Source organism: Saccharothrix xinjiangensis, assembly GCF_039527585.1.
Lineage (GTDB): Bacteria > Actinomycetota > Actinomycetes > Mycobacteriales > Pseudonocardiaceae > Actinosynnema > Actinosynnema xinjiangensis.
In genome coordinates, this window is the sequence record NZ_BAAAKE010000001.1 from 56,951 (window position 1) to 284,315 (window position 227,365).

Here is a 227,365-nt window from a genome sequence, read left to right on the forward strand (position 1 = left end):
ACCATGCGCAGCGCGATGCGGTCCTTCACGCTGCCGCCGGGGTTGAGGTACTCCACCTTCGCCAGCACGAGCGGCTGGAGCCCCTCGGTGACGGAGTTCAACTTCACCAGTGGGGTGTTGCCGACCAGGTCGACGACGCTCTCGACGTACTCCACGACGGCCCTTCCACTTCTTGGGATGACCCGTTGAGCGTATATGGAGGTCGGGGCCGGTGCTCCTGTTGACGATCGACAGGGACGGGGGTCGGCGGGCGCGGGTTCGGGGCGCTCGCCGCGGGTGGCGTTCTCCGTCACGAGTGGTGGCCGCGCTGAACAGGCGTTAACTAGGCTGCACGTCACACGTTGCGGCGAAACAAAGGAGTTCCGTAATGCCGGAAGCCGTGATCGTCTCCGCCGCCCGGTCCCCCATCGGGCGCGCGGGCAAGGGATCGCTCAAGGACGTGCGCGCCGACGACCTCACCGTGCAGGTGCTGGGGGCCGCGCTGGCGAAGGTCCCGCAGCTCGACCCGCGCGACATCGACGACCTCATGCTCGGCTGCGGCCTGCCGGGCGGCGAGCAGGGCTTCAACATGGCGCGCGTGGTGGCCGTGCTGGCCGGGCACGACGAGCTGCCGGGCACGACGGTGACCCGGTACTGCGCGTCCAGCCTCCAGACGACGCGGATGGCGCTGCACGCCATCAAGGCGGGCGAGGGCGACGTGTTCGTCAGCGCGGGCGTGGAGGTGGTGTCCGGCTTCGCGCGCGGCTCCTCCGACTCGTGGCCGGACACCCACAACCCGCGGTTCGCCGACGCCGAGGCGCGCACCGCCTCCGTGGCCGCGTCCGGCGCGGCGGAGTGGGTGGACCCGCGCTCGGCCGGCTCGCTGCCCGACATCTACGTCGCCATGGGGCAGACCGCGGAGAACCTGGCGCTGGCCAAGGGCGTGACGCGGGAGGAGATGGACGAGTTCGGCGTGCGGTCGCAGAACCTCGCCGAGAAGGCCATCGCCGACGGCTTCTGGGCCCGCGAGATCACCCCGGTGACGCTGCCGGACGGCACCGTGGTGTCGACCGACGACGGGCCGCGCGCGGGCGTGACGCTGGAGGGCGTGTCCGGGCTCAAGCCGGTGTTCCGCCCGGACGGCCGGGTGACCGCCGGCAACTGCTGCCCGCTGAACGACGGCGCGGCGGCGCTGGTGATCATGAGCGACACCAGGGCGGAGGAGCTGGGCATCACACCGCTGGCGCGCGTGGTGTCCACCGGCGTGTCCGGCCTGTCCCCCGAGATCATGGGGCTCGGGCCGGTCGAGGCGTCCAGGCGGGCGCTGGCGCTGGCCGGGATGTCGATCGGGGACATCGACCTGGTCGAGATCAACGAGGCGTTCGCCGCGCAGGTCATCCCGTCCTACCGCGACCTGGGCATCGACCTCGACCGGCTCAACGTCAACGGCGGGGCGATCGCGGTCGGGCACCCGTTCGGCATGACCGGCGCCCGGATCACCACGACGTTGATCAACTCGCTCCAGTTCCACGACAAGCAGTTCGGGCTGGAGACCATGTGCGTGGGCGGCGGCCAGGGCATGGCGATGGTGATCGAGCGCCTGAGCTGAGCGACCCCAGGGGCCCTGAGTGTCGAACTCAGGGGTCCTGGGCGTTCGACACGGTGTGCCTGAGCGTTCGACTCGCGATGTCCGAGTGGAGGACACGCGGTGTCCGAGTGGAGGACACGCGGTGTCCGAGTGGAGGACACGCGGGTGGAGAGAGAAGGGCGCCCCGGCTGGTGGCCGGGGCGCCCTTAGTCACTCGGGGCCGGGTCAGTCGCCGCTTTGGAAGTAGGAGAGCAGGCGCAGGATCTCCAGGTAGAGCCAGACCAGGGTGGTCATCAGGCCGAAGGCGACCCACCAGGCCCACTTCGACGGGACGCCGGAGCGGATCATCTCGTTGGCGGCCTCGAAGTCCAGCAGGAAGCTGAACGCGGCGATGCCGATCACCACGAGGCTGAACACGATCGCCAGGGGGCTGCCGTCGCGCAGGCCCAGGTTCACGCCGAACATGCCCATCAGCAGGTTGCCCAGCATGAGCACGACCACGCCGACGGTCGCGCCGATGATCCACTTGGTCAGGCGCGGGGTGACGCGGATCGCACCGGTCTTGTAGACCACGAGCATCGCGGCGAAGACGCCGACCGTGCCCAGGATCGCCTGCCAGGCGATACCGGGGAAGATCGCCTCGAAGACACCCGTGATGCCGCCGAGGAACAAGCCCTCGGCCGCCGCGTAGGTCAGCACCAGCGGCGCGCTCGGGGTGCGCTTGAAGATGATGACCAACGACACGACCAGGCCGACGATCAGGCCCGGCAGCACCAGCGTCATCGGCGCGACGGAACCCGACAGGACCAGGAACGCCGAGATGAAGCCGGTGACCAGGGTCAGGGCGAGCGTCATCGCGGTCTTGGTGACCACGTCGTCGATGGTGATGGGGCGCTCACCCGTGGTGGGCGGCGCGCCCTGGTAGCCGCCGTACTGCTGTGCCTCGTGCGGCTGCCCGAAGCCTGCGTAATTGCCGTAACCGCCGCCTGTCGGCAGGTTGCGGAACGCGGGGTTGCTGCTGGTACGCACCTCGTCCTCCTGTGGCGTTCCTACGCCGTCACGGGGTCCAACGACCACACGAGCCGATTCGTTCCCGTCGGGTAAAAGCGACTTTACCCGGGCCGTCGACCCGGGATCCACGGCCCGCCTGCGGAGCGTAGCCGCCGTTCCACCCCCCTGGAGGCTTGCCGAGGTGATCCAACACCCGAAAGGCTGCTCCCGGCAGCTCGTGCAGATCATGCGGACGCGCCACCAAGAGGGGTTGCAGACGATATGTTGAGACGACTCGCCGGCGTGGCGCTGACCGCCGGCCTGGCCGCGTTCGCCGTCCCCGTCGTGGCGGACGCCCAGCCCGTCCAGGCGTCCCGGACCGTCGGGCACGCCACCTCGGCCCAGGGCTACGTGGGCAAGGACCCGGCGGACCCGGAGAACACCGACTGGCTCGGCGCCTACGACTGGGACGGCCAGCGCGTGTGGTGCGTGCAGTACTCCCTGCACGCGCCGCGCAGCGACCAGAAGTACGTGGACGGCGACGTGCTGCGGTCCAAGGGCGGCGTGGCGCTGCCCGCCGAGGTCGCGGCGAACATCTCCTACCTCCTGCTGCGCTACGGCGGCACCACGTCCAACGACGAGGCCGCCGCGCTCGCGCACCTGCTGCACACGTGGACGTCCTACCCGGACCCGGCGAACGGCGTGCACCTGCGCAAGGACGTCGGCTTCATCGAGGTCGCCTACGACGAGGCGTTCCACGCCGACGAGCTGGCCCGGAAGTTCCCGGCGGCGCGCGAGGCGGTCGACCGGCTCCGCTCCGACGCCGAGGCCAACCGCGGCCCGTGGACGACCGGGGTGACCGCTCCGGACAAGGAGCAGGTCATCGGCGTCGCCGGCACGTGGGTCGTCGACGTCAACAAGACCGGCGGCGGCCAGGTCACCGGCCTCCCGGTGACCGTGGAGCTGACCGACGCGACGCTCAAGGACGGCTCCGCCAACGGCCGGCTGAACACGCCCAACGACGGCAGCGCGCTCGGCGTCGAGGTCGTGCCGACCGGCCCGAACCCGACCGTCACGGTGAAGCTGGCGAGCCCGGCCGCGCAGCCGAAGGTCCGCGTGCCCGAGGGGCGCAACGACATGCAGCGGGTCGTCGCCACGGGCGGCGAGCAGGAGCTGACCGCCACCGCGTCCACCACCGCCAAGACCCCGCCGGGCGTGGTCCAGGTGGCCAAGACCGACGAGGAGACCGGCAAGGCCGTCGCGGGCACCGCGCTCAAGGTCACCGCCGCGGACGGCAAGTCGCCCGCCAAGCGGCAGGACGACACCGACCTCACCGGCCCCGAGGGTCAGCCGATCGTGCTCCAGACCGGGGCCGACGGCCTGGTCACCGTGCCGGACCTGCGCACGCCGCAGGAGATCTGCGTCGTCGAGGTCGCACCGGCCAAGGGCTACGAGGAGCACTTCGACCCGAACGCGCCGCCCAGGGCGTGCGGGAAGGTCGAACCGGGGCAGACCCTGGCGCTCGCGATGGCCAACAAGCCGAACAAGCCGATCGTGCCGATCACCATCCCGGCGGGCTCCGGCGAGCTGGTCGCCAAGGCGTCGTACACCTCCGAGCCCCGGACGGGCGCGCTCGTCGGGTTCGGCGGCGTGGCGCTGCTCGGCGCGGCGCTCGTGGGCCTGCTGGTCCGGCGGAGGGCGACCGCGCGCTCGTGAAGGGCCAGTGGGCGAACGCGCTGCTGACCGGCGCGGCGGTGGCGGCGCTGCTCGCCTCCGCCGCGCTCGTCACGACCGAGGGCGAGCCCGTCGTGCTGGCGGGCCTGGCCGAACCGGGCGAGGCGGGTGTGCCGCACCCGCTGGGCGACAGCGCGCGGGACGGGCGGCTCCCGGCCGGGATGCCCGCCGGCGCGAACGCGCCCGCGTCACCGCCGCCCTCGCAGCCCGCCGCCGCCACCACCACGACGACGACCGCCGCTCCCCCGGCGCAGGCCGGGCAGCGCCCCGGCACGGTCCGGCTGCCGCGGGGCGGCCTGGCCACCCTGGTCCGCGCCGAGGTCTCCGCCGACGGCGTGCTGCCGGTGCCCGAGGGCGTCGGCGAGGCGACCTGGTGGGGCGTCGACCTGGGCGCGGCCGAGGGCGCCACCGTGCTGGCCGGGCACGTGAACTGGCGCGGCGCCACCGGCCCGTTCGACGAGCTGTGGCGCGCGTCGGTCGGCCAGGCCGTCACCGTGGTCGACACCGCGGGCAAGGTGTTCGAGTACCGGGTCGGCGCGGTCGAGGCCGTCCGCAAGGACGACCTGCCGAACCGCGCGGTCGAGCTGTTCGGCCCGCGCGGCGGCCACCGCCTGGTGCTGGTGACCTGCGGCGGCCGGTGGGTCGGCGGCGACACCGGCTACGAGGAGAACCAGGTGGTCACCGCGACACCGGTGACGTGAAGGCAACCTGCGGCCACGCCCGGTCGTCCTGGTTGGTGTGAAGCGATGGGGCTTGGCGAGCACGGGCGTCGCGCTGGCGCTGACCCTGGCGGTCCTGGCCGTGATGGGCGCCCGGGACCCCGGCCCCACCGACGACGTGGGCGACCTGGCCTCGCCCCTGCCGATGGCGCCCCGCGCGACCACCGGCAGCAGCGCCGCCGCCGCGCCGCCGCCGACCGTGCCGATGCCCGCGAACCCGCCGGCGTGGATGCGCCGCGTGCAGCCCGGCGAGAAGCCGCCCCAGTTCGTGCTCTTCTCCTTCGACGGCGCCGCGTCCAAACCGCACTGGGACCGGATCCTGCCGCTCAGCCGGGAGGTGGGCGCGCACGTCACCGGCCTGCTGTCGGGCGTGTACCTGGTCGCCGACCAGGACGCGGTCGCCTACACCGGTCCGGGCCACCAGCCCGGGTACTCCTCGATCGGGTTCGGCGGCAGCCGCGCCGACGTGGAGCTGCGGATCGACTACCTCAACGACGCCATCGCCGCGGGCCACGAGATCGGCACCCACTACAACGGCCACTACTGCCACGGCGACGAGCCGAGCGTGGGCCGGTGGAACACCGAGCAGTGGAACCGGGAGCTGGACCAGTTCTTCGCCTTCGTCGAGCGGGCGCGGGGCGAGGGCTTCAAGCTGGACCCGGCCACCGTGCGCGGCGGCCGAACGCCGTGCCTGGAGGGCGACTGGGGCCAGGCGTTCCCGGCGATGAGGGGGCACGGCCTGGTCTACGACACCAGCCACGTGAGCCTGGGCGTGGTGTGGCCGTCGGTGCGGGACGGGCTGTGGGAGTTCCCCATGCCGGAGGTGCGGGTGCCCGCCCTCGACCGGCAGGTAGTGATGATGGACTACAACCTCTGGTTCGCGCTCAACGGCGCCAGGGAGGAGCCGGCGCGGGCCGACGACTTCAAGCAGGTCGTGCTGGACACCTACCGCTCGGTCTACCAGGCGGCGTTCAACGGCAACCGCGCGCCGGTCGTGGTGGGCAACCACTTCAACGAGTGGGCCGGCGGCGCGTTCAGCCGCTCCGTCGAGGAGTTCATGCGGGAGGTGTGCGCGCGGCCGGAGACGGTGTGCGCCACCTACACCGAGGTGATCCAGTGGATGCAGCTCCAGGACCCGGGGCTGCTGGCGCAGCTGCGGCGGATGCCGCCGGCGATGAACGACTGACCCCGATCGGGGGGTGGGCCACCGGCGCCGGTCCGGCCGGCCGGCCGGCCGGGAGGATCGTGGCCCGTGACGGACCGCGAACCGGTGCGCCGGACCCGCGCGCGACCGGCGCGGGCGGCCCCGGGGCATCGCGAGCCCGGTGGGCGGGCCGACCACCGTGACCCTGGAGCTGCCGTGCGCGTTGTCCTCGGTGAAGACCTCGCCCTCCTCCGGGAGGGCCTGATCCGGCTGATGGCGGAGGGCCGTTCGAACGGCTCGATCGCCGCGCGGCTGTTCGTCACCGAGAAAGCGGTGGGCAAACACATCGCGAACATCTTCGGGAAGTCGGACCTGCCGTTGTCGGGGGACGACAACCGGCGGGTGCTCGCCGTGCTCGCGTATTCGGATGCCGTATGAATCGTTTCTCAGGCTAAGTACCATCTGGTTCAACTACGAAGGCGGAGGATGTCCATGGGTACGACGGCGGAGTTGGCCGACGAACTGCTCGACGTGGTTCTCCGGCAGTCACCGGTCGGCGCGTCCGTCCTCGGTGTGCCCGGTTACGACCACCTGCTGCCCGACCACCGGCCCGAGGCGGAGCAATCGCTGCGCGCGGAGGCCGCGGGGATCGCCGAGCGGGCCCGCGCGCTGCCCGCCGACGACGACCCGGTGACGCGGGCCGTGGTCGTGCAGCAGGCCGAGGCGCTGGTCGACTGGATCGACGCGCGCGCCGTCGAGTACACGATCACCGACACGTTCATGGGTCCCGTCGGCGAGGTGCTGACCGCCCTGCCGATGACCGTCCCGAACGGCGCCGGGGGCGAGCAGGCCTACCTGGACCGGCTCGCCGCCGTCCCGGCGTTCCTGCGCGCGGTCGCCGAGCGGCACCTGGACGGCGTCGGCGCGGGCCGCACGCCGGTCCGGCACCTGGTCGCCAACGCCGTGGCGCACCTGGACCGCTACCTGGCCGCCGACGAGGACCCGCTGGCCAGGCCGTCCGGCGGCGAGGCGTTCGCCGACGGGCGCGACCGGCTGCTGGCCGAGGTCGTGCGGCCCGCGTTCGCCCGCTACCGGGACGTCATCGCGGGCATCGAGGGCCGACCGGCCGACCGGGTCGGCGTGGGCCTGCTGCCCGGCGGCGAGGAGGTCTACGCCGCGCTGACCCGCTTCCACACCACCACCTCCCGCACCCCCGAGGAGCTGCACCGGACCGGCCTGGACCTGATCGCCGGGCTGGCCGACGAGTACGCCGAGGTGGGGCGGCGGGTGTTCGGCACGTCCGACGTGGCCGAGGTGTTCCACCGGATGCGCACCGACCCGGCGCTGCGCTGGGACTCGGCGGACGAGCTGCTCACCGCCGCGCGCGAGGCCGTGACCCGCGCCGAGGAGGCCGCGCCGCGCTGGTTCGGCCGGCTGCCGGAGCTGCGCTGCCGGGTCGAGCCGGTGCCCGAGGCCGACGCGCCCGGCCAGCCGACGGCGTTCTACGCCCCGGCCTCGCTGGACGGCCTGCGCCCCGGCACGTACTTCGCCAACACCCACCGGGTCCGGGAGCGGTTCCGCTACCAGGCCGAGGCCACCGCGTTCCACGAGGCGGTGCCGGGTCACCACTTCCAGTTCAGCCTGGCCCAGGGCCTGACCGAGCTGCCCGCCCTGCGCCGGTTCGCCCAGGTCACCGCCTACACCGAGGGCTGGGGCCTCTACACCGAGCGGCTGGCCGAGGAGATGGGCCTGTACTCCTCGGACGTGGCGCGGCTGGGCATGCTGGCGCTGGACTCGATGCGCGCCGGGCGGCTGGTGGTGGACACCGGGCTGCACGCGCACGGCTGGAGCAGGCAGCGGGCGATCGACTACCTGGTCGAGCACACGCCGCTGGCGCCGGTGGAGATCGAGAACGAGGTCGACCGGTACATCGCCGCGCCCGGCCAGGCGCTGGCGTACATGGTCGGCAGGCTGGAGATCCAGCGGCTGCGGTCGGGGGCCGAGCGGGCGCTGGGCGACCGGTTCGACGTCCGGGCCTTCCACGACCTGCTGCTGGGCGGCGGCCCGCTGCCGCTGGCCGTCCTCGACGAGGTGGTCACCGGGTGGGTGGGTGAGCGGTCCTGACGTGGGCGGGGGACTCCGGGGCGGGGTCCCCCCACGCGTGCGCCAGGCCCTTGATCACCCGGTAGAAGGGTGAAACCACGAACGGCGCAGGACGTGCCCCCGACGGGATTCGAACCCGTACTGTGACTCTTTTAAGGAGCCTGCCTCTTCCGATTGGGCTACGGGGGCAGCGGGGAGCTTAAGCCGTTACCGAGCGTTCGTGGGGCAGGTTCGATAGAAGTCCCCCGCACGGCTCAATGCGATCCGCTATTGCGCTCATTCAGGTAATGGACCCAGAGCGCTCATCCCGAGTACGACTTCGTGATAAGCGTCACACCGGAGTGCTTGTTCGACGAGCTCATCCCGCAATGCTGCGGTGAAGCCGATACCAAAACCCAGAGCCGTAGCAACCAGATATGCGGTTTGCGACAGGTGACCCACGTCCATTTGCACAACGCGGTAGGCGCGGGCCGTGTCGTAGCGCCAACTCGTCCGTTCGAGCACGCCGGTGTACGCGAGGACCAGTGGCGCCCGGCCGACCCACTCCTGGTCCCCGGCCGCCCTCGCCATCTCGTCCGGCCCCCACGCCACCCCGAGGGGCTCCAGGGCGTGGGTGAGGCCGTCGTAGTGGTACCAGCCGTGCGCCAGGCCGTCGACGCCGCGCGCGTGCGCGTACAGCTCCACCGGGTGCCTGCCGCCGCCGGACGGGCTGGTCTTGTACACCGTGCCGGAACGCCCGATCCGGGACCGCGCGGGCGACGGGCCGGCCAGCACCGCCAGCAGCTCGCCGACCCGGGTCACCGAGATCGGCGCGCCGCCGAACTCCCGGGTGGTGCGGCGGGCCAGCAGCACCTCGCGCAGGCCCCGCCGGCCCCACGCCGGGTCGTCCGAGGGCGGCGGCAGCAGCACGGCGGTGCCGCCGAGGCTGCGGAACGGCGCGGGCGGGGGCCGCACCGCGAGCTTGGCGTCCAGCGCGGCGTCGTGCTCGTCGGCGTCCAGGAACGGCGCGTCGCCGAGGGTGCGGCTGGCGAAGTGGAAGTGCCTGGCCGCCTGGCCCCAGGCCGCCCAGCCCTCCAGCAGCCGGCGCTCCCGCTCGTGCCGCGGCGAGCCCTCCACCACCAGCACGCCCGCCTCGACCAGCTCGTCGACCACCTTGCGCAGCGCCACGCGGTCGTCCTCGGCCAGCGGGGCGAGCAGCTCCTCCACGTCGGTGAACTCGACGAACTTGCGGCACAGCAGCTCCGCCGTCTCGCTGATGGCGAACCGCCGGTGGTGCAGGTAGTCGTCCCAGACCACGGCGCCGTCCTGGTAGAACAGCGTCGCGTGCTCAGCGACCTTTGCCCGCACCCAAGAGCTCCTTGAACCGCGCCGCCACCCACTCGTGCACCGCCGCGGACACCCGGTGGTCCCCGGCGCGGTGCTCGAACCACCGCCAGTCGCAGTTGACGTTGACCTCCAGGAACACGTGGTCGCCGCCCGCGACGAGCAGGTCGAACGCGGCCACCTGCAAGCGCCAGTGCCTGGCCAGCGCCAGCAGCCGGTCGGTCAACCCGGTCGGCGCCTCGACGGGCGTCACCCGGACGGCCCCAGGATCCACCCACAGCTGCGCCGGGTCCAGCTTGTCGACCTGGAAGGCCAGGCAGCGCTCCCCCACCACGAACACCCGCAGCTCGGTCTCGGCGGGCACGTACTCCTGCACGATCACCGGCGCGGACTCGGGCACGTCGCCCGCCCGGCTGGTCTCCAGCGGGCGCGGGAACAGGCCGTGCTGCTTGCCGGGGCGCGGTTCCAGCAGGTGGCGGCCCGAGGTCTTGACGATGCAGCGCCCGCCGCCGGGCCGGGTGCGGCCGGGGCGGGTGGTGACGGTGGTGCGCGGCACGCGCAGGCCGAACGCGGCGGCGTCGGCCAGCTGCGTGAGCCGGTCGAGGTGGGCGGTGGCGCGGCTGGGGTTGACGTGCGCCCAGTCGCCGCGGCTGGCCAGCCAGTTCGCGACCGAGCCCCACTGGTCCACGGCGTAGGCGCCGGCGAGCGTGCCCGGCTCGACCGGGATCGAGGCCAGCTCGAAGTGCCTGCGCCACACCAGCAGCGGGCGCAGCAGCCAGCGGTCCAGCTCCAGCAGCGGCTGGTCGGTGTAGACGGTGAGCGGCAGGTCGACCGAGCGGTCGGCGTCGATGCGGGCCATCCGGATGCCGCGCTCGGCCAGCGCGACGGACAGCTCGTTCATCTCCATGTCGGCGGCGCGGGCGAGCACCAGCACGCAGGGCACGGGGCCGCCGTCGCCCTCGTCGACCATGCCGAGGCGGTGCACCTGCTCCTGGAAGTCGAGGCACTTGGGCTGCGACCGGAAGAGGTAGTCCTGGCCCTGGAGCAGCAGCGGGACGGGCTTGGCCGGGGCGGTGGCGGGTTTGGGCCCGGTGGTCGCGGCGGTGCCGGAGGTCCCGGCGTCGAAGGGGCCGGTGTCGAAGGCCGCCGGGTCGAAGGGGCCGGGCGCGAGCGGCCGGGGTTCGAAAGACTCGGGCTCGAACGGCGCGGGCTCAACCGGCGGGCGCTCGGACGACGTGGGGGCGACCGGCTGGGGCGCGACGGGCCGGGGTTCCGCGGGTCTGACGACCTCGGGCGGGGGGACCCTCTCGTCCCCCCGCCCGGCGACGGTCATGCTCAGTCGTCTTTCTTGCTACAGAAACGCTTCTCCGCGGTGGCGTACTCGGCGGAGAACTCCGCCAGCGCGCGATCCTCGATCTCACCGCGGCGAAGCTGTGCGGCCAGCTCCTCGAGCGACATCGCGGTCACCTCTCTCCCACTGATGCATCACACATTCAGGCGATACATCAGCTGTATTCTTCGCATCACGTTACGCAATGTCAAGCCGAACGAGACCCCATTAGCCCGATCGGGTGCTCAAGTTGCGTCACTGAGCCAGACGGTCCCCGACGCGTGGCGACCGAACGGCGCAGCGCGTCGAGGACCGTTCGCGTCCTCAGCTCTTCACGGCCCGGTCGAACTCGGCCTTCGGGTCGTGGATCTGGCCGAGCGCGACCACCTCGCGGCCCGAGAACAGCGCCTGCGTCCAGTCCACGAAGACGCGGAACTTGCGGTTCACCGTGGGCATGAACATCACGTGGTAGCTGCGGTGCATGAACCAGGCGACCACGCCCTTGAACCGCATGCCGTACACGTCCGCGACGCCCTTGTAGAGGCCGAGGCCGGCCACCGAGCCCACGTACTTGTGGTGGTAGTCCTTGGGCTTGCGGCCGCGCAGGCTCGCCACGATGTTCTTGGTCAGCAGCTTCGACTGGCGGATGGCGTGCTGCGCGTTCGGCACGCATGTCGCGGTCGGGTCCTCCTCGGTGCGCGAGAGGTCCGGCACGGCCGAGCAGTCGCCCGCCGCCCACACGCCCGGCAGGCCGACGACCTGCATGGCCGCCGTGCACTGCACCCGGCCGCGCGCGTCCAGCGGCAGGTCGGTGTTGCGCAGCACCGGGTTGGCCTTCATGCCCGCGGTCCAGATGATGGTGTCCGAGTCGAACTCGGTGCCGTCGTCGAGGACGACGTGGCCGCCCTCCATCGACTTGACCCGGGTGTCGAGGTAGCACTCGATGCCGCGCTTCTCCAGCTGCTCGACGGTCCAGACGCCGAGCCGGGCGCTCACCTCGGGCATGATCCGGCTGGTCGCCTCGACCAGGACCCAGTGCATGTCTTCGGGCTTGAGGCCCTCGTAGTAGCGCAGCGCGTAGCGGGCCATGTCCTCCAGCTCCGCCAGCGTCTCGATGCCCGCGAAGCCGCCGCCGATCACCACGAAGCTCAGCAGGCGCCTGCGCAGCTCCGGGTCGTTGGTGCTGGCCGCCTGGTCCAGCCGCGACAGCACGTGGTTGCGCAGGTAGATGGCCTCGCCGATGGTCTTCATACCGATGCCGACCTCGGGCAGGCCGGGGATCGGCAGGGTCCGCGAGATCGCGCCGAGCGCCGAGACCAGCACGTCGTACTCGAACTCCTCGGCGTGCCCGTCGGCCAGCTCGACCGTCACGCACTTGCGGGCGTGCTCGACCTTGGTGGCGCGGCCGGTGACGACGTGGCAGCGCTTGAGGACCTTGCGCAGGGGCACCACGACGTGGCGCGGCTCGATCGAGCCGGCCGCCGCCTCGGGGAGGAACGGCTGGTAGGTCATGTGCGGCTGGGGGTCGATCACCGTCACGGACGCCTCGCCGGAACGCAGCTTCCTCTGCAATCCCAGCGCGGTGTACATGCCGACGTACCCACCGCCGACGATCACGATCCGTGTGGGTTGCGACTTCACAGCAGCCATACACCCATGGTCCCACCGGGTGGCCCGTTCACGCGCATCGGAGCAGCCCGTTGTGACCACTGTCGCCGGGTGACGCCGAACACCCCTCGACTGACCAGCGCGTCCCGGCGAACGCGCTGAGAGGAACGATCCAGTAGCTCAGCTCCGGCTGAGCCGGCGGGCCGCTCCCCTCAGCTCCCGCGGCGCAGGAGCAGCACCGCCACCAGCACCAGCCCGACCGCGCACGCCAGTCCGACCACCTCGACGGGCACCGCCGTTCGGCCGCCCGGCACCAGGGCGACGAGGCCGGCCAGCGCGAACACGGAGAGTTGAACGAGGACGAACCTCCTCGCCGGCGCCGCTAGCGCTTCCGGGTGAACGCGCGAGGCGAGCGGGACGACCGCCGCGTAGGCGCACAGCACGTGCACCAGGTGCAGCAGGACCACCAGCGCGAGGACCGCCGGCCAGGGCGTCCCGTCGGTCGCGAACACGACGGCCGCGGCCGGGTAGGCGATCAGCAGCGCCGCCGCGGCGGACGCCGGTATGGCCGCGGCGGCGACCGCCAGCACCAGGTACAGCGCCAGTGCCGGCGCCTCCACCCCGACGCCGGCGAGCACCGCCGCCACCGCGCCGCCGGTGACCGCGATCGCGGCCCGCAGCACCCAGCCGGGCAAGCCCGCGCGCAGCTCGAAGCGCGGCTCGGTGTCCACGCCGCCCGCCTCCACGCCCGCGCTCCCCACACCCGCGCCCTCGGTACCTGCGCCCCTCACACCCGCGCCGTCCGGACCCGCACCCCTCACGCCCCCGGGGCGCGCCGCGCGCCCCGGGCCCGTCTTCTCCCCCGCGCCCTCCGGGCCCGCGCTCACCGGGCCACCCGCCGGGCCGCCCGCGCCTGCCGCAGCACGCCCGCGATCGGCCCGCCCCACGTCACCACGGCCACGCCGTGCTGCCGCATCGCCTCCAGCCGCACGTCGTGCTCCAACCGGATCACCTTCAGCGCGCTCTCCCCCCACGGCGCCTCCGGATCGGCCCGCAACCGCTCCGGCAGCACGTCCACCGCCAGCACGAGGTTGCCGCGCCGGGCCGCGTGCACGGCCAGCTCCACCACGTCGGCGTCCAGGAACGGCGACAGCACCACCACCAGCGCGCCGTGCGGCACCTGCTCGGGCCGCAGCACCGGCTGCGACGCCCAGCCCGCCCACCGCGCGCACACCACCAGCTGGTGCCGCAGCCGCAGCAGCTGCCGCTGCCCGACGCCGGCCCGCAGGCTCAGCCGCGGCCGGGCCAGGTCGACCAGGCTCACCCGGTCGCCCTGGCGCAGGTAGCCCGCCGCCAGCGACGCCGCCGCCCGCACCGCCCGGTCGAGGCTGCCGCCGCGCCGGGCCGTGGTGTCGCGCAGCGCCACCGACCAGTCGCCGACGGCCTCGCCCAGGTCCACCCTGGTGTCCAGGGCCAGCACCACGTCCGCGTCGGCCTCCGCGTGGTGCTCGCGGACGTGCAGGGCGCCGGTGCGCACCGACACCCGCCAGTCGATCCGCCGCAGCCGGTCGCCCGGCTGGAACGCCCGGATGTCCCGCAGCTCGACCGAGTCGCCCGGCCGCCGCGCCCGGTGCGCGCCGACGAGGCCGGCGGCGCGGGCGGGCAGCAGGCCGGCGGGCAGCGGCTCGACCGGCGGCAGGATGACCCGGCCGCGCTCGGGCGCGGTGACCGGGCCGTGCACCAGCAGCGCGTCCGGGCCCGCCACCAGGTGGTCCGGGCGCAGGTCGACGCCCTCGCCCCAGTCGTCGCGGCGCAGCGCGAACCCGATCTCGCGGGCCGAGGCGGGCAGCAGGTGCACCGGGCCGATGCCCTCGCCGGCCACCGGCAGCCGGATCGCCACCACCTCCGCGCCGAGGCCCGGGTCGATCTCCACCGCGGACCTCGCCGCGCCGACCTCGCCGGTGCGCGGCAGGGCGCGGACCCCCACCTCCGGCTTGCCGCCGACCGGCGTGACCAGCGCGAACAGCGTGGAGATCAGCAGCGGTGCGCCGAAGAGCACCAGCTCGACCTCGTGCAGGAGCCCGCCGAGCACGACCATGCCCACGCCCAGCGCGAGCCCGCGCACCAGGGCGTCCGTCGGGTGCCAGCGGGCGCCGCGTCCGCCGGTGAGCGCCTCCTTGAGCCGCTGGGCGCGGTTCACGACCGGGTGCTCGCGGGGCCCGGCACCCGGCCCAGCAGCTCCGTCACGACCTCGACGCCGGTGGTGCCGGACGTCCACGTCTCCGGGCGCAGCGTGAGCCGGTGGGCCAGCGCCGGCACCGCGCACTCCTTGACGTCCTCGGGCAGCACGAAGTCCCGCCCGTCGAGCACCGCGAGCGCGCGGCCGACCAGCACCAGCGCCTGCGCGCCGCGCGGCGACGCGCCGACCTCGACGGCCTTGTGGACGCGGGTCGCGGCGGCGAGGTCCACGCAGTAGCGCAGCACGTCGTCGTCCACGGTCACCCGCTCCACGCCCCGCTGGAGGGCGAGCAGCCGCTCGGCGTCCAGCACCGGCTCCACCTCGGTCTCCTCCTGCCGGCGGGCCAGGCGGCGGCGCAGCACCTCGACCTCCTCCTCCCGCGGCGGGTAGCCGACGTCCAGGCGCAGCAGGAAGCGGTCGAGCTGCGCCTCGGGCAGCGGGTAGGTGCCCTCGTACTCGACCGGGTTGGCGGTGGCCAGCACGTGGAACGGGCGGGGCAGCCGGAAGGTGCGGCCCTCGACCGTGACCTGGCGCTCCTGCATGGCTTCGAGCAGGGCGGACTGGGTCTTCGGCGGGGTGCGGTTGATCTCGTCGGCGAGCAGCAGGCCGGTGAACAGCGGTCCCTCGCGGAAGGCGAACTCGCGCGTGCCCGGGTCGTAGAGGAACGAGCCGGTCACGTCCGCGGGCAGCAGGTCGGGGGTGCACTGGAGGCGCTTGAAGTCCAGCCGGAGCGCCTGGGCGAGGCTGCGGGCCATCAGCGTCTTGCCCAGGCCGGGCACGTCCTCCAGCAGCACGTGGCCACCCGCGAGGACCGCGGCCACGGCCAGCCGCAGCGACCGCTCCCGACCCACGACGACCGTGCCGACGGCGTCGATGACCGCCTTGGCGTCCGAGGCGATGGTGCTGGTGTTCGGCGTCGTCACAGGTTCTCCAACAGGTCGGCGAGCTTCTCGGGCCCGGGCAGCGGCGCGCCCGGGTCGGTGAGGAGGCGGTGCAGCTCGGGGCCGAGCAGGTCCCGGGCCCGGGGGTCGTCGAGGTCGGCCACGTCGTGCCGCTGGCGCAGCCGCGCCTCGGCGAGGCGGCGCAGGCGGGGCTGGACGCGCCGGGTGAAGCGGTCCTGGTCGACCGCGGCCTCCGCGAGCCGGCCCGCCAGGGTGGACGCCTGGGTGGACGTGCCGCCCGCGACCTGCGCCGGCGGTGGCGCCCAGACCACGTCGGTGGACCGCGGCAGGCGCGACACGAGCAGCGCCAGCGCGCCGACGGGCAGCGCGACGAGCACGGCCCAGTGCACCGGCGCGCCCACGCGGAACAGGACGAACGCGGTGACGACCACCCCGGCGACCGCGAGCGGGACGGCCTTGCCCAGGGCCAGCAGCGGTGGCGCCGCGAACCCGGCCGGGCGCTCCCCGCTCACCGCAGGCCCCGCACGATCGCCTCCAGGGCCTCCGCCGCGGCGCGGGCGTCGTCCCGGGTCACCTCGGCGGAGCCGAAGCGGGCCCGCTGGTAGGCGCGGCGGAGCGCACCGGTCGCCGCCTCGTCGACCCGGTGGCGGGTCAGCAGGTCGCCGGTGAACTCGGTGGGCGTCTGGTGGCCCTGCCGCGGCAACCCGCTCTCCTCGGCGGCCCGCTCCAGCGTCAACCAGGCGGCGATCACCGCGTCGCCCGGCGGCCCGCCACCGCGTTCCCGCAGCTCCTCCAGGGCCTCGGTGGCGCGTTGGACGAGGATCTCGGGCGCACCCACCCGCCCGTCGACCGCATCGGGCGCATCGGCCTCCCGCCCCGCGCGGGACCTCCGCCCGCGCCGCACCTGGCCCAGCGCGTGCACCGCGATCACCACGAGCCCGACGACCGCCGCCGCGACCACCACCAGCAGCAGCACCAGGAACGACCCGGCCGTGGTCGACCCGCCGACGTCGGCGAGCGGCTCCTGGTCCGGCGCGGGCGGCGGCGTCGTCACCGGGGCGTCGTCGACGTCACCGCCGCGGTCGGCGTAGGTCACCGGCGACGACCCGCGCGCGGCGAGCGCCACCAGGACGAGGGCGGAACCCGCCACGAGGGCGAGCGCGAGCCGGGGTTTCATGGCACCAGGATGCCCGCCGGCGCCGCGTCCCCGCCGGGATTTCGCGGCAGAGCCCGATCGGGTGGACCATGGGTGCGGCCCCTGTTCGGTGGTGAGGGCCGCGGGCGCGGGCCGCGCCGGAGGTCCCCGCGGCGCCTGCCGGCCCACTTACCCGCATCCACCGTGGAGACGGGCGCACGGGCGGGGGCACACCGCCGGCCAACGGTCGAATCCGACCAGGGCCGGCCCGTCGGCCGCGTGGACGGACGTCGGCTGGTCGGCCAGGCCGGCCGCCAGGAGCGGCAAGTGGTAACGCCTTCGCCCGAGGCGGAAGGGCGCGCACCCGGCCGGACCCGATCGTAGAGTTCTGGCATGACCGACAAGGACACCGCCGACGAGCAGCCCGTCACCGACGCGCTCACCGACGGGGAGGACCTCCCCGCCGACGACCTCGTCACCACCCGGCACAGCATCACCGTCAAGCGGCGCAAGGTGAACTACACCGCGACCACCGGTCGGGTGGTGCTGCGCCAGGAGGTGCTGACCGACGGCAAGTTCGACGGCCACCTGGCCAAGGCGGAGGTCTTCGTCACCGCGTACACCCTGGACGGGGCCGAGCCCTCGCGGCGCCCGGTGACCTTCGCGTTCAACGGCGGCCCCGGCTCGTCCAGCGTGTGGCTGCACCTCGGCCTGCTCGGCCCGCGCCGCGTGGTGTCCGGCGACGTCGGCGAGCTGGTCCCGCCGCCGTACGACCTGGTCGACAACCCCGAGACCCTGCTCGCGCACAGCGACCTCGTGTTCATCGACCCGGTCTCGACCGGCTACTCGCGCGCGGTCAAGGGCGAGAAGCCCGGCGCGTACCACGGGTTCAAGGCCGACCTGGAGTCCGTCGGCGAGGTGATCCGGCTGTGGACCTCCCGCAACGGCCGGTGGATGTCGCCGAAGTTCCTGGCGGGCGAGTCGTACGGCACCCTGCGCGCGGCGGGCCTCGCCGAGCACCTCCAGAACCGCTACGGCATGTACCTCAACGGGCTGATGCTGATCTCCTCCGTGCTGGACTTCACCACCCTGGACTTCAGCGACAACAACGACGTGCCGCACCCCCTGTTCCTGCCGACCTACGCGGCGATCGCGCACTACCACGGCCTGCACGGCGACCGGTCCCTGGAGGACGTGCTCGCCGACGCCGAGGACTTCGCCTCGCGCGACTACCCGTGGGCGCTGGCGCGCGGCAACCGGCTGACCGCCGAGGAGCGCGCGGACGCCGTGGCGCGGCTGGCCGCGCTGACCGGCCTGTCCGAGGACTACGTGGACCGGGTCGACCTGCGCGTCGAGCACGTGCGGTTCTTCACCGAGCTGCTGCGCGCGCGGCGCAGGGTGGTCGGCCGGCTGGACTCGCGGTTCACCGGGCCCGAGCAGGACTACGGGCGCGAGCGCCTCAGCCAGGACCCGTCGTACTCGGCGATCCTCGGGCCGTACACGGCCGCGCTGAACCACTACGTGCGGACGCACCTGGAGTACGAGAACGACCTGCCGTACGAGATCCTGACCGGCAACGTGCACCCGTGGTCGTACAAGGAGTTCGAGGGCACGCACGTGTCGGTGGCCGACAAGCTGTCCGCGGCCATGCGCGCCAACCCGCACCTGAAGGTCCACATCGCCTACGGCTACTACGACGGCGCGACGCCGTACTACGCGGCCGAGCACGTGGTGGCGCACCTGCGGATCCCGCAGGAGCTGCACGCCAACATCGAGTCGGCGTACTACCCCGCCGGACACATGATGTACGTGCACGAGCCGAGCCGGATCCGGCAGTCCAAGGACCTGGCCGCGTTCGTGCAGTCGGCTTCCCACCGCTGACCCGGGTCGCCCGGTCGGGGCCGGACCCCGGCCGGGCGCTCAGACCTGGGAGAACGCGATCCCGTCCAGGATGTCGTGCTCGCCGGCCACCAGCTCGGTCACGCCCCGCTCGGCCAGGTGGTCGGCGAGCGCGCGCACGATCAGCGCGCCGCCGCAGATGACGTCCACGCGGCCGGGGTGCATCGGCCCCAGCGCGGCCCGCGCGTCGTGGTCCAGGGCGAGCAGCCTCGCCGTGGTCTCCCGGACCTGGTCGGTGGTCAGCCGGGCCAGGTGGATCTCCTCCGGCTCGTAGCGCGGCAGCCCCTTGGCCACCGCGACCAGCGTGGTCACCGTGCCGGCGACGCCGATCCAGGTCCTGGCCCGGTCGGTGGGCACGGCGTCGAACGCCTCGCCGAGCACCTCCCGCACGACCCGGACGGCCTCCTCGACCTCGCGCTCGGCGGGCGGGTCGGAGCGCAGGCAGCGCTCGGTGAGCCGGACGCACCCCATGTCGACCGACCGGGCCGCCGCGACCTCGCCCCGCACGCCGTCCCAGGAGCCCAGCACCAGCTCGGTGGACCCGCCGCCGATGTCGGAGACCAGGAACGGGCCCTCCGCGCCGTCCAGGTCGGACACCGCGCCGGTGAACGACAGCCGGGCCTCCTCGTCGCCGCTGATCACCTCGGCCTCGACGCCCAGCACCTCGCGGGTCATGGCGAAGAAGTCGTCCTTGTTGGCCGCGTCGCGGGTGGCGGAGGTGGCGACCATGCGCACCCGCTCGGTCCCCTTGCGGCGCAACACGTTCGTGTAATCGACGAGCGCGGCCCTCGTGCGCGCCAGGGCCTCCGGGCGCAGCTCGCCGGTCGCGTCCACGCCCTGCCCGAGGCGGACCACGCGCATCTCCCGGTGGACGTCGCGCAACCAGCGCCGGCCGTCGTCCGAAGTGGTCACGTCGGCGACGAGCAGGCGGATCGAGTTCGTCCCGCAGTCGATCGCGGCCACGCGCGCCATGCCGGTCCCCTTCGGTCGGTGTCCGTCCGACCGCCAGCGTAGTCCGCCGTTCAGGGGATCAGATCGGCCGCATCGACGAGGTGGCCGACGAGGCGCCCACCGACGAACCGGACGACGACGTGCCGGACGACGTGCCGGTGCCCGCAGGCGAGGTGCCCGCCGACGAGCTGCCGGCCGGCGTGGTGGCCGGGTCGGTGGTCGCGGGGCTCTCCGAGGTCGTCGTGGTGGTCGTCGTCGTGGTGGTCGTCGTGGTCGTGGTCGTCGTGGTCGGGCAGCCCGGCGGCACGGGGGTGGTCGTCGTGGTCGGGGCCGTCGTCGTCGTGGTGGTCGTGGTGGTCGTCGTCGTGGTCGGGCACCGCGGCGTGGTCGTCGTCGTGGTCGTCGGGTTCGACGGGACCAGCGTGATCGTGGTCGGGTTCGACGACGGCGGGGTCGAGGTGGACGGCGGGGTGGTCGTCGACGGCGGGTTCGACGTGCCCGGCGGGGTGGAGCCCTGCGAGTTGCCGCCGTCGTCGCCGAAGTCGTCGTCCGAGCCGATCACGTCGGGGGTCGGCGTCACGCCGTTCGCGTACAGGTCCGCCCAGTACAGCACCGTCGCCACGTACGAGTTCGACTGGTTGTAGCGGAACACCGACCGGGCCCGCTGCTGGGGGTCGCCCAGGTCGGAGCTGTACGCGCACAGGTAGTTGCCCGCGCCGATGGTGGCGTCGTAGATGTTGTTCGGGTTGCGCTCGCCGTCCTCGTTGCCGTCGGCCGCGTAGCCCGCCCAGGTCGAGGGGATGAACTGCATGGGCCCGACCGCGCGGTCCCACGTGGTGTCGGCGTCGAACCGGCCGCCGTCGGTGTCGCGGATCGCCGCGACGCCCGGCGCGCCGTTGAGCACCGGGCCGAGGATGCGCTCGACCGTGTTGCCGTTCTCCGCGACGCGCCCGCCGCGGGCGTGGCCGGACTCGATGCGGCCGATGCTCGCCAGCAGCGGCCAGTCCAGGTTGCAGCCGGGCGTGGTCTCGGCCAGCCGGTCGGCGGCCCGCATGTAGGCGTCGAGCATCACGCCGGGGATGCCGTGCTGGCCCTCGCGCAGGTAGCCGCCCTCCAGCGGGGGCAGGTCGTCCTCGAACTCGCCGGGGTCGTCCGCGTCGGCCAGCAGGGACGCGCTCAGGTCGTCGGTCTCCGGCAGCCTGCCGGTCGCGCCCAGGTCGTCCCCGTCCAGCGCGAGCGTGCCGAGCACGTCGCCGGGACCGGGCGGGACGGCTTCGATGTCGGTCCTGCCCGCCAGGTTGACCCAGTCGAGCGGGACACCGCCGTGCAGCAGCGTGGGTACGAGCATCGCGCCGATCGCCGCGGAGGCGAAGCCCCACTGCCGCGGCGTCATCGTGCCCGGCTGGACTCTCGTCCGCTTCCTCGACCGTCGCTTGGACTTCGGCACAGCCACGAACTCCCCATCGCCTCGTCACCCGGCCCCGGATCCAGCCTGCCTGATCCGAACGGCGGTGTCACGGTGATGTGCCTGCTTTGTGCGCGGAGAACTGCCCGTAAGGTCAGTTTTTCACCTTTGACGCGCAATCCCCGCTCGGCCAGTCGCCCGCCAGCAGGTCCAGGGCCTCGTCGCCGAACGGGTTCACCCCCCGGCCGGCGGCCAGCGAGTGCGCCACGTGCACGTGCAGGCACTTGACCCGGTCGGGCATCCCACCGGCGGTCACGCCGGTGCCGAGGGGCTCGATCGCGTCCCTCTCGGCCAGGTACGCCTCGTGCGCCCGCAGGTACCGGCCGGCCAGCTCCTCGTCGACCGCCAGCCGCTCGGTCATCTCCCTCATCACCCCGGCGCCCTCCAGCCTGCTGACCAGGGAGGTCAGCTTCGGGCAGGTCAGGTAGTAGAGGGTCGGGAACGGCGTGCCGTCCTCCAGCCTCGGGCTGGTCCGCACGACCGCCGGGTGCCCGCCCGGGCACCTCGCCGCGACGGCCCTCACGCCGCGCGGGGTCCGCCCCAGCTGCCCGGCGACCGCCGCCAGGTCCTCGTCGCTCACCGTCATCGCGCTGCCGCCGAATCCCACAACTGCTCGTACCACGCCTTGTCCTCGGCCGGCTGGGTCGCCGGTCGCCGTTCTTCCAGTTCGCGTTCCGCGTCACCGGGGAGCTGCACCACGTACGGCGTCTCACCGGGTCGGACGTAGTGCAGCCTGCGCCGGGCCTCGGCCTCCAGGTGCGCCGGGTCGGCCAGCTCCCGCTTGCGCTCCTCCAGCCGCCCGACCTCGGCGCGCAACGTCTCGTGCGAGGCGTTGACCTCGCGCAGCTCCTCGCGCTGCGCCAGGTACGTGCGCAGCGGCACGGCGATGCTCAGCGCCAGCGCGCACACCACCATGGCCAGCAGCGCGGCGCGGCGGGTGCCGGACATGCCGAACGCGCCGCCCGTGCCCGCGCCCGCCCTGGTCCGGGCCCTGGACTGCGGCCGCCGGGGCTGCGGCCTGGCCGTCGACCTGCCCTCGTGGGCCGCCGACCGCCGGTCCGCGCCGCGGGCGGACCCGGCGCCCGGCCTGCCACCGGTGGTCCGGGCGCCGCGACCGGCCGCCTCGCGCCCGGGCGCCCGCCCCTCGGCGGCCCTGCCCTCACCGGCCCGGCCCTCGGCGGTCCTGCGCTCCGCGGCCCTGGTCTCGGCGGCCCTGTCCTGGGCGGCCCTGTCCTCGGCGGCCCTGGTCTCGGCGGCCCTGGTCTCGGCGGCCCTGCGCGCCGCCGCCCGACGGCCCCGTCCCCGGGCAGCCCGGGACCCCCGCGCGGCGTCGCGGCCGCGCCGGGGGTCCCGGTCCCGGGGCGCCATCAGCTCTCCGGCGTGTACCGCGGGAAGGCCAGGTCGCCGGCGTAGCGCGCGGCGTCGCCCAGGGCCTCCTCGATGCGCAGGAGCTGGTTGTACTTCGCGGTGCGCTCACCGCGGGCGGGGGCGCCGGTCTTGATCTGGCCCGCGCCGACGGCCACCGCGAGGTCGGCGATCGTGGTGTCCTCGGTCTCGCCGGAGCGATGGGACATCATCGACTTGTAGCCGTAGGAGGTGGCCAGCGCGACCGCGTCCAGCGTCTCCGACAGCGTGCCGATCTGGTTGACCTTCACCAGCAGCGCGTTGGCCGCGCGGCGGGAGATGCCCTCCTCCAGCCGCTCCGGGTTGGTCACGAACAGGTCGTCGCCGACGATCTGCACGCGCTCGCCCAGCTCGGCGGTCATCTGCACCCAGCCGTCCCAGTCGTCCTCGGACAGCGGGTCCTCGATCGACACCAGCGGGTAGGCGTTGACCAGCTCGGTGTAGTAGCCGGTCATCTGCTCGGCGCTGCGCTTGTTCTTCTCGAACGTGTAGGCGCCGTCGGCGAAGAACTCGGTGGCCGCCACGTCCAGGGCCAGCGCGATGTCGCGGCCCGGCGTGTAGCCCGCCTTCTCGATCGCCTGGAGGATCAGGTCCAGCGCGTCGCGGTTGCTGGACAGCGCCGGCGCGAAGCCGCCCTCGTCGCCGAGGCCGGTGCCCAGGCCCTTGGACTTCAGCACGGACTTCAGCGCGTGGTAGACCTCGGTGCCCCAGCGCAGGGCCTCGCGGAAGCTCTCCGCGCCGATCGGCGCGATCATGAACTCCTGGATGTCCACCTCGGTGTCGGCGTGCGCGCCGCCGTTGAGGATGTTGAGCATCGGCACCGGCAGCACGTGCGCGTTCGGGCCGCCCACGTAGCGGAACAGCTCCAGGCCGCTGGACTCCGCGGCCGCCTTCGCCACGGCCAGCGACACGCCCAGGATGGCGTTCGCGCCCAGGCGGGACTTGTCCGGCGTGCCGTCCAGGTCGACCAGCTTCTGGTCCACCACGCGCTGCTCGACGGCCTCGATGCCGACCAGCTCCGGCCCGATCTCGTCGAGCACCGCGGCGACCGCGCGCTCGACGCCCTTGCCCAGGTAGCGCTTGGTGTCGCCGTCCCTCAGCTCCACCGCCTCGTGCTCGCCGGTCGAAGCCCCCGACGGCACCGCGGCGCGCTCCAGCGTGCCGTCGTCCAGCGCCACCTCTACCTCGACGGTGGGGTTGCCTCGCGAGTCCAGGATCTCGCGGGCGCCGACCTGCTCGATGACCGCCACGTGCGCTCCCTCGTCAGACCATCTTCTGTATCGGTGACGAGCCTAGTTGGTGCAAGGTGTGGGACGGCTCCGGCTCGGTTGTTGGGGCCGTCGTCGGGAGGGGTTCACTCGTGGTTCACGTCTCGCGGGGTGGTGACGGGCCCCTGCTGGTGCTGCTGCACGGGCTGGGCGCGACCGGGTCGGTGTGGCGCGGAGCTGCGGAAACGTGGCCCGGCTCGTGGCTGGCGGTCGACCTCCCCGGTCACGGCCGGTCGGCGCCGCTGGAGCGGTACTCGTTCGAATCGCTGGCGGCGGCGGTCGCCCCGGTGGCGCCCGCCGGGCCGGTCGCCGTGCTGGGCCACTCGCTCGGCGGCGTGGTGGCGCTGGAGCTGGCCGGCGGCCGGTTCGGGGTGGACGTGCGCGCCGCGGGCGCGGTGGGCGTGAAACTCCGGTGGACGCCCGAGGAGCTGTCCAGGGCGGCGGCGCTGGCGGCGAAACCGGCCCGCGTGCTCCCCACGCGGGAGGAGGCGGAGGGCTGGGCGGCGAAGCTGGCCGGCGTGCCGCTCCCGGACGGGGTCGTCGAAGCGCCCGGCGGGTGGCGCGCGGCGCTCGACCCGGCGGCGTTCGGGGTGGGCGCGCCGGACGTCGACGGGCTGCTCGCGGCGGCCCGGTGCCCGGTGGTGCTGGCGGCCGGCGCCGAGGACCGCATGTGCCCGCCGGAGCACCTGCTGGCGGCCGACCCGGGTGGAATCGTGCTGCCAGGGGTGGGTCACAACGCCCACGTGGAGCAACCGGCGTCGATCAAGCCCGTGCTGGAGCGGCTCCACCACGCTCTGGTGGCGTGACGCGCCCGTCCCGTCATCCGGTCGGCTGTCGTACGCCGGGCGGGTGCGCGGGTAGCGTTGATCGGACCATGACTGACGGCACCTTCGAGGCGTTCCGCCGGGCCGAGGCGCTGCTCGCGGAACGCCGACCGCTGGAGGCGCTGCGCGAGCTGGCCGTCGTGCTCGAAGCGGCGCCGGAGCAAGTGGGCGTGCACCTGCTCGCGGGGCGGGCCTACCTGGGGTCGGCGCAGCTCAAGCGGGCCGAGTCGGCGTTCCGGAAGGTGCTGGAGCTGGACCCGAGCGACCACTACGCGCGGTTCGCGCTGGGACGCACGCTCCAGCGGCAGAGCCGGTTGCCGGAGGCGCTGGCGCAGCTGCGGATGGCGGCGGCGATGAACCCGTCGCCGGAGTACCAGGAGGCGTTGGGCGAGGTCAGCGCGCGGTTGGCGGTCGAGCGGGACCGGTGAGGCGAGGCCGGGGTCTTGCCCCGGCCGGCGCGGCGTTGCCGTCGGCCGGCCGCCGGTGCCGTCGGTCAGCCGCCCGTGCCGGCCCTCGCGTAGGCGTCGGCCCCGCTGAAGACCTCCTGGCCGTACTCGGTCGAGTTGTTGTAGGCCAGCACGGCGGCCCACCAGCCCGCGCCCGTGCCCAGGTCGCGGCCCCCCGAGCAGAGGTAGCGCGCGGCGGCGAGGGCGGCGTCGTCGATGTCCTGCGGGTCCGGCGGCGCGCCGTCGCCGTTCGCGCGGACCGCGTAGCGGGCCCACGTCGTGGGGATGAACTGCATCGGCCCGACCGCGCGGTCCCAGCGCGTGTCGCCGTCCAGGGCGCCGCCGTCGCTGTCGGCGATGGCCCGGACGCCCGGCGAGCCGTCGAGCGGGATGCCGATGATCGGGCGGGACGGGCGACCGTCCTCGCCGAGGCGCAGGCCGCCGATGGTGCCGTGGTGCGACTCGATGCGGCCGATGCCGGCCAGCGTCGCCCACGAGATGCGGCACGCCGGGTTCTGCGACCGCATCACCAGGTCCGCGACGGCGTACGCGCGCAGCGCCCGCGCCGGGACGTCGATCTCCTCCGACAACGAGGCGGCCCACTGGTCCAATGGATCCACCGTCCCGGTCACACCGGGTGATGCCTGAGGTTCACCCGAAGGGGGGAGACCACCACCCGATCCGGGAGCGGCGACACCAGGCTCGACATCCTGGAACGGCACCGGGAACGGCGGGTCCGCGGCGTTCCCGGGTCCGGACCTGGCCAACGTGCCGAGGGCCCAGGCGCCGGCGGCCACGAACGCCAACAAGAGCGCGACCAGCGCCAAGCGCCCGACGAGGTTGCCGACACGGCCGCGCGCCGGAGGGCGGGGCGGCTCGGTCTTCGACAGCGGCGGGACGACCACGACCCCAGGCTACGTGCTCTTGTCCAGTGCACCGTGGGTCTCGCCACGAACAGCCCTATCGACTCGATCGGGTGACGAGGTCGCGGGGCCGGCGCAGCCCGGCCCAGCCAGGCCCGAGTCAGCCCAGCCCGCCCCGTCCCCGCCCCCGGCCTCCCCTACCTCCGCCCCAGCCCCAGCCCCTGCCCCGGCCCCATCAGCTCCAGCCTCAGCCCAGCGGAGGCAGCTCGGGCGGCGTGGCGGCCGGGCGGGTTTCCAGTGCCTCCAGCGCCAGCCGCACCGCCGTGTCGAGCTGCGGGTCGCGCCCGGCCACCCGGTCCTGCGGCGTCACCACCACCTCCACGTCCGGGTCGACGCCGTGGTTCTCCACCCCCCACCCAGGCCCGGCGAACCACGTCGCGTACCTGGGCTGGGTCACCAGCGTCCCGTCCACCAGCGTGTACCGCATGTCGATGCCGATCACCCCGCCCCACGTGCGGGTGCCGACCACCGGCCCGATCCCCATCTCCTTGATCGCCACGTTCACGATGTCACCGTCCGACCCCGCGAACTCGTCCGCGATCGCCACCACCGGCCCGCGCGGCGCGTCGTTCGGGTAGCTGTCGGCCGTCGTGAACCCGCGCGCCACCGACCAGCCGATGATCCGCCGCCCGAGCTTCTCGACCACCAGCTCGGAGGTGTGCCCGCCGCCGTTCTCGCGCACGTCCAGCACCACCGCCTCGCGCGCCAGCTCCACCCTCAGGTCGCGGTGCAGCTGCGCCCAGCCCGCGCCCGTCATGTCCGGCACGTGCAGGTACCCGACCCGCCCGTCGGACAGCTCGTGCACGCGCGCCCGCCGGTCGGCCACCCACGCGTGGTAGCGCAGCGGCTCGTCGTCGGACAGCGGCACCACCACGACGCGCCTCGGCTCGCCGCCGCCACCCGGCCGCACGGTCAGCTCCACCGGCTTGCCCGCGGCGCCCACCAGCAGCGGCGCGGGGCCGGTCGCCGGGTCGACCTGCCGCCCGTCCACCGCCACGATCGCGTCACCCGCGCGCACCGCCACGCCGGGCGCGGCCAGCGGCGAGCGCGCCGCCGGGTCCGACGTCTCGCCCGGGATCACCCGCACGACCCGCCACGCGCCCTGCTCGTCCCGCTCCAGGTCCGCGCCGAGCAGGCCGACGGCACGGCCGTGAGAGCCGCCCGAAGGTATGACGTAGGCGTGGGACGTGCCCAGCTCGCCCTGCACCTCCCACAGCAGGTCGACCAGGTCTCCGTAGCTGCCCAGCCGGTCCACCAGCGGCCGGTAGCGCTCCAGCACGCCCGCCCAGTCCACGCCGCCCATGTCGGTGCGCCAGAAGTGGTCGCGCATGAGCCGCCCGGCCTCGGCGTACGCCTGCCGCCACTCGGCCGCCCGGTCCACCACCACGCGCACGCGGGACAGGTCGACGTCCACCGAGTCGTTGTCCTCCGCGTCGACCTTGCGGTCGGTCGGCACGACCCGCAGCTCGTCGCCGTCCTGCACGACCACCCGCTGCCCGTCGCCGGTCACCTCGAACGCGTCGACGCCCTCCACCAGCGCCTCCGTGCGCGACTTGGCCAGGTCGAACCGCTCCAGCACGGCGCGCGGCGGTCGGGCGGCCGGGGTGGCCAGGTTGTCGCCCAGCACCCCGCGCAGCGGCGAGCGCAGCCACAGCAGGCCGCCCTTGGCGGCGGTGAGGCCGGCGTAGCGGGCGGCGGGCACGGGCACCGTCACCACCCGGTCGGCCAACCCCTCCAGGTCGACCACGGTGATCGGGTTCTCGTCGTCCTTGTCCTTGTCCTTGTCGGACGGGTCGTCGCCGACCGGGCGGCCCAGGCGCAGCGGGTCGAACGGCGACGGCGTGGTCGCCGCGAGCGGCACCAGGTAGGGGCGGCAGCCGGTGGGGAAGGACAGGTCGAACACGTGCGCGTCGTACACCGGGTCGAAGCTGCGCACGGACAGGAAGGCCAGGTAGCGGCCGTCCTCGGTGAACGTGGGCGAGAAGTCGGAGAACCGCAGCGGGGTGACGTCCACCAGGGACAGGTCGGTGGTGTTGGTCATCCGGATGTGCTGGAGGGGGCGCGGGCCGGGGTGCGACCAGGCCAGCCAGTTCGAGTCCGGGGAGAAGGCCAGGTCGCTGACGTGCGGGTTCGCGCCCTTGAGGACCTCGCGCACCTCGCCGGACTCGACGTCGACCAGCAGCAGCCTGCCGTCGTGGGTGGCGACCGCGAGCCGGCGGCCGTTCGGCGACACGGCCAGCTCCAGCACGCGGCCGAGCCTGCCGACGGCCACCCGGCGCGGCTCGTTGCCCGGTTCGACGCCGCCCGTCGGGGAGAACTCCAGGCCCTCCTCGCCGTCGGCGTCGGTCACCCACACCACGCCGTCGCCGACCACGCGCGGCAGGCGGGCCCGCACGCCCGGCTGCTCGGCCAGCGCCCGCACCGGGCCGTCCCGGTGCGTCACCCAGTGCACGGTGCCGCGCACCTCGACCACGCTCGCCCGGCCGGTCTTGTCGGGGTGGAAGTCGTCGGGGTGCGGCGGGACGTGGCGGGGGCGGCGGGCGGTGCGCGGGCCGCCGAGGGAGATCTCCAGCTTGCGGGGCGTCGCGCCGTCGAGGTCGTCGAGGAGCCACAGCTCGCCCGCGTGCTGCCAGACGACCCGCTCGCCGTCGGTGGTGGCGACGCGCGCGTAGAACTCCTGCTCGGTGTGGCGGCGCAGGTCCTCGCCCGCGGGGGTGACGGAGTAGAGGCTGCCGACGCCCTCGTGGTCGGACAGGAACGCGATCCGGTCGCCGACCCACAGCGGCGAGGTCAGCGAGGACGTCAGCTCGGGCAGGATGCGCGTGAACTCGCCGCCACCGGTGCGGTCCACCCACAGCTTGCCCGCCGCGCCGCCCCGGTAGCGCTTCCACCAGGCGGGGTCGCGGCCGTAGACGGAGGTGACGACGACCTGGCGGTCCGGGCCGAACGACACGTCGTCGACCCAGCCGAACGGCAGGCGGCGCGGCGGCCCGCCGTCGACGGGCAGGGCGTGGGCCCACTGCCGGTTCGACGTGGCCTGGCCGGCGGAGGTGACCGCGACGACCTCGCCGCCCGGGGTCCACCCGCGCACGCCGGTGGACCAGGAGCCCCAGTAGGTCAGCCGGGTGGACCCCCCTCCCGCCACGGGCGCCAGGTGGACCTCCGGCGCGCCGTCCCGCCTGCTGGTCCACGCCAGCTTCGTGCCGGTCGGGTCGAAGCGCGGTGAGGACACCGGCGCCTGGTCGGCGGTCACCCGCCAGGCCCGGCCGCCGTCGAGCGGCGCGAGCCACACGTCGTTCTCGGCCACGAACGCGACGAGGTCGCCGTGCGGGTGGGGGAAGCGGAGGTAGGCGGGTTCGCTCACCCCCTCGACGTTAGCGCCCCGGTGATCGCCCCCCTCCCCACCCCGCGTGTCCTCCGCTCGGACACCGCGTGTCCTCCACTCAAGCATCGCGAGTCGAACGCTCAGGACGACCGTGTCGAACGCTCAGGACCCCCGAGTTCTACATTCGCGACCCGCTCGGACCTGCCGCACGGGTACGTGAACGTAGAACTCGGGGGTCCTGGAGGTTCGACACGATGGACCTGAGTGTTCGACTCGCGGTGTCCCAGTGGAGGACATGTGATGTCCGAGTGGAGGACACGCGGTGTCTGGGTGGAGGACACGCGGTCAGGTTGGCCAGTGGGTGCGCCAGTCGGTGGGGGTGAGGGTGGTCAGGCCGGCGGTGCGGGCCGAGCGCTCGGCGGCGCGGACGTTGGCGGCGAAGGCGCGGGCCACGGCGCGCAGCTCGGTTTCCGGGTCCTCGCCCGCCAGCTTGGCCAGGGCGGCCACGGCGAAGAGGGTGCTGCCCGTGTCGTCGCCGGTCGGGAGCAGGTCGGCCGGGAGGCCGGCGCGGGCGGCGCGCTGGACCAGCTTGGCGGCCAGGGCCACGGCGGGCTGCGTGGTGGCCACGCCGTCCAGGCTGGACGTGCGCTGCTTCTCGGCCTGCTTCAGCTCCTCCCAGCGGTGCTGCTGGGTGCCGGCGTCGCGCACGGCCGGGTCGCCGCCGGCGGAGAACACGTGCGGGTGGCGGCCGACGAGCTTGGTCACCAGGTCGGCCGCCACCTCGTCGACGCCGAAGGGCGAGGAGGGGTCCTCGCCCGCGATCCGGGCGTGGAAGAGCACCTGGAGCAGCACGTCGCCCAGCTCCTCGCGCAGGGCCGCGCGGTCGCCGTCCTCGATGGCCTCCAGCAGCTCGTAGGTCTCCTCGACCAGGTACTGCCGCAGCGACTCGTGGTCCTGCTCCGCGTCCCACGGGCAGCCGCCCGGCGAGCGCAGCCGGTCCATCACCGCCACCGCGTCCAGCAGCGGCGCGCCGGGGGTGCGGATCACCGGGGAACCGGCCGAGACCAGCGCCCGGGCGGCGGGCTCGGAGAGGTCGGTGGTCAGCAGGACCACGTCGGGTCCGGGCGCGAACGACGAGAGCGGGGCGGCGCCCCAGGCCTCCGCGTCCACGCCCTCCCCCGCGTACACCGCCGCCGCGCCCCGCAGTGCGGGCAGCGCGGCGGCGGGCAGGACCCGGGCGACCCCGACGAGGACGACCGTCACGAGTCGGTCTGGCGGACCGCGGCCTGGTAGCCGGACAGCTCGCCCTCCGACGGCGCCAGGGAGATCGCGGTCGAGTCCCACACGCCGTAGCGCGGGTTGATCTCGATGTCCGGGTTGCCGGCCAGCGGCTGCACCAGGCGCAGGCCGATCTGCTCCAGCAGCTGCGGCGTGAGCTGCTCGGTGGACGACTCGCCCGACACCCGCACGTCGGTCTTGCGGTCGGTGATGTGCGCGACGATCCACTGGGCGCTGCCCGGGTCCGGCGGGAACGCGACCACGGTGCCCGGCTCGACGCCGAACAGCGGCGACTGCACCGACTGCGGCGACTCGGCGGACCGCACCACCTGGCCGCGCCTGCCCAGCGCCTGGCCCTGCTGGCTGCGCGGCGCGCCATCGACGAACTCGGCCATCCGCGACGGGTTCGCCGCGACCTGCTTGGCCTTCTCGATCGCGTCGGCGCTGTCCTCGGCGAAGAAGTAGTCGAACGTGACCTCCATCCGGTCCACGTACTTGCGCGCCAGCTCCACCAGCAGCAGCTGGTCCTTGGCGCGCTCCCGGAAGGTCGTCGCGTCGTACACGGTGTTCTGCGAGGCCAGGTCCGCGCCGCCCGCCTGCTCGACGGACTCGGTCACGTCCTCCTCGGACACCGTCACGCCCTCGCGTCGCGCCGCCAGCTCGACCAGCTGGTGCTGCACGCCGAGCGTGACCAGCTGACGGGAGACCTGGTCGAGCTTGCGCTGGTCGTGCAGCTTCCGGGCCTCGGGCTCCTTCTGGAGCACGACGTCCAGCCGCTGCTGCACGGTGTTCAGCGGCAACGCGGTGTCGCCGACGATCGCGGCCGAGCCGACCTGGGCCGGTCCGGTGCCGCAGCCCGCCACCAGCAGTGCGACGGCCGCGCCGATCAGGGTGAAGCGCCTCTGCACAGTCCTCACGACCGGTACCTTCTCACGACCGCGATGAAGCCCCCGTGACGGGGCTCACCACCAGGGACCGCAGGAAGTGGGCGCACCAGTCCAGCAGCTCCTGGTCGCGCAACTGGGGCGCGCCCATCCGGCCGCCCGCCGCTCCCTCGGTCGGCCTAGGCACGCTGACCGAAGAGGTCGCCTGCTTGTGGACCGCCTTGGGGAACAGCCGCCGCAGCCGCACCAATTGGCTGTCCTTGAGGTCCAGCGGCGCGAACCGGATGTTCTGCCCCATCACGACGACCTCGGTCACGCCGTGCTCGCGGCACTCCTGCCGGAACCGGGCCACGGCCAGCAGCCGCTCCACGGGCAGCGGCGGGGCGCCGTAGCGGTCCTTCAGCTCGTCCCACACGGCTTGGAGCGACGCCTCGTCGCCCGCCGCCGCGATCTTGCGGTACGCCTCCAGCCGCAGCCGCTCGCCCGGCACGTAGTCGTGCGGGATGTGCGCGTCGACCGGCAGGTCCACCCGGACCTCGGCCAGGTCCTCCTCGCCGTCCGCGCCCGCGCCCGAGTGCCGCCGGAACGCCTCGACGGCCTCGCCGACCAGCCGCACGTACAGGTCGAAGCCGACGCCCGCGATGTGCCCGGACTGCTCGGCGCCGAGGATGTTGCCCGCGCCGCGGATCTCCAGGTCCTTCATGGCCACGGCCATGCCCGCGCCCAGCTCGGTGTTCTGCGCGATGGTGGCCAGCCGGTCGTGCGCGGTCTCGGTGAGCGGCGCCTCCGGCGGGTACAGGAAGTAGGCGTAGCCGCGTTCCCGGCCGCGGCCGACGCGCCCGCGCAGCTGGTGCAGCTGGGAGAGGCCGAGCATGTCGCCGCGCTCGACGATCAGCGTGTTCGCGTTGGAGATGTCCAGGCCGGTCTCGACGATCGTGGTGCACACGAGCACGTCGTACTCGTTCTCCCAGAAGCCCTGGATGATCTTCTCCAGCTTGTCCTCGTTCATCTGGCCGTGCGCGGTGATGACGCGGGCCTCGGGGACCAGCTCGCGGATGCGGCGGGCGGCCTTCTCGATCGACGACACGCGGTTGTGCACGTAGAACACCTGGCCGTCGCGCAGCAGCTCGCGGCGGATCGCCGCGCCGACCTGCCGGTCGTCGTACGGGCCGACGTAGGTCAGGATCGGGTGCCGCTCCTCGGGCGGGGTGAGGATGGTGGACATCTCGCGGATGCCCGCCAGCGACATCTCCAGCGTCCGCGGGATCGGGGTCGCGGACATGGTCAGCACGTCCACGTGCGTGCGCAGCGCCTTGATGTGCTCCTTGTGCTCGACGCCGAACCGCTGCTCCTCGTCCACGATGACCAGGCCGAGGTCCTTGTAGCGCAGGCCCTTCTGGAGCAGCCGGTGCGTGCCGATGACGATGTCCACCTCGCCGTCGGCCAGGCCCGCGATGGTCTGCTCGGCGTCGGCCTGGTCGGTGAACCGGGACAGGCCCTTGACCTTCACCGGGAACGCGCGCATCCGCTCGGTGAAGGTGTTGAGGTGCTGCTGGGCGAGCAGCGTGGTCGGCACGAGCACCACGACCTGCTTGCCGTCCTGCACCGCCTTGAACGCCGCCCGCACCCCGATCTCGGTCTTGCCGTAGCCGACGTCGCCGCAGATCACCCGGTCCATCGGGACGCCGCGCTCCATGTCGGCCTTGACCTCGTCGATCGCGGCCATCTGGTCGACGGTCTCGGTGAACGGGAACGCGTCCTCCAGCTCCCGCTGCCACGGCGTGTCGCCGCCGAACGCGTGGCCGGGCGCGGACTGGCGGGCCGCGTAGAGCTGCACCAGCTCGGCCGCGATCTCCTTGACCGCCTTGCGCGCCTTGGCCTTGGTGTTCTTCCAGTCGCTGCCGCCGAGCCGGTTGAGCGAGGGCAGCTCGCCGCCGACGTAGCGGGACACCTCGTCGAGCTGGTCGGTGGGCACGAACAGCCGGTCGCCGGGCTGGCCGCGCTTGGACGAGGCGTACTCCAGCACCAGGTACTCGCGGGTGGCGCCGGCCACGGTCCGCTGCACCATCTCCACGTACTTGCCGATGCCGTGCTGCTCGTGCACCACGAAGTCGCCGGGCCTGAGCGCCAGCGGGTCGACGGCGTTGCGGCGCTTGCTGGGCATGCGGCGCATGTCCTTGGTGGACGTGCCGCCGCGCCCGCCGGTCAGGTCGGTCTCGGTGAGCACGACCAGGGCCAGCTCGGGCAGCGCGAACCCGTCCTCCAGCGCGCCCCGGACCACGGTGACCGCGCCGGGCGCGGGCGCCTCGGTGAGCGCGTCGACGCAGGTCGTGTTGACCTCGGCGTCGCGCAGCTGCTCGGTGGCGCGGTGGGCGGTGCCCGCGCCGGGCACGACGAGCACGGCCGTGCCGCCGGACGCGGTGTGCGCCCGCAGGTCGGTGAACGCGCGGTCCACGTCGCCCTGGTAGGCCTCGACGTGCTTGAGCTCCAGCCGCAGGACGTCCGTGCCCTCGCTGGTCAGCCGGCTGAGGGTCCACCACGGCCGGCCGGTGGCGCGGGCGGCGGCGCCGACCTCGGCCAGGCCGCGGTAGGCCGACGCGCCCAGGTCGATCGGGGCCTTGCCGCCGCCCGCCGCGGCCATCCACGACGCCTCCAGGAACTCCTGGCCGGTGCGCACCAGGTCGTGGGCGCGGGCGCGGATCTTCTCCGGGTCGTTGAGCAGCACGTGCGTGCCCCGGGGCACCACGTCGGTGAGCAGCTGGAGCGCGCCCTCGCACAGGGCCGGGATCAGGGCCTCCATGCCCTCCGACGGGATGCCGTTGGCCAGCTTCTCCAGCATCTCGTGCAGCTGGGCGTCGGCCTCGTGCTCGGCGGCGAGCGCGGCGGCCCGCTCCCGGACCTGGTCGGTGAGCAGCAGCTCGCGGCACGGCGGCGCGGTGAACGCCCGCACCTCCTCCGGCAGCGAGCGCTGGTCGGCGACGGAGAACGGGCGGATCTCGCTGACCTCGTCGCCCCAGAACTCCACGCGCAGCGGGTGCTCGGCGGTCGGCGGGAACACGTCCAGGATGCCGCCGCGCACGGCGAACTCGCCGCGCTTCTCGACCATGTCGACGCGGGTGTAGGCGAGGCCGGCCAGGTCGACGAGCAGCTGCTCGAAGTCGTGCTCGGAGCCGACCTCCAGGTCGACGGGCGCCAGCTCGCCCAGGCCGGGCGCCATCGGCTGGATCAGGCTGCGGACCGTGGTGACCACGACCTTCAGCGGGTGGTCGCCGGGGTGGGAGAGCCTGCGCAGCACCTGGAGGCGGGCGCCGACGGTGTCGGCGCGCGGGGACAGGCGCTCGTGCGGCAGCGTCTCCCAGGACGGGAACAGCGCCACCTGCTCGGGCCCGATCAGGTCGCACAGGACGGCGCGCAGCTCGTCGGCCTCGCGGCCGGTGGCGGTCACCGCCAGCACGGGCGCGCTGCCCGCCAGGGCCGCGGCGACCAGCGGCCGGGCCGCGGGCGGGCCCTCCAGCTCCAGTTCTGGCACGCCGACGGAGTCGGTGAGGGCGCGCAGCGCCTTGTCGGGCAGGACGGCGGTCAGCAGGCCGGACAGCGGACCGGGCTGGGGCATCTGGGTGGCTCCCGGAGAGGTGCTGGACAGACCCCTGCCCGGGACCTGGGGAAGCCGCCGCGGGAGGGGTTCTCTGCGCACCAGCCTACGTGCACCGCGAACGGGCCGCCCGCGGATTAACGGGTTGACCGCCCGGTCACGCTGGGGCCGTGGAACACGAGATCAGAGCCGACTACGACGATCGGCACATCACCGTCTACCAGGCGTATTCACCGGCGATCGCGGAACCCGCGCTGGCCGCGGGCCGGTTCGTGCCGCCGTTCAAGCCGGGGCGGATGACCTGGGTGAAGCCCTCGTTCCTGTGGATGATGCACCGCTGCGGGTGGGGTGCGAAGCCGGACCAGGAGCGGGTGCTGGCGGTCAGGATCACCCGAACGGGTTTCGACTGGGCGGTGAGCGCCGCCGTGCCGAGCCACGAGGTGGGCCGCGGCAAGCCGGACGTCCGCGTGCAGTGGGACCCGGAGCGCGACCTGCGCCTGAACCCGCTGCCGCACCGCTCGCTCCAGCTGGGCCTGGCGGGCGGGGCGTCGCGGCGGTACGTCGAGGAGTGGGTGGTCGGCATCACCGACGTGACGCCGCTCGCCCACGAGGTCCGCGACCTGGTGCGGGCGGGCGACCTGGACGCGGCCCGCGCCCGGCTGCCCGTCGAGCGGCCCTACCCGTGGCCGGCCACCGACCGCGCCACCACCGATCGCGCCACCACCGACCGCGTCACCACCGGCTGAGACCTCGCAGACGGCGACCACACAGCCGACCCGCCATCATGGTCGACATGCGCCGAGTCGTCGGGTTTGCCGCTGTCGCGCTGTTGGCCGGGTGCACGTCGCAGGAGACGGGCGGCAGCGCCCCGTCGACCACCGCGCCCGAGGGCCTCGTGGTCGAGGTCGTCGCGTCCGGCCTGGCGCACCCCTGGGACGTGGGCTTCCTGCCCGACGGGCGGATGCTCGTCCCCCAGCGCCCCGGCAGGATCGCCCTGGTCGAGGGCGGGCGGGTCACCGACGTCGAGGCCGACCTCGGCGACGTGGCCGCCCGCGGCGAGGGCGGGCTGATGAGCCTCGTCGTGCACCCCGACTTCGACACCTCGAAGAGGTTCACCACCTGCTTCAACACCGAGCGGGACGTGCGGCTGGTCACCTGGGTCCTGGACGGCACGAGGGCGACCCGGGTGGCGGACCCGCTGCTGGCCGGCCTGCCGAGCAACCCCAGCGGGCGGCACTCGGGCTGCCGGATGGCGTTGGACGACGACGGCAACCTGCTCATCGGCACCGGCGACACCGCGCGCGGCGAGGTCCCGCAGGACCGGGGCAGCCTCGGCGGCAAGGTGCTGCGGGTCGACCTGGAGACCGGCGAGGGGGCGCCCGGCAACCCGTTCGGCGACCGGGTCTACACCTACGGCCACCGCAACATCCAGGGCGTGGCCGTGCGGGAGGACGGGATGGTCTTCACCGCCGAGCACGGCCCGAGCACCGACGACGAGGTCAACGTGCTCCAGGCGGGCGGCAACTACGGCTGGGACCCGTCCCGCGGCGGCACGACCGGCGGCTACGACGAGGGCGTGCCGATGACCGACCTGGAGCGGTTCCCGGACGCGGTGCCCGCGGCGTGGTCGTCCGGGCAGCCGACCGAGGCGATCTCCGACGCCGCCTTCCTGCGCGGCGAGCAGTGGGGCGACCTGGAGGGCGTGCTCGCGGTGACCGCGCTCAAGGGCGAGAAGGTGCTGCTGTTCACCATCACCCAGGAGGGTGGCGTGCACTCGGTGTCGATCCCGCCGGAGCTGGAGGGCTCGCACGGCCGGTTGCGCGGCGCGGAGCAGGGCCCGGACGGCGCGCTCTACGTGACCACGTCCAACGGCGAGGACGACAAGGTCCTCAAGGTGACCAACCGCTAGCCGGCCGGCCGATCTCCGGCCACCGGTCGCCCCGCCGCTAGCGGCGGGTGCGCAGCCGGGGCTTGGGGTCCATGTGCGACAGGCCGTTCCAGGCCAGGTTGACCAGGTGCGCGGCCACCTCGTCCTTCTTCGGCCTGCGCACCTCCAGCCACCACTGGCCGGTCAGCGCCACCATGCCGACCAGGGCCTGGCTGTAGAGCGGGGCGAGCTTGCGGTCGTAGCCCTGCTGGGAGAAGTGCAGGCCCAGGATCGACTCGACCTGCGAGGCGATGTCGTTGAGCAGCGACGAGAACGTGCCGCTGGAGGAGGCGACCGGCGAGTCGCGGACCAGGATGCGGAACCCGTCCGTCGAGCCCTCGATGTAGTCGAGCAGCGCGCACGCGGCCTGTTCCAGCAGCTCGCGGGGGTGCCCGCCGGACCTGGACAGGGCGTTGACGATGTGGTCCATCAGCGACTGCATCTCGCGGTCGACCACGACCGCGTAGATGCCTTCCTTGCCGCCGAAGTGCTCGTAGACCACCGGCTTGGACACGCCCGCCCGGTGGGCGATCTCCTCGATCGAGGTGACCTCGTAGCCCTTCTCGGCGAACAGGGCGCGCGCCACGTCGAGCAGCTGCTCCCGCCGCTCCTTGCCGGTCATCCTCACCCGAGGCACCGGTGCGTCGTCGTCGCGCCTTCTCCCAGCCACCCAGACCACACTAAACACCCGCCCCCCGCGCCGGGCGCGAGGGGCGGGTGCCGGGAGTCACTTCTTGGCGCTGATCCGGGCCAGGCGCTGCTCGGTCGGCCAGCGCACGTTGGTCGCCCAGCCGAACTTCTCGAACAGCCAGATGGCCCGCGCGGAGATGTCGAGCTGGCCGCGCTTGACGCCGTGCCGGGCGCAGGTCGGGTCGGCGTGGTGCAGGTTGTGCCACGACTCGCCGAAGCTCAGGATCGCCAGCGCCCACACGTTGGCGGAGCGGTCGCGGGCCGCGAACGGGCGGTCGCCGACCATGTGGCAGATCGAGTTGACCGACCAGGTGACGTGGTGCAGGAACGCCACCCGCACCAGGCCCGCCCAGAAGAACGCGCTCAGCGCGCCGCTCCAGGACATCGTGATCAGACCGCCGAGCAGCGCGGGCGCGAGCAGGCTGATCGTGGTCCACAGCGGGAACAGCTTGTCGACGCGGACCAGGTCCTCGTCCGCCAGCAGGTCCGGCGCGAAGCGCTGCGCGTTGGTCTTGTCGCGGTCGAACAGCCAGCCCATGTGCGCGTGCCAGAAGCCCTTGGCCAGCGCGACCGGGCCGGTGCCGAACAGCCACGGCGAGTGCGGGTCGCCCTCGCGGTCGGAGAACGCGTGGTGGCGGCGGTGGTCGGCGACCCAGACGATCACCGGGCCCTGGAGCGCCATGCTGCCCGCGATCGCCAGCGCGATCTTCAGCGGGCGGCTGGCCTTGAACGAGCCGTGCGTGAAGTAGCGGTGGTAGCCGACCGTGACACCCATGCCGGCGATGTAGTAGAAGACGACGAAGAGCGCCACGTCCACCCAGCCGAGGCCCCAACCCCAGGCGAGCGGGACGGCCGCGAGCAGCGCCAGGAACGGCACGATGACGAACACGTACACGCTGAACTGCTCAACGTTGCCGCGCTGTCCGCCGATCAGCGGCTTGGGCCCGCGATCGGAGCCGTCCTGCGCTTGGCTCTCCAGGGTGCTGGTCATGCATCTACCTCTGTGGTGTCGGGGCTACCTACGGAACCGTAACTTACGCAAGCGTAAGTAGGGCGACGCGATACCGCCATAGGCGGGCGGAAAGTCACGGCGTGTTCTCAGGAAGCCGGGCGTGTCGACCAGGCGGCGGGCATCATGCGCTGATGGGTTCCCCGAACGCCCGGAGGCGACACCTCACGCGGCTCGTCGCGATCATCGTAGCGGTAGTGTCCGTGCTGGTCAGCGCCGGTGCACTGGGTGGCGGCCGGTACTACAGCGGCGAGCTGCTCGACCCCGCGAACGCCCGACCCGGCTACCGCGAGGAAGTCGTTTCGTCGACCGCCGGAACGGTCACGTTGCGCGAGTCCAGCGTCACAGCGCTGCCCGGCACGTGGGGTCTCGTTTGGCCGGGCGGCAGCGCGGAGGTCGGCGCGGTGACCGGGCGGTCCGGCGACGCGGTGGTGCGCGAGCTGCGGGGCGCGGCCCCTCCCGACGGCACGCGGGCGCGGCTGGACGCGGCGGTGTGGCCGACGGACCCGCGGACCGCGCGCGGCCTGGCCTACGAGGAGGTGCGGATCCGGACCGAGCTGGGCGACGCGCCCGCGTGGCTCGTGCCCGCGACGTCGTCCACCTGGGTCGTGGCGGTGCACGGCCGCGGCGGTTCGCGGGCGGAGGCCCTGCGGATCGCCCCCGTCCTGCACGACCTGGGGCTGCCCGTCCTGGCGGTGACCTACCGCAACGACGAGGGCGCGCCGCGCTCCCCCGACGGCCTCTACCACCTGGGCGACACCGAGTGGCGCGACGTGGAGGCGGCGGTGCGGTACGCGCTGGAGCACGGCGCGCGCGACGTCGTGCTCTACGGGTGGTCCATGGGCGGCGCGATCGCCGGGCAGTTCCTCGGCCGGTCCGCCGAGGCGGACGAGGTGGTCGCCGCGGTCCTGGACGCGCCGGTGGTGAGCTGGACGAGGACCCTGGAGCTCCAGTCGCGCAACCGGGGCGTGCCGGAGCAGTTCGTGCCGGTCGCGGAGCTGGTCGCGGGCTGGCGGGCCGACCTGGACTTCGACCGCTTCGACCTGGTCGGGAGCCCGCCCGCGCACCGGCCGCCGACCCTGCTGCTCCACGGCGGCGCGGACGGCACCGTGCCGGTCGAGGCGTCGCGGGAGCTGGCGACCGCCGCGCCGGGCCTGGGCTGGCCGGTGCGCTACGTCGAGGTGCCGGGGGCCGAGCACACCGCGGCGTGGAACGCCGACCCGGCCGCCTACGAGCGCGTGGTGGCGGAGTTCCTGGCCGAGGAGGTCGTCGGATGACCCGATCAGGTGTTGACCCGGAGACCCGAAGGGGTTGTGTTCACACCTGCCACCCCTGGACTCCAGTGCATATGCACTCTCGGACAGGCCCCCTGTTTAGTGCCTTGAACAGCGGAAACACGGTTAGTCATGATCGCGTTACCCAGGGCGTGCCGCCACTTGAGTGGTGGTGCTGACCTTCCAGGGGGACTCGTGACAACATGTCTTCGCGCGGTCGGGGGCAACCCGGCCGTTCCGCCATGGTGTAAAGGCAGCACCTCGGATTTTGGTTCCGATGGTCCAGGTTCGAATCCTGGTGGCGGAGCGATGGTCGGGTCGGGGCGTCCGGTGTCGGCCGCCCTGCGTCTGCATGGGGGTGTGAGTCGCTGCACGAGGAAGCGGTCGACGAGCAGGGCAACGTGGCGCCGGCGCTCCACGAGATGTCCGACGCGTGGCTGGTCGGCCGCGCGAGCGAGCTCGTGGCCGTGGCCCAGAGCAGCCACCTCTCGGACCAGCTCGACGCGGCGCACGAGGTCGACGAGATCCTCGCCGAGGCCCAGGGCCGCGGTGAACCGCGGATCGTCGGCCAGCTCCTGCGCGCGGCGGCCGTGGTCCGGATAGTGACCCCCGGCCTGGTCGACCTGTCGGACTCCGTGCTGGACGACATGCTGGCGCACTGCCGGCGGCACGGCCTGGTGGTGCTGGAGGCCGAGGCGCACGCGCTGCGCGGCCGCCGCTACCTGCTGGGCGGGTTCGAGGACAAGGCGCTCACCGAGGTCGCCGGCGGCCTGGCCATGCTGGAGGAGAACCTCAACCCCGACCCGGTGATGGACAAGCGCACGTGGGACCGGCTGCTCGCGTCCGCGCTCCAGACCACCGGCCTCGTGCTCACCCAGCTGGGCGTCTACGAGATGGCGGACGAGGTGCTGGCCCGCGCCCACAACGCGATCCGGGACAGCGCCAACCCGCACCTGATCTACGTGCACCTGGTCAACCGGGCCCGCCTGCTCATCGGCTGGGGCCTGCGCCTGGAGCGGGTCGACAACCTGGACGAGGCCGTCGAGCGGTTCGCCACCGCGTCGGCCATCGCCACCGCCGCCGAACTGCCGTTCCGCGAGTCGCTGCACCCCGGCAGGCGCGACCGCTCGGCCGCCGAGCAGGTGCCGGTGATCGGCGCCGCCCACGCGCTGGCCGACCCGGGCGCGGGGCACATCTCGCGGCTGTGGTCGCTGCGCGAGCTGGCCATGTACGCCCGTGAGCTGATCATCGTCTCCATCGCGCTGGCCCGCTGCCTGGAGATGGAGGAGCTGCCCCAGCAGGCGCTCCAGGTCCTGCACGACGCCCGCGGCCGGCTGGAGCACGACACCTCCGAACCGACCCTCATGCTGTGCCTGACCCGCGAGTTCGCCCGCATGTCCGGCCCCAAGGGCGAGCGCACCATCTCCGCCCTCCAGACCTACGCCAACGCGCTGGAGGTCGAGCTGTGGCTGATGCAGGAGGCCCGCACGGCCACCCTGCTCACCCGCCGCGACCACGAGCGGCTCACCCGGGCGCACGGCGCGATCGCCCAGCAGGCACTCCAGGACCCGCTCACCGGCCTGCCCAACCGGCGCGCGCTCGACGACCGCCTCGGCGCGCTGATCAGCGCCCAGACCCACCCGATGGCCATCGCGCTGGTGGACCTGGACGGGTTCAAGGTCGTCAACGACAAGCACTCGCACGCCGAGGGCGACAACGTCCTCCGCGTGATTGCCAGCACACTCCGCCAGGCGTTGCGCGGCGACGACCTGGTGGCCAGGTACGGCGGCGACGAGTTCGTCGTGCTGCTGCCCGGCGCGCCCCTGCACGCCGCCGAGGCGGCCCTCGCCCGCGCCGTGGATGCGGTCGCGGACTTGCCTTCCGACCTGTCCAGGGGCGTGACGCTGTCGGTGGGCGTGATCTCCGTGCGCCCCCTCGAAGCGGCCCACGCGGCCCTCGCCCGCGCCGACTCCGCGATGTACGCGGCGAAGCGCAGAGGTGGCTGCCAGGTTGCCGCGGTGGACGTCGAGCCCCCGCCCGAGGCCTAGTATCAACACCTGGCGGGAGCCAGGTCTCTCCCGTCGCCAAGCACGTCTAGCTAGGGAGAGCGCTGATGCTTGAGGGTGTTCCCACCCCGGTCAGCACCATCGTCCTCGCGGCGGGTGAAGGCACCCGCATGCGCTCAGCCGTCCCCAAGGTCCTGCACCGCATCGCGGGCCGCTCCCTCGTGGAGCACGCGGTGCGCGCGGCCGCCGGGACCGACCCCGATCACCTGGCCGTCGTGGTCGGGCACGGCCGCGCCGCGGTCACCGAGCACCTCTACTCGCTGTCCACCGCGCTGGACCGCAAGGTCACCGTCGCGGTGCAGGAGGAGCAGAAGGGCACCGGGCACGCGGTGGGCTGCGGCCTGGCCGAGCTGCCCTCCGACCTGGGCGGCACCGTCGTGGTGACCTACGGCGACGCCCCCCTGCTGGACTCCGACACCCTGCGCGCGCTGCTGGTCGAGCACGGCGAGCGCGGCAACGCGGTGACCGTGCTGACCTCCGAGGTCGCCGACCCGACCGGGTACGGCCGGATCGTGCGGTCGGCCTCGGGCGAGGTGGAGTCCATCGTCGAGCAGAAGGACGCCACCGAGGAGCAGCGCGCCATCGCCGAGGTCAACTCGGGCGTGTACGCGTTCGACGCGGCCGTGCTGCGCGACGGGCTGTCCCGCCTGTCCACCGACAACGCCCAGGGCGAGCTGTACCTGACCGACGTGCTCACCATCGCCCGGTCGGACGGCAGGCGCGTGGGCGCGCTGGTCACCCCGGACCCGTGGCTGGTGGAGGGCGTGAACGACCGCGTGCAGCTGGCCAAGCTGGGCGCGGAGCTGAACCGGCGCCTGGTCGAGGCGGCGATGCGGGCGGGCGCGACCGTGGTCGACCCGGCCACCACGTGGCTGGACGCCGACGTGCGGCTGGGCCGGGACGTGCTGGTCGAGCCGGGCGTGCAGCTGCGCGCGGGCACGGTGGTCGGCGAGGGCGCGGTGATCGGCCCGGACACCACGCTGAGCGGCTGCTCGATCGGCGCGGGCGCGTCCGTGGTGCGCACGCACGGCAGCGGCGCGGAGGTCGGCGCGGGCGCCTCCGTCGGCCCGTTCGCCTACCTGCGGCCGGGCACCAGGCTGGGCGCGGACGGCAAGATCGGCGCGTTCGTGGAGGTCAAGAACTCCGACATCGGCACCGGGTCGAAGGTGCCGCACCTGAGCTACATCGGTGACGCCACCATCGGCGAGCACTCCAACATCGGCGCGGCGAGCGTCACGGTGAACTACGACGGCGTGAACAAGCACCGGACCACGATCGGCTCCCACTGCCGCACCGGCTCGGACAACATGTTCGTCGCGCCGGTCACCGTCGGGGACGGCGCGTACACCGGCGCCGGGACCATCGTGCGGCGCGACGTGCCGCCGGGCGCCCTGGGCGTGTCCGGCGGTCCGCAGCGCAACCTCGACGGATGGGTGGTCTCCCGCCGTCCGGGCACGGCGGCCGCGCGGGCGGCGGAGCGCGCCCTGTCGCCCGACAATGAAGGCACAACCGATGAAGGGCGCTGACGTGAACCCCACGATGGCCGGGACGCCGAAGAAGAACCTGATGCTGTTCGGGGGGCGGGCGTACCCCGAGCTGACCGAGCAGGTCGCCAAGCACCTGAACGTGTCCGTCACCCCCCAGTCGGCGTACGACTTCGCCAACGGCGAGATCTTCGTGCGCTTCGAGGAGAGCGTGCGCGGCTGCGACGCGTTCGTGATCCAGTCGCACTGCGCGCCCATCAACCAGTGGCTGATGGAGCAGCTGATCATGGTGGACGCGCTCAAGCGCGCCTCGGCCAAGCGGATCACCGTGATCATGCCCTACTACCCGTACGCGCGGCAGGACAAGAAGCACCGCGGCCGCGAGCCGATCTCCGCGCGCCTGGTCGCCGACCTGTTCAAGACCGCCGGCGCCGACCGCCTCGTCGCGGTCGACCTGCACACCGCGCAGATCCAGGGCTTCTTCGACGGCCCGGTGGACCACCTGTGGGCCATGCCGCTGCTCGCGGAGCACATCCGCGACAAGTACGCGGGCCGCGAGCTGACCGTGGTGTCGCCGGACGCGGGCCGCACCAAGCTGGCCGAGAAGTGGGCGGACACCCTGGGCGGCACGCCCATCGCGTTCATCCACAAGACCCGCGACCCGCTGCGGCCGAACGAGGTCGTGGCCAACCGCGTGGTCGGCCAGGTCAAGGACCGCCTGTGCGTGGTGATCGACGACATGATCGACACCGGCGGCACCATCACCAAGGCGGTCGAGCAGCTGCTGGCCGAGGGCGCGTCCGACGTGGTCATCGCGGCCACCCACGCGGTCCTGTCCGGCCCGGCCGTGGAGCGCCTGCGCGACTGCGGCGCCCGCGAGGTGGTCTTCACCGACACCCTCCCGATCGCGGCCGAGAAGCGCTTCGACGCGATGACCGTCCTGCCGATCGCCCCCCTCCTGGCCCGGGTGATCCAGGAGGTCTTCGAGGACGGCTCCGTCACCTCCCTGTTCGACGGCAACGCCTGACCCTCCCGAACGCGCGACTCGCGGTGTCCGGGTGGAGGACTCGCGACACCGGACCGGAGGACACGCGCCCACCCCGGCGTGTCCTCCGGTCGGGCATCGCGTGTCCTCCACTCCGGCATCTCATGCCCTCCACTCCGGCACCGCGAGTCGTACGTCCAGAACGCGCGAGTCGTACGTCCAGGCATCGCGAGTCGTACGTCCGGACCACGCGAGTCGAACGTTCAGGGCCACCGTGTCGAACGTTCAGGTACCCCGAGTTCTGCGTTCGGGACCCCCGGGTCCTGCTTTCGGACGCCTCCCCGGGTGGGTGTTTCGCCGGTATCGGGCGGGGGAACCAACCCCCGATTAGGCCTTGTCCGCCGCGTCTGCCTACACTGGTCGGGTTGCCTCGGCGAGGGCGAGCTCCACGCTCGGCGTGATCGACGCGGCGGTTGTGATGCCGCGCGTGTCCACCATCCGCGCCGCCCGCCGTCGCAGGCCGACAAGCTCCGCTTCGCCCGCCCGACGTACAAGGCCAGACCGTTAGGAGAGTCCCACCGTGTCCGAGGTCCGTCTCGCCGCAGAACAGCGCACCGAGTTCGGCAAGGGCGCCGCCCGCCGCACCCGCCGCGCCGGCAAGATCCCCGCGGTGCTCTACGGCCACGGTTCCGACCCGAAGCACCTGGCCCTGCCGGCGCTCGAGTTCGCCCGTGTCGTCCGGGAGCACGGTCACAACGCGGTTCTCACGCTGGACATCGACAACGCCAGCGAGCTCGCGCTGACCAAGACCGTCACCACTCACCCCATCAAGAACTACATCGAGCACGTCGACCTGCTGCTGGTGCAGCGGGGCGAGAAGGTCACCGTCGAGGTGCCCGTGGTCGTCACCGGCGAGCCCTCCCCGGGCACGCTGGTCACCCAGGACCTGACCACCCTCCAGGTCGAGGCCGACGCCCTGAACATCCCGGAGCAGGTCGAGCTGTCCATCGACGGCGCCCAGGCCGGCACCCAGGTGCACGCCTCCGACCTGCCGCTGCCGCAGGGCGTCACCCTGGTCACCGACCCCGAGGCCATGGTCCTCGCCGTCGGCGCCGCGCCCACCGCGGAGCAGATGGAGGGCGGCGACAGCGAGCCCGTCGAGGCTCCCGAGGGCACCGAAGAAGGCTGAGCCCATCACGTCGGGCAGTTCGGACGGCACGCCTCCCCCGCCGCACGGCTGGGGCGGCGTGCCGTTCCCGTACTTCAGCCCGGCGCAGGTGCGCTCGACGCAGTTCCCGCGCAGCCGGGGCAAGGGCTACGACCCGGCGCAGGTCGACGCGTTCGCGCTGCGCATCGCCGACGCGCTGGCGGGCCGCACCCCGGTGCGCCCCGACCAGGTGCGCGCGATCGTGTTCACCGAGGTGCACGGCGGGTACGACCAGCGCGCCGTCGACGCCTTCCTGGCCGCCCTGGAGCACCAGCTCCGCAGCGGCCACGTGCCGCCGACCAGCCTCCAGACCGGCGCCGCGCTGCTGGCGGTGAAGCTGCCGAGGTCGTCGAACGGCTACGATCGCGGCGAGGTCGACGCGTTCCTCGGCCGGGCCGCCGCGACGCTGGACGGCCAGGGCCGGATGACCTCGACCGAGGTCCACCACACCAGGTTCAGCACCACGTCCGGGCTCCGGCGCGGGTACCGGCTGGACGCGGTGGACGCCCTGTTGGACGAGCTTGAGCAGGAGTTGCGGTTCCGTGGCCGATGACGTGCACCTGGTCGTGGGGTTGGGCAACCCGGGCCCCAAGTACGAGGGCAACCGGCACAACGTCGGCTTCCTGGTGCTCGACGTGCTCGCCGACCGCGTCGGTGGCCGGTTCAAGGCGCACAAGGGCGGCGCGGAGGTGCTGGAGGGCCGGCTGGCCGGTCGCCGGGTCGTGCTGGCCAAGCCGCGCGGCTACATGAACACCTCCGGCGGGCCCGTGGCGGGCACCGCGAACTTCTACAAGGTGCCGCCCGCGTCGGTCGTCGTCGTGCACGACGAGCTGGACCTGCCGTTCGGCACGGTGCGGCTCAAGCTCGGCGGCGGCGAGAACGGGCACAACGGCCTGCGGTCGATCACGAAGTCGCTGGGCACCAAGGACTACCACCGGGTGCGCTTCGGCATCGACCGGCCGCCGGGCCGGATGGACCCGGCCGACTACGTGCTGCGCGACTTCTCGGTGGTGGAGCGCAAGGAGCTGGCGTTCGAGCTGGACCGCACGGCCGATGCCGTCGAGGCGCTGTTGGAGCTGGGGCTGGAAGGCGCCCAGAACAAGGTGCACTGAACAAGGTGCACTGAACAAGGTGCACTGAACAAGGTGCACTGAAAGCGGGGTCCGTCAGCGCCGGCCCAGGTCCACCTGGAGCAGGTGCGGCGACACCTCGAACCCGCCGCGCGCGTACGCCGCCACGGCCCGTTCGCCGGAGTGCACGGTCACCCGTTCGAGGTCCTCGGGCCGGGCGGCGCGGATCTCGATCGACGTCACCCCGCCATCCTGCCCGCGGGCAGGATGGCGCCCCGGGCGGGCGGGTCCTGCGGGCCGGCACGACCCGCAGGACCCCGGTCACCACGCCGCCACGGGCGCGCGGCGAGCCGCGGTCACCCGGTGGGCACCAGCACCGCGGCGGCCGAGCGGCGCAGCTTGCCCGAGGGGGTCTTCGGCAGGCTGCCGGGCTTGAGCACGACCACCGAGTACGGCCGCAGCCCGACCGCGTCCACGACCCGCGAGCCGATCTCCTTGGTCAGCGCGCGCACCGCCTCGTCGTCGCCCACGAGCTTCGACTCGACCACCACCGCGAACCGCTCCCGCCGGGTGCCCGCGTCCAGCCGCACCGCGATCGCGTTGCCCGCGCGCACGCCCTCGACGGAGGTGGCGGCGCGCTCGATGTCGGTGGGGTAGATGTTGCGGCCGCCCATGATGATCACGTCCTTGCGGCGCCCGCAGACCACCACCTGGCCGTCGACCAGGTAGCCCTCGTCGCCGGTGTCGAGCCAGCCCTCGGCGTCCCGGGTGCTCCGCGGGCCGTCCACGGTGAGGTAGCCGGGTGTCACCGCCTCGCCGCGCACCCGCAGCCCGCCGACGCGCCGTTCGCCGAGCACCTCGCCCGCCTCGTCGACGACCCGCACCTCCAGGCCCGGCAGCGGCGGCCCGAGCAGCGGGAACGCCCGCGCGTTGGGGTGGTCGGCCGCGACCGGCACGGCGCGCTTGCCCGCCTCCAGCTCCTCGGGGTCGACGACGTCCACCGCCATGCCGGTGAACACGGGCGCGAACGCCACGCCCAGCGTGGTCTCGGCCATGCCGTAGGCGCACAGGACGGACTCGGGGCGCAGGCCGAACCGCGCGCCCTCGTCGTTGAACACCTGGACCGCGGCCGGGTCGATGGGCTCGGCGCCGTTGAGCGCGATGCGCAGCCTGGACAGGTCGTAGGAGCCGTCGTCGACGCCCCGCATCCGGCGGGCGGCGATGGCGTAGGCGAAGTTCGGGGCGGCGGTGATGGTGCCGCCGTACCGGCTGATCAGGTCCGGCCACAGGGTGGGGCGGCCGAGGAAGTCGACCGGGGTGACCTTGACCAGCTCGATGCCGAGCAGCATGGGCACGGTCAGGAAGCCGACCATCCCCATGTCGTGGAACAGCGGGAGCCAGGACACCATCACGTCGTGCTCGGGGTCCAGCTCGGCGGCCGTGCGCATGGCCGCGGCGTTGGACCACAGGTTGCCGTGGGTGATCCGGACGGCCTTGGGGTCGGCGGTGGAGCCGCTGGTGAGCTGGAGCAGGGCGGGCGAGTCCTCGTCGACCTCGACCGGCGCGGGCAGCGGGTCGCCGTCCAGCTCCTCGATCCTGCGGTAGGCGACGCCGTGCTGGTCCAGCACGCCCGCCAGCGCGTCGAACGGCGAGCCGAGCAGCACCAGCTTCGCGCCGATCATGCCCAGCACGCGCAGGGTGTCCTCGGCCCACTCCGCCAGGTCGGTGCGGGCGGTGGGCTGGTGCAGCATGGTCGTGCTGCCGCCCGCGAGCCACACCGCCTGCACGGCGGGGGCGATGGCCGCCGGGTCGCCCGCGAGGACGGCGATCGCCTCGCCCCGCCCCACGCCGTCCGCCACCAGCGCGCCCGCCGCGCGGGTCGCCCGTTCGTGCACCTCCAGCCACGTGCGGCGAACCGGTGGTCCCGGCTCCCCCGTGGTCATGCCCTTGTCCCGCCCCAAGGCGCCCGCGGCGGTTGCCACCATCGTGTCCACGAACCGGCTCATGGGCGTCAGGGTAAAGCGGTCCCGGTGGGCGCATTGAGCCGATAGGGCGAAACGCCGGCCCCATCAGCCCGCGATACTCCCCGGTACACCACTCGAAGGAGGTAACCGGGTGACCGGGTTCGACGCGCGCCGGCACACGCCCGCACACCCGGCGCCGCTGTTGAGCGCGCGGGACCTGCGGCAGGTCGCCTTCCACCGCCCGCCCCCCGGCCAACCGGGGTACGACGAGGTCCAGGTGGACGGCTTCCTCGACCGGATCGAGGACACCCTGCTCGGCCGGGACGACGTGACCGAGCAGGACGTGCGGAGGGTCCGGTTCAGGCCCTCGCGGCCCGGTTACCACGCCGCCGAGGTGGACGCGTTCATGGACCTCGTCGCGGACACCCTCGGCTCGACGCCGCAGCGCCGCCAGGCCGCCGCGCCCGCCATCGGCGCGCACGCCACCTCGACCGGGATGCGCCCCGCGCCGCGGCTGACGCCCCAGGACGTGCGCGGTGTGCGGTTCCACAAGCCCAGGCCCGGCAACCGCGGGTACCACGAGGGCGAGATCGACGCGTTCCTGGACCGGATCGAGGAGACGCTGGCGGGCCGGGACGACCTGACCGCGCCGGAGGTCCAGGAGAAGGAGTTCGGCTACGCCCCGCCGGGCATGGCCGGGTACGACGAGGACGACGTCGACACGTTCCTCGACCTGGTCGTGGTGACGCTGGAGCGCACCCCGCCCCCGCCGCCGGTCCGGCCGCGACCGGGGCCCGGCGCCCGGCCGCTGACGGCGCGCGACGTGCGCACGGTGTCGTTCGGCAAGCCGCCGCGCGGGCGTCGCGGCTACCTGGAGTCCCAGGTGGACAAGTTCCTGGACCGCGTCGAGAACACCCTGCTGGGCCAGGACTCCCTGACCGCGCGCGAGGTCCGCGAGGCCCGCTTCAGCCGACCCGTGTTCGGGCGGCGCGGGTACGACGAGAACGAGGTCGACGCGTTCCTCGCGCGGGTGGAGAAGCAGCTCGACGAGGGCCCGCCGCGACCGGCCGCGCTGCCGCCGATCACGTCGTGGAAGCAGTTGCGGCAGCTCAAGATCCCCCTGGCGGGCCCCTCGGCGCGCGGCTACCGGACGTCCCAGGTGGACCGGCTGATGGAGGAGGTCGGCATCGCGCTGGACGGCATGATCGGCGCGTCGTCGGCGGAGGTGGCCAAGACCAGGTTCGCCCAGTCCCTGGTGACCGGCCAGGGCTACGACTGCGCGTTCGTCGACGAGCTGGTGCCGTTGCTGGTGGCGGAGCTGCGGCGGCGGGGCCGCTGACGGCCGGCGGTCCCGCGCGCCTCCCGGGGGGCGCGCGGGACCGGCCGCGTCACCCCTCCGCCGCCTCCGCGGCCACCAGCCACTGCGCCTCGACGTCCTCCGCCTCCGCCAGCACGGCCTTCAGCTCCGCGTCCAGGGCCAGCAGCCGCTCGGGGTCGGTGGACGCCTCGGCCAGCTTCGCGTGCAGGTCGGTCTCCTTCTTCTGCAACGCCTCCAGCCGACGCTCCAGGCGGGACAGCTCCTTGCGCGCCGCGCGCTGGTCGGCCGCCGACGGGGCCGCCGCGGAACCCTGCGCGCCGGGCTTCTGGGCGCCGGCCCTCTGGCCGGGGGGCGCCGCGTCCTTCTGGGCGTCCCGCCGCCGCAGGTACTCCTCGATGCCGCCGGGCAGGTCGGTCAGCCCGCCGTCGCCGAAGAGGGCCACCACCTTGTCGCACACCCGCTCCACCAGGTACCGGTCGTGGGAGATGACGACCAGCGTGCCCGGCCACGAGTCGAGCAGGTCCTCCAGCTGCTGGAGGGTGTCGATGTCCAGGTCGTTGGTCGGCTCGTCGAGCAGCAGCACGTTCGGCTCGGCCATCAGCAGCCGGCACAGCTGGAGCCGCCGCCGCTCGCCGCCGGACAGCTCGCCGACCGGCGTCCACTGCTGCTGCGACGAGAACCCGAACCGCTCGGCCAGCTGCGACGCCGACATCTCCTGCTTGCCCAGCACCACGCGGCGGGCGATCTCCTCGACCGCCTCCAGCACCCGCATCGAGCCGTCGAGGTCGTGCAGCTCCTGGCTCAGGTGGGCGAGCTTCACCGTCTGGCCCTGGACCCGGCGGCCCGTCTCCGGCGACCGCTCGCCGGCCAGCGCCCGCAGCAGCGTGGTCTTGCCCGAGCCGTTCACGCCGACGATGCCGACCCGGTCGCCGGGCCCGATCCGCCACGTCAGGTCGCGCACCAGCACGCGGTCCGGCACGGTGAGCGTGACGTCCTCCAGCTCCAGCACCGTGCGGCCCAGGCGGCGCTTGGCGAACGCCAGCAGCTCCACCGAGTCGCGCGGCGCGGGCACGTCCGAGATCAGCGCCTCGGCCGCCTCGATCCGGTAGCGCGGCTTGGACGTGCGCGCGGGCGCGCCGCGGCGCAGCCACGCCAGCTCCTTGCGGGCCAGGTTGCGGCGCTTCTCCTCGGCCGCGTCGGCCAGGCGGGCGCGCTCGGCCCGCGCGAAGATCCAGTCGGCGTAGCCGCCCTCGTACTGCTCGACGCGGCCGTGCGTGACCTCCCACGTGCGGCTGCACACGGTGTCCAGGAACCACCGGTCGTGGGTCACCACGACGAGCGCGGTGCGGCGGGCCAGCAGGTGGTCGGCCAGCCAGCGCACGCCCTCCACGTCGAGGTGGTTGGTCGGCTCGTCCAGCACCACCAGGTCCAGGTCGCGCACCAGCGCCGCGGCCAGCGCGACCCGCCGCCGCTCGCCGCCGGACATGGTGCCCACCGGCGAGTCCAGCCCGAAGCCCGTGATGCCCAGGCCGTCGAGGATCGAGCGCACCCGCGCGTCCGCCGCCCACTCGTGCTCCGCGCCGTACCCGAGGGGGTCGAGCACGGCGTTGCGCACGGTCGAGCCCTCGGTCAGCTCGGTGCGCTGCGTCACCACGGCCATGCGCAGGTCGCGGTTGCGGCTGACGCGGCCGTCGTCCGGCTCGGCGACGCCGGCCAGCACCTCCAGCAGCGTGGTCTTGCCGCCTCCGTTGAGGCCCACCACGCCGATCCGGTCGCCCGCGCCGACGCCGAGGGACACGCCGTCGAGCAGCGGGCGCACGCCGAACGACTTGGAGACGTTCTCAAGATTGACCAGGTTGGCCACTACCAGCACCTTCGTCGAAACGGGTGGGACAAGCAGCTCAGGCGTGCACTTCCGGCGGCGTCGGCCGGGGTTCCTCGGTGCCGATCACGCGGGCGCCGTGCACCGGGCCCTGCGCGACGCGCACCGTCCGGCACACCCCCGCGCCGGCCAGCTCGGCCGCCACCCGGACCGCGGAGTCGCCGTCCGTGCACAGGAACGCGCAGGTCGGCCCGGACCCGGACACCATGCCGGCCAGGGCGCCCGCGTTCACGCCGGCCCGCAGCGTGCGCCGCAGGTTCGGCCGCAGCGACACCGCCGCCGCCTGGAGGTCGTTGCCGAGCAGCAGCGCGAGCTGCCGGGGGTCGCCGGACGCCAGGCCCTCCAGCACGGCCTCCGCCTGGCCGACGCGCGGCGGGTCGCCGTCCGCGCGCAGCCGGTCCAGCTCGTCGAACACCTCGGGGGTGGACAGGCCGCGCCGGTCGAAGGCGAGCACCCAGTGGAACGTGTGCCGCGCCAGCACCGGCACGATCCGGTCGCCGCGGTCGGTGCCCAGCGCCGTGCCGCCGTAGAGGGCGAACGGGACGTCCGCGCCGATCTTGGCGGCCAGCGGGGCCAGCTCGTCCCGGGAGACCTCCAGCCGCCACAGCGAGGCCAGGCCGACCAGCGTGGCGGCCGCGTCCGCGCTGCCGCCCGCCATGCCGCCCGCGACCGGGATGGACTTGCGGATCGCCACCCGGACCTTCGGGTCCTCGGGGTCGCGGCCGACGTGCTCGGCCAGCGCCCGCACCGCCCGCCAGGCGAGGTTGGACGCGCCGGTGGGCACCGAGTCGGCGCCCTCGCCGTGCACCTCGACGCCGGGGTCGTCGGCGATGGCGACGGTGACCTCGTCGGTCAGCGACAGGGCCTGGAAGATCGTCACCAGGTCGTGGTAGCCGTCCTCGCGTTGATCGCCCACGGCCAGGTGCAGGTTGACCTTGGCCGGGACGCGGACGGTGACCGGGGGTGGGACGACTGCTAGCACGCCCTGAAGCCTACGGGCGTTGCCGGGGTGCCCGCTCCCACCCACCCCTGACCTGCGACGAACGCGCCCGGATCCGCCGCCGGAACGACCTGGACGCAGAACTCGGGGCACCCGGGCGTACGACACGGTGGTCCTGGACGTACGACACGGTGGTCCTGGACGTACGACTCGCGATGCCGGAGTGGAGGACACGCGATGCCCGACCGGAGGACACGCGCGAAAGCCGGCGTGTCCTCCGGTCCGGTGTCGCGTGTCCTCCACTCGGACACCGCGAGTTCTGCGTTCGGGACCGGGTGGGCGGTCAGACGGGGAGGACGGAGCCGGAGAAGGTGCTGGTGATGTAGTCCTTGACCTGCTGGGACTGGAGCAGGGCGAGGAGGTCCTCGACCCGCTGGTCGTCCTTCAGCTCGGCGCGGGTGACCAGGCCGTTGGCGTTGGGGTTGCCCTCGGCCTCCTCCAGCGCCAGGGCGTCGTCGGCCGGCTTGAGGCCCGCGTCGATGGCGTAGTTGCCGTTGATCACGGACGCGTCCGTGTCGTCGAGCGAGCGGGGCAGCTGGGCGGCCTCCAGCACGACGAACTCCAGGTTCCTGGGGTTGTCCTCGACGTCGCGGACCGTGGCGGTCGCCTCGGCGCCCGCCTTGAGCTTGATCAGGCCGTTGGCCTGGAGCAGCTGGAGGCCGCGCGCCTCGTTGGTGGCGTCGTTCGCCACGGCCACCTTCGCGCCGTCCGGCAGGTCGGCCAACGACTCGTGCTTGGTGGAGTACAGGCCCAGCGGTTCGAGGTGGACCGGGCCGATCCACTCCAGGGACGCGCCGCTCTCGGCCTTGAACGTGTCCAGGTACGGCACGGTCTGGAAGTAGTTGGCGTCCAGCGACCCGTCGACCAGCGCGGTGTTCGGCTGCACGTAGTCGGTGAACTCCACGACCTCGATCTCCAGGCCCTTGGAGGCGGCCAGGTTGTCGGCCACGTACTTGAGCACCTGGGCGTGGGGCACGGGGCTCACCCCGACCTTCAGCGGCGCGTCCGGGTCCGAGGCGGCGCCGGTCCGGCCGCCGCTCCCGCAGCCCACCGCGGTCAGCAGCACGGCCAGCAGGGCAGCACGAATACGCATGTCGTTCCTTTTGGGAGAAGACGTGAACAGGGGGGTCAGACGGAGGCGTGGCGGCGCCGGTCGACGGCCCGCGCCACGCGGTTCGCGGTGAACTGGAGCGCGGTGGCGATCACCGCGAGCACGGCCACGGTGCTCCACAGGTAGCGGTCGTTGAACCGCTGGTAGCCCTCGCGCACGGCGAGGTCGCCGAGCCCGCCGCCGCCGACCACGCCGGCCATGGCCGAGTAGCCGAGCAGGGCGATCGCGGTCACGCCGATCGCGTTCACCAGCGCGGGCAGCGACTCGCGGAGCAGGACGCTGCGGACGATGCGGGTGGTGGAGGAGCCGGTGGTGACCGCCGCCTCCACCACGGAGACGTGCACCTCGGACAGCACGTTCTGGACCAGCCTGCCGACGAACGGGATGGCGCCGACGGCCAGCGGCACGATGGCCGCGGTCGGTCCGATGGTGGTGCTGAGCAGGAGCCTGGTCAGCGAGGTGAGCACCACCAGCAGGACCAGGAAGGGCATGGAGCGACCGAGGTCCACCACGAACCCGAGCACCTTGTGCGGCAGCGGGCGGGGCTTCAGCCCACCGGGGGCGGTGAGCTGGAGCCAGATGCCCACGGGGGTGCCGAGCAGGACCGCGATCAGGGTGGAGACGCCCACCATGTACAACGTCTCGCCGGTGGCGAGCAGCACGTCGTCGAACACGGTGGACCAGGGTGTCGCAGACCTCACGCAGCGACTCCCTGCGGACCCGTGAGGGTCCGCCGCACCGAGCCGCCCGCGTCCGAGATCCACTCCAGCGCGGAGTCCGAGCGCTCGCCCTTCAGGCCGACGCGGAACCGCGCGACCGGGGTCTCGCCCAGCCTGGTCAGGCCGCCGCCCAGCAGGTTCAGCTCGACGCCGAACCGGTTGGTCGCCTCGGGCAGCAGCGCGCCGACCGCGGCGAAGCCGACCAGCACGACGTCCGCGACCCGGTCGAAGGCGCTGTCGACCGCCGGGTTCTGGTCGACGGAGGGCAGCAGCGAGGAGGCCGTGCGGCTGCCGGCGTCGGACACGAGGTCGAGGACCTTGCCGTGCTCGACGACGCGACCGCCGTCGAGGACCGCGACGTCGTCGCAGATCCGGCGGACCACGCCCATGTCGTGGGTGACCACGAGCACCGTCACGCCCAGTTCGGCGCGGGCCCGGTCCAGCACGGTGAGCACCGAGCCGGTGGTGTCCGGGTCCAGCGCGGAGGTCGGCTCGTCGGCCAGCAGCACCGAGGGCTGCGCGGCGAGCGCGCGGGCGACCGCGATGCGCTGGCGCTGGCCGCCGGAGAGCTGGTCGGGGTAGCTGTTGGCCTTGTCGGTCAGGCCCACCAGGTCCAGCAGCTCGGCGACGCGCGTGCGGCGCTGCGGCCCGGCCAGGTTGGCGGCCTCCAGCGGCAGCGCGACGTTGCCCGCGGCGGTGCGCTGGCGCAGCAGGGAGTCGCCCTGGGGCACGACGCCGATGCGCCGGCGGGCGGCGCGGAGGGCGGTGCCGTCGAGGGAGACGAGGTCGGTGCCGTCGACGCGGATCGCGCCGCTGTCGGGGCGCTCCAGGAGCGCGACGCACCGGGCGAGGGTCGACTTGCCCGCGCCGCTCGGGCCGACCACGCCCAGCACGGTGCCGGCGGCGACGTCCAGGTTCACGCCGTCCAGCGCGCGAACCTGCCCGGTACTCCCGGCGAAGGACTTGGTGAGGTTCTCGACAGTGATCACGTTTTCACTCCACGACTGCGTGCGGCGGCGCACGCCCGTGGCGCGCGCGACCGGAGGTCTCGACTGGCAGGCGCGCCCGGGGATTCAGGGCGCGGAGGTGAAGCAGGAGGACGACTGGGGAGTCAGCTCGTCAGCTGCGACAGCCGGACACCGTGCGACGGCCGTGGTCGACGACTCGTCTGCGCGTGAGCGTTCGCATCCTGGGCACGTGATCCTCCATCGTTCCTGGCTGAAGCACCTGCCCCCAGGTCGGGGTGGTTGCTGCGGCGTCGTGGAGCCAGGTCTCTCGGCCGCTCGGGATGGCACGTCGAGTACACCTGACGGACCCCGTTCGACGCAAGCCCGTAACGGAACCGTTCGGCAGATCACACTTATGGCCGAAAGATCGTTGTTTGAAGACGCTAAGAAACTTCGACTATCCGGATAAAGTCTCGGATACCGAGCTTTTCACCGCGCGTGGTCGGGTCGACACCCGCCGCCAGCAGCAGCCGCTCGGCCTCGGCGGGCGAACCCGCCCACCCCGCCAGCGCGCCGCGCAGCGTCTTCCGCCGTTGCGCGAAAGCCGCGTCCACCAACGAGAAGAGCTTCTTCCGGTCCACAGTGGACAGGAGTTCGTGGCGCTCGAACGCGACCAGCGCCGAGTCCACGTTGGGCACCGGCCAGAACACCGAGCGCGGCACCGCGCCCGCCCGGCGGGCGTCGGCGTACCAGGCCAGCTTCACGCTGGGCACGCCGTAGACCTTGCTGCCGGGACCGGCGGCCATCCGGTCGGCCACCTCCGACTGCACCATCACCAGACCGGTGCGCAGCGACGGCAGCTCGGCCAGCAGGTGCAGCACCACCGGCACCGCCACGTTGTAGGGCAGGTTGGCCACCAGCGCGGTCGGCGCGTGCGGCAGCCGCGCCGCGGTGACGCGCATCGCGTCCTCGTGCACGACGGTGAGCCGGCCGGCCAGGTCGGGCGCGCGTTCGGCGACGGTGCCGGGCAGGCGGCCGGCCAGCACGCCGTCGATCTCCACCGCCACCAGCGCCCGGCACGCGGGCAGCAGCGCCAGCGTCAGGGAGCCCAGGCCCGGTCCCACCTCCAGCACGACGTCGTCCGGCCCCAGGCCGGCCGAGGCCGCGATGCGGCGCACCGTGTTCGGGTCGTGCACGAAGTTCTGCCCCAGCTTCTTGGTGGGGCGGACGTCGAGGTCGGCGGCGAGCCGACGGACGTCGGCCGGGCCGAGGAGCGCGCTGCCCCCCGGCCCGGCCGACGATGAAGCTCCGGTCACGCGCCCATTCTTACGGCAGGCCCAGCTTGGACCGGCAGCCGGGCCACGCCGAGTAGCCGCCGCGGGCGTCGCGCAGCTTGGTCGCGATGGCGATCTGCTGCTCGCGGGACGCCTGGTGCGGGTACGCGGCGTACTGGGAGCCGCCGTAGGCGTCCCAGGTGCCCTTGTTGAACTGGAGGCCGCCGTAGTAGCCGTTGCCGGTGTTGATGGCCCAGTTGCCGCCGGCCTCGCACTTGGCCAGCGAGTCCCACACCGCGCCGTCCGGCGGCAGCTTGGTGCCGACTTTGACCTTGCGGGCCTGGGGCTCCTTGGTGACCTTGACGCCCAGCTTCTCGCGGCCGATCTCCCGGCCGTTCTTGGTGGTGACGCGGTAGGTGACGATCTGCTCGCCGGCCACGCCCTCGTCGACGACCTGCTTCTGGCCCTTCATCATGGTGTCGTCCTTGACCTCCTCGACGGGCGGCTGGACGGCCTCCGTCGCGTTGATCACGGACACGCCGGTGCGGCTGATGTGGACCTCGACGCCGTTGGTGATGCGCAGGTCCGCGGCCGTTTCGAGCTTGTCGTCGGCCCCGAGGCCCAGGTTCTCGGCCTTCATCAGCTCGTCGACCGTGACCGCGGTCGTCCGGAGCTGGCGGGGCGCCTCGCCGCCGTCGTAGAGCGTGATCGTCTTGAGGCTCTTGACCTCGACGGACATTCCCGCCAGCGGGACGTCCATGCCGCGCTCGTGGGAGATCCAGGCGCCCTCGTCGTCGATGCGGAGCTGCTCCAGCGCCTCGTCGACGGTGACCGAGCGGACCCAGCCCTCGCGCTGCTCGCCGTCCACGGTGACCTTCACCAGGCGGCCGCGGTCCAGCGAGATCTTGCCGCCGTCGGTGACCTTGGCCTGGGGGCTCGGGCTCAGGGCGTCGTGGGCGCCGACCGTGATGCCCTCCTCGGCGAGGATGTCGCCGACGGTGGACTCGTAGGTCCGCACGGTCTTGGCCTCGCCGTCCACGTCGACCGTGATCGACTTGTCCATGGCGATGGCGGTCGCGCCCCCACCGGAGATCGTCACCAGCACGGTGGCGACCGCGGCCTTGAGGAAGCGGCGCTTCCACTTGCCGGCGGCTTCGACCAGGGCGGCGGGCGGCGCGTCCGGCCGCTCGGCGGCCGGCGCGCCCGCGACGCGGTCCTGGGAGACCTCGTCCGGGATGATGATCGGCGGGAGGAGCGTCGTCTCGGCGTTGATGAGCCGGATCAGCTCGTCGACGTCGACGTTGGCGTTCGCCAGCAGCTCGTCGGCGTCCGGGCCGAGGACGTCGAGGACGTCGTTCGGCGTGATCGTGAAGACCGCGGTCTCCCAGTGCGCGTTGTCCCACTCGACCGGGTGCACCGGTCTGTCCAGGACGTCGACGCTGGTGGCCGGGACGTCTTTCACGGGCGTAAACCAGTCGGTGTCCTCGTTGAACGAGTTCACGGGGTTCCATACCTCCTGAAGGCGCGAAGTCCCGCAACGCGCGCGTTCGCTGTCGGCGGTCAGCTACTGATCTCCGGCAACTCCCGTGCTGTCCGGCCTTCTCGCTTCTGGTGTGTCGACCCGCCCCGACCGCGGGTGCGCCCCGGCACTGGATACGTGGGGCACGGTCACGGGACCGTAACGGGTGTCGGGAGGTTGTGCAAACACCCCCGAAGGACTTGTGAGTTCAGTCACCCCGTCGGCGGTGCAGTGCGATAGTCCGTTCGTCGCAAGGGCATCAGGGCTGCGGTGCGTCACGGAGCCCGAAGATCCGCTCGGCGTTCCGGGTGATCACCGAGGCCAGTTCCCCCAGGTCCGCCTCACGCAGGGTGGCGATGTCCCGCAGGGTGTAGTTCGCGCAATAGGGTTCGTTCGGGCGACCCCGGTACGGGTGAGGCGTGAGGAACGGCGCGTCCGTTTCGACCAGCAGGCGCTCCTCCGGCACCCACCGCGCGGCTTCCCGGAGGGCGTGGGCGTTCCGGAAGGTCGCGGTGCCCGCGAAGGACAGGGTGAAGCCGCGCTCGACGCACCGCCGCGCGAAGTCGAGGTCGCCGGAGAAGCAGTGGAAGACCACCTGCGCCGGCGCGCCCTCCTCGTCGAGGATCCTCAGGACGTCCTCGTGGGCCTCGCGGTCGTGGATCATCAGCGGCTTGCCGGTGTCCTTGGCGAGCCCGATGTGCCACCGGAACGCGGCCCGCTGGTCCTCGGGCGAGGCGTAGTCCCAGTAGTAGTCCAGGCCGGTCTCGCCGATCGCGACCACGCGCGGGTGCCCGGCCAGCCCGGTCAGCACGGCCCGCTCGCGGTCGCCGAAGCCCGTGGTGCGGGTGGGGTGCAGGGCGACGGCGGCGAAGACCCGCTCGTCCCACGTGGCGGCCTCGGCGGCCCAGCGGGCGGCGTCCAGGTCGTCGGCGACGGTGACGACGCGGTCCACCCCGGCCGCACCCGCCCGGTCGAGCACCGCCTTGACGTCCTGCGGCGTCTTCGCGCCGCAGGCGTCGAGGTGGGTGTGCGCGTCGACCACCGGCGCCGGGAGGGGTTCCGGCGCCGGCGGTCGTTCGCCCCTGCGCTTGGTCACCGGGTGATCGGGGCCCAGTCGGGGCCCTTCTCGCCCAGCTCCGGGTCGAGCTTCGCGAACAGCGGGGTCGGCTTGTCCAGCGGGCGGCCGACCTCGATCGGCGTGGACTCCCACGTGGCCTGCTCGGCGGCGTAGTCCCCGGTCAGCACCGGGTAGCCGCGGTCGGGCACGTCGAGGTCCCGCACCTCGGTGACCTGCGGCTGCGCCGCCCAGACGCCCTGGCCGCCCAGCAGCTCGTGCACCTTCTGGGCCGAGTGCGGCAGGAACGGCGTGAGCAGGGCGTTGGCGTCCTGGACGACCTGGAGGGCGGTGTGCAGGACGGTGTCCCGGCGCTCCGGGTCGTCCTTCAGCTTCCACGGCTCCTGGTCGGACAGGTAGCGGTTGGCCGCGCCGACCACCTTCATCGCCTCGGTCGAGGCCTGCTTGAACCGCGAGCGGCGCAGGTGGCCGCCGACGACGTCGAACGCGGCGCGGCTCAGGGCGAGCAGCTCGTGGTCGGCCCCGGTCGGGCTGGTCGGCCGCGGGACCGCGCCCACGTTCTTGTGCGCCATGGAGATGGACCGGTTGACCAGGTTGCCCCACTCGTTGGCCAGCTCGAAGTTCGTGCGGCGGACGAACTCCTCCCAGGTGAAGTCGGTGTCCTGGTTCTCCGGGCCGGCGACCGAGATGAAGTAGCGCAGCGCGTCCGGGCCGAACTCCTTGAGGAAGTCGGTCACGTAGATGACCGTGCCCCGCGAGGTGGAGAACTTCGAGCCGCTCATGGTGAGGAACTCGGACGACACGACCTCGGTCGGCAGGTTCAGCGGGCCGAACGAGCCGGGCTCGCCGCCCTTGGCGCCCTGGCCGTTCTGGCCGAGCAGCAGGGACGGCCAGATCAGCGAGTGGAAGACGATGTTGTCCTTGCCCATGAAGTAGTACCCCTGGGCGTCGCCGGTCCAGAACTCGCGCCAGGCGTCCGGGTTCCCGCTGCGGCGGGCCCACTCGACGGACGCGCTGAAGTAGCCGATCACCGCGTCGAACCACACGTAGAACCGCTTCATCGGCTGGTCGCGCCAGCCGTCGAGCGGGATGGGGATGCCCCAGTCGAGGTCGCGGGTGATGGCGCGCGGGCGCAGGTCGCCGATCAGGTTCTGGCTGAACTTGAGCACGTTCGGGCGCCACTCGGTGCGCGTCTGGAGCCAGGTGCCCAGGGCGTCGATGAACTGCGGCAGGTCCAGGAACAGGTGCTCGGTCTCGATGAACTTCGGGGTCTCGCCGTTGATGCGCGAGCGCGGGTTCTTCAGGTCGACGGGGTCGAGCTGGTTGCCGCAGTTGTCGCACTGGTCGCCGCGGGCGCCGTCGTAGCCGCAGATCGGGCAGGTGCCCTCGATGTAGCGGTCGGGCAGGGTGCGGCCGGTGGAGGGGCTGATCGCGCCCATCTCCGTCTTGGGCACGACGTAGCCGTTGCGCCAGAGCGCGAGGAACAGCTCCTGGACGACCTGGTAGTGGTTGCCGGTGGTGGTGCGGGTGAACAGGTCGTAGGACAGGCCCAGGCCGTGCAGGTCCTCGGTGATCACGCGGTGGTACTTGTCGACGAGCTCGCGGGTGGTCAGGCCCTCCTTCTCGGCCTGGACCGAGATGGGGGTGCCGTGCTCGTCGGAGCCGGAGACCATGAGCACCCGGTGGCCCGACATGCGCATGAAGCGGGAGAACACGTCGGAGGGGACACCGAAACCGGAGACGTGACCGATGTGGCGGGGACCGTTGGCGTAGGGCCACGCCACCGCGGTCAGCACGGAGGCACTCATGCGTTAAGCCTACGGAGGCGGGTCGGGCGGGTTTTCGCGGGTGGGGGGCCGTGCTGCCGGATCACTCGGACGGGGTTCGCCCGGGTGGTGGAGGGGGCGCGAGCGGGGACGAGGACGGGCACGGAGACGATCGTCGTCACCCGCGACGGCCACCGCGTCGCGATGATCGCCCCCGCCCCCCGGGCGAACGGCAAGGCGCTGCGCGAACTGCTCCGCGGGTGGCGGGGCCACCCCGCTTTCGACGAGGAGTTCGAGGCGAACGCGACCGCACGGGCGACGAACCGCACGCTGGTGACCACGGACGCGAAGGCGAAGTCCGAGAGCCTGCCCGGGGTCGACGCGCGGGTGGTCACCCCCCGCTGACCACGGCGTCGTAGAGCGCCTTCTTGCCCACCCCCGCCGCCTCCGCGACCTCGGCCGCCGCCGTCTTCAGGCGTTCGCCGTCCGCCACCCGCTGCTTCACCTCCGCCACCAGCGACTCCATCGACGGGCCCTCCCGGGGCTCGGCGGGCGCGAGCACCACCGTGACCTCACCGCGCACCCCCTCCGCCGCCCACGACGCCAGCTCGCCCAGCGTGCCCCGCCTGACCTCCTCGTAGGTCTTGGTCAGCTCCCGGCACACCGCCGCCCGCCGGTCGGGGCCCAGCACGGCCACCGCGTCCACCAGGCTGTCCGCCAGCCGGTGCGGCGACTCGAAGAACACGCAGGTCCGGGCCTCGTCGACCAGGCCGGCGTACCAGCGCCGCCGCTCGCCGCCCTTCCGGGGCGGGAACCCGTCGAAGCAGAAGCGGTCCGAGGGCAGGCCCGACACGGCCAGCGCCGTGGTCACCGCCGACGGACCGGGCAGGCAGGTCACGGTGATGTCCTCCGCCACGCACGCCGCCACCAGGCGGTAGCCGGGGTCGGACACGCTGGGCATGCCCGCGTCCGTCACCAGCAGCACCGTGGAGCCCTCTCTCATGGCCTCCAGCAGGCCCGGCAGGCGCGCCGTCTCCACCTGGTCGTAGAAGCTCACCACCCGGCCCGACGGGGTCACGTCGAGCGCGGCGGCCAGCGAGCGCAGCCTGCGGGTGTCCTCGGCGGCGACCACCTCGGCCGTCGCCAGCGCGTCGACCAGGCGGGGCGATGCGTCGCGGACGTCTCCGAGTGGAGTAGCCGCCAGCACCAAACGGCCTGATCCGGATACAGGTCTCACGCCTCTCACCCTACGATCGGCTCCGTGAGCCTGATCGCACCGCAGTCCGCAGACGACGTGGTCGCCCCCGGCGAAGTGCCGCAGGCGGGCCCGCCCCCGGGCGCCGACCGCGAGTCGAGGGCCCGCCTGCTCGAACCCGGGCGGATGAGCGAACCCCTGCGGGGTTGGCTGGTCACCCTGGTCGTGGCCCTGATCGGCGGCGCGGTGCGGTTCTGGAACCTCGGGTTCCCGACGGACAAGGGCACACCGGTCTTCGACGAGAAGCACTACGTGCCCCAGGCGGCGCAGGTGCTGCGCAACGGCGGGTACGAGGACAACGCCGGCTACGAGCTGATCGTCCACCCGCCGCTGGGCAAGCAGCTGATCGCGATCGGCGAGTGGCTGTTCGGCTACGACGGCGTGGGCTGGCGGTTCACCGCGGCGCTCGCGGGCACGCTGACGATCGTGCTGGTGGTCCGGATCGCGCGGCGGCTGACGCGGTCCGACCTGGTCGCGGCCCTCGCCGGCGTGCTGCTCGTCGCGGACGGCCTGAGCCACGTGCAGTCCCGGATGGGGATGCTCGACTCCTTCCTGACGTTCTTCGTGGTGGCGTCGTTCGCGTGCCTGGTGGTGGACCGGGACCAGGTCCGCGCCCGGTTGGCGGTCGCGGTGCGCGAGGGCTGGGTGACCGACTCGCCGTACGGGCCTTGGTTGGGTTTCCGCTGGTGGCGGTTCGCCGGGGGCCTCATGCTGGGGCTCGCGTGCGGCGTGAAGTGGTCCGGGCTGTGGTACATCGCGTTCTTCGGCGTGCTGTCGGTGCTGTGGAGCGCCACCGCGCGGCGGGCGGCGGGCGTGGAGCGGCCCTGGCTGGGCGCGTTCGTCCGGGACCTGCTGCCGTCGCTGTACGCCCTGCTGCTCGTGCCGGTGCTGGCCTACCTGGCGACGTGGTGGTCGTGGTTCGCCTCGGAGACCGGCATCGACCGGCACGTGGTGGGCACGAAGCTGCCCGACGACTCGTGGGTGCCCGACCCGCTGCGGGCGCTCTGGTACTACAGCAGCAACGTCTTCGAGTTCCACACCAACCTGGTCACCTCCGAGACGAACAAGCACCCGTGGGAGTCGAAGCCGTGGACGTGGCCGATGGGCCTGCGGCCGATGCTCTACTACTACGAGGGCGCGGTGACGGGCTGCGGCGCGGCGACGTGCGTCGGCGCGACCATGCTGATCGGCACGCCCGCCCTGTACTGGCTGGCGTTCCCGGTGCTGGCGTGGGCGCTGTGGCAGTCGATCAGCCGGCTGGACTGGCGGTACGCGGCGGTGCTGGTCGGGTACGGCGCGGGCTTCCTGCCCTGGTTCGTCAACGTCGACCGGCAGATGTACTTCTTCTACGCGATGCCGATGGCCCCGTTCCTGGTGCTGGGCATCGCGCTGGCGCTGGGCGAGGTGCTGGGCCGCAGCACGGACGGCCCGGAGCGCCGCGGCACGGGCCGCCTGGCGGTGGCCCTCTACGTCGGCCTGGTGGTGGCCAACTTCGCCTGGCTGTGGCCGATCCTGAACGGCGTGCCGATCACGCCGGAGATGTGGGACGCCCAGAAGTGGCTGCCGTCCTGGAACTGACCGACGAGGGGCGCCGCGACGTCCGAGCGGGACGTCGCGGCGCCCACCGCGGTTCACCGGCGGGCACGGTCGCCCCCGTTCACGCCGGAGCAGGGGGAGCCGGCGCCCTGGCGCCGACCTCGGGCCCGTCCTGCGAGGACGGCGCGGTGGACACCAGGGCCGGCGTCACGTCGGCGGGCGGCGCGAAAACCTCTTCCGGTCGAATGCGCGGCGGCGTGGAGGCCCACGGCTTGAGGTCCTGCACGACGTCCTCGTAGAAATTCGTCACGGCGTCGAGCACGGAATCGATGAAGGAATTCCGGCCGGTTCCCCGCTCGCCGCCCATCGGCGTCGTGACCGCCACCCGGAAACCGCGGATCTCCTTCGCGGGATCCGTCACGAGAACCGTGGGGTCGTTCCGCACGACCCTCAGCAGCTCCGACGCGCCCGCGCCGCGCCCGTGCAGCGCGAAGGCCTCCAGCCGGACGGTCTCCGGCGCGTCCTTGAGCTGCCGGACCAGCCAGTCGACCCGGGTGGTGGGGCGGCCCTCGCGGGGACCGTCGAAGTCGACGTGGCAGACGACCTGCCCGGCGCGGAGGTCGGCGGTCACCTGGAGGGCGCCGACCGTGCCCGGGATGCGGATGCCGCCGGTGAGCCGCCCGTCGGAGACGAGCTGCCCGACCTGGCCCGTCACGCGCACCCCGGGTTCGGCGAGCTCCCTGCGGGTGAGCGCGGGCGTGACCTCGGCGCCGAGGCGGCGGCCGAGCCGGAGGCAGGCGAAGCGGATCAGCGCGTCGAAGCGCAGCGCGACCTCGGGAGCGGCCCCGTCGCCCGCGCGCAGGGTCCCGGCCTGGATCGCCTCGCGCAGCGGGACCCACGACGCGCCCATGTCCTCGAAGGCCATCGTCCCTGATCGCGGGTGCTCCAGGTAGCGGATCAGCTCGCCGAGGACCCACGCCCGGTCCGCGTCGGCGACGCCCCGGTGCTCCTTCTGCACGACGGCCTCGCAGAGCACCTGGGTCCACGACCAGTGGTGCAGGGCGACCTCATCGAGCTTGCGCCGGTCCACCGGCGTCGGGTGCCGCCCCGGCAGCGCCGGGATCTCGTTGGAGATCGTGACCACCGCGTCGAAGCCCTGCTCGCGGGCCACGTCCAGGCAGTCCTCCAGCCGCTCGGTCCGCAGCTCGTTGCCGCCGGTCCTCACCTCGACCAGCGCGGTCCACGACCGCCGGCCGCGCACCACCCGGACCAGCCCGGCGGGGACGAGCTCGCGCCCCCCGGACTCGAACGGCACCTCGATGAACGTCCGCACGGCCGCCGCGGGCGCGCCCAGCGGCTGCGTGAGGGCGCGCCCGAATTCGCGCACCGCGGACATCACCGCGAGCAATGCGGAAGTCGCCCTGCGTTCCTGCTCCTCCGCGCCGCTGATCCCCGAAGTGGGGATCAACCTGGCGGCGTGCCAGCTTTCCGCGGACGACATCGGCCCCCTCGCACGGTATTCCCCACCACTCGGATCACCGCCTTTTTCGACAAGGGCCGCGCAGTCGTTACCCCGTGCGCGGGCGTTCACCCCTTCGTCGCAACGCGCCCTCAGCGCGGCAGCTCGGTCAGCACGGGGTTGCGCAGGGCCTCGTAGATCACCGAGCTGCGGAAGCTGATCACCTCGCGCCGCTCGCTCAGCCGGTCGATGAGGAACGCGTGCAGGTGCTCCAGGTCCTGCACCGCCACGTGGATGAGGAAGTCGTCGTCCCCGGCCACCACGAACATCGCCAGCACCTCCGGCAGCCCGCCGATCGCCGCCTTGAAGTTGTCGATCACCGGGCGGCTCATCGGGCGGAGCCGGGCGGCCACGAACGCCTGCACCGGGCGGTTCAGCGCGCCCAGGTCCACGTCCGCGTGGTAGCCCTTGACCACGCCGCGCCCGCGCAGCGCCCGCACCCGCTCCAGGCACGTCGACGGCGCCACGCCCAGCCGCCTCGCCAGCTCCCGGTTGGTCAGCCGCGCATCCAGCTGGAGGTTCCTGATGATCGCCGAATCAAGTTCGTCCACGCGGCGATCATCGCAAACGGGACCGAACGAAGTTCGGCCTCGCTGGACAAGGCCGTTCAGGTGAATAGCTTCGACACCACTCCACCGAACGAACGGACACCTCCGTGCTGCCCACCAAGCTCGTCCTCGTCCTGCGCGACGACCTGCCGCCCCACCTCGCCGCCAACGCCGCCGCCGTCCTCGGCCTGACCCTCGGCGCCCGCCTGCCGGGCGACCTGCTCGGGGACGACCTGGAGGACGCCGACGGCACGACCCACCTCGGCCTCAACACCCACCCGGTGCCCGTCCTGACCGCGCCCGCCGACCGGCTCAAGGCCCTCCACGGCGCCGAGGACGTGCTGACCGTCGGCTTCACGGAGGTCGCCCGCCGCTCCCGGACCTACGCCGAGTACACCGAGGCCCTGGCCGGCGCGAACGACCCCGAGTTCGTCGCCGTCGCCCTCCACGGGCCCCGCGCCGAGGTCAGCAGGCTGACCCGCAGGCTCCCGCTGATGGCCTGATCCCGGTGACTGCCTGATCCGATGACTGCCTGATCCGATGACTGCCCGATCCGATGACTGCCCGATCCGATGACTGCCCGATCCGATGACGGCGGCGGGCACGCGTCCGCCGCCGTCGGACTCCCGCGCCCGGGCCGGACCGGCGCACGACCGGCGCACGACCCCGGCAGCGCACCGCCCCGATCAGCGCACGGGCCGGGTCGGCGGCTCCGGCCGGTCGATCATCTTCGTGACCGGGCCCTCCTTGCTCAGGCCCGCCTGCGACAGCCACGAGGACAGCTCACCCCGGATCGCGGCCAGCGACGGCCGCTTGGCCGGGTCCCCGTCCAGCGCGGTGGTCAGCAGCCGGGAGTGGGCGCTGTGCTGGGGCAGCTTCACGCACGGCTCGCCCTGCGCGGCGGCCATCAGCGAGGAGATCGGGTTCTCCCGCGACCCGCGCGGCGGCTGGCCGGTGAGCGCGTAGCTGACCGTGGCGGCGAGCTGCCAGGCGTCCGAGGCGGGGCTGGCGGTCTCGCCCCGGGCGGTCTCCGGCGCCAGGAAGTCGGGGGTGCCGACCATCATGCCGGTGGCGGTGAGCGTGCTGTCGCCCTTGGACCTGGCGATGCCGAAGTCGATCAGGTGCGCGGTGCCGTGGGTGTCCACGATGACGTTCGACGGCTTCACGTCCCGGTGCAGCACGCCCTGCTCGTGCGCGGCGACCAGCGCGTCGGCCATGTTCACCCACAGCCGGGCGGCCAGCGTGTCGGCCAGCGGGCCCTGCTTGAGCACCACCTCGGACAGCGGCTGCCCGTCGATGTACTCCATGATGATCGCCAGGCCGTCCGGGTCCTGCACGATGTCGAACACCCGCACGCAGTTCGGGTGCCGCACGGCCGCCAGGGCGCGGGCCTCGCGCACCATGCGCTGCTCGGTCTCGTTGTCCGGCGCGTGCGCGAGCTTCACCGCGACCGTGCGGGCCAGCTGCTCGTCCACGGCCAGCCAGACCGTGCCGAACCCGCCGCGGCCGAGCTGGCGGATGCGCCGGAACCGGCCGCCCGCCGGGTTCCACACCTTGCCGGAGTCCGCCGCCGGGGCCGGGTTGGACCCCACCGGGCGCCCGCCCGACCCCGCGTTGGGCCCGAACGGCAGCGGACCGGGCGTGTCGGCCAGCCGGGCGGGCTGCTCCACGCGCGTGGGCGGCGGGGACGTCGGCTGGGGCGCGGGCTGCGACACGGGCTGCGACATCGGCTGCGACATCGGCTGGGGCGTCGGCTGCGAGGGCTTCACCTCGGCGATCCGCGTCGGCGGGTACTGCCGGTTCGGCGGCGGCACCGGCCGGTACGGCGCGGGCTGGTAGGGCGGGATCTGCGCGGGCTGGTAGGGCGGCGGCTTCTCCGACTGGTACGGCGGCGGCTTCTCGGACTGGTAGGGCGGCGGCTGCTGGGGCTGGGGCTGGGTCTGCTTGGGCCGGCCCTGCTGGGACTGGGGCTGGGTCTGCTTGGGCGGCTGGCTCGGCTGGGGCGGCTGCTTCTGCGGCGGCGTCCTGGACGCCGCGGGTTGCGGGTTCGGGGTCCCGCGATCGCGACCGGGGCGGTTGAGCATGGCGGTAGTCAACCCGAAAACCTTGACCACCAGGGAGCCCAACAGGGCTATCGGGAAGTACCCGAGCAGCAGGTGGCCCACGAGCGTCACCGGCAGTGCCGACGTGGCCACCAACAGCACCAGGAACGGCGGCCAGAACACCCGGCGCGGCCAGTTCGGGCCGAGCCGGAAGGCCGAGCCGGCCTGGAGCATGACGAACAGCAGGCACAGCAGCGCCAGCAGGCCCGTCACCGCGCCCGCGACCATGAACACCACGCGGCCGTCGCCGAAGGCCGTGATGATCGACGGCGCGCCGACCAGGTAGTCGAACTGGGTGAACGCCACGCACGGCGACTCGTCCAGGGTCCGGACGCCCTCCAGCCGGCCGGTGCGCAGCAGCTTGAAGGTGGCCGAGAACGCCACCCACGGCAGCACCAGCGTGCTCATCACGCCGAGCACGGCGAAGATCGCGCCGGTGATCGGGCCGTAGGAGTTGCCGACGACCCGGCGCACGGTGATCGACAGCAGCGCGGCGACGGTCGGCAGGGTCCCGAGGAGCGCGCCGAACGCGGTGGTGGTCCACGCCCAGTCGCCGGGGCACAGCGACACGCCGGCCCAGTCGTGCAGCCACGCCAGCAGCGACTCGGCCAGCTCCACGACGCGCACCACCCCTTCTCCTCGCCCCTCAGGGTACGGGTGCGGGCCACGCCCCCGGTGGCGCGCGACCGACGCGGTCCTGTTCCGCGCTGGTCACGCCGTTGTCACGGCGGGTCGGACGAGGGGCTGCGGCACGCGCGGAAAAGGGGCCCGGCCGAAGCCGGGCCCCCGCGCGCGGTCGCCGCTAACCCACGCGCTCCCACAGAGCAGGCACCGAAGGTGGATCCCAGCCTGTTTGGGACGTGTGCCCCTGCAAGCACCTGTACCCGACGCCGTCGTACGACACGAGGGAGCCGGCCGCGTACGCGACGCCTGGCTGCCAGGTGGTCTGGCCCGGGTTCGTGGTCGTCGTGGTCGGTGACGTCGGATCGGTCGTCGGCGACCCGCCCTCGACGATCAGCTTCAGGCCGTACGCCTGGAGGATCTCGTTGACCGGCTGGAAGTAGATCGTCCCGCCGGACGTGCAGTTCCCGGAGCCACCGGAGGTGACGCCCTGCGCCTGGTCACCGGTCAGCCACGAGCCGCCGGAGTCGCCGGGTTCGGCGCAGGCGTTCGTGCGGGTCAGACCGGTGATGGTGCCCTCGGGGTAGGTGACCGAGGCGTTCTTCTGCTGGATCGTGCCGCAGCGCCAGCCCGTGGTGGAGCCGGAGCGGCACACCGAGGAGCCGACGGCCGCCTCGGTGCCGCCCCGCACCGGCACCGTGCCGGGGTAGCGGTTGACCAGCGGCCGGCCGGTGTTGCCCGCGGCCGTGCGGACCCACGCGTAGTCGTTGCCGGGGAAGCTCGACCCGACGACCGAACCGGTGGGCTGGGTGGTGGCGGTGCCCGCGCGGCCGCAGTGCCCGGCCGTGACGAAGCCGCCGTCGACGGGGAACCCGATGGAGCACCGGGAGCTGCCGAAGTAGTAGGCGTTGCCGCCGATCACGTCGATCAGCGGGCGCGGGCGCTCGGCGGAGCGCTCGACCCGGACCTCCGCCCCGGTCAGGCCGCTGGCCTCGGCGAACGCCCGACCGGCCGCGACGTCGCGGGCGAGCACGACGACCGCGTTGGTGGGCGTGTCGACGTACCAGCCGGGCACGGCCGCGGGCGCGTCGCGGGCGTTCCGGTCGAGCTTGACCTTGAGCGCGTCGAGCTGCGCCAGGGTGCGGGTGACGAGCCGGGGCGTCGCGCCCGCGTCCTCCACCGCCTGGATCTGGGACGCGGTGGTCACGCCGACGACCAGCTCGGTGGCGTCGGCGTTGAGCCAGGCGCCCGCGAACGCCGGGCCGAGGCGGGCCTTCAGGGCGCTCTCGGTCGTGGCCGCGCCGGCCTCCCGGGCGATGCGGTCGCGCGCCTGGTCCGGTGTGATCTTGAAGTCTCGGGCCATGGCCGCGACGAGGCCGCCGTCCGGGCCCGAGCGCGGTGGTGGTCCGGCGGTGGCCGTGGTGGTCAGGGCGGCGGCCAGGCCGGCCGCGCCCAGGACCGCCGCGGCCGCCGCGGCTACGGGTCGTCGAGTCATCCGCTGTCTCCTCGCAGGGGGTGGTGACACGGGATTCGAGGTCGACGCTAGCCGGCGGGGGCGGTGCGGCGGATATGCCAGTCGGGTCCTAACGCGGCGTTATGGTCCAGTCCAATTTTTTGTCAGAGCAGGCTCAGCTGCGTGCCCTTCCGCCTCCGGCGCGGGCGGGCCTCGCCGACCTGCTCGAAGGACTCCAGCGGCGCCAGGAACGGCGAGCGCGGGCGCGCGGTGGTGTGGCTGAGGAACAGGTGCCGCTGCGCCCGGGTCATGCCGACGAACAGCAGGCGGCGCTCCTCGTCGACGGCGTCCGCGTCGTCGTCGCCCGGCCACCGCATCGGCAGCAGGCCGTCCTCGCAGCCGACGACGAACACCACCGGGAACTCCAGGCCCTTGGAGGCGTGCAGGGTCAGCAGCGAGATGCGGTCGGCCCGCGGGTCCCACGTGTCGACCTCGACGCCCAGCGCCAGCTCCGCGCGGAACCGCTCGACGTCCGCGCCGCACTCGGCGGCCAGGGGTTTGAGCAGCTCGTAGGCGGTGTGGTCGTCGCCGGCCACGGCGCGCACGCGCTCCAGCACCGTGCCGCCGGGCGCGTGCCCGACCTCGTGCGCGATCCGGGCCACGCCGGGCCGGCCGGCCAGCCGGTCGTGCGAGCGCTTCTGGAACGGCAGGCCGGACCTCGTCAGCGCCTCCACCAGGGCGCGGGACTGGCGATCGGTCCGGTAGAGCACGGCGAAGTCAGAGAAGCCCAGGCCCCGCGTGCCGTCGGAGGACACCCGGCCGCTGTCGAAGGCGTGGAACGACGCGCCGCCCAGCACCTGCTCGACGGTCCGCGCCACGAACGCCGCCTCGGCGGCCTCCGACGCGGCGTGGTGCACGCCGATCGCCGCGTCGCCGTGGTCCACCATCGGCGTCAGCTCGCGCCCCGGCACCAGCGACGACGGCGCGATGACCTCCAGCGCGCCGCGCACCACGGCCGCGGACGACCGGTAGTTGCGGGTCAGGTGCACGACCCGCGCGGTCGGGAAGTCCTCCCGGAAGCGCAGGAAGAACCCGACGTCCGCGCCGCGGAACCGGTAGATCGCCTGGTCCGGGTCTCCGATCGCGGTCAGGTCGCCGTCCGGCGGCGCGAGCAGCCGCAGCAGCCGGTACTGCTGCTCGTCCACGTCCTGGTACTCGTCGACCGACACCCACCGCCACCGGTCGCGGTAGGCCGCCACCAGCTCGGGCGAGCCCTCCAGCAGCTCCAGCGGCAGCGAGATCAGGTCGTCGAAGTCGACCAGGTCCTGCTCCCGCAGCGCCGCGAGGTACCGCTCGTCGCGGGCCTCGACGAGCGCCTTGGCGGCCTTGCCGTCCGCGACCAGGGTCCGCGCGACCTCCAGCTGCCGGTCCGGGTCGGCCACGCCGAAGGAGGCCGACAGCCCCACCGCCGCGTGGTGCTCGCGCAGCACCAGCACCCCGAGCGAGTGGAACGTCGCGATGGTCAGCCCGGCCGCGTGCTCCGGCGCGAGCGCGGCCAGCCGCTCGGCCATCTCCTCCGCCGCGCGGCGGGTGAACGTGATGGCCAGGCACGACGAGGCGGGCACGCCGCGCGAGGTCACCAGGTCCGCGATCCGGTGCGTCAGCGTCCGGGTCTTGCCCGTGCCGGGCCCGGCGATGATCAGCAGCGGCCCGCCCTCGACCGCGGCGGCCGCGCGCTGCTCCGGGTCGAGCCCGTCCAGCAGCGACCCGCCGACCGGCGCGGGCGCGGCGACCGGCGGCGGGGCCTCCGCCGCGGACTGCGCCGGCGCCTTCCGCGGCGCCCTCGCGGGTTCGGCGGGCGCGGCGGGCTCCGCGTCGAACAGCGCCAACGACGCGGCGCGCCGGGTCAGCTCGCCGGGTTCGAACACGCGGATCACGCCGTACTCGCCGTCGTAGCCGGAGTCCCGCACCACCTCGCCGCGCCGCAGCCGCGCCACCGCCTCGGCCAGCAGCGGCGAGTGCGCCGCGATGTCGTCCACCGGCACGTCCCGGAGGATGACGAGCTCCGGGCCCAGCGCCGCGGTGAGCTTGTCGACCTGCGCCAGCACCTTCTTGCTCTTCGGCCCCACGCCCAGGATCTCGCCCACGACCTCCGGCAACGGCACCAGGCTGGTGAACCCGCCCGCGGGCGCGGGGACGTCGCGGTCGGCCAGCTCCTCGACCCGGCTGAGCACGCCGACCGTCAGCGGCTTGGCGCACACCGGGCAGATGCCGTTGTGCGCCAACGTCTCCTCGGGCTCCATGCGCACGCCGCACTTGCGGTGCCCGTCGACGTGGTACTTGCCCTCCTCGGGGAAGAACTCCAGCGTGCCGCCGAAACCCTCGCCCGTCTCCAGCGCGCGCCGCACCGCGTAGTAGTCCAGGTCGGTGTCGAACACCGTGGCCTCGCGGCCCAGCGCGGGCGGCGAGTGCGCGTCGGAGTTGCTGACCAGCCGGTACCCGTCCAGGCTGGACACCCGCCGGTTCATGTCCGGGTCGGACGACAGCCCGGTCTCCACGGCGAAGACGTGACCGGCCAGGTCGGCGTAGCAGTCCGCGACCGCGTCGAACCCGGACTTCGAGCCGAGCACCGCGAACCACGGCGTCCAGACGTGCGCGGGCACCAGGTAGCCGCCGCACTCCAGGGTGGTCTCCAGCAGGTCGCGCGAGTCGAGCCCGAGGATCGGCCGCCCGTCCGAGCCGATGTTGCCGATCCTGGCCATGCGCGCGTTGAACCGGGCCGCGGATTCCAGGTCGGGCATGTAGACCAGGTGGTGGACCTTGCGCGTGTGGCCGTCGCGCTTGTAGATGGTCGAGATCTCCACCGACAGCATGAACCGCACCGGCGCGGCGGCCAGCGACGGCGGCAGGGTGCGGTCGATCTCCCGGTCGAGGTCCTCGCGCAGCCGGAACAGCCCGGGTCCCGCCTCGACCAGGTTCTCGGTCAGGTGGTCGTACCAGGCGGGGTGGGTGAAGTCGCCGGTGCCGACGAGCGAGATGCCCTTGCGCCGCGCCCACCACGTCAGGTGTTCGAGGTCGCAGTCGCGGCTGCACGCCCGCGAGTACTTGGAGTGGATGTGGAGATCGGCCACGAAACGCACCGAACCGATGGTAGTCCCGCCCACCGGCACCGACCGGCCGGGCCGCCGTCGCTCAGGCGGTGGACCCGTCGGCGAGCAGGTTCTCGGAGCCCCACTCCCCCAGCGGCTCCAGGGCCCGGTTGAGCGCGTGCCCGAGTTCGGTCAGCGAGTACTCGACCCGGGGCGGCACCTCGTCGTGCGCCTCGCGGCGCACCAGGCCGTCCCGCTCCATCTCGCGCAGGTGCGAGGCGAGCACCTTCTCGGTCACCCCCGGCAGCTCCCGGCGCAGCCTGCCGAAGCGGCAACGCGGGTGGGCGCCCAGCGCCCAGAGGATCGAGACCTTCCACTTGCCCTCGATCACGGCCATCGCCGCGTCGAGCCCGCACCGGTGCGCGATCGCCCGCACGTCCACCCCTCCCACCTGCTCGCTTCCCCCAGGGTAACCACGCACCCGCGAGTGCGTACTTGATCAACTCGGGTCGCGGGTCGAGCCTGGTGCCATGACCAAGACCCCGTTGACCCTGCTCGGCCTCGGCGCGATGGGCGCCGCCCTCGCCGAGGCCTGGCTCGCCGCCGACCACCCGCTGACGGTGTGGAACCGCACCCCGGCCCGCGCCGACCCCTTCGCCGGCCGCGCGGCGGTCGCGGCCACGGCGGCCGAGGCGGTGGCGGCCAACCGCCTCGTCGTGCTGTGCCTGCTGGACGAGGACTCGATCGCCGAGACCCTGGCCGACGTCGACCTCGCCGGCAAGGACCTCGTCAACCTGACCACCGGCACCCCGGCCCGGGCCCGCGCCCGCGCGGAGTGGGCGCGGGAGCGCGGCGCCCGCTTCCTCGACGGCGGGATCATGGCCGTGCCGCCGATGATCGGCGTGCCGGGCTCCGGCGGCTACGTGTTCTACAGCGGCTCGCCCGACCTGTTCGAGGAGCACGGCGCGACCCTGGCCGTCCCGGCGGGCGCCCGTTACGTCGGCGAGGACGCGGGGTTCGCCGCCCTGCACGACGTGGCGCTGCTCAGCGGCATGACCGGCCTGTTCGCGGGCGTCGTCCACGCCTTCGCCCTGATCCGCGAGGAGGAGGTCCGGCCGACGTCGTTCGCGCCGCTGCTCGCGGACTGGCTCACCGCCATGACCCCGTTCGTCCACGGCCTCGCGGAGCGGCTGGAGAGCGGCGACCACACCACGGGCGTGGTCTCCAACCTCGCCATGCAGTCCGCGGCCAACGCGACCCTCGTCGCCACGGCCGAGGACCAGGGCGTGAGCACCGAGCTGCTGGCGCCGTACTTCGCCCTGGAGGAGCGCCACGTCGCCGCCGGCCACGGCGACGAGGACGGCGCGGGCCTGGTCGACCGGCTCCGCGCCGGCTGACGGTGGCGGGCCCGCTCCCCTGTGGGCGGTCGGGCCCCTCCGGCGGCGGCGCCGTCGCCGGCCGGGGTGGTCGGACCACCCCGCCCGGCGCGACGTCAGTCCCCCGCGCCCAGCGGGCGCTCCGGCTCGGCGGTCCCGTCGGTCGACGCGTCGCGCAGGTGGACGAGCCCGGTGAACCCCTGCGCCTCCAGGCGGTTGAGCTGCGCCGGGAGCTTGCCGCTGCGCCGCAGCACCGTGGTCTCGCGCCCCTGCGCGCGTTCCCGGCGGGCGCGCCCCAGCGCGGCGGAGAGGGGCACGTCGGCCTCGAACAGCACGGCCAGGGCCGAGCGGGCGGGCGCCTCCGGGATCAGGTCGACGATGCGCTCGAAGCCCAGCGAGAAACCGCAGGCGGGCACGTCCTTGCCCAGCGAACGGCCCACGAGCTTGTCGTAACGCCCACCGCCCGCGACGGACGAGGACGAATCCGGGTGCGAGATCTCGAAGATCTGCCCCGTGTAGTAGCCCATGCCCCGCACCAGGGTGGGGTCGAACTCCCAGCGGACCGCGCGGGTCGCGCCGAGGTCGGCCAGGCACCCGACCGTCGTGGCGAGGTCGGCCACCACCTCGTCGGCCAGGTTCGGCACGGCGTCGGCGAGCCGGTCCGCGACCGCGCCCGCCTCCAGCCCGGTCAGCCCCTCGATGACCGACCGGACCTCGTCCACGGCCGTCGCGGGCAGGCCGCGCTTGTCGACCAGCTCGGCGCGGACGCCGTCCCACCCGATCTTGTCGAGCTTGTCCAGGCCGATGAAGAAACCGGACCACTCGGCCTCGGCGAGCCCCGCGTGCGCGGCCAGCGCCGACAGGAAGCGCCGGTCGGACAGCCGGACGGTGGTGCCGGTGATCCCGACCGCGTCCAGCGCCTCCGTCGTCGCCTCGATCAGCTCCACCTCGGCGAGCACCGAACCGTCGCCGACCAGGTCGATGTCGCACTGGTAGAACTGCCGGTAGCGGCCCTTCTGGGGGCGCTCGGCCCGCCACACGGGAGCGAACTGGAACGCGCGGAAGGGCGTGGGCAGCGTCGCGTGGTTGTTGGCGTAGAACCGGACCAGGGGCACGGTCAGGTCGAACCGCAGGCCCAGGTCAACCAGGTCCGCGAGCCGCGAGCCGGCGTCGACGTCCTCGCCGAGGCCCCGCTTGAGGACCTGGAAGATCAACTTCTCGTTCTCGCCGCCCTCACCGCCCCGCAGCCGCCGGATGTCCTCCAGGGCGGGCGTCTCGATGCGCTGGTAGCCGTAGCGGCGGTAGACCTCGCTGATCCTGCCCAGCACGTGGTCGCGCAGGGCGACGCCGTCCGGGAGCAGGTCGCGAGTGCCTCGCGGCGGACTGTTGTCGATCTTCACCTTTCGGCCCCCTGCGGCTAGCGGTTCGAACCGCTGAAAGGTACCGCCTCCGCCCCGGCGCCCTGGAGGCGATCATCACCCTTTCGGCAGATCGCCCGGCCCCGCCCCGGGGCGGGGCCGCGCGCATGGCTGGTCGTGGCGCGATCCGACCGCGTGGTCTCGTGGTCGGGCATCGCGTTCGGCTCCTGTTCCTCGCGCTCTTCACGACGGCGATGTGGCGGGCGTCCACATCGGTCCGCGCGGCCTCCTGCTCCACCGCGCGACCAGCCCGGCCGGAAGTCCGAAAGCGACCACGGCTCGAAGCCCCACCACCCGGGCACAACGCAGAAGAGCGGCACCCGACTCGCCGGGCCCGCTCTTCGTGTGCTGTGTCATTTGTGGAGCTGAGGGGAATCGAACCCCTGACCTACTCGATGCGAACGAGTCGCGCTACCAACTGCGCTACAGCCCCGTGTTCAGTTGTCGTTCCGTTGTCGTGCGGGGGAAGCATATCAGGCTCGAAGGGGTGGTCCCGCCACCCCCCTCTACTCGCCCGCCGCCCGCCGGTACGGCAACGCCTCCGGCCCGTCCAGCTCGACGAACACCGGGTCCTCGTCGTCGGCGTCCACCACGACCGTGCCGGGGCGGACCTCGTGGTGGAAGCGCGGCTGCGGCGGCAGCCCGGCGGCTTCCCCCCGCGCCTCGTCGGCGTCCTCGCCGCCCGCCTCGGCCCCGCGCCGGGGCTCGTCGGCCTGCCTCGTGGCGCGCCGGCGGTGGACCTGGGCCAGGCGCGCCTGGCGCCGGGCCCGGACGTCCTCCTCGATCTTCACCTGGCGGCGCAGGTACCCGAGGTAGGAGACGAGCGCCACGTCCACGGCGGCGTGCGCCCACCACAGCACGGGCAGCACCAGGCCCGCGACCAGGCCGGTGACCAGGGCGAGCAGCAGGAGGGAACCGACGACGCGACGGCGGAACGCGAACTTGGCCTGGGCCGCGATCGCCGCGCCCTCCGGGTCGTACCCGCCGCGCCCGGGGCGGAACGGCCGGGGCGCGTACTCCAGGTCCGGCTCGTCGTACTCGTCGTAGTCCTCGAAGTCGTCGTCGGGCATGGCGTCGTACTCCTCCTCCATGCTGCCGCGCGACGCGTCGGCGCGCTTGCGCGCGACCATCGGGACGAGGACGACCAACCAGGCCACGACCAGTCCCACGACGATCAGCGAACTCGGCATCCCCGTCACCTCCCCCTACCTCGCGGCGCGCTCGGTGCGCACGCCACGCTAGCCACAACAGTCACACCTGTCCCGGAGGCTCGCCGCCCGGCATACGTACTAAAGTGTGGTGTATCACCCACTTTCGGGTGAGCCGAATAAGCCTCTCGGCCCCAAGATCACGCGGTTCGGACGTACCCCCGCGCGGCCAAACGGCGCACCAGCCCCTCCGGCGCGGACTCCTCGGCGGTCATCGCGAAGCACAGGTGGTCGCGCCAGTCGCCCGCCACGTCGAGGTAGCGCCGGAACAGCCCCTCCTCGCGGAACCCGGCCTTGGACAGCACCCGCAGCGACGCCGCGTTCTCCGGTCGCACGGTCGCCTCCAGCCGGTGCAGGCCGCCCTCGCCGAAGCAGTGGTCGACCACCAGCGCCAGCGCCGCCGTCGCCACGCCGCCGCGCGCCCGGTCGGCCGCCACCCAGTAGCCGACCCACGCCGAGCGCAGCGAGCCGCGCACGATGTTGCCCACGGTGATCTGCCCGGCCAGGTCGCCGTCCACGGTGATCGTGAACGGCATCGCCTGGCCGCGCCGGGCCGAGGACCGCAGCGCCGACCACTGGGCGGGCCAGGACAGCGCGGAGTTGCGCTCGTGCCAGCCGTCGACCGCGGTGGGCTCCCAGTCCTCCAGGTGGGCCTGGTCGCGCAGGCGGATCCGCGACCACACCGAGGCGTCGAGCAGCTTCGGCGGGCGCAGCGCCACCAGACCGGCGTCGACCCGCAGCGGTCCGAGCCGCGCGGGCCAGCCGGGGTGTCGCCCGCCCTCCCACGCCAGACCCATCTATCCCCTTTGCGCCAGGAAGCTGACCGCGACCTCGTCGCCGACGGCCACGTCCGTCACGTCCTCGTCCACCACGACCAGGCAGTTCGCCTCGGCCAACGAGGCCAGCAGGTGCGCACCCGACGTACCCAGCGGCTGCACCAGGTACTCGCCGTCGTCGGCGTCGCGCAGCAGTTGGCCGCGCAGGAAGCCGCGGCGGCCCTTGGTCGACGTCAGCGGGGACAGCAGCCGGGCGCCGACCGTCCGCCGGTACGGGTTGCGCTTGCCCAGCGCGGCCCGGATGAGCGGCCGCACCAGCACCTCGAACACGACCAGCGCGCTCATCGGGTTCCCGGGCAGCAGGAACGTGGGCACGGCGTCCGGGCCGAGCCGCCCGAAGCCCTGCACCGAACCGGGGTGCATGGCCACGCGCGTGCAGTCCAGGTCGCCCAGGTCGGCCAGCGCGGCGCGCACCTCGTCGCCGACGACGCCCCCGACGCCACCCGCGATGACCACGATCTCCGACAGCAGCAGCCTGCCCTCGACGACCTCCCGCAGCCGGCGCGGGTCCGGCGACAGGATCCCGACCCGGCTGACCTCGGCGCCCGCGTCCCGCGCGGCGGCGGCCAGGGCGTAGGAGTTCACGTCGTAGACCTGGCCCTGGCCCGGCGTGCGGTCGACGTCCACCAGCTCCTCGCCGACGGAGATCACCGACACCCGGGGCCTGGGGTGCACCAGCACCTTGTTGCGCCCGACCGCGGCGAGCAGGCCGACCTGCGCGGCCCCGATGGACGCGCCGCGGCGCACCGCGACGTCACCGGTCTGCACGTCCTCGCCGGTGCGCCGCACGTAGGCGGCGGACGGCACCGGGCGCTGCACGGTCACCTTCGCCTGGTGCCCGTCGGTGTAGCCGAGGGGCACCACGGCGTCGGCCAGGGTCGGCAGCGGCGCGCCGGTCGCGACCCGGACCGCCTGGCCCGGTTGCAGCCGCCGGGGTTGGCGCGACCCGGCGGGGATCTCGCCCACCACCGGGAGCACGACCGGGTCCTCGTTGGCGACCTGCACGTCCACGCTGCGCACCGCGTAGCCGTCCACCGCCGCCTGGTCGAACCCCGGCAACGCGCGCTCGGCGACCACTTCCTCGGCGCAGAGCAGGCCCTGCGCCTCGGAGATCGCGACCCTCACCGGGGCGGGCCGCACCGCGGCGGCCACCACCCTGGCGAGCTGCTCGTCCACTGACCTCATGTGTTGACCCTCGTTCAGGAGTTGTCGAGGCGTTCCCGCAACCACTCCCCCAGCTCGGTGCCGTAGTCCGGGTGCTCCAGGGCGAAGTCAACCGCAGCCTTGAGGAAACCCCCGGGATTGCCGAGGTCGTGTCGCCCACCGCGGTGGACGACGACGTGCACGGGGTGACCCTCGTTGATCAGCAGCGCGATGGCGTCGGTGAGCTGGAGCTCGCCGCCCGCGCCCGGCGTGATGCGCTTGAGCGCGTCGAAGATCGCCCGGTCGAGGAGGTAGCGGCCGGCCGCGGCGAACGTCGAGGGCGCGTCCTCGGCCTTGGGCTTCTCCACCATGCCGACGACCTGCTTGACGTCGTCGTCGTCGGTCTCGCGCACGTCGAAGACGCCGTAGGCGGAGATCTGCTCGCGGGGGATGTCGAACGCGCACAGCACGCTGCCGCCGAACCGCTCGCGGACCGCCGCCATCCTGGACAGCACGCCGGTGGGCAGCACCAGGTCGTCGGGCAGCAGGACGGCCACGGCCTCGTCCTCGCCGGTCAGGTTGCCCTCGGCGCAGCCGACCGCGTGGCCCAGGCCCAGCGCCTTGTCCTGGATCGCGGTCTCGACCTCGAGGAGGTTGGGCGCGCGGCGGACCTTGTCGAGCAGGTCGGACTTGCCGCGGGCCTCCAGCGTCTGCTCCAGTTCGGGCTGCGGGCGGAAGTACTCCGCCACCGCGTCCTTGCCGGGCGAGGTCACGATCACGAGCTTGGTCGCGCCCGCCTCGGCGGCCTCGGCGGCGACCAGCTCGATGCCGGGGGTGTCGACGACCGGCAGCAACTCCTTGGGCACCGCCTTGGTGGTCGGGAGGAAGCGCGTGCCCAACCCCGCCGCGGGCACGATTGCTGTCTGGAAGGCGCTCATGAAGTGCGAGGGTAACGGCGTGCGCGAGGTGATCCGTGACGACGTCCGGTGAACGTGACCAGAAGCTCACGCTGCGCACACGGCTGCGAGCCCTTCGGCGCAGCGGGCCCGTGCCGGACATGTCGGCCGAAGTGCTGCTCGCCGTTGGTGCTTTTGGCGTTTCCGCCGGTGAGACCGTGTGCGCGTACCTCGCTTCGCGGTTCGAGCCGGGCTCCTTGGCGATGGTGGAGGCGCTGAGGTCGCGCGGGTGCCGGGTGCTGCTGCCGGTGGTCGTCGGGCAGGCGCTGGACTGGGCGGCGTACGAGGGCGGGCTGCGGACCGGGGCGTTCGGCCTGCGCGAGCCGGTGGGGCCGCTGCTGGGCCCGGCGGCGGTGGGGACGGCGGCGCTGGTCCTGGCGCCCGCGCTGGCGGTCGACCACGCGGGGGTGAGGCTGGGCAAGGGCGGCGGGTACTACGACCGGGCGCTGAGGTTGTCCACAGGTCCGGTGGTGGGGGTTGTGCGGGACGAGGAGTTCGTGCCCTCGCTGCCCGCCGAGCCGCACGACGTGCCGGTGGACGCGGTCCTGACGCCGTCGCTGGGGTTGGTCCGGCTGCCGCTGTGACGTTGACCTGTGGTGTTTGCGCGGCCTATGCCGGGTGACGCATCATTGTTGTTGGCACTCTCGACGTCCGAGTGCCAACCAGGACTCGTTGGAGGGCCTACCGTGCCGACCTACCAGTACGCCTGCACCGAGTGCGACCACCGGTTCGAAGCGGTGCAGTCCTTCTCCGACTCCGCGCTGACCGAGTGCCCCCAGTGCTCCGGCAAGCTGCGCAAGCTGTACGGCGCGGTGGGCGTGGTGTTCAAGGGCAGCGGCTTCTACCGGACGGACAGCCGGGCCTCGTCGTCCTCGTCGTCCGCGAAGAGCGAGTCGAAGAGCGAGTCGTCCTCTTCGTCCACCTCGACCTCTTCGTCGACCTCCTCGACTTCGTCGTCCTCGGCGTCTTCGTCCGCGCCGGCCGCCGCCGCTCCCTGAGGCCGTCCGACCGCCGCCCCCGAGTTGTCCACAGCTCGGGGGTTCGCGCTTTCCGGCCCCCGGCGCCACCCCTAGCGTCGGAACCGTGATCCTCCACCTGAGAAGGCTCCTGGCCCTGCTGCTGGCGCTGGCGGCGGCACTCCTGACCGTGCTGCCGGACGGCCCGGTGGTCGACGTGCTCGTGGCGGCGCGCGACCTGCCGCCGGACGTCGCCCTCACCGCCGCCGACGTCCGGGAAGTCGCCATGCCACCGCCGCTGGCGCCGTCCGGGGCGGTGTCGCGGGACGAGGCCGTGGGTCGCGGCCTGACGGCCGCCGCACGGGCGGGAGAACCCCTGACCGACGCACGCCTGACCCCGGCCGACCCCGACGCGTCGTCGGTGGCGGTGCGGTTGGCCGACGGCGGGGTGGCCGGGTTGTTGCGACCGGGCAGCCGGGTGGACGTGGTTGCGACCGGGGCACACGTGCTGGCGGCGAACGCCTCGGTGGTCGCGGTGCACGGCGGGAAGGGGGAGGAGGTGGTCGTGGTCTCGGCAACGCGCCCGGCAGCCCGACGGGTGGCGGCGGAATCGCTGGCCGGGCCGGTCGCCCTGGTCCTGCGCTGACCCGGCGCTGATCTCGCGTCGCCCCTGCGCCGGACTCGCACCGACCCGCGCCAACCCGGGCCGCCCCTGCTCCGGACTGCCGGGCCGGATCGCGCCGGGCCGGGCTGCCCTGTGCTCTGCCTTGCCCCAGCCGGGTTGCCCTGGCCGGGCGGGAGCGGGCCGAGCCGGGGCGGGGTGCGGCTTGGGCGGGTTGGTCGTGTGGGGCTGGGTCGGGGTGTTCCGGAGGGCGTACCTGTCACCTCATTGGGGAAGTCGTGGAGTCGTTACCCTCCGCTCGCCCCATCGGACTCATGCGAACAAGGAGCCGGCTCGTGATCAAGGGCTTCAAGGACTTCCTCATGCGCGGGAACGTGATCGACCTGGCCGTGGCCGTGGTCATCGGTACCGCGTTCAACGACATCGTGAAGTCGTTCACCGAAAAGTTGATCAACCCGATCGTGGCGTCTTTTGGCGGCGCGAACGTGAACGGGCTGGCGGTGCAGCTCGGCGACAACGAGAAGACCGTGATGGACTTCGGCGCGGTCATCACCGCGTTGATCAACTTCCTGATCATCGCGGCGGTCGTCTACTTCATCTTCGTGCTGCCGATGAACACGATCCGGGAACGGCGCAAGCGCGGCGAAGAAGCCGGTCCGCACGAGCCGACCGATGTCGAGCTGCTCAAGGAGATCCGGGACCTGATGGTCGCGCAGCAGGGCGGGTCCGGGCCGGCCGTGCCGAGGAAAGGACCGTTCAACGAAAGCTGACCGGCGCGGCACACCGGGCTCGCGGACCCGGACGGCGTGAATCCCGGTGCCGCGGGTCCCGCGCCGTGAGCCCCGGCGCCGCAGGCCCAGCCGCCGGCCTCCGTGCCCCAAGCCCCGGCGCCGCAGGCCGGTTCGCGCCGCGAACCCCAGGTCCGGCAGTGGGCGCGAAAAGGGGTTGTCCGACCGATACCGGCGGTGGTCGGGCGCGCTTAGCATCGGGCGGTCGTACACCGAACCCATCGGAGGTCCCGTGCTCACCGCCGCCCGTTCCGCGGCCGCCGCGCTGGCTGTCGCGGCCGGTCTGACCGTCGTCACCGCGCCGGCCGCCACCGCGGCGCCCCGCGTCCTCTACTTCTCCGACCTGGACCGGTGTCGCGTGGCTCAGCTGAACTACGCCCGTTCGGGGTGGTTCATCCGCCAGGGCTGCACCGCGGACGTCCACGTCAACGGCAAGCCGGCCCGGTGGCGACTGATGGTCGAGTAACGGGTCAACCGTGGTGGGGCGGGCGGTTCTCCTCGTACCACTCGTCCCCCCGCGCCGCGGGGCGCGGCTCGTCCGACGACGACTCCGGCAGCACGTCGCCGAAGACCTCCGCCAGGCGCCGGCGACGTGCCGCCCCCTCCGCGTCGGCAGCGGCTGCCGGCGCGGAGGGGGCGGCGGTGTCGTCCGGTCCGGTCACGCCTCGTCCAGGCCGGACAGCTGGTCGATCACGTACGGCACGAGCGCCGACAACGTCGCCATGCCGTCGCGCACCGCCGCCCGCGAACCCGCCAGGTTCACCACGAGGGTGCTGCCCGACACACCGACCAGGCCGCGGGAGATGCCGGCGTCCACCGCACCCGCCGCCAGGCCCGAGGCGCGCAACGCCTCGGCGATGCCGTTGATCGGCCGGTCGAGCACGCCCTGCGTGGCGTCCGGTGTCATGTCACGCGGCGACACGCCCGTGCCGCCGACGGTGACCACGAGGTCGACGCCACCGATGACCGCGGTGTTCAGCGCGGCGCGGATGCCCGCGACCTCGCCCTCCACCGCAACGGTGCCGTCGACGATGAACCCTGCTTCTTCCAGCAGCTCCGTGACCAGCGGCCCCGTGCTGTCATCGTGCTCACCGTGCGCCACCCGGTCGTCCACGATCACGACCAGGGCGCGTCCGAGGCGCTGCGCGCTGCGTTCCATGCGGATCACCGTATCCGGTGCCCGGATCGGACGGTTCCGTGACGTCGTCCTCGACACCGGCGACCACGCGCTGAGCGCCGCATAACGCGCATTGCGCACCGCGCACCGCACACCGCACCGCGGACCAAGCGCCGCGCACCGCCCTCCAAGCACCGCACACCGCGCACCGCGGATGAGACGGCGATCCTTCCGGCGCGGACGTGGGCGCGCCGGAACGGGGGCGGGGGGCGCGGGCAGGGACGCGAGCAGGCGCGAGAGCAGAGGCGCGGGGCGCGAGAGGCGCGGGCAGAGGCGCGGGGTCTTGCCGCCGGCGGCATGCCCGCCCAGCGGCGGGGCGCGGGCGCGGGGAGCACGTGGGCGGAGAGCGGGCGCGGGGGGGCGCGTAGGCTTGGGCATCGGCTTGGGCTTGGGCTTGGGCGTAGGCGTGCGCGTTCAGCGGTTCGCCGCCACCCCCGCTGCCCCGAGCGACCACCCCGGGGTCACGCGGTGCGCTGCCGGTCGGCCGCGCTGAGCGGCAGGCGCACCTCGAAGCGGCAACCCGGGCCGTGGTTGTGGGCGGTGATCGTCCCCCGGTGCGCCTCCACCAGGCCGCGTGCGATCGCCAGCCCGAGCCCGCCACCCACCGGTTGCCGGTGCGGCGCGCCCCGGAACGCCACCTCGAACACCCTGGGCAGATCGGCTTCCGGGATGCCTCCGCACGAGTCGTCGACGCGCAGCAGCGCCGAGGCGCCCTCCGCGTCGACCCGCACGGTCACCGTGCCGGTCGGCGGGGTGTGCCGGATCGCGTTGGACAGCAGGTTGCGCACCACCCGCGCCAGTTCCGGGTCGCTGCCCAGCACCACCGGCCAGGTCGCCGCACCCGTCTCCAGCACCACGCCCTTGCGCGACGCCACCGGGCCCTCCGCCGCCACCACCTCGCTCACCACGTCCGCCAGCGGCACCTCGGACAGCGTCAGCCGCAACGCGCCCGCGGTGATCCGGGACAGCTCGAACAGGTCGTCCACCATCCCGGACAGCGCCGACGCCTCGCCCGAGATCCGCGCCGCGTAGTCGGCGACCTCCCCCGGCTCCGCCACCACGCCGTCCGCCAGCGCCTCGGCCATCGCCCGGATGCCGGCCAGCGGCGTGCGCAGGTCGTGGCTGATCCACGCGACCAGCTCGCGCCGCGACGCCTCGGCGGCCCGCTCCCGGGCCCTCGCCTCCCGCTCCCACACGCTGCGCCGCGCCAGGGCCCGCCCCAGCAGCACCGCCGTCGGCACCGTCACCACCGCCACCAGCAGGCAGACCAGCAGCGTCGTCAGCAGCATCGGGGTGAACATGAACCCGCTGACCGCCAGCACGCCACCGATGGTCGACACCACCGGCACGACGCCCAGCACGGCCAGCGCGGTGGTCAGCGACCCGCGCGACAGCCGCCGCAGCACGGCCGCGCCCAGCAGCGCCAGCGGCAGCGAGAACAGCACCGCGTACGGGAGGATGTGCCCGATCTCGACCAGCATCACGCACCGCCGCCGTACCGGTAGCCCACGCCCCACACGGTCACGATGCGCTCCGGCCTCGCCGGGTCCTCCTCCACCTTCTCCCGCAGCCGCCGCACGTGGACGGTCACGGTGGACTGGTCGCCGAACTCCCAGCCCCACACCCGCGACAGCAGCTCGGCGCGGTCGAACGCGGTGCCGCGGTGGTTCAGGAAGAACACCAGCAGGTCGAACTCGCGGGTGGTCAGCGCCAGCTCGCGCCCGCCCAGCTCCGCCGACCGCGCGCCCACGTCGACCCTCAGCGCGCCGTCGACCAGCAACGACGGCGACCGCGCCGGCAACACCCCCGACCGCCCCAACACCCCAGACCGCCGCAGCACCCCCGACCGCCGCAGCACCGAGGTCACGCGCAGAGCCAGCTCGCGCGGGCTGAACGGCTTGGTCACGTAGTCGTCCGCGCCCAGCCGGAGCCCGGCGATCCGGTCCTCCTCCTCGCCGCGCGCGGTGAGCATCACCACCGGCACCGCGCTGCGCTCCCGCAACCGCCGGCACACCTCCAGCCCGTCCACGCCGGGCAGCATCAGGTCCAGCACCACGAGGTCCGGCTCGCGCTCCGCGAACCGGCGCAGCGCGGACTCGCCGTCACCGACCAGCTCGACCTCGTGCCCGGCCAGCTCCAGGTACCGGCGCACGACGTCGCGCACCGTCACGTCGTCGTCCACGACGAGCACCCGTCCGACTGCTTCTTCCACCACGCCTCACCGGTCCGGTCGGCAGGAGGCGGTCCACCGCCCACGTCGTCGGCCATGATCGCCGCCGCACGGGCACGAGCACCACCTGCCGCGCCGCGATCCGGCGGCCCGGCACCGACCGGCGGTCACGAAGGCGGCGGCGACAGCAGGAGGCCGCACGCCGACAGGTGAGGGGGGACCTGTCGGAATGCGGCCTCGGTACCGGCTCGGGGCACGTGAGCCGGTGTCCGGGGGTTTCTAGCGCACCTCGACGGTCTGGCCGCCGAGCGTGACCTCCACGGTGCGGCCGTCGTCGGTGGTGAGCTGCACCTTGTCGCCCGGCGCCCGGGAGCGGACGGCCGCCACGAGGGCGTCGGAGCTGTCGATGGGGCGGTCGCCGAACTTGGTGATCACGTCGCCGTCCTGGATGCCGGCCGACGCGGCGGCGCTGCCCGAGGTGACCTCGCTGACCTGCGCGCCGCCCTCGGCGGCGTCGGTCACCTGCACGCCCAGCACGGTCTGGGTGGCCTTGCCGGTCTCGGACAGCTCCGTGGCGGTGCGGCGGGCCTGGTCGATCGGGATGGCGAAGCCGATGCCGACCGAACCGGCCTGGGACTGGCTGGTGTTCGGGCTGTAGATGGCCGAGTTGATGCCGATGACCCTGCCCCGCATGTCCACCAGCGGGCCGCCCGAGTTGCCGGGGTTGATCGCGGCGTCGGTCTGGATGGCGTTGAGCACGGTCGCCTGCCCGCCGCGCTCGCTGCCGGCGCTCACCGGCCGGTTCAGCGAGCTGACGATGCCGCTGGTCACCGTGCCGTTGAGGTCGAACGGCGAACCGACGGCCACCACCTGCTGGCCGATCCTGAGGTCGCCGGAGTTGCCCAGCTCGGCGACCGGCAGGTCGGTGACGCCCTCGGCCTTGACCACGGCCAGGTCGGACGTCGGGTCGCGGCCGATCATGCGGGCGTCGAACGACCGGCCGTCCTGGAGCAGCACCCGGATCGCGCCGCCGTTCGCGGCGGACTCGACCACGTGGTTGTTGGTCAGGACCAGGCCGTCCGAGCTGAGCACGAAGCCGGAACCCGCGCCGCCCTGCACCTGCACCTGCACCACCGTGGGCAGCACCTTGGCCGCCACCTGCTCGATGGAGCCGTCGGGCGAGGAGTTGGTCTGCTGGGCGGGTGGGACCTGGTTGAGCGCGTTGACCACCGGCCCGGACTGCTCGGCGGCCTCGTAGCCGAGGTAGCCGCCGACCCCGCCGGCCACGCCGCCCACGGCGAGCACGAGCGCGGCGACTCCCGCGACCACCTTCCCCCGACCCCGTCGCGGGGCGGGCACGACCGATCCGGGCAGTGCGTAGTAGGGGCCCGGCCCGCCGGGCGAACCCGGTTGGCCGGGCCCGGACGGCTGCGCCGGGCCCGAAGGGGTGGACGACGGCGAGCCGTGGTCCGCGGCGGCGTGAGTCTGCGGAACGCCGTGCGGACCGGGTTGACCGGGGTGGAAGCCTCCCTGCCAGGCTCCCGCCCCGGTTCCCGGCACCCCGGCGCCGCCCTGCGCGGCGCCGAACGAGCCGGTCCCGGTCCGACCGACGCCGCCCTGCACGGCGCCGGTCGAACCGAACGCGGTCTGACCTGCGCCGCCCTGCGCGACCCCGGCCGAACCGAACGAGGCTTGGCCGGGGTCGCCCTGCGCGACCCCGGCCGAACCGAAGCCGGTCTGACCTGCGCCGCCCTGCACGGCGCCGGCCGGACCGAACGCAACCTGACCCGGGTCGCCCTGCGCGACCCCGGCCGAAGAGGAGGGGGTGTGGCCGGCGCCGCCCTGCACGGCGCCGGCCACACCGGAGGTGGTCCGACCGGCGGCGCCCTGCACGCCACCCGCCGAACCGAACGCGGTCTGACCCGCGCCGCCCTGCACGGCGCCGGTCGAACCTGAGCCGGGTTCGTCGGCGCCGCCCTGCACGGCGCCCTCCGACCCGGTGGCCGACCGGGCGGCCGAGGCCGACGGGTCGGAGTCCTCCGGGCGGCCCGCGCTCTCCCACGCGGACGACCCGGCAGCCGGCTGACCGGCGGCGAACGCCGGTGAGCCGAAGTCATCCGGGTGGCCGGCGCTGCCCTGCACAGCGCCCGCCGACCCGGTGCCCGACCGACCGGCCCCTGCCGCCGGTCCGTCGGTGTCCGGCTGACCAGCACCCTGCTGCTGGTAGCCGGCGTTTCCACGACCTTGCTCGGCGCCACCACGGGCCCACGGGCTCGGCTGCTGGGAGTCGCGCGGCTGCTCGCTCTCGGTCATGTCCACAACTCTGCGGTTTCCGCCTGAGAGGAGCCTTAAACGAAACTGGGCATCAGTTGTGAGTCCGGGGCCGACCCCCGGAAAGCGGCGAACTCCGCACCACCGGCCGGAAGCCCACGTCAGGGCGCACCCGCGTGATCACCGACCGCGAGGGTGAAACCCCGGCCACAGCGGGTTCACGCACCGTGACGACCACCTGCTGGGATCATGTCCGCATGCGAGAGGTGCAGTTGCCCGACCCGGTGTGGATGAGGGCGCGGTGGGCCGCGTTCGCCGCGGTCTGCGCCGCCCGCGGGTGGGGCGACAGCTGCCACGCCGCCGGCTCCACGTGGCACTACGACGACGGCGGCGGCAACTGGGCCGACCTGGTCCACGTCGGCGCGGGCCGGGCCGTGCTGCTCGGGCACGACCACGAGTACTCCGAGACCTACCACAACCGGGCCGCCGAGTACTTCGGCGAACCGGAGACCGACCTCCTGGCCGGCGCGCCCGACTGGTGGGCCCCGCCGGTGCGGGCGGCCGAGGAGGCCGGGCTGTGGGTCGGTTTCGCCTACGGCTTCGAGGACGGCGCCTGGCGGCGCGCCGACTACGACGCCGACGACGGCTTCGACTCGGTGAACCCGCCGTTCGCCGACGAGGCGCGCTGCCGCGAGCTGATCGACGAGTTCACGCGGGGCCACGCCGGTGGCGCCGCCGTCGACGCGCTGGTCGCGGCCGACGCCGACGTCACCGAGGAGCTGGTGGCCGCCGTCGTCGGCCCCGGGTTGGACGCGAGGGCCGGCGCGGCCGCCGCGCGGGCGTTCCTGAACACCGGACCACCGGACCACCGCAGCGCCTGAACACCGCAGCGCCCGAACACCCGGCAGCGCAGGCCCTAGCCGCGCAGGCGCTCCGCGACCTGCTCGGGCGTCGCGTCGTTGATCCACACGCCCATGCCGGACTCCGAGCCCGCCAGGTACTTGAGCTTGTCCGCGGTCCGCAGCACCGAGAACACCTCCAGGTGCAGCCACGCCAGGTCGCGCCCGGTCCGCACGGGCGCCTGGTGCCACGCGGCGATGTAGGGCAGCGGCCGGTCGTGCAGGGCGTCCATGCGGCGCAGCACGGTCAGGTACAGCGCGGCGAAGTCGTCCCGCTCGTCGTCGGTCAGCGCGGGCAGGTCGGGCACCTGCCGGTGCGGCACGAGGTGCACCTCGACCGGCCAGCGCGCCGCGGCGGGCACGAACGCCGTCCAGTGCGCGCCCTCCGCCACCACCCGCGAGCCGGCCGCGCGCTCGGCCGCCAGCACGTCGCCCACCAGCGGCCGGCCGTGCGCCTCCCGGTACCGCGCCGCCACCGACAGCATCCGCTCGGTCTTGGGCGTCACGAACGGGTAGCCGTACACCTGCCCGTGCGGGTGGTGCAGGGTCACGCCGATCTCCTCGCCCCGGTTCTCGAACGGGAAGACCTGCTCGACGCCCGGCAGCGCGCCCAGCGCGGAGGTGCGGTCCGCCCACACGTCGACCACCGTGCGCACCCGCGACACCGGCAGCTGCCCGAACGAGGTGTTGTGGTCGGAGGTGAAGCACACGACCTCGCACCGGCCGCGCCCGGCGGCCCGCGCCACCATCGGCATCCCGTCCACGGTGGCGGGCAGGTCCGGCACGCTCTCCGCGAAGGACGGGAACCGGTTCTCGAACACGGCCACGTCGTAGGACGGCTCGGGGACCTCGGTCGGCTTGTCCGGTGTCGACGGGCACAGCGGGCACAGGTCGGCCGGCGGTTTGTAGGTGCGCGTCTGCCGGTGCGCCGCCATCGCCACCCACTCGTCGGTCAGCGGGTCGCGCCGCACCTCCGAGAGGGGCTGCGTGCGCGGCAGGTCCCGGGTGTCCACCGCGTCGCGCGGTGGCGCGTCCGGGGTGTCGTCGAAGTAGATGATCTCCCGGCCGTCCGCGAGCTTGCCCGCCGTGCGCCTCACGCCAGTTCCTCTCCCCGCCCCGGCACGTGCGCCAGGACCAGTTCACCGACCTGCTCCCCCAGCACTACCCGAGCCTGCTCGGGCAAACCCCCGTCGGTCACCAGCACGTCCGCCTCGTCGAGCGCGGCTATCGTGGAGATGCCGACGGTTCCCCACTTCGTGTGGTCCGCGACCACCACCACGCGGCCCGCCGCGTCGACCAGCGCGCGGTCGGTCTCGCTCTCGTCGAGGTTGGGCGTGGTGAAGCCGGAGCGCTCGGCCATGCCGTGCACGCCCAGGAACACCACGTCCAGGTGCAGCGACCGCAGCGCCTGCACGGCCACCGGCCCGACCAGGGCGTCCGACGGCGTGCGCACCCCGCCGGTGAGGACCACGGTCCGGTCGGTGCGCCCGCTCTGCTGGAGCACGTCGGCGACCCGGGTCGAGTTGGTCACCACGGTCAGGTCCGGGATGTCGTCCAGGAACCGGGCGAGCGTCCACGTGGTGGTGCCGGCGGACAGGCCGATCGCGGTGCCGGGGCGCACCAGGCCCGCGGCGAACGCGGCGATGGCCTCCTTCTCCGGCAGCTGCCGGACGGACTTGGCCTCGAAGCCGGGCTCGTCGGTGCTGCGGCCGACCACGGACGTGGCGCCGCCGTAGACCTTCTCCACCAGACCGCGGGTGGCCAGCACGTCCAGGTCGCGGCGCACCGTCATGTCGGAGACGCCGAGCCGCACCACCAGGTCGCTCACCCGCACCGCGCCGGTCCGGCGGACCTCCTCCAGGATCACCGCTTGCCTCTGCCGCGCCAGCACGTCACTCCTCTTCCCTGAGCACGACCACGCCGCCGGCGGGCACGACCGCCCGCCCGGTGACGCGCTCACCGGTCAGCAGCTCGACGCCCACCGCGGGCAGCTCCGCGTCGCCGCCCCCGTGGTTCACCGCGACCAGCCACGATACGGGCGCGCCCGCCCGCTCACCCCGGCGGCGGACGACCTCGACGCCCGCCACGCCGCGCGGCACGCCCGCGTGGTCCAGCACGTCCTGGACCAACCGGTCCAACCCGTCGCCGACCAGGCCGCACGCCAGGTACCAGGCGGCGCCCGCGCCGCGGTCGTTGCGGGTCACCGCGGGCACGCCGGGCAGCGGCCCGTCGACGTAGGAGGCCAGCACCTCCGCGCCCTCGGCCCGCAGGTCCTCGGTCCACACGCGCGCCGAGGAGCCGTCGTCCAGCGACACGGCCGCGCCCTCGCCCAGCGGGAAGAACTCCTCGGTCCGCACGCCCAGCAGGTCGCGGAACGCGCCGGGGTAGCCGCCGAGGTGCACGTGGCCGCGGCCGTCGGTGACGCCGGACAGGTAGGTCACCAGCAGCCGGCCGCCGCCCTCGACGTAGCGCTCGTAGGGCGCGGCGTCGTCCACCAGGTACAGCGCGGGCAGCACGGCCGCCGCGTACCGGGACAGGTCCGCGCCGGGCGGCACGAAGTCGACCGTCACCCCGGCCCGCCACAGCGCGCGGTACAGCGCCAGGGCGTTGCCCTGGTACGAGAAGTCGGCCGTGGGGTGCGCGGGCTGCTCCAGCGCCCACCGCGACTGCCAGTCGTAGACCAGGGCCACGGACGCGTCGACGGTCGAGCCGGCCAGCTCGGCCAGCCGCGCGTACTCGGCGCCGACCCGCTCGACCTCGCGGAACACCTTCGTGTCCGGGCCCGCGTGCGGGACCATCGCCGAGTGGTAGCGCTCCGCGCCCGCCCGCGACTGCCGCCACTGGAAGAACAGCGTGCCGTCCGCGCCGCGGGCGACGTGCTGGAACGAGTTGCGCCGCAGCTCGCCCGGCAGCTTGGCGAGGTTGCGCCGCTGCCAGTTCACCGCCGAGGTCGAGTGCTCCATGAGCAGCCACGGCCGCCCGCCGGCCAGCCCGCGCACCAGGTCCGCGGAGAACGCCAGCTCGACGTGCCGCTCGGGGTCCTCGGCGCGGGTGTAGTGGTCGTTGGACACGAAGTCGACCTCGGCGGCCCACCGCCAGTAGTCCAGCGCGCCGAACGTCCAGGTCACCATGAAGTTGGTGGTCACCGGCACGTCGGGGGTGACCTCGCGCAGGACGTCCCGCTCGGCCTTGAACAGCTCCAGCAGGGCGTCGGAGGAGAACCGGTCGAAGTCGAGCAGCTGGCCGGGGTTGCCGAGGGACGGCGTGGCGCGCGGCGGCAGGACCTGGTCCCACGAGGTGTAGCGCTGGCTCCAGAACGCCGTGCCCCACGCCTCGTTCAGCGCCCCCAGGTCGCCGTGCCGGGCGCGCAGCCACTCGCGGAACGCCACCGCGCACCGGTCGCAGTAGCAGCGGGACACGTGGCAGCCGTACTCGTTGCCGACGTGCCAGGCGGCCAGCGCCGGGTGGTCCCGGTACCGCTCGGCCAGGGCGCGGGCCAGCGCGACGGCCTTCTCCCGGTAGACGGCCGAGGTCGGGCAGTAGGACTGCCGGGAGCCGTGGGACAGCCGCACGCCGTCGGCGGTCTCCGGCAGGACCTCCGGGTGCGAGCCGGTCAGCCACGGCGGCGGCGCGGCGGTCGCGGTGGCCAGGTCGACCCGGACGCCGCCGGCGTGCAGCCGGTCGAGCACGCGGTCGAGCCACCCGAACTCGTAGCGGCCCTCCTCGACCTCCAGCAGGGCCCACGAGAAGATGCCGGCGCTGACCAGGTTCACCCCGGCCCGCCGCATCAGCGCGACGTCCTGCTCCCACACCGGCTCGGGCCACTGCTCGGGGTTGTAGTCGGCGCCCCACGCCAGGCCGCGCGCACCGGTGGGCCATGTCATCATGCCGCAAGGGTGCTCGATCGAGCGCGCAAACGTCAACACACTCCAACAAGAGCACTCGCCGGAACCGGCACATACCAGAAAGCACGCCACACGCTGGTGAGTCTTGTTTGCTCTGTGTTCGGTTTACCGAGGTGCTTCACCCGACGAGGCGTTGACCGCGGACGCCAGCGGCGCGGGCCGGCCGGGCAGCCGCAGCGCGAACAGCGCGCCGCCCTCCGGCGACCTGCCCGCGTACGCGGCGCCGCCGTGGCGCTCCGCGACCTGCTTGACGATCGCCAGCCCCAGCCCGGAGCCGGGCAGCGTCCGCGCCTCCTGCGAGCGGTAGAAGCGCTCGAACACGTGCGGCAGGTCGTCGTCCGCGATGCCCGGACCGGAGTCCGCCACCTCGACCACCGCGCTGCCGTCGCCGAGCTGCCGCAGCCCCAGGCGCACCACGCCCGACGCCGGGCTGAACTTCACCGCGTTGTCCAGCAGGTTCAGCACCGCGCGCTCCAGCGCCGACGAGTCGCCCAGCAGCGACCACGGCTGCACGTCCACGATGAACCGCACGTCCGACGCGCGCCGCTTCGCCCGGTCCAGCGCGCGCTCCACCACCTCGACCAGGTCCACCGGCTCGTGCACGACCTGCGGCGCGTCCTCGCGGGCCAGCTCCACCAGGTCGCCGATCAGCGTGGTCAGCTCGTCGAGCTGGGCGCGCACGTCGGCGTGGATCTCGGCCTTGTCCTCGTCCGCCAGCGTCGGCGAGCCGGGCCGCTCCGAGGCCAGCAGCAGCTCCAGGTTGGTGCGCATGGACGTCAGCGGCGTGCGCAGCTCGTGCCCCGCGTCGGCGACCAGCCTGCGCTGCCGCTCCTGCGACTCGGCCAGCGCGCCGAGCATCGCGTTGAACCGCTGCGACAGCAGCGCCAGCTCGTCGTCGCCGGACACCGGGATCGGCCGCAGGTCGCCGGTCAGCGCGACCCGCTCGGTGGCCTCGGTCAACCGCTGCACCGGCCGCAGGCCCGTGCGCGCCACCGCCGTGCCGGCCACCGCCGCGACCAGCACGCCCATGCCGCTGATCACGAACAGCACCACGGACAGCTTGCCCAGCGTGGTGTTCAGCGGCTTGGTGGACTGGGCGACCACCATCGCCTGCCCGTCGCCGTAGGGCAGGGTCAGCACCTGGAAGCCCGAGCGCACGTCGGTCCAGAAGCTCTCCAGCGCCACCCCGCGCGCCACGTCCAGGTCACCCGGCTGCGTCGGCGGCGGGCTGGTGCCCTTCGGGAAGTAGATCTGCCCGGAGGTGTCCAGCACGCCGATCCGGATGTCGCCCGCGGCCAGGAAGGCGCCGGGGATCTCCGACACGTCGTTGTTGACCTTGGGGGCGGTGACCGCCGCCTGCGCCCGCTGCCGGAGGTTGGACTCCAGCTGGTCGTGCAGGTTCCGGCTCACGGTCATGTAGGCGCCGAGCGAGACGACGGCCACGGCGCCCGCCACGCAGAACGCGGCGAGCAGCGTGACCCGGGCCCGCAGCGAGACCCGCTGCAACCGCCCGTTGGCCGCGTCGATCACGGAGGGGTCTCCCGCAGCACGTAGCCGACGCCGCGCACGGTGTGCAGCAGCCGCGGCTCGCCCTCGGCCTCGGTCTTGCGGCGCAGGTAGCCCACGTAGACCTCCAGGGCGTTGCCCGAGGTCGGGAAGTCGTAGCCCCAGACGTCCTCCAGGATCCGGCCGCGCGTGAGCACCTGCTTGGGGTGCGCCAGGAACAGCTCCAGCAGCGCGAACTCGGTCCTGGTCAGGCTGATCGGCCGCTCGCCGCGGCGGACGTCGCGCGTGCCGGGGTCCAGCTCCAGGTCGGCGAACCGCAGCACCGCGCCCGCCGACTCCTCCTTCGCGTCGTCCAGCGCGGCCCGCCGCAGCAGCGCCCGCAGCCGGGCCAGCAGCTCCTCCAGCGCGAACGGCTTGGGCAGGTAGTCGTCCGCGCCGGCGTCCAACCCGGACACCCGGTCGGACACGGCGTCGCGGGCGGTGAGCACGAGGATCGGCAGGTCGTCGCCGGTGCTGCGCAGCCGGCGGCACACCTCCAGCCCGTCCAGGCGCGGCATCATCACGTCCAGCACCATGGCGTCGGGGCGCTGGTTGACGACGGACTCCAAGGCCTGCCGGCCGTCACCGGCCAGGTCCACCTGGTAGCCGTTGAACTGGAGCGAGCGCCGGAGCGACTCCCGCACGGCCCGGTCGTCGTCGACAACGAGGATGCGCATGGGGTCAGTTTCGCCGGTGGTCCTGAGAGTCGCCTGAGAAGCCCGTGTGAGCTGCCCGTCAAGTTTTTACCCGTCAATTTCCCGGGGCACGGGCGCGTTCCAGTCGCGCCACAGGGCGATCAGCCGCAGGCCCACGATCAGGGCCGACCCGACCAGGCTCACCGGGGCCGGCGGCAGGTCCAACCGGTCGCCGAGCACGACGACGACCGCGCCCGCCAGCGCCGCCACCGCGTAGATCTCCCGCCTCAGGACCAGCGGGATCTCGCGCAGCAGCACGTCCCGCAGCGCGCCGCCGCCGATGCCCGTGGTCATGCCGACCAGGCACGCCGCGTACGGCGGCGCGCCCAGGGCCAGCGCGGTGGTGGTGCCCGCCGTGACGAACAGGCCGAGGCCGAACGCGTCGAGCAGCAGCACGGCCCGGCGCAGCCTGGCCACGGTCGGGTGAAACCGGAAGACCACCAGCCCGGTGACGCCGGCGACGGCCAGGGAGGGCCAGTTCACCAGGGCGGCCGGCGGGTGCACGCCGAGCAGGACGTCCCGGATCGTGCCGCCGCCCAGCGCCGTGGTCAGGGCCAGCACGGTGACGCCGAACACGTCCAGCCGGGCCCGCACCGCCGCGACCGCCCCCGAGGCGGCGAACGCGGCGATCCCGACCAGCTCCAGCGCGGCGAGCAGCACGGGTGGTCAGGTTAGAAGAAGTCCGCCAGGCGGGGGACGCCCGGCGCCCCGACCAGCCGATCGAGCACCCGGGCGTCACCGTCCAGCAGGCCCGCGCGCCGCAGCGCGTGGCCGCCCTGCGCGCCGCCGAACCAGGGCCCGAGCGCGCGGGCGTGCAGCCGCACCGCGCCGCTGCCGCCCGCCTCCACGCGCACCCGGCCGCCCTCCACCACGAGCCGCCGCCTGCCCGCGTGCCACGGCGCGTGCCCGTCGACGACCTCCAGGTCCACGACGGCGTCCAGCCCCTCGGCGGCGGGCCACCCGCGCGCCGCCACGGCGGCCGGCAGGTCCACCACCCGCAACAGCCAGGCGGACGTGGTCGTGGTGAACCCGATCGCCCGGTCGGTCAGCAGCCAGGTGGTCGCGGGGTCGGTGACCCGCAGGGACACCCGCTCCAGCGACCCGGCCCGGCGGCGCACCTCGCCCAGCAGCCCGAGCTGGGTCGCCGCGTCCCGCCCGACCAGGTCGCGCACCCGCAGCACCCCGTCGTCGCGCCCGGCGGCCAGGTAGCCGCGGACCTCGCCGTCGTGGCCGGGCGCCACCGACACCACGTCGTGCCCCAGCACGTCCCGCGCGTCGACGGCGGGCGCGCCGCGGTCGAGCATCCCGTCGACCGTGGACGCGAGGTCGCAGTAGCAGGCGTGCAGGGCCGCCGCGTCGCCCTCCTCCGCCGGGCGGGTGGCGAGCCGGGGACCGGCGGGCACCCGGTCGAGCGGGACCTCCAGGTGCTCGAACACCCCGGCCCGCTCCCACCCGCGCGACCGGTACGGCGCGGGCACGGCGGCGTGGAGCGCGGACAGCGCCTGGCCGCGTTCCCGCAGGTCGCGCAGCGCGGCGTCGAGCAGCGCGCCCGCCACGCCCCGGCCGCGCGCCCGCGGGTCGACGGCCACCCCGCCGATCCCGCCCATCGGCACGGTCGCGCCGCCCCAGAACTGGTGGAACTCCCTGATCGTGAGCGCGCCCGCGACCCGCCCGCCCAGCTCGGCGACCAGCCCGCGCACACCGGGGCGCACCTCCACCGGGTCGGACCGGCCGAGCGCCACCCGGCGCAGGCGGGCGACCCGCTCGGCGTCGTCGCCGGTCAGCTCGCGGATCAGCACCCGTCCCCGCCTACCAGGTGAAGAACCCCTGGCCGGTCTTGCGCCCGAGGTGCCCGGCCGCGACCTTCTCCCGCAGCAGCGCGGGCGGGGAGAACCGGGGCCCCAGCTCGGCGGCCAGGTGCTCGGCGATCGCGAGGCGCACGTCCAGGCCGACCAGGTCGGTCAGCCGCAGCGGCCCCATCGGCCAGCCGTAGCCCAGGCGCATGCCGGTGTCGACGTCCTCTGCGCTCGCCACGCCCTCCTCCAGCATTCGGATCGCCTCCAGGCCGACGGCGACCCCGAGCCGCGAGGTGGCGAACCCGGGCGCGTCCCGCACCTCGATCACGGTCTTGCCCAGCTGCTCGGCCCAGGTCCGGGCCCTGGCCACCACCTCGGCCGACACGCCGTCGTGGTGGACCAGCTCGACCAGCCGCTGCACCGGCACGGGGTTGAAGAAGTGCATCCCGAGCACCCGCTCGCCGGGCAGCCCCTCGGCCAGCGCGGAGATCGACAGCGACGAGGTGTTGGACGCCAGCACGGCGTCGGGGCAGGCGCTCGCGGCGCCGGCCAGCACGCGCCGCTTCAGCCCGGCGTCCTCGGGCACCGCCTCGACGACCAGCCCGGCGGACGCCAGCCCGGCGGTCAGCGGCTCGTCGGCCACCGGCTCCAGCCGCTCCACGACCGCGAGCCTGCCGAGCAGCTCGCGGGGGTCGGCGTCGAGCTTGCCGCGCTCGGCGGCCTTGCCCAGCGACGCCTCGACGGCCCGGCGCGCCGCGGGCACCCGGTCCGCACCGGCCTCGACCAGCACCACGTCGTGGCCGCCGGCGAGGAGGAGGTGGGCGATCCCGGCGCCCATCGTGCCGCCACCGATCACCACGGAGATCATCGGACCGCCTCCATATAACACCTGTGGGCCGGTTTTCCGGAAAACTGTAACACCGACGCCAGGCACCATGGTCCCGTGAGGATCATCCTGCTGCGCCACGGCCAGAGCCTGGGCAACGTCGACGAGCTGGCGTACTGCCGCATCCCCGACCACTCCCTCCCGCTGACCGAGGTCGGCGAGCGGCAGGCCCGCGAGGCCGGCCCGCGGGTCAAGCGGCTGCTGGACGGGGAGCGGGTCGCGGTCTACGTGAGCCCGTACGTGCGCACCCGCAGCACCCTGCGGCACCTGGACCTGGGCGGGCAGGCCGAGCGGACCGTCGCCGAGCCCCGGCTGCGCGAGCAGGACTGGGGCAACCTCCAGGACCCGGTGCAGCAGGAGGTGCTCAAGCACCAGCGGCACGCGTTCGGCCACTTCTTCTTCCGGCTGCCCAACGGCGAGTCGGGCGCGGACGTCGACGACCGGCTGGCCGCGTTCCTCACCGACCTGGAGGCGCGGATGCGCGAGCCCGGCCACCCGGCCACCGCGCTGGTGGTCTCGCACGGCCTGACCATCCGCCTGCTGTGCCGGCGGCTGTTCGGCTGGAGCATCGAGCTGTTCGAGTCGCTGTCCAACCTCGACACGTGCGAGGACCGGGTCCTGGCGAACGCGGGCGGCGAGTGGCGGCTGGACCGGCCGTTCGACCAGTGGCGCGCCTCGCCGGACGGCGAGGCGCAGGGGCCGATCGGCTAGCCCGTCACAGCTCCTCCGGCTCGTGCCGCCCGGCGAACGGGTCGGCGAACTCCAGCTCGCCGGCCGGCGCCGGCTCCTCGTCGGTGACCGGCGCCGCACCACGCCGTCGGCCAGGCGCGGCAGGTCGTGCCGGACGAGCACCGACCCCGGCGAGGCGCGCCACACCTCCTCGGCGAGCCCGTGCGCACCCGTCCCGGCGACCACCACGACAACGGTCTCCGCGGCGGTCACCCCAAACGAAAACGATTGTCATTTCAAAGACGTTGCGCCTCCCCCGCGCCCGAGCGCCGCCGCACCCCGCCGCCGAGCGAGGCCGCGCCCGCCGCGCAGAGGACGAGCAGCGCGGGCCAGTCGGGCGACAGGTGCCCCTCGTGCCCCACGACGAAGCTCGCGTACAGGCCCCAGCACTGGACCGCCGTCAGCAGGGAACCGGCCGGGGTGGTGCACCAGGAGACCGCGACCACCACCACGACCAGCAGGAACAGGGCGGCCACCGGCCAACTGCCCGCCGCCGCGGTCACCGCGACGCCACCGGCGAAACCGAGCGCGGACCCGTGCGCTGTGTTGATCACGACCGTCCATTGAACGCCCGGTTGAGACGGACGCCACCCCGTCCGCGACGAGTTCACCGGAACGCGTGAGGCACGATCCTCCGAATGAGCTTCTACGACGTCCTGCACCGCCGGAGGGACACCCGGGGTGAGTTCACCGGCGCCCCGATCCCGCCCGAGGTGCTGCGCCGGGTGCTCACCGCCGCGCACGCCGCGCCCAGCGTGGGCCTGTCCCAGCCGTGGGACTTCATCCTCGTGCGCGACGAGCGGACCCGGCGCGCCTTCCGCGACCACGTCCACGCCGAGCGCAGCGTCTTCGCCGCCGAGCTCGACGGCGAGCGGGCCGAGCTGTTCGGCCGGATCAAGGTCGAGGGCATCCTGGAGTCCACCCTGGGCGTGGTCGTCACCTACGACCCCGAGCGGGGCTCGCCCGCGGTCCTGGGCAGGCACGCCATCGCCGACGCGGGCCTCTACTCGGTGTGCCTGGCCATCCAGAACCTGTGGCTGGCCGCGACCGCCGAGGGGCTGGGCGTCGGCTGGGTGAGCTTCTACCGCGAGGACGCGCTGCGCAGGCTGCTGGACGTGCCGCAGCCGCTGCGCCCGGTGGCGTGGCTGTGCCTCGGACCGGTCGAGGGGCTCCCGGACACCCCCGACCTGGAGCGGCACGGGTGGCGCAACCGGATGCCGCTGGAAGAAGTCCTCCACGAGGAGCGGTACACCCGGCGTCCGGGCCGGTAGCCTGTGGTAGCCGTGCCGGCGGCGGGCGGGCCCCGCGTACCCGTCCCGCCGAGTCGGAATGGGGTGTCAGCACGAGTGGAGCAGCGAGAGCCACTGGCCGCGGAGCAGGCGTCGCAACCGGACCTAGAGGTCAAGGAGTTGCTGAACGCCGGCCGGCTCGCGGAGGCGAACACCCTGTTCGACCGGGTGGTGAACCGCGTGCCGCCCGGCGCGGACCGCTGGGAGCGCTCCGCGACCCTGGTCAACCAGGCGAAGCTCGCCTGGCGCCTCGGCCGCATCCCGCTGGCCCTGGAGCTGGCCGCCGAGGGCTGGACCGGCCTGGACGGCGAGCCGAGCGACAAGCCGGCCGCCGCGCGGGCCATGCACGCGCTGGGCTACCTGCTGGAGGGCATCGGCAACCGGCGGGCGGCCGTGGACATGCTCCGGCTGTCGGTCCAGGTGGCCCGGCGGGCGGCGCGGGCGTCGGAGCCGGGCGGCGAGGTGCTCGCCCACTGCCTCCAGGGCCTGGGCGGCACGCTGAACTTCCGCGCCATCTCCTCGCCGCCCAAGGTGGCGCCCGCGATCTTCGAGGAGGCCCGCGGCTACCTCAGGGAGGGCTTGGAGCTGGCGGTGGACGAGCAGATGCGGCGCGCGCTGCTCGGCGCGTACAGCCGTTCGCTCGCGGGCGTCGGCGAGCTGGACGAGGCCGAGGAGCACGCCGGGGAGACGCTGCGGCAGGCGCGGGAGGCCGACGACAAGTGGGCGCTCGCGGTGGCCAACTGGGTGCTGGCGGTGGTGCACCGCGAGCGCGACGACCTGGTCGAGGCCCGCACGCTGGCCAGCCGGGCGGTGGCCGCGTCCGAGGCGATCAACGACCCGTCGCTGCTGCTGCGGTTCTCCCTGGACCTGGCCGACATCTGCGCGCGGATGAACGACCACGTCGGCGAGGCGGCGGCGCTGCGCTGCTCGGTCGCGGCGAGCAGGACCGCGACCGAGACGCTCCAGGAGGGCCTGGCGCAGGCGCTGGAGCAGCGGCGGGTGGCCGTGCAGGCCCAGCGGCTGGCGGTCGCCGCGCAGGAGGCCGCGGCCCGGGACCCGCTGACCGGGCTGGCGAACCGGCTCGGCCTGGAGCGCTCGGCGCCCGCCCTGCTGGAGAGCACGGCCGCGAAGGGCCGCCTGCCGTGGCTGGTGCTGGTGGACGTGGACCGGTTCAAGGGCGTGAACGACGACGCCGGGCACGCGGCGGGCGACGCGACGCTGCGCGAGATCGCCCAGCTGCTGCGCCGCGAGTGCCGGTCCGACGACCTGGTCGCGCGGTGGGCGGGCGACGAGTTCGTGGTGCTGCTCGGCGAGGCGGGCGGCAGCTCCCGCGACGTGGGCCCGGTGGTGGCCGAGCGCATCCGCGCGGCGGTCGACGACCACGACTGGACCGTGGTGCTCGGCCCGGTGCGGAGGCCCACGGTGAGCATCGGCGTGGCCGCCGGGCCGGCCAAGCTGGACCAGTTGTTCGCGGCCGCGGACATGGCGCTCTACCGGGCGAAGCGCCACGGCCGCAACCGCGTCGAGGTGGAGCCCCTGGTCTCCGGGCTGGTCAGCGGGAACTGACCCGTCACCGGGCAGGTTTCTTGACCGATCGTTCCGTTCTGGCTAGCGTGACGGTGTGGCCAGGACCAAGGAGTTCGACCCGGACGTGGCGCTGCGGGCGGCGCTGGACCTGTTCTGGCGCAAGGGCTACGAGGCGACCTCCGTCCAGGACCTGGTCGACCACCTGGGCATCGGCCGGGCCAGCATCTACGCCACCTTCGGCACCAAGCACGAGCTGTACCTGCGCGCGCTGGACCGGTACTGCGAGCAGGTCGGCGGCCGCACCGCGTACCTGCTGTCGCCGGCCGGCCCGGCGCTGCCCGCCGTCCGGGAGCTGATCCGCTCGTTCGCCGAGGACGCGCTGGCCGACCCCGACGGCAAGGGCTGCTTCATCACCAACACCGCCGTCGAGTGCCTGCCGCACGACGAGCCCGCGGGCCGGCGCGTGGACATCGGCCTCAACGGCCTGGAGTCGGCCATCGCGGGCGCCCTGGAACGGGCCCGCGACCAGGGCGAGCTGGGCGCGGACCAGGACCCGCGGTCCCTGGCCCGGTTCCTGGTCACGCTGGCGCAGGGCATCCGCGTGATCGCCAAGCGGCCGGACCCGCAACGCCTGCGGGACGCCGTCCACCACGCCCTGTCGGTGCTCGACTAGCCCCTTCGCGCGACCTCTTTCGCCGTGTGCTGCCCTAATAATAGAACGACCAGTCAAGAATGGGGGTCCACCGTGGACCGACGAGCGCTGCTGACCTCTGGCCTCACGACCGCCGCCCTGGCCGCGACCGGAGCCGCCTCCGCCGCCCCTGCCGCCACCGCTTCCGTGCCGAACGACGCGGCGCTGGCCCGCTCCCTGGGCTTCCGCAGCGCGTACGCGCGGGTCAACGGCACCCGCCTGCACTACGTGGTGGGCGGCGAGGGCTCACCGCTGGTGCTGCTGGGCGGGTGGCCGCAGACCTGGTGGCAGTTCCGCAAGGTCATGCCGCCGCTGGCCCGGCGGCACCGCGTGATCGCCGTGGACATCCGCGGGATGGGCGGGTCGGCCGCACCGGCGGGCGGCTACGACAAGAAGACCATGGCCCGCGACGTCCTGGAGCTGGTCCGGGAGCTGGGCCTCGGGCCGGTGGACGTCGCGGGCCACGACATCGGCGCGATGGTCGGCCACAGCCTCGCGGCCAACCACCCGGAAGCGGTCCGCAGGCTCGCCCTGCTCGACGTGCCGCACCCGGACGAGAGCCTGTACGACCTCACCCTGCTGCCCCGCCCCGGGCAGGCCTTCCACCTCTGGTGGTTCGCCTTCAACCAGGTCCGCCTGCTGCCCGAGCAGCTGCTCGCCGACCGGTTCCGGCCCCTGGTGGACCACCTCTGCGAGCTGATGCTGAAGGACCAGGGCGCCATCACCGACCGGGACCGGTCGATCTACGCGCACGCGTACTCCTCCGCCGACCGGGTCCGGGCGGCCAACGGCTGGTACCAGGCGTTCGGCCAGGACGTCGAGGACCACAAGACCTACCCGCGGCTCACGCTGCCGGTGCTCGGGCTCGCGAACCCCGACGCGCCGGAGCACCTGGGGGCGGCGCTGCACAGGCACGCCGTCGCGCCCGAGCTGGTGGTGGTCCCGGACAGCGGGCACTACCTCGCCGAGGAGCGGCCGGAGGTGGTGGTCCGCGAGCTGCTGGCGTTCCTCGGGCGGTGACCGGGGCGCCCGGCCGGGTCGTCGGACCAGGCCGGGCGCGCCGGGAGGTCAGGCGATCAGGCCGCCGCGGAAGGCGACCAGCGCCGCCTGCACGCGGTTGACCGCGCCGATCTTGCCCAGCACCGACGAGACGTAGCCCTTCACCGTCGCCTCGGACAGGTGCAGCGTGCCGCCGATCTCGGCGTTGGACATGCCCTGCCCGATCAGGACCAGCACCTCGCGCTCGCGCTCGGACAGGGAGGCCAGCAGCCGGCGGGCGGGTTCCGCGGCCCGCTCGCCGTCCGCCACCGCGGCCAGCACCCTGGCCGCCACACCCGGGTCGAGCACGGCCCCGCCCAAGGCGAGGTCGCGCACGGCCCGGACCAGCTGTTCCGGTTCGGTGTCCTTGAGGAGGAAGCCCGAGGCGCCCAGGCGCAGGGCCTCCGAGACGTACTCGTCCACGTCGAACGTGGTCAGCATGGCGATCCGCGGCGGGTCCGGGATGGCGCGCAGCTTGCGCAGCGCCGTCAACCCGTCGGAGGAACGCATCCGGATGTCCAGCAGCACGACGTGCGGTCGGTGCCGGCGCGCCAGGTCGGCCACCAGGTGCCCGTCATCGCACTCGGCCACGACCTCGATGTCGCCGGCGCTGCCGAGGATCATGCGAAGGCCGGACCGGACGAGGTCTTCGTCGTCGGCCAGCATCACCTTGATCACGACGCCTCCCCGCGTTGGCGTTTCGTGTTCGTACCCGCCCAGCATCGCGCACGAACACGCAAGCTGACGTTAATTCACCGTTATCTCACCACGGAACGAGACGCCCACAGCCCGTTGACAGTTGCCAGGCGGAAAGCGAGGTCAGGCGGTTGCGGAGGGTGATTTCCGCAGTTAACGCGAAGGACTTTCGCGAATCTTTACTTCTGAGTAACGTGCGTCACACGACCCCTGCTCTGGAAGGAGCTTCGCGTCATGCGGAGAGCCGCCCGCTCGCTCGCCGTCGTGCCGTTATTGGCCGCCGCCCTCGCCGTGCCCACCGCCGCGCCCGTCGCGGTGGCCGCACCGGTCGAGGAGGCCGCCACCGGCGCGTTCGCGCCCGACGACCACTGCCTGGGCCAGTGCCACGACGTGCTGCCGCCCGGCCAGAACGGCCACGCCACGCTCACCGACATCCTCGCCCACCAGGTGTTCGGCACCCGGCCCGCGCACTCGGCCGACCAGCTCGGCAAGTACGACGCCCTCCCCTCCGGCTACGGCGGGCTCACCAACGAGCAACTGGGCGCGTTCTTCAACGACGCCTCCTTCGGCGTGCCCGCCGACCAGGTGGAGAGCACGATCAAGCCGCGCGAGGACGTCACCATCGTCCGCGACAAGAAGCTCGGCATGCCGCACATCACCGGCACCACCCGCTCCGGCACCGAGTTCGGCGCCGGGTACGCCGCCGGGCAGGACCGGCTGTGGCTGATGGACCTGTTCCGCCACCTCGGGCGCGGGCAGCTGTCCGGGTTCGCGGGCGGCGCCGAGGGCAACCGCGCCCTGGAGCAGAGCTTCTACGGCCAGATCCCCTACACCGAGGCCGACCTCCAGCGCCAGATCGACCGGGTCGCGACCCAGGGGCCGCGCGGCGCGCAGGCGTTGCAGGACGTGCGCGACTACGTCGCGGGCATCAACGCCTACATCGAGGACGCGGTCGACGGGCGGTACTTCCCCGGCGAGTACGTGCTCACCGGGCACGCCGACGCCATCACCAACTGGAACGACATCCAGCCGTTCCAGCCCACGGACATGGTCGCCATCGCCGCGGTGGTCGGCGGCCTGTTCGGCGCGGGCGGCGGCGGCGAGGTGCAGAACGCCCTGGTGAAGCTCGCCGCGCAGAACCGGTACGGCGCGACCGAGGGCGAGCGCGTGTGGCGGTCGTTCCGCGAGCAGAACGACCCCGAGACCGTGCTGACCCTGCACGACGGGCAGCGGTTCCCGTACGCCACCACGCCCGCCGCGCCGCAGGGCGTGGCGCTGCCCGACGGCGGCGCGGTGACGCCCGAGCGCATGGTCTACGACGAGACCACCTCTAGAGCGTCCACTGTGGACGTGCCGGACGAGCTGAAGGCGTTGGAGGGGCTGTTCTCCGACGGCGTGCTGCCGCGCGACCTGCTCAGCCGCAAGCAGGGCATGTCCAACGCGCTGGTCGTGTCCGGCCCGCACACCGACAGCGGCAACCCGATCGCCGTGTGGGGACCGCAGACCGGGTACTTCGCGCCGCAGCTGCTGATGCTCCAGGAGCTGAACGGGCCGGGCCTGCGGGCGCGCGGCGTGTCGTTCGCGGGCGTGTCGATGTACGTGCAGCTGGGCCGGGGCCTCGACTACTCGTGGAGCGCCACGTCCGCGGGCCAGGACATCACCGACACGTACGCGGTCGAGCTGTGCGAGCCGTCCGGCGCGCCCGCCTCGGCGGGGTCCCTGCACTACCGCTACCACGGGCAGTGCCTGCCGATGGAGCGCCTGGAGCGCAAGAACTCCTGGAAGCCGACCGTCGCCGACCCGACGCCGGCCGGCTCGTACACGCTGGTGGTGCACCGGACCAAGTACGGGCTGGTGCAGAGCCGGGCGCGCGTGGACGGCAAGTTCGTCGCCTACACCTCGCTGCGGTCGACGTACCTGCACGAGGTGGACTCCATCCTCGGGTTCCAGGAGTTCAACGACCCCGACGCGATCCGGTCCGCGCAGGACTTCCAGCGCGCCTCCGAGCGCGTCGGCTACGCGTTCAACTGGTTCTACGTGGACTCCCGCGACACCGCGTACTTCAACTCGGGCTCGAACCCGGTGCGCAAGAGCACCGTCGACCCGCACCTGCCGGTGAAGGCCGAACCCGCCTACGAGTGGGAGGGCTGGGACGCCGACCGCAACACGGCGACCTACACGCCGTTCGCGCAGCACCCGCAGTCGGTGAACCAGGACTACTACATCAGCTGGAACAACAAGCAGGCGCAGGACTACTCGGCGTCGGGCTACGGCATGGGCTCGGTGCACCGCGGCGACCTGCTGGACGACCGCGTGCGGGCGCTCATCGCGGGGGGACCCGTCACCCGGGCGTCGCTGACCAAGGTGATGGCCGAGGCGGGCGTGGCCGACCTGCGGGCCGAGCAGGTGCTGCCGGTGCTGCTGCGCGTCGTCGACGCCGCGCCGGTGACCGACCCGGCGCTGGCGCAGGTCGTGGCGAAGCTGCGCGAGTGGCAGCGGACCGGCTCGCTGCGCAAGGAGACCGCGCGCGGCAGCAAGGCGTACGCGCACGCCGAGGCGATCCGGGTGCTGGACGCCTGGTGGCCGCGGCTGGTCGAGGCGCAGTTCAAGCCCGGCCTGGGCGACGCGCTGTACGGGCAGCTGACCCGGGCGCTCCAGGTGGACGAGGCGCCGTCCGACCCCAACGGCACCACGCCGCACAAGGGTTCCTCGTTCCAGAACGGCTGGTGGAGCTACGTGCACAAGGACCTGCGGTCCGTGCTCGGGGACTCCGTGCGGGGCCCGCTGGGCGGGCGCTACTGCGGCGGCGGCGACCTGACCGCGTGCCGCCAGGTGCTGCTGGACAGCCTGCGCGCGGCGGCGGCCGTGCCCGCCACGGCGGTGTACCCCGGTGACGGCACGTGCGCGGCCGGCGACCAGTGGTGCGCGGACAGCATCGTGCACCGCGCCATGGGCGGCATCACGCACGACGAGGTGAACTGGCAGAACCGGCCGACGTACCAGCAGGTCGTGCAGTTCCCGTCCCACCGCGGGGCGGACCTGCGCAACCTGGCGGCCGGCGCCACCGCGACCGCGAGCAGCCACGAGCGCGGGTGGCACGAGTCGCCGCCGTCGAACGCGGTGGACGGCCGGCCGGACACCCGGTGGGCCAGCGACTGGTCCGACGCCCAGTGGTTGCAGGTGGACCTGGGCGCCGTGCGCCGGGTCGGCCGGGTCGTGCTGTCGTGGGAAGGGGCCTATGCCAGGGCGTATCGCATAGAGCTGTCGACCGACGGCTCGACCTGGCGGACCGCGTACGAGACGTCCGCGGGTGACGGAGGGAAAGACGTTGCGCCGTTCCCGCCTGATGAGGCACGATTCGTACGAATGACGGGTATCCAAAGGGCCACCGGTTACGGATACTCGGTTCACGAGCTTGAGGTCTACGTCTCGTAGGCCGGTCCGCAGGAAGACCCCGGTCCACCCCCAGGGACCGGGGTCTTCCGCCTTTTCCCACTCCCCCGTGGAGCTCAGGGCAGGGGTCGGGCGCCGTTGGCGCGGTGCGCCCCGTTGCTCGGCGGCAACTCGTGCTGGGTGGACAGGCCCACCTGCTCGGCGAACTCGGCGGCCACGGTCGAGCCCCCGTACATGCCCAGCGCCTTGGCCAGGTGCAGGCGCAGGTCGGCGCGGTCGCCGTCCTCCAGGCGCGGCAGGGCGCTCTCGAAGCTGGTGACCAGGGCGTCCGCCCAGTGCCGGTCGCGGCGGTCCGAGGCGATCTCCACCAGCTCGGCGAGGTGCCTGCTCAACGCGACGGCCTGCTCCACCTGGTAGCCGTTGCGCGTGAGCCACCAGATGGTGGCACTGGCCAGGTCGCCGAACACCTCCTCGCGCAGGTACTTGATCTCGTCGCGCTCGGCGTCCCGTTCCGCCTGGCGCATCGCGCCGGCCTGCAACAGCTCGATGTGCTTGCGCGCCACCGCCAGGTCACCGTCCGCGACGGTCAGCGAAACCCCGTCGGCACGCGCCCACACGTGCGTGCCGTCGACTTGCCGCTCGGCCGCCAACTCGTCCCCGAGCTGGTGCTGGAGCGGCACGTGGTGCACGAGCATGGTCCGCTCGGTCAACGCCCTGGCCCGCTGGATGATGTCGTTGACGGCCGCGCTGCGCGGCGAGCTGTGCCGCGCCCCGCCGGTCAGGTCGAGGCGCCAGTGGATCGTCATCTTGACGTGGAAGTCCAGCCCGTAGACGGCGCTGGGCAGCGGCGACTCGAACTGGTGCTGGTGGGTCGTCGAGGCGGGCACGAACGTGTACTCGTCCGGCTGGGCGCGGCTGCGACGCCACCAGGCGCGCACGGAGCCGAAGGGTCCGGGGCTGAGGTCGGGCCAGGGTCGACTGCTCATGGAGTTGCTTTCGTCAGAGGGGAGGTGTCCTCTCTGTACCCCACGGGGAGCGGGCGGAGAAGATGGTGCGCGCCACTTCCCCCGGACAGCCGAAGTGCGGGGACCCCGCCCCTCACCGGGGGTGCACGAAGCTGCCCCCAGGCGGGTGACACCCCCTTCGGCCGGAGGTCGAGGGGGGACACGGTAGGCTTCAGGACGCGCCCTCGTAGCTCAGGGGATAGAGCATCGGTTTCCTAAACCGTGTGTCGCAGGTTCGAATCCTGCCGGGGGCACTCACCTTTCGCCGGGTGAATCAGGCCCTGAGCTGCGTCTTCGCGCTCGGGGCCTGATCTTTTCCGTCAGTCGCCGTCGGTGGGAATCTGCCCCTGTTTGCCGGTGTTCGCGAAACCACCGCGAAACGGGATCGACCCCCTGGGCAGCCCACCCGGAGAGCCGAGGTGAGGTGGGTCACTCCTCTTCGAACAGTGCTTCGATCCTCTTGTTCACCGTGTCCCGCTGGCCGTCGATGCACTTGGCGTACACCTTCAGGAGCACGTCGACGGAGTGCCCGGCACGCTCCGCTACTTCCGTGGCCGGCACGCCGCCGTTCAGCCACAGGGAGACCGCCGCGTGCCGCAGGTCGTACGGCCGTCCGGCCAGCGGAGAGGCCGCCTGGGACGGCGTCAGGGCGTAGTGGCGGGCGTTCTCCCACACGCGGTAGTACGTGGACGAGGAGACGACGCCGCCCCCAGGAGAGCGGAACAACCTCCCATCAGGACCGGTGCCGTACCGGTCGAGGTGGTCCCGCAGGATGCCGACCAGGACGGGCGGGACGGGCACCGGCCGGACCTCCTTCCGTCCCCGGTGCTTCAGGCCGCGCCGGTCGTGCACCTCCCCCGAGTCCGTCCACCGCTTGCCCGCCGCCGGCCGTGACTCACCGAGCATCAACATCCCCCAGCCCTCTTCCGGCAGGGTGCAGTCGTCCACGCGGAGCGCCAGGCCCTCAGCCGGTCGCGCCGCCGCGTAGTAGCCGGTCGCGAAGAACGCCGCCAGGTGCGCACCCCGGTCCCGGTTCCGCCGCCCCACGTAGGTCACCGCCGTCAGCAGTCGCGCCACCTGGCCCGGGTTGGCGACCACGCGCGGGTCAACCTGGTCGACCACCTTGGCCGCTTTCCGCTTCACCCTGGTCAGCGGGTTGTCCGGGATCAGCTCCCGTTCGACCGCGTAGGACAGCAGGTTGAACAGGACCGCCCGTTTCCGCTGGTAGACGCTCGCAGCGGCCGACTTGCCATCGAGCTTGGCCGCCAGTGCGTCCAGCACCTCGCGCACCGCTGAGGCGTCGGTCAGGTCGTAGAGCGGACGTGAATTCCGGGCCAGCCAGTCCACGACCTCCCTGTCCTCCGGGGACAGCTCGTCACCACGGGTGGTCGGAGGCAGCAGGTTCCGCGAGAGGACACCCCGCAGCGCCGTCACCTCCGGCCGTCCAACTCCATCCCGGACGAACACGGCCCCAGCGGTGGCCAACGCCTCCACCGTGCTCCCGCGCGTCGTCGCGGCAGAGTCGGGCCACTTCATGTCCACGTAGGACTGTGCGAACTCCAAGAAGGACAACGAGTTGCGACGCTTCAGCTCCGAGACCGGGAGTCCGCTCTCAACATCGAACTCCTCTCCCCGCCGAGCCGCCTGCATCAGCTCTGAACGCCGACTGTTGGCCAAGGCCTTGGTCGCGAACCACTCCGAGTGCTGCTTGGTGTCGGTCACCCAGCGCACGCCGTAGGGCCGGGCCTTCTTCTTACCCCTCTTCTTCGACCAGTCCGCAAGCTCCCAAAACCGGACCTTGAACGTGGTGGTCATGCCGCCGCCCCGTACAGGTCATCGAGCCACGCCAGGAAGTCAGTTCGCCTGCACCGCAGCTCACCGTTGGGCAGCGCGAAGCAGCGAGGCCCCTTCCCCGTCTGCCGCCACTTGTAGAACGTGTCCCGCGAGACCTCCCCGCCGAGCGCTTCCAGCATCTCCGGGACGGACATCAACTGACCCAGCTCACGCACCTTGCCGTTCATCGTTCCCCCTGTTCACGCAGCTTGATCGGTTGCCGAACTCCTGCGAGGACCGGCCGAGGCGAGCAGCGCCGCCGTGTACTCGGCCTTCCACCGACGCCGCTCCGCGACCGCCCGCAGCAGCAGGTGAGGTCTTGGGGGCACGTTCGGGTCACCCGGTTGCACGTTGTTCCAGACGACCCGTTTGGGCTGGTCGTCCTGGGTGATCCCGACATCGGCAAGCAGTTGCCGAACGAATTCCTTGCGGTCGTGCTTGTGGTCGGCGAGCGACTTGCCCGACCACTTCCGCGACACCAGTACCCGACGTCCGGCGACGCCGAGAGTGGAGCGCTTGTGCGCTTTGCCCTTGCACCGGCCAGGCTCCATGGACAGGCGAGCGCCGCGCGGCTGGACGCCGTAGAGCAGCCATACCGGGCACCGCGGTGAGCACGGGGTGACGGCCAGCTCCGCGCACAGCCGTTCCGCGTGCTGCTCCTGGCGAGTGGTCTTCGCCTCGAAGCACTCTCCGATGCTCTTGGTGAGGTACTTGGTCAGGTAGCCGATGTGGCGTCCGGCCTCTTCGGTGCCGCCGAGGATGCCTTTCGCGTGGACCTGGACGCCGAACCGGGCGACGTGCGCGGGCGCTTCCACCTGGTCAAGAGCCTGCTCCCAGGTGGGCAAGGGCTGCCGCGTCACCGGGTCGACGAACCCCTTGACCCGCGCGTCCCACACCGGCCGGTGGTCACCGCTGTACTTGATCTCGTCATGGGCAGGCCACCACACCTGGTGATACGTGGCTTCCGCCACCGCCCGCAGCTCCGCCCGCGAAACCGAGCCTCGAATCGCGGCGTGCCAGTGCGGCGCCAGGCGACGCTGGGGTTCGACGGTGGAGAAGTACTGCACGTCCCAGCCGACGCAGCGGCGCAGGTTCTGCACGAACCGGTCCAGCAGGGCCGCGAAGTGCACTGCGTCCCGAGCCGCACGCCGGTAGTCGTACGTCGCCGGGTCGACCGGGGTTCCGTCCGAGCGGACCTTGCCGTAGCTGTCCAGGGTCAGCGTGAGGAACGTCGAGGGCTGGTACTTGCCGCCGAACACGCGTCCGACCGTGCGCTTGCTGACCGGCCGTCGAGGCAGGTTCGGCGCGTCCTGCCGCCGCCTGGTCGACCGCTTCCGCGCCGCCCGAGGCCGAGCCTCCAAGGCCGGGAGCGCGCCGCGGACTCCGAGCTGCCGCAGCTCCGCATCAACCCCGGCTACCTCCTCCCGCACCTCCTCCGCGCCGATCTCGTCACCCTCGTCAACGGCCTGCCGGTAGGTCTTGACCAGGTCGGCCCGATAAGCCGCCAGCGCCCGCTGATCGTCGGTGGGCGGGTTGGGGGTGAAGTCGGGTTCTTCGGTCAGGTGCCAGCCCTCGCGGCACTGGGCCATGCGCAGCCGCCGGTTCTTCTCCGCGCAGGTGGGGCAGACGCTGGCGACGGTCGAGCCGCACGGCACCGGGATGATCTCCACGCGCCCGGTGTCCAGGTCGATCCGCTCCTTGGCCAGCGGCCGGACGCACACGCCGTGCTCCTCCGCCACCGCCCGCGCCACATCCAACGCCGCCGGCTGCTTCATCCGATCAGCCCGGGTCAGGTACTCGCTCACGCCGCCGCCTCCCCGGTGCCGTCCGGCCGAGTCGGGAAGTCGTGCACGGTCGCATCCGCCAGGAAGACACCCAGCTCCACCAGGTCCGCGTCCGTCACGTGGAAGGCCCGAGCCCGCTCCGGCTCCCGCTGCCCGTCCTGCTTCACCCAGGCGACGCCAGGGGTGTTCTCGCTGATCTCGTGGGCCGCCGCGCCGCGCTGCCGGACACCGTCCCCCAGCACCATGTCGACCTGTTGCGGCTCGTCCAGCCGCAGGGCGACGCGGGTGGTGAACAGGTGCCGGAAGCCGACGACCTCCTTGCGCGGGTCCTGGACCAGGCCGACGACGGCATAGCCCGGTGCCCGCCCCTGGGAGGTGATCGTTTGAATGGCCCGCGCCGCCCGCTCCCGAAGCTGCTTGTCCGGCTGGTAGGCGATCAGATCGGCCAGCTCATCGACCACCAGGACGGTGAACGGCTCCCCGGTCGAGCGCGCCCACAGCCGCCGGATGCCCCGGTACCGGGTAGCGCGTTCCTTGACCTCAGCGGCCATTTCCTCAAGCAGCGCAACAGCTTCCGGCCCGTTGTCGTACACCACGCGATCGAAGGCGTCCGGACACTGCCCCAGCTCCATCCCACCCTTGGGGTCAATTCCGATCAGGCGAACCAGTCCGGCGCGGATGGCCGAAGCGAGCTGCCACACCAGCGACCACAACACCGAACCCTTGCCCGCCCCAGGCACACCGACCACGAGCACCTGAGACCCCAACAGCCGCAACCGCCACGGCCTACCGGTCTCCGTCCGCCCGACGACCACCCGCTTGAGATCAACCTCAGCGTCAACCAGCACAGGGACCGGCAGCGGGTGGTTGAGCGGGTCACGGTGGACGAAGTCCAGTTCGAGCACCCGAGGCTTGAGGACCCGCACCCGGCAGGACTGAGCGTTGAACGAGTGCGCCAAGCCGTCCCGCCGCAGCTCCCAGGCTTCCGGCGACTGGGCAGGGATCATCCGCACCCGAACCCGATCCCTCCACCCCTCCGAGCGCACCCGCCGTAGTCGAGGCCGGTACTCACATCCTCGCTCCCGCTTTGCCAGATCCGCCAACCGCATGACCGACCGCCACCGGGGCACGTAGACGGTTGCCCGCCGCCACTCGGTGACCAGCCGGTACCAGCAATGCCGCATAAACGACGCCCGGTCGTACCCGAACCACAGCAACAGCGCCGCAACCAGCGACAACAACGCCAAGACCAGTGGCGAGAGCCCGAAGCGCCACCAGCACCAGGCCGCCGAACCCGGCACCAACACGACCACCGGATAGCGGACGACAACGAGCACCAAGCGCACGACACCGACCACCACGAGCCACACCAGCGCCACCAACACAGCCAGCCACTTCGCCTTACCCGGCACCAACGCCCACCACGGCAGACGAGGCCGAGCACCCTCGAACGGTGCCGGGTCGACCCACTTGCTGCCGCCGCTCATCGCACACGCCCCACGGGGGCGAAGATCAGCGGCAGCCACCCCAGGCACGCGCAACAAACAAGCTGGTTGGGCGCGTAAATGCCGAACCTCTTACAGGTCCCGCAGGGACGACCATTGGTCAGCTTCCACACATTCGGGGTAACCGCGCGGCTTGACGCACGTCCCCTGTCAACAGATACGCTCGACATGACCGAACCTCTTGGGCTGAGATATGGAACGGTCACGTGAGTCGCCGCGAAACGGTCCCAGGCCCACCAAGACTGCAGGACTGTTTCCGGCGACTCACGCCACCAGCGACAAGGAATACCTCAGTTCTCGGAGCCGTTCCGCCGACCCGCCTCATCGGCAAGGCGCACGATCAGCTCCCGCGACTGCTCCGCGTTCAACGCGTTGTCCAACAGCAGCTTCGCCACCTTCTCGTACTCCCCGATCTCCCGAGGATCGTCAAGGAACACGCTGCACGTCATGACACCGATGTGGACGACCGAACGGAATTCCGGCGACCGCATCAGCGTAAACGGATAGTCCTCCCAGAACCCGGCCTGGGCATCACAGGCGATCACGCGCACGTCGACCTTCCCGGTGTCGCCCAACCAGACCAGGTTCATCAACTGACCCCAGGCAACCTCCGGGTCCGGCCCCAGGTGCCGCAACACCAGCTCCCGCACCACGAACGTGCACCTGACCGGCAGCCGCGCACCCAACACACCCTGGCGCTTGCCGCGAGCAGCCACGTACCGCTCGACCTCTCCCGCCGCCTGCACGTCATAGCTGAAGACCTGCCGCATGTGGTCCTCTGACTGCACCAGATCCGGGATCGACGCCACCTCGTAGCAGAACAGCTCGTGCGCCGCCGCCTCGTGATCGAGCAACACCGAAACCTCATCCACACCACCCGGACCGTGCTCCCACACCAGAATCCCGTCATCGGTCTCCCGGTACAGACCCATCACCCGGTCAAAGGTCCCTAGGTCCACCTGGTAGAAACCCAACAACCGGGCGACATTTCGCGCGTCGGTCCGCCGGGTCCCCAACTCCAACTTCGACAACCAGCCCGGAGAAACACCCAACCTCTCCACCAGGGCACCAAACTTCATCGGCGACTCACGCCGCGCCGCCCGCAACTCCGCACCCAGCGCCCGACTGCGCACAGTCGAACCCAAGCGCACATAATCACCATCAGCCACAACGAATCCCCACCTCATCCGGACACACCTCTCCCGTGCCCGGAAAGCGAAAAGAACGACCGCGCCCTATGCGCAAGAATCAACGACCTCGAACAGATCCGCGAACGTCATCGGAGCCAACACCGTCAACGCACCACCGATGAACGCCGGACCGGGCTGAAGAGAACCAGCTCGCACCCGCATCACCGTCGACCGGTTGACGCCCATCGCCTGCGCCAACGAGAAGTCCGACCGGAACCCCGCCAACCTCACAGCCTTATCGAACGGCTCACCACGGAGCCGAACCGAGTACCGGGACGGATCGCGACGGACAGCGGAGCGCCGAGCAGACGCCTTCGACCCCTGCCCGCTCACCCGCCCTCACCGTCCCCCGACGACTCCAGCGCAAGAGCACGAGCGATCTCCTCACCCTTCTCCCGCTCCCTGTTCGCCCAGTACAGCGCCTCGTGGTGATGCCCCCGGTCAACCTCCGCCACCCGCTCGTACACCTGAGCCGACCGCAGGTAGAACACCTGCCACCGCGACAGCGCCGCATCGGGCGCAGGCATCAACGCCCCCAACGCCTCGTGCGCGTCCTTCAACGTCATCGCGGCCTGGGCCACCACCCACAGGTCAGACCGCTTCGGTTGCGCCATCACGCACCCCCTGTCCCAGACGAGGCGTCCAGCGCGGCCTGTCCCTCCGCCAATGCCTGCGTCAACCGCGGCAACGCCTCACGGTCAACCACCAGCACCGCCGGAAAGGCGTTGCCGAGCCGCAGCTCAACGCGCCCGGCGAAAGCCAGCGACTGAACCCGGATGGGCAGGTCAGCGGTCACGTTCAGACGGACGAGGTCTGCCACCGGTTCACGCTGCCTTGGCCGACTTGGCGATCACCGAGGCCATGCCCGACGCCCGCAGGCTGTACCCGAGCTTGGCCCGACACCGATGCCGCTCACCCCCATGAGCACCCCGGCACGCCTTGTCGTCGATCCACGGCGTCACCGTCAACCGCTCGAACACCACCGGCCGCACATCGGTCCCCGGAATCGCCTCCGGCGGCACCGGCTGGTGCGGAGCGGCGATCTTCACCGTCACCACCGCATCGGACTTCCGCTCCGCCGCCTGGTCGATCACCAGGACCGACCACACCAACAACCCGGACTCCTTGTCCGTCTCCTGCTGCGGCGGCAACCCCTTCGCCCGCTCCTCCGCCGACTGGAACCGCAACACCGGCTCCACCCCCATCACCAACGCCCCACGCGGGAAGACGAAGTCATGAGTCACCGGGAGCCTGCTCCCACCCGTGATAGCCACAGCCGCTCTCCTGTAGTCACTGCCGGCTGGACCGACTGTCCAGCACCTCGACACCAACCACTTTCGGCGGAAACCAGGGACGTCAGCACCGCATGGCGGGACATCTGAAGACGTCCTGCTACCTTCAAGACGTCCCAAGCCGTTCCACGGGGGTGCTCATGCCGAACCAACGCCTACGAGATTCGTTGCTGCGCAACGGTTTCGACCTCAACGCGGTGGCCAAGGCCACCGGCGTGGACCCCAAGACGGTCGAACGCTGGATCAACCAGAACCGGACCCCGTACCCCCGGCACCGCCGAGCCATCGCGGCGATGGTCAGGGAGTCCGAGAGCTACCTCTGGCCGGACGCGCTCGCCCCGGACGCCAAGAAGGAGATCACCAAGTCAGAGGTCGTGCAGGTCTACCCGCACCGCCACTCGGTGCCGCAGGAGCTGTGGAGCCACCTCATCGCCCAGGCCCGGATGAACATCTCAGTCCTGGTCTACTCGGGCATCTTCCTCACCGACGACCCGACCCTGATCAAGACCCTGCGCGCCAAGGCCGAGGCAGGCGTCAAGATCCGCCTGCTCCTGGGCGACCCGGCCAGCCGCGAAGTAGCCCGCCGCAGCGAGGAAGAGGGCATCGGCCGAGGCACCCTGGCCGCCAAGGTCCGCAACGCGCACGCGTTCTTCAAGCCCCTGGCAGACACCGACCACGCCGAGATCAGGTGCCACCGCACCACGCTCTACAACTCGATCTACCGCTTCGACGACGAGATGCTGGTCAACACCCACGTCCACGGCTTCATGGCAGCTCACGCCCCGGTCCTGCACCTGCGCCGCCTCTCAGGGGGCGACCTCTTCGAGACCTACGCGGAGAGCTTCCAAGGCGTCTGGGACGACGCGAAGCCACCCAAGTGGTAGGCAAGAGGCCATGGCGCGCACAGACCACTACAACGACCCGAACGCCCCCAAGGCGACCAACATCGTCGTCGCGGTAACCGCGTTCGTCCAGGACGACCAAGGCCGCCTACTGATGATCAGGCGCACCGACAACGACCTCTACTCCATCCCCGGCGGAGCCCAAGACGTAGGCGAGACGATCGGCCACACCGTCATCCGCGAGGTTAAAGAGGAAACCGGCATCGACGTCGAGCCAACCGACATCATCGGCGTCTACTCCGACCCGGCCCACGTCATCTCCTACACCGACGGCGAGGTCCGCCAAGAGTTCTCCATCTGCTTCCGCGCTCGCCTGGTCGGCGGCGAACTGCGCACAAGCAACGAGTCCAGCGAAGTCCACTGGGTAGCCCGCGAAGACCTGGAATCCCTCAACATCCACCCGTCGATCCGCCTCCGCATCGACCACGGCTTCGCCAACCGCACCACGCCCTACTTCGCCAAGTGACCCAGCCCCGCCACTCTCAACCGCTCTTCCGTCCGCTCTACCGCAGCCACCAATTCGGACTTTGCCTCTGATATGAAGGCCGTTACAAGGTCGGTTGGCCCATACCGTTCTTGGATTTCCCTGATCCGACTGGCGACATTTGTAGGATAGCCATCCGGAGTGGTTGTCATATCTGCCCACCAGAGCGCATCACGGACGTCCGTATCCTCGTCCTCCCAGACAGCCAACTCCGTTGTGAGCTGGCGAAGCTTGGCCTCTTTATACGCACACGAGTGATGGGCCACGAGTGCGCAAATTCGCTCCGGACACCCCAGTGACTGTAGATACAGCGCACCGTCCAAAGGGTGGAAACCGCTATTTACAAGCCCAGGGGAGTAGCCTACATCGTGCAGCATTGCAGCCGCCACCAGAACCTCACCGTCCTCAGATGAAAAGAGAGACCTACTCAATCCAGCCCTTTTCGCCACGCCCTGCACATGGACCCAACGACGAGGCAGGGAGTTTCTGAGGCAGCGCTCCGCAACACCATACGCGAAGTCAAAAGCATTTACACCACCTTTCCACGTCATCGAGCTACACCGCCATTGACATTGAAAACATTCGACTTACCCAATCGCAAAGCAACAGATCCCGCACCTCCAGAAGGTGCAATCAAAGTCTGTACTGCCATCTTCAAAATGGGAGGCAAGCCCATTAGCCATCCTACCGATCCGGGCATCGCTAGTGCGACACCTAGAAAACCAACATCCATAGCCTTCATCCGAGCACGACTCAATCTTGCAGCCAGCGTGCGTTCCGCTCGGACAGAGGCTTTGAGACCCTCCACTAGGTGAACGACAGACTCTCTCAACAAATCCTGGACTTCGTTAAGGTTTGACTCAGTTGGCACGCTTTTTCCTGCGACCAGACTCGACAGCTCCGTACGCCATGCAGCAAAGCTTTCCTCCTGCCTCCGGATTGAACAAATTTCCGAAAGGCTCATGTCGTCCCAGTCAGGAACAGTAAAACCGTCTAGAGATCTGAGCAACAAAGCGTCCCGGAGTTCTCTGTTCAACAGCGTGGCCTGCTTGACTTTATTGACAAGCAGCGCCATGTCGGAGTCAGCAGCAGGCGTGAAGCGGGCCTGAGCGGAGTGGCCGATAGCCAGCGTCCTATTGAAGTATAGCGAGGGAGATTCCGCCCTGGCCTTAGCAGCGTCCTGCGGATGCCACCCGGCACCTGGAGTCAGCTCGCCACCCCGAAGAAAATCCGCAACAGCCGGAAAACTTTCCCATCTACGATCGAGAATGTGATGAAAATCGAGGTCGAGCACATCCTTCCGAACCTGCGTCCAGATACTTTCCTCTTTAGCCTTCCAGTAACGCAAGTGAGGGACGGGAATCATCCAGCCATCGCGAATGGGGGCCTCGTACCGCAAAAGCACGTCTAAGGCGCGCTTCAATTTAACGACATTTTCCCCGCGTTCCACCGTCCAAAATGATCCCTCGTTAATGGAATTTGGAGGGGCGTGAGTTATTCGCAATAGAGGATTATTTGTTCTGTACTCACCCGGAACGCGAAACGTTCCACGCCTTCTAAATATCCATTCATCCAGAGGGCAATGAATCACTATCTCATCCGCATACAAAAGAGCACTTCGCACGAACGGAACTCCCGGAGCGCCTGGCTGGACCACCGCAGCCCCGCCTGCATACGCACGAAATTTAGATTCAACAGTAGATCTAATCGTCCAGTTCTCATAGAAATAATCGACCTGATGTGCGAGTTCCAAGAGCCGATTCTCAGGCAACGCCTCGACGTCAGCGGCCTGCCAGTTGGAGCCGAAGAAGCCGTCCAGCACGTCGAGGACCGATGTACCTATAGACGCAGACATGTAGAGATTATGCACGCCAGCTGCCGAATTAAGCTCTATGAGATCAAGGCGCGCCGCCTGCGGCAGCGCGTGGCAGGCCGGGGGCACGGTGGCACCGACTCCCCGCATCACGGCACGCCGGGCTCCCGCTCCGCTCCGCCCGGCGACCGTGCGCGGAGTCGGTGCACGTGGTCCGGAGGCGGCGCGCAGGACGACGCCTGATGCGGTGTGTCCGGGCGACGACGTCTGGGGAACGGGGCTGAGGCCGAGGCTTCCGAGCCTTGCCGCACGGGGCGATCGCGCGGTCAACCAGCTACGGTGGCTGGGCACGGCGATCGACTGCCGCGACGGCTGCGCCGTCTTGCCATCGGATCATGGGCGGGCCGCCCAGGGGGCAGCGCGCGAAACGCGAAGCCATCGCGAAACGGCCACGCGATCGCGGGCGACGGGACGCCGCTCCAGCGCAGGTCAGCAGGCACGAGCCGCCACCTGCCCCACGCGCCTTCCTAAACCGTGTGTCGCAGGTTCGAATCCTGCCGGGGGCACTCACCTTTCGCCGGGTGAATCAGGCCCTGAGCTGCGTCTTCGCGCTCGGGGCCTGATCTTTTCGGTCAGTCGGGAGCACGTCGACCGACCGGGCACCGGCGTTCCCAGTCCTGTTCCGGCGGGTGCAAGCCACCCTCACAACGTCCCCGACCTGGTGGCCCGCGAAGCCCTCCAAGCCCTCACCATCCATCCACCGCTCGATCCGCCCCCGCATCGACCACGGCTTCCAGAACCGCATCACGCCCTACTTCGCCGAGTAACCCAGCCGCCCGCGACCTCGCAACTACAACGAAGCGGCAGCGCCTGCCGAATCCAGATCCAGCTCTGCGGGAGAGGGACACGCCGCCTGGGCGCAACGGAGCGTGAGGCTGAGGAATTCCGCGGCTCGACGGTCGGGGCGCTCGGGCAGGTCGCCACTCAGGCTCCAGGGCACCGACCGTCAGGCCGCCTCGCTCCGGACGTCGGTCACGTCCACGAGCTCCCCAGCCCCCAGACCAGCGTGTCCCCTGAGGAGCCAAAGGATTCCGGTGCTGTCAAACGGATTCGGCACGTTCAACCCGGAAGTGGCGCGCAGCAGCAACGCCCAATGCGCTGCGTCAGGACAACGCTGCCTGGACGCAACGCAGTCACCGCCGCGAAGTCCCGAGGGGAACCCGCCGCAGCGCTTCACGCCGCCGCACGGCCGGCAGCCACGGGCGGGACGGGCCCGCCCGTGGCTGCGGCTTCTAGCCCTCGTGCCCGCTGACCACGTCGACGACCCAGACGACGCCGAAGCGGTCGCGCAGCATTCCGTAGGCGGGAGCCCACCCCGTCGGGCCCATCGGCACCACGACGGTCGCCCCGGCGGAGAGCCCCTCCCAGTAACCCATGACCTCCTCGACGGTCTCGCCGCGCAGGGAGACGAAGAACGGGTTCTCGCCCTGGTCGTAGCCCATCCGCGCGGGCACGTCGTAGGCCATGACGTGGAAGCCGTTCTCGGCCAGCACCTGGCCCCACATCACCTGGTCGGGCTCTTCCTGGGTGTTACCGGCGTCCCGGTACGTGACGACGGCGAGGTGGCCGCCGAACGCGGACTGGTAGAACTCCAGCGCCGCGCGCGCGTCGCCCCGGAAGTTCAGGTGGGTCGTGGTCGTGACGGACAAGGTCGCTCCCTGCTCGGACTCGGTGTCTGGCTCCGGGCAACGGTCGCAGGGGAAGTGGCCAGGGTGTGTCCTCTTCTTTGGGCAGGATGGGTTCCATGCCGAAGACCTCAGCCCGTCTGCTGGCGCTGCTGTCCCTGTTGCAGGCGCGTCGGGACTGGTCGGGGGAGTTGTTGGCCTCGCGGCTGGACGTCAGTCCGCGCACGGTGCGCCGCGACGTCGACCGCCTGCGCGAGCTCGGCTACCCCATCGTGACCACCAAGGGCCCTGACGGGGGTTACCGGCTCGGCTCGGGCGCGCGGTTGCCGCCGCTGCTGTTCGACGACGAGCAGGCCGTCGCCCTGGCCGTGGGGCTCCACCTCGCCGCCACCGGCGGCGTCGGGGTCGAGGAGGCCGCGGCGCGGGCGTTGAACACCGTTCGGCAGGTCATGCCCTCGCGGTTGCGCCACCGCGTCGACACCCTCCGGGTCACGGCCGTCGAGCGGTCCGCGGCGCCGCGGGTCGACAGCGGCGTGCTGGTGGCGGTCAGCGGCGCCGTCCACGCCCGCGAGGTGCTGCGCTTCGACTACGCGTCCCCGCCGGGTCACGACGCGCGGCCACCGCGCCGGGTCGAGCCCCACCACCTGGTCACCCGGGCCGGCCGCTGGTACCTCGTGGCCTGGGACCTCGACCGCGCCGACTGGCGCACCTTCCGCGTCGACCGGATCACGCCGCGCGTGCCCACGGGTCCCCGCTTCACGCGGCGCGACCTGCCCGGCGGCGACGTGGCCGCCTTCGTCGCCGACCGGTTCTCCGGCGGCTCCGGCGGCTGGCCCTGCCGCGGCGAGGTGGTCCTCCACCTGCCCGCCGCCGAGGTGTCGCCGTTCGCCGGGGACGGGGTCGTCGAGGAGCTCGGCCCGGACCGCTGCCGGCTCACCCTGGGCTCGTGGTCGTGGCCCGCCCTGGCCGCCGCCGTCGGCAGGTTCGACGCCGACGTCGAGGTGGTCGGGCCGACCGGGCTCAGGGACGCCTTCGCGCGCCTGGCCCGCCGCTTCGCCGAGGCGGCGGACGGGTCCGGCGAAGGCGCCTGAGCCGGGTTCCCCCGGGGCGGGCCGCCTCGTCCGTGGGGAGCAGCCGGGCCCGCTGAGCAGGCACGACGGGGCTCGTGGTCACTCCTCGGCCGACTGCGCGTCGACCCAGGTGGTCAGCGCGTCGGTCCACCGCGCGACGGGTGTGGCGCACGCGGGTTCGGCGCCGGGTGCGCACGTTTCGTTGTTCCACGCCAGGAAGGCGAGCACCAGCACGGTCGTCAGCACCCAGCCGCGCGCGCGTCGACCCGCCGACAGCAGCGGCACGCCCCGGCGCACCGCCTCCTCCGCCCCGTCGCCGAGGGCCATCACCAGTGAGCCGTAGGCGTGGGTCAGCTCCGGTGGGACGCGCCCCGCCCTGCGGAAGCACCGGGCCACCGCGAGGTCCGGCAGCAGGAGCACCACGCGCGCCACCCCGACGAGGCCGAGCGCCGGGCGGACCAGGGCGACGGCCATCCACGGCAGCAGGCGCTTGGCGAGGAGGCGCAGCACCAGGTAGGCCACGACGGACACCAGGGCCAGCTCGACGGCGCCCCGCAACCACAGCGGCATCCCGGTGTGCTCCAGCGCGCGGTCCAGCAGGAGCACCGGGCCGCCGAACACGGGCAACTCCGCGAGCGGTGTCATGGCTCCTCCCGGTCCTCCTCGTCGGCCCGCTCCGCCTCCGCGGGCAACTCCTTCCGACCGCCCTGGATGCCGCTCACGATCGCGTTGCCCGCGTTGGCCATGATCTTGCCGACGTCCCTGCGGTTGACCAGGTTCGCGTCGAGCAGCCGGTCGAGCATCTCCTTCGCCGCGCCGAACTCCAGCTGCTTCTGCTTCATCATCAGCTCGATGACGGCGTTGGCGTCCTCGCCGTGCCCGGCGAGCATCAGCGCCAGCACGTTCTGGTCGTCCTCGCGCAGCGCCTTGGCGTAGACGTTCATCCGCTTGCGCTTGAGCATCAGCTCGTGCTCGACCTTCTCCTGTTCGAGCTCCTGCTGACGGCGGGCGCGCTCGCGCTCCAGCTCGTGCTTCTCGTGCTCGCGCAGGCCGATGGTGCGGTCGGCGATGTGCGCCTTGGTCCCCTCGTCGAGGGCCAGCACGACCCGGCAGCTCTTGATCACCACGGCGTCGGAGAGGTTCAGCACCCGGTCGCCGTAGTCGAGGTTGATCTGCCGCTCGGCGGCGGCGGACTCCTCGACGCCGAACCCCCTGGTGTGCTCGCGCAGCCGCTCCTCCAGGAACAGCTCCACGGACCTGCCGGGGTCCTCCAGCTGCGCCCGCACGGCGGCGACCGGGTCGGCGACCTGCCAGGTGCTGCGCACGCTCGCCGAGAAGCTGAACGCCTCCTCCCGCGACGGCAGGGCGAGGGAGAAGGTCCGCTCGTGCGGTGTGACGTCCACCGTGTACATCTCCCGGGGAGTCCTGAGCCACAGCTCGCCCATGGTCATCCGGCCCGCGCCGAGCTCGTACTCACCCCGCTTGTTCAGGTAGACGACCGCGGTATGCCCGGACGTCGCGGGGTTGGCCTTGCGCAGGCCGGCCCGGTCGACTTCCTGCTGCTGCACGACCTTCACGTCACTCTCCTCTCTCGTCGAAGTACCGCAGCACGGCCCGCACGGCCTTGGCGGGACCGTCGCGCTCGTCGCCCCACGCCTCCAGGTAGTAGCGGATGCTGTCCAGCTCGTCGGACTCGGCGCCGATGTCGAGCAGCAGCCGGGCGAGCGGCTCGCGCAGCGCGGGTTCCTTGTTCGCGCGCCTGGTCCACTCGCGCAGCACGTGGTAGCCGCGCCCCATGAACCGGGCCATCTGGAGCAGCCGCGAGAACAGCAGCACGACCTGTCGCCGCTGCGCCGGGACGTGCTCCGCCTGCCAGATCAGGGCGGGCCACGGCTCGACGCTCTCGTCGAGCCGCACGGTGACCCGGAACGCCATGGTCACCAGCGCCAGCACCGCCGTCTCGCGGCGCTTGGGGTGCTCGTCGTCGTCGCTCCACCGCACCAGCGCGGCGAGCACCTGACCGGGGTCGTCGACCCGGCAGAACAGCTCGGTCACGCTCTCGCCGATGGCCAGGGCGATGTCCCAGTCGGCGTGCCGCGCCGCGTACCGGAGCAGCCGCAGGCAGGCCGCCGGGCTCATCGCCTCGGTGGAACCCAGGGCCCGCGCGGCGGTCGTGCGCAGTTCGAGGCTGTTGCCGTGGCTGATCCAGCCCTTCAACATCCGGTACACGACGTGGTCGAGCTCCGACTGGCTGCCGGGGATGCGCAGCGCGGCCACCGCCGCCCACCGCTCGTTCTCGTCGCCGGACACGGCCCACGGCCTGACGATCAGCTCGTAGACCGCCGGGAAGTCCTGGAGGCTGAGCAGGCCGGCGGCCATGCCCGCGCGGATGCGGACCTGCTCGCCCGGGATGGAGCCGAGGTCGAGCAGCCAGTCGCGGACGAGCCGGTTCGCCTGGTCGTACTGGGCGCACACGTGGCGCAGCACCCGGTACGGGAACGAGTTGTCCTCGAAGCGGACGCGCAGCACCGGCACCTTGCCGAAGGTCAGCTCCTGAGTGTCGGGCACCAGCTTCGCCCGCGCCTCGCGGACCCGCTGCTCCAACGGCACCTTGAACACCTCGCGGGCGCGGTCGGCGCGGCGGGGCAGCTCCACCTGCCGGATCCGGTCCGCGAGCATCTCGGCGGCCGCCGACACGAGCTGCACGGACTCGTCGTTGAACACGGCCGGCGCGATCACGAACGCCAGCAGGTCGGTGTCGGTCTGCCGGTCGAACCACTCGACGAAGTTCGCCTCGCCCGCGCGCGAGCACCGCTCCGCCAGCTGCTCCACGGCGACCGTGCCGTCGGCCACCTCGCGCAGGAGGCCGGCGAGCTCGGCCACCTCGCCGCACGGGGTGTCGTCGGTGAACTGCTCGACGACACCGCGCACCTCGTCGTGCTCGAACAGCGCGTCGTCGACGTCGGCCAGGTGCCTGCGCAGCACCTCCGCGGGCGTCACCGAGCCGAGGTCGTCGACCACGTGGTGGACGAGGTCGACGAGGTCCAGCGGGGTCGACTCGTCGAGGATCACGACCAGCCGGCAGCCCTTGCTCTCCAGCAGGGCGCCGATGCGCTCGGCCTGGTAGGACCGCAGCGCCCGCGCCTGCTCGGCCTCCGGGGAGTCCAGCAGGTAGCCGTGGTTGTCCTCCAGGTCGTCCTCGCGGAGGGTCTTGACGTTGACGTCCGGGTCCAGCTTGCGCACGCCCGCCCGGCACAGCTGGTCGAGCAGCCTCAGCGCGGTGGTGGTGCGCCCGCTGCCGCGGCGGGTGCGGATCAGCACCAGCCGCAGTTCCTCCAGGCGCCGCTTGGTCTCCTGGTACCGGCTGGGCTCCACGTACGACTCGCGGATCCGGTCGAGCACCGCGCGGGACACGGGCCCGCTGCGGACCACGACGCCGAGGTGCCCGGAGGACGCGCCGCGGTCGCGGTCTCCGAGGTGCCCGACGCTCGCGTCGCCCATGAACACGTTGGCCGTGCCGCCGCCGACGAGGGCCTGCATGGCGACGTCCATCGCGATGTTCCGCGTCCACCACCGGTTGGCCAGGTCGGGGTCGCTCGCCTTCTGGTGGGCGTCGTCGGACTGCTCCTCCTCCACCCGCTCGGCGCTCGGCTCCGAGGCCTCCGGCGGCGCGTCCTCCGAGGGCTCCTGCTCAGCCATGGCGATCTCCCAGGTGCTCGATGCGCGCGTGGTCGCCGACCGTGGTGATGCGGACCTGACCGGGGCCCCGGTCCCGGGCGGCCGGGGCGGGCGGGGCCGGGGGCTTGTCGTAGCCGGGGACCCGGACCCACACCGCCGCGCCGCCCGGGAGGGGCAGCCCGCGGTAGCGCTCCCTCCTCGCGTCGAGCCGGACCACCTCGTCGTACAGCCGCTGCGAGACCGCGACGGCGCAGTCCGCGCCGTCCGCCACCGCCAGCAGCGCCCGCACGGCGTGCGCGTCCACCGCGTCGACGGCGGTGGACACGTCGACGCAGGACCAGTCGTCCCCGCCCGGCACGACGCCGCGGTGCGCCCCGATGAGCAGCGGCTGCCCGGTGCGCTCGCCCCAGGCGGACTCGATCGCGGGCACCAACCGCTCCAGCACCCGCCCGGGTGAGGCGGCGCCGTGCGCGACCGTCGCCACCAGCAGGCCGCGCTCGGACCTGCGGTTGTCGATCGCGATCCCGGCGTCCGCCGCCGCCCGGTCCAGGACGGCGTCGAGGTCGGCCGGCCCGTCCGCGCGGAGCGCGAGCACGGTGGCGCGGACCTCCCGGGTGTCCGGGGCGCCGCCCAGCTTGGTCATCAGGTGGCCGACGACGTCGGCCGGGGAGCTCCTGCGGGCGTCGAGGTAGCCGATCGAGGCCCGCAGGCCGGGCAGGTCGGTGTCGTCGAACCTCACGGGCAGCACGTAGTCCTCGCGGCTGCGCAGGACGCGGTCGAGCGCGTAGTCGGCGGACGTGAACACGACGCAGTACCTGGACACTCGGTTGCAGACCTCGTCGAAGTGGGCCACAAGGTCCTTGCCCCAGAGGCTCGCGGTCTCGTAGTCACGGCCGCCCCGACGACCGGGGCGGAGGCGCTGCCGGCAGGTCAGGGCGGGCGGGCCGGGGGCGGGCGACCGGTGGCCGCGCCACCGCGAGTCGGTTCCGGGAACCGGTTCCGGGTCGACCGGCCGAGGGAGGGGTGCCGCGGAGGTGGAAAGGGGGACTGCCCACTTCTTTCCACCTCAACGTATAGCACGAGGGGGGCCTTGCGGCAAGGCCCCGGTGGTGGCGCAGAATTCCGGCCTCAGGCCAAGAGCGGTGAAAACGGGGGAACGCGGAATGCGCGTGGTGTTGTCGACCTACGGGTCGCGCGGCGACGTCGAGCCGCTGGTGGGGCTCGCCGTGCACCTGCGGCTGCTCGGCGCGGGGGTGCGGGTGTGCGCGCCGCCGGACGAGGACTTCGCGCGGCGGCTGGCCGACGTCGACGTGCCGCTGGTGCCCGTCGGCCCGTCGGCGCGGGCGCTGACGCTCGCGGCGCCGTCGCCCGCGGACCTGCCCCGGCGGGCGGCCGACCTGATCGCGGGCCAGCTCGGCCCGGTCGCGGAGGCCGCCGAGGGGTGCGACGTGCTGGTGGCGACGGGCATGATGCCCGCCGCGGCCGGCGCGCTGTCGGTGGCCGAGAAGCTGGGCGTCCGCTCCGTGTCCGTCACCTTCCAGCAGCTCACGCTGCCGTCGCCGCACCGGCCGCCGCTGGCGTACGCGGGCCGGCCGCTGCCGCCGGGGGTGACCGACAACCGGGTGCTGTGGGACCTGGACGCCGGGCACGTCAACGCGCTGTTCGGCGAGGCCCTCAACACCAACCGGGCGTCGATCGGCCTGCCGCCGGTGGCCGACGTGCGGGACTACGTCGTCGGCGCCCGGCCGTGGCTGGCCACCGACCCGGTCCTGGACCCGTGGCGCGGGTCGCCGGAGCTCGACGTCGTGCAGACCGGCCCGTGGCTCCTCGCGGACGAGCGGCCGCTGCCGGACGACCTGGCGGCGTTCCTGGACGGCGGCGAGCCGCCCGTGTGCGTGGGGTTCGGCAGCATGCCCCTGCACGCGGCGGAGGACCCCGCCCGGGTGGCCGTCGAGGCGGTCCGGGCGCGGGGCCGCCGGGTGGTCGTCCTGCGCGGCTGGGCCGGCCTGGGCCCGGTCGACGACCGGGACGACTGCCTCACCGTCGGCGAGGTCAACCACCAGGCGCTGTTCCGCCGGGTGGCCGCGGTCGTGCACCACGGCGGCGCGGGCACCACGACGACGGCCGCCCGCGCCGGCGCGCCCCAGGTGGTGGTGCCCCAGGCGGCGGACCAGCCGTACTGGGCCGGCCGGGTGGCCGGGCTGGGCGTCGGCGTGGCGCACGACGGCCCGACGCCGACCACCGCGTCCCTGTCGGCCGCGCTCGCGGAGGCCTTGGCCCCGGCGGTCCGCGAGCGGGCGACCGCCGTGGCGGGCGCGGTCCGCGCCGACGGGGCGGCGGTGGCCGCGGCGCTGCTGCTCGACGAGGCCGGCCGGGGCAGGGCCGCGTGAACCACCCATCGGATCGAACACCCGCACGGCGCAGTGAGGAACACGTGTCAACTCAGCGGTACGAAGAAGAACTGTCGTCCGAACGCGACTACGTGGCCGGGCTCTACGCGCGGCTGGACGCCGAGCGCGCCCGGGTGAAGGGCGGGTACGACGCGGCGCTGCGGGGCACCGGCGGGACCCACCTGGAGCGGGACGACGAGGTGCGCGCGCTGGCCAAGGAGGCCAAGCGGCTGGCCGTGGCGGACAACGGGCTGTGCTTCGGCCGGTTGGACAGCGCGTCCGGCGAGTGCTCGTACATCGGCCGCATCGGCCTGTTCGACGAGGGCGACGGGTACGAGCCGGTGCTGCTCGACTGGCGCGCGCCGGCGTCTCGCGCCTTCTACGTCGCCACCGCGGCGAACCCGGAGGGCATGCGCCGGCGCCGCCAGTTCCACGCGCGCGGGCGCCGGGTGGTCGACTTCACCGACGAGGTGCTCGGCCGCCCCGACGGGGACGGCGCCGGGCGGGGTGACGCGGCCCTGCTCGCGGCGGTCAACGCGCCGCGCGGCGAGGGCATGCGCGACATCGTGGCGACGATCCAGGCCGAGCAGGACGAGGTCATCCGGCTCGACCACCCGGGCGTGCTGGTGATCGAGGGCGGTCCGGGCACCGGGAAGACCGTGGTGGCGCTGCACCGCGTCGCGTACCTGCTCTACACGCAGCGGGAGCGGATGGAGCGCCACGGCGTGCTCGTGGTCGGCCCCAACCCGGCGTTCCTGAACCACATCGGCCGCGTCCTGCCGTCGCTGGGCGAGTCCGACGTGGTCTTCACGACCCCCGGCGGCCTCGTGCCCGGCCTGCGCGCCACCGCCGAGGACGCGCCCGCGGCCGCGCGGCTGAAGGGCTCGCTGAAGGTCCTCGACGTGCTCGCGGCGGCGGTCGCCGACCGGCAGCGGCTGCCGGAGGACCCGCTGCCGATCGAGCTGAGGGACGTCGCGCTGCGGATCGACGCCGCGACCGCGGAGTGGGCCAGGGAGGAGGCGCGCGCGAGCGGGCTGCCGCACAACGAGGCCCGCGGGGTGTTCACCGAGATCATCACCTACGTGCTCACCGAGCGGGCGATCGCCCGGATCGGCCGGGGCTGGCTGACCAGGGACGACCGCGACGCGTGGGAGCAGCTGCGGGCGGACCTGGTCAAGGAGCTGGCCGAGGACGAGGCGTTCACCGCCGCGCTCGACCTGCTCTGGCCGGTGCTGACGCCGGAGGCGCTGCTGTCGTCGCTCTACTCGTCCGCCGAGCGGCTGCGGGCGGCGGGCGGCGACCCGGCGCTGTGGCGCGCCGACGGCGAGGCGTGGACGGTGTCGGACGTGCCGCTGCTCGACGAGCTGGTCGACCTGCTGGGCCGCGACAAGTCCGCGGACCGCGAGGCGGAGCGGGAGCGCCGGGCGGAGACCGCGTACGCGGCCGGCGTGCTGGACAACCTCGTCGGCCGCCAGGACTCGATGGACGACGAGGACCACCTGTTCGCCACGGACCTGCTCTACGCCGAGGACCTGGCGGACCGCTTCCTCGAACGCGACACCCGCGAGCTCGTCGAGCGCGCCGCCGCCGACCGCGACTGGACCTACCGGCACGTCGTGGTCGACGAGGCCCAGGAGCTGTCCGAGATGGACTGGCGGGTGCTGATGCGGCGCTGTCCGGGCCGGTCCTTCACGGTGGTCGGCGACCTCGCCCAGCGCCGGTCGCCCGCCGGGGCCCGGTCGTGGGGCGCGATGCTGGAGCCGTACGTGCCCGGCCGCTGGGTCTACCGGTCGCTGACGGTGAACTACCGCACCCCGGCGGAGATCATGGCCGTCGCCGCGGGCGTGCTCGCCGGGTTCGCCCCCGGCGTCCGGCCGCCGGAGTCGGTGCGCTCGTGCGGCGTGCGGCCGTGGTCCAGGCGGGTCGCCGACGACGAACTGGCCGCCGCGGTCGAGGAGTTCGTCCGGGACGAGGCCGGTCGCGAGGGCACCAGCGTCGTGATCGGCCCGCCGGACGTGCCGGGCGCGGTGCCGGCGTCGGAGACGAAAGGCCTGGAGTACGACGCCGTCCTGGTCGTGGAACCGGGTCGGATCCTCGCCGACGGCCCGCGCGGCGCGGCCGAGCTGTACGTCGCCCTCACCCGGGCCACCCAACGCCTCGGCGTCCTGCACCGGGAGCCGCTGCCGGGGTCCCTGGTCGGGCTCGTCGAGGTCGGGGAGGCCGCCCGGACCTGACGCCGGTGGGCGCGCGGGTGGCGGTGTCCTCCGCCGGGGTCCGGGGCTCGGGCGCGGTGTCAGTCCCTCGCGCGCCCGAGCCGGCGGGTCAGCTCGGCGATCAGCTCCTGGTCGGTCAGGTCGGCGGGGTCGGGGCGGGTGCGCTGGAGCCGAGCCTCGTCGTCGGTGATCAGCTCGGCCGCCACCCACGCCTCCAGCGGGCTGGCCTCGAACAGGCGGGCCACGGCGCGCGCGGTCTCCAGGGAGACCCCCTTGCCCCGCCTCCACTCGCTGATGCGGCTGCGGTCGACGCCCGTCACCCTGGTCAGGTCGCCCGTCTTCAGCCCCCGGTTGCGGAGGTTCGTCTCGACGTACTGCCACCAGCGCGTGGTCACGGGGGTGATGTTAGGGGTCCGGACGCAACACGCGCCACGCGCGGCCGGCACGGTGAAGTGCGAAGTTGTTGTCGCACAAGGGAAAAAGCCGTTGCGTCCGAGAAACCGGGTTACTGTTGTGCGCACACGCCAGACGGTGTGCGCACACGACAAAGCCCGAGGCCCGCCATGCCACACACCATCAGGCTCCGCTCGGAAGCCTTCACCAAAGCCGTGCGACTCGCGGGGTTCCGGTCCGACTACGCCCTGGCGCGGGCGATGGACGTCAACCGCTCCACGGTCACCCGCGTGCTCAGCGGCGCGCTCCAACCCGGTCCCGCGTTCATCGGCGGCGCGTTGACCGCGCTCGCGCCGATGCAGTTCCACGACCTGTTCGAGATCGTCTCCGTGCCACGTTGACCACTCTCCGTGTCAACGGGAGGAGTCTTTTCAGGTGCCCGGCACGCGTAGGCGAGTGGAGTGGGCCGGCCCCTGCTGTGGAGACTCACCCGAATGCGTGACACTAGAAGCGTTGAAGCGGTCGAACTCGATGTGACCAGTGGCCAACGCGCGAAGTTCGGCGGCGGGAGGACAGCGGCAGGTGAGCGACGAGTCACGGCACGCGGCCGCGGCGTTGCGCCGGGACCTGGTGGGCTCCCCCGACCCCCGCGCCTGGTTCGACGCGAACCGCGAGCGCGTCGCGGACGCCCTGCGCTCGGCGGCGGATGAGCCGGAGGCCGCGGCGGCGCTGCTGGCGGAGGTGTGGCCGGTGGTGCCCGCCGACGCGGACGAGGGCTGGTGCCGGTCGCTGCACGAGGCCGGCGCGCGGCTGGCCGGGGTGCTGCCCACGTCGCTCGTGCTGGCCACCGCCTTCCGGCGGGGCGCGCGCTCGCTGCGCGCCCGGGGCCTCCTCCAGCTCGCCGCCGCGCAGGGGATGCGCGAACTGGCCGTCCACCGGGTCCGCGACGACGACCCGACCGCGACCGCGGCCGCCCTGGACGACCTGGCGGAGACCTACCGGGCGCAGGGGCGGATGCACCGGGTCGTCGGCTGCGCGGACGAGGCCCTGGAGACCTCCTTCCGGCACGGCGACCTGCCCGGGGCGGCGCGGGCGCTGACCCGCCTCGGCGAGCTGATGACCGAGGTGGGCAGGATGGGCGCGGCGGTCCGGTACCTGGCGCGCGCGGACAAGGTGTTCGACGAGGCGGGTGATCCCGCGGGCGCGCCGGACCGGGCCGGGTCGCTCGCCCTGCTCGGGCGGGCGCTGTGGTTGTCCGGCGACCGGTCGGCCGCGCACCGCGCGTTCAACCGGGCGCTGGCGCTGCTGATCGGCGTGGACGACGCGGCCGCGCAGCGGGTGCGCGACCTGGTGGCGGGGTTGGAGTCACTCCCGGAACAGGCCGACCAGCGCCAGGACGAGCTGGATGAGCAGGCCGGCGGCGAACCGGGGTCCGGTCCGGTCCGCTGAGCGGCGGCGGTGGTGGCAGTGCGCCCGGTGGCAGCCCGAGCGGCGGCAGGGGCGGGCGTGGTGGTCGTCGGGTTCGTTCATCGGTCCGGTGCGGGTTCCCTGTTCGGTCGCGCCTGGAAGGCTGCGGTCGGAGGTCGCGGTCAGAAGTGGGCGGTGGTGTCCGGGTCGTCGGCGAGCAGGTTGAGCACGTCGGGGCAGAGGAACACCCGGCGGTAGCCGCGGGACTCCCACGGCACCAGGATGTCCAGGTCGACGAGCCTGGCGGTCAGGTCGGTGGCGGCCCTCGCGGTCACGCCGTGCCGCTCGCACAGCCAGGGGTGGTCGACCACCGGGAAGCCGATCAGCTCGGCGGCCACCTGCGGGAGCCTGCCCTTGACGGGCAGCCGGCGGGCGTAGTCGGCGGCGAGCTCCTCCAGGCGGGCGATCAGGCGGAGCTGGGCGAGGGCCTGGGCGCGCAGGCCGGCGGTGAAGAAGTCGACCCACTGGTTGATCATGCCGGTGTCGACCACCGCGCGGAGCTGCCGCCGGTAGTCGGGCATGGCGTCGTCCAGCCACACCGACAGCGGCAGGACCTGGTCGCGCAGCAGGCCGGTGCGCACCAGCTCCAGGAGCGAGAACAGGCGCGCCACGTGCCCGTTCGCGGTCGGGAAGGGTTGCAGCACCTCCAGCTGGTAGTGGGCGATCGCGATCTGCGCGCTGCGGGGCTGCCGGTCCTCGTCCCGCAACCACGTCGACCACTGCTCCAGCAGCGCGACCAGGTGGGCGCCGGTGGCGGTCAGCAGGTAGGCGTCCTCCGGCTTGGCGCCGAGCCGGCCGGGCGCGTCGCGCAGCACGTCCCCGGGCCGGTCCGGCGGGCGGCCGGCCATGATCGCGGCCATCTGCCCCACCAGCCCCACGTCGTTGGGCACGCCGGCGCGGAGCCGGTCGACACCGTGCTCGTAGGCCCGCCGGTAGGGCGCGACGGCCTCGTGCCCGGTGCCCTCCAGCGGCGGCGCGCCCCGGGACAGGAGCAGGTCGACGACGAACGCCTCGCGCAGGCCCATGGCGATCCCGGCCATGCCCGCCGAGCTGTTCGCGTCGCGGACCTGCGTCGCCCGCACGAGCGCCGAGCGCACGCCGAGCCGGTCGGCCGCCTCGTCGAGGCGGCCGAGCGCGTGCTCGGCGTCGGCGCAGGACCGGTAGGTCGACATGGGCAGCCACAGGTCCGAGGGCAGCGGCGAGGGGAGGTAGGCGCCTTCGCGGAGGAGGTGCTCCGGGATGCCGGGCATCGGGGGGACGGGCACCCACTGCCCGGGGGGCAGAGGCCGGGAATTCATGGCGCAGAGCATCTACGAGAACCGCTTCCTTGGCAATACCGGAACAAACTGAAGCTTGATGCCACTTCTCTGCCGTTTACTCAGAGTGCCGACGACTAGCCGAACGGTCGATAGGACTGCTCCACCCGTGTCGTCCGTATTTCTGCGGTTTCACCACAGGACCGATCAATTGATCATAAGACCAGCTCACGACCGGTGTGGCGAGGAGTCCCACCGGACCACCGGTCAATTCTGGTGAGACCAGGCTTGCGCAGCTCTATTCCAGTCGACGGGAAGGGACCGCGCGAACCTCCGGAACCGACTCGCCCCGGGAATCGCCGGGCCGATGCCCCTCCGCCGCCCATCACCCGATCGAGTAGCACTCATTTTCCGGCAGCCGCCGGCCACCGCCGACGAGCGCCGCGCAGGCAGGGACACTTGCGGTGGTGCCACTGTGGTGCCATATTGGCACCATGGACCTGACACCGTACGTCGACAACCTCCGCCGCGAGCTCGCCACGGCCGCCGGGGCCGGCGGTGCGGAGGCCAGGGCGCTGGCCGAGAGGTTGGCCGCGCCCCTGGAGAACGCCGTGCGGTTGACGCTCCTGGAAGCCTTGTCCACGGCCGCCGACGAGATCACCCGGGACCTCGCGCCGGGCTCCGTGGACGTGCGGTTGCGGGGCCGTGACCCCGAGTTCGTGGTGGCGGTGCCGGAGGGTGTCGTGGAGAGCCACGGTGATGCCGAGGTGGCACCGCCGGTGGTTCCCGACGAGGGCGCGGTCACCCGGATCAACCTGCGCCTGCCGGAGCAGCTGAAGCTGCGGGTCGAGGAGGCCGCGAGCCGCGAGGGGATCTCGGTCAACGCGTGGCTGGTGCGGGCCGCCGCGGCCGGGCTCGGCGGGTCGGCCGTGCGGCACACGGGGCGGTCCGCCGGCGGTCAGCGCTACTCCGGCTGGGTCCGCTAGCCCCCGCTTCGAGCACCGCGCCGGCACCGCCGACCGCGCCCGACCCCGCGCCCGACCCCGTGCCCGCCACCGCACGGCGAAACCGCAGACGACCACCGGGGGACACCCATGCCCGCTTTCACCACACCGCGACCGATCACGTTGGACCTCGACGTGGTCGCCGGCGGCGCCCGGATCACCGCCGACGAGCGCGCCGACACCGTGGTCGAGGTCAAGCCGACCAACCCCGACGACGACAAGGACGTCAAGACCGCCGAGTCCACCACCGTCGACTTCGCCGACGACCGCCTCGTCGTCCGCACCCCGCGCTGGCGAGGCCTGTTCGGCCGCCCCGGCTCGGTGGACGTCACCGTCGGGCTGCCCGCGGGCTCGGCGGTCACGGCCCGCGGCTCGCTCGCCGACTTCCGCGGCGACGGCCCGCTCGGCGAGTGCCGCATCACCACCTCCGCGGGCCACATCGACCTGCATCGCACCGGCGACCTGCGCGCCGCGACCGCCACCGGCGACGTCGTGGTCGCCCACGCGACCGGCCGCGCCGAGGTGACCACGGGCACCGGCGAGGTGCGCATCGGCAGGCTCGACGGCCACTGCGCGGTCCGGAACTCCAACGGCGTCACCAGGATCGGGGAGGTCCACGGGGACGTCCGGGTGAACGCCGCCAACGGCGACATCCACGTGGGCACCGCGCACGGCGACGTGCGCGCCAAGACCGCCAACGGCCACGTGCGCGTCGCCGACGTGGCACGCGGCACGGTGGTGCTGGAGACCCGCGTCGGCGAGCTGGAGGTCGGCATCCGCGAGGGCACGGCCGCCTGGCTGGACGTGCGCTCGCTCGCGGGCCGCGTGCACAACCGGCTCACCGCCGCCGACTCGCCCGCCGAGGCCGACGAGCGGGTCGAGGTGCGCGCCCGCACCTCGCTGGGCGACGTCGTCGTCCGGCGCGCCTGACCGAACACCACCACGAAACCCTTGGGGGAGAACGCGATGTGGAACACCCACCCGCAGCAGTTCTGGTTGCGCGGCGAACTGCCGGCCGCGCCCGTCGTCCACGACGAGGAGTTGGGTTTCTGGCACGTCTACGGCCACCCGGAGGTCGCCGAGGCGCTCGGCGACTGGGGCCGGTTCTCGTCGAACACCGCGCGGTTGTTCCCGGAGCTGGTGGAGGGGTCGGAGGGGTCGGTCCTGGACGGCAACATCATCCAGCTGGACCCGCCGGACCACCGCAAGCTGCGGAACCTGGTCGGCCGGGCGTTCACGCCGAAGGTCGTGGCGGACCTGGAACCGCGCATCGAGCGGCTGACCCGCGAGCTGCTGGACCAGGTGGGCGACGACTTCGAGCTGGTCCGCGACCTGGCCTACCCGCTGCCGGTGACCGTGATCGCGGAGCTGCTCGGCGTGCCCGCCGAGGACCGCGCGCTGTTCAAGGAGTGGGGCGACCGGATCTTCGAGGACGCCAACCAGTTCTCGCTCAAGGACGAGGACCGGGTGCGCGCGGACTTCGAGAACCAGGGCGAGCTCATCCGGCCGATGCTGGAGTACCTGGCCGCGCACGCCGCGGAACGCCGCCGCGCACCGCGCGAGGACCTGCTCACCGCGCTCGTCGAGGCCGAGGTGGACGGTGAGCGCCTGTCCGACGTCGAGGTGGTCAACTTCGCGAGCGTGCTGCTCGTCGCCGGCCACATCACCACGACCATGCTGCTCGGCAACACCGTGCTGTGCCTGGACGCGCACCCGGACCAGTTCGCCGCGGTCCGCGCCGACCGGTCCCTGGTCCCCGCCGCGATCGAGGAGTCGCTGAGGTTCCTCACGCCGTTCGCCTCGGTCGCGCGCGCCACGGCGAAGCCGGAGGTCCTGGGCGGCGTGGAGGTCCCGGCCGACCAGCTGCTGCTGGTCTGGCCCGCCGCCGCCAACCGCGACCCGCGCCGGTTCGCCGACCCCGGCGCGTTCGACGTGGGCCGCGACCCCAACCCGCACCTCGCCTTCGGCCGGGGCGTGCACTTCTGCGTCGGCGCGCCGCTGGCCCGCCTGGAGGGCCGGGTCGTGCTGAACGCGCTGTTCGACCGCTTCCCCCGGCTGCGCGTCGACCCGGACCGCGAACCGGTCTTCCTGCCCTCGCCGAACCTGACCGGTGTGCGGTCCCTGCACCTGCTCACCGATCAACCGCCGCGCTGAGCTGCCCGTACGGCGGGAAGCGGCGCTACGATCACGGGCGTGCGTCCCCTGGCTCCCGGAGTCCACCAGCTGCTCGGCAGGCCTCCGCACATGATGAACGCCTACCTGGTCGAGGACGTGCTGGTGGACGCGGGCACGCCCGCCGCCCGCAAGCGGATCACGCGTCAGCTCGACGGCCGCGCGCTCGCCGCCCACGTGGTGACGCACGCCCACCCCGACCACTTCGGCTCCAGCCACGCCCTGTGCGAGCGGTACGACGTGCCGCTGTGGGCGGGGCGCGCGGACGCCGAGGCGATCGAGGCGGCCAAGCCGGTGCCCGCGCCGGGCCTGCTGCCCGCGCTGCTGGCGAAGATGCCGATGCCCGATCCGCACCCGGTGGCCCGGGGCCTCGTCGAGGGGGACGAGGTCGCCGGGTTCACCGTGCTGGACGCGCCCGGCCACTCCCCCGGCCACATCGCCCTGTGGCGCGACCACGACGGCGTGCTGATCTGCGGTGACGTGTTCTTCAACCTGCTGCGGCCCGGCCCGCCGCCGAAGTTCCTGACGCACGACGTCGAGCGCAACCGCGAGTCCATGCGCCGGCTCGCGGAGCTGCGGCCGAAGCTGGTGCTGTTCGGCCACGGCCGCCCGCTCCGCGACCCGGACCGGCTGAAGCGCCTGGTCGGATGAGCGCCCCGGGACCGGTCGACCCGGGACCCGCCGGCCGGAGACCGGGCCCGCCGGGGCCGGGCTCGTCCGGGCCGGGCTCGTCGGGACCGGTCAGCCGGAGACCCGGCTCCGCAGGACCGGGCTCCGCAGGACCGGGCTCCACAGGACCGTCCTCCCCGGGAGCGTTCCCCCCGGAACCGGCCGACCCGCTGCCGGGCACCCTGGAGCGGGACCGGGAGCTGGCGCGGATCACCGCGGCGCTGGACTCGGCGGCGGCGGGCGAGGGCCGGGTCGTGGTGATCGAGGGGCGGGCGGGCATCGGCAAGACCCGGCTGGTGCAGGACACCCGCGCCCTGGCCGGGCAACGCCGGTTCGGCCGGCTCCAGGCCATCGGCGACGTGCTGGAGAGCGCGATGCCGTGGGGCGTGGTCCGGCAGATGGTGGAGCGGTCGGTGTCCCGCTACCGGGGCGAGGTCCGGGAGCGGATCCTGGCCGGACCGCCGGGCGACGCGCTGACCGCGCTCGACGGCGCGGCGGCCGACCCGAGCGAGGCCGAGCTGGCGCGCACGCTGCACGCGCTGTGGTGGGTGGCGGTGGACCTGTCCGCGACCCGGCCGCTGCTGATCACCGTGGACGACGCGCACTGGGCGGACCCGTCGTCGCTGCGGTTCCTGGCCTACCTGTCGCGGCGGATCGCGGACCTGCCGATCGCGCTGGTCGTCGCGACCAGGCCGCCGGGGGGCAACACGGGACCGCTGGCGCAGCTGAGCGTGTCGCGGCAGGCCGAGCGCCTGCTGCCGCGCCCGCTGACCGAGCACGCGCTGGGCGACCTGGTCGCGGCCCGGGGCGTGCGGCCCGCGCCGGAGGTGGCGGCGGCGCTGCACGCGGCGGGCGGCGGCAACCCGTTCCTGACCGGGGTGCTGGTCGACGAGCTGGACGCGCTCGCGCTGCCCCTGGACGACCCGCGCACCGCCGACCGGGTCGGCGGGCTCGGTCCCAGCACGGTGTTCCGCGCCGCCCTGGGGCGGGTGCCCGCCGACGCGGTGCTGCTGGCGGGCGCGGCGGCCGTGCTCGGCACGGCCGGCGACCCGTGGCTCGCGGGTGAGGTCGCCGACCTCGGCGCGGACGAGCTGGCGCGGGCGGTCGAGGCGCTGGTGGCGGCGAACGTGCTGGCCGGCGAGCAGCTGGCGTTCCCGCACCCGGTGGTGCGCGAGGCCGTGCTCGCCGACCTGGGCCCGGTGGCGCGGGCGGCGCTGCACGCCAGGGCCGCCACCAGGCTGTGGACGGCGAAGGCCCCCGCCGAGCGGGTCGCCGCGCACCTCTCGCGGGCGCCGCGCGGCACCCTGCCGGAGGCCGCCGGAGTGCTGCGCCGGGCGGCCGCGGCCCTGCTGGCGGCGGGCGACCCGCACACCGCGGCGTCCCACCTGCGGCGGGCGGTGGAGGAGCGGCCGGACGACCCGGGCCTGCGCGCCGAGCTGGGCCGGGCGCTGCTGCGCACGGGCGACGCCGCCGGCGCCCGCGAGGAGCTGCGCGCGGCCGCCGCCGCCCTGCCGGACGCCGAGCTGCCGGCCGCCGCCGCGTCCGCGACCGCCGCGGTCGACGGCCCGGACGCGGCGATCGCCGAGCTGGTCGAGGCCGTGTCCCGCCGCGGCCCCGACGCGGGCAGGCTGCACCTGGAGGCGCGGCTGGCCGTCCTCCGGTCGTTCTCGCCGAACCACCGCCGGGCCGCCTCGGCGCACCTGGGCGGGTACGCGTCGCTGGCCGGCCGCACCCCCGACGAGCGCACCCTGCTGGGCCTGCTCGCGCAGACCGGCCGCTACGAGGTGTGGCCCGCGAGCGAGGTGGCCGCCACGGCGTTGCGCGCGCTGTCGAACGGCGCGTACTTCGACGACGCCACCGGCAGCACCGACGCCATGGTCGCCTGGGTGGTGGCGCTGATCGCGCTGGTGGCCGCGGACGGCGTCGAGGAGGGCCGCCGGGAGGTCGAGCGGGCCCGGTCGCGGGTGCGGGCGCACGGGTCGCCGGTCGAGTACGCCATGGTCGCCAACGCGCACTCGTTCCTGAGCTGGCGGCTGGGCGACCTGGGCGCGATGGCCGCCGACGCCGAGGGCGCGCTGGCCGCCGTGCGGGACGAGGACCCGGCGCCGCACGTGGTGGCGCTGCGCGCGACGGCCACCCACTTCCTGACCTACCAGGGGTTGGAGCGCGGCGACCCGGTCGGCGTGGCCGAGGCGCTGGCGCGGTTCGACGCCCTGCACCAGGAGACGCCGCGGATCATGCCCACGATCTGGCTGCACGAGCCGCGCGCCCTGCTCGCGCTGGCCGGGGGCGACGCGCGGACGGCGCGCGAGGAGGCGTTCCGGCAGCGCGACGCCCAGGCGCAGGCCGAGCTGGACCCGCCGTCCGTGCCGTGGCGCGACCCGGCGGTGCGCGCGGCGCTGCTGCTCGGCGACGAGGACGGCGCGCTGGAGCTGGCCCGCGAGCAGCTGGCGCTGGCGCGGAAGTGGGGCGCGGCCACCGAGGTCGGCGCGGCCCTGCGGCTCCTCGCGCACGCCGACGCGCGACGCCGGGTGGGGCTGCTGGTCGAGTCGGTGGCGGTGCTGGAGGCCTCGCCGGCCCGGCTGCACCTGGCCAAGTCGCTGGCCGACCTCGGCGAGGCGCTGCGGGTGGCGCGGCGGCGCGCGGACGCGCGGGAACCCCTGCACCGGGCCATGGAGCTGGCCGCGGCGTGCGGGGCGACCGCGCTGCGCAGGCGGGCCGCGGAGGCGTTGGAGGCGCTGGGCGACCGGCCGCGGCGGCTGGTGCTGCCGGGCGCGGAGGCGTTGACCGCGAGCGAGCGCCGGGTGGCCGACCTCGCGGCGCTCGGGCGGGCCAACCGGGAGATCGCGCAGGAGCTGTTCGTGACGCCCAAGACGGTGGAGAACCACCTGGGCCGGATCTACACGAAGCTCGGCATCAGCGGCCGCCGCGACCTGGCGCGCGCACTGGCCTGATCGGTGCAGGAGACGCCTGGGGGTCGTCTGGATACACCCAAGTCCCGCTCCGGGAGGTTGAGGGGTCTTCCCTCATGCCTGGCGGTGTTTGCGCAGGTCAAGCTATGTCCTGTCAGAACGCGGGGGTTGCTGCGGGAGGCGGTTCCCCCCACTTCACAGGAGGAATGGCCATGTTGCGCAAGACCGTGCTCGCCGCCGTCGCCACCGCCGCCGCCGCGCTCACCCTGCCGGGTGTCGCGTCCGCCGACCCGGTCCTCACCGCCCCGGAGCGCTGCGCGCGGATCAGCGACCTCGCCGGCCCCGACTTCCACGTCCGCCAGTGCGGCGCGAGCGACGTCGACCAGTTCCGCGCGGGCTTCGCCGGCAACGGCAACAGCCACTGCGGCCCGGCCTCGCTCTACAACGTGCTGCACTACTGGGGGCGGCAGAAGGACGCGCCGGTCGGCTGGTTGACCACCGAGGTCGGCAACCTGAACCCGACCGACCCGGCCGACTACAACGTCGTGACCAACTCGATCGGCCGCATCGCGACCGACGCGGGCTGGAGCCACGAGGACGGCACCAACACCACGAACCTGCGCGCCGCCTGGAACGTCGCCACCGCGCCCGCCAAGAACAGCGGCTGGTCCGTGGACTCCGGGTTCGTCAACTCCCACAGCGCCGCCGACTTCGCGGGCGACCTGGCGAGGAAGCTCGACTGGGGCCCGTTGCAGCTGGTCTACGGCCGGTACGCGGACGGCCCGCAGGACAGCCTCAAGCGCACCGGCGGCCACCTCGTCACCGTGGTGTCGGCCAAGGGCTCGTTCAACGGCGACGTGGTCGAGCTGAAGCTGGCCGACCCCGGTCGCGCGCCCGACCACGGCCAGGGCAGCTACCTGGCCACGCAGTCGGCGTACGAGGCGCTGGACGTGAAGCTGGAGCGCGTGGGCTTCAAGCAGTACGTGCCGTCGAAGGACGACCCGAACACGCCGGTGAACGAGGCGCTGCTGCCCGGCACCTACAAGGACGTCGAGCGGTGGGAGCTGACCGGGCCCCGCTACGTCAGCGACACCACGCGGCAGATGGTGGAGGGCTTCAACTGGTTCGTCATGTCCCCGCCGGTCGGCTGAACGGTCGAACCGACCGGGTGAACCGGTTCCCGGAGGGCCCCGCTCGCGAGCGGGGCCCTCCGCGCGCCGTTCTCGCGCTTCGAACAGGTCCTCGAACGCCTGTTCGATCCGTCCACACCTGGGGACAGGTCTGTGGACAACTCGGTCTTCGCTGGTCAAGGGCTGTGCACGGGCGAGCGGTCCGCTGGATTCGGGTGTGCCGCGCCGGCGTTGAGGGGTCGCGGTTAGCCGGTGCGGGGACCGAAGCCGACCTCGGTCCCCGCACCGAACGCGACGAACACGGAGTTGCGCTCCGAGCGTGGTGTCGACGTGGGCGCGGCCGACTCCCGCTGCGTCTCCAGGTCAGGTTCGTCGATGAGGGGTCGGGTGGCCCCTCGCCCGTCCGCCACCGCGGCTGCGGACGGGAAGTCTTCGAGCGGTCCGGCCCACCCGGGGGTCGGTCCGGTCACGCGATCCGGTCGTCGGGCAGGTCGAGCAGCTCTTCGAGCACGCTCGTCGCCGTCCCGTGCCTGCGCCAGGAAAAACGGCTGGGCGCCAGGACGTTCACCTCGTCGGCGGGCATCCGCATCGCGACCACGTCGTCCGGTGTGTGCAGCCGCACGACGTCGATCACCGCGTCGTGGGCGCGCACGCCGACCACAGCCGCGAGCTCGCCCCTGGCGTCCCGGGGGTGGAGGAACTGGAACCCTCGCGCGATGAGCTCGCGCAGCTGGTAGGAGGTGCGGTTGGTCGCCTGGTCAGCCGACGAGGTCATCGAACTCCCCGTCCCTGGCCCCGGCCACGAAGGCCGCGATCTCCGCCCTGGTGTAGACGAGCGCGGGGCCTTCGGGGAAGCGGGAGTTGCGCAGGGCGACCGAGCCGTCGATGAGCGTGGCGAGTTCGACGCAGTTGCCGAGCGCGCCGCTGCGGGCGCTCTTGCGCCATTCGACGCCGACGAGATCGGCAGCGGGCATACCGTTGTGGACCTGAGCGGTCATCGACATCACCCTCCAACCCGGAGACACATCGTCGTGGTGATGCATCTGCACGTGCATTTGACTGTGCACGGACCGTAGCACCGGCCGGCGCACCGGTAAATGCACGTGCAGATGCGGAGCGTGAACTTCGCCCGTACGGAGGAAGACCTACAGGTCCGCTCGGATCTTGCTCAGCAGCTGACGGCTGCGGTCCGGTGTCTCCGCGTCGACGGTGAGCCGGTCGAACACCCGGCTGTAGACCTCCAGTTCTTCGAGTTTGTCCAGGTAGAGGGCTCCGGCGAGGTGTTCGAGGTACACGATGTCCGGCAGGTCGGGCTCGCCGAAGCGCAACATCGTGAACGCACCTTCTGCTGCGTAACCGCTCAGCTGGTACGGCACGATCTGAAGCGTGATCGCACTTTCTTTGGTCACGCTGAGCAAGTATTCGATCTGGTCCAGCATCACGCGCCGACCGCCGATGGGCCGGTGGAGCACCGACTCGTCGATCACCGCCCACACCCGCGGCGCGCCCGGCCGGTGGAGGATCTTCTGCCGCTGCATCCGCAGCGAGACCCGGCGCTTCACCGCCGGCCCCGCCAGCTCGGGCCTGCCGTGGCTCGCGATCGCCATCGCGTAGTCCTCGGTCTGGAGCAGGCCCGGCACGAACTGCGTCTCGTAGGTGAGGATGCGCGAGGCCGCCTCCTCCAACCCGACGTAGTCCTGGAACCAGTCCGGCATCAGGTCGGAGTACCGGTGCCACCAACCCGGCGAGTTCGAGCGGCGGACCATTTCGAGGAACTTCCCGCGGACCTCGTCCTCGGTCACCCCGTACATCGTGAGCAGGTCGTTCACATCGCGCTCCTTGAGCCCGACGCGACCCAGCTCCATCCGGCTGATCTTCGACTCCGAGCCGCGGATCGCGTAGCCCGCGTCCGCGCGACTGATCTCCGCCGCCTCGCGGAGCCTGCGCAGCTGCGCGCCGAGCACGATCCGCAGAGCGGTGGGACCGCTCTCCCGCTCGGGGGTCGGCTCACCCGTGACCATCGTGGCACCTCCCGACCGTCATGCCCCTGATCCACCCCTGGCCCACTGCCGGTCGACCTCCACCCGGAGTCGTCCACCCGAACAGCGGTTGCGCCCGGAAGGGGCCAACTCGCATCGTCACTGAACGTACACCCCCGATCCTGCCGCGTCAGACGTGCGCGGCTCACTCACGCGACAGGCCCATACGCTTACGCTGAGTGGACTGTGACGCGGTGCACGAAACATCGCCCCTTCTCCCCCGTTATGCGAGGTCACCACAATGTCGGGTTCGTCCTCGGACGCCGCCACCCCCGTCTACATCGACACCACCAAGGCCAGCATCGCCAGGGTTTACGACGCGTTCCTCAACGGCAAGGACAATTACGAGATCGACCGCGAAGTCCTGCGCCGCGTCCAGGAGGTGGCGCCGGAAGCGGCGACGTTGGCCGTGGACAACCGCAACTTCCTCATCCGCGCCACCCGTTTCGTCGCGAGCCAAACGGGTATCACGCAGTTCCTCGACTGCGGTTCGGGCCTGCCCACCGCCGAGAACACCCACCAAGTGGCGCAACGGATCAACCCGGACGTACGAGTCGTGTACGTCGACAACGACCCCGTGGTGCTGGCCCACGGCCGGGCGCTGCTGGAGGAGAACGACCAGACCCACTTCTCGGCGGCGGACATCTTCAAGCCGCAGGAGATCCTGAACGACCCGGTGGTGCGCAAGCACATCGACTTCTCCGAGCCGCTGGCGCTCTTCCAGATGGGGACGCTGCACCACTACAACGGCGCCAGCCCGACGTCGGCGGAGATCATGGCCGAGTACGTCGAGGCCCTGCCGTCCGGGTCCTTCATCGGCGTCTCGCACTTCCTCGACCCGGAAACCGAGGAGCACTCGGCCATCGCGCGGCGGATGGAGGAGACGTTCCTGCACTCGCCGATGGGCAGCGGCCGGTTCGCGACCAGGCGGGAGCTGCTGGGGCTGTTCGAGGGGCTGGAACTGGTCGAACCGGGCCTGGTCATCTGCGCGAACTGGTGGCCGGACGGGCCGCGGTTGAAGGAGCTGGACGCGGTGAGCTACTGCATCGCGGGCGCGGTGGCGCGCAAGCCCTGACGATCTTCGGTAGCCTCGTGCGCCGCGGGGAGGGCACGAGGCTGTTCGGGGACGCTCGCGCTGCACGATCGAGTGAACCTCGCCGGAAGATGTACGGAAACGGTGTTCTCGTACATCGGTTAGAGAGAAGTGGACGGCCGAGCGACCACCCCTCTCCGGCGAACGGGGCGGTGAGCACGGGGACGGGGCAGTCGCCGGCCGCCGGCTCGATCGAGCCGGTCCGGCCGGCCGGACCGGACCGGCCGAGCCGGCCTGGTGGACGGGCCAGGGGTGGCCTGGTGCATGGGCCGGGCGGCTCGGCGGACGGGCCAGGGTGGTCCGGCGAGCGGGGTCGGGGTGGCCTGGCAAGCGGGTCAGGTTGGGCCGACGGACGTGCCCCGGGGTGGCCCGGCGGACGGGTCGAGGTGTGCCTGGTCGGATGACGGGGCTGGACAGCCGGGTCGGACAGCCGGGTCGGACAGCCGGGTCGGACGGACTGCACGGATGGACGGGCCGGTCAGGTGGACGGGCCGGTCAGGTGGACGGGCCGGGTAGGCGGACGGGCCGGGTAGGCGGACGGGCCGGACGATCGAGCCGACCGGGGCTGGAGGAGCCGCCGACTGCGCGCCCAAGCGCCCGAGCCGCCCCGCTCACACCTCCCGGCGGCCGAAATCGCGTCCCCGGCCAACCGCGACCTGGTCGGCCTTTGCGCCAGGCGCGCGTTCCGCGCACACCCGCACCACCCGCACCACCCGCGAGAGCGCTCTCATGTCCACATCGGACTATGCGGGAGCCCGACTGCCGGCGGGCCCGCGAAGGCGCCGCGGCAGTCGGGCTTGGTCCTATGTGGACAGTCAGTTGGTGAAGAATCCGGTCAGCACCGGGGCGGTGACCTTGGCTTTCACCATGTGGGTCTGTCCCGGCAGGACGACCAGCTCCCCGTGCGGCAGCGCCGAGGCCAGGTACCGCTGGGCGTTCCGCATGTACTCCGGGCTCTTCTCCCCCGCGATCACCAGCGCGGGCACCTCCGCGCCCGACCACCGACCCGCGGGCGGCGGGGTGCCGTGCTGGTACTCGCCCACCACGGTCAGGTCGTTCGACAGCGTGTGGGCCACCCCCTTGAGCTTCTTCCACGGCGGCATGAGCTGGAGCACCGCGATGAAGAACCCGGGCGTGCCGACGTAGCGCATGAACAGCTTCACGGCGTCACCCCGCCGCTCCTCCGCGATCGCCCGGGACACCTTCGCCGGGAAGTCCGGTTCCATCGGCCGGTGCGTGTCGTCGACGATCATGGGCGACTCGTAGATCGCCACCCGCTCCGCCGCGACGCCCCGGTGCGCCGCCTCGGCGACCAGCGCCCCGCCCGACGACATGCCGAACAGGTGGGCCGAGCCCCCGGCCTCCTCGATCAACGCGGCGATGTCCTCGACCTCGCGCCCGACGTCGTACGACCCCGCGTCACCGCTCTCACCGCGACCCCGCCGGTCGTAGGTGTAGACGGTGAAGTCCGACGACAGGGCCTTCGCCAGCTCGGCGGCCGGGCCGAACTCGCGGTAGCACATGGCGCCGTCCACGATGATCAGCGCCGGGCCCGACCCGACCTTGCTGTACGCGATCCTGGTGCCGTCCTTGGACACGACGTGCGCCATCTTCCTCGTCCTCCTCAGCTCTCGGGCGCGACACCGCCGCCCACGACCCACTCGGCGCGGCCCTGCCGGGCCACGTCGAACCAACGTTCAATGGACAGGACCGAGCACGTCCGGCGGTCTCGCGGGCTCGCTCGGATGCCCCGATCAGGACAGGTCGCCCAGCCAGGCCGACCACGCCTGCTCGTCGCGGTCGTCGTTGGCGAACACGTGGTGCATCGCGACCAACCCGCTGGGCGGGGTGCGGAAGAACCGGTACATCGCGTCGGCCGTGCGGATGCCCGCGGTCTGCGCGTTGACGAAGTACACGACGCCCGGCACGCCGTCGAGGGCGACCTCGTCCCCGGTGCGCGGCGCGCGGTCCAGGCCGAGCCGGTTGCCCAGGCGCGCCCACGTCGCGGCCCAGTCGCCGACCTGCGGGCCGAAGGCGGTGACCGGTCGCGCGGTGCGGCCGGCGAAGTGGCGCAGGTAGGTGACGAGCGTCTGCCAGAACATCTCGCCGCCCGCCGTCATGGCCTCGAACTCGTCCGCCCAGTCGTCGCCGGGCAGGAAACCGCTGGCGACCATGCGGAGCACGGTGCTGCCCTGGTCACGGCCCTCGATCAGGAACTCGTAGGCGACGAACCGCCCGTCGGGCCCCTTCTCGCCGCCGTAGGCGAGGTGCTTGCCGGGTTCCCAGGCGGTGACGGGGTGGCTGGGCTCGTACCCGCCGAACGCCTGGCGCACCGCGGCGCCGGGCTCGACCTCGTTGCCGCCCATGAACCAGGAGTCGATGCCGGGCCCGGTGGCGATGGCCTCCCAGACCTGCTCCGGCGTCACGCCGCCCAGCTCGACCTCGTTGGCGCCTTCGAACGCGTGGCCCATCTTCACTCCTCGGGGATGCTGGGGTGGACTGCGACGACGACGCGGTGCGCACGCCCGCCCGCCGCCGACTCGTCGTGGTACTTGGCGACCAAACCGGTGACGGCGGCCGCGAGTTCTTCGGCGAACGCCGCGCGTTCGGCCGCGGAGGCGAAGCGGACCTCGCCGTCCAGCGCGAAGGTGGCGACCCGCTTGCCCGCCTTGGACGCGCCGGTGATGAGGTGGCCGACGTCGCGGACCGTGCGCGCGGCCACGGCCAGCAGCCAGCGCGCGGACAGCCGGTCGGGTGAGCGCGCGGGGTCGGGCTGCACGGCGGCCAGCGCCACGGGCGAGATCACGTAGGACGCGGCGGTGGCCCGCATGACCCGCTCGGTCATGTTGCCCCTGCGGCGCTCCTCGGCCAGCTCGACCAGACCGTGCTGCTCCAGCGTGCGCAGGTGGTAGTTGACCTTCTGCCGCGGCAGCCCCACCTTGGCCGCCAACGTGGTCGCCGAACCCGGCTCGACGAGTTCGGCCAGCAGCCTCACCCTCACCGGGTCCAACGTGACCTCGGCTGTCGCCGGGTCCTCGATCACCGCCACATCAAGCATGGGAGAACCTTCGCACCGACAACTTGGATTGTCAAGACAACTTTTCTTGTCGGCGGAGGGACGGGGAGGGAGCGGGGAAGGAAGGGAGATGCGGAGCAGGGAAGAGCGGGAGGGCAGGAGGGGAGGGAGGAGCGGCCGGCGAAGGAGGAAGCAGACGGAGGTGGAGCGAGCGGGCGAGAGAGGGAGAAGGGCACGAAGAGGAAGGGCAGCGCGGGGCGAGGCAGGGCAAGGCGGCACGTGGTGCGGCGAGGCGCGGCGAGCGCGGGGCGGCGCAGGGCGCGGCGGGGCGCGGGGCGGCGGCGGGGCGCGGTCGGGTCGGGGGCGGGGTGACGGCTGGGGGCGGGGTCGGAGGCGGGGGTGGGGCCGGGGCGAGCAGCGCAGCGGGGCGGTGAAGGGCTGCGGCAAGATCGCGGGGCAAGACCGCAGGGCGGCTCGATGAGCCGCCCTGCGGGGTCAGAGCGGCAGCTGGTCCGCGTGCGCGCCGCGCTCGAAGTCGAGCAGTTGGCGCTTCCTCGCCAGCCCGCCGCCGTACCCCGTGAGGTCGCCGGTCGACCCGACGACGCGGTGGCACGGCACCACGATGCCCACCGGGTTCTTCCCGTTGGCCAGCCCGACCGCGCGTGCCGCCGACGGCCGGCCGAGGGCTGCCGCCAGCTCCCCGTACGACACGGTCTCCCCGTAGGGGATCTCGCGCAGCGCCTGCCACACCGTCCGCTGGAACGGCGTGCCGATCAGGTCGAGCTCCAGGTCGAACACCTTGCGCTCACCGGCGAAGTACTCGGCCAGCTGCTCGGTCACCTCACCGAACGGCCCGGGGCCCTCCGGGCCGAACGTGTCCTGCGCCGGTCGGTGGCGCTGGTCGGTCATGTAGACACCGGACAGCGCGCCGCGGTGCGCGACCAGCGTCAGCGGGCCGACGGGGCTGTCGACCACGGTGTGGGTCATCTGTCTCCTTTCACGCGGGCAGCCGGTTGACCGCGTGGTCACCGGTCGCCCAGAGGTGCTGGACGGCGTAGGCCCGCCAGGGGCGCCACGCCTGCGCCCGCCGCACCAGGGCGGCGGGGGTGCCGGGCAGGCCGAGGTCGCGGGCGGCGAGTCGGATGCCCAGGTCGGTGGGGATGAACGCGTCGGGGTCGCCCAGCGCGCGCATCGCGATCACCTCGACCGTCCACGGGCCGATGCCGGGCAGCGCGAGCAGGTCGGCGCGGGCGCGGTCCCAGTCGGCGCCGACGCCCAGGTCCAGCGAGCCGTCGGCCAACGCGGTGACCAGGGCGTGGAACGCGGTGCGGCGCGATCCCGGCACGGCGAGCACCGCCGGGTCGAGGGAGGCCAGCGCCTCGGGGGTGGGGAACAGGTGGGTCAGGCCGACGTCCTCGACCGGGTCGCCGACGGCTGCCACCAGCCTGGCCGCGTGGGTGCGGGCGGCGGCGGTCGAGACCTGCTGGCCGAGCAGGGCCCGCACGGCGAACTCGGCGGCGTCGACCGTGCCGGGCACGCGGCGGCCGGGTGCGCGGTCGACGAGGGGCGCCAGGAGCGGGTCGGCGCGCAGCTGGTCGTCCACCGCGACCGGGTCGGCGTCGAGGTCCAGCAGGCGGCGGCAGCGGGCGATGGCGATGGACAGGTCGCGCAGGTCGCCGAGCGACAGCCGGCAGGCCACGTGGTCCGGTCGGGGGCTCAGCGAGACCACGCCGTGCCCGTGCGGCAGGCGCAGGGTGCGCCGGTACGCGCCGTCGCGCCACTCCTCCACGCCCGGCACCCCGGTGGCGGCCAGGTGGCCGAACAGGTTGTCCGGGCACAGCGGCGACCGGAACGGCAGCCGCAGCGACAGCACGCCGGGCGCCTCCGGCGCGGGGCCGCGGCGGGCGCGCAGGTCGGTCGGCGACAGGGCGAAGACCTCGCGCACCGTCTCGTTGAACGCCCGCACGCTGGCGAACCCGGACGCCAGCGCGACCTCGGCCATCGGCAGCGACGTGGTCTCGATGAGCAGCCGGGCGGTCTGCGCGCGCTGCGCCCTGGCCAGCGCCAGGGGTCCCGCGCCCAGTTCGGCGAGCAGCAGCCGTTCGAGCTGGCGGACGCTGTAACCGAGGTCGCGGGCCAGGCCCGGCACGCCCTCGCGGTCGACCACGCCGTCGGAGATCATCCGCATCGCCTTGGCCACGGCGTCCGCGCGGTGGCTCCACAGCGGCGATCCCGGCGACGCGTCGGGACGGCACCTCTTGCACGCCCGGAATCCCGCTTGTTGCGCCGCCGCCGCACTCGGGTAGAAGCGCATGTTCTCGACCTTGGGCGGCGCGACCGGACAACTCGGCCGGCAATAGATGCCGGTGGTCAGCACAGCGGTGAAGAACCAACCGTCGAACCGGGGATCTTTGGACCGGACGGCCCGAGCACAGCGTTCCGCGTCTTGGTGCACCACACCAGCATCCGTCAACGCCGCACCGTTGGCTGGCGGAAAAACGACATCGGGTCCCCGGGCCGGACCCGCGCCGCGCCGTGCGCGCCGACCCGACCCGGCCCGGTCAACCGGTCAGCGGGAGGGCGAGGCGGGCGAGCAGGTCCAGCCCCACCTCCGCCCGATCCCGGCCGTGCGCGTCGAGCACGGTCCGCAGGATCGGGCAGACCCGTGCTTCACCGGGCAACACCCGGTCCTCACGGGCCGTGACCGGCGTGACGCCGGTCGGATCACCGCCGACCGCGGCCGGCATGGCACGTCGCCGCGCCGTTCCACCGACCGCGGCTGCCGGGCGCACTCCGCTGAGAAGACCCCCAGGACTCCTCAGTCGAGGCCACGCCAGCAGCAGCGGCAGTTGCCTGCAAAACCACTTGGACCGGTCCCTTCGCACCACTTCCGACGACGCACCGGAACGTCCCGGCCAGCTTGGCACCCGAACTGGTTAGGGTGGACTGCCTGCTGCTCCACCGGTCCACAAAAGACCTGTTCACGCGCTCACACCGGTTTTCCGGTCCGGAAGACCGGCCCGAGGAGGCTCGCCGCGGATGACTGCTTCCGGTCGGGGGTCGGGTCCCCGAGCCCTGTTCGCGGAGCGGTTCGCCCTGCTCTACGCCGAAGCGGGGGACCCGCCGCTGAAGCGGGTGACCGAATCGGTCGGCCGGGCCAGGCGCACCGACGAGCGGGGCCGTCCGGTCCGGGCGACCGCCCAGCGGGTCAGCGACTGGCGGCGCGGGCGCAACGTCCCGGCGCGGTTCTCGGCACTCTCGGTAGTCCTCGAAGTCCTCATCGGGGAGGCGCGCAAGACCCACCCGCAGCCGCCCGCTCCCGGCCTGTACGACCTCGACGCGTGGCGGGCGCTGTGGGAGGAGGCGCTGGCGAGCCCGGCGTCGCCGGCCGAGGACGAGGAACCGCCCAGCTCCGACGAGATCGGCGTGTGCCCCTACCGGGGGCTGGCCGCGTTCCAGGCCGAGGATTCGAGTTGGTTCTTCGGGCGGGAACGCAGCACCGCCGCATTGGTGTCCCGGTTGGGCAGCGCCGCGGAAACCGGCGGAATAGTGATGCTGGTGGGCGCTTCGGGAGCCGGGAAATCGTCGCTCGTGCGCGCGGGCGTCATTCCGGCCATTCGCGCCGGTGCGCTGGCCGTCGCCGGTTCCGGGAAATGGCCCGCGGTGGTCGTCACGCCCGGCGCGGACCCGATCGGCGAACTCGTCCGGCAGGTGCCGGAACTGGCCGACGTGCTCGACGTGAAGGCCGGCCCCGACGGGGCGGAGCACGACCCGGAGGCGGGCGGACCGGGCCAGGACGCGTTCCCGGGGCAGACGCTGCTGGGCGTGATGCGGTTCGCCGGGCGGATCCGCGCCGCGTTCGCCGCGCACGCCGCGCGGCACGGCGGCGACCGGGTCGTGGTGGCGGTCGACCAGTTCGAGGAGGCGTTCACGCTCGCACCGGACGAGAACCGGGTGCAGGTGCTCGTGCAGGCGCTGCACGCGGCGTGCACGCCCGCGGTCCCCGGCGGCGAGCCGCCCGCGCTGGTGCTGGTGGGCGTGCGGGCCGACTTCTACGGCCGCTGCCTGGCGTTCCCCGAACTGGCCGACGCGCTCCAGGACCGGCAGATGGTGCTGGGCCCGATGACGTCGGCCGAGCTGCGCGAGGCGGTGTCGCGGCCCGCGAAGGCGGCGGGCCTCCAGCTGGAACCGGGCCTGGTCGAGCTGATGCTGCGCGACCTGGGCGTGCGCAGCAACCGGCCCCAGTCGCGCGCCGGGCAGGACGCCTACGACGCGGGCGCGCTGCCGCTGCTCTCGCACGCCCTGCTGGCCACCTGGCAGCGGAGGCAGGCGGGCAAGCTGACCATCGCCGGCTACCGGTCGGCGGGCGGCATCCAGGGCGCGGTCGCGGCCACCGCCGAACGCGCGTGGGCCGACCTGGCGCCCGAGGCGCAGCAGGCCGCCCGGCCGCTGCTGCTGCGCCTGGTCCGCGTCGGCGAGGACACCCAGGACACGCGCCGCCGCTCCACCCGGCACGAGCTGGTCGAGCAGACCGCCAACCGGGCCGCGGGCGAGCAGGCGCTGGAAACGCTGGCCCGCGCCCGCCTCGTCACCCTCGACGCGGGCTCGGTGGAGATCACCCACGAGGCGCTGCTCCAGGCGTGGCCGCGGCTGCGCAGCTGGATCGACCAGGACCGGGAGGGCCAGCTGCTGCGGCAGCGGCTGGAGGAGGACGCGGCGGCGTGGGCGGCCCAGGACCGCGACTCGTCCCTGCTCTACCGGGGCGCGCGGCTGGAGACCGCCCGGCACTGGGCGGACGCCGCCGGCCCGGGCGGCCTCACCGGCACCGCCCAGGACTTCCTCGCCGTGTCCACGCAGCACCGCAGGCGCGCCGCGTGGGGCGTGCGGGCGGCGGCGGCGTTCGTCGTCGTGCTCGCGCTGATCGCCGCCACCGCCGCCGTGGTGGCCGTGCGGCAGCGCGACGACGCGGTGTTCCGGCAGGTCGTGGCCGAGGCCGACCGGCTGGAGGAGAGCGACCCGTCGCTGTCGGCCCTGCTCGACCTCGTCGCGCACCGGATGCACCCGGACGACCCCGAGGTGCGCACCCGCCTGCTGTCCACGCAGACCGCGCCGCTGGCCACGGTGCTGCTCGGGCACACCGGCCCGGTGTACCTGACGTCGTTCTCCCCGGACGGCAGGACGCTCGCCACGGCCAGCTACGACCAGACCGTGCGGCTGTGGGACCTGCGCGACCCCGACAACCCGCAACCGCTCGGCTCGCCCCTGCTGGGGCACCGCGGCTGGGTGTCCTCGGCCGTGTTCAGCCCGGACGGCAAGACCCTCGCCACCGCGGGCGACGACCGCACCCTGCTGCTGTGGGACGTCAGCGACCCGAGCCGGCCGCGCTCGCTCGGCCAACCGCTGGGCCGCGACCACGACACCATCTACCTGCTGGCGTTCACCCCGGACTCCAGGACGCTGGTCACCGCCAACGCCGACCACACCGCGCAGCTGTGGGACGTGGCCGACCCGGCGCGGCCCCGGCGGCTCGGCGAGCCGCTGCGCGGGCACACCGGGCAGGTCCGGTCGGTCGCGTTCAGCCCCGACGGCGCGCTGCTCGCCACCGGCGGCGACGACGACACCGTCGCCCTGTTCGACGTGCGGGACCGCCTCGCCCCCCGGCGGCTCGGCGCGCCGCTCACCGGGTTCGGCGACGACGTGCACTCGGTCGCGTTCAGCCCCGACGGCCGGGTGCTGGCCGCGGGCAGCGAGGACTGGACCGTGCAGCTGTTCGACGTGGCCGACCCGGCCGCGCCGCACCCCCTCGGGCGCCCGCTGACCGGCCACACCGGCGGCGTGTGGTCGGTCGACTTCGCGCCCGACGGCCGGGTGCTGGCCTCCTCCGGCGCCGACGGCACCACCCGCCTGTGGAACGTCACCGACCCGGCCCGCCCGAGGTCCCTGGGCCTGCCCCTGACCGGCCGCAACGGCACCGTGTACGCGGTGGGCTTCAGCCCCGACGGCCGCACCCTGGCCACCGGCAGCCACGACTCGGCCGTGCGCCTGTGGTCGCTGCCGACCGGCGTGCTGGTCGGGCACTCCGCCAGCACCACCGACCCCCGGTTCACCCCGGACGGCCGGCGGCTGGTGTCGGCCGCCGAGGACGAGGTGATCCGGGTGTGGGACGTCCAGGACCCGGGCGCGCCGCGCGCCACCGCCTCGGTCCGGCACGGCGCGGCGGTGTGGGCGCTGGCGATGAGCGCCGACGGGCGGACGCTGGTCAGCGTGAGCGACAAGATGGTGCGGCTGTGGGACTTCACCGACCCCGACCGGCCCCGCCCCCTGGGCGAACCCATCGAGGTCGGCACCCGGTACAGCTCGCCGGTGGCGCTCAGCCCCGACGGGCGGGTGCTGGTGACCGGGCACGACGACGAGTCCGTGCAGCTGTGGGACATCGGCGACCGGGAACACCCCGAACGGCTCGGCGACCCGCTCGTCGGCCACGAGGGCTACGTCTACTACACCGGTTTCACCCCGGACGGCCGGACGCTCATCACCGGCGGCGCGGACCAGACCGTGCGGCTGTGGAACGTCACCGACCCGGCCGCCGCCCAGCCGGTCGGGCACCCGCTGACCGGGCACAGCGGCGCGGTGCGCGCGGGCGCCGTCAGCCCGGGCGGGAAGGTCCTGGCCACCGCCAGCGACGACAGGACCGTCCGGCTGTGGGACCTGGGCACGCCGAACCGGGTCAAACCGATCGGCGCGCCGCTCACCGGGCACGTCGAGGGCGTGGTCACGGTGGACTTCAGCGCGGACGGGCAGTACCTGGCCGGCGGGGGCGAGGACCGCACGATCCGGTTGTGGGACGTGCGCGACCCGCAGCGCCCCTCGCCCCTGGAGGGCGTGCTGAGCGGGCACGAGGGGCCGTTGCGCGGCATCGCGTTCAAGCCGGGCGGTGAGGCCGTGATCGCGTCGTCCAGCACGGACAGCACGGTGCGGTTGTGGGACCTCGCGCTGGACCACGTGATCCAGCGGGTGTGCGCCAAGACCAAGGGCACGTTGACCGAGGAGCTGTGGCGCGAGCACCTGCCCCAGTTGGAGTACGAGCCGCCCTGTTCGTGACGGCTGCCGAGGCGCGGGTGGTGGTAGTTGGTGGGGTGCGGGTGGCTGGTGGGGTGCGGGGTCGTGGTGGCTGGTGAGGTGAGGGGTGGCGCGGCATTCCGCCGGCGGGTGGGGCGGGTCGGGTGGAGCGAGGCGGGGCTGCGGAGTGTGAGGCGGGGTGCGGGGTGCGGCCTCGGGTGGGGCCTCGGGTGAGTTGTCGGGTGGGTCGTGGGGCGGGGAGGAGGCCGCGGGGGCGGGCTCGTGGTCCGAACCACAACTCCGCTGAAACCGCAGGCGTTCCGGGAGGTCCCGGCCACACCCGATCGGCCGTACCGCCTCTGCCGGCCCGGCTCCTCCGCTCAAGCTGACCTGCGGGTTCGGACGCGTCATCGAACAGCCCTCCTTCCTGTGCGCGCCTGCGGGCGAGCAGGCCGCTGGCAACCCTCGTGGACTTCCGGCGGATTGTGGCTATGTTGCGGTACATGCGTTTTCTTGCCCGGGTGGGGAGCCCGCAGGCCGCGATCGCGTCGCTGACCGGCATCACCGCGCTCTACATGGCCCTCGTGGTGCTGGGGAACATCACCGACTACGAGACCAACCACGCGTTCGTGCAGCACGTGCTCGCGATGGACACCACGTTCGGCTCGCCCAACACCTCGTGGCGCGCCATCACCAGCCCGGCCGTGGTGACCGCCGTCTACGTGCTGATCATCCTGTGGGAAGCGGTGACCGCCCTGGTGATGATCGCGGCCCTGGTGTCCTGGCTGCGGCGCCGCGAGGACGTGGCGCGGCGGCTGTCGTCCACCGGTTGGGTCATGCAGGTGCTGCTGTTCGGCGCCGGGTTCATCGCGATCGGCGGCGAGTGGTTCGTGATGTGGCAGTCCAAGGACTGGAACGGGCTGACGGCCGCCTTCCAGAACTTCGTCATCGCGGGCATCGGGCTGGTCCTGCTGCACGCGAGCCGGCGCGACTGAGCGCCCGCCCGCCTGCTCGTCCGTCTACTTGTCCGCCCAGAAGTCGAGTCGGTGCGTCGCCCGGAAGTCCACACCGGTGATCGCGCCCGGCGCGAGCGACTGCACGTGCTCACCCTGGGCGAAGCCCGGCCACTTCGGCAGACCGTCGCCGTTGGGGTCGCCGGTGCGGGCGAAGTTGGACCAGTAGTCGATCATCACCTCCGACAGTTCGCGTTGACCACCGGTCAACTCGCGGTCCGGGAACAGGTACTCGATGTCCGTGCTGTGGCTCGCGCCCAGCTCCGAGGCGGCCGGGTCGGCGAACTCGAACGCGAACGTCGGCGTGTGCGCGGCCAGTAATTGGTGCTGCCGGAACGCCGGCCTCGCCCACACCCGGTCGGTCATCACGGCCGCCCACGCCCGGGTCGCGTCGTCGAACGCGTCCAGCGGGTACTCCCGCTCCACCTCGGCGGCCCGGTCGCCGAAGGCCAGCGCGAGCAACCTCGGGTAGTCCTGGGGTCCGACCTCGCCGCGGAAGGTCGCCACGATGCCGCGGTGCTCGTCCCGCGTGGTCCCCGCCAGCACCGGGACCCGCGCGAACTCGCCCGCCTCCAGGGCTTCGGCGGGCGCCGCGGGCAGGTCCGGGTTGCCGTAGCCGTAGGGCTGGAAGATGTTCATCACCATCGGGTGCCCGACGACCTCCTCCGCGGGCAACCCGCGCAGGCAGGCGATGTCGGCGCAGCCCAGTTCGCCGGCGACGGTCTGCCCGGCGGCCTGGACCTCCGCGGTGTCGCGCCAGCCCAGCCACGGCAGCGCGGGCAGCTCCGGGTACCAGGCCTCGGCGGGCAGGTCGGCCAGCGCAAAGCCGCTGTGCGTGACGGCTTTGTCGAACAGGCCGCGGGATTTCGGCGAGACCAGGTGCGCCGCGATCGAGGTGGCGCCGTAGGAGACGCCGAACAGCGTCACGTTGCCCGGATCGCCGCCGAAGCTCCCGGCGTTGCGCCGCACCCACTCCAGCGCGGCCCGCTGGTCCTGGAGGCCGAAGGTGCCCGAGCCCTCCAGGCCCGGCAGGCCGAAGCCGCCGAACACACCGAGCCGGTAGTTCAGCGTCACCACCACCACGTCACCCCGGGTCGCCAGGGCACGGGCGTCGAAGTGGTGGCCCGCGCCGACCGCGCCGTCGCCGTGCAGCCACACCAGGACCGGCCGGCGGCCCTCGGTGGCCGGCGTCGTGACGTTGAGGAACAGGCAGTCCTCGTCCGTCGACGCCGTGTCCGAATAGGACGATCCCACCTGCGGGCACGGGCTGCCGGGCCTGGTGGCGTCCCGGACGCCGCTCCAGGGCAGCGGCGGCCGCGGCGCACGCCAGCGGTGCTCACCCGCCGGTGGCGCGGCGTACGGGATGCCCTGGAAGACCACGCGGTCGGCGTGCGCCGTGCCGCGGACCTCCCCCGTCTCGACCCGCACCACGTCGTCCCGCACCGCTTCGCCTCCCCCTCCGTCGTCGTTCGCGCACGCCGTCGCCAGCAGTGCCGCGGTCAACACCAACGTCCCCCGACGCATGTGCCTACCCCTTCGTCACGGCGAGCCCCACCATCGTGATGAGCTCGCGTTCACAGAGGTCGAGGTCGACCTCCGCGTGATCGGCCGCCCTGGCGAGCACCCCGTTGCGCAGCGCCAGGACGAAGATCGCCATCGCGTCCGCGTCGAACTCCCGGAACTCCCCCGCCGACTGCCCCTCCCGGAGGAGGTCGGCCATCTTGCGGTGGTCGTCGTCGGAGCTGGTGGAGCTGTCGGCGTCGTCGGCGGTGGAGACGTGCGGCCGGACCTGGAGCAGCGCCACCATCTCGGGCCGGTGCGCCGCCATGAAGCGCAGGTTGGCCCGGAGGAACGCCTCCAGTTCGCCCCGGGCGGTGTCGGCCCGATCCATCCGGTCCAGCACGAACGCGGTGAACCGGCGGTGCACCTCGGCGCGGACCTCGTCGACCAGCTCCTGCTTGCCCTTGAAGTGGTACGAGATCAGGCCCGTGCTGCTCAGGCCGGCGCGAGCGGCGATCTGCTTGAACGACGTCGCCCCGTAGCCCAGCTCGGCCAGCGTGGCGATCGCCGCGTCCACGATCTGCGCCCGCCTCGCCCGCTCCGTGACCGACTTTGCTCGCATGAGCAAAATTTAGCACGACTGAGCAATGCGCACGGGCCGGAGAGGACGAGGGAGGAGGTAGTAGCAGGTGGGAGGTGGTGGAGGTGAGGGAGGAGTGGGGTTCGGGTGAGATTCGCATGCCTCCATGCTCGAACGAGTGTTCGAGAAGCGCAAGATCACCTTCGGGTGATCAACCGACCAGGTGATCAGCGAAAGGGAGCGCGGTGGGTGGCCGGGCGGCTGGTGAAGGGCGACGGGCGGACGGGTGGGCAGGCGGCAGCCGGGCAGGCAGAAGGGGAGAAGGCCAAGGCGGGAGGACGCCGGGCCGGGGCAGCTGGAGTGGGTAGCGGGTGGGGCGTGCGGCAGCCTGGGTGAGAGGCGGCCGGGGTGGCTGCGAACAGAACTGGTCCGCAAGCAGGGCAGGGCTGGTCAGCCGACGATCTGGCGGAGTTGTTCCAGCAGTTCCGCGCGGCTGCCGCAGCCGAGTCGCTGCCTCATCCGGGCCACGTGGTGCTCCACCGTCTTCGCCGAGATGAACAGCCGGTCGCCCACCTGCTTGTACGTCAACCCGCCCACGACCAGCTCCGCCACCTCGCGCTCCCGGTCGCTGAGCTTGCCCGCGTCCGCCTCGACCACCGGCTCCGGCTGCTTGCGCGCCGTCCCCGCGGGGCGTCCCTGGAGCAGTCGCGCGCAGTCCAGCAGTCGCACCATCGCCTGCCGGTCGGACGTCCTGATCGCCGCCTGCCCCGCCAGCCGGGACGCGTCCCACCACTGCCCCACCGCGTGCAGCCCCCGCGCGGCCCGCTCGACCCGGTCCGCGTCGACCTTGCCCGCCAGCACGTCCAGCCAGCTCTCCGCCGCCGCCGACACGATCGCCGCGTACCGGCTCCGCGACGCGCACGCCGCCAACGATGCCGCGTGCTCCTCGGCCACCAACGTCTCCTCGGCGGTGATCGCCGCGTGCAGCGCGCTCCAGTGCAGCGGCACCGCCCACAGGGGCGGGTCGCCCAGCTCCCGCAACAGGTTCCGCGCCGCGCCCAGGTGGTGGGCCAACCGGTGCTGGTCGCGCAGCCTCGCGGCCGCCGCGGCGAACTCGCCCAGCGGCAGGAACGCGAACAGGTCGACCGGGTGCCGCAGCACGGCCTCGCACGCCTGCTCCCAGGTGCGCTTCAACGTCGCCAGGTCGCTGTCCCGCCGCGCCACGCCGACCTCCAGCGCCACCGCGAACAGCCAGTCCCGCGCCTCCAGCGGCAGCCCGGCCTTGCGCAGCGCCAGCAGCGCCTCGCGCGCCGCGCCCGAGTTGCCGCGCAGCATCGCGACCCACGCCCGCAGCAGCCGGTGCCGCACGGCCATCAGCGCGCCGCCCAGGGACGTCGCCACCGCCCGGTCCAGCACCGACTCCGCCACCGTCAGCTCGCCGCCGTGCAGCGCCACCAGGGCGGCCAGGGCGGCGGGCGTGTCCGGCAGCAGCACCGAGCGGCCCGCGGGCTCCAGCAGGCCGGTCGCGCGCACCAGGGTGGACAGCGCGGAGGTCGGCGAGCCGGTGACGGACTCCACGACCCCTTGCGCCATCAGGGAAGCGGCGCCGTCGAGCATGGTCGGCGGCGCGGGCGGCAGGGTCGCGGTGGGCAACCTGCCCGTGCCGACCTGGCCGATCACCGCGAACGCGGTGGACGTGGCGCTCGGCGACCACCGGTGCAGCTCGGTGCTGCGGGCCAGCTGGCCCCGGTGCGCCAGCGCGATCGCGGCCACCTCCGCGGCCTCGCCCCGGTGCGCCGACCCGCCGGCGATCACCTGGTCCGCCAGCCGCAGCGCCGCGTCGAGGTCGCCCGCCATCGCCGACGCCGCCGCCCGCCGGACCGCGATCTCGGCGGTGGGCGTGCCGACGGCGGCGAGCAGCCGGGCCGCCAGCGCCGGGTCGGACGGCAGCGCCTCGCCGGCCGCCGCCTGGAACGCCGCCGCCATCTCGGGCCCGGCCACCCCGACCAGGGGCCGCACCAGCTCCAGCACCGGGCCGCCGGACCGCAGTTGCAGCTCGGCGAGCTTCTGCCGCACCGCGATCCGCCGGTCGGTGCGGCTCAGCGCGGCCACGGCGGTGCGCGCGATCGGCAGCAGCGCGCCGTCCGGCCCGATCAGCCCGGTGGCGCGGGCCGCCTCGATGACGTCGCCGACCGCGTCGACGTCGACGCCGAGCAGCCCGCCGAGCAGGTCCAACCGCAACGCGGCGCCGGCCTCGGCGGCGAGCAGGAACTTCCGCACGTCCGGTTCGAGCCAGTCCAGGTCCGCCCGGAACGACGCCACCACCTCGGCGGGCACCTCGGGCGCGGTCAGGCCGGCCAGCCGCGCCACGAACCGCGGCACGCCGCCGGTCTGCCGGTGCACGAACTCCGCCAGCCCCCGCGCGGGCGCGGGCAGCACGGCCCGCACCTCGTCGCGGGTGAACGGCTCGGGCATCAGCGCGGGCCGGACCCGGCCCAGCGACTCGGCCAGCGCGGCCAGCGCCCGCGGCCGCGGCCACGGCCGGTGGGCCACGACGACCGGCCGGTCGCCCCGCTCGACCGCGGCGCGCAGCTCCAGCAGCTCGCCCTCGGGCAGCAGGTGCGCGTCGTCGACGACCAGGGCCTCGACGCCCGCGTCCTCGAACGCCCGCGCGAACTCCCGCAGCGCCGTGGTCTTGCCGTACCCGCCGGGCGCGACGACGCCGAGCCGCACCGGGACGCCGGACGCGATCGCGTCGAGCACCTGCTCGACCTGCTCGGACAGCACCGGTCGCGTGATCATCGCCTGGTTCAACGACCGTCCTCGTGGTTGCGGGCGCGGCGGTGGCCGCCGATGGGCGCCAGGCCGCGCACGACGCGCTTCACCGAGCGCCGCTCGGGCAGGTCCAGCGGGGTGATGTCGACGGGTGGCCGGGGCGGCGGCGGGGTGAACTCCCCGTCGGCCGGGTCGGCGCCGCCGACGGGGAAGCGCAGCAGGGGGTCGTCGTCGCGCAGCATCACGGACGTCTCGATGGGCTCGGGTTCCGCCTCGGGCCCGACGACCAGCCGGCGGGCCGCGAGCGCCGCGCCCTTGACCACCGAGGTCTCCGGCGCGGCCTCCACCAGCACCGGGCCGGGCAGCGACGCGGCGATCAGCGGGATGCGGGCGCTGCCGCCGACCAGCACGGTCGTCCCCGCGCCCGCGGTGACGCGCGCGTGCGCCGCCACGGCGTGCTCGACCGCCGGCCTGATCAGCTCCTCGAACCGCGCCCTGCTCAGCGGCACGTCCACGCGCCCGGACGGCAGGTGCGCCGGGATCGAGGTCTCGGCGGTGCCGGACAGCAGCCGCTTGGCCGCCTCGCAGTCGCGCCGCAGCCGCGCGAACAGCGCGCGGGCCCGCGGGTCCTCGACGGCCGGCTCGGCCAGTTCGCGCCCCAGGGAGGCGCGGACGTGCGCGAACACCGCGTCGTCGAAGTCCGCGCCGGCGTCCTGGTCGACGCCCTCGACCGCGGCGACGAGCTCGTGGCCGCCACCGGGGACGGCGGCGACGAGGGCCGAGGAGAACGCGTGGCTGCCCAGGCTGAAGACCCCGAGCGCGCCGGTGAACGGCCGGTTGAACGCGTGGTTCTCGGCCGCCGCGACCGGTTCGGGCACCAGGGACGCCTCGACGCCGGTGGCGCGCAGCGCCCGGTGCAGGAGCCCCTTGGCGTGCGGGCCCCAGCCGGGCGGGTGGGCCACCGCGACGTGCTCCGGGTACTCGCCCTCGCGGGCGGCGACCTGGTTGACCACCCACTTGACCAGCAGGGCGGTCAGCTCCTCGGGCGTGCACCGCTCGGTGCCGAGGACCAGGGGCACCGCGTCGCCGACGCGGCGGGCGAACCCGGTCGCCGTCCACGCGGGGTCGCCCGGCTCGCCCACGAGGACCGTGCCGTCCGGGGTGAGCTGCACCGTCGTGGCCACCCCGCCGCCGGGGCCGCCCAGGCCGACCGGTTCCGGCTCGCCGCGCCCGGCGCCGCCCAACCGGCACACGGCCGCCGCGGTGCGCGTGGTGCCCACGTCGACCCCGAGGACGTACGGCAACTAGGAGCCCCCTTCACTCACCTGTTCGAAGTACGGCTGTACCTACACGGGTCACGAGGAGGTCACAAGCCGATCCCCTAATCCCCTAGGGAGTGAACGATTACCACCCCATAGTGGTTGCGGGATCTACGGGGAGTAATCCCCGATGGCCGCCCGATCCCAGGTCGATACGGTGATCACCACACCGACCCCCACCCCTGCCAGGTCGGCTCCCCGCGTCCCATTCGACCAGGAGAGATCCACCATGGGCACCAGCCCCAACACGCTGCACGACTTCGTCCTCGACCTGCTGAGCGACCCGACCGCGCTGGCCGACTTCCAGGCCGACGCCGCGGGCTCCCTGGCGCGGGCCGGTCTGGGCGACATCAGCGCCGCCGACGTGCAGGAAGTCATCCCGCTGGTCCTCGACTACGCGCCGACCGGGAGCCTGCCCGCCCTCGACGGCTCGTTGCTGGAGGACCTGCCGCAGGCCCTGGCCGACGCCGGTCCGGTGGAGGCGATCTTCCGCCTCAAGGCCGTGACCGACCAGCTCGCGGTGTCCGGCGCCACCGGCGCCTCGGACCTCAAGGCCGCCGCGGCGGGCACCTTGAGCGCGGACGCCGACGGCCTGACCGTCTTCGCCGGCGTGTCCAGCTGGGACCTCCTCGACGCGTCGGGCGCGGCGAAGCTGACGGTCGGGGGTGACTTCTCCGCGGTGAACGACGTGGCCGGAACCCTGGACGGCCCGCTGGGCACCGCAACGGGTCAGGTGCACGACCTGACCACCACGGCGACCGGCGCGGTGGACGGCGCCGTCGCCACCGAGGGTGGGGTCACCGGCGCGTTGCCGGGCGCGGACAGCCTGACCAGCACCGCGTTCGGCTCGCTCGACACGCTGACCGGCGTGGTCGACGGCGTGACCGGTGGCCTCACCAGCGCCCTGCCCGGCGGCATCGGCGGCGTCGCCGACGTCACGAAGGTCGTCGACCTCGACGCCCAGGCGCACGCGGCCGGGCAGCACCACTCCTTCGACTCCGACGCGCCGCTGGCCGCCGTGACCGACGCGGTCGCGGGCACCCCGGGCGTCGGCGGGGTCGTGAGCAACGTCACCACCGCGGTGAGCGACGTCGACCTCCCGGTCGTCGGCTCGCTCGGCGTGGACGACCTGCTCTTCTGAGACTGATCCACTACCGGAGAGCCGGTCCCGTCCGACCAACGGGACCGGCTCTCGCCTTTCGCCCGGCGGGTGTTGGCGGCACACTCTGGCGGGTGATGTCCGCGCCTTGGCTCGACGTGCTAGACGACACGATCCGGGCTTGCGCTGCGCACAACCGGCCCGACCTGGCCGAACGGTTGCGCGACAAGCGCTCCCGCCAGCTCGACCCCAAGGTCCGGGTCCTCGTCGTCGGGGAGCCGAAGCAGGGCAAGAGCCAGCTCGTGAACGCGATGGTGAACGCCCCGGTGTGCGCGGTGGGTGACGACGTCACCGGCACCGTTCCCACTTTCGTGCAGCACGCGGAGACGCCCTCGGCGGCGCTCGTGCGCGGCGCGACCCTCGCGAACACGCCCACCGAGCGCTTCGCGCCCCACCCCGCGCCCACCGAGCGCATCCCGGTGCCGATCGACCAGCTGGCCAGGCAGGTCAGCACCGGGCAGGGCGACCTGGTCCGGGCGGAGGTCGGCATCCCGCGCGCCCTGCTCGACTCAGGCCTGGTGCTGATCGACACCCCGGGCGTCGGCGACCTGCGGCCCGCGCACACGGCCAGCACGTTCACCGCCCTGCTCCAGGCCGACGCGGTGCTGATGGTGTCCGACGCGACCGCCGAGCTGACCGACTCCGAGCTGGAGCTGCTCAAGCAGGTCATGACGTCCTGCCCGAACGTGGTCGTGGTGCTCACCAAGATCGACATCGCGGCGCAGTGGCGGCGCGTGGTCGAGCGCAACCGGGCGCACCTGGCCCGCGCGGGCGTGACCGCGAAGCTGATCCCGGTGTCCTCGGCGCTGCGGCTGCGCGCGGCCAAGACCGGCGACAAGGAGCTCAACGCCGAGTCCGGGTTCCCCGAGCTGATGGCGTGCGTGCAGCAGGACATCCTGGCCGCCGCCGACCTGCTGGCGCGCCGCTCGGTCGCGGTCACCGCCGCCTCGGCCATCCGGCAGCTCGTCGTCCCGGTCCGCGAGGAGCTGTCCGCGCGGGCCTCGCACCGCGCCGAGGACACCGTGGCCGCGCTCAACGAGGCGCAGCGCCGCATCGACGAGCTGCGCCGCCGGTCCGCGCGCTGGCAGGTGGTGCTGGCCGACGAGATGGCCGACCTGCTCTCCGACATCGAGCACGACCTGCGCGACCGCACCCGCCGCATCCTGCGCGAGGTCGAGCGGACCTTCGAGACCGCCGACCCGGCGCTGGGCTGGGACGAGTTCGAGAAGTGGCTGGAGGACAACCTCACCGAGGCGGCCACGGCGAACTTCGCCTGGCTGCTCGACCGCTCCGAGTGGGTGGCGGAGAAGGTCGCGAGGAGCTTCCCGGTCGCCCGCGACGACCTGCTGCCCGAGTCGGTCTTCCCGGACGACGTGCTGGACCGGCCGGCGCCGCTGGACAAGCCGCTGATCGAGAAGTTCGGCCTGGCGCAGAAGGCGTTCACCGGCCTGAAGGGCTCCTACGGCGGCGTGCTGATGTTCGGCCTGGCCACCAGCCTCGCCGGGATGCCGCTGATCAACGCCATCTCGCTGGGCGCGGGCGCGCTGTTCGGCGGCAAGTCGATCCTGGACGAGAGCGACCAGCGGCTGCGCCGCCGCCAGGCCGCCGCGAAGGCCGCCGCCGCGCGGCACGTCGACGACTTCTTCCTCAAGTTCGGCAAGGACTGCCGGGACGCCGCCCGGCACGTCCAGCGCAGCCTGCGCAACCACTTCGCCACGCTCGCCGAGGAGATGCAGGAGACGCTGCTGGAGTCCGCCCGCAGCGCGCGCCGGGCCGTGCAGGAGGACACCACCGAGCGCGAGCGCCGCGCCCGCGAGGCGCAGCGCGAGCTGGACCGGCTGGTGAACCTGTACCAGCGGGTGCAGGCGCTGGCGGGCGGGCAGGCACCGCCGCTGGGGATCAGCGCCTGATGGCGGTGGAGGACGAGGCCAGGGCGCTGCTCGTGGACGCCCTGGCGGTCTACCGGGACAGCCCGCGCGCGGTCGCGTGGCTGCGCGGGCACCTGGAGCGGCTGGGCGAACCGGTGCGCGTGGCCGTGGCGGGCGCGCCGCGCTCGGGCAAGTCGACCGTGGTGGGCGCGCTGGTCGGCGACGAGTTCGCGCCGCCCGCGGTCACCACGTGGTACCGGGACGGGTCGCGGGCGCGGGCGTTCGCGGGCCAGTACGAGGCGCCGGTCGCGCGGCGCGGCGGCAAGGCGTTCGTGGACGCGCCGGACGCCGAGCGCGTGGTGGTCGAGTGGCCGTCCCGCGCGCTGCGCGACCTGGTGCTGATCGACACCGCGCCGGGCACGCCCGTCGAGCAGGTCTGCGGCGAGGCCGACGCCGTGCTGTACCTGACCAGGCACGTGCACGCCGACGACGTGCGGTTCCTGCGGGCCGCGCACGACCACCCGGTGGCGCGGGCCACGCCGGTGGGCACCGTGCTGGTGCTCGCGCGGGCCGACGAGATCGGCGGCGGCCGGATCGACGCGCTGTCCTCGGCCAAGCAGATCGCCCGCCGCTACCGGCGCGAGGCCGCGGTCCGGCCGCTGTGCCAGAACGTGGTCGCGGTCGCCGGGCTGCTCGCGGTGGCCGCCCGCACGCTGCGGCCCGAGGAGTTCGCCGCGCTGGCCGCGCTCGCGTCGCTGGCGCGGACCGAGCTGGAGGACCACCTGCTGTCCGCCGACCGGTTCGTGGGCGAGGACTTCCCGGTGCGGCTCGACCCGGAGGTGCGGCGCGGGCTGGTGGAGCGGTTCGGCATCTTCGGCGTCCGGCTGACCACCACGCTGATCCGGCAGGGCTTCGACACGCAGGTCAAGCTGACCGGCCAGCTGGTGCAGCGCAGCGGCCTCGGCGAGCTGCGCGACTCGATCGGCGTGTACTTCACCGAGCGCCGCGGCGTGCTCAAGGCCCGGTCGGCGCTGCTGGGCCTGGACGTGGTGCTGCGCGCCGAGCCGCGACCGGCCGCGGCGGGCCTGGTCGCGGCCGTGGAGCGGGTCGTGGCCTCCGCGCACGACTTCCGGGAGCTGCGGTTGCTGGCCGCGTTGCAGGGCGGGCGCACGCGCCTGCCCGGCGAGCTGGACGCCGAGGCGTCCCGGCTGGTCGGCGGCCTGGGCACGGACCTGCTGGTGCGGCTGGGCGTGGACGAGGACGTGGACCCGGACGAGTACGCCGCGGACGAGCTGCGGCAGGTCGTGCTGGAGGTGCTCGCCCGCTGGCGCGACCAGGCGGCCAACCCGGCGCTGGACCACGCGCAGCGGCGGGCCGCGGCGGTGGTGGTGCGCAGCTGCGAGGGGATGCTGGCCGACCTGGGGCGAACCGGCTGACCGCCCGCGCGGGCCCGCCGGTCAGCTGATCGCCTCCATCACCGCCCGCACCGCCGCGGACGGCGTGCGGCGCGGGTCGGACACCAGGAACAGCGTGCTGTCCGGCAGCTCGCGCACGCGCTGGAGCGTGCCCGCGTCCAGCTGCTCGGCCACCGCCACGCGCGGCAGCACGGTCCAGCCCAGGCCCGCCACCACGCACGACCGGACGGCCTCGATGCTGCCGAACCGGGTGATGCTCGGCGTGGCGGACAGCTCGCGCACGAACCGGTCGCTGTAGGAGCAGCCCTCCTCCAGCAGGAAGTACCGCTCGTCCAGCACCACGCCGGGCGCGGCCACCAGCTCGATCGGCTCGACGCCGACGGCGGTCGCCTTCAGTCCCGGCGCGACCACCGACTCCTCCAGCACCAGGGCCAGGTCGAGGGCGCCGTGGCGGACCCCGGTCAGCGCCTGGCGGGTGCCGGCGGGCGACAGGTGCACGGTGATGCCCGGGTACCGCAGCGCCACGTCGGCTATCCGCTGCGGCAGCCGGTAGGCGCACACGGACTCCGGCGCGGCGACCCGGACGTCCCCCTCCACGGCGGTGCCGCCGCGCACCGCGTCGCGCAGGCGCTGCTCGGCGGTCAGCACCTCCCGCGCGTGCTCGACGGCCTGCCTGCCGGCCTCGGTGAGCCGGGCCCCGCTGGGCAGCCGGTCGAACAGGCGCGCGCCGAGGTGCCGCTCCAGGGCCTTGACCTGGCTGGTCACCGTGGATTGCACGAGGTGCAGCTCGGCCGCGGCGGCGGTGAAGCTGCCCGTGCGCGCGAGCACCAGGAGGGTGCGCAGGAGGCGGGTGTCCACCTCATCGACAATACCGATAGGGCTGATCGTCAGGAATCGTTGGACTCGATGGTGACACGGGGGAGATCCTGTTCCCATGACCGCAGAAGCACCCACCGGCGCCGTGCTGCGCTACAGCGCCTTCACCACCGACCCGGCGGGCGGCAACCCGGCCGGCGTCGTGCTCGACGCTACCGGCCTCGACGACGCCGCCATGCTCCGCGTCGCCGCCGAGGTCGGCTACTCCGAGACGGCGTTCGCGTTCCCGCGCGCCGAGGACGGCGAGTTCGACGTCCGCTACTTCAGCCCGCTGGTGGAGGTCCCGTTCTGCGGGCACGCGACCGTGGCCACCGCGGTCGCGCTGGGCCGGACCGGCCGGCTGCGGTTCCACACCCGGGCCGGGCTGGTCGAGGTCGACACCGCGCCCGGCGCCGCGAGCCTGACCAGCGTGCCCACCTCGTCGGAGGCCGCGGCGGACGAGGACGTGCGCGCCGCGCTGACGGCGCTCCGGTGGTCGGCCGACGACCTGGACCCGCGCTACCCGCCGCACTGGGCGCACGGCGGGGCGCGGCACCTGGTGCTGGCCGCGCGCACCCGCGAGCGGCTGGCGGCGCTGGACTACGACTTCGACGCGCTCGGCGACCTGCTGCGGGCGCGCGGCGCGGTGACCGCGCACCTGGTGCACCGGCGCGCCGAGGACGTGTTCGACGCGCGCGACCCGTTCCCGGTCGGGGGTGTCGTGGAGGACCCGGCCACCGGGGCCGCCGCGGCGGCGTTCGGCGGCTACCTGCGGGCCATCGGCGAGATCACCCGACCGAGGGTGTTGACCATCCACCAGGGGGTGGACATGGGACGCCCGAGCACGCTGGAGGTCCGGGTCTCGCCCGACGACCCGCGGGTCACCGTGACCGGCTCGGCCGTCCGGATCTAGCGCGGGCCCGGGTGCGGGCCTAGACGCGCTCCAGGACCACCACGGGGATCTCCCGGTCGGTCTTCCGGGCGTACTCGTCGTAGGCGGGCCACACCTCGGTCATGAGCCGCCAGAGCCGCTCGCGCTCCTCGCCGGTCGCCACGCGCGACCGGGCGGTGAGCTTGTCCGCGGCGACCTGGACCTCGGCGGTGTTGTCGGCCTGCATGTTCTTGAACCACGCGGGGTCGTCGGTCGCGCCGCCGTTGGAGGCGATCACCACGTACGCGTCGCCGAGGGGCTGGTAGATGAGCGCGGTGCGCCGCGGCTGCCCGGTCTTGCGCCCCTTCGTGGTCACCAGGAGCGTGAAGACGCCGGGCCGCCACTCGTGACCCTCGGCGCCGTTGGTCTCGACGTACTTCCGGATGTGTTCCTTCACCCAGCCGACGGGGCTGTCCACCACTGCCATGCCTCCGAAGCTACCCAGGAAGGGCCGTCGCCGCTCTGCGGGCGGGGCCGCCGGTCGCTACTCCGCAGTCACGACCGGCGGCCCCGACGGGGTGGGGACGTCCGCCTCCCACCCCCTGGCGCGCCCCGGTCCTCCGGCGCAGCGCCGGACCCCGCCCGCGTGAACGGGGTCCGGGTCGCTCGGTCGCGTCGTCGAGGACGCGGTCGGACCGGGCGGCCACGACTGCTCGCCCTAGTAGATCTGGCTGGTGCGGCGCATCTTCACTCCTCGGGCTCGGGTGCTCCGCCCACTATGGCCGCCGCGGGGGCTGGCGGCTCATACGAAAGGGGGATAGAAGAGCGTTATGCCCGAGCTGGAGCTCCGCCACCTGCGCGCGGTCTGCGCGATCGCCGAAGAGGGCAGCCTGACCAAGGCCGCCACCCGCCTGGGGCTCACCCAACCCGCGATGAGCGCCCAGCTGCGGACCGTCGAGCGGATCGTCGGCGGCCGGCTGTTCGACCGCACGCCCAACGGCTCCCCGCCCACGGACCTGGGCAGGCAGGTCGTCGGCACGGCCCGGCTGGTGCTCGACGAGGTCGAGCAGCTGGTGGCGCTGGCGCGGGGCCGCAGCCGCGGCGACGAGCCGGGACCGCTGCTCGTCGGCGGGGTGCCCACGCTGTTCTTCGGGTACTTCGTCGAGGAGCTGCGGCGGGCGATCCCCTGCTCCGGGGTGCGCACCGAGATCATGCCCGGCGCGTCCGACCTGCTGGAGCTGCTGGTGTCCGGTCAGGTGCACCTGGGCGTGCTGGACCGGTTCGAGGGTCTTGAGCGGCGCGAGCTGCGCGGCCTGGAGGTCCGGCGGCTGGTCAGCGAACCGCAGTTCGTGGCGCTGCCCGCGTCCGACCCGCTGGGCGCGCAGGAGGAGGTGGACCTCGCGCAGCTCGCCGACCGGGACTGGGTGTCGCCGGCGGACGAGATCGTCGGCAACCGCCTCCAGATCTTCACCGCCTGCGCCGAGGCCGGGTTCACGCCCCGGTTCACCCACCACGTCAACGAGGCGAGCACCGCGCGCGGCCTGGTCGCCAACGGCGCGGTGTCGTTCGCGATGCCCCAGTCGCGCGGCGGCGACGGCATCGTCATCCGGCCGCTGCGCGGCGCGCCGCTGATGGTGGACCTGCTGCTGGCCACCCGCCGCGAGGGGCCCGCGGCCGGCCGGGCCGACGACGTGTTCGCCGCCGCGGCCAGGGCGTACCGGGCGGTGCTGCCCCGCAACCCCGGCTACGCGAAGTGGTGGCGGGAGCACCCCGAGGCGCACCGGGAGATCGACGCGGCCCTGCTGCTCGGCTGACCCGGCGCCGGGCGGTCGGGCCCGCCCCGACCCTGGCCCCGCGCCGGGCGATCGACCGCCTTCACCGCACGGCGCGCGACGGGGACCGACCCGCCCGAACCCGAACCCGAACGGCACGGGCAGGAGGGGCGCTCTCCCCGCCCCTCCCCCTCGCCTCACCGACCGCGCGCCGCGTCCTCGATCGTGGTGGGCGCGCGGCCGATCAGCTTCTCCAGGTCCGGCCGCACCTCCGCCAGGGCGCCGCGGCCGATGTTGACCTCGATGTCGGTCAGCAGCTCGGCCACGAAGTCGGGCAGGCCGAACCCCTTGAGGCCCGCGACGCGCTCGGCCGGGGTGACCGCGGTGTGCGTGGCGCCGCGCAGCGCGGCCAGCTCGTCGAAGCTCCACGCCCGCGGCCCGGTCAGCTCGTGCACGGTGTTCTCGTGGCCGGGCTCGGTCAGCGCGATCGCGGCGGCCAGCGCCAGGTCGTCGCGGGACGCGCTGGCGATGCGCCCGTCGCCCGCGGCCGTGACCAGGGGGCCCGGGGCGAGGTAGTTCTCGTGGTACATGCCGTTGCGCAGGAACGTGAACGCCACGCCGGTCCCCCGGATGGCCTCCTCGGTCGCCCGGTGCGCGGCGGCCAGGCTCAGCGGCGAGGTGTCGGCCTCGAAGACCGACGTGTAGAGCACGTGCCGCACGCCCGCGTCGGCGGCGGCGCGCACGGCGGCCCGCTGCATCGCGATCCGCGCGTCGTCGGGGCCGTCCGCGGACACGAGCAGCAGCTTGTCCACGCCCTCGAAGGTGCGCGAGAGGTCGCCGGCGAAGTCGCCGGGGCGCACCTCGACGCCGAGGTCGCCGACCCGCTCGGGGTGGCGCGTGGCCGCGACCAGTTCGCCGGCGGGGACGCGGGCCCGGGCGTGGTCGAGGATCAGGGAACCGAGGTGGCCGGACACGCCGGTGATCAAGGTCGTCATGCCGCTGAACCTAGGCAAGCAACTTTCGATTCGTAAGTACCTACTTCTTCGTGGGGTACTTACGGTTCGGAAAGCATCCAGCTAGGGTGCCTGACCATGGGTGAACCGGCTGACGTCTACGACCCGAACTGCCCGTCCCGGCAGATCGCCGACCACGCCACGAGCCGCTGGGGCACCCTGGTGCTGGCCAAGCTGGTGCGCGGCACGATGCGGTTCGGCGAGCTGCGCAAGGCGGTGGCCGGGGTGAGCGAGAAGATGCTCGCCCAGACGTTGCAGGCGCTGGAGCGCGACGGCCTGGTGCGCCGCGAGGTCCACCCGGTGATCCCCCCGCGCGTGGACTACTCCCTCACCCCTTTGGGAACCCAGATCGCGGAACGGGTCAAGGGGCTGTTCACCTGGATCGAGGACAACCTGCCGAACCTGGTGGCGGCGCAGGAGGCGTACGACGCGCGGCGCGCGGAGAACGTGTGACGGGTCACGTGCAGCCCTCGGACCTGTGCCACACACGAGCACGCCTGTCGTGGGTGCGGCGATGCGCGCAGAGATGCGGACATCCGATCTCTGTGACGTTCGGTGAACCAACGCCAGGTGAATTCCGAGTGAGGTTTGCCAGGATGGGGTCATGACGCAGCCGTTCACGGACGATAGTCACCCGGCCGAGCCCTACCCGGGAGCTCGGCCGGGACACTGCTTCGCGCACCTCGACGGCGCGGGCTGGCCGGTGACGCCCGACCCGACCGCCGTGTCCGGGTGGCGGGTCGGGCCGGGCGGGTCGGACCTCGACGACTGGCTGGCCGGGCACGGCGAACCGCCGCTGGCGGGCCGGATGCCGGTGCTGGCCTACGGCTCCAACGCCAACCCGGCCAAGGTGACGTGGCTGCGGGAGGAGCTCGGGCTCACCGGCCCGGCGGTGGTGCTGAGGGCCCGGTGCGAGGGGCTCGCCGCGGTGTGGGCCGCGGGGCTGCGCAAGACCGACGGCCAGCGGCCGGCGACCCTCGCCGCCGCACCGGGCGTCGAGGAGGAGCACGCGGTGTGGTTCGCCACCGCCGAGCAGCTGCGCGTGCTCGACCGCTGCGAGGGCCGCGGCCTGCGCTACCAGCTCGTCCGGGTGCGCACCGGCCGGGTCACCCTGTTCAACGGCGCCGTCGTCGACTCCGTGCTCGCCTACACCGGCGCGGGCTGGCGCCGGATGCCGCTGCTGGTCAACGGCAGACCGGTGCGCTGCGCCGACGTGGACCAGCGGGGCGCCCACCGCCTCGCCGGGCGGCCCGCGGACACCGACGGCCTCGACGTGACGCCGGTGCACGGCGACCCGACGCCGGACGACTGGCCCGACCGCCTGTTCGCCTACGGCACCCTCCAGCCGGGCCTGGCCGCGTGGCCGCTGGTCGAGCCGTTCGTGATCGGCGACCCGGAGCCCGCCGCGCTGCCCGGCGCGCTGCACGACACCGGCCTCGGCTACCCGGCGCTGCGCCCCGCGGGCGGCCCGGCCGTGCCCGGCCACCTGCTCCGGCTGGCCAACCCCGAGGACGCCCTGCCCGTGCTCGACGAGTACGAGGGCGACGAGTACGCGCGCGTCCGCGTCGCCCTGCCGGACGGGCAGGTCTGCTGGACCTACGTGTGGCGGTCCGAGGTGGGCGACATGCCGCGGCTCGACGGCGGTTGGGTCGAGGACCACCGATGACGAACCCGATCCGGTGAATTCTTCGCCGAAGCGGCCAACCACCCGGCCGCGGGGTACGTCCTCCGGGTAGACCACGCACCCGAGCCAGGAGGTGGACATGAGGCGACTCGTCGTCTTCGGCGTCCTCGCGGTCGCGCTCACCGCGTGCGGCAACCCGGGGCCCGCCGCCGAGCAGTCGACCATCGAGGTGGAACCCGGGTCGAGCAGCGACGGCGTCGCGCCCGTGCCGCCGTCGTCCAAGCCCCTGCCCGCGTCGACCGCGTCGACGCCGCGCGCGTCCGGCCGGTGCACGGCCGCGGTGCTGGCGGGCGAGGTCCAGCCCGGCGACCCCGCCGCGGGCAGCCGGTACGCCAAGCTCGTGGTGACCAACAACGGCCAGGCGCCGTGCACGCTCAACGGCTACAGCGGCCTCCAGCTGCTCGACCCCTCCGGGCAGCAGGTGCCCACCGACCTCCAGCGCACCACCGACCCCGGCCCCACCCTGGTGACCCTGCCGCCGAAGGGCCGGGCGGCGGCCAACCTGCGCTGGACCGTCGTGCCGACCGGCGACGACCCGGTGCGGGGTCCGTGCGAGCCGGAGGCCGGGCAGGCCAGGGCGATCCCGCCGGACGAGACCCAGCCGATGAGCCTGTCCTGGGACCTGGGCCCGGTGTGCGGCGATGGGAAGATCGAGATCAGCGCGTTCTACCCTGCCTAGGTGATCGAGTCCAACGTCCCCGGCCACGCCGGTGAGCTAGCCGTCCGCACCTGGCCGAACCTCGACGCCACGTGGCTGGCCGTGCTCGTGCACGGCTACGGCGAGCACGGCGGCCGGTACGGGCACGTCGCCGACGCCCTGGTGGGCGCGGGCGCCCTGGTCGTCGCGGCCGACCACGTCGGCCACGGCCGGTCCGCGGGCGAACCCGCGCTGATCGGCGACTTCGACGGCGTGGTCGCCGACGTGGCCGCGGCGGTCGGCTCGGCGGCGTCCGACCTGCCCACGGTGCTCGTCGGCCACTCGGTGGGCGGCCTCGTCGCGGCCCGCTACGCCCAGCTGCACCCGCTGTCCGCGCTGGTGCTCTCCGCGCCGGTGCTGGGCACCTGGCAGGGGCTGGACCTGCTCTCGCTGCCGGAGCTGCCGGACACCCCGATCGACCCGGACGTGCTGTCCCGCGACCCCGGGGTCGGCGAGCGGTACGCCGCCGACCCGCTGGTGTGGCACGGCCCGCTGCGGCGGGAGACGCTGGAGGCGGTGGAGCGCGCCCTGGACGAGGTGAACTACGGGCCCACGCTGGAGCACCTGCCCACGCTGTGGCTGCACGGCGACGCCGACGAGCTGGTGCCCCTGGCCGACACCCGCACCGGCACCGACCGGCTGCGCGGCCTGCTGTTCGAGGAGCGCATCTACCCCGGCGCCCGGCACGAGCTGTTCAACGAGACGAACTCGGACGAGGTGCTGGCCGACGTGGTCGCCTTCGTCCGGAGGGTGCTCGACCTGGCCTGAGCACCTGGCCTGGGCACCTGGCCTGGGCACCTGGCCTCGGCGCCAAGCCGCGCGACGCGCCGGCGGCCACCCGCCACGCCCGTGCCCAGCCCTCGCGGGCACAGGCCGCGGTCGCTTCCCCGATGCCCGACGGCGCGCCCGTGACCGCGCGCCCCCGCCATGGGGATCGCCCCGCCGCGCGGTGGGGCCGCGCGGTGGGGCGATCCCCGGGTCGAGCAGGTCACGTCGAGCGGGTGGCGCGGCAGGCGCGGTCGCCGCCCCACCCGTCAGACCCTGACGTGCGGAGGTCAGTCGTCGTCGTGGGACGACTCGGACTCGTGCCCCTCGGTGGCGGTGGAGTTGGTGTACCCGGTCACGGCGCCGTCGTCACCGGAGAAGTGCCACACCTCGTGGTGGCCCGCGTTGTCGCTCTCGTACGTCCAGGACAGCTGGCCCCAGTAGCCCGCACCGTCCTCGCCGGCGTACAGGGCGTCCTCGGCGAGGTACGAGTACTCCTCCGAAGCGCCGGCAACCACGTTGTGGATGAACGCGCCGTTCGAATCGGCCGACGCGGTGCCGCTGTCGTACGACACCTCGTCCGCGGATGCGATCCCCGACGCGCCGATCACGAGCGGCAGCGCCGCGGCGCCGGCGACCATGAAACGGATGATGCTGCGCATGGTTGAACCTCCTGGTTGTCGTGTGGTGCCATGCGAAGACATCGTTACCGGCGCCGACCTGCCCCCGCCGGGCTGCGACCGCATCGTGTGACGTGCGGTTTGAACAGGCAAAAAGCCCTGATCAGCGGTCATCACGAGGGGTGTTCGCAAGGCTGAGCTTGTGAGTGAAGGCGGGTGAACCACCGGGTCCACCCGACCGGGTCGTCGACATCGCCGCGCCGGAGGAGTAATAGCCCCCCGGTCCCCGCTCCGGGCCCGCCGGCGCGGCTCCGAAGCGGGCCGCTGACGCGGCGGACGCGGATCGTGGACAATTTCACCCCGAGATGGCAGAGGACGACTTGGAGCTGCTGATCACCGCGGTGGTGGCGGCCGACGACGAGCGGCAGGCGCGCGCGGCCTGCGACGGGCTGCTGCGCCGCGTCGGCGGGCGGGTCGTGCGGACCCTGGACTGCTCGGACGAGGAACCCGGCTGCTGGTCGGTCACCCTCTGCGTGGTCAGCGGCGAGCGCGTCGGCCAGAACGTGGCGGGCGCCCTGGCCCGCGCCGTGCGGGCCTTCGTGCGGCGGCTCGACGACGAGCTGCCGCTGCCGCGCGTGGCGTGCGAGCCGCCGACCGCGTGGACCGTGCTGGACGACCCCGGACCCCTCGACGCGCTGGTGCCCGGCGTCGAGCGGCTGCTGGTCGAGGCGTGGGCGGGCGGCGACCCCCAGCACCGCGGGCAGGCCGAACCGGAGCCGCCGGAGGCGGAGGCCGGCGAGCCCGCGTCGAGCACCAGGCTGCTGCTCCGGGTCGACGTGGCGACCGACCGGTCCGCGGGGGCCGAGTGGCAGGCACGGGCCGTGGCGAGCCGCGTCGCGCGCAATGGCAAGATCACCCGAGTGGCTCCGCGCGGTGATCTACTGAGCGTGCACGTCGACCTCGGTTCCACGGGGAATTCACCTGACGTGGCGCTACGGGAGGCCGTCACGTCGCTGGGCCGTTCGGGGTGGTCCGCCCCGGCGTGGACGGGCCCGTCGGCGACGGCGCGCTGGTCAGCCGCGCCCGTCCCACCAGCCGGGATAACCGCCCTGGAACTCACCGCGACACCGGCCTCGGCATTCGTGTGGACGGTGCCCGACTGAACTCGACACCGCTAATCCGATCGAGTGGTCTTGGCATCCACCCGATTAGCCGATACCGCTTGTGAAACGCCATAATTCAGTTTCTAATTTCAACAATAGGAACACCAACTTTCCAGGAGGGTCGGGAGCGCACATGGCCAGCATCGGAGAGGTCCGCGGCTTGATCGAGCAGGCCATCGCGAAGGCCAACGAGAGCGTGAGCGCCCTGCAACAGGCCGCTGACCTGGTGGAAGACGCCCAATCTCTGCTCAGCACCGCCACCGAGGGCAGCAACCGGTCCGAGGCCGAACAGGTGAACGCGCGATTCGCCGAGGTGGTCAGCGGGGTATCCGACCTCCAGAAAACACTGAGTGCCGGGATCAGCCAGGCCGAAGGCATGAATTCAGAGCTGTGACGTGACGTCCATCGGCGAGGTCAAGCTCGCGCTCGAACAGAGCTGCGAGTTGCTCCGTGATGCCTACCGGTGCGTCCGGGAGGCCGAAAGCGCGTTGGTCGAAGCGGTCGACGCGCTGGGCAAGGCGAGCGCCAACCACCACCAACCCCTGCTGCCGCCGGAGTTCGCCAAGGCCCGGGAGATGTTCGCCGACGAGCTGGAGCTGATCGTCACGAGCCTCGAACTGGCCCGACGACTGACGACGGAGCTGTGACGTGAGCAGGCGGGAGGAGCGCCAGAAGCGGATCGCGGACGCCTTCGAGGAGTTCCGGCTCTCCGTGGCCGCCGCGCTGGGCAACGCCTCGCGGGAGCACCGCCTGGCCGCCGAGGAGCACGCCCGCGGCATCTTCGAGGCCGTGCTGCGTGGCGAGGGCGTCGACCGGGCGCTCGACGACCCGCTGCTCGCCGGGGTGCTGCGCAACGAGCTGTTCGACCAGCACGTGGACCAGGCCGTGCGCGACCGCGCCGAGGCGTTCCGCGAGTGGTCCGAGCACGGCCCCGACCGGCTGACCGCGCTGGTGGGCGCGGTGGCCGACGGCCCGGCGTCCCGGCCGCCCGAGGAGTGGCTCGGCACGCCCGGCGCGGCGGACGGCAGCGAGGGCGTGCCGGAGCTGTGGCGCATCGGCACGGGCACGGTGCCCAGCGCGCCGGAGCGCCGCGGGTTCCCGGTCGCCGTGCCGCTGCTCGACCAGGCCCACCTGCACGTCTCCTCCACCCACACCAGCCGCGTCACGGCCGAGGGCCTGGTGGAGAACCTGCTGCTGCGCCTGCTCAGCCACTTCCAGCCGGGCCTGGTGCACGTCCACGTGTGGGACGTCGGCCAGCTCACCGGCGCGCTGCCCGGCCTGTACCCGCTGACCCGCGCCGGGCTGCTCACCGTCCACGACCCGGCCCGGCTGCACGAGCTGCTGGACGAGCTGTCCGACCACATCCGCCGCGTCCACACCGGCGTGCTGGTCGAGGGCCACCACTCGGTGGGCGCCCACTCGGCGGGCGTGACGGGCGGTCGGCGCACCGAGCCGTGGCGGGTGGCCGTGCTGTTCGGCAACCGCCGCCCGCTCAAGGAGGAGCACCAGCAGCAGCTCCAGCGGGTGGCGCGCAACGGGCTGGCCGCGGGCATCCAGCTGGTCGTGGTGGACATCCCGGTCACGGTCAACTCGGCGGTCGAGACCGTCACCGTCGCCGACGACCTGACCGCCAGGTGCACCATGACCGGCGACAACGTGGCCGTCGAGCTGGACCCGCCGTTCCCCCGCGACCTGGTGCCCCGCGCGTGCGCGGTCATCGCCGAGGCCCGCGAGGCGCGCCGCACCCGGCTCAGCTCGTTCGGCGACCTGCTGCCCGAGCACCTGTGGCGGGAGAGCTCCGCGGCGGGCGTGGTCGCGCCGGTCGGCTTCCGCGAGGGCGAGCCGGTGCACGTCGCCCTGGGCGACACCTCGCCGCACGCCCTGATCGGCGGCCCGAGCGGGTCGGGCAAGACGAACTTCCTCTACGCCATGCTCGGCAGCCTGGCCGCCCGGTACGCGCCGGACGAGCTGGAGCTGTACCTGCTGGACTTCAAGGAGGGCGTGTCGTTCGCCCAGTTCGCGCCGGGCCGCAAGGACCCGACGTGGCTGCCGCACGCGCGCCTGGTCGGCGTGAACGTCAACACCGACCGCGAGTTCGGCGTGGCGCTGCTGGCGTTCCTGGCCGACGAGATGCGCCGGCGCGCCGACGCGGCCAAGCGGCACGAGGTCACCAAGCTGGAGCAGCTGCGCGAGGAGGACCCGGGCGGCCGCTGGCCGCGGGTGGTGGCCGTGATCGACGAGTTCCAGTACCTGTTCGCCGAGCGCGACCAGGTCACCGCCAAGGCCACGCAGCTGCTGGAGGACGTGGCCCGGCGCGGCCGGTCGCAGGGCATCCACCTGGTGCTGTCCAGCCAGGACGTGTCCGGCATCGAGGGCTTCTGGGGCAAGTCGGCGATCTTCGAGCAGTTCACCGTGCGGATCGCGCTGCCCAAGGCCCGGCGGGTGCTGGCCGAGCCGCAGAACGACGCCGCGGTGGAGCTGCCGCGCTGGCACGCCGTGGTCAACCACGAGTCGGGCGTGCGGCCGGGCAACGAGGTCGCGCGCGTCCCCGACGCCACCCGCAAGGGCACCATCGACGCGTTGCAGGTCGAGCTGCACCGCCTCAGGCCCGCGGACCTGGCCGAGCCGATCCTGTTCGACGGCAGCAAGGTGCCCGCGCTCGGGTCGCTGCCCGACTACCGGGCGCTGCGGCCGGGCGCGGCCTCCCCGACCGTGCTGCTGGGCCAGGTCATCGACGTGGCGGGCAGCGCGGCCAAGGTGCGGTTCGCCCGCACCCCCGGCCGCAACGTCGCGGTCATCGGCTCGCTGGCCGAGGACGCGGCGGCGGTGCTGGCGGGCGCCGCGCTGTCGCTGGGCCGCCAGCACGAGCCCGGCGAGGCCCGGTTCACGCTGGCCTGCCTGGCCGAGGACGCCTGGCCGTACGCGGACCGGCTCGCCAAGCAGCTGCGCGACGCCGGCCACGAGGTCGACCAGCTGGGCCTGGACGGCGTCCGCGGGCTGGTCGACGACATCGCGTCCCGGATCACCGCGAGCATGACCGGTGGGCCGGGCGGGCCGCTGGAGCCCCACTACGTGGTGGTCTACGCGGTGGACGCGGCGCAGGCCCTGCTGGAGATCAAGGACGACAAGCGGGTCTCCGGCGTGGACCGGCTGCGCACGGTGCTCAAGCACGGCCCGGAGCACCGGACGCACGTGCTGGGCTGGTGGCGCGGCGTGCAGCGGCTGAAGAACAGCCTGCCGCCGGGCGTGTACGACGACGTCGGCGCCTGGGTGGCGTTCGACGTGCAGGGCAAGGACCTGGTGTCGTTCGGTCCGGAGCAGGTGCTGACGTGGTCGCCACGACCGCGGCGCGGCCTGTTCTTCGACCGGTTCGAGCACTCGCGGCCCCAGGTGGTCATCCCGTTCGACACCGAGCCGCGCGGCGGTTCGGCCCTAGCCGGGGAGGAAGCATGATCGGACACGCGTCCTTGGTGCCGGTGCAGCGCACCAGCGGGGAACTCGTGCCGCGGACCGTGCCGGGCTCGGCGGTCGAGCGGTACAAGGACATCGTGCGGCAGGTCGACCAGTCGCTGGAGCGGATGCGCGAGCACGACCGCGAGCGGGTGCGGCTCATGGTGGGGTGGCTGATCGCGTCCCAGGAGCGGATGGCCGCGGTGACCGAGCAGGAGCGGGTCACCAGGGGCCTGGCGCGGGTGCACTGGGAGGCCGTGGTCGAGCTGCTGTGGGACGAGCGGTGGATGAAGATCAAGCCGATGCCCGCGCCGGAGGAGTCGGTGCCGCCGCGACCGCAGCAGGAGTACGACGAGGCGATGGACCGGGCCTACCGGGCGCTGGAGGAGGCCGCGCAGAAGCGGTCCCTGCTGCGCCGCAAGAGCGCCTGAGGGCGCTCAGAAGCCCCAGGAGACGGTGACGGTGTCGAAGTCCAGTTCCGCGCCGGCGCCCCGGTAGGTGGCCAGCGCGGCGGCGTTGTCCTCCTCCGTGCCCGTCCACGCGCCGGTGCAGCCGCGCTCGCGGGCCAGGTCGAGCAGGGCGCGCACGAGCGCGGTGGCGATGCCGCGGCGCTGGTGCGCGTCGTCGACGCCCAGCTCGTAGAGGAACATCTCCACGCCCTTGTCGGGGTGGATGGTCTCGACGCCGGAGGCGAAGCCGGCGGGCAGGCCGTCCACGTAGGCGACGAGCAGGTGGTGCCGGTCGTCGGCGAGGAAGGCGCGGGTGGCGTCCTCGCGCGGCGGGGCGTCGAACAGGTGGCCGGCGGCCACCACGGCGTCGAACGAGGTGACCCGGCGGATGTCCACGCGGGCGAGCGTAACGCGTGGGTGATGATGCGGTCATGCGCGTTCTCCCCACCCCCGCCGACGTGACCTCGACCCACCCCGACCCGCTCCTGCGCTGGGCGTCGCAGGCCCTGCTGCCCGGTCGGGGCGGGTCCGCGTGGGCGCACGGCGACGCGGTGGCCGTGTGGGCGCCGGGCCTGTACCGGCGCGACCGGCTGGTGCTGGCCGGGCCGCCCGCGGACGTGGCGGTGCTGCTGCGGGAGCACGCCCGGCCCGGCACGCATCCGCTGATGACCGAGGACCTGGCCGGACGGCTGGTCGCGGAGCTGGGCTGGCCGCTGCTGGGCGTGTTCGGCTGGATGGAGCGCACCGGGTCGGTGGACGCGCCCACCGACGGCGCCCGGTGGCTGGCGGAGGACGGGTGGGGCGAGGTGGAGGCGTTGCTGCGCCGGGCCAACCCCGACTCGTGGGCGTGGCCGGGCGGGCCGCGGACCACCAGGTGGGCGGGTCTGCGGGCCGGGGACGGCGCGCTGGCGGCGGTGGCCGCGGACGCGTGGTCGACGCCCGGGGTGGGGTTCATCGCGGGCGTGGCGACGGACCCGGACCACCGGGGCCGGTCGCTGTCCACGAGGGTGTGCGCGTTCGTCGCGTCCGCGCTGCTGGCCGAGCACGGCACGTGCGCGCTGATGGTGGGCGCCGAGAACCTGGCCGCGATCGGCGTGTACCGGCGGTTGGGGTTCGCCTACCGGAGCGTGGCGGCGCTGCGCGACGCAGGTCACACCTGACGGGCGGAACAGCGCCCGGGAGCCGCGCGGTTGTGATTTCCATGACCGCACCGAGCACCGCGCGCGAGATCCGCCTCGCCTCCCGCCCCGTGGGCTACCCGACGCCCGAGGACTTCGAGCTGGTCGAGGCGCCCGTGCCGACGCCCGGCGACGGGCAGCTGCTGGTCCGCAACCTGGTGATGAGCGTCGACCCGTACATGCGCGGCCGGATGAACGCCGGCGAGTCCTACGTGCCGCCCTTCGCGCTGGGCGCGGCGCTCGACGGCGGCGCGGTCGGCGAGGTCGTGGTGTCCCGCGCGCCCGGCTTCGCCGAGGGCGACGTGGTGCTGCACGACGCGGGCTGGCGCGAGTACGGCGTGGTGGACGCCTCCGCCGCGGTGGGGGTCGACCCGGGCGTCGCGCCGCTCGGCGCCTACCTGGGCGTGCTGGGGATGCCCGGCATGACGGCCTACGCGGGCCTGCTGGAGGTGGCCGAGTTCCGGGAGGGCGACGTGGTGTTCGTCTCCGGCGCGGCCGGCGCGGTGGGCCAGGTCGCCGGCCAGGTCGCCAGGCTGCGCGGCGCGAAGCGGGTCGTCGGCAGCGCGGGCAGCCCGGCCAAGGTGAGGCACCTGGTGGAGGAGCTGGGCTTCGACGCGGCGTTCGACTACCACGACGGCCCGGTGGCCGACCTGCTCGCGGCGGCCGCGCCGGAGGGCGTCGACGTGTACTTCGACAACGTCGGCGGCGAGCACCTGGACGCGGCGCTGCTCTCGTTCAACCGCCACGGGCGCGCGGCGCTGTGCGGCTCGATCTCGAACTACAACACGCCCGACCCGGTGGGCCCGAGGCACCTCGGCCTGGCCGTGGGCAAGCGGCTCGTGCTGCGCGGCTTCCTGGTGCGCGACCACGAGCACCTGCGCGAGCAGTTCACCCGCGAGGTCGGCGGCTGGGTCGCCGACGGCAGCCTGCGCTACCGCGAGACCGTCACCGAGGGCCTCGAACGCGCGCCCGAGGCGTTCATCGGGATGCTGCGCGGCGAGAACGTGGGCAAGGCGCTGGTCACGCTGTAAACCACTGGCGGGCCCGGCGCGCCGGCGCTAGGTTCGCCCGCATGTGCGCAGCCGCCGTGGCAGTGACCCGGATCCGTCGCGTCTAGCGGCGGCGGTCCTCCACCAGCGAAGAACTCCGCCGCTCCAGCGAGCCATCGCCGGGCGGCCCCTCCCGTGCTGCCCGGCTCACCTCCCAGAGCCGCGGAGCTTCCTTGCGCACCCACGACGACGGCCGCCACGAACTCGGCCAGAACTTCCTCACCGACCCCGCCGCGATCCGCGCGGTCGTCGACCTCGTCGCCCGCACCGGCGGCCCGATCGTCGAGATCGGACCCGGCGGCGGCGCGCTGACCCTGCCCCTGGAGGGGCTGGGCCGCCCGGTGACCGCCGTGGAGGTGGACGGGCGGCGGGTCCGCGAGCTGCGCGACCGGGTCGGGCCCGGCACGTCGGTCGTGCACGCCGACTTCCTGCGCTTCCGGCTGCCCGCCGCGCCGCACGTGCTGGTCGGCAACCTGCCGTTCCACCGGACCACGGCGGTGCTGCGGCGGGTGGTCCACGCCGGGCACTGGACCGACGCGGTGCTGCTGGTGCAGTGGGAGGTCGCGCGCCGCCGGGCGGGCGTGGGCGGCGCGACGATGATGACCGCGCAGTGGTGGCCCTGGTACGACTTCGCGGTGCACCGGCGGGTGCCCGCGTCGGCGTTCCGCCCGCGCCCCGGCGTGGACGGCGGCCTGATGACCGCGACCCGGAGGCCGCGCCCGCTGGTGCCCGAGCCTCGCCGGCGGGAGTACCAGGCGTTCGTGCACCGCGTGTTCACCGGTCCGGGGCGCGGGCTGCGGCAGGTGGTGCGCGCGGCGTACCCGGCGGCGCGCACCTCGGCGTGGGCGCGGCGGCACGGCGTCACCGACCGGACCCTGCCGCGCGACCTCGGCGCGGCGCAGTGGGTGGAGCTGTTCGACCTGGTCCGCTAGACCGGCTCGGCCTTGGTGGTTACGGCGTGCCCGGCGGGGGCACGGCCGGTCCGGGTCCGGCACGCCCGCCGTCACGGCGTGCCCGGCCCGGCCTGGCGCGCGCGACCGGGTTCGGGCCGGCCCGCCCTCCGCCACGACGCGACCCGCCTGCGCGGGCGGCTCGCGCGACCGGCCTGCGCGGCCCGGCCTAGACCAGCTCGCCCTCCGCCGCCACGACCCGCCCCGCGTGCACGACCAGGGTGCGCGGGGCGCGGTCCATCACCGCGGCGGTCACCGTGTCACCGGGCACGACGACCAGGTCCGCGGGCGCGCCCTCGGTCAGGCCGAGGGTCGCGCCGAGCACGGCCGCGCCGCCCCTGGTGGCGATGTCCACGCACATCTCCACCTCGTCGTCGCGGCGGAACCCGTTGCGGTTGGCCAGCTGCCACGTCCGGTCGAGCATGTCGCCGTCGCCGTAGGGCGACCAGTAGTCGCGGGTGCCGTCCTGGCCGAGGCCCAGCCGCACGCCCGCCCGCCGCAGGGCGCGCAGCGGCAGCGGTTCGCGCGCGCCTGGTGCGACCGTGGTGACCGCGACGTCGTGCTCGGCCAGCAGGTCGACCAGCTCGCGCTGCCGGTCGGCGTCCACTGTGGACAACGCGAAGGCGTGGCTGACGGTCACCTTGCCGTGCAAGGACAGCGCGCGCACCCGCTCGCAGATCAGCTCCACCTGGAACGCGCCGAGCGAGCCGGCGTCGTGCAGGTGCACGTCCACGCCGCACCGGTGCTTCTCGGCCAGGCCGAACACGACGTCCAGGTGCCGCACCGGGTCGCGGTCGAAGCCCGCCGGGTCGAGGCCGCCGACCAGGTCCGCGCCCGCCCGCAGCGCCGCGTCGAGCAGCTCGGCCGCGCCCTTCTCCCGCAGGATGCCGCACTGCGGGAACGCCACCACCTCGACGTGCGCGCGCCCGGCGTGCCGCTCGCGGGCGGCCAGCACGCCCTCCAGCCGCTCCAGCCCCGAGTCGGCGTCGACCTGGGCGTGGCTGCGCACGTGCGTGGCGCCGGCCGCGATGGTGCGGCCGAGCGTGTGCGTGGCGCGGTCGGCGACGGTGCGCTCGGCGGACCGCCAGTTGCGGCGGTCGTTCTCGACCAGGCCGGCCAGGCCGGGTTCGGCGGTGTGCGGCCGGAACGGCAGGCCCAGGCGCGTGGAGTCGAGGTGGGCGTGCGCGTCGGTGAACGCGGGCAGCAGCACCCCGCCCCGGCCGTCGACCACCGGCACGCCGTCGGGCGCGCGGAGGCCGGGCGCCAGGGAGGTGACGCGCCCACCCGCGCACAGGACGTCGAGCGGGTCCGTGCCGGGGGCGCTCGGCCACGGCCGCACGGAGCGGATCAGCAGGTCACCGGTCACCGGTCGACGCTACCCCCGGGCGCGCGGGGCCGCCGGCGATGAGCTTGCCGGGGTTGAGCACGCCGGTCGGGTCGAGCACGCCCTTGGCCGCCGCCAGCACGTCCAGGCCGAGCGCGCCGACCTCCGCTTCGAGGTAGGGGGCGTGGTCCGCGCCCACCGCGTGGTGGTGGCTGATCGTGCCGAGCCCGGCGATGGCCTCGCTCGCGGCGGCCTTGGCGACCTGCCACTGGCCGACCGGGTCGGCGGCGTCGCGCGCGGCGATGGCGGTGAAGTAGAGCGACGCCCCGGTCTCGTAGGCGTGCGAGATGTGGCACATGACGACGCAGTCGCCCAGCGCGTCGAGCAGGGCGCCGCGCACGGCGTCGCGCAGCTCGTCCAGCGCGGCCCAGTGCGCGGCGGTCTCCAGGGTCTCCACGCACGCGCCGACGTCCATCAGCGCGTCCCGCTGGCGCGGGCCGTTGAACCGGCCGTGCCGCCACGCCTCGCCCAGCGGCGTGCCCAGGGACACCAGCCGGTGGCCCCGCAGGGTGTCGCGGCGCTTCCGCGCGACCTCCGCCCGGTCGCGGCCGTGCCAGCCGAGGACCAGCAGGCAGGGCCGCCCGACGCCGCGCGCCCGGAGGTAGGCCTTGAGCGCGGTGGTCTTCCAGCCGCCGGCCAGGGCCAGCGTCACCCCGGTCTCGTCCACGTCGGACAGCCGCGTCACGTCGGCGAGCACCCCGTCCTGGGCCAGGGCGCGCACGACCCGCTGCCCGCGCTCCCAGCCGTCGACGGCGAAACCCTCGTAGCGCTCGACCGCCGGCCGCGGCCGCACGCGCAGCGCCACCTCGGTGATGACGCCGAGCACGCCCTCGCTGCCGACGACCAGCTGCTTGAGGTCGGGCCCCGCGGCGGAGGCGGGCGCGCCGCCCAGCCGCCACTCGCCCGCGGGCGTGGCCAGGCGGACGCCCTGCACCAGGTCCTCGAACCGGCCGTAGCCCGACGACGCCTGGCCGGCCGACCGCGTGGCCGCGAACCCGCCGATCGTGGCGCGCTCGTAGGACTGCGGCACGTGGCCGGTGGTCAGGCCGTGCGCGGCGAGCAGCCGGTCCGCGCGCGGCGCGGTCACCCCGGCCTGGAGCACGGCCAGCCGGGACACCGGGTCGACGTCCACCAGCCGGTCCAGCCGGCCCAGGTCGAGCGCGACCACCGCGGCCTTGTCGCCGCGCAGGGCCTCGACGCCGCCCACCACGGACGTGCCGCCGCCGAAGGGCACCACCGCCACGTCGTGCTCCGCGCACGCCCGGAGCACGTCGACGACCTGCTCCGGCGTGCCCGGCAGGACGACGGCGTCCGGCACGGCCAACGCGCCCTCGCCGCGGTGCCGCAGCAGGTCCACGTAGGACAGCCCGCCCGCGCGGCCGAGCCGCGAGTCCCGGTCGACCCTGACGAAGCCGGGGCCGACGACGTCGTTGAGCGCGGCGCGCGCGTCGTCGTCCAGCGCCGACGCGGGCACGGCGGGCGGGCGGGCCGCGGTGGTGGCCCCGGTGAGGCCGATCCGCTGCCGGAGCCACTTGAGGGCGTGCGGCGGCAGGTGCCCGGCCTCGGGGGTCCAACGGCCCCGGAGGGTGTGGTCGATGCGCTCCGTCACCGCTACAGTGTTACACATGACGTCCCAACGTCACAGTGATGACGCCCTGCTCGACGCGGCCCGCGACTGCGTGGTCGAGGTCGGGGTCCGCCGCACCACGCTCACCGACGTCGCCAAGCGCGCGGGCGTGAGCCGGATGACCCTGTACCGGCGGTTCCCCGACGTGAAGACCCTGGTCCGGACCCTGATGACCAGGGAGTTCACCACGCTGCTCCAGCGCGTGGAGGTGACCGGCGACAACGCGCGGGAACGCCTGGTCGCGCAGGCCGTCGCGGGCATCCGGCTGCTGGCCGCCGACCCGCTGATGCGGCGCGTGCTCGACCTGGACGCCGAGCTGATGCTGCCCTACCTCGTGCAGCGGCTGGGCAGCACGCAGAGGCTCGTCGAGGCGTTCCTGGTGGCGCGGGTCGAGGAGGGGCACGCGGACGGCTCGATCCGGCCCGGCCCCGTCGCCGCGCAGGCCCGGCTGGTGCTGCTGACCACGCAGTCGCTGGTGCTGTCCGTGCGGCCGGCGACCACCGACCTGGACTTCGAGGAGCTGCTGGCCGAGCTGGCCGCCCACCTCGACGCGGCGCTGTCGTGACCGCGGCACCCGACACGTCGTTGAACGCGGCCCGCCGGGCCCGCGACCTCGACCACGTCGCCGCCAACCCGGTGGACCTGCTCGTGGTGGGCGGCGGCGTGACCGGCGCGGGCGTGGCGCTGGACGCGGCGTCGCGCGGCCTGTCGGTGTGCCTGGTGGAGGCGCACGACCTGGCGTTCGGCACGTCGCGCTGGTCGAGCAAGCTCGTCCACGGCGGCCTGCGCTACCTGGCGCACGGCGAGGTGGGGCTGGCCCACGAGAGCGCGGTCGAGCGCGGCGTCCTGATGACCCGCACCGCGCCCCACCTGGTCCGCGCGCTGCCCCAGCTCGTCCCCCTGCACGGCGGCTCGCGCGCGTCCGTGGTGATGGCGGGCCTGCGCGCCGGCGACGTGCTGCGCCGCCTGGCCCGCACCCCGGCCGGCGTCCTGCCGCCGCCGCGCCGCGCGCCGGCGGCCGAGGACCTCGCCCTGGCGCCCGGCCTGCGCCGCGCCGGCCTGCGCGGCGGCCTGCTGAGCTTCGACGGCCAACTGGTCGACGACGCCCGCCTGGTGATCGCCCTGGCCCGCACCGCCGCCGGCCGCGGCGCGCGGATCGTCACCCGCGCCCGAGCGGTCGCCCTGACCGGCGCGGGCGCGCGGGTCGTCGACACCCTGACCGGCGCGTCCCTCGACATCCGCGCCCGCGCGGTGGTGAACGCCGCGGGCGTCTGGGCGGGCGACCTGGTCGACGTCGACCTGCGCCCGTCCCGCGGCTCGCACCTGGTGCTGTCGGCGGCCACCGCGGGCCTGACCGGCACCGCCCTGACCGTGCCCGTGCCGGGCGCCCGCAACCGCTTCGCCTTCCTGCTGCCCCAGCACGACGACCGCGTCTACGTGGGCCTGACCGACGAACCGGTCACCGGCCCCGTGCCCGACGTGCCCACCGTCCCCCAGTCCGACGTGGACTTCCTGCTGGGCGTCGCCTCCTCGGTCCTGGAACGCGCCCTGACACCCGCCGACGTCCTGGGCGCCTTCGCCGGCCTGCGCCCCCTGCTCGACACCGGCGAGGGCCCCAGCGCCGACCTGTCCCGCCGCCACGCCGTGCTCACGACCGGCAACGTCACCACGGTCGTCGGCGGCAAGCTCACCACGTACCGCCGCATGGCCGCCGACGCCGTGGACGCCACCCGCCTCACCACCACCCCGTCCCGCACCGCGACCCTCCCCCTGGTGGGCGCCGCTCCCCTGCGCTCCCCCGCGCCGCCCCACCTGATCACCCGCTACGGCAGCGAGGCGCCCCTGGTCGCCGCCCTGGGCGAGGTCGCCTGGGCCGTCCACCACGAGGGCGCCCTGACCGCCGACGACATCCTCGACCGGCGCACCCGCATCGGCCTGGTCCCCGCCGACCGGGCCGCCGCCGAACCGTCCATCACCACCGAACTGGCCACCCTGAACGCAGAACCCACCACTCCGGAACGCTCAACACGAAGGCCCTGACCGCACGACTCACCCGACCGGAACGTACGACTCGCGATGCCTGACCGGAGGACACGCCGGGCGAGAGCGCTTCCACCCCGCGTGTCCTCCACTCGGACATCGCGAGTCGAACACTCAGGTCCACCGTGTCCCACGTTCAGGACCCCCGAGTTCTACGTTCAGGTCGCGCGAGTCGTACGTCCCGGACCGGCGAGTCGTACGGTCCGGTCGCGCGAGTTCTGTGTTGGGCATGCGAAAGGGGACCTCCGGGTGGAGGTCCCCTTTGCGCGGGTGGTTACTCGCCGATGACCGGCTTGGACGCCTTCGGCGGTTCCTCGATCAGGGCTTCGCCTTCGAGGCGGACCTTGCGCTGGTGGTCCTTGCCGTCGCCGCCCTGGCCCGGAGGGGCCATCATCGGGGCGCCGCCCATCATGCCCATGCCGCCCGCGCCGCCCGGACGGCCGCCGCCGGCCGCGGGGCCGCCCGCCGCGGGTGCGCCGGTGGGGCTGCCCGCCGCGCCGACCGCGCCGGACATGCCGCCCGCCTGGAGGGTCTGGCCGGAGGCCCCGCCACCGCTCGCGCCGCCACCGAAGCCACCACCGCCACCGCCACCGCCTGCGAAGCCGCCACCGCCACCGAAGCCGCCCGCGCCGCCACCGCCGCTCGGGGTGCTGTGGGACAGGTCGGGGGTGGCCGGGCGGACCGGGGGCACGTAGGCCGCACCGGTGTTCGTGGCGTGGGTGGTGTCGTGGTCGCGGCTGGTCGTCAGGTTGGTGTAGCTGCCGGGGGAGCCGCCGGGGTAGTAGCCGCCACCGCCGGGGTAGCCACCGCCGCCGCCCGGGTAGCCGCCGCCACCGGTCGAGCCGCCGTCCGGGACCCAGCGGCCCGGCTCCCAGTGCCCGCCCGCGCCGGGGGTGCCGGGGGCGCTGCCGGAGCCGCCCGAGCCGCCGGTGCCGGGGCCGGCACCGCGGCCGGGGGGCGGGGCGCCGCCGCCGAGCGTCGGGGGACGGTTCACCACCGGGCCGCTCGGGCCGCCGGGGTAGGCCGATCCCGGCTCGGGGTAGCCGCCGGAGCCCACGCCGACCGTCGGCGGGCGGTTGATGACCGGGCCCGCGCCGTGGCCGCCGCTGCCGGAGGACGGGTTGGTGGTGCCGCCCGGACCGGTGTAGCGCTGGTCGGCGCGGCGGTCCATGTCGCGCAGCTGCTCGTCGGTCAGGCCGAGGCCGCCGGCGCTCGGCCGCTGGTTCAGGCCGCCGCCGCCCCGGTTGGACGAGGTCATGGCGGTGATCGCCTGGAGGACCTGCTTGGCGGTCTGGGCGATCTGCGAGACCGTCTTGATCAGGTCGATCAGCTTCTTGAGCGAGTTGCCGAGCTTCTGGAGGAAGTCGGCGAGCTTCTTGGCGTAGTTGCACGCCATCTGCACGATGTCCGAGATCGCCGCCGCGATGGCCGCGCCGAAGGTCAGGAACGACGCCGCCAGCCACTGGATGATCTTCATGACCATGTCGGACACGGCCTGGCTGATCAGGTCCATGATGGTCTTGCGGACGGTCGCGACCAGCTCGCCCGCGCCCTTGGCGGCCTGCGAGATGCCCTTCGTCGCCTTGGCCAAGGTTTCCAGGCCGGAGGAGTGCTTCTGGCTCGCCGCGCGGTAGCCGTCGGCCGACCGGCCGGTCCAGTTCCGCGTCTCCTCGACGGAGGTGCGGCGGTAGTCGGCCACGATGGACTCGATCTGCTTGGACGCGGACATCCAGCTGTCGGACATCCGCTGGATCGCCTGCGGGCTGCCCAGCAGCGCGTCGAACGGCTCGCGCAGGAAGTCGACGTGCTGGATGGCCCAGCTGAACCCGGCGGACAGGAAGCCCGACAGCGGGTTGGAGGCCAGGCCGACGATGCCCATGGCGGTGTTGGCCATGCCGAGCCCCGCCTGCACCCAGTCGCCGCGCTCGACGGCCGCGACGGTGCCCTGCACGTCGCTGATCAGGTGGGACGGGTCACGACCCTGCGTGGTGGCCGGCGCGTTCATCCACGTGCCCTTCCGTTGAAGCCGAACGCGTTGTCGAGGTCGACGTTCTCGTACAGCTCGGCCACCTCGCGCAGTCCCTGGCACATGTCGGCCACGGTCTCCGTCGCCTGGCCGAGGATGTCCTGGGAGTTGCCGGCGGCCTTCAGCAGGAACTCGGCCAGGAACGAACCGAACACGCCGAAGGCGTCGGTCGACAGCGACGGGTCGGCGGTCTGCGTCGCGGAGAGCATCCGCTGGGTCAGCTGGTCGACCGTGCCCGCGTGCGCCCGGATCTGCTCCGGGCTCACGTTGAACGATTCGAATCTGGTCATGTGTCCCCCTGGTCAGGCCATGACATCGGGCGGGTTGGTGAAGTAGTCGTCATCGGGCCTGGTGTCCCGACGCTGGATCTCGGGGGCCGGTTCCACCGCGTCGGCGCCATCACCCGAATAGCCGTTCGGCATCTTCGCCTTCACGAAGTCCAGGGCGGGACCGTCGCCGAAGGACTCCGACATGATCTGGACGACCTGGCCGGCGGCGGCGCGCTGCGCCTGCGCGACGGCGGTCAGGATGGCGGCGGAGATCCGCTCAGGGTCCTCGCCGCGCAGCTGCGGGCGCAGGACCAGGTCGGTCAGCGCCCCGGAGGCGTTCACCGAGACGGTGATCAACCCGTCGGGTGACGTCGCGCTGCCGCCGACGCCGCCGAGCTGCGTCTCGACCGCGGCCGCGTTCCGCTTGGCCTGCTCGATCTTCTCTCCGTACTGCGCGAGCCACTGGTCCGGCTCCATGTGTCACCCCTCACGGCAACGGGGCTTTCGACCCTGATGCGCCTTCGACCCGTCGACAGTCGATTCGGTTCCCGGTCTCGTATCGTTTCACCGAAACGTGATTTCCGGTCAAGATCGTCCGCGATGCCGCCGTTCGGCGCACGTCCGGGTGGTTTGCTTGCCGATCCGTTGGGTTTTCGCAACACTCCGTCGGGTGAGTCCGGTGCGACGCGGCTCCGGCCGGCCCCTCCACAACCGGATCGGGGTGCTCAGGGTCGAACGGGGCATGACGAGGGCGGGGTTGGCGCGGGCGGTGGAGGTCAACCCCCAGACGATCGGCGCGCTGGAGCGGGGCGACCACTACCCGAGCCTCGACCTGGCGATGCGGATCTGCGAGGTCTTCGGCCTGCCCGTCGAGGCGGTGTTCGGCCGCACCCCGTTCGAGCCGCTGTCCACGCAGGTCTACGGCTAGGACGACAGGAGGGAAGGCACCGTGCCACAGGGGGTGCTGGAGATCGACCGGGTCTCCAAGCGCTACGGGGAGGTCGTGGCGCTGGCCGACATGACCTTCGACGTGCGGGCGGGCGAGCTGTTCGGCTTCGTCGGCAGCAACGGGGCCGGCAAGACCACCACCATGCGCATCGCGCTGGGCGTGCTGGCCGCCGACTCGGGCGAGGTCCGCTGGAACGGCGAGCCGATCACGTTCGAGACGCGCCGGCGCATCGGCTACATGCCCGAGGAGCGCGGCCTCTACCCCCGGATGAAGGTGCTCGACCAGCTCGTCTACCTGGCCGAGCTGCACGGCCTGCCCACCAACGCCGCGCACCGCTCCGCCGAGGACTGGATCGCCCGCCTCGGCCTGCGCGACCGCCGCGGCGACGAGGTGCAGAAGCTGAGCCTGGGCAACCAGCAGCGGGTGCAGCTGGCCGCCGCGCTGGTGCACGAGCCTGACGTGCTGGTGCTCGACGAGCCGTTCTCCGGCCTGGACCCGGTGGCGGTGGACGTGATGAGCCAGGTGCTGCGCGAGAAGGCCGCCACTGGGGTGCCCGTGGTGTTCTCCAGCCACCAGCTCGACCTGGTGGAACGCCTGTGCGACCGGGTCGGCATCGTCCGCAGCGGCACGCTGGTGGCCTGCGGCCCGGTGGACGAGCTGCGCGCCGGCGGCACGTCCAGGCTGGTCGTGGACGCGCCGCAGGCGCCGCCGGGGTGGGCCGACGCGCTGCCGGGCGTGCGCGCCACCGCCGTGTCCGAGGGCCGCACCCTGGTGGAGCTGGAACCGGGCGCGGACGACCAGCCGGTGCTGCGCGCCGCCCTGGCGACCGGGCCCGTGCACGAGTTCTCCCGGCAGCGGCCGTCGCTGGCGGAGCTGTTCCGCAGCGTGGTGACCCAGGAGGCCGCGGCATGACCAGCCTGAGCACGGGCCGGGCGGTGCTCCTGGTGGCGCGCCGCGAGTTCACCGGCCGGGTGCGCACCAAGGCGTTCGTGTGGGGCACCGCGGCGATCCTCGCCGCGCTGGCCGGGTACGTGCTGCTCCAGTCGGTGCTGTTCGACGACGCGGGCCGCGACCGGGTGGCGCTGAGCGGCCAGGCGACCGTGCTCGCCGAGCCGTTGCAGCGGACCGCCGCGTCGTTCGGCCGCGAGGTGGAGGTCGTGGACGTCGCCGACCCGGCCGACGGCGAGGCGCGGGTGCGGTCCGGCGAGGTGGACGCCCTGATCACCGGGGCGCCGGACGCGCTGCGCGTGGTGGTCGAGGAGTCGCTGGGCGAGCAGCTGCGCAGCTCCATCGACCTGATCGTCAAGCAGCAGGTGCTCAACGCCCAGCTCGCCGAGGCGGGCCTGGACCCGGCCGACGTGGCGCGGAACGTGGAGCGGGCCGGTGTGGACGTGGTGGCGCTGGAGGAGCCGGACGAGCGGTCGGGCCAGCGCCTGGCGATCGGCCTGGTGATCGCCGCGCTGCTGTACTACTCGCTGCTGGTGTACGGGACGATGGTCGCCCAGGGCGTGGTGGAGGAGAAGTCCAGCCGGGTGGTGGAGATCCTGCTGGCGACGCTGCGGCCGTGGCAGCTGCTGCTGGGCAAGGTCGTCGGGCTGGGCGCGGTCGGGCTGCTCCAGCTGGTGCTGGTCGGCGGCGGCGGCCTGGTGCTGGCGACCGCGTCGGGCGTGGTCGACCTGGCGGGGGTGGCCGGCGGGGCCCTGGCCACGGGCGTGCTGTGGTACCTGCTCGGGTTCTTCCTCTACGCCACGGTGTTCGCCGCGGCGGCGTCGCTGGTGTCGCGGCAGGAGGAGCTCCAGTCGGTGCTGACGCCGATCAGCACGGCGATCGTGGTGGCGTTCGTGGTGGGCATCAACCTGATGATCAGCGACCCGACGGGGTCGGCGGTGACCGTGCTGTCGCTGCTGCCGCCGTTCGCGCCGATCCTGATGCCGGGGCGGATGGCGATGGGCGTGGCGCCGGGGTGGCAGGTGCTGCTGGCGGTGGTGCTGGCGCTGGCGGCGGTGGCCGCGATCACGTGGCTGGGCGGGAAGGTGTACGCGAACGCCGTGCTGCGGACCGGGGCGCGGGTGCGGCTGCGGGACGTGCTGCGCTGAGGGTGCCGCGCTGAAGCCCTGTCGGTCCGGCCCGGTGGCGCGTCCATCTCGCTGAACGTCATCCATCGCCACTCGATGTAACGACCTCCGGCGGCCGGCCGATTCGTCCGGGACAAGGCCAGGAGGTCCCATGGGTGGTTTCCGCGCGCTCCTCGTCGGCGTGCCCCACTACGACGACGAGGGGATCCCGCCCCTCCCCTTCATCGAGCCCGAGCTGGCGCAGCTGGGCCGGACCCTGGATTCCGCGGGCTACGAGGTCGTGGTGCACGACCACGGGAAGACCGACGGGGACCGCATCGACCAGGCGGTCGAGCGGTTCTGCCGGGACGCGGGACCCGGTGAGAACCTGCTGATCCTGGTGAGCGGCCACGGCATGCACCGCAACGGGCTGGACTACCTGATCCCGTCCAGCGCCAACACGCAGAGCCGGAAGTTCGCCGAGAAGTGCGTGCCGATCGACTTCAAGGAGCACGTCGAGGGCAGTCGCTGCGGTGACGTGCTCGTGATCGTGGACGCGTGCCGGGAGGGCATGCACCTCCAGGAGAAGGGCCCGTACTACGGCGCGGAGTGGTCGGAGGGGAAGAAGGAAGCGGTCGCCGGCCGCGCCGTCGCGTACCTGTACGCCTGTTCGGCGGGCGAGTACGCGCGGTACGTCGACACGGAGCTGGAGTCCTACAGCATCCTGACCAGGGCGTTCACCGAAGTGGCCACGGGTGGGACCGGCCCGGCGCGGCTGGATGCCGTGATGGCGGCGGTGCGCGAGAAGGTCGAGGAGCTGTCCGCTCGGCACGGCCTGCCCCCGCAGCGGGTCCAGTTGTTCGGCGACGTGGGGCGGACCGGGCAGTTCGTCGTCTTCGACCGCCCGGACGGCGCCGGGGCCGATGGCGGGCGGTCGTGGCTCAAGGCCGTCCAGGAGCACCCCGCGTGGCGGTTGGCGGCCCAGGACGACGAGGTGAAGGAGGCGACCGGCGAGCTGGTGGGCCGCTGGGCGGGCGTCGCGGCCAGGTGCGCCCCGGCCCTGGCCGAGGACCCGTGGTGGGACGACGAGCTGGCCGTGCGGACCAGCGACCGGCTCGGGTGGCTCCTGACGCACGTCATCAACGAGGGCAAACTGGCGTTGTCCGACGGCACCCGGCCGCTGAGCGCGAGCGAGGCGGCGCTATTGGTGGTGTTCCCCTTCGCGCACCAGGCCTTCTGGGCCGCGCACACCGCCTCGGCGGTGTTCGAGGACCCGGAGTTCGAGCGCTTCGCGCAGAACTACCCGAGGTTGCTGCAACGCATCGCCCGCGCGACCGAACGCGGCGAACCCCGGGCGGTGGCCGACATCCGCTGGTGGCTCCGGCACCGCCGGCTGGCCAACCGGGGCGATCTGTACGAGCCGAGCGGCGTTGTGGCCGCGTTAGGCGCGTTGGACACCGACAACAGGCTGCTCGCCGAGAACTTGACCCCGTGGCGCCTCGGCAGGTTGTTCCGGAGCCAGCGGATGACCCCGTCGGAGGTCGTGCGGTCGGACGCCCCGACCGCGCTGAAGGCCGAGTGCACCCTGGCCACCGCCACCCCCCAGGAGCAGCACCTGAGGGAGCAGGTGATGGCGCTCCTGCTCGGCGTCGCCCGCCTGCTGGCCATCGACCCGGCTGACCTGCCCCCGGTGGTCGCCGAGCACTTGGGCATCGCCGACGGGGTCGACCTGGAGCAGCTGCGGGCAACCGTCCAGGGCAGTTCCTGGGTCCGACCCCGCCGGAGCCGGACCTGCGTGCTCAACGCCGAGTGCGCGCACCAGGCGGTGGACCACGCCCTGGTCGAGCACACGGCCCGGGTGACGACGACGCTCCAGCAGATCGACACCCTGGACATCACGGCGCTGGAGGACCTGCCTGCGCACGCGTCGGCGGACGAGGTGCGGGCCGCTCGGCTGCCCACCGGCCGCTACGCCTACGACGGCCAGGGCTTCCAGTTCCGGCTCGCGGACGACCGCATCCAGGAGTTGCTGATGGGCAAGCAGCTCTACGGCGATCCCGACCTCGCCGTGCGGGAGCTGTACCAGAACGCGCTGGACGCCTGCCGGTACCGGCGGGCCCGGAGCGAGCACCTGCGGCTGGCGGGCCGGCAGGGGGCGATCCGCTTCGAGCAGGGCGTCGACGAGCTGGGCCGCCCGTACCTCGACTGCGTCGACAACGGCATCGGCATGGGGCGCCGCGAGCTGACCGAGGTGTTCTCCAACGCCGGTGTGCGGTTCGCCGACCTGCCCGAGTTCATCGAGGAGAAGGCGGCCTGGGACCGGGAGGGGATCGAGTTCCACGCCAACAGCAGGTTCGGCATCGGCGTGCTGAGCTACTTCATGATCGCCGACGAGATGACGGTGACGACGTGCCGGCTGGACCGACGGGGTCGACCGGGGAAGCTGCTCGAGGTGCACGTACCGGGCCCCGGCGCGTTGAGCCGCATCCAGGACCTCGGCCCCGGCGCGGACGCCGGCACGAGGGTGCGGCTGCTGCTGCGCCCGGATCACGCGGGCCTCTCCTGCGTGCAGGTCCTGACCTCCGTGCTGTGGTTGTCGGAGTTCGCCGTCGACGCGGTCGACCGGACCAGGCAGGTGTCCTGGGCCCCCGGTGTGCTGTTCCCGGCCACGCTCACCACGCGCAAGGCGAACCCGAGGGACCCCGAACCGATCGTGCTGCCTTCGTCACCGGCCGTCTGGTGGTGCAACACGAGAGGGGCGATCCTGGCCGACGGGATCTGGGCCGGGGAGGACTCGGACCACGTCGTGGTCGACCTCGTCGGCGCGCGCACGCCGAAGCTGACCGTCGACCGGCGGGAAATGGTGGGGCTGGACCAGCACGCGGTCGACCGGCTGATCGCCGGTGGAGTGGCCGACCTGGTGGCGCACGGCGCCCGTTTCCACAACCACGCCTGGTTGGAGGTGTTGGCGAGGAGGAGGCCGGGCGTGGCGGACGCCATCGTCGAACTGGCCTCGTCGGAAGGCGTGCCGTGGCAGGTCGGCGACACGCCGATCGACCTGCGCCGCACCGGGTGCTTCCTGGGCGATCTGCCGATCTTCGGAGGTCTGTTCTCCAGGCAGGCCGACGGGGAGGTCCCCGACCTGCCCGAGGCGATCCTGCGCTGGCGCTTGACCAGGTGGGTGCGGGACGGGCTGATCCCGGGCCTGACCTGCGAGCCCGACGCGCTCCCCGTGGCCCGGCCTTCGGACACGAGGCTGCTCGCGGTCTACCCCGACCAGGGCGTGCGACTGCCCGCCACCGCGTTCCCCCGGAGCCAGGGCGCCGAATGGCTCCCCATCAAAGCCACTGTGCCCCTCGGTCACGTCGTCACGGTGGCCCGGCGCCTGGAGCGCACCCCGGAGGAGGTGGCGGAGCGGCTCACCGCTTTCGGCTACGCGGTGGCGTCCATCCCCCCTTCCACCGTGATCTCGTCCGAGGACCTGCGCCTCATGAGCCAAGACCTCGACGGCGTCCCACCGTGGCTGCCACCGGACGAGGTCGTGCCGCTCGGCCACCTGCTGGACTCGGCCACCAGGTTCTCGCTCCCCACCACCGAGATCGGGCGGCGCCTCGGCCTGCTCGGCTACGAGGCGCCGCCCGCCGAACTGGCGACCGCGCTCGTCCCGGGCGACGAGGTGCTCCTGCGGAGACAACCCGGGGGGACGTACTGGCTGCGGTCGGGCGAGACCGTGCCGATCAGCCACGTGGCCCGCAAGGCGCTCGAGACCGGGCGCGCCGCGGCGGACGTCGTGGCAAGGCTGCGTTTTCTCGGGTACCGGGTACCGCACCTCTCGGCAACGTCCGAGGTCATGGACGAGGACCTGGCGATGTTGAGCGAAGTCGACCAGCGGCAGCTCGCCACCGGCGAGGTGTCGCCGACGGCGATCGCGGTTGCGGCGGAGGCGTCGGGTCGGTCCATCCACGAGGTCGCCGAGCGGTTCGCCGCCCTGGGTTACCGGGTTCCGGAGCACGTGCGCTCGCTGCCCGACACCTTGTACGACCTGCTGCGCCGGGCACTTCCGAACACGAGCGGCACGACCCCGATCGGCGGAGTGGTCGCGGCGGCGTTGGCGACCGGGATCAGCACCCACGACGCCGTCAGCAGGCTCGGGGCGATCGGGTATCGCGTGGCCGACTTCGACCACGGCGTCCCACCGACCCCGGAGGACGTGTTCCTGCTGAGCAGGGACCTCGACGGTCTGGCCCCCTGGCTGAGCGCCGACACCGTGCCGCCCGGACACGTGCTGCGAGCCGCGCGGAACCTCCGGTGGACGGTGCACCGGGTCGTCGACCGGCTCACCCGGTTCGGCCACCGCTGCGACGTGATCGACGCAGATGTCTCCCCGAGCCACGACGACCTGAGGCTGATCAGTGGTGACCTCGACGGTGCGGCGCCGTGGCTCGACCTGGGCACGCCGGTGACGGTCCGCCACCTGCTCCGCGCCGCCACGGCCCTCCGCAAGCCGGTGCACGAGGTGGCGGAACGCCTGTTCCAGCTCGGCTTCCAGCTCCCCGAGGGCATCAGGCCGAGCAAGGGCTGAACGACCGGAGGCCCGCACCCCCTCGGGGTGCGGGCCTCCGGTCCACAAAGGACGTCAGCGCTGGTCGAGCGGCACGAAGTCGCGCTCCGGCGAACCGGTGTAGACCTGCCGCGGGCGGCCGATCTTGGTGGCCGGGTCGTTGATCATCTCGCGCCAGTGGGCGATCCAGCCCGGCAGGCGGCCCAGGGCGAACAGCACCGTGAAGAACTTCGTCGGGAAGCCCATCGCGCGGTAGATGAGGCCGGTGTAGAAGTCCACGTTCGGGTACAGCTTGCGCTCGACGAAGTAGTCGTCCGCGAGGGCGGTCTCCTCCAGCGCCTTCGCGATGTCGAGCAGCTCGTCGGACGCGCCGAGCTTGCCGAGGATCTCGTCGGCGGTCTTCTTGATGATCGCGGCGCGCGGGTCGTAGTTCTTGTAGACCCGGTGGCCGAAGCCCATCAGGCGGACGCCGTCCTCCTTGTTCTTGACCTTCTTCACGAACGCGGACACGTCGCCGCCCTCGTTGCGGATCTTCTCCAGCATGTCGAGCACCGCGCTGTTCGCGCCGCCGTGCAGCGGGCCGAACAGGGCGTTGATGCCCGCGGAGATGGAGGCGAACAGGTTGGCCTCGGACGAGCCGACCAGGCGCACGGTCGAGGTGGAGCAGTTCTGCTCGTGGTCGGCGTGCAGCACGAACAGCAGGTCGAGCGCGCGGACCAGGTCCGGGTCGACGTCGTACGGCTCGGCGGGGAAGCCGAACGTCATGCGGAGGAAGTTCTCCACCAGGCCCAGGGAGTTGTCCGGGTAGAGGAACGGCTGGCCCACGGACTTCTTGTAGGCGTAGGCCGCGATGGTGGGCACCTTCGCCAGCAGGCGGATCGTGGAGATCTCGACCTGGTTGGCGTCGAACGGGCTGAGGCTGTCCTGGTAGAACGTCGACAGCGCGGACACCGCCGAGGACAGCACGGGCATCGGGTGCGCGTCGCGGGGGAAGCCGTCGAAGAACCGTTTCAGGTCCTCGTGCAGCAGGGTGTGCCTGCTGATCTTGGAGGAGAACTCCTCCAGCTGGGCCTTGGTCGGCAGCTCGCCGTAGATGAGCAGGTAGCTGACCTCGTTGAAGTTCGACTTCGCGGCCAGCTGCTCGATTGGGTAGCCGCGGTAGCGCAGGATGCCCGCGTCACCGTCGATGTAGGTGATCTCGGAGGAGCAGGACGCGGTGTTGACGAAACCGCTGTCCAGCGTGACCAGGCCGGTCGTGGCCAGCAGCTTGCCGAGGTCGATGCCGGGGGCACCCTCGGTGGCCGGCACCACCTTCATCTCGTGCTCTCCGCCCGGATGGCGCAGCGCGACGGTACGGGTGTCGTTCGGCGCAGTCGTCGCGTCGGGCATGCAGAGTCCCTCTCACGCTCGGACGGGGTGGCTCGTGCGGGTCTCGCACTCGGCGCGCGGACGTGACCGCCCCTGCACCGCAGCACCACCCCGTTGGGGTCCTGTCAGTTCTCCCACGCTAGTCAGCGGGCTACCCGCTCCACAGCCGCGGTATGAACCGATTCTGCGAGATGGGACCGGCATCACATAAGCAATGCACGAGTGGCTAGCGTGCATTCACCACCGTAGCCCTTCGGGGCTGTTCCTCCACCTCAAGAGGGGTGAGAGCTAGGTCATCCCCAGCTCTGCGCGGAACGGCGGTTCCGCGCCGGCGCGCGAGCAGGTGATCGCCGCCGCGGCGCCCGCGAAGGCCAGCGCGGCGCGCCAGCGCTCGCCGTCCAGACCCCTGACGGCCTCGGTGGACAGCGCGTCGTGGTGGTGCAGCCACGCCAGCAGCGCGCCCTGCACGGTGTCGCCCGCCCCGATCGTGTCGACCACGTCCACGGGCGTGGGTGGGACGCGGATCACGTCGCCCGCCGCGGTCAGCGCGGCCAGCCCGTCACCCCCTCGGGTCAGCACCACCGCCGCGGGACCGCGCCACCCCCGGGCGACCTCCAGCACGTCGTCCTCGGGCGCGTCGGCGGGCAGGTCGGCCAGCCAGCGGGCGTCCTCCACGGACACCTTGAGCAGGCCGACGTCCGGCAGCCACGAGGCGTAGCGGGCGCGGTAGGCGGCCGGGTCGTCGATCAGGCCGGCCCTGATGTTCGGGTCCAGCACGGTCAGCGCGCCGCGCCCCGCCTCGCGCCGCAGCACCCGCTCGTAGGCGCTCGCGCCGGGCTCCAGCACCAGCGACAGGGTGCCGAACGAGACCGCGCGCACGTCGTCCGGCAGCGGCCCGGGGTCGGTGACGAGCCGGTCGGCGGTGCCCTCGACGTAGAACGAGTAGCGGGCCGACCCGTCGTCGGCGAGCCCGACGACCGCGAGGGTGGTCGGCTCCGGGCCGCGCCGGACCAGGTCGGTGCGCACGCCCGAGGCGTGCAGGCGCTCGACCAGCCGGTCGCCGAACAGGTCGGCGGAGACTCGGGACAGGAAGCCGACGGGCGCCTCCAGCCGCCCCGCCGCCACGGCGACGTTGTAGGGGCCACCGCCCAGCCGTGGCGACAGGTCGCCCCCCGGCGTGGGCACGAGGTCGACCAGGGCCTCTCCGGCGACGACGATCACGACTGGCTCCGTTCTCTCCGCAACCCGTCCAGCAGCAGCTCGCCCAGGGCGGTGAACGCCTCGGCGTCGGACACGCCCGCGCGCCGGGTCAGCACCCCGGTCTGGATGCCCTCGATCAGCAGGCCCGCCATCTCGGCGACCAGGGTGGCGTGCACCTCCCGGAACACGCCCTCGCGCACGCCCTCCTGGATGAACTCGCGGATCCGCTCGGCGGCGGCGCGGGCGTTGCGCTCGTAGGTCGAGCGGGTGGGCGCGAAGGCCGCCACGTCCGCGATGAACTGGGCGGACGCCCGCCGCAGCTCGTCGGCGGCGCCGGCCAGGTACGTGCCGACGCGGGCGCGCACGTCCTTGATGCCGGCGATCCGCTGCTCGATCCGCTCGGCCGCGCCCTTGAAGTACCGGCCGACCACGCGGACGGCCAGCTGCTCCTTGCTGGCGGCCAGGGCGTAGAGCGTCGACTTGGAGCAGTGCAGGCGCGCGGCGAGGTCGTCCAGGGTGAAGTGCGCGAAACCCTCGGCGAGCACCAGCGCTTCGAGCCGCCCGAGCAGCTCCACCTGCCGTGGCGTCAGCGGCCTGCCCACGATCGAGGTCATGGTCGGACTCTGTCACACTCCCGGATTACAGTACTGTGGTACGTCCTACAGTACTGTCGATGGTACCGAGGTCCACTTGGCGGCGCGAGCCGTCACACGGAGGTCGACGATGCCCGCCGAACGCCTGCTGCCCACCACCGAGGCCGAGGACCTGCTCGCCCTGGTCCGCGAGATCGCCCGCGACGAGCTCGCGCCGTGCGCGGCCGAGCACGAGGAGCGCGAGCGGTTCCCGCGCGACAAGTTCCGGCTGCTCGGCAAGAGCGGGCTGCTGGGCCTGCCCTACCCGGAGGAGTTCGGCGGCGGCGCGCAGCCGTACGAGGTCTATCTCCAGGCGCTGGAGGAGGTGGCCTCGGCGTGGATGTCGGTCGGCGTCGGCCTGTCGGTGCACGTGATGTCGAGCTACGGGCTGGCCGCGTTCGGCACGGACGAGCAGAAGGCCCGGTGGCTGCCCGACGCCCTGGCCGGCGACCTGCTGGGCGGGTACGCGCTGTCGGAGTCGCACGCGGGCTCGGACGCGGCGGCGCTGTCCACCAGGGCCGCGCGCGACGGCGACGAGTACGTCGTGAACGGCACGAAGGCGTGGATCACGCACGCCGGCGTGGCCGACTTCTACACCCTGATGGCCCGCACCTCCGACGACGGCGGCCGGGGCATCAGCTGCTTCTTCGCGCCGGGGCGGGCGGACGGCCTGACCGCCGCGTCGCCCGAGCGCAAGATGGGCCTGACCGGGTCGACCACGGCGCAACTGGTGTTCGAGGACGTGCGGCTGGGCGCGGACCGGTTGGTGGGCGCGGAGGGCGACGGGCTGAAGATCGCGCTGTCCGCCCTGGACTCGGGCCGGCTCGGGATCGCCGCCTGCGCCGTGGGCCTGGCGCAGGCCGCGCTGGACGAGGCCGTGTCCTACGCGAAGACCCGCACCCAGTTCGGCCGGTCGATCATCGACTTCCAGGGCCTGGAGTTCCTGCTCGCCGACATGGCCGCCGCGGTGGACTCGGCGCGGGCGACCTACCTGGACGGCGCCCGCCGACGGGACCGCGGCCTGCCGTTCCGGCGCCAGGCGGCGGTGGCGAAGCTGGTCTGCACGGACGCGGCGATGAAGGTGACGACCGACGCGGTGCAGGTGCTGGGCGGCGCGGGGTACACGCGGGACTTCCCGGTGGAGCGGTACATGCGGGAGGCGAAGGTGTTGCAGATCTTCGAGGGCACGAACCAGATCCAGCGCCTGGTGATCGGGCGCGAGCTGCGCCGCTGACCGAGCCGGGGCGCCTACCCCAGGGCCGCCCTGAGCCGCTTCCGGTTGAGCGCCACCCAGACGACCAACGTCAGCAACACCGCCACGGCCCACTTCACGCCGTTCCCCCCGACGCTCGTCCGACCACCCGGTGTGGCGGACGGACGGGCGTCGTGGACAGCGTTCAGCGGGGATCCCGCACCGGGACGACCTCGGCGCCCGGCGAACGGCGGTGACGCTAGGTGGTCGATTGTCACCTTCGGTCAACCAGGTCGTACCGTGTGCCGCCGTGAGCGATGTGCGCTGTTCTACGTCGATGACTCGGGGGCGCAAGCCTCTCAGCTCGTCGTCCACGGCTGGGTGGAGCTGTCGGTGCCCGACTGGCGCCCCGCCCTGCGGTCGTGGCTCGACTGGCGCAAAGCTCTCCGTGCCTGCACGGGGTTGCCTGCCAGCTACGAACTGCACGCCACCAAGTTCGTCAACGGCAGGGGAAGGCCGACGGGGACGAGCCGGGACCACAGCAAAGCCAACCGGTCGGCGGTGGTGGTCGACGCGTTGAGCGCGATCGCCGCCATGCCGGGTGTGCGCACCGGCGCCGTCTGCCGCGACACGACCGGGACCCGGTACGTCGACGCCAAGGCAGACCTGTACGCGGACCTGGTCACCGAGATCGACGCACGCCTCGTCGCGACCGGCCGCCACGGGTTCGTGATCATGGACGGGGACGGCACCGACCCCTCCTACCGGCAGGCGCACCGCTCCCTCGCGCTCTCCACCCGCAACCTCGTGGAGGACCCGTTCTTCCGGGGTTCGCACCTCAGCCAGTGGGTGCAGGTGGCAGATCTGGTCGCCTACGCCGCTTACCAGTGCGTGCTGCGCGCCCCCGGGAAGGAGCTCATGTGGGACTGGTACCCGGACCTGCTCGGCCGGATCTGCGTCATGGGCGGAAAACCTCAGGTCAGGTGAACCCGGCGCCGAACGCCCCGGAGAAGAAGCTGGACCCGCTTCCCCACGGGAGTGGGACGGGTCCGCGAGTGGAGCCCAGCGAATCGACGAGCCGCCGCAACAGCGGCTCGTCGACCCGTGAACCGGGATCGCCCGTCAGCGCCCGGGGACCGCTCGGGGCTCCGAGTAGAACGGGTCCTCGACGATCCCCTCCCCGTCCTCGTACCGGTACACCTCGCGCCCCGACACGAACACCTTCAGCGCCCGGCTCATCACGTCCAGCGGGTCACCGGACCAGATCACCACGTCGCCGTCCAGTCCCGGGGCCAGCGACCCGACCCGGTCGTCCAGCCCCATGATCCGCGCCGGGTTCACGGTGATCGACTCCAGCGCCGTCCGGCGGTCCAGCCCCTCCTTCACGGCCAGGGTCGCCTGGTGCACCAGGAAGTGGATCGGCACCACCGGGTGGTCCGTGGTGATCGCGATCTCCACGCCGGCCCGCGCCAGGATGCCCGGGGTGCGCAGCGACCGCTGCCGCACCTCGACCTTCGACCGCGTCGTGAACAGCGGTCCGATGACCACCGGCACGCCGCGCTCGGCCAGCAGGTCCGCGATCAGGTGCCCCTCGGTGCCGTGGTTCACGATGAGCTTGTAGCCGAACTCGTCGGCCAGCCGGAGGGCCGTCGCGATGTCGTCCGCGCGGTGGCAGTGCTGGCACCACGGCAGCTCGCCCGACAGCACGCGGGCCAGCACCTCGGACGTCGGGTCGCGGTCGAACGGGCCGTCCGCCGCCTCGCGCCGGGCCGCGTAGTCCTGCGCCCGGGTGAACGCGTCCCGGATCACCGCCGCGACGCCCTGCCGGGTGGACGGCAGCTTCTTCTGGTCGCCGTAGACCCGCTTGGGGTTCTCGCCCAGCGCGCTCTTCACGCTCACCGGCTCGCGCAGCAGCATCTCGTCGACCGTGCGGCCCCAGCACTTCACGGCCACGGTCCGGCCGCCGATGACGTTGCCCGAACCCGGCTTGACCACGGCGGTCGTGACGCCGCCGCTCAGGGCGTCGGCGAAGCCCTGGTCGGCGGCGTTGATCGCGTCCAGCGCCCGCAGCCGCGCGCCGTTCGGGTCGGTCATCTCGTTGGTGTCCTGCCCGGCCCAGCCCTCGCCCTCCTCGTGCACGCCGAGGTGGCCGTGGGCCTCCACGAAACCGGGCAGCACCCAGGCGCCCGCCGCGTCGACGACCGGCACGCCGTCCGGGACCTCGACGTCCGCGCCGACCGCGACGACCTTGCCGTCCCGCACCAGGACCGTGCCGCCCTCGATCGGCGACCCGGCCACCGGCACGACGTACCCACCCGTGATGGCGACGTTCATAGTTAGCGAGGCTAATGAACTACGACAACGGGCGCAAACCCCACCGGCCCGCCCACGAGTCGCCGGGCTCCAGCCACAGCAGGTCGGTGCCGCTGTTGAGCGCGTCCGGCGGGCACGTCATGGGCTCGACCGCCACCGCGCGGCCCCGGCCGGGGAAGTTGTCCGGCGTGTAGACCTGCACCCACTTGAAGTCCGGGTCGGCCCACAGCTCGACGCCGCCGGCCGGCCCCTTCAGCACGTGCCGCACCAGCCCGTCCACCGGCTCGCAGCCGCCGAACGCGGTGTCCAGCTTCACCCCTTCGAGAAGGCGCGCCACCCGGAAGTCGTAGTCGCCCGACACGGGCTGGGCCGGGGCGTTGGGGATCATCGTCTCCGGGTCGACCGGCAGCACGGTGGTGGCGGCCAGCGACAGCGAGGTCTCGTCGGTCGCCGAAGCGCCCGCCCTGGGGTACGGGTGCGTGCCGACGCCGAACGGGGTGCGCTTCTCGCCCACGTTCGTCACGCCGTGGGACACGGTCAGGCCGTTCTCGTCCAGCGCGTAGGTGATCGTGGTGCGCAGCGGCACCGGCCAGCCGAAGCCCGCGACCGGCGTCTCCAGCGACAGCAGCGACCCGGTGTGCTCGACGACCTGCCACAGCGCGCGGCGCACGAGGCCGTGGATGGCGTTGCCCCGCGCGGGCTCGCCGATCTCCAGCTGCTGCTCCTCGCCGTCGAGCACCCACTTCCCGCCCGCCGTGCGGTTGGGCCACGGGACCAGCACCGCGCCGCTGCCCATGGGCGGCTCGTCGTCGTACGTCTCCGAGTACGGCACGTCGCCGACCGCGTAGGCCTTGAGGTTGGCACCCTCGGGTGCGATGACGGCGCGGGCCGCGCCGTGGGCGATTTCCAGCATGGATCAAGAGCGTATCCGGCCGGTGGGCACGGCACTTCACGCACTGGGACGCGAAATTCTTTCGGTCCACAGGGCCGAAAGCGCTTTCCGCCATCCGGACCCGAGGAGCCGGGAACGACCGGTCCAGCGAGGGCGACCGGCTGACGGAGGACGCCGGTCGACTCAAGACGACCGGCCGCCGGGAGACGGAACCAGGCCACCACCACCGGATCGACTTCCCTACTAACTAGACCGGTCTCTATAGTAAAACCATGCCGAAACGGACCGACACGCGCGACCGCGTCGTGCGCACCGCCGCCCACCTGTTCCGGGCGCAGGGCTACCACGCCACCGGCCTGAACCAGGTGCTGGCCGAGGGCGGCGCGCCCAAGGGCTCGCTGTACTTCCACTTCCCCGGCGGCAAGGAGCAGCTGGCCGTCGAGGCGGTGACCCTCTCGGGCGCGGACCTCCGCGCGTCCCTGACCTCCGCCCTGGACGCCGACCCGGATCCCGTGGAGGCCCTCCGCCGGGTGGTGGAGCTGCTCGGCGAGGGCCTGCTCGCCTCCGACTTCCGCAACGGCTGCCCCGTCACCACGGTCGCGCTGGACGCCTCGGCCGAGAGCGAGCCAATCCGCCTGGCCTGCGAGGACGCCTACGCCTCGTGGCAGCGGGCCATCGCCGACCGCGTCGGCGACGAGGACTCGGCCACCGCCGTCCTGGCCGCCGTCGAGGGCGCGCTCGTCCTGGCGCGCACCCGCCGTTCCCTCGCACCGCTGCACGCCGTCGCCGCCCGCCTGGGCGCCCTGCTGGAGAGGCCCGCGCCGTGAAGGTCCACCACCTCAACTGCGGCACCATGCGCCCGTTCGGAGGCCGGCTGGTCGACGGCCTCGGCTCGGTGTTCCGGCGCGCCGAGCTGGTGTGCCACGTGCTGCTGCTGGAGACGGAGCGCGACGGCCTGGTCCTGGTCGACACCGGTCTCGGCCTGGCCGACGTGCGCACGCCCGCCGCGACCCTGCCCGCGCGGTTCCGGCACGCGGCGCGGCCGGTGTGCGACGAGCGGGAGACCGCCGTGCGCCGGGTCGAGGCGCTGGGGTTCGCCGCCTCCGACGTGCGGCACGTCGCGCTGACCCACCTCGACGTCGACCACGCGGGCGGCGTGCTCGACTTCCCGTCCGCCCGGGTGCACGTGCTGCGGGAGGAGCTGGACGACTCGGCCAACCCCCGCTACTCGCCCGCCCAGTGGCGCGGCGCCGACCTCGTGCCCCACGACCCCACCGGTGAGGCGTGGTTCGGTTTCGAGGGCGTGCGCGAACTCCTCCCGGACGTGCTGCTGGTCCCGCTGGTGGGCCACACCAGGGGCCACACCGGGGTCGCGGTGCGCGCGGGCGGGCGGTGGCTGCTGCACGCGGGCGACGCCTACTTCTTCCACGGCGAGCTGGAGGCGGCACCGCACGTCCCGCCGGTGCTCGGCGCGTTCGAGCGGGTGATGCAGACCGTCGCGCACCGGCGGGTGGAGAACCTGGGTCGGCTGCGCGAGCTGGTCCGCGACCACGGCGCGGGGGTGGACGTCTTCTGCGCCCACGACGCGGCGGACCTGCGCGGCCGCTCGTCGCGCCCCGAACGGGCGATCGGCCGACCCCGGGAACCCGAGAACCCGTAGCCAACCCCGCGAAACCCCGCACAGACCCCGACGTGACCACCGCTCACTACGCGTCGCCGCAGTGACCCCGGGTTCACCGCCCACCATGCTTCGGCTCGTCCGCTCATCCGACGAAGGAGTCGAGTTGAACAAGATCATCGGTGTCGCCGCGACGACGCTCGTGGCCGCCGGCCTCGTGCTGGGCACCGGCGCCGCCTCCGCCTCCGCCGACGTGGGCGCCGCGTGCACTCAGGTGTGGCAGTACCAGGTCACCACCTACGGCGACATGACCAACGCCGAGAGCGGCGGTTCGTTCGTCGGCTGGGCGGCCCAGAACGACACCCTGAACGTGCGCATCAAGGGCAACCCGCGCTACTACGGCGCGAACGTCAACAACGGCAAGTGGGGCTGGGTCCTGGCGAGCAAGCTCCAGTACACCGGCAACACGTGGTGCGCCTGACCCCCTGACCGGGTCCCGGGCCGGGGGTCGCGACGACCCCCGGCCCGGGACCGGCTCACTTCGACAGCTTCTCCGCGTCGAACTCGACCTTGCCGTGCACCACGCGGTTGATCAGCCACAGCACGACGCCCGCGCCCAGCAGGTAGAGCGCGATCCGGTAGTCGTCCCACGGCCGCCCGGACAGCGGGCTGGCCAGGTAGGCGCACGTCACCGCGCCGAGCACCGGCGCCCACGTCGGCGCGCGGAAGTGCTTGTGGTCGGCCTTCTCCTTGCGCAGCACCAGGACCGCGACGTTGACGACGGTGAACACGACCAGCAGCAGCAGCGAGGTGGTGCCGCCCAGCTTGGCGATGTCGGCGGTGGACACCAGGATGATCGCGATGCCGCTGGTGAAGACGATCGAGATCCACGGCGTGCGGCGGAACGGGTGCACGGTGCCGAAGGACTTCGGGATGATCCGCTCGTTCGCCATGCCGTAGACGAGCCGGCTCGCCATCAGCATGTTGATCAGCGCCGAGTTGATCACCGCGAACAGGCCGATCAGCGAGAACAGCCACAGCGGGAAGCCGGGCGCGCCGACCTCCACCACCCGCAGCAGGGCGGAGGACCCGGCCTCGGCCAGCTCGTCGGACGGGATGAGCAGCGACGAGGTGATCGCGACCAGCACGTAGATCACCGCCGCCACGACCATGCCCCACAGCATCGCGCGCGGGAAGATCCGCACCGGGTCGCGGCACTCCTCGGCCATGTTCACCGAGTCCTCGAAGCCGACCATCGCGAAGAACGCCAGCGCGGTGGCCGACGTGATCGCGACGAGCACGCCCTGGCCGGGCGCCGGGTCGACCTGGGTGAGGCGGCTCGCGTCGCCGTCGCCGGACAGCACGGCGAACAGGCCGATCACGATGATGATCAGCAGGCCGGACAGCTCGATGCAGGTCAGCACCACGTTGGCCTTGACCGACTCCGAGACGCCCCGGAAGTTGATCGCCGCCAGGCCGAGGATGAACAGGATCGCGACCAGCGTCGCGGACACCGCGAACGTGTCGGAGAAGAACTCGCGGATGACGGACTGGAGGTAGGTGCGCCCGAACGCGAGCGCGGCGGACGAGGCGGAGGTGATCCCCGAGCTCATCACCGCGAACGCCACCATGAAGGTGAGGAACTGGATCTTGAACGCGCGGTTGGTGTAGAGCGCCGCGCCGGCCGCCCTCGGGTACTTGCCGACCAGTTCGAGGTAGCTGAACGCGGTGAGGAAGGCGACCGCGAACGCGATGAGGAACGGCAGCCACAGCGCGCCGCCGATCTTGCCCGCGACGTTGCCGGTGAGGGCGTAGACGCCGGTGCCGAGGATGTCACCGATCACGAAGAACAGCAGGAGCTTGGGCCCGATGGCCCTTTTCAGTTCCGGTTGCGCCGGTGCGCTCGTCGCTTCCGCCATGCCGGATGAGTGTGCCGGATCACAGGGCGGCCTGACAGCGGAATGGTCGGCTTCCTGGGCAAGTCTTGAGGTTCACCCGGCGGAACGACTGCGGAGGTCCGATCCGGCGAGGCGGCCCGGGGCCCTCCCCCGGGTCGCGGTGGGCCTCGCGCGGCCCGCCGGGTGGTCACCCGGTCGGCCCGGCGGCGGGTTCGGCCTGGAAGCGGTAGCGCTTGATCGCCGGGATCGCCAGGACCGCGAGGCCGGTCCCCACGACGACCAGCACCCCGCCCAGCGCCGTGGCGACACCGGGTCCGACGAGCGCGCCGGTCGTGCCGTGCAGCAGGTCCGCGAGGCGCGGCCCGCCGGCCACCACCACGATGAACACGCCCTGCATCCGGCCGCGCATCTCGTCGGTGGCCGCCGCCTGGAGGATGGCGCTGCGGAACACCATGCTGACCATGTCGGCCGCGCCGCCGATCGCGAGGAACACCACGGCGAGCCACAGCGCGTGGGACAGGCCGAAGCCGATCATCGCCACACCCCACGCCACGATCGCGACCACCACGCCGACGCCGTGCCGGTGCACGCGCGAGGTCCAGCCGGAGAACAGGCCGCACAGCATCGCGCCCAGCGGGATCGCGGCGAACAGCCAGCCCAGGGCGAGGCCGCCGCCGGGAGGGTCGCCGAAGGTCTGCTCGGCCATCTCCGGGAACAGCGCGCGCGGCATCCCGAAGACCATGGCGATGATGTCGAGCAGGAAGCTGGCCAGCAGGATCTTCTGCACGGCCAGGTAGCGGAAGCCCTCGACCACGTCGCGCACGCCGGCCCGCCGCGGGGCGCCGCCGAGCGGGGGCAGCGGCGGCAGCTTCCACACCGCCCAGATGGTCGCGGTCAGGGCCACGGCGTCGATCAGGTACAGCGTGGGCAGGCCGACCAGGGGCATCGCCGCGCCCGCGAGCATGGGGCCGAACACGCCGCCGAACGTCATCACCGTGGAGGACAGCGCCGACGCGGCGGCCAGCTGCCCGGCCGGCACGAGGCGGGCCACGGACGCGGTGCGGGCGGGCGCGTTGACGGCGAAGAACACCTGTTGCAGGCAGAGCAGGGCGATGACCACCCACACCGACCGCGCGCCGAGCGCCGCCTGGAGCCACAGCAGCACCGAGGTGACCGCGATGCCGGTGTTGGTGACGACGAGCAGCTTGCGGCGGTCCACCACGTCGGCGATCGCGCCGCCGTAGAGGCCGAACACCAGCAGCGGCACCAGGGCCGCGCCCGCGGACACGCCGACCCAGGCGGACGAGCCGGTCAGGTCGTACACCTGCTTGGGCACGGCCACCGCGGTCAGCTGGCTGCCGATCGCGGTCACCACGGTCGTGAGCCAGAGGCGCCGGAAGGCGACGACCTTCAGCGGGCGCGTGTCGATGGCGATGCGCCCCAGGACTTTCCGCACGGTCGTTAGCCTACGATAACTAACGAGTTCTTCACCGAGACTTCGCACACCCCCGGCCCGGTCCCGGCACGCGCCGGCGAGGTCGCCCGCGACGGTCCGCCCCGCCCGGCGCGCCCGGGGCCGGGCGGTCCGGTGCGGCGGCGTCGCCCTCGCCCGCCGGGACGCGGAACGGGCCCCGCGGCGGTTGGCTCGCGGGGCCCGTTCCGGGTTCGGGCGGGATCGGTGAGGCGGTCAGGGCGCGATGCGCTGGAGCTCCCAGCCGTCGCGGCCGAGGCGGAAGCGCAGGCGGTCGTGCATCCGGTCGCGGCGGCCCTGCCAGAACTCGACCTCCTCGGGCCGGATGCGCCAGCCGCCCCAGTGCGGCGGCACCGGCACGCGGTCGGCGTCGGCGAACTGCCGCTCGACCTTGTTCAGCGCGCTCTCCAGCACCGGCCGGCCGCTGACCACGCGCGACTGCGGCGAGGCCCACGCGCCGAGCTGCGAGCCGCGCGGGCGGCCGGCCCAGTAGGCGGCGGTCTCCTCGGGCCCGACCTTCTCCACGGTGCCCCGCACGTGCGCCTGCCGCTGCACGGCGAACCACGGGAACGTGGCGGAGGCGTAGCGGGTCGCCATCAGGTCGTGGCTCTTGGTCGAGGTGTAGTTGGTGAAGAACACCAGGCCGCGCGCGTCGAGGCCCTTGGCGAGCACCGTGCGGGACGACGGCCTGCCCTCCGGGTCGGCGGTGGCGAGCACGAAGGCGTTGGGCTCGGGCAGGCCCGCGTTGGTCGCCTGGTCGAGCCACAGCTGGAGCTGCTCGTGCCAGCTGCCGGCGAGGTCGCTCTCCGTGAGCGAGCCCTGCTCGTAAGACACGCGCATCGACGGCAACGCGATGTTCGTCGTCTTCGACATCCCGACCTCCCGGAGCGTGGTGTTCCTACCGCCTGCCAGGAACTTGTGGCACCTGACGATCAGGCGACGGTACGGGTTCCCGGCTTGTGGCGGAACCGCCCGCACGGTGATGACCGCCACCCGATCCGTCACTATCGGTGTGAGCCGCGACTCGGAATCGAGTCCGAGATCGAAACAGGTGATCTTCCCACCCCGGGTGCCCGGCGCGGGCCAGGTCCACGGCGCGGGCCACGGTGACGGCGTCGTCGCCGAGGGCGGTGGTCAGGCTGCCGCCCCTGGCGAGCGGCACGAGCGACCACCACTGCCCGGACACCGCAGCGGCCGGGTCCTCGCCCCAGCACAGCAGCTCCGAGCCCAGCACGCGGCGGCCCGCCAGGCCCGCCGCGCCGCGGTCCACCTCGGGCACGCCCAACCCGCACGTCTGCTTCACCAGGGTCCCGCCCCTCCGGACGTCCAGCGTGGTGACCAGCGAACCGGCCGGCTCGTCGCGCCGGCCCAGCACGAGGACCTCCTTGGCGCGCAACCGCGCGCCCTCCGCCAACTCCGCGCGGAACACCGCCTCGTGCCGCGCCCGCGCCGTCACCACCGTGGGTTCCGGCAGGTGCTCCAGGGAAGCGTCCTCGCCCAGTTCCACCCGGACGAGTGACCTGCTGGGCGTGCCGTGGCGGCCGGGCAGGGCCAGCGTGGCGGCCACCCCCCGCAGCACCAGCGCCGCCCCGGGCTCGACCAGGACGTCCAGTTCGAGGTCGTCGCCGCCCAGCGGCGCGGTGACCGAGCTGACCAGGTGGACGAGGGCGCCGTCCCGGTCGCGCGAACCCCGGTGCGGCACGAGCCGGAGCGGGGCCATGGACCGCAGCTCGCGCACGAAGCTCCGCCCGGCCGGGTCCCGCGCCACGACCAGGCGGGCCCGCGCCCTCACCGGGACGACCCCCGTGACCCGCGACGCGCCCTTCCGGCGGGTGGGCGTCCCACCCGCGAACCCCGGGGGAGGTCGTCAGGGGGGAACTCGCCGCGCCGCCGCCCACCGGGGGCGCCGCCACCGCCCGACCGGCCGGGGTCGGGGCGGTGGTCGGGGCCGGGGCGGTGGACAGGGCGTTGGTCGGGGCCGAGGCGGTAGTCGAAGCGCTGGTCAGGGCCCGGGTGTCGGCCAGGACCGAGGCGGTGGGCGGAGCCGAGGCGGTGGCCGGGGCGGCCACGTGCCGCCCGGCGGACCTCGACGTCCGGTCCGGTGCTCAACCGACCGTCGCGAGCGTGCGGAGCTGGGCGCGCACCCAGTCGGCCACCGCGGGGGCTCCCGGGGTCTCGACCAGCGATTGGCTGATCACGGGCAGCCCGCCGCGCACCCGGTGGGCGTCGGCCGCCATGACGCCGAGGTCGGCGCCCACCAGGGGCGCGAGGTCCGTCTTGTTGATCACGAGCAGGTCGGCGGTGGTGACGCCGGGTCCGCCCTTGCGGGGCACCTTGTCGCCGCCGGCCACGTCGACGACGAAGATCTGGCGGTCCACCAGCCCCCGGCTGAACACCGCGGTGAGGTTGTCGCCGCCGCTCTCGATGATGACCAGCCGCAACCGCGGGAAGCGGTGCTCCAGCAGCTCCACCGCGTCGAGGTTGGCGGTGATGTCGTCGCGGATCGCGGTGTGCGGGCACGCGCCGGTCTGCACCGCCTCGATCCGGTCGGTGTCGAGCACGCCCGCCGCGCGCAGGAAGTCGGCGTCCTCGGTGGTGTAGATGTCGTTGGTGACCACGGCCAGCTCCAGCTCGTCGCCCAGGGCCCGGCACAGCGCGGCGGTCAGCGCGGTCTTGCCGCTGCCGACGGGGCCGCCGATGCCGAGGCGCACCGCCCGGTGGACGTGGTCGGCGGGGTGGTGGGGGTCGTGGCCGGGGTCGGCGGGGTCGAAGTTGACCGGGTGGGCATGGCCGTGGCCGTGGTCACGTGACAAAGAGACGCACCTCTTCCCTGTGGTGGCGGTCGTGCGCCTCGGCCAGCAGGTCCAGGCCTGGCGAGGCGGGCGCGGGCAGGTCGACGGGCGCGGCGCCGGCGTGGTCGGCGGCGGCCCCGGCGACCGCGTCGATCTCGCCGGCCAGCCGGGCCAGCACGGCGTTGACGCCGAACGGGTCCAGGCCGAGCAGCCGGATCGCGCCGGTCGCCGGTCCGGTCACCGCGTGGTAGGCGACGGTCTGCGCGGCCTCGAACGGGTCGCCGACGAGCACGCCGACGATGATCGGGTGGTGCGGTCGGGGCGTGGCGCGCAGCAGCCCGGTCAGCGCGGGCGAGGGCCAGGCCCGCCGGGCGGCCCGCGCGACGCCCCGCCCCTGCGCGCGCCCGGCGGCGCGCTGGGCGGGCGACGGGGTGCGGGCGTCGAGCTCCGCGTCCAGCTCGGCGTGGCGGCCGGGCGCGTCGCGGGTCGCGGCGGCGGCGAACACCGCGCCCAGCGCGCCCGCCGTGCGCAGCCTGCCGACCAGGAACGACGCCAGCGAGGCCTCGTCGGTGACGAGCCGCCGCGCCACCGCCTCCTCCAGCCCGCCGGAGTGGGCGTGGCCGCCGCCGGGGAAGCGGGAGTCCGCGAGCATCAGCGCCACGAGGTCCATCAGAACAGGAAGTAGCGCTGGGCCATGGGCAGCTCGGTCACCGGCTGCGGCTCGACCAGCTCGCCGTCGACGTGCACGGCGAAGCTGTCCGGGTCGACCCGCACGTCCGGCATCGCGTCGTTGAGCACCATGTCCGCCTTGGTGACCCCGCGCGTGTCCCGGACCGGCACGAGCGGCCGGGCGAGCCGCAGCAGGTCCGCCAGGTCCGCGTCGACCGCCTGCCGCGACACGAAGTGGAAGCTGCTCAGGGCCGCCGAGTGCGCGCCGAACATGGGTCGGGCCAGGACCGGCTGCGGCGTGGGGATGGACGCGTTCGCGTCGCCCATCGCCGCGTGGGCGATGAACCCGCCCTTGAGCACGACCGCCGGTCGCACGCCGAAGAACTTCGGCTCCCACAGCACCAGGTCGGCCAGCTTGCCGACCTCCACCGAGCCCACCTCGTGGTCGATGCCGTGCGCGATGGCCGGGTTGATCGTGTACTTGGCCACGTAGCGGCGGGCGCGCAGGTTGTCGGCGGGCTCGCCGCCGCCCAGCTCACCGCGCCGCAGCTTCATCACGTGCGCGGTCTGCCACGTCCGGATGACCACCTCGCCGACCCGGCCCATGGCCTGCGAGTCGGAGCTGATCATGGAGATCGCGCCCAGGTCGTGCAGCACGTCCTCGGCGGCGATCGTGGTGGGCCGGATGCGGCTCTCCGCGAACGCCAGGTCCTCGGGCACCGACGGGTTGAGGTGGTGGCACACCATCAGCATGTCGAGGTGCTCTTCGAGCGTGTTGACGGTGTGCGGGCGGGTCGGGTTGGTCGAGGACGGCAGCACGTTCGGCTCGGACACCACCCGGATGATGTCCGGCGCGTGGCCGCCGCCCGCGCCCTCGGAGTGGTAGGCGTTGATGGACCGGCCCGCGATGGCGCCGAGGGTCGACTCGACGAACCCGGCCTCGTTGAGCGTGTCGGTGTGGATGGCCACCTGCACGCCGGACTCGTCGGCCACCCGCAGGCAGGCGTCGATCGCGGCGGGCGTGGTGCCCCAGTCCTCGTGCAGCTTGAAGCCGCCCGCGCCGCCGCGCAGCTGCTCGCGCAGGGCCTCCTCGCGGACCGTGTTGCCCTTGCCGAGCAGCAGCACGTTGACGGGCATGTGGTCCATGGAGGCGAGCATCCGGCCGAGGTTCCACGCGCCGGGCGTGACCGTGGTGGCCTTGGTGCCCTCGGCCGGCCCGGTGCCGCCGCCGATGAGCGTGGTCAGGCCGGAGGCGATGGCGGTGTCCACGACCTGCGGGCAGATGAAGTGCACGTGGCAGTCGATGCCGCCGGCGGTGAGGATCTTCCCGTTGCCGGCCAGCACCTCCGTGCCGGGGCCGATCACCAGGGCCGGGTCGACGCCGTCCATGGTGTCGGGGTTGCCGGCCTTGCCGATGCCGACGACCCGCCCGTCGCGCACGCCCACGTCCGCCTTGACCACGCCCCAGTGGTCGAGCACCACCGCGCCGGTGATGACCAGGTCGGGCGCGCCCTCGGCGCGGGTGGCCACGCCCTGGCCCATGGACTCGCGGATCACCTTGCCGCCGCCGAAGACGACCTCGTCGCCCGAGCCCGCGCCCCGGCTGCGGTCCTCGGTGACCTCGATCAGCAGGTCGGTGTCGGCGAGCCGGATCCGGTCGCCGACCGTGGGGCCGAGCAGCTCGGCGTAGCGCTCGCGGCCGATCAGGGTCCTGTCGTCGCCGGTCACCGGTCCAGGTCCCCCGCGCACTCGGGCCGCAGGCCCGGCACCCGCCGCGCCCCGGCGATCGGCACCAGCACGACCTCGCGCTCGACGCCCGGCTCGAACCGCACGGCCGTGCCGGCGGGGACGTCCAGCCGCTTGCCCCACGCGGCCTCGCGGTCGAACTCCAGGCCCGGGTTGGCCGCCGCGAAGTGGTAGTGCGACCCGACCTGCACGGGCCGGTCGGCGGCGTTGACCACGACCAGCGCGGTGCGGGGCCGCCCGGGGTTCAGCTCGACCGGCTCGTCGCCGGGGATCACCTCGCCTGGGACCACGACGGTCCTCCTCACGCGATCGGGTGGTGCACGGTCACGAGCTTGGTCCCGTCCGGGAAGGTGGCCTCCACCTGCACGGACTCGATCATCTCCGGCACGCCCGGCAGCACCTGGCCGCGCGCGAGGACGTGCCTGCCGCTCTCCATCAGCTCGCTGACCGAGCGGCCGTCCCGCGCGCCCTCCAGGACGTGGTCGGTGATGAGCGCCACGGCTTCCGGGTGGTTCAGGGCGACACCGCGCTCCAGCCGCCTGCGCGCGACGTCGGCCGCGACGTGGATCAGCAGCTTGTCGCGCTCGTGCGGGGTGAGGTGCATGGTCAGGTGGTCTACCACGGCGAAACCCCGGTACCCCCGGCCGGAAACAAGGGCTTAACGATCGGCTCGCGCTCCGCTCGCGGTCTGAATCGGTTCCTTGATCGTGACCGACGCCACGCACACCCGTGATTGCCTGCGCGGCCCCCGCGGAGGAGTGTGCTGTCAACCCCTGGACCAACCCCTGGGACACTTCGTCGATCGAAGGAGCGCACAGCGTGGTGCAGAGCGAGGACGACGGCTTCACACCGGGACTTGAGGGCGTGGTCGCCTTCCGCACCGAGATCGCGGAGCCCGACCGCGACGGCGGGGCGCTGCGCTACCGCGGCGTCGACATCGAGGACCTGGCGGGCAAGGTCACCTTCGGCAACGTGTGGGCGCTGCTGGTGGACGGCCGCTTCGGTCCCGGCCTGCCGCCCGCCGAGCCGTTCCCCATCCCCGTGCACACCGGCGACGTGCGGGTGGACGTGCAGGCGGCGCTGGCGATGGTCGCCCCGATCTGGGGCTACCAGCCGCTGCTGGACATCACCGACGAGCAGGCCCGGGAGCAGCTGGCGCGGGCCTCGGTGATGGCCCTGTCCTACGCGGCGCAGTCCGCGCGCGGCATCGGCAGGCCCGCCGTGCCGCAGGCCCGCATCGACGAGTGCCGGACGATCACCGAGCGGTTCCTCACCCGCTGGCGCGGCGAGCCGGACCCGGCGCACGTGAGGGCCCTGGACGCCTACTGGGTGTCGGCCGCCGAGCACGGCCTCAACGCCTCCACGTTCACCGCGCGGGTGATCGCCTCCACGGGCGCGGACGTCGCGGCGTCCATGTCCGGCGCGATCGGCGCGATGTCGGGCCCGCTGCACGGCGGCGCGCCCGCCCGCGTGCTGCCGATGATCGAGGAGGTCGAGCGCGGCGGCGACGCGAGGGGCTTCGTCAAGGGCATCCTCGACCGGGGCGAGCGGCTGATGGGCTTCGGCCACCGGGTGTACCGGGCGGAGGACCCGCGGGCGCGCGTGCTGCGGCGCACCTGCCGGGAGCTGGGCGCGGCCCGCTACGAGGTGGCGGCGGCGCTGGAGCAGGCCGCGCTGGCCGAGCTGCGCGAGCGGCGGCCCGACCGGGCGATCGAGACCAACGTCGAGTTCTGGGCCGCGGTGATCCTGGACTTCGCGCAGGTGCCGCCGCACATGATGCCCGCCATGTTCACCTGCGCGCGCACGGCCGGCTGGTCGGCGCACATCCTGGAGCAGAAGCGCACCGGGCGGCTCGTGCGGCCGTCCGCGTCCTACGTGGGCCCCGGCCCGCGCACGCCCTCCGAGGTCGAGGGCTGGGAGCAGATCGCGTAGTTCCGGTGGTGGTGGCGGGAGGGGTCCTCCCGCCACCACCACGGGCCGCGGACGGCCCGAGGCCGGTCTCCACGTCGCGGTGGTCTCCTCCCCCGGCGGCCTTCCCCCGGCGGCCTTCTCCCGGCACCTTCTCCCCCGCATTCCTCCCCCTCGTCTCCACAGGCGCACCGGGCGACGCCCCGCCGGTCACCGTGCGTGTCCGAACGTCCACCAACTGGGAGGACGGGGTGACCCAGGACACCCGGTTGCCACCTCCCGGTCACCGTGCTGCAACACTTGGACCCCCGGCAACGGCGCCGGTCGGCCGACCCCCTCCCCGCTACCGGAGGCTCCGCGATGACCCAGACCGCCGACCCGACCACGTTGGTCCTGCCCACCGAACTGCGGCCGTCCGACGGCCGGTTCGGGTGCGGGCCCTCCAAGGTCCGTCCCGAGGCCCTTGAGGCCCTCGCGGCCGAGGGCGCCGCGCTGATGGGCACCTCCCACCGGCAGAAGCCGGTGAAGTCCCTGGTCGGCAAGGTGCGCTCGAACCTGCGCGAGCTGTTCTCCCTGCCCGAGGGCTACGAGGTGGTCCTGGGCAACGGCGGCACCACCGCCTTCTGGGACGCCGCCGCGTTCGGCCTGGTGCGCGAGCGCGCCCAGCACTTCACCTACGGCGAGTTCTCGTCGAAGTTCGCCAAGGTCACCTCGGACGCCCCGTTCCTGGGCGACTCGATCGTGGTCAAGGCCGACCCGGGCTCCGCGCCCGAGATCGCCTACGCCGAGGGCGCCGACCTGGTCGGCTGGGCCCACAACGAGACCTCGACGGGCGTCGCGGTGCCGGTGGGCCGGCCCGCGGGTTCCGAGGGCGCGCTGGTCGCGATCGACGCCACGTCCGGCGCGGGCGGCCTGCCCGTGGCGGCGTCGGAGTTCGACGTCTACTACTTCGCGCCGCAGAAGTGCTTCGCCTCCGACGGCGGCCTGTGGATCGCCCTGATGTCGCCCGCCGCCCTGGAGCGGGTCGCCGAGATCGGCGCGTCCGGCCGGTGGGTGCCGGAGTTCCTGTCGCTGACCACGGCGCTGGACAACTCCACCAAGGACCAGACCTACAACACCCCGTCGCTGGCCACCCTGTTCCTGCTGAACCACCAGGTCGAGTGGATCCTGGGCAACGGCGGGCTGGACTGGGCGGTCGAGCGGACCGCCGACTCGTCGTCGCGGCTGTACTCGTGGGCCGAGTCGACCTCGTTCACCACGCCGTACGTGGCGGACCCGGCGCACCGCTCGCAGGTCGTGGGCACGGTCGACTTCGACGACTCGGTGGACGCCGCGGTGGTGGCCAAGGTGCTGCGCGCGAACGGCGTCGTCGACGTGGAGCCCTACCGCAAGCTGGGCCGCAACCAGCTGCGCGTGGCGATGTTCCCGGCCGTCGAGCCCGAGGACGTCACCGCGCTGACCAAGGCCGTGGACTGGGTCGTCTCGCAGCTCTGAGCGCGTCTACCACGAAGGGGCCTCCCGGCGCGCCCGGGAGGCCCCTTTCGCGCGCCCGGGGTGAACCTTCGGGTAACGGACGTGCGGACACCGCCGACATACGGCAAGATCACACGAAGATATCGGTGAACGCGGCGAGCCTCCCCCGTCAAGGCGGCACGCCGCATTAGCTTTGCGTACTCGGCGAGGTGAGCCAACCGGGAGGCCATGATGCGAGCGTTGCGGGTCATCGGGCTCGAAGACGACGGCAAGACCGTCCTCCTCGAGGACCCGGATCGCGGCGAGCGCTTCGTGCTGCCCGCGGACGAGCGGCTGCGCGCGGCGGCGCGCGGCGACCTCACCCGCCTCGGGCAGATCGAGGTCGAGTCCGACAGCCAGATGCGGCCGAGGGAGATCCAGGCCCGCATCCGCTCCGGCGAGTCCGTGGAGCAGGTCGCGCTGGCGGCCGGCATCCCCAAGCACCGCGTCGAGCGGTTCGCCTACCCGGTGCTGCTGGAGCGCTCGCGCACGGCGGACCTCGCGCAGCGGGCCCACCCGGTGCGCGAGGACGGCCCGGACGTGCAGACGCTCGGCGAGGTGGTGGCGCACTCGTTCGGCCTGCGCGGCCAGGACTACACCGACGTGAGCTGGGACTCCTGGCGCGGCGAGGACGGCCGGTGGGTCGTGCAGCTGCACTGGACCGCGGGCCGGTCGGACAACCGGGCGCACTGGGCGTTCCACCCGGGCGTGCAGGGCGGCACGGTGACCGCGCTGGACGAGGCGGCCGTCGACCTGATGGACCCGAACCCGAACCGGGGGCTGCGCAGCCTGCGCCCGGTGACGCAGCTGGCGCGGGCGGCGTTGGAGCTGGAGAAGCCGCCGGGGTTGGCGGAGCCGGAGATCCTGGTCCGCGAGGAGCCGGCGCCGGCGCCGCCGCCGCCGGTGGTCGAGCCGGAGCCGGAGCCCGTGCCGGCCGCCCCGGTGGTCGAGGAGCCCGCTCCGGTGCCGCCGCAGCAGCCCGCGGCCAAGCAGCCGGCCCGGAAGGAGCCGCCGAAGCGCGGCAAGAAGAACCACCCGATCGTGCCGTCGTGGGAGGACGTCCTGCTGGGCGTCCGGTCCAACCGGGGCTGATCGTCGTCGACAGGGGCCCCCACCCGCGGGTGGGGGCCCTTTTCGCGTAGTTCTGCTCATGACCGCGCCCCGGGTCGCGCCCCATGCTCACCGGTGTGGGTCGAGTGGTGTGGCGGTACGGGTGGGCGGCGGTCGTCGGCGCGGTGCTCGGCGGGGGCTGGTGGTGGTACCTGCACGGGGCCCCCGGCGCGTGTGGCGGGGAGGTCGGGTGCGGTGTCACCTTGGCGCTGGCGGCGCCGCTGGTGCCGGTGGCGAGCTGGGTGGTCGGGTGGGGAGCGCTGCGGTTGGCGCGCGTGGAGCGGCCGGCCGCGACGGCCGCCGCGGGGGTCGGGGTGGCGGCGCTGCTGACCGTCGCGGGCGCGACGGGGGCGGTGCCGGTGGCGGCGGGCGCGGTGTCGTTCCTCATCGGCGGCATGCTCGTGTCGTGAACGCGCGTTTGCGGTGCGTGACCGGCCGGGTAACCGGTGGCCATGGTGGGACGGCTGGTCATCGGCGCGCTGGTCGGGGTCCTGGTGGGCGCCGTCTGGTGGGGGTTGCGCGAGTTCATCGCCGCCGGCGTGGTGTGCTCGACCGACGATTGGGACTGCCTGGGCCTCGGCCTGGTCTCGATCCCGGTCGGCCTGGTGCTGGGCGTGCTGCTGGCGTGGTCGCTGCTCGCCGCCACCCGGCGGGCGCGGCCGCTGGGGTTCGCCGCGGTCGGCGTGACGTTCACCGCGGTGCTGACGCTGACCACGGTGTGGGTGCAGGTGCCGGGCGGCGGGCTGCTGGCCGGCGCGCTCGGGTTCGCGCTGGCGGCGCCGGTGACAGCCCGCCACCCGGTGGGGCACACTGCCGGCCGTGACTGACACGCCGCGTCCCGCCGCGGGCGGTTCCGCCGTCAAGGTGCTCGTGCGCGTCCTGGTGTCGGCCGCCGTGGGCGCGGCGCTGCTGCTGGCGTGGGTCCAGGCGTACCGGGCGGGGCTGCTCGACCGGGTGGTGAACGAGACCACGTTCGGCGAGTTCATCATGCTGGTGGTGATCGGGTTGCCGGTCGCGCTGGTGGTGAGCGGGCTGATGGCGGGTCCGGTGCTGTGGTTGCTCGCCGTGCGGCCGGTGTGGCCGGTGGTGCTGACGGGGCCGGTGCTGCTGGCGGTCGCGCACTTCCTCGGGCTGCCCGAGCGGCTCTCCGGCCTGGGTGACCGGTGGACCGTGCTGATCCTGCTCGCCGGCCTCAGCTACGGCTTGGCGGGCCTGCTCACGGCGCCCGCCGCGCTGCGCCGCCGCAAGTAGCCGCTCCGGCTACCCGGGCTCGGCCTACCCCGACTCGGGCTACCCTGACGCGGGCTACCCGGGCTTGGGCACGGTGTCGAGCAGCGCCGGGTCGGCGCCCTCGTAGCGGCACCACAGCTCGGCCTCGGCGCGGTCGATCGGCCGGGCGCCCTCGGGCCGGGCGCCGCCGACCGCGTCCCAGCCGTCGGCCGCCAGCACGTGCAGCCTGCCGCCGCGCACGGCCAGCAGCCTGCCGCGCGGGAACGCCATGGTCGGCTCCGCGCGCATGAACCGCACGTCCATCTTGACCTCCACTTAGGTCGAGCCAGCAGTGTTCGCGGGGGGAAAACAGGATGCCGACCGGCGGTCCACCTTCGTACCGTCCAGGTGGACCGGAGGGGGACACGTGTCTCAAGAAAGTACTTCCACGGCGGCGACCCTGCGCCGCCTGTGGCCGTACCTCAAGCCCGTGCGCACGCCGATCGCGTTGAGCATGGTCGCCACCCTGCTCGCGATGCTGTGCGGACTGGGCATCCCGCTGATCACCCAGCGGGTCGTGGACGGCCCGATCGCCGGCCGCGACCTGGCCGCGTTGCCGCCGCTCATCGGCCTGGTCGTGCTGCTGGGCTGCGCCGAGGCGGCGCTGTTCTACGCGCGACGCAAGCTGATCGCCCGCCCCGCGTCGGACGTGGAGGCGCGGATGCGCGCCGAGCTGTACCACCACCTCCAGGACCTCCAGGTGTCGTTCCACGACCGGTGGCAGTCGGGGCAGCTGCTGTCGCGCGCCACGTCCGACCTGACCCAGGTTCGCCGGTTCGTGGGTTTCTCGCTGGTGTTCCTGGTGGTCAACACCCTGGTCATGGCGACCGGGCTGGGTGTGCTGTTCTGGCTGTCGCCGGCGATGGGCGCGGTCGCGCTGGCCTGCACGCTGCCGCTGCTGGCCCTGTCCTACCTGTTCGAGACGAAGTTCAAGGTGGTGGCGCGGCGGGCGCAGGACCAGGCGGGCGACCTGACCACGGTGGTCGAGGAGTCGGTGCTGGGCATCCGGGTGCTCAAGGCGTTCGGCCGGGGACCGCACCTGACCGGGCGGTTCCTGCGGCAGGCGCGGGAGCTGCGGTCCAGCGAGATCGCCAAGGTGAAGGTGTTCGCCGCGCTGTGGGCGGTGCTGATCGTGCTGCCCGAGCTGGGCATCGCGGGCCAGTTGGCGTTCGGGGCGGTCGGCATCGCGGACGGGACGCTCACCGTCGGCACGCTCGTCGCGGCCGTCACGGTGAGCGCCTACCTGCGCTGGCCGATCGACTCGATCGGGTGGTTGCTGGCGGAGACGAACTCGACGGCGTCGGCCGTGGAGCGGTACTTCGAGGTGGTCGACGCGCCGGTGGAGATCACCGGCCCGGAGCGGCCGGGGTCGCTGCCCGAGCCGGTGCGCGGGCACGTCCGGTTCGAGGGCGTGCACTTCGCCCACCCGGGTTCCGCGCACGAGGTGCTGCGCGGCGTCGACCTGGAGGTGCGGCCGGGTGAGACGGTGGCGCTGGTCGGGGCGACCGGTTCGGGCAAGACCACGGTCACCGCGCTGGTGCCGCGGCTGGCGGACGTCACGCGCGGCCGGGTCACCATCGACGGCGTCGACGTGCGCGACCTGGAGCTGGGGCGGCTGCGGGAGGTCGTGGGCACCGCGTTCGAGGAGCCGATCCTGTTCTCGGCGAGCGTGACCGAGAACGTGGCGCTGGGCGTGGACGGCGTGGACGAGGCGCGGGTGCGCGAGGCGCTGCGGGTGGCGCGGGCCGAGGAGTTCGTGGACGCGCTGCCGTGGGGCCTGGACACCCGGATCGGCGAGCAGGGCCTGTCGCTGTCGGGTGGCCAGCGGCAGCGGTTGGCGCTGGCGCGCGCCGTGGTCGGCAGGCCCGCGGTGCTGGTGCTGGACGACCCGCTGTCGGCGCTCGACGTGCACACCGAGGCCGAGGTGGAGGCGGCGCTGCGGCGCGTGCTCAAGGGCGTGACGGCGCTGGTCGTGGCGCACCGGCCGAGCACGGTGCAGCTGGCCGACCGGGTGGCGGTGCTGGTCGACGGCCGGATCGCGGCGGTCGGCACGCACACCCAGCTGCTGGCCGAGGACGAGGTCTACCGGCACCTGCTGGCGACCCTGGACGAGGAGGTGGCGGCGTGACCGCGGTCCGGGACGAGGGCGGTGCGACCGCGGTGGCGGCGCAGGAGGAGTCCTGGCGGGGTGTCGCCGCCGAGGACGTCGAGGACGTCGACCGCGCCACGGGCGCGAAGCTCCAGGCCCGGTCGCGGCGGCTGCTGGCGGAGCTGCTGCGGCCCCACACCCGGGCCGCGGTGCTGGCGCTGGTCATCGTGGTGGTGGAGAACCTGGTCACCCTGGCCGGGCCGCTGCTGATCGCCGCCGCGATCGACACCGGGGTGCCCGCGGCGCTGGACGGGCGGCCGGACGCGCTGGCGTGGTGCGTCGGCGGGTACGCGGCGGTGGCGCTCGCCGCGACCGTGCTGCGCTGGTCGTTCGTGCGGCTGACCGGCCGCATCGGGCAGGACGTGCTGCTGGTGCTGCGGGAGCGCATCTTCCGGCACGCGCAGCGGCTGTCGATCTCGTTCCACGAGAAGTACACGTCCGGCAAGGTCATCTCGCGGGCGACGAGCGACGTCGACGCGCTCCAGGACCTGCTGGAGGAGGGCCTGGACGGGTTCTTCACCTCGCTGCTGTCGCTGCTGGGCATCTCGGTGGTGCTGCTGTGGCTGGACGCGCCGCTGGCGCTGGTGGTGCTGTCCGGGTTCGTGCCGCTGGTGCTGCTGACCCGCTGGTTCCAGCGGCGGTCGGGCGCCGCGTACCGGGGCACGCGCGGCGCCATCGCGCGGATCATCGTGCAGTTCGTGGAGACCATGAACGGCATCCGCGCGGTGCAGGCGTTCCGGCGGGAGCGGCGGAACCGGGCGATCATGGCGGAGCTGAACGGCCGGTTCCGGGACGCCAACACCGACGCGATGGGCGTGATGGCGGCCTACACCTCGTCGGTGCGCGTGATCGGCAACGTGTCGCTGGCGGTGATCCTCGCGTGGGGCGCGTTCCGGGTGGCGGGCGGTCAGCTGGAGCTGGGCGTGCTGGCCGCGTTCACGCTGTACGTGCGGCGGTTCTACGACCCGTTCGACCAGCTGGCGATGTTCACCAACGCCTACGCGTCGGCGACCGCGGCCCTGGAGAAGATCTCGGGGCTGCTGGAGGAGGAGCCGACCGTGCGCGAACCGGAGGACCCGACGCCGCTGGGCGACGTGCGCGGCGCGGTGCGGTTCGAGGGCGTCGAGTTCCGGTACGCGCCGGGCTCGCCGCTGGTGCTGCCGAGGTTCGACCTGACCGTGCCCGCCGGGCAGACCGTGGCGCTGGTCGGCGCGACCGGCGCGGGCAAGTCGACGCTGGCCAAGCTGGTGGCGAGGTTCTACGACCCGTCCGGCGGCGCGGTGCTGCTCGACGGCGTCGACCTGCGGTCGGTGGCCGACGCCGAGCTGCGGCGGGCGGTGGTCATGGTGACGCAGGAGAACTTCCTGTTCGACGGGTCGGTGCTGGACAACATCGCGCTGGGCAGGCCGTCCGCGACGCGCGAGGAGGTCGAGGCGGCGGCGCGGGCGGTGGGCGCCGACGGGTTCGTCCGGGCCCTGCCCGAGGGCTACGACACGGACGTCCGCAAGCGCGGCGGGCGGCTGTCCGCGGGGCAGCGGCAGGTGGTGGCGTTCGCGCGGGCGTTCCTGGCCGACCCGGCGGTGCTGGTGCTGGACGAGGCGACGTCGAGCCTGGACGTGCCGACGGAGCGGCTGGTGCAGGACGCGCTGGAGACGGTGCTGGCGGACCGGACGGCGTTCATCATCGCCCACCGGCTGTCGACCGTGCTGATCGCCGACCGGGTGCTGGTGCTCGACGACGGGCGCGTGGTGGAGGACGGGACGCCGGAGGAGCTGATCGGCGGTGAGGGCCGGTTCGCGGCGCTGCACGCGGCGTGGCGGGACTCGCTGGTGTGAGGCGGGGCCCGGTCGGTCGACGCGCGTCGACCGACCGGGCCCGGTCAGAGCAGGGTGACGAGCAGCAGCGACAGCCAGGCCACGCCGATGCCGACGACCACGCCGTAGGCGACCCACCGCCACACCGGGGTGTTGCGGGCCAGCCACACGGACGGCGAGATGCCGCCGACGACCAGCGCGTTCGCCAGCACGGCCAGCCACTGGCTGGTCTCGCCCAGGCCCACCGACAGCTTGTAGACGGTGAACGTCACGACCGCGCCGACGATCGCGGTGACGGTGAGGCCCGTGCCCCAGGGCGTCGGCTCCCGCGGCCCGGTGTCCTCGACGGCGTCCCCGTCGTCCGGGTCCGCGGTCTCCCCGGTCCCTTCGGTCCCTTCGGCGTCCTCCGGTTCCTCGGACGCTTCCACGGTGACCAGCTCGCCGGTCACCGGGTCGGCGTACCGCACCGGCGTGCCCATGTCGGAGGCCAGCCGGCCGGCCAGCTGCCGCCCGCGCCGGGACACCAGCGCGCTCGCCACGCCGTCGGGGGCCGTGTCGCTGCGCGCCACCGCGTCGGCCACCTTCGCCCACTCGTGCAGCGCGTCCGCCAGGCCCGCGCCCAGCGGCAGGCTGTGCGGGTCGACTTCCCGCTCGCCGCCGTCGACCCCGGCCTCGTCGATCCCGGCACCGTCGACCCCGGCCTCGTCGCGGCCCGCGAGCACGGCCCGGCCGTCCTGAACCCGCAGTTCCACCTGCGCCCTCCTCGTGTCCGGTGAGAACGTAGCGCGTTCAGGTGATCGCGTAGAAGGCGATCGCGGCGGCGGTGGCCACGTTCAGCGAGTCGACGCCCCCCGCCATGGGGATGCGCACGGCCACGTCGGCCGCCTCGATGGCGCCCTCGGTGAGGCCGGGCCCCTCGGAGCCGAGCACCACCGCGACCCTCCGCCCGCGCAGCCCGGCGTCGGCCAGGCCGACCGCGGTGGCGCGCGGCGTCAGGGCGGCGACGGTGAAGCCGTTGTCGCGCAACAGCTCCAGCCCGCCGGCCAGGTCGGGCATCGTGGCGAACGGCACGCGCAGCACGTGACCCATCGAGACGCGCACGCTGCGCCGGTACAGCGGGTCGCTGCACCCCGGGCCGAGCACGACGCCGTCGATGCCGAGCGCGGCGGCGTTGCGGAACAGGGAACCCAGGTTCTCGTGGTCGCCGACGCCCTCCAGCACGGCCAGCCGGCGCGACGACGCGGCCAGGTCCGCGAGGTCGGGCCGCGGCGCGCGGTCGGCGGCGGCGAGCACGCCCCGGTTCAGGTGGAAGCCCACCACCTCGGCCATGACCTCGGCGGACGTGACGTAGGCGGGCGCCGGGAGGTCGCCGAGCGCCTCGACGCGGCGGCGCACGCCGAGCAGCGCCCGCACCGGGTAGGGCGAGGCGAGGAGGCGTTCGACGACGACCACGCCCTCGGCGATCACCAGGCCGCGCCCGCCGGGCCGGTCGGGGCGGCGGTCGGCCGTCGACAGGTCCCGGAAGTCGTCCAGGCGCGGGTCCGCCGGGTCGTCGATCTCGATCACGCGGGCAGTGTCCCACCTCCTGACACGTGAACGTCACTCGCAGAACCGCAGATCACGAGCCCAAGCCCACAACCAGGCAATTCTCGCTTATTGTTACTACTAAGTGACAGAGAGCACCGATTTGGACGCTGGCCGGCCGGTGGTGGCTGTGCCACGGTTGCCTCCGCTGAGCCCGCCGGAGCAGCCCGAACCGTATTGGGAGGCGGCATGGGTAGGGATGTGTCCGCTCGGACGTTCACCAGGGAAGACCGCCAACGCTACCGGGAGCGCATGCAGCGGTGCATGGACGCGCTGGGCACCATGCTGGTCGAGGACAGCTTCTCCTTCTCGCGCCAGCAGATGGGCCTGGAGATCGAGCTGAACCTGGTCGACCGGGCGGGCCGGCCCGCGATGGCCAACTCCGAGGTGCTGGAGAAGATCGACGACCCGTCGTTCACCCTGGAGCTGGGCCAGCACAACCTGGAGGTCAACGTCCCGCCGCGCGAACTGGCCGGCGACGAGACGCTCGACCTGGAGCGCGAGCTGATCTCCACCCTGGCCTCGGCCGACGACAAGGCGCACGACGCGGGCACGTCGATCGTGATGATCGGGGTGCTGCCGACCCTGCGGCACGAGCACTTCGACCGGCGGTGGCTGTCGACGCAGCCGCGCTACGCCGTGCTCAA

Annotated in this window: 208 protein-coding genes, 4 tRNA genes and 1 riboswitch (2 of these 213 cut by a window edge); of the genes, 90 read left to right on the forward strand and 122 right to left on the reverse strand. The window is 73.4% G+C overall.

Annotated features, from left to right (window positions below; all coding sequences use genetic code 11):
- On the reverse strand, positions 1-155 hold the 5' end (the start) of the coding sequence (locus ABD223_RS00280) for a cystathionine beta-synthase (protein ID WP_344033724.1). 1,216 nt of this gene lie to the left of the window's left edge; 155 of the gene's 1,371 nt are visible here — the first part of the coding sequence; its start codon is at positions 153-155; its stop codon lies beyond the left edge, outside the window.
- Positions 156-367: 212 nt separating this feature from the next.
- On the opposite strand from ABD223_RS00280, the gene ABD223_RS00285 reads away from it, so the two are divergent.
- Positions 368-1,588 carry an acetyl-CoA C-acetyltransferase gene (locus tag ABD223_RS00285; RefSeq protein ID WP_344033725.1) on the forward strand — a complete coding sequence of 407 codons (1,221 nt, stop codon included), beginning with the start codon at positions 368-370 and terminating at the stop codon, positions 1,586-1,588.
- Between the two features lie 204 nt (positions 1,589-1,792).
- On the opposite strand, the gene ABD223_RS00290 is transcribed toward ABD223_RS00285, so the two are convergent.
- Complete coding sequence (locus ABD223_RS00290) at positions 1,793-2,596, reverse strand: Bax inhibitor-1/YccA family protein (RefSeq protein ID WP_344033726.1); 804 nt, start codon at positions 2,594-2,596, stop codon at positions 1,793-1,795.
- Positions 2,597-2,839: 243 nt separating this feature from the next.
- Here ABD223_RS00290 and ABD223_RS00295 point away from each other — a divergent pair, with 243 nt between their 5' ends.
- The 5 genes from ABD223_RS00295 to ABD223_RS00315 all read left to right on the forward strand — a co-directional run bounded on the left by ABD223_RS00295 (position 2,840) and on the right by ABD223_RS00315 (position 8,278).
- Positions 2,840-4,273 carry an MSCRAMM family protein gene (locus ABD223_RS00295; RefSeq protein WP_344033727.1) on the forward strand — a complete coding sequence of 478 codons (1,434 nt, stop codon included), beginning with the start codon at positions 2,840-2,842 and terminating at the stop codon, positions 4,271-4,273.
- On the forward strand, positions 4,270-4,992 hold the full coding sequence (locus tag ABD223_RS00300; protein WP_344033728.1) for a class F sortase: 723 nt from the start codon (positions 4,270-4,272) through the stop codon (positions 4,990-4,992). The genes ABD223_RS00295 and ABD223_RS00300 overlap by 4 nt, the downstream gene beginning before the upstream one ends.
- A gap of 37 nt (positions 4,993-5,029) precedes the next feature.
- Complete coding sequence (locus ABD223_RS00305) at positions 5,030-6,196, forward strand: polysaccharide deacetylase family protein (protein ID WP_344033729.1); 1,167 nt, start codon at positions 5,030-5,032, stop codon at positions 6,194-6,196.
- Between the two features lie 174 nt (positions 6,197-6,370).
- Positions 6,371-6,592: a LuxR C-terminal-related transcriptional regulator gene (locus ABD223_RS00310; protein ID WP_380646469.1), complete on the forward strand. Its 222-nt coding sequence runs from the start codon at positions 6,371-6,373 to the stop codon at positions 6,590-6,592.
- Positions 6,593-6,646: 54 nt separating this feature from the next.
- A complete protein-coding gene (locus ABD223_RS00315; RefSeq protein ID WP_344033730.1) occupies positions 6,647-8,278 on the forward strand; it encodes a DUF885 domain-containing protein in 1,632 nt (543 codons plus the stop codon).
- Positions 8,279-8,372: 94 nt separating this feature from the next.
- Here the strand turns inward: ABD223_RS00315 and ABD223_RS00320 are convergent.
- From ABD223_RS00320 to ABD223_RS00365, 10 genes are all read right to left on the reverse strand, one after another.
- Positions 8,373-8,446, reverse strand: a tRNA-Leu gene (locus ABD223_RS00320).
- 87 nt (positions 8,447-8,533) lie between these two features.
- Positions 8,534-9,604 carry a SagB/ThcOx family dehydrogenase gene (locus tag ABD223_RS00325; RefSeq protein ID WP_344033731.1) on the reverse strand — a complete coding sequence of 357 codons (1,071 nt, stop codon included), beginning with the start codon at positions 9,602-9,604 and terminating at the stop codon, positions 8,534-8,536.
- A complete protein-coding gene (locus tag ABD223_RS00330; protein WP_344033733.1) occupies positions 9,585-10,913 on the reverse strand; it encodes an ATP-grasp domain-containing protein in 1,329 nt (442 codons plus the stop codon). The genes ABD223_RS00325 and ABD223_RS00330 overlap by 20 nt, the downstream gene beginning before the upstream one ends.
- 2 nt (positions 10,914-10,915) lie before the next feature.
- Positions 10,916-11,038 carry a hypothetical protein gene (locus ABD223_RS00335; protein WP_344033734.1) on the reverse strand — a complete coding sequence of 41 codons (123 nt, stop codon included), beginning with the start codon at positions 11,036-11,038 and terminating at the stop codon, positions 10,916-10,918.
- A 196-nt stretch (positions 11,039-11,234) separates the two neighbouring features.
- A complete protein-coding gene (locus ABD223_RS00340; RefSeq protein WP_344033735.1) occupies positions 11,235-12,560 on the reverse strand; it encodes an NAD(P)/FAD-dependent oxidoreductase in 1,326 nt (441 codons plus the stop codon).
- 170 nt (positions 12,561-12,730) lie between these two features.
- Positions 12,731-13,309 carry a hypothetical protein gene (locus ABD223_RS00345; protein WP_344033736.1) on the reverse strand — a complete coding sequence of 193 codons (579 nt, stop codon included), beginning with the start codon at positions 13,307-13,309 and terminating at the stop codon, positions 12,731-12,733.
- Positions 13,310-13,401: 92 nt separating this feature from the next.
- Positions 13,402-14,718, reverse strand: a complete 1,317-nt coding sequence (locus tag ABD223_RS00350; RefSeq protein WP_344033737.1) for a DUF58 domain-containing protein — start codon at positions 14,716-14,718, stop codon at positions 13,402-13,404.
- Entirely contained in the window at positions 14,715-15,680 is a 966-nt protein-coding gene (locus ABD223_RS00355) for an AAA family ATPase (protein WP_344033738.1), read from the reverse strand. Before ABD223_RS00355 ends, ABD223_RS00350 begins: the two co-directional genes overlap by 4 nt.
- Positions 15,677-16,171, reverse strand: coding sequence for a hypothetical protein (locus ABD223_RS00360; RefSeq protein ID WP_344033739.1), 495 nt, complete (start codon positions 16,169-16,171; stop codon positions 15,677-15,679). The genes ABD223_RS00355 and ABD223_RS00360 overlap by 4 nt, the downstream gene beginning before the upstream one ends.
- The gene (locus ABD223_RS00365) at positions 16,168-16,836 is read right to left on the reverse strand and encodes a DUF4129 domain-containing protein (protein ID WP_344033740.1); all 669 of its coding nucleotides are present in this window, start codon (positions 16,834-16,836) and stop codon (positions 16,168-16,170) included. Before ABD223_RS00365 ends, ABD223_RS00360 begins: the two co-directional genes overlap by 4 nt.
- A gap of 351 nt (positions 16,837-17,187) precedes the next feature.
- Between ABD223_RS00365 and ABD223_RS00370 the strand changes: the two genes are divergently transcribed.
- Entirely contained in the window at positions 17,188-18,675 is a 1,488-nt protein-coding gene (locus ABD223_RS00370; RefSeq protein ID WP_344033741.1) for a S10 family peptidase, read from the forward strand.
- Positions 18,676-18,714: 39 nt separating this feature from the next.
- On the opposite strand, the gene ABD223_RS00375 is transcribed toward ABD223_RS00370, so the two are convergent.
- The 5 genes from ABD223_RS00375 to eno form a co-directional block, all read right to left on the reverse strand.
- On the reverse strand, positions 18,715-19,665 hold the full coding sequence (locus tag ABD223_RS00375) for a Ppx/GppA phosphatase family protein (protein WP_344033742.1): 951 nt from the start codon (positions 19,663-19,665) through the stop codon (positions 18,715-18,717).
- A gap of 58 nt (positions 19,666-19,723) precedes the next feature.
- Positions 19,724-21,037, reverse strand: a complete 1,314-nt coding sequence (locus tag ABD223_RS00380; protein ID WP_344033743.1) for a lytic transglycosylase domain-containing protein — start codon at positions 21,035-21,037, stop codon at positions 19,724-19,726.
- Between the two features lie 166 nt (positions 21,038-21,203).
- Positions 21,204-21,695: a DUF501 domain-containing protein gene (locus ABD223_RS00385; protein ID WP_344033744.1), complete on the reverse strand. Its 492-nt coding sequence runs from the start codon at positions 21,693-21,695 to the stop codon at positions 21,204-21,206.
- A complete protein-coding gene (locus tag ABD223_RS00390; RefSeq protein WP_344033745.1) occupies positions 21,692-22,477 on the reverse strand; it encodes an FtsB family cell division protein in 786 nt (261 codons plus the stop codon). Before ABD223_RS00390 ends, ABD223_RS00385 begins: the two co-directional genes overlap by 4 nt.
- Entirely contained in the window at positions 22,477-23,763 is a 1,287-nt protein-coding gene (gene eno, locus ABD223_RS00395; protein ID WP_344033746.1) for a phosphopyruvate hydratase, read from the reverse strand. Before eno ends, ABD223_RS00390 begins: the two co-directional genes overlap by 1 nt.
- A gap of 110 nt (positions 23,764-23,873) precedes the next feature.
- On the opposite strand from eno, the gene ABD223_RS00400 reads away from it, so the two are divergent.
- Both ABD223_RS00400 and ABD223_RS00405 read left to right on the forward strand, forming a co-directional pair.
- Positions 23,874-24,587: an alpha/beta fold hydrolase gene (locus tag ABD223_RS00400; protein ID WP_344033747.1), complete on the forward strand. Its 714-nt coding sequence runs from the start codon at positions 23,874-23,876 to the stop codon at positions 24,585-24,587.
- Between the two features lie 68 nt (positions 24,588-24,655).
- Positions 24,656-25,033: a tetratricopeptide repeat protein gene (locus ABD223_RS00405; protein ID WP_344033748.1), complete on the forward strand. Its 378-nt coding sequence runs from the start codon at positions 24,656-24,658 to the stop codon at positions 25,031-25,033.
- A gap of 65 nt (positions 25,034-25,098) precedes the next feature.
- Here ABD223_RS00405 and ABD223_RS00410 read toward each other — a convergent pair whose 3' ends face one another.
- The 5 genes from ABD223_RS00410 to mfd form a co-directional block, all read right to left on the reverse strand.
- Positions 25,099-25,662 (reverse strand): lytic murein transglycosylase, encoded by a 564-nt coding sequence (locus tag ABD223_RS00410; RefSeq protein WP_380646459.1) that lies wholly within the window; start codon positions 25,660-25,662, stop codon positions 25,099-25,101.
- A 499-nt stretch (positions 25,663-26,161) separates the two neighbouring features.
- Positions 26,162-29,338, reverse strand: a complete 3,177-nt coding sequence (locus tag ABD223_RS00415; RefSeq protein WP_344033750.1) for a S41 family peptidase — start codon at positions 29,336-29,338, stop codon at positions 26,162-26,164.
- A gap of 306 nt (positions 29,339-29,644) precedes the next feature.
- The gene (locus ABD223_RS00420; protein ID WP_344033751.1) at positions 29,645-30,562 is read right to left on the reverse strand and encodes a nucleoside triphosphate pyrophosphohydrolase; all 918 of its coding nucleotides are present in this window, start codon (positions 30,560-30,562) and stop codon (positions 29,645-29,647) included.
- Entirely contained in the window at positions 30,559-31,494 is a 936-nt protein-coding gene (locus ABD223_RS00425; protein WP_344033752.1) for a hypothetical protein, read from the reverse strand. Before ABD223_RS00425 ends, ABD223_RS00420 begins: the two co-directional genes overlap by 4 nt.
- Positions 31,495-31,507: 13 nt before the next feature.
- Positions 31,508-35,074 carry a transcription-repair coupling factor gene (mfd, locus tag ABD223_RS00430; RefSeq protein ID WP_344033753.1) on the reverse strand — a complete coding sequence of 1,189 codons (3,567 nt, stop codon included), beginning with the start codon at positions 35,072-35,074 and terminating at the stop codon, positions 31,508-31,510.
- 149 nt (positions 35,075-35,223) lie between these two features.
- On the opposite strand from mfd, the gene ABD223_RS00435 reads away from it, so the two are divergent.
- Both ABD223_RS00435 and ABD223_RS00440 read left to right on the forward strand, forming a co-directional pair.
- Positions 35,224-35,799, forward strand: coding sequence for a DUF4291 domain-containing protein (locus tag ABD223_RS00435; protein ID WP_344033754.1), 576 nt, complete (start codon positions 35,224-35,226; stop codon positions 35,797-35,799).
- A 47-nt stretch (positions 35,800-35,846) separates the two neighbouring features.
- On the forward strand, positions 35,847-36,962 hold the full coding sequence (locus ABD223_RS00440; RefSeq protein WP_344033755.1) for a PQQ-dependent sugar dehydrogenase: 1,116 nt from the start codon (positions 35,847-35,849) through the stop codon (positions 36,960-36,962).
- 37 nt (positions 36,963-36,999) lie between these two features.
- Here ABD223_RS00440 and ABD223_RS00445 read toward each other — a convergent pair whose 3' ends face one another.
- Complete coding sequence (locus ABD223_RS00445; RefSeq protein WP_344033756.1) at positions 37,000-37,602, reverse strand: TetR family transcriptional regulator; 603 nt, start codon at positions 37,600-37,602, stop codon at positions 37,000-37,002.
- Between the two features lie 105 nt (positions 37,603-37,707).
- Positions 37,708-38,661, reverse strand: coding sequence for an acyl-CoA desaturase (locus tag ABD223_RS00450; protein WP_344033757.1), 954 nt, complete (start codon positions 38,659-38,661; stop codon positions 37,708-37,710).
- A 215-nt stretch (positions 38,662-38,876) separates the two neighbouring features.
- Here ABD223_RS00450 and ABD223_RS00455 point away from each other — a divergent pair, with 215 nt between their 5' ends.
- From ABD223_RS00455 to pth, 8 genes are all read left to right on the forward strand, one after another.
- Positions 38,877-39,956 carry an alpha/beta hydrolase family protein gene (locus ABD223_RS00455; RefSeq protein ID WP_344033758.1) on the forward strand — a complete coding sequence of 360 codons (1,080 nt, stop codon included), beginning with the start codon at positions 38,877-38,879 and terminating at the stop codon, positions 39,954-39,956.
- Positions 39,957-40,189: 233 nt separating this feature from the next.
- A tRNA-Gln gene (locus tag ABD223_RS00460) sits at positions 40,190-40,260 on the forward strand.
- A gap of 94 nt (positions 40,261-40,354) precedes the next feature.
- Complete coding sequence (locus tag ABD223_RS00465) at positions 40,355-42,001, forward strand: GGDEF domain-containing protein (protein ID WP_344033759.1); 1,647 nt, start codon at positions 40,355-40,357, stop codon at positions 41,999-42,001.
- 65 nt (positions 42,002-42,066) lie between these two features.
- Positions 42,067-43,545 (forward strand): bifunctional UDP-N-acetylglucosamine diphosphorylase/glucosamine-1-phosphate N-acetyltransferase GlmU, encoded by a 1,479-nt coding sequence (glmU, locus tag ABD223_RS00470; protein WP_344033760.1) that lies wholly within the window; start codon positions 42,067-42,069, stop codon positions 43,543-43,545.
- Positions 43,546-43,558: 13 nt separating this feature from the next.
- The gene (locus ABD223_RS00475) at positions 43,559-44,530 is read left to right on the forward strand and encodes a ribose-phosphate diphosphokinase (protein ID WP_344034700.1); all 972 of its coding nucleotides are present in this window, start codon (positions 43,559-43,561) and stop codon (positions 44,528-44,530) included.
- Positions 44,531-45,068: 538 nt separating this feature from the next.
- The gene (locus tag ABD223_RS00480; RefSeq protein ID WP_344033761.1) at positions 45,069-45,677 is read left to right on the forward strand and encodes a 50S ribosomal protein L25/general stress protein Ctc; all 609 of its coding nucleotides are present in this window, start codon (positions 45,069-45,071) and stop codon (positions 45,675-45,677) included.
- A 58-nt stretch (positions 45,678-45,735) separates the two neighbouring features.
- Positions 45,736-46,248: a DivIVA domain-containing protein gene (locus tag ABD223_RS00485; protein ID WP_344033762.1), complete on the forward strand. Its 513-nt coding sequence runs from the start codon at positions 45,736-45,738 to the stop codon at positions 46,246-46,248.
- Positions 46,238-46,807, forward strand: coding sequence for an aminoacyl-tRNA hydrolase (gene pth, locus ABD223_RS00490; protein WP_344033763.1), 570 nt, complete (start codon positions 46,238-46,240; stop codon positions 46,805-46,807). The genes ABD223_RS00485 and pth overlap by 11 nt, the downstream gene beginning before the upstream one ends.
- A 54-nt stretch (positions 46,808-46,861) precedes the next feature.
- Here pth and ABD223_RS00495 read toward each other — a convergent pair whose 3' ends face one another.
- Together ABD223_RS00495 and ABD223_RS00500 are read right to left on the reverse strand one after the other, a co-directional pair.
- Positions 46,862-47,008, reverse strand: coding sequence for a hypothetical protein (locus ABD223_RS00495; RefSeq protein WP_344033764.1), 147 nt, complete (start codon positions 47,006-47,008; stop codon positions 46,862-46,864).
- Positions 47,009-47,121: 113 nt separating this feature from the next.
- A complete protein-coding gene (locus tag ABD223_RS00500) occupies positions 47,122-48,771 on the reverse strand; it encodes a fatty acyl-AMP ligase (RefSeq protein ID WP_344033765.1) in 1,650 nt (549 codons plus the stop codon).
- A 109-nt stretch (positions 48,772-48,880) separates the two neighbouring features.
- On the opposite strand from ABD223_RS00500, the gene ABD223_RS00505 reads away from it, so the two are divergent.
- Entirely contained in the window at positions 48,881-50,068 is a 1,188-nt protein-coding gene (locus tag ABD223_RS00505; protein ID WP_344033766.1) for a DivIVA domain-containing protein, read from the forward strand.
- A 49-nt stretch (positions 50,069-50,117) separates the two neighbouring features.
- Here the strand turns inward: ABD223_RS00505 and ABD223_RS00510 are convergent, their stop codons facing one another.
- The 9 genes from ABD223_RS00510 to metG all read right to left on the reverse strand — a co-directional run bounded on the left by ABD223_RS00510 (position 50,118) and on the right by metG (position 61,382).
- Entirely contained in the window at positions 50,118-51,911 is a 1,794-nt protein-coding gene (locus ABD223_RS00510; RefSeq protein ID WP_344033767.1) for an ABC-F family ATP-binding cassette domain-containing protein, read from the reverse strand.
- 37 nt (positions 51,912-51,948) lie between these two features.
- Positions 51,949-52,911, reverse strand: a complete 963-nt coding sequence (locus ABD223_RS00515) for a 4-(cytidine 5'-diphospho)-2-C-methyl-D-erythritol kinase (RefSeq protein ID WP_344033768.1) — start codon at positions 52,909-52,911, stop codon at positions 51,949-51,951.
- A 301-nt stretch (positions 52,912-53,212) separates the two neighbouring features.
- A complete protein-coding gene (locus ABD223_RS00520; protein WP_344033769.1) occupies positions 53,213-54,022 on the reverse strand; it encodes a MetQ/NlpA family ABC transporter substrate-binding protein in 810 nt (269 codons plus the stop codon).
- Positions 54,023-54,057: 35 nt separating this feature from the next.
- Positions 54,058-54,741 carry a methionine ABC transporter permease gene (locus ABD223_RS00525; RefSeq protein ID WP_344033771.1) on the reverse strand — a complete coding sequence of 228 codons (684 nt, stop codon included), beginning with the start codon at positions 54,739-54,741 and terminating at the stop codon, positions 54,058-54,060.
- Positions 54,738-55,748 carry a methionine ABC transporter ATP-binding protein gene (locus tag ABD223_RS00530; RefSeq protein WP_344033772.1) on the reverse strand — a complete coding sequence of 337 codons (1,011 nt, stop codon included), beginning with the start codon at positions 55,746-55,748 and terminating at the stop codon, positions 54,738-54,740. Before ABD223_RS00530 ends, ABD223_RS00525 begins: the two co-directional genes overlap by 4 nt.
- A 213-nt stretch (positions 55,749-55,961) precedes the next feature.
- Positions 55,962-56,054, reverse strand: a riboswitch (SAM riboswitch).
- 95 nt (positions 56,055-56,149) lie between these two features.
- Positions 56,150-57,022 carry a 16S rRNA (adenine(1518)-N(6)/adenine(1519)-N(6))-dimethyltransferase RsmA gene (gene rsmA / locus ABD223_RS00535; protein WP_344033773.1) on the reverse strand — a complete coding sequence of 291 codons (873 nt, stop codon included), beginning with the start codon at positions 57,020-57,022 and terminating at the stop codon, positions 56,150-56,152.
- Positions 57,023-57,032: 10 nt separating this feature from the next.
- Positions 57,033-58,481 carry a resuscitation-promoting factor gene (locus ABD223_RS00540; protein ID WP_344033774.1) on the reverse strand — a complete coding sequence of 483 codons (1,449 nt, stop codon included), beginning with the start codon at positions 58,479-58,481 and terminating at the stop codon, positions 57,033-57,035.
- 277 nt (positions 58,482-58,758) lie between these two features.
- Positions 58,759-59,595 (reverse strand): TatD family hydrolase, encoded by an 837-nt coding sequence (locus ABD223_RS00545; protein WP_344033775.1) that lies wholly within the window; start codon positions 59,593-59,595, stop codon positions 58,759-58,761.
- Entirely contained in the window at positions 59,592-61,382 is a 1,791-nt protein-coding gene (gene metG, locus ABD223_RS00550) for a methionine--tRNA ligase (protein ID WP_344033776.1), read from the reverse strand. The genes ABD223_RS00545 and metG overlap by 4 nt, the downstream gene beginning before the upstream one ends.
- A gap of 87 nt (positions 61,383-61,469) precedes the next feature.
- Here metG and ABD223_RS00555 point away from each other — a divergent pair, with 87 nt between their 5' ends.
- Positions 61,470-61,745, forward strand: coding sequence for a hypothetical protein (locus ABD223_RS00555; protein ID WP_344033777.1), 276 nt, complete (start codon positions 61,470-61,472; stop codon positions 61,743-61,745).
- Here ABD223_RS00555 and rsmI read toward each other — a convergent pair.
- A complete protein-coding gene (gene rsmI, locus ABD223_RS00560; protein ID WP_380646443.1) occupies positions 61,732-62,586 on the reverse strand; it encodes a 16S rRNA (cytidine(1402)-2'-O)-methyltransferase in 855 nt (284 codons plus the stop codon). The two genes, ABD223_RS00555 and rsmI, sit on opposite strands and share 14 nt — an antisense overlap.
- A 15-nt stretch (positions 62,587-62,601) precedes the next feature.
- Between rsmI and ABD223_RS00565 the strand changes: the two genes are divergently transcribed.
- The gene (locus ABD223_RS00565; protein ID WP_380646440.1) at positions 62,602-64,173 is read left to right on the forward strand and encodes a dolichyl-phosphate-mannose--protein mannosyltransferase; all 1,572 of its coding nucleotides are present in this window, start codon (positions 62,602-62,604) and stop codon (positions 64,171-64,173) included.
- 79 nt (positions 64,174-64,252) lie between these two features.
- On the opposite strand, the gene ABD223_RS00570 is transcribed toward ABD223_RS00565, so the two are convergent.
- Entirely contained in the window at positions 64,253-65,632 is a 1,380-nt protein-coding gene (locus ABD223_RS00570; protein WP_344033779.1) for a hypothetical protein, read from the reverse strand.
- A gap of 110 nt (positions 65,633-65,742) precedes the next feature.
- Positions 65,743-66,201 carry an Lrp/AsnC family transcriptional regulator gene (locus ABD223_RS00575; RefSeq protein ID WP_344033780.1) on the reverse strand — a complete coding sequence of 153 codons (459 nt, stop codon included), beginning with the start codon at positions 66,199-66,201 and terminating at the stop codon, positions 65,743-65,745.
- Between the two features lie 104 nt (positions 66,202-66,305).
- Here ABD223_RS00575 and ABD223_RS00580 point away from each other — a divergent pair, with 104 nt between their 5' ends.
- A complete protein-coding gene (locus tag ABD223_RS00580; protein WP_344033782.1) occupies positions 66,306-66,701 on the forward strand; it encodes a DUF2000 domain-containing protein in 396 nt (131 codons plus the stop codon).
- Positions 66,702-66,884: 183 nt separating this feature from the next.
- On the opposite strand, the gene ABD223_RS00585 is transcribed toward ABD223_RS00580, so the two are convergent.
- The 4 genes from ABD223_RS00585 to ABD223_RS00600 form a co-directional block, all read right to left on the reverse strand.
- Entirely contained in the window at positions 66,885-68,930 is a 2,046-nt protein-coding gene (locus tag ABD223_RS00585) for a serine/threonine-protein kinase (RefSeq protein WP_344033783.1), read from the reverse strand.
- Between the two features lie 172 nt (positions 68,931-69,102).
- On the reverse strand, positions 69,103-70,416 hold the full coding sequence (locus ABD223_RS00590; RefSeq protein ID WP_344033784.1) for an alpha-lytic protease prodomain-containing protein: 1,314 nt from the start codon (positions 70,414-70,416) through the stop codon (positions 69,103-69,105).
- Positions 70,417-70,538: 122 nt separating this feature from the next.
- Positions 70,539-73,514: a UvrD-helicase domain-containing protein gene (locus ABD223_RS00595; protein WP_344033785.1), complete on the reverse strand. Its 2,976-nt coding sequence runs from the start codon at positions 73,512-73,514 to the stop codon at positions 70,539-70,541.
- 52 nt (positions 73,515-73,566) lie between these two features.
- Positions 73,567-73,860: a winged helix-turn-helix transcriptional regulator gene (locus ABD223_RS00600; RefSeq protein ID WP_344034702.1), complete on the reverse strand. Its 294-nt coding sequence runs from the start codon at positions 73,858-73,860 to the stop codon at positions 73,567-73,569.
- 133 nt (positions 73,861-73,993) lie between these two features.
- Between ABD223_RS00600 and ABD223_RS00605 the strand changes: the two genes are divergently transcribed.
- Positions 73,994-74,860 carry an imine reductase family protein gene (locus tag ABD223_RS00605; protein WP_344033786.1) on the forward strand — a complete coding sequence of 289 codons (867 nt, stop codon included), beginning with the start codon at positions 73,994-73,996 and terminating at the stop codon, positions 74,858-74,860.
- Positions 74,861-74,955: 95 nt separating this feature from the next.
- Here the strand turns inward: ABD223_RS00605 and hisS are convergent, their stop codons facing one another.
- The 6 genes from hisS to ABD223_RS00635 all read right to left on the reverse strand — a co-directional run bounded on the left by hisS (position 74,956) and on the right by ABD223_RS00635 (position 80,382).
- A complete protein-coding gene (gene hisS / locus ABD223_RS00610) occupies positions 74,956-76,239 on the reverse strand; it encodes a histidine--tRNA ligase (RefSeq protein WP_344033787.1) in 1,284 nt (427 codons plus the stop codon).
- A 378-nt stretch (positions 76,240-76,617) separates the two neighbouring features.
- Positions 76,618-76,690 (reverse strand) — tRNA-Ala (locus ABD223_RS00615).
- Between the two features lie 73 nt (positions 76,691-76,763).
- The gene (sepX, locus tag ABD223_RS00620; RefSeq protein ID WP_344033788.1) at positions 76,764-77,447 is read right to left on the reverse strand and encodes a divisome protein SepX/GlpR; all 684 of its coding nucleotides are present in this window, start codon (positions 77,445-77,447) and stop codon (positions 76,764-76,766) included.
- 158 nt (positions 77,448-77,605) lie between these two features.
- Positions 77,606-78,262 (reverse strand): GNAT family N-acetyltransferase, encoded by a 657-nt coding sequence (locus ABD223_RS00625; protein ID WP_344033789.1) that lies wholly within the window; start codon positions 78,260-78,262, stop codon positions 77,606-77,608.
- Positions 78,263-79,486, reverse strand: coding sequence for a molybdotransferase-like divisome protein Glp (glp, locus tag ABD223_RS00630; protein ID WP_344033790.1), 1,224 nt, complete (start codon positions 79,484-79,486; stop codon positions 78,263-78,265). It lies immediately after the preceding gene.
- A 14-nt stretch (positions 79,487-79,500) separates the two neighbouring features.
- Positions 79,501-80,382, reverse strand: a complete 882-nt coding sequence (locus tag ABD223_RS00635) for a UTP--glucose-1-phosphate uridylyltransferase (protein ID WP_344033791.1) — start codon at positions 80,380-80,382, stop codon at positions 79,501-79,503.
- Positions 80,383-80,417: 35 nt separating this feature from the next.
- Here ABD223_RS00635 and ABD223_RS00640 point away from each other — a divergent pair, with 35 nt between their 5' ends.
- The 5 genes from ABD223_RS00640 (at position 80,418) to ABD223_RS00660 (ending at position 83,232) form a co-directional block, all read left to right on the forward strand.
- Positions 80,418-80,984 carry a 5-formyltetrahydrofolate cyclo-ligase gene (locus ABD223_RS00640; RefSeq protein ID WP_344033792.1) on the forward strand — a complete coding sequence of 189 codons (567 nt, stop codon included), beginning with the start codon at positions 80,418-80,420 and terminating at the stop codon, positions 80,982-80,984.
- Between the two features lie 102 nt (positions 80,985-81,086).
- On the forward strand, positions 81,087-81,398 hold the full coding sequence (locus ABD223_RS00645; protein ID WP_344033793.1) for an FmdB family zinc ribbon protein: 312 nt from the start codon (positions 81,087-81,089) through the stop codon (positions 81,396-81,398).
- 85 nt (positions 81,399-81,483) lie between these two features.
- A complete protein-coding gene (locus tag ABD223_RS00650) occupies positions 81,484-82,002 on the forward strand; it encodes an SAF domain-containing protein (RefSeq protein ID WP_344033794.1) in 519 nt (172 codons plus the stop codon).
- Positions 82,003-82,313: 311 nt separating this feature from the next.
- Positions 82,314-82,748, forward strand: coding sequence for a large conductance mechanosensitive channel protein MscL (gene mscL / locus ABD223_RS00655; protein WP_344034703.1), 435 nt, complete (start codon positions 82,314-82,316; stop codon positions 82,746-82,748).
- Positions 82,749-82,998: 250 nt separating this feature from the next.
- Positions 82,999-83,232, forward strand: a complete 234-nt coding sequence (locus ABD223_RS00660) for a hypothetical protein (protein ID WP_344033795.1) — start codon at positions 82,999-83,001, stop codon at positions 83,230-83,232.
- Between the two features lie 4 nt (positions 83,233-83,236).
- Here ABD223_RS00660 and ABD223_RS00665 read toward each other — a convergent pair whose 3' ends face one another.
- The 5 genes from ABD223_RS00665 to ABD223_RS00685 all read right to left on the reverse strand — a co-directional run bounded on the left by ABD223_RS00665 (position 83,237) and on the right by ABD223_RS00685 (position 88,426).
- Positions 83,237-83,428 carry a hypothetical protein gene (locus ABD223_RS00665; RefSeq protein ID WP_344033796.1) on the reverse strand — a complete coding sequence of 64 codons (192 nt, stop codon included), beginning with the start codon at positions 83,426-83,428 and terminating at the stop codon, positions 83,237-83,239.
- Positions 83,425-83,925, reverse strand: a complete 501-nt coding sequence (locus tag ABD223_RS00670) for a MogA/MoaB family molybdenum cofactor biosynthesis protein (RefSeq protein ID WP_344033797.1) — start codon at positions 83,923-83,925, stop codon at positions 83,425-83,427. The genes ABD223_RS00665 and ABD223_RS00670 overlap by 4 nt, the downstream gene beginning before the upstream one ends.
- Positions 83,926-84,404: 479 nt before the next feature.
- Positions 84,405-85,424, reverse strand: coding sequence for a sensor histidine kinase (locus ABD223_RS00675; protein ID WP_344033798.1), 1,020 nt, complete (start codon positions 85,422-85,424; stop codon positions 84,405-84,407).
- The gene (locus tag ABD223_RS00680) at positions 85,424-86,155 is read right to left on the reverse strand and encodes a response regulator transcription factor (protein WP_344033799.1); all 732 of its coding nucleotides are present in this window, start codon (positions 86,153-86,155) and stop codon (positions 85,424-85,426) included. Before ABD223_RS00680 ends, ABD223_RS00675 begins: the two co-directional genes overlap by 1 nt.
- 237 nt (positions 86,156-86,392) lie before the next feature.
- A complete protein-coding gene (locus ABD223_RS00685; protein WP_344033800.1) occupies positions 86,393-88,426 on the reverse strand; it encodes a trypsin-like peptidase domain-containing protein in 2,034 nt (677 codons plus the stop codon).
- Between the two features lie 215 nt (positions 88,427-88,641).
- On the opposite strand from ABD223_RS00685, the gene ABD223_RS00690 reads away from it, so the two are divergent.
- A complete protein-coding gene (locus ABD223_RS00690; protein WP_344033801.1) occupies positions 88,642-89,265 on the forward strand; it encodes a proteophosphoglycan 5 in 624 nt (207 codons plus the stop codon).
- Between the two features lie 35 nt (positions 89,266-89,300).
- Here the strand turns inward: ABD223_RS00690 and galT are convergent, their stop codons facing one another.
- The 8 genes from galT to ABD223_RS00730 all read right to left on the reverse strand — a co-directional run bounded on the left by galT (position 89,301) and on the right by ABD223_RS00730 (position 98,092).
- Complete coding sequence (gene galT / locus ABD223_RS00695) at positions 89,301-90,380, reverse strand: galactose-1-phosphate uridylyltransferase (RefSeq protein ID WP_344033802.1); 1,080 nt, start codon at positions 90,378-90,380, stop codon at positions 89,301-89,303.
- Positions 90,377-91,174 (reverse strand): DeoR/GlpR family DNA-binding transcription regulator, encoded by a 798-nt coding sequence (locus ABD223_RS00700; protein WP_344033803.1) that lies wholly within the window; start codon positions 91,172-91,174, stop codon positions 90,377-90,379. Before ABD223_RS00700 ends, galT begins: the two co-directional genes overlap by 4 nt.
- Before the next feature lies 1 nt (position 91,175).
- Positions 91,176-93,170, reverse strand: a complete 1,995-nt coding sequence (locus ABD223_RS00705) for a beta-galactosidase (RefSeq protein WP_344033804.1) — start codon at positions 93,168-93,170, stop codon at positions 91,176-91,178.
- Positions 93,171-93,293: 123 nt separating this feature from the next.
- Complete coding sequence (locus ABD223_RS00710) at positions 93,294-94,718, reverse strand: HAMP domain-containing sensor histidine kinase (protein WP_344033805.1); 1,425 nt, start codon at positions 94,716-94,718, stop codon at positions 93,294-93,296.
- Positions 94,715-95,410, reverse strand: a complete 696-nt coding sequence (locus ABD223_RS00715) for a response regulator transcription factor (RefSeq protein WP_344033806.1) — start codon at positions 95,408-95,410, stop codon at positions 94,715-94,717. The genes ABD223_RS00710 and ABD223_RS00715 overlap by 4 nt, the downstream gene beginning before the upstream one ends.
- Before the next feature lie 66 nt (positions 95,411-95,476).
- Positions 95,477-96,088: a trimeric intracellular cation channel family protein gene (locus ABD223_RS00720; protein WP_344033807.1), complete on the reverse strand. Its 612-nt coding sequence runs from the start codon at positions 96,086-96,088 to the stop codon at positions 95,477-95,479.
- Positions 96,089-96,099: 11 nt separating this feature from the next.
- On the reverse strand, positions 96,100-97,227 hold the full coding sequence (locus tag ABD223_RS00725; RefSeq protein WP_344033808.1) for a GNAT family N-acetyltransferase: 1,128 nt from the start codon (positions 97,225-97,227) through the stop codon (positions 96,100-96,102).
- A 10-nt stretch (positions 97,228-97,237) separates the two neighbouring features.
- Complete coding sequence (locus ABD223_RS00730; RefSeq protein ID WP_344033809.1) at positions 97,238-98,092, reverse strand: 3-hydroxyacyl-CoA dehydrogenase family protein; 855 nt, start codon at positions 98,090-98,092, stop codon at positions 97,238-97,240.
- A gap of 75 nt (positions 98,093-98,167) precedes the next feature.
- Here ABD223_RS00730 and ABD223_RS00735 point away from each other — a divergent pair, with 75 nt between their 5' ends.
- Complete coding sequence (locus tag ABD223_RS00735) at positions 98,168-98,821, forward strand: histidine phosphatase family protein (protein ID WP_344033810.1); 654 nt, start codon at positions 98,168-98,170, stop codon at positions 98,819-98,821.
- 4 nt (positions 98,822-98,825) lie between these two features.
- Here the strand turns inward: ABD223_RS00735 and ABD223_RS00740 are convergent, their stop codons facing one another.
- Entirely contained in the window at positions 98,826-98,984 is a 159-nt protein-coding gene (locus ABD223_RS00740) for a hypothetical protein (RefSeq protein WP_344033811.1), read from the reverse strand.
- A 91-nt stretch (positions 98,985-99,075) separates the two neighbouring features.
- The gene (locus ABD223_RS00745; RefSeq protein WP_344033812.1) at positions 99,076-99,393 is read right to left on the reverse strand and encodes a hypothetical protein; all 318 of its coding nucleotides are present in this window, start codon (positions 99,391-99,393) and stop codon (positions 99,076-99,078) included.
- 84 nt (positions 99,394-99,477) lie between these two features.
- Here ABD223_RS00745 and bluB point away from each other — a divergent pair, with 84 nt between their 5' ends.
- The 4 genes from bluB to ABD223_RS00765 all read left to right on the forward strand — a co-directional run bounded on the left by bluB (position 99,478) and on the right by ABD223_RS00765 (position 103,366).
- Positions 99,478-100,110 carry a 5,6-dimethylbenzimidazole synthase gene (gene bluB / locus ABD223_RS00750; RefSeq protein ID WP_344033813.1) on the forward strand — a complete coding sequence of 211 codons (633 nt, stop codon included), beginning with the start codon at positions 99,478-99,480 and terminating at the stop codon, positions 100,108-100,110.
- 75 nt (positions 100,111-100,185) lie between these two features.
- A complete protein-coding gene (locus ABD223_RS00755; RefSeq protein ID WP_344033814.1) occupies positions 100,186-101,694 on the forward strand; it encodes a diguanylate cyclase in 1,509 nt (502 codons plus the stop codon).
- Positions 101,695-101,749: 55 nt separating this feature from the next.
- Positions 101,750-102,328, forward strand: coding sequence for a TetR/AcrR family transcriptional regulator (locus ABD223_RS00760; RefSeq protein WP_344033815.1), 579 nt, complete (start codon positions 101,750-101,752; stop codon positions 102,326-102,328).
- A gap of 72 nt (positions 102,329-102,400) precedes the next feature.
- Complete coding sequence (locus tag ABD223_RS00765; RefSeq protein WP_344033816.1) at positions 102,401-103,366, forward strand: alpha/beta fold hydrolase; 966 nt, start codon at positions 102,401-102,403, stop codon at positions 103,364-103,366.
- Positions 103,367-103,414: 48 nt separating this feature from the next.
- On the opposite strand, the gene ABD223_RS00770 is transcribed toward ABD223_RS00765, so the two are convergent.
- Positions 103,415-104,062 carry a response regulator gene (locus ABD223_RS00770; RefSeq protein ID WP_344033817.1) on the reverse strand — a complete coding sequence of 216 codons (648 nt, stop codon included), beginning with the start codon at positions 104,060-104,062 and terminating at the stop codon, positions 103,415-103,417.
- Positions 104,063-104,314: 252 nt separating this feature from the next.
- Here ABD223_RS00770 and ABD223_RS00775 point away from each other — a divergent pair, with 252 nt between their 5' ends.
- A complete protein-coding gene (locus tag ABD223_RS00775) occupies positions 104,315-107,515 on the forward strand; it encodes a penicillin acylase family protein (protein ID WP_344033818.1) in 3,201 nt (1,066 codons plus the stop codon).
- Between the two features lie 74 nt (positions 107,516-107,589).
- Here the strand turns inward: ABD223_RS00775 and ABD223_RS00780 are convergent, their stop codons facing one another.
- The gene (locus ABD223_RS00780; protein ID WP_344033819.1) at positions 107,590-108,459 is read right to left on the reverse strand and encodes a hypothetical protein; all 870 of its coding nucleotides are present in this window, start codon (positions 108,457-108,459) and stop codon (positions 107,590-107,592) included.
- Positions 108,460-108,658: 199 nt separating this feature from the next.
- On the opposite strand from ABD223_RS00780, the gene ABD223_RS00785 reads away from it, so the two are divergent.
- Positions 108,659-108,731, forward strand: a tRNA-Arg gene (locus ABD223_RS00785).
- Positions 108,732-108,906: 175 nt separating this feature from the next.
- On the opposite strand, the gene ABD223_RS00790 is transcribed toward ABD223_RS00785, so the two are convergent.
- The 8 genes from ABD223_RS00790 to ABD223_RS00825 all read right to left on the reverse strand — a co-directional run bounded on the left by ABD223_RS00790 (position 108,907) and on the right by ABD223_RS00825 (position 116,033).
- Positions 108,907-110,292: a tyrosine-type recombinase/integrase gene (locus tag ABD223_RS00790; protein WP_344033820.1), complete on the reverse strand. Its 1,386-nt coding sequence runs from the start codon at positions 110,290-110,292 to the stop codon at positions 108,907-108,909.
- Positions 110,289-110,498, reverse strand: a complete 210-nt coding sequence (locus ABD223_RS00795) for a helix-turn-helix transcriptional regulator (protein WP_344033821.1) — start codon at positions 110,496-110,498, stop codon at positions 110,289-110,291. Before ABD223_RS00795 ends, ABD223_RS00790 begins: the two co-directional genes overlap by 4 nt.
- 12 nt (positions 110,499-110,510) lie before the next feature.
- Positions 110,511-112,085 carry a replication initiator gene (locus ABD223_RS00800; RefSeq protein WP_344034704.1) on the reverse strand — a complete coding sequence of 525 codons (1,575 nt, stop codon included), beginning with the start codon at positions 112,083-112,085 and terminating at the stop codon, positions 110,511-110,513.
- A gap of 26 nt (positions 112,086-112,111) precedes the next feature.
- Positions 112,112-113,581 carry an FtsK/SpoIIIE domain-containing protein gene (locus ABD223_RS00805; protein ID WP_344033822.1) on the reverse strand — a complete coding sequence of 490 codons (1,470 nt, stop codon included), beginning with the start codon at positions 113,579-113,581 and terminating at the stop codon, positions 112,112-112,114.
- A gap of 308 nt (positions 113,582-113,889) precedes the next feature.
- On the reverse strand, positions 113,890-114,768 hold the full coding sequence (locus tag ABD223_RS00810) for a helix-turn-helix domain-containing protein (RefSeq protein ID WP_344033823.1): 879 nt from the start codon (positions 114,766-114,768) through the stop codon (positions 113,890-113,892).
- A gap of 350 nt (positions 114,769-115,118) precedes the next feature.
- Entirely contained in the window at positions 115,119-115,403 is a 285-nt protein-coding gene (locus tag ABD223_RS00815) for an AMED_5909 family protein (protein ID WP_344033824.1), read from the reverse strand.
- Positions 115,403-115,609, reverse strand: coding sequence for a hypothetical protein (locus ABD223_RS00820; RefSeq protein WP_344033825.1), 207 nt, complete (start codon positions 115,607-115,609; stop codon positions 115,403-115,405). The genes ABD223_RS00815 and ABD223_RS00820 overlap by 1 nt, the downstream gene beginning before the upstream one ends.
- Positions 115,610-115,613: 4 nt before the next feature.
- Positions 115,614-116,033 carry a hypothetical protein gene (locus tag ABD223_RS00825; RefSeq protein ID WP_344033826.1) on the reverse strand — a complete coding sequence of 140 codons (420 nt, stop codon included), beginning with the start codon at positions 116,031-116,033 and terminating at the stop codon, positions 115,614-115,616.
- Between the two features lie 188 nt (positions 116,034-116,221).
- Between ABD223_RS00825 and ABD223_RS00830 the strand changes: the two genes are divergently transcribed.
- Together ABD223_RS00830 and ABD223_RS00835 are read left to right on the forward strand one after the other, a co-directional pair.
- On the forward strand, positions 116,222-116,965 hold the full coding sequence (locus tag ABD223_RS00830) for a DUF5919 domain-containing protein (protein WP_344033827.1): 744 nt from the start codon (positions 116,222-116,224) through the stop codon (positions 116,963-116,965).
- A gap of 10 nt (positions 116,966-116,975) precedes the next feature.
- A complete protein-coding gene (locus tag ABD223_RS00835) occupies positions 116,976-117,449 on the forward strand; it encodes an NUDIX hydrolase (RefSeq protein ID WP_344033828.1) in 474 nt (157 codons plus the stop codon).
- On the opposite strand, the gene ABD223_RS00840 is transcribed toward ABD223_RS00835, so the two are convergent.
- The 3 genes from ABD223_RS00840 to ABD223_RS00850 form a co-directional block, all read right to left on the reverse strand.
- Positions 117,434-118,018, reverse strand: coding sequence for an HD domain-containing protein (locus tag ABD223_RS00840; RefSeq protein ID WP_344033829.1), 585 nt, complete (start codon positions 118,016-118,018; stop codon positions 117,434-117,436). The genes ABD223_RS00835 and ABD223_RS00840 overlap by 16 nt on opposite strands.
- Positions 118,015-119,433, reverse strand: a complete 1,419-nt coding sequence (locus ABD223_RS00845) for a hypothetical protein (RefSeq protein ID WP_344033830.1) — start codon at positions 119,431-119,433, stop codon at positions 118,015-118,017. Before ABD223_RS00845 ends, ABD223_RS00840 begins: the two co-directional genes overlap by 4 nt.
- A 1,139-nt stretch (positions 119,434-120,572) precedes the next feature.
- A complete protein-coding gene (locus ABD223_RS00850; protein WP_344033831.1) occupies positions 120,573-120,989 on the reverse strand; it encodes a VOC family protein in 417 nt (138 codons plus the stop codon).
- A 95-nt stretch (positions 120,990-121,084) separates the two neighbouring features.
- Here ABD223_RS00850 and ABD223_RS00855 point away from each other — a divergent pair, with 95 nt between their 5' ends.
- On the forward strand, positions 121,085-122,056 hold the full coding sequence (locus ABD223_RS00855; RefSeq protein ID WP_344033832.1) for a helix-turn-helix transcriptional regulator: 972 nt from the start codon (positions 121,085-121,087) through the stop codon (positions 122,054-122,056).
- 78 nt (positions 122,057-122,134) lie between these two features.
- Here ABD223_RS00855 and ABD223_RS00860 read toward each other — a convergent pair whose 3' ends face one another.
- From ABD223_RS00860 to ABD223_RS00875, 4 genes are read right to left on the reverse strand one after another with little or no spacing between them, the layout of a single operon-like run.
- Positions 122,135-122,680, reverse strand: a complete 546-nt coding sequence (locus tag ABD223_RS00860) for a hypothetical protein (protein ID WP_344033833.1) — start codon at positions 122,678-122,680, stop codon at positions 122,135-122,137.
- Positions 122,677-123,612 (reverse strand): hypothetical protein, encoded by a 936-nt coding sequence (locus ABD223_RS00865; protein WP_344033834.1) that lies wholly within the window; start codon positions 123,610-123,612, stop codon positions 122,677-122,679. The genes ABD223_RS00860 and ABD223_RS00865 overlap by 4 nt, the downstream gene beginning before the upstream one ends.
- Before the next feature lies 1 nt (position 123,613).
- On the reverse strand, positions 123,614-125,734 hold the full coding sequence (locus ABD223_RS00870; RefSeq protein WP_344033835.1) for a hypothetical protein: 2,121 nt from the start codon (positions 125,732-125,734) through the stop codon (positions 123,614-123,616).
- Positions 125,727-126,536: a hypothetical protein gene (locus ABD223_RS00875; RefSeq protein WP_344033836.1), complete on the reverse strand. Its 810-nt coding sequence runs from the start codon at positions 126,534-126,536 to the stop codon at positions 125,727-125,729. The genes ABD223_RS00870 and ABD223_RS00875 overlap by 8 nt, the downstream gene beginning before the upstream one ends.
- 340 nt (positions 126,537-126,876) lie before the next feature.
- Between ABD223_RS00875 and ABD223_RS00880 the strand changes: the two genes are divergently transcribed.
- On the forward strand, positions 126,877-128,103 hold the full coding sequence (locus ABD223_RS00880; RefSeq protein ID WP_344033837.1) for a glycosyltransferase: 1,227 nt from the start codon (positions 126,877-126,879) through the stop codon (positions 128,101-128,103).
- Positions 128,104-128,147: 44 nt separating this feature from the next.
- A complete protein-coding gene (gene helR, locus ABD223_RS00885) occupies positions 128,148-130,337 on the forward strand; it encodes an RNA polymerase recycling motor ATPase HelR (protein WP_344033838.1) in 2,190 nt (729 codons plus the stop codon).
- A 59-nt stretch (positions 130,338-130,396) separates the two neighbouring features.
- Here helR and ABD223_RS00890 read toward each other — a convergent pair whose 3' ends face one another.
- Positions 130,397-130,711, reverse strand: coding sequence for a helix-turn-helix domain-containing protein (locus ABD223_RS00890; RefSeq protein WP_344033839.1), 315 nt, complete (start codon positions 130,709-130,711; stop codon positions 130,397-130,399).
- Positions 130,712-130,879: 168 nt separating this feature from the next.
- Here ABD223_RS00890 and ABD223_RS00895 point away from each other — a divergent pair, with 168 nt between their 5' ends.
- The gene (locus ABD223_RS00895; RefSeq protein WP_344033840.1) at positions 130,880-131,110 is read left to right on the forward strand and encodes a transcriptional regulator; all 231 of its coding nucleotides are present in this window, start codon (positions 130,880-130,882) and stop codon (positions 131,108-131,110) included.
- 181 nt (positions 131,111-131,291) lie between these two features.
- A complete protein-coding gene (locus ABD223_RS00900) occupies positions 131,292-132,158 on the forward strand; it encodes a tetratricopeptide repeat protein (RefSeq protein ID WP_344033841.1) in 867 nt (288 codons plus the stop codon).
- A gap of 140 nt (positions 132,159-132,298) precedes the next feature.
- Here the strand turns inward: ABD223_RS00900 and ABD223_RS00905 are convergent, their stop codons facing one another.
- On the reverse strand, positions 132,299-133,474 hold the full coding sequence (locus ABD223_RS00905; RefSeq protein ID WP_344033842.1) for a Fic family protein: 1,176 nt from the start codon (positions 133,472-133,474) through the stop codon (positions 132,299-132,301).
- Positions 133,475-133,926: 452 nt separating this feature from the next.
- Between ABD223_RS00905 and ABD223_RS00910 the strand changes: the two genes are divergently transcribed.
- The 6 genes from ABD223_RS00910 (at position 133,927) to ABD223_RS00935 (ending at position 141,340) form a co-directional block, all read left to right on the forward strand.
- Positions 133,927-134,418, forward strand: a complete 492-nt coding sequence (locus ABD223_RS00910) for a toxin-antitoxin system HicB family antitoxin (RefSeq protein WP_344033843.1) — start codon at positions 133,927-133,929, stop codon at positions 134,416-134,418.
- Positions 134,419-134,526: 108 nt separating this feature from the next.
- Complete coding sequence (locus ABD223_RS00915; RefSeq protein WP_344033844.1) at positions 134,527-135,366, forward strand: DUF4097 family beta strand repeat-containing protein; 840 nt, start codon at positions 134,527-134,529, stop codon at positions 135,364-135,366.
- Positions 135,367-135,402: 36 nt separating this feature from the next.
- Positions 135,403-136,590 (forward strand): cytochrome P450, encoded by a 1,188-nt coding sequence (locus tag ABD223_RS00920; RefSeq protein WP_344033845.1) that lies wholly within the window; start codon positions 135,403-135,405, stop codon positions 136,588-136,590.
- Between the two features lie 39 nt (positions 136,591-136,629).
- The gene (locus ABD223_RS00925) at positions 136,630-137,259 is read left to right on the forward strand and encodes an MBL fold metallo-hydrolase (RefSeq protein ID WP_344033847.1); all 630 of its coding nucleotides are present in this window, start codon (positions 136,630-136,632) and stop codon (positions 137,257-137,259) included.
- The gene (locus ABD223_RS00930) at positions 137,256-140,231 is read left to right on the forward strand and encodes a helix-turn-helix transcriptional regulator (protein WP_344033848.1); all 2,976 of its coding nucleotides are present in this window, start codon (positions 137,256-137,258) and stop codon (positions 140,229-140,231) included. The genes ABD223_RS00925 and ABD223_RS00930 overlap by 4 nt, the downstream gene beginning before the upstream one ends.
- A gap of 170 nt (positions 140,232-140,401) precedes the next feature.
- Positions 140,402-141,340: a hypothetical protein gene (locus ABD223_RS00935; RefSeq protein ID WP_344033849.1), complete on the forward strand. Its 939-nt coding sequence runs from the start codon at positions 140,402-140,404 to the stop codon at positions 141,338-141,340.
- A 445-nt stretch (positions 141,341-141,785) separates the two neighbouring features.
- Here the strand turns inward: ABD223_RS00935 and ABD223_RS00940 are convergent, their stop codons facing one another.
- The 3 genes from ABD223_RS00940 to ABD223_RS00950 all read right to left on the reverse strand — a co-directional run bounded on the left by ABD223_RS00940 (position 141,786) and on the right by ABD223_RS00950 (position 143,340).
- Positions 141,786-142,094, reverse strand: a complete 309-nt coding sequence (locus ABD223_RS00940; protein WP_344033850.1) for a hypothetical protein — start codon at positions 142,092-142,094, stop codon at positions 141,786-141,788.
- Positions 142,078-142,317 carry a DUF397 domain-containing protein gene (locus ABD223_RS00945; RefSeq protein ID WP_344033851.1) on the reverse strand — a complete coding sequence of 80 codons (240 nt, stop codon included), beginning with the start codon at positions 142,315-142,317 and terminating at the stop codon, positions 142,078-142,080. The genes ABD223_RS00940 and ABD223_RS00945 overlap by 17 nt, the downstream gene beginning before the upstream one ends.
- A gap of 147 nt (positions 142,318-142,464) precedes the next feature.
- Positions 142,465-143,340 carry a helix-turn-helix domain-containing protein gene (locus ABD223_RS00950; RefSeq protein WP_344033852.1) on the reverse strand — a complete coding sequence of 292 codons (876 nt, stop codon included), beginning with the start codon at positions 143,338-143,340 and terminating at the stop codon, positions 142,465-142,467.
- A 259-nt stretch (positions 143,341-143,599) separates the two neighbouring features.
- Between ABD223_RS00950 and ABD223_RS00955 the strand changes: the two genes are divergently transcribed.
- Positions 143,600-144,433, forward strand: a complete 834-nt coding sequence (locus ABD223_RS00955) for an SAM-dependent methyltransferase (RefSeq protein ID WP_344033853.1) — start codon at positions 143,600-143,602, stop codon at positions 144,431-144,433.
- A gap of 833 nt (positions 144,434-145,266) precedes the next feature.
- Here the strand turns inward: ABD223_RS00955 and ABD223_RS00960 are convergent.
- The 6 genes from ABD223_RS00960 to ABD223_RS00985 all read right to left on the reverse strand — a co-directional run bounded on the left by ABD223_RS00960 (position 145,267) and on the right by ABD223_RS00985 (position 150,214).
- Positions 145,267-146,061: an alpha/beta fold hydrolase gene (locus ABD223_RS00960; protein WP_344033854.1), complete on the reverse strand. Its 795-nt coding sequence runs from the start codon at positions 146,059-146,061 to the stop codon at positions 145,267-145,269.
- Between the two features lie 144 nt (positions 146,062-146,205).
- Entirely contained in the window at positions 146,206-146,922 is a 717-nt protein-coding gene (locus tag ABD223_RS00965) for an SRPBCC family protein (protein ID WP_344033855.1), read from the reverse strand.
- Between the two features lie 2 nt (positions 146,923-146,924).
- The gene (locus ABD223_RS00970) at positions 146,925-147,509 is read right to left on the reverse strand and encodes an ArsR/SmtB family transcription factor (protein ID WP_344033856.1); all 585 of its coding nucleotides are present in this window, start codon (positions 147,507-147,509) and stop codon (positions 146,925-146,927) included.
- A 453-nt stretch (positions 147,510-147,962) separates the two neighbouring features.
- Positions 147,963-148,454: a methylated-DNA--[protein]-cysteine S-methyltransferase gene (locus ABD223_RS00975; protein WP_344033858.1), complete on the reverse strand. Its 492-nt coding sequence runs from the start codon at positions 148,452-148,454 to the stop codon at positions 147,963-147,965.
- Positions 148,455-148,464: 10 nt separating this feature from the next.
- The gene (locus ABD223_RS00980; RefSeq protein ID WP_344034705.1) at positions 148,465-149,922 is read right to left on the reverse strand and encodes a DNA-3-methyladenine glycosylase 2 family protein; all 1,458 of its coding nucleotides are present in this window, start codon (positions 149,920-149,922) and stop codon (positions 148,465-148,467) included.
- Between the two features lie 106 nt (positions 149,923-150,028).
- The gene (locus tag ABD223_RS00985; protein ID WP_344033859.1) at positions 150,029-150,214 is read right to left on the reverse strand and encodes a hypothetical protein; all 186 of its coding nucleotides are present in this window, start codon (positions 150,212-150,214) and stop codon (positions 150,029-150,031) included.
- Between the two features lie 292 nt (positions 150,215-150,506).
- Here ABD223_RS00985 and ABD223_RS00990 point away from each other — a divergent pair, with 292 nt between their 5' ends.
- Entirely contained in the window at positions 150,507-154,568 is a 4,062-nt protein-coding gene (locus tag ABD223_RS00990) for an nSTAND1 domain-containing NTPase (RefSeq protein WP_344033860.1), read from the forward strand.
- A 461-nt stretch (positions 154,569-155,029) separates the two neighbouring features.
- Positions 155,030-155,521: a DUF2165 domain-containing protein gene (locus ABD223_RS00995; RefSeq protein WP_344033861.1), complete on the forward strand. Its 492-nt coding sequence runs from the start codon at positions 155,030-155,032 to the stop codon at positions 155,519-155,521.
- 24 nt (positions 155,522-155,545) lie between these two features.
- On the opposite strand, the gene ABD223_RS01000 is transcribed toward ABD223_RS00995, so the two are convergent.
- From ABD223_RS01000 to ABD223_RS01015, 4 genes are all read right to left on the reverse strand, one after another.
- The gene (locus tag ABD223_RS01000) at positions 155,546-157,063 is read right to left on the reverse strand and encodes a carboxylesterase/lipase family protein (protein ID WP_344033862.1); all 1,518 of its coding nucleotides are present in this window, start codon (positions 157,061-157,063) and stop codon (positions 155,546-155,548) included.
- Positions 157,064-157,067: 4 nt separating this feature from the next.
- The gene (locus tag ABD223_RS01005; RefSeq protein ID WP_344033863.1) at positions 157,068-157,661 is read right to left on the reverse strand and encodes a TetR/AcrR family transcriptional regulator; all 594 of its coding nucleotides are present in this window, start codon (positions 157,659-157,661) and stop codon (positions 157,068-157,070) included.
- Positions 157,662-158,069: 408 nt separating this feature from the next.
- Positions 158,070-160,433 (reverse strand): helix-turn-helix transcriptional regulator, encoded by a 2,364-nt coding sequence (locus ABD223_RS01010; RefSeq protein ID WP_344033864.1) that lies wholly within the window; start codon positions 160,431-160,433, stop codon positions 158,070-158,072.
- The gene (locus ABD223_RS01015; RefSeq protein WP_344033865.1) at positions 160,430-161,698 is read right to left on the reverse strand and encodes an Hsp70 family protein; all 1,269 of its coding nucleotides are present in this window, start codon (positions 161,696-161,698) and stop codon (positions 160,430-160,432) included. The genes ABD223_RS01010 and ABD223_RS01015 overlap by 4 nt, the downstream gene beginning before the upstream one ends.
- A 244-nt stretch (positions 161,699-161,942) precedes the next feature.
- Here ABD223_RS01015 and ABD223_RS01020 point away from each other — a divergent pair, with 244 nt between their 5' ends.
- The 3 genes from ABD223_RS01020 (at position 161,943) to ABD223_RS01030 (ending at position 166,176) form a co-directional block, all read left to right on the forward strand.
- Positions 161,943-162,854: an IniB N-terminal domain-containing protein gene (locus ABD223_RS01020; RefSeq protein WP_344033866.1), complete on the forward strand. Its 912-nt coding sequence runs from the start codon at positions 161,943-161,945 to the stop codon at positions 162,852-162,854.
- A gap of 95 nt (positions 162,855-162,949) precedes the next feature.
- Positions 162,950-164,782, forward strand: coding sequence for a dynamin family protein (locus ABD223_RS01025; RefSeq protein ID WP_344033867.1), 1,833 nt, complete (start codon positions 162,950-162,952; stop codon positions 164,780-164,782).
- Entirely contained in the window at positions 164,782-166,176 is a 1,395-nt protein-coding gene (locus tag ABD223_RS01030) for a P-loop NTPase family protein (protein WP_344033868.1), read from the forward strand. Before ABD223_RS01025 ends, ABD223_RS01030 begins: the two co-directional genes overlap by 1 nt.
- Positions 166,177-166,197: 21 nt before the next feature.
- On the opposite strand, the gene ABD223_RS01035 is transcribed toward ABD223_RS01030, so the two are convergent.
- Positions 166,198-167,013: a LysR family transcriptional regulator gene (locus ABD223_RS01035; protein ID WP_344033869.1), complete on the reverse strand. Its 816-nt coding sequence runs from the start codon at positions 167,011-167,013 to the stop codon at positions 166,198-166,200.
- A gap of 76 nt (positions 167,014-167,089) precedes the next feature.
- Here ABD223_RS01035 and ABD223_RS01040 point away from each other — a divergent pair, with 76 nt between their 5' ends.
- The gene (locus ABD223_RS01040; RefSeq protein ID WP_344033870.1) at positions 167,090-167,923 is read left to right on the forward strand and encodes a PhzF family phenazine biosynthesis protein; all 834 of its coding nucleotides are present in this window, start codon (positions 167,090-167,092) and stop codon (positions 167,921-167,923) included.
- Positions 167,924-167,942: 19 nt separating this feature from the next.
- Here the strand turns inward: ABD223_RS01040 and ABD223_RS01045 are convergent, their stop codons facing one another.
- Complete coding sequence (locus tag ABD223_RS01045; protein ID WP_344033871.1) at positions 167,943-168,368, reverse strand: nitroreductase family deazaflavin-dependent oxidoreductase; 426 nt, start codon at positions 168,366-168,368, stop codon at positions 167,943-167,945.
- 343 nt (positions 168,369-168,711) lie between these two features.
- On the opposite strand from ABD223_RS01045, the gene ABD223_RS01050 reads away from it, so the two are divergent.
- A complete protein-coding gene (locus ABD223_RS01050) occupies positions 168,712-169,695 on the forward strand; it encodes a LysR family transcriptional regulator (protein ID WP_344033872.1) in 984 nt (327 codons plus the stop codon).
- A gap of 155 nt (positions 169,696-169,850) precedes the next feature.
- Here the strand turns inward: ABD223_RS01050 and ABD223_RS01055 are convergent, their stop codons facing one another.
- Positions 169,851-170,648 carry an NAD(P)H-binding protein gene (locus ABD223_RS01055; RefSeq protein WP_344033873.1) on the reverse strand — a complete coding sequence of 266 codons (798 nt, stop codon included), beginning with the start codon at positions 170,646-170,648 and terminating at the stop codon, positions 169,851-169,853.
- Positions 170,649-170,744: 96 nt separating this feature from the next.
- On the opposite strand from ABD223_RS01055, the gene ABD223_RS01060 reads away from it, so the two are divergent.
- The 4 genes from ABD223_RS01060 (at position 170,745) to ABD223_RS01075 (ending at position 173,815) form a co-directional block, all read left to right on the forward strand.
- On the forward strand, positions 170,745-171,119 hold the full coding sequence (locus ABD223_RS01060; RefSeq protein WP_344033874.1) for a winged helix-turn-helix transcriptional regulator: 375 nt from the start codon (positions 170,745-170,747) through the stop codon (positions 171,117-171,119).
- Positions 171,120-171,270: 151 nt separating this feature from the next.
- Entirely contained in the window at positions 171,271-172,332 is a 1,062-nt protein-coding gene (locus ABD223_RS01065; protein ID WP_344033875.1) for a gamma-glutamylcyclotransferase, read from the forward strand.
- Positions 172,333-172,429: 97 nt separating this feature from the next.
- Positions 172,430-173,029: a DUF4232 domain-containing protein gene (locus tag ABD223_RS01070; protein WP_344033876.1), complete on the forward strand. Its 600-nt coding sequence runs from the start codon at positions 172,430-172,432 to the stop codon at positions 173,027-173,029.
- Positions 173,030-173,815: an alpha/beta fold hydrolase gene (locus ABD223_RS01075; RefSeq protein ID WP_344033877.1), complete on the forward strand. Its 786-nt coding sequence runs from the start codon at positions 173,030-173,032 to the stop codon at positions 173,813-173,815.
- A gap of 287 nt (positions 173,816-174,102) precedes the next feature.
- Here ABD223_RS01075 and ABD223_RS01080 read toward each other — a convergent pair whose 3' ends face one another.
- A complete protein-coding gene (locus ABD223_RS01080; protein ID WP_344033878.1) occupies positions 174,103-174,474 on the reverse strand; it encodes a hypothetical protein in 372 nt (123 codons plus the stop codon).
- Positions 174,475-174,797: 323 nt separating this feature from the next.
- Here ABD223_RS01080 and ABD223_RS01085 point away from each other — a divergent pair, with 323 nt between their 5' ends.
- The 5 genes from ABD223_RS01085 (at position 174,798) to ABD223_RS01105 (ending at position 179,476) form a co-directional block, all read left to right on the forward strand.
- Complete coding sequence (locus ABD223_RS01085) at positions 174,798-175,595, forward strand: hypothetical protein (RefSeq protein WP_344033879.1); 798 nt, start codon at positions 174,798-174,800, stop codon at positions 175,593-175,595.
- A gap of 133 nt (positions 175,596-175,728) precedes the next feature.
- Positions 175,729-175,989: a hypothetical protein gene (locus tag ABD223_RS01090; protein WP_344033880.1), complete on the forward strand. Its 261-nt coding sequence runs from the start codon at positions 175,729-175,731 to the stop codon at positions 175,987-175,989.
- Position 175,990: 1 nt separating this feature from the next.
- The gene (locus ABD223_RS01095; RefSeq protein ID WP_344033881.1) at positions 175,991-176,242 is read left to right on the forward strand and encodes a hypothetical protein; all 252 of its coding nucleotides are present in this window, start codon (positions 175,991-175,993) and stop codon (positions 176,240-176,242) included.
- A gap of 1 nt (position 176,243) precedes the next feature.
- A complete protein-coding gene (locus ABD223_RS01100; RefSeq protein WP_344033882.1) occupies positions 176,244-179,048 on the forward strand; it encodes an FtsK/SpoIIIE domain-containing protein in 2,805 nt (934 codons plus the stop codon).
- Entirely contained in the window at positions 179,045-179,476 is a 432-nt protein-coding gene (locus ABD223_RS01105; protein WP_344033883.1) for a hypothetical protein, read from the forward strand. Before ABD223_RS01100 ends, ABD223_RS01105 begins: the two co-directional genes overlap by 4 nt.
- A gap of 6 nt (positions 179,477-179,482) precedes the next feature.
- On the opposite strand, the gene ABD223_RS01110 is transcribed toward ABD223_RS01105, so the two are convergent.
- Positions 179,483-179,890, reverse strand: a complete 408-nt coding sequence (locus ABD223_RS01110; protein WP_344033884.1) for a GNAT family N-acetyltransferase — start codon at positions 179,888-179,890, stop codon at positions 179,483-179,485.
- Positions 179,891-179,925: 35 nt separating this feature from the next.
- On the opposite strand from ABD223_RS01110, the gene ABD223_RS01115 reads away from it, so the two are divergent.
- From ABD223_RS01115 to erm, 3 genes are all read left to right on the forward strand, one after another.
- Positions 179,926-180,654: a GNAT family N-acetyltransferase gene (locus ABD223_RS01115; RefSeq protein ID WP_344033885.1), complete on the forward strand. Its 729-nt coding sequence runs from the start codon at positions 179,926-179,928 to the stop codon at positions 180,652-180,654.
- A gap of 41 nt (positions 180,655-180,695) precedes the next feature.
- Complete coding sequence (locus ABD223_RS01120) at positions 180,696-181,703, forward strand: NADP-dependent oxidoreductase (protein ID WP_344033886.1); 1,008 nt, start codon at positions 180,696-180,698, stop codon at positions 181,701-181,703.
- A 191-nt stretch (positions 181,704-181,894) separates the two neighbouring features.
- Positions 181,895-182,653: a 23S ribosomal RNA methyltransferase Erm gene (erm, locus tag ABD223_RS01125; RefSeq protein WP_344033887.1), complete on the forward strand. Its 759-nt coding sequence runs from the start codon at positions 181,895-181,897 to the stop codon at positions 182,651-182,653.
- Between the two features lie 187 nt (positions 182,654-182,840).
- Here erm and ABD223_RS01130 read toward each other — a convergent pair whose 3' ends face one another.
- Together ABD223_RS01130 and ABD223_RS01135 are read right to left on the reverse strand one after the other, a co-directional pair.
- Positions 182,841-184,037 carry an amidohydrolase gene (locus ABD223_RS01130; RefSeq protein WP_344033888.1) on the reverse strand — a complete coding sequence of 399 codons (1,197 nt, stop codon included), beginning with the start codon at positions 184,035-184,037 and terminating at the stop codon, positions 182,841-182,843.
- Complete coding sequence (locus tag ABD223_RS01135; RefSeq protein WP_344033889.1) at positions 184,027-185,664, reverse strand: FAD-binding oxidoreductase; 1,638 nt, start codon at positions 185,662-185,664, stop codon at positions 184,027-184,029. The genes ABD223_RS01130 and ABD223_RS01135 overlap by 11 nt, the downstream gene beginning before the upstream one ends.
- A gap of 16 nt (positions 185,665-185,680) precedes the next feature.
- Here ABD223_RS01135 and ABD223_RS01140 point away from each other — a divergent pair, with 16 nt between their 5' ends.
- Entirely contained in the window at positions 185,681-186,247 is a 567-nt protein-coding gene (locus tag ABD223_RS01140; RefSeq protein WP_344033890.1) for a TetR/AcrR family transcriptional regulator, read from the forward strand.
- Positions 186,244-187,722, forward strand: a complete 1,479-nt coding sequence (locus tag ABD223_RS01145) for a glycerol-3-phosphate dehydrogenase/oxidase (protein ID WP_344033891.1) — start codon at positions 186,244-186,246, stop codon at positions 187,720-187,722. The genes ABD223_RS01140 and ABD223_RS01145 overlap by 4 nt, the downstream gene beginning before the upstream one ends.
- A 274-nt stretch (positions 187,723-187,996) precedes the next feature.
- On the opposite strand, the gene ABD223_RS01150 is transcribed toward ABD223_RS01145, so the two are convergent.
- Genes ABD223_RS01150 through ABD223_RS01160 form a run of 3 tightly spaced genes read right to left on the reverse strand, consistent with a single transcriptional unit; the run spans position 187,997 to position 190,494 of the window.
- Positions 187,997-189,727: a WXG100 family type VII secretion target gene (locus ABD223_RS01150; protein ID WP_344033892.1), complete on the reverse strand. Its 1,731-nt coding sequence runs from the start codon at positions 189,725-189,727 to the stop codon at positions 187,997-187,999.
- Entirely contained in the window at positions 189,724-190,038 is a 315-nt protein-coding gene (locus ABD223_RS01155) for a type VII secretion target (RefSeq protein WP_344033893.1), read from the reverse strand. The genes ABD223_RS01150 and ABD223_RS01155 overlap by 4 nt, the downstream gene beginning before the upstream one ends.
- A gap of 12 nt (positions 190,039-190,050) precedes the next feature.
- Positions 190,051-190,494 carry a YbaB/EbfC family nucleoid-associated protein gene (locus ABD223_RS01160; RefSeq protein WP_344033894.1) on the reverse strand — a complete coding sequence of 148 codons (444 nt, stop codon included), beginning with the start codon at positions 190,492-190,494 and terminating at the stop codon, positions 190,051-190,053.
- A 193-nt stretch (positions 190,495-190,687) separates the two neighbouring features.
- Between ABD223_RS01160 and ABD223_RS01165 the strand changes: the two genes are divergently transcribed.
- From ABD223_RS01165 to ABD223_RS01180, 4 genes are all read left to right on the forward strand, one after another.
- A complete protein-coding gene (locus tag ABD223_RS01165; protein WP_344033895.1) occupies positions 190,688-190,945 on the forward strand; it encodes a helix-turn-helix transcriptional regulator in 258 nt (85 codons plus the stop codon).
- Positions 190,946-191,035: 90 nt separating this feature from the next.
- Positions 191,036-191,878 carry an ABC transporter ATP-binding protein gene (locus ABD223_RS01170; protein WP_380646584.1) on the forward strand — a complete coding sequence of 281 codons (843 nt, stop codon included), beginning with the start codon at positions 191,036-191,038 and terminating at the stop codon, positions 191,876-191,878.
- Positions 191,875-193,062 carry an ABC transporter permease gene (locus tag ABD223_RS01175; RefSeq protein WP_344033897.1) on the forward strand — a complete coding sequence of 396 codons (1,188 nt, stop codon included), beginning with the start codon at positions 191,875-191,877 and terminating at the stop codon, positions 193,060-193,062. Before ABD223_RS01170 ends, ABD223_RS01175 begins: the two co-directional genes overlap by 4 nt.
- A 130-nt stretch (positions 193,063-193,192) precedes the next feature.
- Positions 193,193-197,602 carry a wHTH domain-containing protein gene (locus ABD223_RS01180; protein WP_344033898.1) on the forward strand — a complete coding sequence of 1,470 codons (4,410 nt, stop codon included), beginning with the start codon at positions 193,193-193,195 and terminating at the stop codon, positions 197,600-197,602.
- A 54-nt stretch (positions 197,603-197,656) separates the two neighbouring features.
- On the opposite strand, the gene ABD223_RS01185 is transcribed toward ABD223_RS01180, so the two are convergent.
- The 3 genes from ABD223_RS01185 to ABD223_RS01195 all read right to left on the reverse strand — a co-directional run bounded on the left by ABD223_RS01185 (position 197,657) and on the right by ABD223_RS01195 (position 200,763).
- The gene (locus tag ABD223_RS01185; protein WP_344033899.1) at positions 197,657-198,970 is read right to left on the reverse strand and encodes a citrate synthase; all 1,314 of its coding nucleotides are present in this window, start codon (positions 198,968-198,970) and stop codon (positions 197,657-197,659) included.
- A 267-nt stretch (positions 198,971-199,237) separates the two neighbouring features.
- On the reverse strand, positions 199,238-200,170 hold the full coding sequence (locus tag ABD223_RS01190; protein WP_344033900.1) for a carbohydrate kinase family protein: 933 nt from the start codon (positions 200,168-200,170) through the stop codon (positions 199,238-199,240).
- On the reverse strand, positions 200,167-200,763 hold the full coding sequence (locus tag ABD223_RS01195) for a TetR/AcrR family transcriptional regulator (protein WP_344033901.1): 597 nt from the start codon (positions 200,761-200,763) through the stop codon (positions 200,167-200,169). The genes ABD223_RS01190 and ABD223_RS01195 overlap by 4 nt, the downstream gene beginning before the upstream one ends.
- A gap of 109 nt (positions 200,764-200,872) precedes the next feature.
- On the opposite strand from ABD223_RS01195, the gene ABD223_RS01200 reads away from it, so the two are divergent.
- Positions 200,873-202,015 carry an acyl-CoA dehydrogenase family protein gene (locus ABD223_RS01200; RefSeq protein WP_344033902.1) on the forward strand — a complete coding sequence of 381 codons (1,143 nt, stop codon included), beginning with the start codon at positions 200,873-200,875 and terminating at the stop codon, positions 202,013-202,015.
- 258 nt (positions 202,016-202,273) lie between these two features.
- Entirely contained in the window at positions 202,274-202,960 is a 687-nt protein-coding gene (locus ABD223_RS01205; RefSeq protein ID WP_344033903.1) for a DUF3800 domain-containing protein, read from the forward strand.
- Between the two features lie 135 nt (positions 202,961-203,095).
- Here the strand turns inward: ABD223_RS01205 and ABD223_RS01210 are convergent, their stop codons facing one another.
- Complete coding sequence (locus ABD223_RS01210) at positions 203,096-204,307, reverse strand: amidohydrolase (protein ID WP_344033904.1); 1,212 nt, start codon at positions 204,305-204,307, stop codon at positions 203,096-203,098.
- A 19-nt stretch (positions 204,308-204,326) separates the two neighbouring features.
- Entirely contained in the window at positions 204,327-205,199 is an 873-nt protein-coding gene (locus ABD223_RS01215) for an aldose 1-epimerase family protein (protein ID WP_344033905.1), read from the reverse strand.
- Between the two features lie 251 nt (positions 205,200-205,450).
- On the opposite strand from ABD223_RS01215, the gene ABD223_RS01220 reads away from it, so the two are divergent.
- The 3 genes from ABD223_RS01220 (at position 205,451) to ABD223_RS01230 (ending at position 207,277) form a co-directional block, all read left to right on the forward strand.
- Entirely contained in the window at positions 205,451-206,005 is a 555-nt protein-coding gene (locus ABD223_RS01220) for a TetR/AcrR family transcriptional regulator (RefSeq protein WP_344033906.1), read from the forward strand.
- Positions 206,002-206,838 carry an MBL fold metallo-hydrolase gene (locus ABD223_RS01225; RefSeq protein ID WP_344033907.1) on the forward strand — a complete coding sequence of 279 codons (837 nt, stop codon included), beginning with the start codon at positions 206,002-206,004 and terminating at the stop codon, positions 206,836-206,838. Before ABD223_RS01220 ends, ABD223_RS01225 begins: the two co-directional genes overlap by 4 nt.
- Before the next feature lie 124 nt (positions 206,839-206,962).
- Entirely contained in the window at positions 206,963-207,277 is a 315-nt protein-coding gene (locus ABD223_RS01230) for a hypothetical protein (protein WP_344033908.1), read from the forward strand.
- A 55-nt stretch (positions 207,278-207,332) separates the two neighbouring features.
- Here ABD223_RS01230 and ABD223_RS01235 read toward each other — a convergent pair whose 3' ends face one another.
- From ABD223_RS01235 to ABD223_RS01275, 9 genes are all read right to left on the reverse strand, one after another.
- A complete protein-coding gene (locus ABD223_RS01235) occupies positions 207,333-208,715 on the reverse strand; it encodes an APC family permease (protein ID WP_344033909.1) in 1,383 nt (460 codons plus the stop codon).
- A 166-nt stretch (positions 208,716-208,881) separates the two neighbouring features.
- On the reverse strand, positions 208,882-210,150 hold the full coding sequence (locus tag ABD223_RS01240) for an MFS transporter (RefSeq protein ID WP_344033910.1): 1,269 nt from the start codon (positions 210,148-210,150) through the stop codon (positions 208,882-208,884).
- 231 nt (positions 210,151-210,381) lie between these two features.
- A complete protein-coding gene (gene pdxH, locus ABD223_RS01245) occupies positions 210,382-211,038 on the reverse strand; it encodes a pyridoxamine 5'-phosphate oxidase (protein WP_344033911.1) in 657 nt (218 codons plus the stop codon).
- Positions 211,039-211,063: 25 nt separating this feature from the next.
- Complete coding sequence (locus ABD223_RS01250) at positions 211,064-211,957, reverse strand: urease accessory protein UreD (RefSeq protein WP_344033912.1); 894 nt, start codon at positions 211,955-211,957, stop codon at positions 211,064-211,066.
- Between the two features lie 313 nt (positions 211,958-212,270).
- Positions 212,271-212,978 carry an urease accessory protein UreG gene (gene ureG, locus ABD223_RS01255; RefSeq protein ID WP_344033913.1) on the reverse strand — a complete coding sequence of 236 codons (708 nt, stop codon included), beginning with the start codon at positions 212,976-212,978 and terminating at the stop codon, positions 212,271-212,273.
- The gene (locus ABD223_RS01260; RefSeq protein WP_344033914.1) at positions 212,968-213,627 is read right to left on the reverse strand and encodes an urease accessory protein UreF; all 660 of its coding nucleotides are present in this window, start codon (positions 213,625-213,627) and stop codon (positions 212,968-212,970) included. The genes ureG and ABD223_RS01260 overlap by 11 nt, the downstream gene beginning before the upstream one ends.
- Positions 213,627-215,354 carry an urease subunit alpha gene (locus ABD223_RS01265; RefSeq protein ID WP_344033915.1) on the reverse strand — a complete coding sequence of 576 codons (1,728 nt, stop codon included), beginning with the start codon at positions 215,352-215,354 and terminating at the stop codon, positions 213,627-213,629. The genes ABD223_RS01260 and ABD223_RS01265 overlap by 1 nt, the downstream gene beginning before the upstream one ends.
- A complete protein-coding gene (locus tag ABD223_RS01270; RefSeq protein ID WP_344033916.1) occupies positions 215,351-215,662 on the reverse strand; it encodes an urease subunit beta in 312 nt (103 codons plus the stop codon). Before ABD223_RS01270 ends, ABD223_RS01265 begins: the two co-directional genes overlap by 4 nt.
- Positions 215,663-215,673: 11 nt before the next feature.
- Positions 215,674-215,976, reverse strand: coding sequence for an urease subunit gamma (locus ABD223_RS01275; protein ID WP_344034706.1), 303 nt, complete (start codon positions 215,974-215,976; stop codon positions 215,674-215,676).
- Between the two features lie 215 nt (positions 215,977-216,191).
- Between ABD223_RS01275 and ABD223_RS01280 the strand changes: the two genes are divergently transcribed.
- From ABD223_RS01280 to ABD223_RS01305, 6 genes are all read left to right on the forward strand, one after another.
- The gene (locus ABD223_RS01280) at positions 216,192-217,304 is read left to right on the forward strand and encodes a citrate synthase 2 (protein WP_344033917.1); all 1,113 of its coding nucleotides are present in this window, start codon (positions 216,192-216,194) and stop codon (positions 217,302-217,304) included.
- A gap of 336 nt (positions 217,305-217,640) precedes the next feature.
- On the forward strand, positions 217,641-218,774 hold the full coding sequence (gene serC / locus ABD223_RS01285) for a phosphoserine transaminase (RefSeq protein WP_344033918.1): 1,134 nt from the start codon (positions 217,641-217,643) through the stop codon (positions 218,772-218,774).
- 210 nt (positions 218,775-218,984) lie between these two features.
- Positions 218,985-219,884, forward strand: coding sequence for a septation protein SepH (gene sepH / locus ABD223_RS01290; protein ID WP_344033919.1), 900 nt, complete (start codon positions 218,985-218,987; stop codon positions 219,882-219,884).
- A gap of 95 nt (positions 219,885-219,979) precedes the next feature.
- Complete coding sequence (locus ABD223_RS01295; RefSeq protein ID WP_344033920.1) at positions 219,980-220,312, forward strand: hypothetical protein; 333 nt, start codon at positions 219,980-219,982, stop codon at positions 220,310-220,312.
- A gap of 42 nt (positions 220,313-220,354) precedes the next feature.
- On the forward strand, positions 220,355-220,729 hold the full coding sequence (locus ABD223_RS01300; RefSeq protein WP_344033921.1) for a hypothetical protein: 375 nt from the start codon (positions 220,355-220,357) through the stop codon (positions 220,727-220,729).
- The gene (locus ABD223_RS01305) at positions 220,722-221,153 is read left to right on the forward strand and encodes a hypothetical protein (RefSeq protein ID WP_344033922.1); all 432 of its coding nucleotides are present in this window, start codon (positions 220,722-220,724) and stop codon (positions 221,151-221,153) included. The genes ABD223_RS01300 and ABD223_RS01305 overlap by 8 nt, the downstream gene beginning before the upstream one ends.
- A 54-nt stretch (positions 221,154-221,207) precedes the next feature.
- Here ABD223_RS01305 and ABD223_RS01310 read toward each other — a convergent pair whose 3' ends face one another.
- Positions 221,208-221,435, reverse strand: coding sequence for a hypothetical protein (locus tag ABD223_RS01310; RefSeq protein WP_344033923.1), 228 nt, complete (start codon positions 221,433-221,435; stop codon positions 221,208-221,210).
- A 103-nt stretch (positions 221,436-221,538) separates the two neighbouring features.
- On the opposite strand from ABD223_RS01310, the gene ABD223_RS01315 reads away from it, so the two are divergent.
- Positions 221,539-223,299 (forward strand): ABC transporter ATP-binding protein, encoded by a 1,761-nt coding sequence (locus ABD223_RS01315; protein ID WP_344033924.1) that lies wholly within the window; start codon positions 221,539-221,541, stop codon positions 223,297-223,299.
- Positions 223,296-225,155 carry an ABC transporter ATP-binding protein gene (locus ABD223_RS01320; RefSeq protein WP_344033925.1) on the forward strand — a complete coding sequence of 620 codons (1,860 nt, stop codon included), beginning with the start codon at positions 223,296-223,298 and terminating at the stop codon, positions 225,153-225,155. Before ABD223_RS01315 ends, ABD223_RS01320 begins: the two co-directional genes overlap by 4 nt.
- 44 nt (positions 225,156-225,199) lie before the next feature.
- Here ABD223_RS01320 and ABD223_RS01325 read toward each other — a convergent pair whose 3' ends face one another.
- Both ABD223_RS01325 and ABD223_RS01330 read right to left on the reverse strand, forming a co-directional pair.
- Entirely contained in the window at positions 225,200-225,886 is a 687-nt protein-coding gene (locus tag ABD223_RS01325) for a DUF2537 domain-containing protein (RefSeq protein ID WP_344033926.1), read from the reverse strand.
- Between the two features lie 37 nt (positions 225,887-225,923).
- The gene (locus tag ABD223_RS01330) at positions 225,924-226,700 is read right to left on the reverse strand and encodes a TrmH family RNA methyltransferase (protein WP_344033927.1); all 777 of its coding nucleotides are present in this window, start codon (positions 226,698-226,700) and stop codon (positions 225,924-225,926) included.
- A gap of 207 nt (positions 226,701-226,907) precedes the next feature.
- Between ABD223_RS01330 and ABD223_RS01335 the strand changes: the two genes are divergently transcribed.
- Positions 226,908-227,365 carry the start of a glutamate-cysteine ligase family protein gene (locus ABD223_RS01335; RefSeq protein ID WP_344033928.1) on the forward strand. It continues 1,042 nt past the right edge of the window, so the window shows 458 of its 1,500 coding nt (coding positions 1-458); it begins with the start codon at positions 226,908-226,910; its stop codon lies beyond the right edge, outside the window.

Excerpts from the sequence above, each read along its gene's own strand:
- ABD223_RS00285 (WP_344033725.1), top strand. The coding sequence starts at position 368 with ATGCCGGAAGCCGTGATCGTCTCCGCCGCCCGGTCCCCCATCGGGCGC.
- ABD223_RS00295 (WP_344033727.1), top strand. The coding sequence starts at position 2,840 with ATGTTGAGACGACTCGCCGGCGTGGCGCTGACCGCCGGCCTGGCCGCG.
- ABD223_RS00315 (WP_344033730.1), top strand. The coding sequence starts at position 6,647 with ATGGGTACGACGGCGGAGTTGGCCGACGAACTGCTCGACGTGGTTCTC.
- ABD223_RS00330 (WP_344033733.1), bottom strand. The coding sequence starts at position 10,913 with ATGACCGTCGCCGGGCGGGGGGACGAGAGGGTCCCCCCGCCCGAGGTC.
- ABD223_RS00335 (WP_344033734.1), bottom strand. The coding sequence starts at position 11,038 with ATGTCGCTCGAGGAGCTGGCCGCACAGCTTCGCCGCGGTGAGATCGAG.
- ABD223_RS00340 (WP_344033735.1), bottom strand. The coding sequence starts at position 12,560 with ATGGCTGCTGTGAAGTCGCAACCCACACGGATCGTGATCGTCGGCGGT.
- ABD223_RS00365 (WP_344033740.1), bottom strand. The coding sequence starts at position 16,836 with ATGAAACCCCGGCTCGCGCTCGCCCTCGTGGCGGGTTCCGCCCTCGTC.
- ABD223_RS00370 (WP_344033741.1), top strand. The coding sequence starts at position 17,188 with ATGACCGACAAGGACACCGCCGACGAGCAGCCCGTCACCGACGCGCTC.
- ABD223_RS00375 (WP_344033742.1), bottom strand. The coding sequence starts at position 19,665 with ATGGCGCGCGTGGCCGCGATCGACTGCGGGACGAACTCGATCCGCCTG.
- ABD223_RS00380 (WP_344033743.1), bottom strand. The coding sequence starts at position 21,037 with ATGACGCCGCGGCAGTGGGGCTTCGCCTCCGCGGCGATCGGCGCGATG.
- ABD223_RS00385 (WP_344033744.1), bottom strand. The coding sequence starts at position 21,695 with ATGACGGTGAGCGACGAGGACCTGGCGGCGGTCGCCGGGCAGCTGGGG.
- ABD223_RS00390 (WP_344033745.1), bottom strand. The coding sequence starts at position 22,477 with ATGGCGCCCCGGGACCGGGACCCCCGGCGCGGCCGCGACGCCGCGCGG.
- ABD223_RS00405 (WP_344033748.1), top strand. The coding sequence starts at position 24,656 with ATGACTGACGGCACCTTCGAGGCGTTCCGCCGGGCCGAGGCGCTGCTC.
- mfd (WP_344033753.1), bottom strand. The coding sequence starts at position 35,074 with ATGCCCCAGCCCGGTCCGCTGTCCGGCCTGCTGACCGCCGTCCTGCCC.
- ABD223_RS00440 (WP_344033755.1), top strand. The coding sequence starts at position 35,847 with ATGCGCCGAGTCGTCGGGTTTGCCGCTGTCGCGCTGTTGGCCGGGTGC.
- ABD223_RS00445 (WP_344033756.1), bottom strand. The coding sequence starts at position 37,602 with ATGACCGGCAAGGAGCGGCGGGAGCAGCTGCTCGACGTGGCGCGCGCC.
- ABD223_RS00450 (WP_344033757.1), bottom strand. The coding sequence starts at position 38,661 with ATGACCAGCACCCTGGAGAGCCAAGCGCAGGACGGCTCCGATCGCGGG.
- glmU (WP_344033760.1), top strand. The coding sequence starts at position 42,067 with ATGCTTGAGGGTGTTCCCACCCCGGTCAGCACCATCGTCCTCGCGGCG.
- ABD223_RS00475 (WP_344034700.1), top strand. The coding sequence starts at position 43,559 with ATGGCCGGGACGCCGAAGAAGAACCTGATGCTGTTCGGGGGGCGGGCG.
- ABD223_RS00500 (WP_344033765.1), bottom strand. The coding sequence starts at position 48,771 with ATGAGCCGGTTCGTGGACACGATGGTGGCAACCGCCGCGGGCGCCTTG.
- ABD223_RS00520 (WP_344033769.1), bottom strand. The coding sequence starts at position 54,022 with ATGCGTATTCGTGCTGCCCTGCTGGCCGTGCTGCTGACCGCGGTGGGC.
- metG (WP_344033776.1), bottom strand. The coding sequence starts at position 61,382 with ATGAGTGCCTCCGTGCTGACCGCGGTGGCGTGGCCCTACGCCAACGGT.
- ABD223_RS00570 (WP_344033779.1), bottom strand. The coding sequence starts at position 65,632 with ATGTCGTCCGCGGAAAGCTGGCACGCCGCCAGGTTGATCCCCACTTCG.
- ABD223_RS00590 (WP_344033784.1), bottom strand. The coding sequence starts at position 70,416 with ATGACTCGACGACCCGTAGCCGCGGCGGCCGCGGCGGTCCTGGGCGCG.
- ABD223_RS00600 (WP_344034702.1), bottom strand. The coding sequence starts at position 73,860 with ATGGCCGTGATCGAGGGCAAGTGGAAGGTCTCGATCCTCTGGGCGCTG.
- ABD223_RS00605 (WP_344033786.1), top strand. The coding sequence starts at position 73,994 with ATGACCAAGACCCCGTTGACCCTGCTCGGCCTCGGCGCGATGGGCGCC.
- sepX (WP_344033788.1), bottom strand. The coding sequence starts at position 77,447 with ATGCCGAGTTCGCTGATCGTCGTGGGACTGGTCGTGGCCTGGTTGGTC.
- ABD223_RS00625 (WP_344033789.1), bottom strand. The coding sequence starts at position 78,262 with ATGGGTCTGGCGTGGGAGGGCGGGCGACACCCCGGCTGGCCCGCGCGG.
- glp (WP_344033790.1), bottom strand. The coding sequence starts at position 79,486 with ATGAGGTCAGTGGACGAGCAGCTCGCCAGGGTGGTGGCCGCCGCGGTG.
- ABD223_RS00635 (WP_344033791.1), bottom strand. The coding sequence starts at position 80,382 with ATGAGCGCCTTCCAGACAGCAATCGTGCCCGCGGCGGGGTTGGGCACG.
- ABD223_RS00670 (WP_344033797.1), bottom strand. The coding sequence starts at position 83,925 with ATGGAACGCAGCGCGCAGCGCCTCGGACGCGCCCTGGTCGTGATCGTG.
- ABD223_RS00675 (WP_344033798.1), bottom strand. The coding sequence starts at position 85,424 with ATGCTGGTCGAGATCGGGCACATCCTCCCGTACGCGGTGCTGTTCTCG.
- ABD223_RS00685 (WP_344033800.1), bottom strand. The coding sequence starts at position 88,426 with ATGACCGAGAGCGAGCAGCCGCGCGACTCCCAGCAGCCGAGCCCGTGG.
- ABD223_RS00690 (WP_344033801.1), top strand. The coding sequence starts at position 88,642 with ATGCGAGAGGTGCAGTTGCCCGACCCGGTGTGGATGAGGGCGCGGTGG.
- ABD223_RS00705 (WP_344033804.1), bottom strand. The coding sequence starts at position 93,170 with ATGATGACATGGCCCACCGGTGCGCGCGGCCTGGCGTGGGGCGCCGAC.
- ABD223_RS00715 (WP_344033806.1), bottom strand. The coding sequence starts at position 95,410 with ATGCGCATCCTCGTTGTCGACGACGACCGGGCCGTGCGGGAGTCGCTC.
- ABD223_RS00730 (WP_344033809.1), bottom strand. The coding sequence starts at position 98,092 with ATGATCTCCGTGGTGATCGGTGGCGGCACGATGGGCGCCGGGATCGCC.
- bluB (WP_344033813.1), top strand. The coding sequence starts at position 99,478 with ATGAGCTTCTACGACGTCCTGCACCGCCGGAGGGACACCCGGGGTGAG.
- ABD223_RS00775 (WP_344033818.1), top strand. The coding sequence starts at position 104,315 with ATGCGGAGAGCCGCCCGCTCGCTCGCCGTCGTGCCGTTATTGGCCGCC.
- ABD223_RS00780 (WP_344033819.1), bottom strand. The coding sequence starts at position 108,459 with ATGAGCAGTCGACCCTGGCCCGACCTCAGCCCCGGACCCTTCGGCTCC.
- ABD223_RS00790 (WP_344033820.1), bottom strand. The coding sequence starts at position 110,292 with ATGACCACCACGTTCAAGGTCCGGTTTTGGGAGCTTGCGGACTGGTCG.
- ABD223_RS00795 (WP_344033821.1), bottom strand. The coding sequence starts at position 110,498 with ATGAACGGCAAGGTGCGTGAGCTGGGTCAGTTGATGTCCGTCCCGGAG.
- ABD223_RS00800 (WP_344034704.1), bottom strand. The coding sequence starts at position 112,085 with ATGAAGCAGCCGGCGGCGTTGGATGTGGCGCGGGCGGTGGCGGAGGAG.
- ABD223_RS00805 (WP_344033822.1), bottom strand. The coding sequence starts at position 113,581 with ATGAGCGGCGGCAGCAAGTGGGTCGACCCGGCACCGTTCGAGGGTGCT.
- ABD223_RS00815 (WP_344033824.1), bottom strand. The coding sequence starts at position 115,403 with ATGGCGCAACCGAAGCGGTCTGACCTGTGGGTGGTGGCCCAGGCCGCG.
- ABD223_RS00830 (WP_344033827.1), top strand. The coding sequence starts at position 116,222 with ATGCCGAACCAACGCCTACGAGATTCGTTGCTGCGCAACGGTTTCGAC.
- ABD223_RS00835 (WP_344033828.1), top strand. The coding sequence starts at position 116,976 with ATGGCGCGCACAGACCACTACAACGACCCGAACGCCCCCAAGGCGACC.
- ABD223_RS00840 (WP_344033829.1), bottom strand. The coding sequence starts at position 118,018 with ATGACGTGGAAAGGTGGTGTAAATGCTTTTGACTTCGCGTATGGTGTT.
- ABD223_RS00855 (WP_344033832.1), top strand. The coding sequence starts at position 121,085 with ATGCCGAAGACCTCAGCCCGTCTGCTGGCGCTGCTGTCCCTGTTGCAG.
- ABD223_RS00860 (WP_344033833.1), bottom strand. The coding sequence starts at position 122,680 with ATGACACCGCTCGCGGAGTTGCCCGTGTTCGGCGGCCCGGTGCTCCTG.
- ABD223_RS00870 (WP_344033835.1), bottom strand. The coding sequence starts at position 125,734 with ATGGCTGAGCAGGAGCCCTCGGAGGACGCGCCGCCGGAGGCCTCGGAG.
- ABD223_RS00880 (WP_344033837.1), top strand. The coding sequence starts at position 126,877 with ATGCGCGTGGTGTTGTCGACCTACGGGTCGCGCGGCGACGTCGAGCCG.
- ABD223_RS00895 (WP_344033840.1), top strand. The coding sequence starts at position 130,880 with ATGCCACACACCATCAGGCTCCGCTCGGAAGCCTTCACCAAAGCCGTG.
- ABD223_RS00905 (WP_344033842.1), bottom strand. The coding sequence starts at position 133,474 with ATGAATTCCCGGCCTCTGCCCCCCGGGCAGTGGGTGCCCGTCCCCCCG.
- ABD223_RS00910 (WP_344033843.1), top strand. The coding sequence starts at position 133,927 with ATGGACCTGACACCGTACGTCGACAACCTCCGCCGCGAGCTCGCCACG.
- ABD223_RS00915 (WP_344033844.1), top strand. The coding sequence starts at position 134,527 with ATGCCCGCTTTCACCACACCGCGACCGATCACGTTGGACCTCGACGTG.
- ABD223_RS00920 (WP_344033845.1), top strand. The coding sequence starts at position 135,403 with ATGTGGAACACCCACCCGCAGCAGTTCTGGTTGCGCGGCGAACTGCCG.
- ABD223_RS00930 (WP_344033848.1), top strand. The coding sequence starts at position 137,256 with ATGAGCGCCCCGGGACCGGTCGACCCGGGACCCGCCGGCCGGAGACCG.
- ABD223_RS00935 (WP_344033849.1), top strand. The coding sequence starts at position 140,402 with ATGTTGCGCAAGACCGTGCTCGCCGCCGTCGCCACCGCCGCCGCCGCG.
- ABD223_RS00940 (WP_344033850.1), bottom strand. The coding sequence starts at position 142,094 with ATGACCTCGTCGGCTGACCAGGCGACCAACCGCACCTCCTACCAGCTG.
- ABD223_RS00945 (WP_344033851.1), bottom strand. The coding sequence starts at position 142,317 with ATGACCGCTCAGGTCCACAACGGTATGCCCGCTGCCGATCTCGTCGGC.
- ABD223_RS00950 (WP_344033852.1), bottom strand. The coding sequence starts at position 143,340 with ATGGTCACGGGTGAGCCGACCCCCGAGCGGGAGAGCGGTCCCACCGCT.
- ABD223_RS00955 (WP_344033853.1), top strand. The coding sequence starts at position 143,600 with ATGTCGGGTTCGTCCTCGGACGCCGCCACCCCCGTCTACATCGACACC.
- ABD223_RS00960 (WP_344033854.1), bottom strand. The coding sequence starts at position 146,061 with ATGGCGCACGTCGTGTCCAAGGACGGCACCAGGATCGCGTACAGCAAG.
- ABD223_RS00965 (WP_344033855.1), bottom strand. The coding sequence starts at position 146,922 with ATGGGCCACGCGTTCGAAGGCGCCAACGAGGTCGAGCTGGGCGGCGTG.
- ABD223_RS00970 (WP_344033856.1), bottom strand. The coding sequence starts at position 147,509 with ATGCTTGATGTGGCGGTGATCGAGGACCCGGCGACAGCCGAGGTCACG.
- ABD223_RS00975 (WP_344033858.1), bottom strand. The coding sequence starts at position 148,454 with ATGACCCACACCGTGGTCGACAGCCCCGTCGGCCCGCTGACGCTGGTC.
- ABD223_RS00985 (WP_344033859.1), bottom strand. The coding sequence starts at position 150,214 with ATGCCGGCCGCGGTCGGCGGTGATCCGACCGGCGTCACGCCGGTCACG.
- ABD223_RS00990 (WP_344033860.1), top strand. The coding sequence starts at position 150,507 with ATGACTGCTTCCGGTCGGGGGTCGGGTCCCCGAGCCCTGTTCGCGGAG.
- ABD223_RS00995 (WP_344033861.1), top strand. The coding sequence starts at position 155,030 with ATGCGTTTTCTTGCCCGGGTGGGGAGCCCGCAGGCCGCGATCGCGTCG.
- ABD223_RS01000 (WP_344033862.1), bottom strand. The coding sequence starts at position 157,063 with ATGCGTCGGGGGACGTTGGTGTTGACCGCGGCACTGCTGGCGACGGCG.
- ABD223_RS01005 (WP_344033863.1), bottom strand. The coding sequence starts at position 157,661 with ATGCGAGCAAAGTCGGTCACGGAGCGGGCGAGGCGGGCGCAGATCGTG.
- ABD223_RS01020 (WP_344033866.1), top strand. The coding sequence starts at position 161,943 with ATGGGCACCAGCCCCAACACGCTGCACGACTTCGTCCTCGACCTGCTG.
- ABD223_RS01025 (WP_344033867.1), top strand. The coding sequence starts at position 162,950 with ATGTCCGCGCCTTGGCTCGACGTGCTAGACGACACGATCCGGGCTTGC.
- ABD223_RS01030 (WP_344033868.1), top strand. The coding sequence starts at position 164,782 with ATGGCGGTGGAGGACGAGGCCAGGGCGCTGCTCGTGGACGCCCTGGCG.
- ABD223_RS01040 (WP_344033870.1), top strand. The coding sequence starts at position 167,090 with ATGACCGCAGAAGCACCCACCGGCGCCGTGCTGCGCTACAGCGCCTTC.
- ABD223_RS01045 (WP_344033871.1), bottom strand. The coding sequence starts at position 168,368 with ATGGCAGTGGTGGACAGCCCCGTCGGCTGGGTGAAGGAACACATCCGG.
- ABD223_RS01050 (WP_344033872.1), top strand. The coding sequence starts at position 168,712 with ATGCCCGAGCTGGAGCTCCGCCACCTGCGCGCGGTCTGCGCGATCGCC.
- ABD223_RS01055 (WP_344033873.1), bottom strand. The coding sequence starts at position 170,648 with ATGACGACCTTGATCACCGGCGTGTCCGGCCACCTCGGTTCCCTGATC.
- ABD223_RS01060 (WP_344033874.1), top strand. The coding sequence starts at position 170,745 with ATGGGTGAACCGGCTGACGTCTACGACCCGAACTGCCCGTCCCGGCAG.
- ABD223_RS01065 (WP_344033875.1), top strand. The coding sequence starts at position 171,271 with ATGACGCAGCCGTTCACGGACGATAGTCACCCGGCCGAGCCCTACCCG.
- ABD223_RS01070 (WP_344033876.1), top strand. The coding sequence starts at position 172,430 with ATGAGGCGACTCGTCGTCTTCGGCGTCCTCGCGGTCGCGCTCACCGCG.
- ABD223_RS01080 (WP_344033878.1), bottom strand. The coding sequence starts at position 174,474 with ATGCGCAGCATCATCCGTTTCATGGTCGCCGGCGCCGCGGCGCTGCCG.
- ABD223_RS01085 (WP_344033879.1), top strand. The coding sequence starts at position 174,798 with ATGGCAGAGGACGACTTGGAGCTGCTGATCACCGCGGTGGTGGCGGCC.
- ABD223_RS01090 (WP_344033880.1), top strand. The coding sequence starts at position 175,729 with ATGGCCAGCATCGGAGAGGTCCGCGGCTTGATCGAGCAGGCCATCGCG.
- ABD223_RS01105 (WP_344033883.1), top strand. The coding sequence starts at position 179,045 with ATGATCGGACACGCGTCCTTGGTGCCGGTGCAGCGCACCAGCGGGGAA.
- ABD223_RS01115 (WP_344033885.1), top strand. The coding sequence starts at position 179,926 with ATGCGCGTTCTCCCCACCCCCGCCGACGTGACCTCGACCCACCCCGAC.
- ABD223_RS01120 (WP_344033886.1), top strand. The coding sequence starts at position 180,696 with ATGACCGCACCGAGCACCGCGCGCGAGATCCGCCTCGCCTCCCGCCCC.
- ABD223_RS01140 (WP_344033890.1), top strand. The coding sequence starts at position 185,681 with ATGACGTCCCAACGTCACAGTGATGACGCCCTGCTCGACGCGGCCCGC.
- ABD223_RS01150 (WP_344033892.1), bottom strand. The coding sequence starts at position 189,727 with ATGAACGCGCCGGCCACCACGCAGGGTCGTGACCCGTCCCACCTGATC.
- ABD223_RS01155 (WP_344033893.1), bottom strand. The coding sequence starts at position 190,038 with ATGACCAGATTCGAATCGTTCAACGTGAGCCCGGAGCAGATCCGGGCG.
- ABD223_RS01160 (WP_344033894.1), bottom strand. The coding sequence starts at position 190,494 with ATGGAGCCGGACCAGTGGCTCGCGCAGTACGGAGAGAAGATCGAGCAG.
- ABD223_RS01170 (WP_380646584.1), top strand. The coding sequence starts at position 191,036 with ATGACCTTCGACGTGCGGGCGGGCGAGCTGTTCGGCTTCGTCGGCAGC.
- ABD223_RS01175 (WP_344033897.1), top strand. The coding sequence starts at position 191,875 with ATGACCAGCCTGAGCACGGGCCGGGCGGTGCTCCTGGTGGCGCGCCGC.
- ABD223_RS01180 (WP_344033898.1), top strand. The coding sequence starts at position 193,193 with ATGGGTGGTTTCCGCGCGCTCCTCGTCGGCGTGCCCCACTACGACGAC.
- ABD223_RS01185 (WP_344033899.1), bottom strand. The coding sequence starts at position 198,970 with ATGCCCGACGCGACGACTGCGCCGAACGACACCCGTACCGTCGCGCTG.
- ABD223_RS01195 (WP_344033901.1), bottom strand. The coding sequence starts at position 200,763 with ATGACCTCGATCGTGGGCAGGCCGCTGACGCCACGGCAGGTGGAGCTG.
- ABD223_RS01200 (WP_344033902.1), top strand. The coding sequence starts at position 200,873 with ATGCCCGCCGAACGCCTGCTGCCCACCACCGAGGCCGAGGACCTGCTC.
- ABD223_RS01210 (WP_344033904.1), bottom strand. The coding sequence starts at position 204,307 with ATGAACGTCGCCATCACGGGTGGGTACGTCGTGCCGGTGGCCGGGTCG.
- ABD223_RS01215 (WP_344033905.1), bottom strand. The coding sequence starts at position 205,199 with ATGCTGGAAATCGCCCACGGCGCGGCCCGCGCCGTCATCGCACCCGAG.
- ABD223_RS01220 (WP_344033906.1), top strand. The coding sequence starts at position 205,451 with ATGCCGAAACGGACCGACACGCGCGACCGCGTCGTGCGCACCGCCGCC.
- ABD223_RS01235 (WP_344033909.1), bottom strand. The coding sequence starts at position 208,715 with ATGGCGGAAGCGACGAGCGCACCGGCGCAACCGGAACTGAAAAGGGCC.
- pdxH (WP_344033911.1), bottom strand. The coding sequence starts at position 211,038 with ATGTCGAAGACGACGAACATCGCGTTGCCGTCGATGCGCGTGTCTTAC.
- ABD223_RS01260 (WP_344033914.1), bottom strand. The coding sequence starts at position 213,627 with ATGGACCTCGTGGCGCTGATGCTCGCGGACTCCCGCTTCCCCGGCGGC.
- ABD223_RS01275 (WP_344034706.1), bottom strand. The coding sequence starts at position 215,976 with ATGCACCTCACCCCGCACGAGCGCGACAAGCTGCTGATCCACGTCGCG.
- serC (WP_344033918.1), top strand. The coding sequence starts at position 217,641 with ATGACCCAGACCGCCGACCCGACCACGTTGGTCCTGCCCACCGAACTG.
- sepH (WP_344033919.1), top strand. The coding sequence starts at position 218,985 with ATGCGAGCGTTGCGGGTCATCGGGCTCGAAGACGACGGCAAGACCGTC.
- ABD223_RS01300 (WP_344033921.1), top strand. The coding sequence starts at position 220,355 with ATGGTGGGACGGCTGGTCATCGGCGCGCTGGTCGGGGTCCTGGTGGGC.
- ABD223_RS01310 (WP_344033923.1), bottom strand. The coding sequence starts at position 221,435 with ATGGACGTGCGGTTCATGCGCGCGGAGCCGACCATGGCGTTCCCGCGC.